Origin of the sequence: Ureaplasma miroungigenitalium, from assembly GCF_025780085.1 — a bacterium.
In the GTDB taxonomy this organism is placed as follows: domain Bacteria; phylum Bacillota_I; class Bacilli_A; order Mycoplasmatales; family Mycoplasmoidaceae; genus Ureaplasma; species Ureaplasma miroungigenitalium.
The window spans coordinates 230,685-426,482 of sequence record NZ_JAOXHL010000001.1 but is presented as its reverse complement, the minus strand read 5'-3'; the positions used below and the strand labels follow the sequence as shown (position 1 = coordinate 426,482).

184 protein-coding genes, 26 tRNA genes, 1 rRNA gene, 1 other RNA gene, 2 pseudogenes and 1 other annotated feature (1 of these 215 cut by a window edge) are annotated in these 195,798 nt (G+C 31.7%); of the genes and pseudogenes, 152 read left to right on the top strand and 62 right to left on the bottom strand.

All coding sequences use genetic code 4. The features are described from left to right. From OF376_RS01890 to OF376_RS01850, 9 genes are all read right to left on the bottom strand, one after another. Positions 1-95 (bottom strand): 16S ribosomal RNA (locus OF376_RS01890); the annotation flags it as partial. A 170-nt stretch (positions 96-265) separates the two neighbouring features. After that, the gene (locus OF376_RS01885; protein ID WP_263821827.1) at positions 266-1,210 is read right to left on the bottom strand and encodes an RluA family pseudouridine synthase; all 945 of its coding nucleotides are present in this window, start codon (positions 1,208-1,210) and stop codon (positions 266-268) included. After that, the gene (locus tag OF376_RS01880) at positions 1,204-2,226 is read right to left on the bottom strand and encodes a 3'-5' exonuclease (protein WP_263821826.1); all 1,023 of its coding nucleotides are present in this window, start codon (positions 2,224-2,226) and stop codon (positions 1,204-1,206) included. Before OF376_RS01880 ends, OF376_RS01885 begins: the two co-directional genes overlap by 7 nt. 4 nt (positions 2,227-2,230) lie before the next feature. Further along, complete coding sequence (locus OF376_RS01875; protein ID WP_263821825.1) at positions 2,231-2,836, bottom strand: suppressor of fused domain protein; 606 nt, start codon at positions 2,834-2,836, stop codon at positions 2,231-2,233. 85 nt (positions 2,837-2,921) lie between these two features. Continuing rightward, the gene (locus OF376_RS01870) at positions 2,922-4,931 is read right to left on the bottom strand and encodes a type 2 periplasmic-binding domain-containing protein (protein WP_263821824.1); all 2,010 of its coding nucleotides are present in this window, start codon (positions 4,929-4,931) and stop codon (positions 2,922-2,924) included. 3 nt (positions 4,932-4,934) lie between these two features. Beyond that, the gene (locus OF376_RS01865) at positions 4,935-5,924 is read right to left on the bottom strand and encodes an ABC transporter permease (protein WP_263821823.1); all 990 of its coding nucleotides are present in this window, start codon (positions 5,922-5,924) and stop codon (positions 4,935-4,937) included. Next, the gene (locus OF376_RS01860; RefSeq protein ID WP_263821822.1) at positions 5,924-6,769 is read right to left on the bottom strand and encodes an ABC transporter permease; all 846 of its coding nucleotides are present in this window, start codon (positions 6,767-6,769) and stop codon (positions 5,924-5,926) included. The genes OF376_RS01865 and OF376_RS01860 overlap by 1 nt, the downstream gene beginning before the upstream one ends. A gap of 25 nt (positions 6,770-6,794) precedes the next feature. Beyond that, entirely contained in the window at positions 6,795-8,327 is a 1,533-nt protein-coding gene (locus OF376_RS01855) for an ABC transporter ATP-binding protein (protein ID WP_263821821.1), read from the bottom strand. A 275-nt stretch (positions 8,328-8,602) separates the two neighbouring features. Continuing rightward, entirely contained in the window at positions 8,603-9,691 is a 1,089-nt protein-coding gene (locus OF376_RS01850; RefSeq protein ID WP_263821820.1) for a Vmc-like lipoprotein signal peptide domain-containing protein, read from the bottom strand. Positions 9,692-9,837: 146 nt separating this feature from the next. On the opposite strand from OF376_RS01850, the gene OF376_RS01845 reads away from it, so the two are divergent. The 5 genes from OF376_RS01845 to rnr all read left to right on the top strand — a co-directional run bounded on the left by OF376_RS01845 (position 9,838) and on the right by rnr (position 16,331). Continuing rightward, positions 9,838-10,914 carry an iron chelate uptake ABC transporter family permease subunit gene (locus OF376_RS01845; RefSeq protein ID WP_263821819.1) on the top strand — a complete coding sequence of 359 codons (1,077 nt, stop codon included), beginning with the start codon at positions 9,838-9,840 and terminating at the stop codon, positions 10,912-10,914. 2 nt (positions 10,915-10,916) lie between these two features. Continuing rightward, positions 10,917-11,975 carry an iron ABC transporter permease gene (locus tag OF376_RS01840; protein ID WP_263821818.1) on the top strand — a complete coding sequence of 353 codons (1,059 nt, stop codon included), beginning with the start codon at positions 10,917-10,919 and terminating at the stop codon, positions 11,973-11,975. A 205-nt stretch (positions 11,976-12,180) separates the two neighbouring features. Then, positions 12,181-13,776, top strand: a complete 1,596-nt coding sequence (locus OF376_RS01835; protein ID WP_263821817.1) for a hypothetical protein — start codon at positions 12,181-12,183, stop codon at positions 13,774-13,776. Positions 13,777-13,866: 90 nt separating this feature from the next. Then, a complete protein-coding gene (locus OF376_RS01830) occupies positions 13,867-14,100 on the top strand; it encodes a preprotein translocase subunit SecG (protein WP_263821816.1) in 234 nt (77 codons plus the stop codon). Further along, complete coding sequence (rnr, locus tag OF376_RS01825; RefSeq protein WP_263821815.1) at positions 14,100-16,331, top strand: ribonuclease R; 2,232 nt, start codon at positions 14,100-14,102, stop codon at positions 16,329-16,331. The genes OF376_RS01830 and rnr overlap by 1 nt, the downstream gene beginning before the upstream one ends. 121 nt (positions 16,332-16,452) lie before the next feature. Here rnr and OF376_RS01820 read toward each other — a convergent pair. From OF376_RS01820 to OF376_RS01780, 9 genes are all read right to left on the bottom strand, one after another. After that, positions 16,453-16,528 (bottom strand) — tRNA-Ala (locus OF376_RS01820). 1 nt (position 16,529) lies between these two features. After that, positions 16,530-16,606, bottom strand: a tRNA-Ile gene (locus tag OF376_RS01815). Between the two features lie 71 nt (positions 16,607-16,677). Further along, positions 16,678-18,459 carry an ABC transporter ATP-binding protein gene (locus OF376_RS01810; protein WP_263821814.1) on the bottom strand — a complete coding sequence of 594 codons (1,782 nt, stop codon included), beginning with the start codon at positions 18,457-18,459 and terminating at the stop codon, positions 16,678-16,680. Continuing rightward, positions 18,452-20,254: an ABC transporter ATP-binding protein gene (locus OF376_RS01805; RefSeq protein ID WP_263821813.1), complete on the bottom strand. Its 1,803-nt coding sequence runs from the start codon at positions 20,252-20,254 to the stop codon at positions 18,452-18,454. Before OF376_RS01805 ends, OF376_RS01810 begins: the two co-directional genes overlap by 8 nt. Continuing rightward, positions 20,182-20,619, bottom strand: a complete 438-nt coding sequence (gene smpB, locus OF376_RS01800; protein ID WP_263821812.1) for an SsrA-binding protein SmpB — start codon at positions 20,617-20,619, stop codon at positions 20,182-20,184. Before smpB ends, OF376_RS01805 begins: the two co-directional genes overlap by 73 nt. A gap of 71 nt (positions 20,620-20,690) precedes the next feature. Next, positions 20,691-23,243 carry a DNA topoisomerase (ATP-hydrolyzing) subunit A gene (gene gyrA, locus OF376_RS01795; RefSeq protein ID WP_263821832.1) on the bottom strand — a complete coding sequence of 851 codons (2,553 nt, stop codon included), beginning with the start codon at positions 23,241-23,243 and terminating at the stop codon, positions 20,691-20,693. A gap of 10 nt (positions 23,244-23,253) precedes the next feature. Beyond that, positions 23,254-25,203 (bottom strand): DNA topoisomerase (ATP-hydrolyzing) subunit B, encoded by a 1,950-nt coding sequence (gyrB, locus tag OF376_RS01790; RefSeq protein ID WP_263821811.1) that lies wholly within the window; start codon positions 25,201-25,203, stop codon positions 23,254-23,256. 17 nt (positions 25,204-25,220) lie between these two features. Then, positions 25,221-25,445 carry a S4 domain-containing protein YaaA gene (yaaA, locus tag OF376_RS01785; RefSeq protein WP_263821810.1) on the bottom strand — a complete coding sequence of 75 codons (225 nt, stop codon included), beginning with the start codon at positions 25,443-25,445 and terminating at the stop codon, positions 25,221-25,223. An 86-nt stretch (positions 25,446-25,531) separates the two neighbouring features. Continuing rightward, a complete protein-coding gene (locus OF376_RS01780) occupies positions 25,532-26,677 on the bottom strand; it encodes a DNA polymerase III subunit beta (protein WP_263821809.1) in 1,146 nt (381 codons plus the stop codon). 620 nt (positions 26,678-27,297) lie between these two features. On the opposite strand from OF376_RS01780, the gene pth reads away from it, so the two are divergent. Further along, on the top strand, positions 27,298-27,861 hold the full coding sequence (gene pth, locus OF376_RS01775; protein ID WP_263821808.1) for an aminoacyl-tRNA hydrolase: 564 nt from the start codon (positions 27,298-27,300) through the stop codon (positions 27,859-27,861). Further along, positions 27,833-29,080, top strand: coding sequence for a tRNA lysidine(34) synthetase TilS (gene tilS / locus OF376_RS01770; RefSeq protein WP_263821807.1), 1,248 nt, complete (start codon positions 27,833-27,835; stop codon positions 29,078-29,080). The genes pth and tilS overlap by 29 nt, the downstream gene beginning before the upstream one ends. On the opposite strand, the gene mnmA is transcribed toward tilS, so the two are convergent. Next, complete coding sequence (mnmA, locus tag OF376_RS01765; RefSeq protein ID WP_263821806.1) at positions 29,077-30,210, bottom strand: tRNA 2-thiouridine(34) synthase MnmA; 1,134 nt, start codon at positions 30,208-30,210, stop codon at positions 29,077-29,079. The two genes, tilS and mnmA, sit on opposite strands and share 4 nt — an antisense overlap. Before the next feature lie 85 nt (positions 30,211-30,295). Between mnmA and OF376_RS01760 the strand changes: the two genes are divergently transcribed. Further along, positions 30,296-31,186 carry a DUF6856 family protein gene (locus tag OF376_RS01760; RefSeq protein ID WP_263821805.1) on the top strand — a complete coding sequence of 297 codons (891 nt, stop codon included), beginning with the start codon at positions 30,296-30,298 and terminating at the stop codon, positions 31,184-31,186. Positions 31,187-31,291: 105 nt separating this feature from the next. Next, positions 31,292-32,338, top strand: a complete 1,047-nt coding sequence (locus tag OF376_RS01755) for an alcohol dehydrogenase catalytic domain-containing protein (protein WP_263821804.1) — start codon at positions 31,292-31,294, stop codon at positions 32,336-32,338. A gap of 21 nt (positions 32,339-32,359) precedes the next feature. Here the strand turns inward: OF376_RS01755 and OF376_RS01750 are convergent, their stop codons facing one another. The 5 genes from OF376_RS01750 to OF376_RS01730 form a co-directional block, all read right to left on the bottom strand. Then, positions 32,360-32,656: a hypothetical protein gene (locus OF376_RS01750; RefSeq protein WP_263821803.1), complete on the bottom strand. Its 297-nt coding sequence runs from the start codon at positions 32,654-32,656 to the stop codon at positions 32,360-32,362. A gap of 71 nt (positions 32,657-32,727) precedes the next feature. Further along, complete coding sequence (rlmB, locus tag OF376_RS01745; RefSeq protein WP_263821802.1) at positions 32,728-33,441, bottom strand: 23S rRNA (guanosine(2251)-2'-O)-methyltransferase RlmB; 714 nt, start codon at positions 33,439-33,441, stop codon at positions 32,728-32,730. A gap of 3 nt (positions 33,442-33,444) precedes the next feature. Beyond that, entirely contained in the window at positions 33,445-34,752 is a 1,308-nt protein-coding gene (gene cysS, locus OF376_RS01740; protein ID WP_263821801.1) for a cysteine--tRNA ligase, read from the bottom strand. A gap of 77 nt (positions 34,753-34,829) precedes the next feature. Next, a complete protein-coding gene (gene dnaK, locus OF376_RS01735; RefSeq protein WP_263821800.1) occupies positions 34,830-36,632 on the bottom strand; it encodes a molecular chaperone DnaK in 1,803 nt (600 codons plus the stop codon). 265 nt (positions 36,633-36,897) lie between these two features. Next, entirely contained in the window at positions 36,898-38,649 is a 1,752-nt protein-coding gene (locus OF376_RS01730; protein ID WP_263821799.1) for a ribonuclease J, read from the bottom strand. A gap of 167 nt (positions 38,650-38,816) precedes the next feature. Here OF376_RS01730 and OF376_RS01725 point away from each other — a divergent pair, with 167 nt between their 5' ends. Then, complete coding sequence (locus tag OF376_RS01725) at positions 38,817-39,650, top strand: HAD family hydrolase (protein ID WP_263821798.1); 834 nt, start codon at positions 38,817-38,819, stop codon at positions 39,648-39,650. 4 nt (positions 39,651-39,654) lie between these two features. Then, positions 39,655-39,813 carry a hypothetical protein gene (locus tag OF376_RS01720; RefSeq protein WP_263821797.1) on the top strand — a complete coding sequence of 53 codons (159 nt, stop codon included), beginning with the start codon at positions 39,655-39,657 and terminating at the stop codon, positions 39,811-39,813. Here the strand turns inward: OF376_RS01720 and OF376_RS01715 are convergent. Further along, positions 39,803-40,549: a hypothetical protein gene (locus OF376_RS01715; protein WP_263821796.1), complete on the bottom strand. Its 747-nt coding sequence runs from the start codon at positions 40,547-40,549 to the stop codon at positions 39,803-39,805. The genes OF376_RS01720 and OF376_RS01715 overlap by 11 nt on opposite strands. A 78-nt stretch (positions 40,550-40,627) precedes the next feature. Here OF376_RS01715 and OF376_RS01710 point away from each other — a divergent pair, with 78 nt between their 5' ends. Then, positions 40,628-41,104, top strand: coding sequence for a 23S rRNA (pseudouridine(1915)-N(3))-methyltransferase RlmH (locus OF376_RS01710; protein ID WP_263821795.1), 477 nt, complete (start codon positions 40,628-40,630; stop codon positions 41,102-41,104). Between the two features lie 2 nt (positions 41,105-41,106). On the opposite strand, the gene OF376_RS01705 is transcribed toward OF376_RS01710, so the two are convergent. From OF376_RS01705 to OF376_RS01690, 4 genes are read right to left on the bottom strand one after another with little or no spacing between them, the layout of a single operon-like run. Beyond that, positions 41,107-41,325, bottom strand: a complete 219-nt coding sequence (locus tag OF376_RS01705; RefSeq protein ID WP_263817612.1) for a hypothetical protein — start codon at positions 41,323-41,325, stop codon at positions 41,107-41,109. 11 nt (positions 41,326-41,336) lie between these two features. Continuing rightward, on the bottom strand, positions 41,337-41,702 hold the full coding sequence (locus OF376_RS01700; RefSeq protein ID WP_263821794.1) for a PTS sugar transporter subunit IIB: 366 nt from the start codon (positions 41,700-41,702) through the stop codon (positions 41,337-41,339). Positions 41,703-41,710: 8 nt separating this feature from the next. Next, positions 41,711-42,505, bottom strand: coding sequence for a diacylglycerol kinase catalytic domain-containing protein (locus tag OF376_RS01695; RefSeq protein ID WP_263821793.1), 795 nt, complete (start codon positions 42,503-42,505; stop codon positions 41,711-41,713). A 4-nt stretch (positions 42,506-42,509) separates the two neighbouring features. Beyond that, positions 42,510-42,890: a Spx/MgsR family RNA polymerase-binding regulatory protein gene (locus OF376_RS01690; protein ID WP_263821792.1), complete on the bottom strand. Its 381-nt coding sequence runs from the start codon at positions 42,888-42,890 to the stop codon at positions 42,510-42,512. A gap of 64 nt (positions 42,891-42,954) precedes the next feature. On the opposite strand from OF376_RS01690, the gene trpS reads away from it, so the two are divergent. The 4 genes from trpS (at position 42,955) to OF376_RS01670 (ending at position 46,427) form a co-directional block, all read left to right on the top strand. After that, positions 42,955-43,962 (top strand): tryptophan--tRNA ligase, encoded by a 1,008-nt coding sequence (trpS, locus tag OF376_RS01685; RefSeq protein ID WP_263821791.1) that lies wholly within the window; start codon positions 42,955-42,957, stop codon positions 43,960-43,962. A gap of 79 nt (positions 43,963-44,041) precedes the next feature. Beyond that, the gene (locus tag OF376_RS01680) at positions 44,042-44,902 is read left to right on the top strand and encodes an HAD family hydrolase (protein ID WP_263821790.1); all 861 of its coding nucleotides are present in this window, start codon (positions 44,042-44,044) and stop codon (positions 44,900-44,902) included. A gap of 257 nt (positions 44,903-45,159) precedes the next feature. Beyond that, positions 45,160-45,717 (top strand): hypothetical protein, encoded by a 558-nt coding sequence (locus OF376_RS01675; protein WP_263821789.1) that lies wholly within the window; start codon positions 45,160-45,162, stop codon positions 45,715-45,717. 470 nt (positions 45,718-46,187) lie between these two features. Then, complete coding sequence (locus tag OF376_RS01670) at positions 46,188-46,427, top strand: hypothetical protein (protein WP_263821788.1); 240 nt, start codon at positions 46,188-46,190, stop codon at positions 46,425-46,427. A 176-nt stretch (positions 46,428-46,603) separates the two neighbouring features. Here OF376_RS01670 and OF376_RS01665 read toward each other — a convergent pair whose 3' ends face one another. From OF376_RS01665 to OF376_RS01640, 6 genes and pseudogenes are all read right to left on the bottom strand, one after another. After that, entirely contained in the window at positions 46,604-47,212 is a 609-nt protein-coding gene (locus OF376_RS01665; RefSeq protein ID WP_263821787.1) for a hypothetical protein, read from the bottom strand. Between the two features lie 77 nt (positions 47,213-47,289). Then, positions 47,290-47,964 carry a GntR family transcriptional regulator gene (locus OF376_RS01660; RefSeq protein WP_263821786.1) on the bottom strand — a complete coding sequence of 225 codons (675 nt, stop codon included), beginning with the start codon at positions 47,962-47,964 and terminating at the stop codon, positions 47,290-47,292. 73 nt (positions 47,965-48,037) lie between these two features. Then, the gene (locus OF376_RS01655; RefSeq protein WP_263821785.1) at positions 48,038-48,691 is read right to left on the bottom strand and encodes an MPN555 family protein chaperone; all 654 of its coding nucleotides are present in this window, start codon (positions 48,689-48,691) and stop codon (positions 48,038-48,040) included. Positions 48,692-48,806: 115 nt separating this feature from the next. Beyond that, complete coding sequence (gene uvrB, locus OF376_RS01650; RefSeq protein ID WP_263821784.1) at positions 48,807-50,813, bottom strand: excinuclease ABC subunit UvrB; 2,007 nt, start codon at positions 50,811-50,813, stop codon at positions 48,807-48,809. A gap of 1 nt (position 50,814) precedes the next feature. Beyond that, positions 50,815-53,208 (bottom strand): annotated as a pseudogene (gene secA, locus OF376_RS01645) (preprotein translocase subunit SecA); the annotation flags it as partial. A gap of 14 nt (positions 53,209-53,222) precedes the next feature. Beyond that, positions 53,223-54,125 carry an ABC transporter ATP-binding protein gene (locus tag OF376_RS01640; RefSeq protein ID WP_263821783.1) on the bottom strand — a complete coding sequence of 301 codons (903 nt, stop codon included), beginning with the start codon at positions 54,123-54,125 and terminating at the stop codon, positions 53,223-53,225. Between the two features lie 125 nt (positions 54,126-54,250). Here OF376_RS01640 and tyrS point away from each other — a divergent pair, with 125 nt between their 5' ends. From tyrS to rpiB, 4 genes are all read left to right on the top strand, one after another. Continuing rightward, a complete protein-coding gene (gene tyrS / locus OF376_RS01635; protein WP_263821782.1) occupies positions 54,251-55,495 on the top strand; it encodes a tyrosine--tRNA ligase in 1,245 nt (414 codons plus the stop codon). 41 nt (positions 55,496-55,536) lie between these two features. After that, an RNA gene (gene ffs / locus OF376_RS01630) (signal recognition particle sRNA small type) lies at positions 55,537-55,634 on the top strand. Between the two features lie 100 nt (positions 55,635-55,734). Then, positions 55,735-56,358, top strand: a complete 624-nt coding sequence (upp, locus tag OF376_RS01625; protein ID WP_318031930.1) for a uracil phosphoribosyltransferase — start codon at positions 55,735-55,737, stop codon at positions 56,356-56,358. Continuing rightward, a complete protein-coding gene (rpiB, locus tag OF376_RS01620; protein ID WP_263821781.1) occupies positions 56,345-56,809 on the top strand; it encodes a ribose 5-phosphate isomerase B in 465 nt (154 codons plus the stop codon). The genes upp and rpiB overlap by 14 nt, the downstream gene beginning before the upstream one ends. 57 nt (positions 56,810-56,866) lie before the next feature. On the opposite strand, the gene rpmB is transcribed toward rpiB, so the two are convergent. Then, the gene (gene rpmB / locus OF376_RS01615) at positions 56,867-57,064 is read right to left on the bottom strand and encodes a 50S ribosomal protein L28 (RefSeq protein ID WP_263821780.1); all 198 of its coding nucleotides are present in this window, start codon (positions 57,062-57,064) and stop codon (positions 56,867-56,869) included. Positions 57,065-57,312: 248 nt separating this feature from the next. On the opposite strand from rpmB, the gene OF376_RS01610 reads away from it, so the two are divergent. The 27 genes from OF376_RS01610 to gatB all read left to right on the top strand — a co-directional run bounded on the left by OF376_RS01610 (position 57,313) and on the right by gatB (position 86,088). After that, positions 57,313-58,995 (top strand): DAK2 domain-containing protein, encoded by a 1,683-nt coding sequence (locus tag OF376_RS01610; RefSeq protein WP_263821779.1) that lies wholly within the window; start codon positions 57,313-57,315, stop codon positions 58,993-58,995. A gap of 1 nt (position 58,996) precedes the next feature. Further along, a complete protein-coding gene (plsX, locus tag OF376_RS01605) occupies positions 58,997-60,007 on the top strand; it encodes a phosphate acyltransferase PlsX (protein WP_263821778.1) in 1,011 nt (336 codons plus the stop codon). After that, positions 60,000-60,773 carry a ribonuclease III gene (gene rnc, locus OF376_RS01600; protein WP_263821777.1) on the top strand — a complete coding sequence of 258 codons (774 nt, stop codon included), beginning with the start codon at positions 60,000-60,002 and terminating at the stop codon, positions 60,771-60,773. Before plsX ends, rnc begins: the two co-directional genes overlap by 8 nt. 129 nt (positions 60,774-60,902) lie before the next feature. Further along, positions 60,903-61,172 carry a 30S ribosomal protein S15 gene (rpsO, locus tag OF376_RS01595; RefSeq protein ID WP_263821776.1) on the top strand — a complete coding sequence of 90 codons (270 nt, stop codon included), beginning with the start codon at positions 60,903-60,905 and terminating at the stop codon, positions 61,170-61,172. 107 nt (positions 61,173-61,279) lie between these two features. Further along, positions 61,280-62,761 (top strand): lysine--tRNA ligase, encoded by a 1,482-nt coding sequence (gene lysS, locus OF376_RS01590; RefSeq protein ID WP_263821775.1) that lies wholly within the window; start codon positions 61,280-61,282, stop codon positions 62,759-62,761. Positions 62,762-62,769: 8 nt separating this feature from the next. After that, positions 62,770-63,615: an alpha/beta fold hydrolase gene (locus tag OF376_RS01585; protein ID WP_263821774.1), complete on the top strand. Its 846-nt coding sequence runs from the start codon at positions 62,770-62,772 to the stop codon at positions 63,613-63,615. After that, positions 63,615-64,280, top strand: a complete 666-nt coding sequence (tmk, locus tag OF376_RS01580) for a dTMP kinase (protein WP_263821773.1) — start codon at positions 63,615-63,617, stop codon at positions 64,278-64,280. Before OF376_RS01585 ends, tmk begins: the two co-directional genes overlap by 1 nt. A 1-nt stretch (position 64,281) precedes the next feature. Beyond that, positions 64,282-65,016, top strand: coding sequence for a hypothetical protein (locus OF376_RS01575; RefSeq protein WP_263821772.1), 735 nt, complete (start codon positions 64,282-64,284; stop codon positions 65,014-65,016). 23 nt (positions 65,017-65,039) lie between these two features. Beyond that, positions 65,040-66,356 carry a tRNA uridine-5-carboxymethylaminomethyl(34) synthesis GTPase MnmE gene (gene mnmE, locus OF376_RS01570; RefSeq protein WP_263821771.1) on the top strand — a complete coding sequence of 439 codons (1,317 nt, stop codon included), beginning with the start codon at positions 65,040-65,042 and terminating at the stop codon, positions 66,354-66,356. Between the two features lies 1 nt (position 66,357). Beyond that, positions 66,358-67,164, top strand: coding sequence for a TatD family hydrolase (locus tag OF376_RS01565; protein ID WP_263821770.1), 807 nt, complete (start codon positions 66,358-66,360; stop codon positions 67,162-67,164). A gap of 117 nt (positions 67,165-67,281) precedes the next feature. Next, complete coding sequence (locus OF376_RS01560; protein ID WP_263821769.1) at positions 67,282-68,802, top strand: BMP family ABC transporter substrate-binding protein; 1,521 nt, start codon at positions 67,282-67,284, stop codon at positions 68,800-68,802. Positions 68,803-68,839: 37 nt separating this feature from the next. Continuing rightward, the gene (locus OF376_RS01555) at positions 68,840-70,402 is read left to right on the top strand and encodes an ABC transporter ATP-binding protein (RefSeq protein WP_263821768.1); all 1,563 of its coding nucleotides are present in this window, start codon (positions 68,840-68,842) and stop codon (positions 70,400-70,402) included. Next, entirely contained in the window at positions 70,395-72,572 is a 2,178-nt protein-coding gene (locus tag OF376_RS01550) for an ABC transporter permease (protein ID WP_263821767.1), read from the top strand. Before OF376_RS01555 ends, OF376_RS01550 begins: the two co-directional genes overlap by 8 nt. Before the next feature lies 1 nt (position 72,573). After that, positions 72,574-73,539, top strand: coding sequence for an ABC transporter permease (locus OF376_RS01545; protein WP_263821766.1), 966 nt, complete (start codon positions 72,574-72,576; stop codon positions 73,537-73,539). 191 nt (positions 73,540-73,730) lie between these two features. Beyond that, entirely contained in the window at positions 73,731-73,955 is a 225-nt protein-coding gene (locus OF376_RS01540; RefSeq protein WP_263821765.1) for a copper chaperone, read from the top strand. 6 nt (positions 73,956-73,961) lie between these two features. Continuing rightward, a complete protein-coding gene (locus tag OF376_RS01535; protein WP_263821764.1) occupies positions 73,962-76,097 on the top strand; it encodes a heavy metal translocating P-type ATPase in 2,136 nt (711 codons plus the stop codon). A 132-nt stretch (positions 76,098-76,229) separates the two neighbouring features. Next, positions 76,230-76,685, top strand: coding sequence for a 30S ribosomal protein S6 (gene rpsF, locus OF376_RS01530; RefSeq protein WP_263821763.1), 456 nt, complete (start codon positions 76,230-76,232; stop codon positions 76,683-76,685). A gap of 37 nt (positions 76,686-76,722) precedes the next feature. After that, complete coding sequence (locus OF376_RS01525; protein ID WP_263821762.1) at positions 76,723-77,181, top strand: single-stranded DNA-binding protein; 459 nt, start codon at positions 76,723-76,725, stop codon at positions 77,179-77,181. Positions 77,182-77,195: 14 nt separating this feature from the next. Next, positions 77,196-77,435, top strand: a complete 240-nt coding sequence (gene rpsR / locus OF376_RS01520) for a 30S ribosomal protein S18 (RefSeq protein ID WP_263821761.1) — start codon at positions 77,196-77,198, stop codon at positions 77,433-77,435. Positions 77,436-77,517: 82 nt separating this feature from the next. Beyond that, positions 77,518-77,961 carry a 50S ribosomal protein L9 gene (gene rplI, locus OF376_RS01515; RefSeq protein WP_263821760.1) on the top strand — a complete coding sequence of 148 codons (444 nt, stop codon included), beginning with the start codon at positions 77,518-77,520 and terminating at the stop codon, positions 77,959-77,961. After that, a complete protein-coding gene (locus OF376_RS01510; RefSeq protein ID WP_263821759.1) occupies positions 77,961-79,481 on the top strand; it encodes a replicative DNA helicase in 1,521 nt (506 codons plus the stop codon). The genes rplI and OF376_RS01510 overlap by 1 nt, the downstream gene beginning before the upstream one ends. Before the next feature lie 9 nt (positions 79,482-79,490). Next, a complete protein-coding gene (locus OF376_RS01505) occupies positions 79,491-81,281 on the top strand; it encodes a hypothetical protein (protein ID WP_263821758.1) in 1,791 nt (596 codons plus the stop codon). Continuing rightward, complete coding sequence (locus tag OF376_RS01500; protein WP_263821757.1) at positions 81,245-81,889, top strand: uracil-DNA glycosylase; 645 nt, start codon at positions 81,245-81,247, stop codon at positions 81,887-81,889. Before OF376_RS01505 ends, OF376_RS01500 begins: the two co-directional genes overlap by 37 nt. A gap of 22 nt (positions 81,890-81,911) precedes the next feature. Then, positions 81,912-82,949 (top strand): hypothetical protein, encoded by a 1,038-nt coding sequence (locus OF376_RS01495; RefSeq protein ID WP_263821756.1) that lies wholly within the window; start codon positions 81,912-81,914, stop codon positions 82,947-82,949. A 14-nt stretch (positions 82,950-82,963) separates the two neighbouring features. Next, positions 82,964-83,236 carry a hypothetical protein gene (locus tag OF376_RS01490; protein ID WP_263821755.1) on the top strand — a complete coding sequence of 91 codons (273 nt, stop codon included), beginning with the start codon at positions 82,964-82,966 and terminating at the stop codon, positions 83,234-83,236. After that, on the top strand, positions 83,226-84,662 hold the full coding sequence (locus OF376_RS01485) for an aspartyl/glutamyl-tRNA amidotransferase subunit A (RefSeq protein WP_263821754.1): 1,437 nt from the start codon (positions 83,226-83,228) through the stop codon (positions 84,660-84,662). The genes OF376_RS01490 and OF376_RS01485 overlap by 11 nt, the downstream gene beginning before the upstream one ends. Further along, positions 84,655-86,088 carry an Asp-tRNA(Asn)/Glu-tRNA(Gln) amidotransferase subunit GatB gene (gatB, locus tag OF376_RS01480; RefSeq protein ID WP_263821753.1) on the top strand — a complete coding sequence of 478 codons (1,434 nt, stop codon included), beginning with the start codon at positions 84,655-84,657 and terminating at the stop codon, positions 86,086-86,088. The genes OF376_RS01485 and gatB overlap by 8 nt, the downstream gene beginning before the upstream one ends. 174 nt (positions 86,089-86,262) lie before the next feature. Here gatB and OF376_RS01475 read toward each other — a convergent pair whose 3' ends face one another. The 9 genes from OF376_RS01475 to OF376_RS01435 form a co-directional block, all read right to left on the bottom strand. Continuing rightward, the gene (locus OF376_RS01475) at positions 86,263-88,251 is read right to left on the bottom strand and encodes a hypothetical protein (RefSeq protein ID WP_263821752.1); all 1,989 of its coding nucleotides are present in this window, start codon (positions 88,249-88,251) and stop codon (positions 86,263-86,265) included. A gap of 52 nt (positions 88,252-88,303) precedes the next feature. Continuing rightward, a complete protein-coding gene (gene rpoC / locus OF376_RS01470) occupies positions 88,304-92,221 on the bottom strand; it encodes a DNA-directed RNA polymerase subunit beta' (RefSeq protein WP_263821751.1) in 3,918 nt (1,305 codons plus the stop codon). 19 nt (positions 92,222-92,240) lie between these two features. Continuing rightward, positions 92,241-96,545 (bottom strand): DNA-directed RNA polymerase subunit beta, encoded by a 4,305-nt coding sequence (rpoB, locus tag OF376_RS01465; protein ID WP_263821750.1) that lies wholly within the window; start codon positions 96,543-96,545, stop codon positions 92,241-92,243. Positions 96,546-96,649: 104 nt separating this feature from the next. Beyond that, positions 96,650-98,080 carry a pyruvate kinase gene (gene pyk, locus OF376_RS01460; RefSeq protein ID WP_263821749.1) on the bottom strand — a complete coding sequence of 477 codons (1,431 nt, stop codon included), beginning with the start codon at positions 98,078-98,080 and terminating at the stop codon, positions 96,650-96,652. A gap of 16 nt (positions 98,081-98,096) precedes the next feature. Continuing rightward, entirely contained in the window at positions 98,097-99,431 is a 1,335-nt protein-coding gene (gene eno / locus OF376_RS01455) for a phosphopyruvate hydratase (protein WP_263821748.1), read from the bottom strand. A 10-nt stretch (positions 99,432-99,441) separates the two neighbouring features. Further along, positions 99,442-100,323 carry a hypothetical protein gene (locus OF376_RS01450; RefSeq protein WP_263821747.1) on the bottom strand — a complete coding sequence of 294 codons (882 nt, stop codon included), beginning with the start codon at positions 100,321-100,323 and terminating at the stop codon, positions 99,442-99,444. 90 nt (positions 100,324-100,413) lie between these two features. Next, complete coding sequence (gene gpmI / locus OF376_RS01445) at positions 100,414-101,901, bottom strand: 2,3-bisphosphoglycerate-independent phosphoglycerate mutase (protein ID WP_263821746.1); 1,488 nt, start codon at positions 101,899-101,901, stop codon at positions 100,414-100,416. Continuing rightward, a complete protein-coding gene (locus OF376_RS01440; RefSeq protein WP_263821745.1) occupies positions 101,882-102,628 on the bottom strand; it encodes a triose-phosphate isomerase in 747 nt (248 codons plus the stop codon). The genes gpmI and OF376_RS01440 overlap by 20 nt, the downstream gene beginning before the upstream one ends. A gap of 137 nt (positions 102,629-102,765) precedes the next feature. Then, a complete protein-coding gene (locus OF376_RS01435; RefSeq protein WP_263821744.1) occupies positions 102,766-103,263 on the bottom strand; it encodes a ferritin-like domain-containing protein in 498 nt (165 codons plus the stop codon). A 109-nt stretch (positions 103,264-103,372) separates the two neighbouring features. Between OF376_RS01435 and hpt the strand changes: the two genes are divergently transcribed. The 3 genes from hpt to purB are packed head-to-tail and all read left to right on the top strand — an operon-like array spanning position 103,373 to position 106,623. Further along, entirely contained in the window at positions 103,373-103,909 is a 537-nt protein-coding gene (gene hpt, locus OF376_RS01430; protein WP_263821743.1) for a hypoxanthine phosphoribosyltransferase, read from the top strand. After that, the gene (locus OF376_RS01425; RefSeq protein WP_263821742.1) at positions 103,899-105,194 is read left to right on the top strand and encodes an adenylosuccinate synthase; all 1,296 of its coding nucleotides are present in this window, start codon (positions 103,899-103,901) and stop codon (positions 105,192-105,194) included. Before hpt ends, OF376_RS01425 begins: the two co-directional genes overlap by 11 nt. Before the next feature lies 1 nt (position 105,195). Next, a complete protein-coding gene (purB, locus tag OF376_RS01420; RefSeq protein WP_263821741.1) occupies positions 105,196-106,623 on the top strand; it encodes an adenylosuccinate lyase in 1,428 nt (475 codons plus the stop codon). Positions 106,624-106,664: 41 nt separating this feature from the next. Here purB and msrA read toward each other — a convergent pair whose 3' ends face one another. Together msrA and mgtE are read right to left on the bottom strand one after the other, a co-directional pair. Then, on the bottom strand, positions 106,665-107,135 hold the full coding sequence (gene msrA / locus OF376_RS01415; protein WP_263821740.1) for a peptide-methionine (S)-S-oxide reductase MsrA: 471 nt from the start codon (positions 107,133-107,135) through the stop codon (positions 106,665-106,667). 1 nt (position 107,136) lies between these two features. After that, complete coding sequence (gene mgtE / locus OF376_RS01410) at positions 107,137-108,711, bottom strand: magnesium transporter (RefSeq protein WP_263821739.1); 1,575 nt, start codon at positions 108,709-108,711, stop codon at positions 107,137-107,139. Positions 108,712-108,911: 200 nt separating this feature from the next. Between mgtE and rpmG the strand changes: the two genes are divergently transcribed. The 39 genes and pseudogenes from rpmG to OF376_RS01215 all read left to right on the top strand — a co-directional run bounded on the left by rpmG (position 108,912) and on the right by OF376_RS01215 (position 133,550). After that, on the top strand, positions 108,912-109,055 hold the full coding sequence (gene rpmG / locus OF376_RS01405) for a 50S ribosomal protein L33 (protein ID WP_263821738.1): 144 nt from the start codon (positions 108,912-108,914) through the stop codon (positions 109,053-109,055). After that, positions 109,055-109,543: a preprotein translocase subunit SecE gene (gene secE / locus OF376_RS01400; protein WP_263821737.1), complete on the top strand. Its 489-nt coding sequence runs from the start codon at positions 109,055-109,057 to the stop codon at positions 109,541-109,543. The genes rpmG and secE overlap by 1 nt, the downstream gene beginning before the upstream one ends. 12 nt (positions 109,544-109,555) lie before the next feature. Further along, positions 109,556-110,356, top strand: a complete 801-nt coding sequence (nusG, locus tag OF376_RS01395; RefSeq protein WP_263821736.1) for a transcription termination/antitermination protein NusG — start codon at positions 109,556-109,558, stop codon at positions 110,354-110,356. Between the two features lie 36 nt (positions 110,357-110,392). Continuing rightward, positions 110,393-111,460, top strand: coding sequence for an MSC_0882 family membrane protein (locus OF376_RS01390; RefSeq protein WP_263821735.1), 1,068 nt, complete (start codon positions 110,393-110,395; stop codon positions 111,458-111,460). Next, positions 111,453-113,075: a formate--tetrahydrofolate ligase gene (locus OF376_RS01385; RefSeq protein WP_263821734.1), complete on the top strand. Its 1,623-nt coding sequence runs from the start codon at positions 111,453-111,455 to the stop codon at positions 113,073-113,075. The genes OF376_RS01390 and OF376_RS01385 overlap by 8 nt, the downstream gene beginning before the upstream one ends. A gap of 23 nt (positions 113,076-113,098) precedes the next feature. Further along, positions 113,099-115,450, top strand: a complete 2,352-nt coding sequence (locus OF376_RS01380) for an APC family permease (protein ID WP_263821733.1) — start codon at positions 113,099-113,101, stop codon at positions 115,448-115,450. Positions 115,451-115,634: 184 nt separating this feature from the next. Continuing rightward, on the top strand, positions 115,635-116,192 hold the full coding sequence (infC, locus tag OF376_RS01375; protein ID WP_263821732.1) for a translation initiation factor IF-3: 558 nt from the start codon (positions 115,635-115,637) through the stop codon (positions 116,190-116,192). Positions 116,193-116,207: 15 nt separating this feature from the next. Next, the gene (gene rpmI / locus OF376_RS01370) at positions 116,208-116,402 is read left to right on the top strand and encodes a 50S ribosomal protein L35 (RefSeq protein WP_263821731.1); all 195 of its coding nucleotides are present in this window, start codon (positions 116,208-116,210) and stop codon (positions 116,400-116,402) included. Between the two features lie 15 nt (positions 116,403-116,417). Beyond that, the gene (gene rplT, locus OF376_RS01365) at positions 116,418-116,786 is read left to right on the top strand and encodes a 50S ribosomal protein L20 (RefSeq protein WP_263821730.1); all 369 of its coding nucleotides are present in this window, start codon (positions 116,418-116,420) and stop codon (positions 116,784-116,786) included. A gap of 230 nt (positions 116,787-117,016) precedes the next feature. Next, complete coding sequence (gene rpsJ, locus OF376_RS01360) at positions 117,017-117,349, top strand: 30S ribosomal protein S10 (RefSeq protein WP_263821729.1); 333 nt, start codon at positions 117,017-117,019, stop codon at positions 117,347-117,349. 19 nt (positions 117,350-117,368) lie between these two features. Continuing rightward, positions 117,369-118,061, top strand: a complete 693-nt coding sequence (gene rplC, locus OF376_RS01355) for a 50S ribosomal protein L3 (protein ID WP_263821728.1) — start codon at positions 117,369-117,371, stop codon at positions 118,059-118,061. A 10-nt stretch (positions 118,062-118,071) separates the two neighbouring features. After that, on the top strand, positions 118,072-118,692 hold the full coding sequence (rplD, locus tag OF376_RS01350) for a 50S ribosomal protein L4 (protein ID WP_263821727.1): 621 nt from the start codon (positions 118,072-118,074) through the stop codon (positions 118,690-118,692). A gap of 20 nt (positions 118,693-118,712) precedes the next feature. Next, a pseudogene (gene rplW / locus OF376_RS03185) lies at positions 118,713-119,012 on the top strand (50S ribosomal protein L23); the annotation flags it as partial. Positions 119,013-119,233: 221 nt separating this feature from the next. After that, positions 119,234-120,073, top strand: a complete 840-nt coding sequence (gene rplB / locus OF376_RS01340; RefSeq protein WP_263821726.1) for a 50S ribosomal protein L2 — start codon at positions 119,234-119,236, stop codon at positions 120,071-120,073. A gap of 21 nt (positions 120,074-120,094) precedes the next feature. Next, the gene (rpsS, locus tag OF376_RS01335; RefSeq protein ID WP_263817680.1) at positions 120,095-120,361 is read left to right on the top strand and encodes a 30S ribosomal protein S19; all 267 of its coding nucleotides are present in this window, start codon (positions 120,095-120,097) and stop codon (positions 120,359-120,361) included. Between the two features lie 20 nt (positions 120,362-120,381). Further along, a complete protein-coding gene (gene rplV / locus OF376_RS03195; protein ID WP_416906728.1) occupies positions 120,382-121,314 on the top strand; it encodes a 50S ribosomal protein L22 in 933 nt (310 codons plus the stop codon). A gap of 20 nt (positions 121,315-121,334) precedes the next feature. Next, complete coding sequence (gene rpsC, locus OF376_RS01325; RefSeq protein ID WP_263821725.1) at positions 121,335-122,111, top strand: 30S ribosomal protein S3; 777 nt, start codon at positions 121,335-121,337, stop codon at positions 122,109-122,111. A gap of 19 nt (positions 122,112-122,130) precedes the next feature. Then, positions 122,131-122,550: a 50S ribosomal protein L16 gene (gene rplP / locus OF376_RS01320; protein WP_263821724.1), complete on the top strand. Its 420-nt coding sequence runs from the start codon at positions 122,131-122,133 to the stop codon at positions 122,548-122,550. Further along, positions 122,543-122,782, top strand: coding sequence for a 50S ribosomal protein L29 (gene rpmC, locus OF376_RS01315; protein ID WP_263817683.1), 240 nt, complete (start codon positions 122,543-122,545; stop codon positions 122,780-122,782). Before rplP ends, rpmC begins: the two co-directional genes overlap by 8 nt. Beyond that, the gene (gene rpsQ / locus OF376_RS01310; protein WP_263817684.1) at positions 122,769-123,026 is read left to right on the top strand and encodes a 30S ribosomal protein S17; all 258 of its coding nucleotides are present in this window, start codon (positions 122,769-122,771) and stop codon (positions 123,024-123,026) included. The genes rpmC and rpsQ overlap by 14 nt, the downstream gene beginning before the upstream one ends. 20 nt (positions 123,027-123,046) lie before the next feature. Further along, entirely contained in the window at positions 123,047-123,415 is a 369-nt protein-coding gene (gene rplN, locus OF376_RS01305; protein WP_263821723.1) for a 50S ribosomal protein L14, read from the top strand. Between the two features lie 15 nt (positions 123,416-123,430). Then, positions 123,431-123,763: a 50S ribosomal protein L24 gene (gene rplX / locus OF376_RS01300; RefSeq protein ID WP_263821722.1), complete on the top strand. Its 333-nt coding sequence runs from the start codon at positions 123,431-123,433 to the stop codon at positions 123,761-123,763. Positions 123,764-123,776: 13 nt separating this feature from the next. Continuing rightward, positions 123,777-124,331, top strand: coding sequence for a 50S ribosomal protein L5 (gene rplE, locus OF376_RS01295; protein WP_263821721.1), 555 nt, complete (start codon positions 123,777-123,779; stop codon positions 124,329-124,331). 2 nt (positions 124,332-124,333) lie between these two features. Continuing rightward, on the top strand, positions 124,334-124,519 hold the full coding sequence (locus OF376_RS01290; RefSeq protein WP_263817687.1) for a type Z 30S ribosomal protein S14: 186 nt from the start codon (positions 124,334-124,336) through the stop codon (positions 124,517-124,519). Between the two features lie 18 nt (positions 124,520-124,537). Then, positions 124,538-124,933, top strand: coding sequence for a 30S ribosomal protein S8 (rpsH, locus tag OF376_RS01285; protein WP_263821720.1), 396 nt, complete (start codon positions 124,538-124,540; stop codon positions 124,931-124,933). Between the two features lie 12 nt (positions 124,934-124,945). Beyond that, positions 124,946-125,494: a 50S ribosomal protein L6 gene (gene rplF / locus OF376_RS01280; RefSeq protein WP_263821719.1), complete on the top strand. Its 549-nt coding sequence runs from the start codon at positions 124,946-124,948 to the stop codon at positions 125,492-125,494. 15 nt (positions 125,495-125,509) lie between these two features. Then, positions 125,510-125,875 (top strand): 50S ribosomal protein L18, encoded by a 366-nt coding sequence (gene rplR / locus OF376_RS01275; protein WP_263817690.1) that lies wholly within the window; start codon positions 125,510-125,512, stop codon positions 125,873-125,875. Between the two features lie 17 nt (positions 125,876-125,892). Continuing rightward, the gene (gene rpsE / locus OF376_RS01270; protein WP_263821718.1) at positions 125,893-126,492 is read left to right on the top strand and encodes a 30S ribosomal protein S5; all 600 of its coding nucleotides are present in this window, start codon (positions 125,893-125,895) and stop codon (positions 126,490-126,492) included. Positions 126,493-126,503: 11 nt separating this feature from the next. After that, positions 126,504-126,986: a 50S ribosomal protein L15 gene (rplO, locus tag OF376_RS01265; protein WP_263821717.1), complete on the top strand. Its 483-nt coding sequence runs from the start codon at positions 126,504-126,506 to the stop codon at positions 126,984-126,986. A 44-nt stretch (positions 126,987-127,030) separates the two neighbouring features. Further along, positions 127,031-128,434 carry a preprotein translocase subunit SecY gene (secY, locus tag OF376_RS01260; protein ID WP_263821716.1) on the top strand — a complete coding sequence of 468 codons (1,404 nt, stop codon included), beginning with the start codon at positions 127,031-127,033 and terminating at the stop codon, positions 128,432-128,434. A gap of 7 nt (positions 128,435-128,441) precedes the next feature. Further along, positions 128,442-129,077, top strand: coding sequence for an adenylate kinase family protein (locus OF376_RS01255; RefSeq protein WP_263821715.1), 636 nt, complete (start codon positions 128,442-128,444; stop codon positions 129,075-129,077). Between the two features lie 3 nt (positions 129,078-129,080). Continuing rightward, a complete protein-coding gene (gene map / locus OF376_RS01250) occupies positions 129,081-129,842 on the top strand; it encodes a type I methionyl aminopeptidase (protein WP_263821714.1) in 762 nt (253 codons plus the stop codon). A 16-nt stretch (positions 129,843-129,858) separates the two neighbouring features. After that, positions 129,859-130,077 carry a translation initiation factor IF-1 gene (gene infA, locus OF376_RS01245; RefSeq protein ID WP_263817696.1) on the top strand — a complete coding sequence of 73 codons (219 nt, stop codon included), beginning with the start codon at positions 129,859-129,861 and terminating at the stop codon, positions 130,075-130,077. 24 nt (positions 130,078-130,101) lie between these two features. Continuing rightward, positions 130,102-130,215 carry a 50S ribosomal protein L36 gene (rpmJ, locus tag OF376_RS01240; protein WP_263817697.1) on the top strand — a complete coding sequence of 38 codons (114 nt, stop codon included), beginning with the start codon at positions 130,102-130,104 and terminating at the stop codon, positions 130,213-130,215. 12 nt (positions 130,216-130,227) lie between these two features. Further along, a complete protein-coding gene (gene rpsM / locus OF376_RS01235) occupies positions 130,228-130,626 on the top strand; it encodes a 30S ribosomal protein S13 (RefSeq protein WP_263817698.1) in 399 nt (132 codons plus the stop codon). 18 nt (positions 130,627-130,644) lie between these two features. Beyond that, positions 130,645-131,010, top strand: a complete 366-nt coding sequence (rpsK, locus tag OF376_RS01230) for a 30S ribosomal protein S11 (RefSeq protein ID WP_263821713.1) — start codon at positions 130,645-130,647, stop codon at positions 131,008-131,010. A gap of 42 nt (positions 131,011-131,052) precedes the next feature. Beyond that, positions 131,053-132,036 (top strand): DNA-directed RNA polymerase subunit alpha, encoded by a 984-nt coding sequence (gene rpoA / locus OF376_RS01225; protein ID WP_263821712.1) that lies wholly within the window; start codon positions 131,053-131,055, stop codon positions 132,034-132,036. A 12-nt stretch (positions 132,037-132,048) separates the two neighbouring features. After that, complete coding sequence (gene rplQ / locus OF376_RS01220; RefSeq protein ID WP_263821711.1) at positions 132,049-132,408, top strand: 50S ribosomal protein L17; 360 nt, start codon at positions 132,049-132,051, stop codon at positions 132,406-132,408. Positions 132,409-132,512: 104 nt separating this feature from the next. Next, positions 132,513-133,550 (top strand): hypothetical protein, encoded by a 1,038-nt coding sequence (locus OF376_RS01215; protein ID WP_263821710.1) that lies wholly within the window; start codon positions 132,513-132,515, stop codon positions 133,548-133,550. A 33-nt stretch (positions 133,551-133,583) separates the two neighbouring features. Here the strand turns inward: OF376_RS01215 and OF376_RS01210 are convergent, their stop codons facing one another. Beyond that, on the bottom strand, positions 133,584-134,912 hold the full coding sequence (locus tag OF376_RS01210; RefSeq protein WP_263821709.1) for a DUF31 family protein: 1,329 nt from the start codon (positions 134,910-134,912) through the stop codon (positions 133,584-133,586). A 243-nt stretch (positions 134,913-135,155) separates the two neighbouring features. On the opposite strand from OF376_RS01210, the gene OF376_RS01205 reads away from it, so the two are divergent. The 10 genes from OF376_RS01205 (at position 135,156) to OF376_RS01160 (ending at position 139,367) form a co-directional block, all read left to right on the top strand. Beyond that, a tRNA-Asn gene (locus OF376_RS01205) sits at positions 135,156-135,230 on the top strand. 1 nt (position 135,231) lies between these two features. Further along, a tRNA-Glu gene (locus tag OF376_RS01200) sits at positions 135,232-135,308 on the top strand. Positions 135,309-135,341: 33 nt separating this feature from the next. Continuing rightward, positions 135,342-135,417, top strand: a tRNA-Val gene (locus OF376_RS01195). Position 135,418: 1 nt separating this feature from the next. Continuing rightward, positions 135,419-135,494, top strand: a tRNA-Thr gene (locus tag OF376_RS01190). Between the two features lie 47 nt (positions 135,495-135,541). Continuing rightward, positions 135,542-135,617: transfer RNA gene (locus OF376_RS01185), tRNA-Lys, on the top strand. 5 nt (positions 135,618-135,622) lie between these two features. Then, positions 135,623-135,706 (top strand) — tRNA-Leu (locus tag OF376_RS01180). A 324-nt stretch (positions 135,707-136,030) separates the two neighbouring features. Beyond that, positions 136,031-136,942, top strand: coding sequence for a translation elongation factor Ts (tsf, locus tag OF376_RS01175; protein WP_263821708.1), 912 nt, complete (start codon positions 136,031-136,033; stop codon positions 136,940-136,942). Positions 136,943-137,008: 66 nt separating this feature from the next. Beyond that, the gene (gene pyrH / locus OF376_RS01170) at positions 137,009-137,716 is read left to right on the top strand and encodes a UMP kinase (RefSeq protein ID WP_263821707.1); all 708 of its coding nucleotides are present in this window, start codon (positions 137,009-137,011) and stop codon (positions 137,714-137,716) included. Between the two features lie 10 nt (positions 137,717-137,726). Next, a complete protein-coding gene (gene frr / locus OF376_RS01165) occupies positions 137,727-138,278 on the top strand; it encodes a ribosome recycling factor (RefSeq protein ID WP_263821706.1) in 552 nt (183 codons plus the stop codon). 3 nt (positions 138,279-138,281) lie between these two features. Continuing rightward, positions 138,282-139,367: a phosphatidate cytidylyltransferase gene (locus OF376_RS01160; RefSeq protein ID WP_263821705.1), complete on the top strand. Its 1,086-nt coding sequence runs from the start codon at positions 138,282-138,284 to the stop codon at positions 139,365-139,367. Positions 139,368-139,692: 325 nt separating this feature from the next. Here the strand turns inward: OF376_RS01160 and OF376_RS01155 are convergent, their stop codons facing one another. Then, a complete protein-coding gene (locus tag OF376_RS01155; protein WP_263821704.1) occupies positions 139,693-141,648 on the bottom strand; it encodes a cysteine peptidase family C39 domain-containing protein in 1,956 nt (651 codons plus the stop codon). Between the two features lie 87 nt (positions 141,649-141,735). Here OF376_RS01155 and OF376_RS01150 point away from each other — a divergent pair, with 87 nt between their 5' ends. From OF376_RS01150 to OF376_RS01140, 3 genes are all read left to right on the top strand, one after another. Next, complete coding sequence (locus OF376_RS01150) at positions 141,736-143,415, top strand: ribonuclease J (RefSeq protein ID WP_263821703.1); 1,680 nt, start codon at positions 141,736-141,738, stop codon at positions 143,413-143,415. Positions 143,416-143,417: 2 nt separating this feature from the next. Next, a complete protein-coding gene (locus OF376_RS01145; protein ID WP_263821702.1) occupies positions 143,418-145,697 on the top strand; it encodes an FtsK/SpoIIIE domain-containing protein in 2,280 nt (759 codons plus the stop codon). A 90-nt stretch (positions 145,698-145,787) separates the two neighbouring features. Beyond that, positions 145,788-147,146: a leucyl aminopeptidase gene (locus OF376_RS01140; protein ID WP_263821701.1), complete on the top strand. Its 1,359-nt coding sequence runs from the start codon at positions 145,788-145,790 to the stop codon at positions 147,144-147,146. A gap of 107 nt (positions 147,147-147,253) precedes the next feature. Here OF376_RS01140 and OF376_RS01135 read toward each other — a convergent pair. The 4 genes from OF376_RS01135 to OF376_RS01120 all read right to left on the bottom strand — a co-directional run bounded on the left by OF376_RS01135 (position 147,254) and on the right by OF376_RS01120 (position 149,505). Next, positions 147,254-147,329, bottom strand: a tRNA-Trp gene (locus OF376_RS01135). Positions 147,330-147,374: 45 nt separating this feature from the next. After that, positions 147,375-147,602 (bottom strand): acyl carrier protein, encoded by a 228-nt coding sequence (locus OF376_RS01130; protein ID WP_263821700.1) that lies wholly within the window; start codon positions 147,600-147,602, stop codon positions 147,375-147,377. 12 nt (positions 147,603-147,614) lie between these two features. Beyond that, a complete protein-coding gene (locus OF376_RS01125) occupies positions 147,615-148,403 on the bottom strand; it encodes a DUF5452 domain-containing protein (protein ID WP_263821699.1) in 789 nt (262 codons plus the stop codon). Continuing rightward, positions 148,381-149,505, bottom strand: a complete 1,125-nt coding sequence (locus OF376_RS01120; protein ID WP_263821698.1) for a hypothetical protein — start codon at positions 149,503-149,505, stop codon at positions 148,381-148,383. Before OF376_RS01120 ends, OF376_RS01125 begins: the two co-directional genes overlap by 23 nt. A 275-nt stretch (positions 149,506-149,780) precedes the next feature. On the opposite strand from OF376_RS01120, the gene OF376_RS01115 reads away from it, so the two are divergent. The 19 genes from OF376_RS01115 to OF376_RS01025 all read left to right on the top strand — a co-directional run bounded on the left by OF376_RS01115 (position 149,781) and on the right by OF376_RS01025 (position 162,565). Beyond that, positions 149,781-149,857, top strand: a tRNA-Arg gene (locus OF376_RS01115). Positions 149,858-149,908: 51 nt separating this feature from the next. After that, a tRNA-Arg gene (locus OF376_RS01110) sits at positions 149,909-149,984 on the top strand. A 99-nt stretch (positions 149,985-150,083) separates the two neighbouring features. Beyond that, complete coding sequence (locus tag OF376_RS01105) at positions 150,084-150,881, top strand: RDD family protein (protein ID WP_263821697.1); 798 nt, start codon at positions 150,084-150,086, stop codon at positions 150,879-150,881. A 1-nt stretch (position 150,882) separates the two neighbouring features. After that, the gene (locus tag OF376_RS01100) at positions 150,883-153,123 is read left to right on the top strand and encodes an ATP-dependent helicase (RefSeq protein WP_263821696.1); all 2,241 of its coding nucleotides are present in this window, start codon (positions 150,883-150,885) and stop codon (positions 153,121-153,123) included. A 4-nt stretch (positions 153,124-153,127) separates the two neighbouring features. Further along, complete coding sequence (locus OF376_RS01095; RefSeq protein WP_263821695.1) at positions 153,128-153,931, top strand: TIGR00282 family metallophosphoesterase; 804 nt, start codon at positions 153,128-153,130, stop codon at positions 153,929-153,931. Positions 153,932-154,052: 121 nt separating this feature from the next. Beyond that, positions 154,053-154,127, top strand: a tRNA-Cys gene (locus OF376_RS01090). Between the two features lie 3 nt (positions 154,128-154,130). Further along, positions 154,131-154,207: transfer RNA gene (locus tag OF376_RS01085), tRNA-Arg, on the top strand. 39 nt (positions 154,208-154,246) lie between these two features. Next, a tRNA-Pro gene (locus tag OF376_RS01080) sits at positions 154,247-154,323 on the top strand. A 4-nt stretch (positions 154,324-154,327) separates the two neighbouring features. Continuing rightward, positions 154,328-154,404, top strand: a tRNA-Met gene (locus tag OF376_RS01075). A gap of 2 nt (positions 154,405-154,406) precedes the next feature. Beyond that, positions 154,407-154,484 (top strand) — tRNA-Ile (locus tag OF376_RS01070). 55 nt (positions 154,485-154,539) lie between these two features. Beyond that, positions 154,540-154,632 (top strand) — tRNA-Ser (locus tag OF376_RS01065). Positions 154,633-154,667: 35 nt separating this feature from the next. Next, positions 154,668-154,744, top strand: a tRNA-Met gene (locus tag OF376_RS01060). Positions 154,745-154,746: 2 nt separating this feature from the next. After that, a tRNA-Asp gene (locus OF376_RS01055) sits at positions 154,747-154,822 on the top strand. A gap of 1 nt (position 154,823) precedes the next feature. After that, positions 154,824-154,899: transfer RNA gene (locus OF376_RS01050), tRNA-Phe, on the top strand. Positions 154,900-155,025: 126 nt separating this feature from the next. Next, on the top strand, positions 155,026-157,179 hold the full coding sequence (locus OF376_RS01045) for a RelA/SpoT family protein (protein WP_263821694.1): 2,154 nt from the start codon (positions 155,026-155,028) through the stop codon (positions 157,177-157,179). Beyond that, a complete protein-coding gene (locus OF376_RS01040; RefSeq protein WP_263821693.1) occupies positions 157,179-158,774 on the top strand; it encodes a CTP synthase in 1,596 nt (531 codons plus the stop codon). The genes OF376_RS01045 and OF376_RS01040 overlap by 1 nt, the downstream gene beginning before the upstream one ends. Then, positions 158,775-160,064: a histidine--tRNA ligase gene (gene hisS / locus OF376_RS01035; RefSeq protein WP_263821692.1), complete on the top strand. Its 1,290-nt coding sequence runs from the start codon at positions 158,775-158,777 to the stop codon at positions 160,062-160,064. Continuing rightward, positions 160,054-161,799 carry an aspartate--tRNA ligase gene (aspS, locus tag OF376_RS01030; protein WP_263821691.1) on the top strand — a complete coding sequence of 582 codons (1,746 nt, stop codon included), beginning with the start codon at positions 160,054-160,056 and terminating at the stop codon, positions 161,797-161,799. The genes hisS and aspS overlap by 11 nt, the downstream gene beginning before the upstream one ends. Further along, the gene (locus OF376_RS01025) at positions 161,774-162,565 is read left to right on the top strand and encodes a hypothetical protein (RefSeq protein WP_263821690.1); all 792 of its coding nucleotides are present in this window, start codon (positions 161,774-161,776) and stop codon (positions 162,563-162,565) included. The genes aspS and OF376_RS01025 overlap by 26 nt, the downstream gene beginning before the upstream one ends. Here OF376_RS01025 and OF376_RS01020 read toward each other — a convergent pair. Further along, positions 162,552-163,064: a Holliday junction resolvase RecU gene (locus tag OF376_RS01020; protein ID WP_263821689.1), complete on the bottom strand. Its 513-nt coding sequence runs from the start codon at positions 163,062-163,064 to the stop codon at positions 162,552-162,554. The genes OF376_RS01025 and OF376_RS01020 overlap by 14 nt on opposite strands. Before the next feature lie 126 nt (positions 163,065-163,190). On the opposite strand from OF376_RS01020, the gene rpsP reads away from it, so the two are divergent. The 6 genes from rpsP (at position 163,191) to OF376_RS00990 (ending at position 167,724) form a co-directional block, all read left to right on the top strand. After that, positions 163,191-163,502: a 30S ribosomal protein S16 gene (gene rpsP, locus OF376_RS01015; RefSeq protein WP_263817725.1), complete on the top strand. Its 312-nt coding sequence runs from the start codon at positions 163,191-163,193 to the stop codon at positions 163,500-163,502. A gap of 3 nt (positions 163,503-163,505) precedes the next feature. Next, entirely contained in the window at positions 163,506-164,198 is a 693-nt protein-coding gene (trmD, locus tag OF376_RS01010) for a tRNA (guanosine(37)-N1)-methyltransferase TrmD (RefSeq protein WP_263821688.1), read from the top strand. Between the two features lie 10 nt (positions 164,199-164,208). Further along, positions 164,209-164,577, top strand: coding sequence for a 50S ribosomal protein L19 (gene rplS, locus OF376_RS01005; protein ID WP_263821687.1), 369 nt, complete (start codon positions 164,209-164,211; stop codon positions 164,575-164,577). Positions 164,578-164,650: 73 nt separating this feature from the next. After that, entirely contained in the window at positions 164,651-166,120 is a 1,470-nt protein-coding gene (locus OF376_RS01000) for a YitT family protein (RefSeq protein ID WP_263821686.1), read from the top strand. Positions 166,121-166,168: 48 nt separating this feature from the next. Then, positions 166,169-166,242 (top strand) — tRNA-Gly (locus OF376_RS00995). A gap of 105 nt (positions 166,243-166,347) precedes the next feature. Next, entirely contained in the window at positions 166,348-167,724 is a 1,377-nt protein-coding gene (locus tag OF376_RS00990; RefSeq protein ID WP_263821685.1) for a leucine-rich repeat domain-containing protein, read from the top strand. A gap of 44 nt (positions 167,725-167,768) precedes the next feature. Here OF376_RS00990 and OF376_RS00985 read toward each other — a convergent pair whose 3' ends face one another. Then, on the bottom strand, positions 167,769-168,878 hold the full coding sequence (locus OF376_RS00985) for a DUF1600 domain-containing protein (RefSeq protein ID WP_263821684.1): 1,110 nt from the start codon (positions 168,876-168,878) through the stop codon (positions 167,769-167,771). A 108-nt stretch (positions 168,879-168,986) separates the two neighbouring features. On the opposite strand from OF376_RS00985, the gene plsY reads away from it, so the two are divergent. After that, positions 168,987-169,736 (top strand): glycerol-3-phosphate 1-O-acyltransferase PlsY, encoded by a 750-nt coding sequence (gene plsY, locus OF376_RS00980; protein WP_263821683.1) that lies wholly within the window; start codon positions 168,987-168,989, stop codon positions 169,734-169,736. Positions 169,737-170,099: 363 nt separating this feature from the next. Here plsY and OF376_RS00975 read toward each other — a convergent pair whose 3' ends face one another. The 7 genes from OF376_RS00975 to udk form a co-directional block, all read right to left on the bottom strand. After that, a complete protein-coding gene (locus tag OF376_RS00975) occupies positions 170,100-171,761 on the bottom strand; it encodes a phospho-sugar mutase (RefSeq protein WP_263821682.1) in 1,662 nt (553 codons plus the stop codon). 13 nt (positions 171,762-171,774) lie between these two features. Beyond that, positions 171,775-172,185, bottom strand: coding sequence for a cytidine deaminase (gene cdd, locus OF376_RS00970; RefSeq protein WP_263821681.1), 411 nt, complete (start codon positions 172,183-172,185; stop codon positions 171,775-171,777). A gap of 67 nt (positions 172,186-172,252) precedes the next feature. Continuing rightward, complete coding sequence (gene grpE / locus OF376_RS00965) at positions 172,253-172,864, bottom strand: nucleotide exchange factor GrpE (protein WP_263821680.1); 612 nt, start codon at positions 172,862-172,864, stop codon at positions 172,253-172,255. Next, complete coding sequence (locus OF376_RS00960) at positions 172,864-173,982, bottom strand: DnaJ domain-containing protein (RefSeq protein ID WP_263821679.1); 1,119 nt, start codon at positions 173,980-173,982, stop codon at positions 172,864-172,866. The genes grpE and OF376_RS00960 overlap by 1 nt, the downstream gene beginning before the upstream one ends. Positions 173,983-174,125: 143 nt before the next feature. After that, entirely contained in the window at positions 174,126-174,425 is a 300-nt protein-coding gene (locus OF376_RS00955; protein WP_263821678.1) for a NifU family protein, read from the bottom strand. Beyond that, a complete protein-coding gene (locus OF376_RS00950; RefSeq protein WP_263821677.1) occupies positions 174,415-174,714 on the bottom strand; it encodes a hypothetical protein in 300 nt (99 codons plus the stop codon). Before OF376_RS00950 ends, OF376_RS00955 begins: the two co-directional genes overlap by 11 nt. 1 nt (position 174,715) lies before the next feature. Next, complete coding sequence (gene udk, locus OF376_RS00945; protein WP_263821676.1) at positions 174,716-175,339, bottom strand: uridine kinase; 624 nt, start codon at positions 175,337-175,339, stop codon at positions 174,716-174,718. Between the two features lie 145 nt (positions 175,340-175,484). On the opposite strand from udk, the gene rpmF reads away from it, so the two are divergent. The 24 genes from rpmF to OF376_RS00825 all read left to right on the top strand — a co-directional run. Further along, on the top strand, positions 175,485-175,655 hold the full coding sequence (gene rpmF / locus OF376_RS00940) for a 50S ribosomal protein L32 (RefSeq protein WP_263817741.1): 171 nt from the start codon (positions 175,485-175,487) through the stop codon (positions 175,653-175,655). Positions 175,656-175,678: 23 nt separating this feature from the next. Beyond that, positions 175,679-175,909: a hypothetical protein gene (locus OF376_RS00935; RefSeq protein WP_263821675.1), complete on the top strand. Its 231-nt coding sequence runs from the start codon at positions 175,679-175,681 to the stop codon at positions 175,907-175,909. A gap of 154 nt (positions 175,910-176,063) precedes the next feature. Next, the gene (locus OF376_RS00930; protein ID WP_263821674.1) at positions 176,064-178,142 is read left to right on the top strand and encodes a hypothetical protein; all 2,079 of its coding nucleotides are present in this window, start codon (positions 176,064-176,066) and stop codon (positions 178,140-178,142) included. A gap of 14 nt (positions 178,143-178,156) precedes the next feature. Continuing rightward, positions 178,157-179,488: a hypothetical protein gene (locus tag OF376_RS00925; protein WP_263821673.1), complete on the top strand. Its 1,332-nt coding sequence runs from the start codon at positions 178,157-178,159 to the stop codon at positions 179,486-179,488. A gap of 3 nt (positions 179,489-179,491) precedes the next feature. Continuing rightward, a complete protein-coding gene (locus OF376_RS00920) occupies positions 179,492-180,319 on the top strand; it encodes a hypothetical protein (protein WP_263821672.1) in 828 nt (275 codons plus the stop codon). A gap of 57 nt (positions 180,320-180,376) precedes the next feature. Next, a complete protein-coding gene (locus tag OF376_RS00915) occupies positions 180,377-180,955 on the top strand; it encodes a hypothetical protein (protein WP_263821671.1) in 579 nt (192 codons plus the stop codon). 84 nt (positions 180,956-181,039) lie between these two features. Continuing rightward, positions 181,040-181,123 (top strand) — tRNA-Tyr (locus OF376_RS00910). A 1-nt stretch (position 181,124) separates the two neighbouring features. Then, positions 181,125-181,199 (top strand) — tRNA-Gln (locus OF376_RS00905). Positions 181,200-181,236: 37 nt separating this feature from the next. After that, positions 181,237-181,311: transfer RNA gene (locus OF376_RS00900), tRNA-Lys, on the top strand. 42 nt (positions 181,312-181,353) lie between these two features. Then, positions 181,354-181,439: transfer RNA gene (locus OF376_RS00895), tRNA-Leu, on the top strand. A gap of 4 nt (positions 181,440-181,443) precedes the next feature. Next, positions 181,444-181,517 (top strand) — tRNA-Gly (locus OF376_RS00890). 66 nt (positions 181,518-181,583) lie between these two features. Then, a complete protein-coding gene (locus OF376_RS00885; protein WP_263821670.1) occupies positions 181,584-182,381 on the top strand; it encodes a tRNA1(Val) (adenine(37)-N6)-methyltransferase in 798 nt (265 codons plus the stop codon). A 73-nt stretch (positions 182,382-182,454) separates the two neighbouring features. Beyond that, positions 182,455-182,531, top strand: a sequence feature (ribosomal protein L21 leader region). Between the two features lie 17 nt (positions 182,532-182,548). Then, on the top strand, positions 182,549-182,848 hold the full coding sequence (gene rplU / locus OF376_RS00880) for a 50S ribosomal protein L21 (RefSeq protein WP_263821669.1): 300 nt from the start codon (positions 182,549-182,551) through the stop codon (positions 182,846-182,848). A gap of 8 nt (positions 182,849-182,856) precedes the next feature. After that, on the top strand, positions 182,857-183,165 hold the full coding sequence (locus OF376_RS00875; RefSeq protein ID WP_263821668.1) for a ribosomal-processing cysteine protease Prp: 309 nt from the start codon (positions 182,857-182,859) through the stop codon (positions 183,163-183,165). A gap of 1 nt (position 183,166) precedes the next feature. Continuing rightward, positions 183,167-183,466: a 50S ribosomal protein L27 gene (gene rpmA / locus OF376_RS00870; RefSeq protein WP_263821667.1), complete on the top strand. Its 300-nt coding sequence runs from the start codon at positions 183,167-183,169 to the stop codon at positions 183,464-183,466. A 113-nt stretch (positions 183,467-183,579) separates the two neighbouring features. Next, positions 183,580-184,395 carry an HAD family hydrolase gene (locus OF376_RS00865; protein WP_263821666.1) on the top strand — a complete coding sequence of 272 codons (816 nt, stop codon included), beginning with the start codon at positions 183,580-183,582 and terminating at the stop codon, positions 184,393-184,395. A 120-nt stretch (positions 184,396-184,515) separates the two neighbouring features. Then, on the top strand, positions 184,516-185,865 hold the full coding sequence (locus tag OF376_RS00860; protein ID WP_263821665.1) for an NAD(P)/FAD-dependent oxidoreductase: 1,350 nt from the start codon (positions 184,516-184,518) through the stop codon (positions 185,863-185,865). Positions 185,866-185,935: 70 nt separating this feature from the next. Continuing rightward, positions 185,936-186,517: a xanthine phosphoribosyltransferase gene (locus OF376_RS00855; protein WP_263821664.1), complete on the top strand. Its 582-nt coding sequence runs from the start codon at positions 185,936-185,938 to the stop codon at positions 186,515-186,517. 1 nt (position 186,518) lies between these two features. Continuing rightward, the gene (guaA, locus tag OF376_RS00850) at positions 186,519-188,045 is read left to right on the top strand and encodes a glutamine-hydrolyzing GMP synthase (RefSeq protein ID WP_263821663.1); all 1,527 of its coding nucleotides are present in this window, start codon (positions 186,519-186,521) and stop codon (positions 188,043-188,045) included. 621 nt (positions 188,046-188,666) lie between these two features. Next, on the top strand, positions 188,667-189,998 hold the full coding sequence (locus OF376_RS00845; protein WP_263821662.1) for a PhnD/SsuA/transferrin family substrate-binding protein: 1,332 nt from the start codon (positions 188,667-188,669) through the stop codon (positions 189,996-189,998). A gap of 5 nt (positions 189,999-190,003) precedes the next feature. Then, on the top strand, positions 190,004-190,894 hold the full coding sequence (gene phnC, locus OF376_RS00840; protein WP_263821661.1) for a phosphonate ABC transporter ATP-binding protein: 891 nt from the start codon (positions 190,004-190,006) through the stop codon (positions 190,892-190,894). Next, positions 190,866-193,046, top strand: a complete 2,181-nt coding sequence (locus OF376_RS00835) for a PhnE/PtxC family ABC transporter permease (protein WP_263821660.1) — start codon at positions 190,866-190,868, stop codon at positions 193,044-193,046. Before phnC ends, OF376_RS00835 begins: the two co-directional genes overlap by 29 nt. Further along, complete coding sequence (locus OF376_RS00830; RefSeq protein ID WP_263821659.1) at positions 193,036-193,974, top strand: DHH family phosphoesterase; 939 nt, start codon at positions 193,036-193,038, stop codon at positions 193,972-193,974. Before OF376_RS00835 ends, OF376_RS00830 begins: the two co-directional genes overlap by 11 nt. Positions 193,975-194,628: 654 nt before the next feature. Then, positions 194,629-195,798: the 5' portion of a leucine-rich repeat domain-containing protein gene (locus tag OF376_RS00825; protein ID WP_263821658.1), read on the top strand. Its footprint extends 138 nt past the window's final position; only the first 1,170 of its 1,308 coding nucleotides appear in the window; its start codon is at positions 194,629-194,631; its stop codon lies beyond the right edge, outside the window.

The following is a 195,798-nucleotide window of genomic DNA, read 5'->3' as shown; positions in this document are numbered from 1 at the left end:
TTCACCACTAGGTTAGTAAACTAACCTCGTTCGATTTGCATGTATTAGGCATGCCGCCAGCGTTAATCCTGAGCCAGGATCAAACTCTTAAAAATTGACGGATTCTATTTAGTTTTCAAAGATCATTTAAAGTATGTTTTTCGAACATACCATAATATTATAGTGCTTTTTAGAAACAATGTCAATATATTTTTTTATTTTTTTTCTTGTTAACATTATGTCGTAAAAGACACTAAATAAGATTATACAACAAATAAAAAAGAATTTAACGCAAAAATCAAATATTTTGCAATTTAAATTCTTTATTAGATAAATAATGTAATTCACTATCGTATTTTTCTAAATTCTTAAAACTTATATAATAGGAAACCAGGCACTGGTGAGTATAACGTTCATCTTTATCTATTCTTTTATTAATATAACGCGTTTCACCAACCAAAGGAGCATTTAAGTAATTCATGACTGCACGAATTTGGTGTGTACGGCCTGTTAATAATTCAATTTCATATAAATAATAATTACGGACGTTTTTAATAAACTTATATTTTGTTAATGCAGTTTTATTATCTTTAGTTTTAAAGTCTTGGACAACCATTAAGTTGTCATCAGGTTTTTTGTACATAAAGTTCTGTACTAAATCTTGATTTTTAGGAGTAGGCGAGTAAGTTAGGCAGTAATATTTACGCACAACATCGTTTTTTTGGAACATGTCAGTAATGTTTCGCAACGCTAGAGCATTCTTAGCTGCCATAATTAAACCAGATGTATTTAAATCTAAACGGTGACATAAGCTTGGTGTGAAAGATGACTGGTCAAACGGATTGTATTGTTTAGTTTTAGCTAAATACTTTTTCACTCGTTTAGCAAGGGTATCGTCTTGTGCATGTATATCATCGTGGACAATTAAACCCACTGGTTTATGGATAACCAAAATATTATTATCTTCATAAATGATTTCAAGATCATCTTTAGCTTTAAGAAAATCGAGATTTTTATTTTCTTGTAACATATCAGCTGGCATGAAGACACGAACCTCATCCCCGATTTGCAACATATATTTAATGACCGCTTTTTTATTATTAACCTTTACATCTTTTGTTCGCACCATTTTATAAATATTAAAACGGCTAACATTTTTAAACATCTTTAAAAGGTAACGGTCCAAACGTTGTTGTGCTTCATTTTCTGTAATTTTAAAAATTTTTAACATTGAATTCAGTATTCCTTTGTTCCTTGAGTTTTTTTGGCATAAAAATATTCACCAATATATTTAATTAATGCGGCAGTTTCTTTTTGTCGATCAATTTTTTTGTTTGTTGGTAATATTGATCGGTGTAAGTGTGACAAGTTAATATATTTTAAGTCAATATTTAAATTATTTGCCCAAGCGCATAATGAACGTAAACCTGATTTATTATGAAAACTAATATATAACGGATATTCCTGCAATATCTTAACAATTTGGTTTGTTTTCTCTTTACTTTTATTAAAGCTAATCTTATAAGAACGAAAGCTATCAGTCTTATAATCATACATTTCGTAATCTAAAACTTTTTGTTGAGAATCGAAATGTTTAATGATTAAGGCTGACGATGACGATTTTTGCCTACATATTAAATTATTTTTTGTTGTTTTATTAAAACTAATTTTATGTTTCGGATAAAAAATTAAAACTTTTTTTAGTTCTTGGATTTTCTTGATGTCTAACGCTTGAGTAATTTTCATTAGCAGCCAAGCGTCATATTTTGCATCATGCAAATTGTTTTTTTGACATTTAATTTTTAAGATTTGAGCTAGTTCGTTCAAACTGTAATTAATTTTTAGGGGGTTCTCAAAAATATGAGTAATATCCAAAAAGGACATTTTTTTGCTGTCTAATTCGTATTTATCAAATAATCTTCTTAAAAGTGTTTCATCAAAATTCCCATATGTAACAATTATTGTGTTTTCTAAAAAAGCGTGTATTTCTGCAGCTCTTTTTGCATTCATTTTTGGATAATGTTTAAAATTAACAAAGTTTTTTTTAAAGTTAATTTTATTTTTCAACATTAAAGGAATTTGTTGAGATGAATGATATTTTTGATTAAAAACGATTGGTGCATTGAAATTGTAATTATCAACTTTAAAACCACATAATTGAATGATTTCAGGATTTCTTTGACCGGTTGCTTCTATATCTAAGAAAACGAGGCAATCTTTATTTTTATTAGTTTGCTGATTGATCATTTTATTAAATTTTAACTAAAGACTTTCGGCTTAAATTAACAATTCTGTTTTCTTCTTTTTCAAAATATTCTGCTAATTCTTTAAAACTATTGACTTTTCCAAAGAATAATTCGTCGTCACTTAAAATTACAACTTGGTAAAACGAAACAACAAAATCATTTGTTAATACAAAATCGTTTGCATCAATTTTGTTTCAAGGTAAGTCCAAGTATCCTGCCACTTTGTTAGAATGGCTAAAATAATTCGGATTGATAAATACCTGTAATCATTTTAGTGTTAAATGTTGTTCATATGAGTATTTCACAATGTTGATTAAAAAATTAATTGCTCAATAGTTTTGTGGATTATTTAAATCTCAATCCAATGGCAATTCTAAATAAATTTCAGAACGTTCATGTGATTCTTCATCGTGGTTGTGCGAGTCAAACGCCCCTAAACCAATAGTCATCAATAAATATGAATTTTTTGTCTCGATTAAAAGTAAATCGTAATCAATTGGGATGGTGCGATTATAGTCATTCAAATTAATAATTTTAACGGGTGACCCGTAGTGTTTTGATATAAAATTTAAAACTTTGCGTTTTTGTTCTATTGTATACGTGTAAATCATAGCTTCTTAACCTTCTATTCACTATATTAATTATAAAGGAATAGATAAAAAAGAATAGTCCCTAAAGACTATCTTTTATAAAAAATTAATTTTTAGCCACAAAATCGTCGTATGCAATTGCGATATTTGAAAGAATCAAATCATTAATTGGAAATTCTAATGTAGAAGGATTATAACGAACATTAAAAATTTCACGATTGATGTTGTTTAGATTAATACGATCTGTGATTTGCGCATCTAAATCAGTATATAGAGCAGCTAGTTTTTGATTCAGATTTTTTCTTAATTCTTGCTCATCAACTGTTGGTTGAATGATTTCATTTTCAATTAATAGTTGTTTAATTACTGAAAAAACTGTTGTCTTTGTATCTTGCGAATCAATTTGTGCATCTAAAAAACTGTCGTCATAAACAAATGCAGTATCTGTTTGTTTATGAGTTGTGTACACTTCATAAATCGTTTCGGCTAACGCATCAAAAAAGGCGTGTTTTTGTTGACGTTCTTGTTTTGTGTGGTATGTAGGATTAAAACCAAAAGTTTCTGTTGTCATGAAATCTTCAGACTCTTCGTTGGCTATTAGTTCCTTAATTAGGTCAATCTGAAAACCTTCGTTACCTAAATAACCTTCATTAACATCTAGTACATGTTCATAAACTGCACGCAATGTGGGTGTGTAATTTAAATAATCAAAGTTACGCATTGGCATATAGAAATATGATTGATCTTCTAGGATGTTACCTTCTTCTTTAGCCTGCAAGTCATTTCTTTCGTATTTTTTTATTTCTTGTTCATTTAAATCTTTATGAACATTTAAGCCTCAACGAAGTACGCCGTCGTTATCAGTATCATTGATCCCTTGAAAAACAAGGTTTTTAATATAGTTGTAAGCTCCATCAATATGTTTATCATCAATCAGATCATTAATAACAAATCCATCCATTACATTTAATGTATATCGAGGTCGAACAAAATGAAAGTCATCGGTTGTTGGTAACTGTTTTTCATATTTTTTAACATCGGCATATTCTCCACCGTTTAAAGCGAAAGAAATATCACCATTATAACCAATAACACCAACCGTTTCCAGTGTGGCTAGATTATTTAAAACATTGTTTGAATTCGGATCAAAACGAATAGTGTTTTTTGGAAGGTTTTTAGTATATTGGTGTAGTGCTTCAAACGTTGTTTCCACATCGTCGATTGTAGCTTTCGGTTCATTTTGCACGTTTGGAGCCTTCTGAGCATACAGTGTTTTTCATTCCTGAATCTTTTGTAAATCAGGATGCTCTTTAGTTTCTTCTAGTTTAATTCAAGTTTGTCATTTAACTAAATCAGCGTAATCTTTTTCTGTTAATTTTTGTGACGTTTGCATTATTCGTGCTAAGTCATAAATTGTACGCGGATCACTAATAAACGTTAGGCGTGCAGCATTGTCATTCGTGTATACTGTTTCACCATCTCGTTCATACAATTCAGTTTTAATTTTTGGATTAAAACGTTCCTCGTTTTGAATCGCTCAAAAAATATCTGATCAAGTGGGGTTATTTTCAGGTTTTAATGCTGGAATTTCTTTTCCCCGATAAGCAAAAATCAAATCTTGGTAAAAATATGGAACCATGTAATCAAGTAATTGTTCTTTTTGTTGATCGTTATCTAAGTCACCTAAGTAATCACTATATGCTTGTGATAATTGTCATGTCGTGTCACTAAAAAATGGTTTTAATTGATCTGTTTTAGTAATTAAGTTGCCGTTTGCATCGTGCAAATCAAATTTTGATCAATCAATTTTTTTAATAACTTTACGTTTAGCTAACTTAGCTACAGTATATTGTGAAATGACTGCGATATCAAGTGATTTTGCCTTTAAATATCCTTCAACAATTTCGTTGTTTGAATAATAAACATAACTTAAAAAACCATTTGTATTTGTCTTAAAGTTGGTTTGTAATTCTTTACTTACATCCGGATCAACGTATGCATCATAATTACCAACAACAAACTTATTAGATCCGACGGCACAAGCGGTTGTAATAGGAATCACTAAAGCACTTAAACCTAAGCCTAAAAGTGTTTTTTTAATTCATTTTTTACTCATAGCTTACTCCTGTTTTTTCCAAATCAATAAGCGTTTTTTATTGGTTGTTCGCTTACGATTACCTGTTTTAATTATTTGGTAAATAGCAATGATGATAATAATTAAAATAGTTAATAAAATCATTAACGCTCCAAATGCTATTGCTCACGCTTTAACTCCTTTAGCCATTTGATAAAGTTCTGTGGAAATAGTATTTACCTTTCCACCCACTAAACGTGTAATTGCATAATCATCAAAAGTGATGGCAAAGACAACGATGATGGCTGAAAATAAGGATGGCAATAAGTGTGGAATAACGATTTTAAAAAACGTTTGAACCTTAGAATAACCTAGATCATAAGAAGCTAGAATTAAATTTTTGTTCATCTTCATCATTCGTGGATAAAATATCATAATCGCATACGGTGTGCAATAAGAAATGTGGGCTAAAACAATAGTTGCAAAACCAAAATTAATACCTAATGGCAAAAATGTGGAAGTAAATAATAAAGCCAAAGAAATCCCTGTAATAATATCAGGAACCGCAATATTGGTTTTTGAGGTATTTAAAACACTTTTTTTGTAAATTGATCGGGCGTGTCAAATACCAAAAGTGGTAATTAAACCTAGGAAAATGGAAATAGGAATTACAATCACAGAGATGATTAAAGAATTTAATAACGCCGAAGTAAATTGGCTACTAGCTAATTCAAGAAAGTTTTCTCCCCCATTTCATTGGAAGGCAGTTGTAATATTGCCTCTTATTGATGGTTGTGTAAAAGCTAGGAAAATAATCACGATTAGAGGAATATAGATTACCGCTAAAACAATGAAAATATAGAAACGGCGTAATCAACTAACAATTTGTTGTCCTTTGTTAATATTTTTCATTGCCGCCACTTGTTCAAAAGTGTCTTTTTCTTGTATGTTTTCAGCACTTTGTAAGACTTGTTTGGCAGCCAATTTTTGCTTTATATTTTTTGTTTGTGTTTTATAAAAGAAGTTATATGACATTATAATGCTCCTTTCTTGATTTGGGCTTTTTTGTAAGCCTTAATAATTAGTTTTGGAATAATTAAAAAGACTACATACATTCCCAAAATAACTACACTAATAATTAATGTTAATGTGGCTGCACGACTTAATTGCGCAGGGTTAGAAATACCCCCTTCACCTAAGTTTAAAATTAAACCGCCTAATAATCCTGAGTCGTTTGACATGTTCATAAAACCAGAAATAACTACTGATGTCAGACAAGATAAGAACATCACAGTTACTCCTGAAATTAATGCATTACGAACATAAGGAATGGTAATGTGAAAGAAAGTATAAATATGTCCACGTCCTAAATCATAGCTAGCTTGTTCTAGGTTCTTTGGCATATGTGATAAAGCTGTATATAATGGCAGTAACATAAATGGCATGTAGATAAATACATGTCCAATGATTGTATAAAAGTGCCCATATGTAGAGTTGTTATGACCATGTAACACGTCTAAAAAGGTTTTAATTCCAATCAACTTAATCAACATAGTCATTCATATAGGTGCAGTAATTAACGCAATCGCGATGACTTTTAAAACAATATTTTTTGCTTTTGCTAAAAAATAAGTAAACGGAAAAGCGATTAACAACCCAATGAAAGTTGATAAACAACTAATTCAAATTGTGTTTCAAATTTTTAAACCGATTGTTTTTGTCAAAACATCTCAGTTATCTGCTATATTCATTTCCCCTACATTTGGATGTTGTGCACCTTTAAAAGCTGTGACTAAAACCACAACTAAAGGGACAATGAATAATAAAATTGTTAATAAAAAATAAGGAATCGTTAAAATTAGACCTTTTGTTGGCTTCATATGTCTCCAACTAAAAGTTCGACGTTTATTTCGCAATTGTTGTTTCATCATTCACTCCCTTCTTTATTACATGTACATCAATATCATCTCAGTCAAGACCAACAACGTCTCCAACTGCTACGCTATTAATATCTTCGACATTAATAATCATATCTTGATATCTACATTTAATGTCCCACATCAAGCCTTTATATAGAACTGATTCTACAGTGGCATTAATGCTACCTTTGTCTTTAGGGACAACGTCAAAGTCTTCAGGACGAATCATAATGTATACTTCTTCATTTTCATCGAAACCTTCAACAACGTCAGTTGTTGAAGAAATATTGTCAAAAACAACTTCACCTTTAGTTTTATAAAAACCATTGAAGATGTTGGCACGCCCCACAAAGTTTGCAGTTCACAATGAATTAGGTGAATCATAAACTTCAGATGGTGTTCCAATTTGTTCGATTTGTCCATTAGACATAACAACAACCTTATCTGATAATGAAAGTGCTTCTTCTTGGTCGTGAGTAACTAAAATAAATGTTATTCCTAGAGTTTCATGAAGTTTTTTCAATTCATTTTGTAGTTGTTGTCGTACTTTTGCGTCTAAAGCACTTAATGGTTCATCTAATAAAATAATTTCTGGTTCAATCACAATTGATCTAGCCAAGGCTACTCTTTGTTGCATCCCTCCTGATAATTCATTAGGAAAGTTATTAACTTTTTCGCTTAAACCAACCAGTTCAATAATTTGTCGAGCTTTTTCGTTGATTTCTGCTTTTGTTAATAATCGAGTAATGTTTTTATTTTCAAACTCTTCTTTCTTGTTTGATGGATAAATTTGTCAATATGAATTTCAGTAGTCTAAATCATTATATTTAAACGTTAATTTATCATACTTTTTATCTACCCTGATTTTCTTTGCGTAATTTGTCTTTAATAAACTGATTTCCTTGTCTATTTCTTTGATTAGAATGTCCTTATTCTCAAGGTCAGTTTGTTCCAATAAATCCTTTTTCTTTGTTTTTAATTCATCTAAATACGCCACGTATTGGTTTTTACGCATTGTTTTAATTTCACTTAAATAAGCGTTAGCTTCATAGAATTTTTCAAGTTTTTTAATATCCTTATACAAACTTGCTTTTTTAAGCTCAATTTCTTTTATTTTGGTTTGACTTTTTTTCTTTGCTAATTGATATACTCTTTCAGCGGCCTCATATATTTTTGGATCGACATTTTCTTTAGGCTTTCGCATCAATTTAATGCCGTATTTAATATTTTGAGCAACAGTCATATTTGGAAAAAGTGCATAATCTTGGAATACCGTTGATGTTGGTCGCATACGGATTGACATGTCTTTGATGTCGATTCCGTTATACAAAATTTTTCCGTGCGTAGGTTGTTCAAAACCTGCAATCATTTTAAGGACGGTGGTTTTACCACAACCACTAGGTCCTAAAAGTGTAACAAATTCACCTTTTTTTATTTCTAAATCAAAGTTGTGTACAGCGGTAAAACCGTCATCATAAGACTTAGAAATATTGTTTAAATGTAAAATTGTTTTTTGCATCAAAATCTCCTTTAAAAAGATAAAAAAATATGTTTCCCTAAAAAAGAAAACATATTAATAATAGCATATAAAAACTTTTATAAAAAAATATTCAAAAAGTTTGTCGTTTTGAATATTTTTTCTTGCTGATTAACTTGCATTTATACCGGCTATTTATCGGTCTTAAAATGATTTTTTGTTCATTTTAATTTTTAATTGTTTTTGCGCTTTTTTTCGCTTAATTTTTTTGAATAAATTTGTTTGCTTTCTTTTTTATCGATAAGCAAGTTTGTGCCTTATTGTTGTTTAAAAGAGTTAGCAAGAATTTCTTTAGTGTAAATTGTTGATTCTTGTTCGTTTTTAGTAAGTGTGAAAGAAACTATAATTTTACTGTTTGTTGTATCTTTTTCAGCTTTTTTAAAATTGATAGAAAATGACTGATCAGTAGAGCTTAATTCGTAATTATTTTCTTCTAATAACGCGTCTGCAAAAGTTACTTCGCTTGCTTTTTTATATGTAACGCTTACACCATTAAATGCTGTTGCAAAGTCGATACTTTCTTGTTTCGGTTCTTCTTTTTTAAAATTATCAGCTAAAATTTCTTTTGTGAACTCTTGTTCTTGCTTGTTTTTGCTTAATTTATAAACAACAGAAATCTTTGTTTTAGCTTCGTCTTTTTTTGCACTAACAAATGTGATGTTAAATGTTTTATCAGTAACACTTAATTCGTAATTGCTTTGTTCTAATGATGCATTGGCAAAAGTCACTTCACTCGCATTTTTATATGTAACGCTTGTGCCTTTATCTACAGTTGCAAAGTCAACTTTGAATTCAGAAGATGAAATTTCTTTAGTAAACACTTCTGATTTTTCTTTTTCTTTGTTTTCAATAGTATATGAAACAACGATGGTGTTATCGCCTTTTTCGGCCTTAACAAAAGCTACTTTAGCTTCTGGATGTGCTAATTCAAAATTTTCTGCAGTAAGCTTTGCTTCAGCAAATAGTGTATTTTTAGCGTTTTTATAAGATACGGTTACTTTTTTATTTAATTCCACAAAACCGTTGAATTTCTTAACCATAGGATCTATTTTGCTCTTTAGGTTAGTTAATTCTGTTTTTAAAATAGTAATAAAGTCAGCATCTTTTTTGTGTTTGTCGATTTCTTGTTTTGTTTCCTTAAACAATTTGTCAATTTCTTGTGCCTTTGACACGTTATTTTTATAAAAATCTGTTGCCTTAACTTGGGCTACATAATTATTATATTCGTTAACCGCTTCGATCAATTCATTGTTATTTTTGCACGATGTGGCTACACCTGCTGCTAAACCGCAGACAACTATACCTCCAAGCATCGATAGAAAAAACTTTTTATTAATTTTTTTCATGTATATACCTCATTTGTTTAAAAATGTAAACTATACCTAAATTTTAACACATTCATTTTTCTTTTCATCTACATTCATCGATAATTTTTTTCGCCTTTTTGGTACCTGCTTTAGGTTTTTTTTAAAGGTTTTTAGTAAACTAATAAATGAATCAAAGAAGGGAGATTTTTACTTTGGCAGCGAATAACACTTCTGAAACTTCAACATTTCAATATTCCTTACCCAAATATGACACTTTTAACAAGCCGAAAAAAGTGAAATACGGTAAGTTACAAATAATTTTTATTACATTATCTGTACTTGTAGGAGTTTTATTTTTAGTGATTAATATTTTCTTTGATGGAAAGTCACTAAACAACCTTAATCGGTTATTCTCAGGTAATCAATATGATATTGGTTTATACGCTTTTACTCCAATTAGTAACTTTTTAGTTGGTTTTTGTATAGCGGCCGCTTCAATCGCTATTACTGTAACATCAAGAAATGTATTAAGTGGTCCAACCACTCTTGGTTTTACACCGATGATCATTTTGGCGAATACAGCAACACATATGATTACTATTAAAGAACAAGCTTCAACAGCCATTCTATACTCACTTGGTTTAGCATTTTGTTTTATTTTAATTACAACAAACTTCTTGCTAACTAAAGGTAATGTGCAAGGAGCTAGTTTCCGACCCATTTTAATTTCATTTGCTATTGGTGCAACTGTATCAGCTATTAATATTGTGGTCATTTCACAAATCGAAGACTTACGTCGTGACTTCGATTCATATGTAGGTTTCAAACCATACCCAATTTCGTTAACTAGATTTTTAACAAGTAATATTTTAATGGTGGTTGTCACTATCATTTTATTCTTGTTATCTTCAAAATTAACTGTTATTAAAAAAGATTTTATTTTAGCTAAGTCTTTAGGTATTCACGTCAACTTAATTTATTGAACAGTTGCTTTCTCTTTAGTAATTATTACTGTATCAGCAATTGTGTTAATTGGGATTATTGCCTTAATCGGGGTGGTAATTAACGTTATTATTTCAGCATTATTCAAGCGTATGAACGTCCCATCAGCCATGCTATATGCGGGATTGTTCGGTTCAGCTGTACTTTCCTTCTCGGGTTATATCGCTGAATTCTTCGCTGGATCTCGTGAAATCATCATTGCTATTTTAGCTATCCCAGCATTCGTATATGTATTATTTAGAAGAAAGGGGCTTAAATAGTTATGTCAACACCAGATTTTACACAAACAGATGAATATCAATTCAAAAAAAGATGAAATAGAGCTTGAGGATTTAAAAACCCTTTAAAAGCTATTAATCGAAAAAGTTATATAAGAACAGCTGTTAACGTTCTTATAATGAGTGCTATGTTCCTGATTGTTTTCTTTTGAAACCAAGGATGGAAGGTTGACCCTAAAGAAGTGATTCGACACGTTATGGTGGCCAAACTGCTGTTAACAGGGATTTGTATGGGGTTAAGCGGTTATCTAATCCAAACTCTAACAAACAACCGTTTTAGTGATACATCAATCTTAGGTATCGGTAATATTAATTTACTCGGTTTGATGATTTTCGTGCAAATGATCGGTTTCCAAACTGTAAGTATGGACAAGTTTAATTTCGTAATTGCTTTTCAACCATTCCTTTACTTTGTATCACCGTTAATCTTGATGATTATTTACTATGTAGCTTCTAAAGAAGTAAGTAGCTTTAACTTTAAGAAAATGATTATTGCTGGTATTTTAGTTAACTTCTTATCAACATCAATCGCGTTAATCGTTTCTCAACACTTACATGAATTAGGACGTATCCTAATTTCTAACCTTTCATTCGGTACAGTCGGTGTTGGTGGTGGGGATTTTATGAAGACATTCTACATCTCATTAGGACTAATTATCTTCGGAATCTTCATTGTTGCTATCCTTTCAAACAAGATTAAAATTATTGTTGCAAATCAACAAATCGCTAGTCAATTAGGTATTAAAGTTAACTTGGTATCCTTTGCCACTTTAATTGCCATCTGTTTAATGGTGGGGGCAAGTTATTCATTAAATGGTAACTTAGTATTCGTAGGTTTAGTAGCCGGAAATATTGCTCGTGGAATTAACAAACACAATTATAAAACAGGGATGATTACTTCAAGTTCTTTAGGTGCAACATTCTATATGGCAGCCTTTGGCTTCTTATTCTTAGTTATCAATGTTCCTGAACAATGAGTTAACTTAGCTGTTCCATTGTTAATCTCACCTTACTTCATCATTTTAATCTCTAAAAAAGAATAATTAAACAAAAAAACTCTATAAAACTGCAATCCGTTGTAGTTTTATTTTTTTGCTAAATTTTTGATATTTTTATAAAAAACGAAAAATTTTCGGAACTTTTCGTTTTTTTTCTTATTTTTGAGTCAAAAAAGTTTGCTAAAACAAAGTAAAAAAATAGTTAAAAAAATATAATCTGGGTATATTGTATATATTAAAGGAGTCTCTTATGACATTTAATAAAAGAAAAGTATTATTTGGGATGCTTTCAGGTTTCGCAGCCGTTTCAGCTATTGCTGCTGTTGCTGCTGTTGCTGCAAGTTGTTCAAAAACTAGTGAAGATGATAAACACAAAAAAGATGTGCTAAATAGTCTAACTGGAAGATCAAAAATAATCCACAAAATTTTAACTAAAGAAGGAAAAAACGAAGATAACGGACAAATGGAAGTTTTATGACGTGGTTGATGAAACTCTCCTTTTGCACAACTAAGATCAATTGCTGCTGATTTAGATAAAGCAATTGATTTAAACAAATCTTCAACTTTCAAACCATTAATTGACAAAGGTGAACACGAAGCAACATTTGCTTTAGAAGCGGAAAAACAAATTAATCTTCTAAAAGAAGATATTAAGATGTATGCAAATTCACCTTTCTGAAAAAAACTTCGTGAAAGTAATACAACAGTTGGTTTCACAACACGTGGTGGACCATCTGATTTAGATGTAAGTAATATGAATTCATTTGGTTTATTACAACCAACAGAAAACTCATTATTATATACTTCTCCAGATTATGCTGAATTACCTGGTTTAGGACTTAAATTCCCTACTCCAAAACTTGAAGAAGGTACTGATTTATTAGATGACTGATATTCTTTCGGATGAAAAGCTTCATATGGTGAAGTTGACGTTCAAAATAAAGCTATTAACCAAATCATCGGTTCTTTCTCTGATAGTTTTGATCATTTAATTTATGTATATAATGATGGAGAAAAAACAGATAAGTATACAAATGAGTTAGGAGAATCTTATGAACAACAATTAGCTAAAACTGAAAATTTCTTGCCAGCTCGTTTAGTTAAAGGTTCAACTGACAACATTCACTTTATGGGACGTTCTGGTTGAATTGCAACTTATGGTGTAATTGGAATGCATTGATTATTACGTGAATATTCAAAATTATTCGGAATGCCAAAAGCTGAATTAGATGGTTTAATCGCTAAAGAAAAATTCAAAGTTAACCAAAACCCACTACCTTTATTCACTGAAGATGATTTAATGGTCAATAGTGAAAATAAAAAAGTCTTTAAAGAAGGTAAGAGTCCTTATAAGAAACACCGTAAAGATGGCACAGATATTAATTTCTGAGTAACAAGTGTTCACTCATTAGATCAAGCAATTACATTAGGTGTACGTCCAAATCTTTTTGTTAAAGGTTCATTAAGTACTTCAGGTCATGACCGACCAACTGGTATTAATTATTTAATTGAAACATCTGGACAATGAATTAAAGGTCTTCCACGTTTCGGTGAAATAGCAGGAACTGAAAAAGTAGAAGAATTAAAGAATACATACTTAAAAATTATTTACGACCAAAATGTTAATACAATGACTTCTGGAATGCATAACTTATCAAAACAAGGAAATATTATGCAAAAAGAAAACTGAAAAGAATATCCAGAATTACTTTCTAACATCGCTTATACTTCACGTCGTTTCCGTGAACAAGATCGTGTTGAACCAACAGGAGCAGATAAAAAATACTCTCAAGATGCTTGTTTAATTGGATATGATGAATACATTAAAGAAATTTCTAAAAAATAAGATATATTAATGAATAAATAAAAAACCGTAACTTTATTGTTATGGTTTTTATTTGTTATAATTTAAGAATATAGTGTTCAAGGAGCTATTATGGGATTAACAATTACTTTAATACTTTTAAGTATTTTGGCATTAATTATTGGTTTATTATTGTCAAGAACATCTGCTACCGGTGGTCTATCAAGTCTAAATGGTCAAGATTTAGAAATCTTTCAAAAAACCAAGGATCGTGGTTGAATGAAGGGTTTTCAGGTCTTCATGTTTTTCATTACTATTACATTAATTTTAATAGTTATTATTTATCGGGCAACTAGTCATTCATAATGGATAATAAGACATTACGAACCCTAATTTTAAACCAATTAGAAAAAGAAAACTATAAACCTATCCCACCTGGAATCCTACTTAAAAAAATATTAAAAGCAAATAACGATTTTAAAAAAGATCATTTTTATCAAACTGTTAGCCAATTAGTGGCTGATTCTAGTGTCAAACGCCTAGAAAATAATTATCTAGTTTACAGCTATGGTGATTATGAAGTTGATTTATCTAAAAAAATGGTTGGTGTATTATCAATCAATTCAAAAGGCGACGGTTTCGTTCGTGTTGAAGATGAAGAAGTTGATTATTACGTTAATAAAAAATACCTGAATGGTGCTTTAAAAAAAGATCGTGTTGAATTTGCATTATTAAAAAAAGAACCAAAACGTGCCGGCCTTTTTGATGCAGCGATTGTTTCTGTTATCGAACATGCTAAAGATTATTACGTCGGAGTAGTTAATTTCGATGGCAAAACATTAAACGTATCTTGTGATGATCCTTCTTTTTATTTAACTATTATCCTTGATAAATACCCAGGGTTAGTTACTGGCCACAAAATTTTATTTCATGTATATAAGCGTGATTTACAAAACGCATATGCATCAGTCGAATTAGTTCTTGGACACCAAAATGATATTGGGGTTGATATCTTATCTATCGTTTACGATAACAACATTAAACCCGAATTTGATCCGCAAGCTGAAGAAATAGCTAACAAAGCTAATTTTGTATTAGATGAACACCAACAAAAAATTCGTCGTTTTCTAAATGAACGTGAAATAGTATCAATTGATCCCGCAGGTTCTAAAGATATTGACGATGCTGTTTTTGTTCAAAAACTACCAAAAGGAGTAAATGGTAAACAATTTTATTTCTTAGGAGTTAGTATTGCAGATGTTTCATATTATGTACAACCAGATAGTGCTTTAGATAAAAACGCCTTCGAACGAAGTACATCAGTTTACTTGGTTGATCGGGTAATACCAATGTTACCCCATAATTTATCAAATAATATATGTTCATTAAACCCTAATGTTCAAAGAATGGCTGTCACATGTGACATGATTATTAGTGAAGACGGACAGGTCGTTTTTGAAGATGTATATCCTTCTGTCATTACTAGTAAATACCAAATGTCTTATGACGAGGTTAATGATTTCTTTGAAAAGAAAAGTAAATTACCAAACTATGTAATTTCCGTACACCAAATGCTGCGCGAAGCAAAAGAGTTGCATGAAATCCTTCGTGCTAAAAAATCTCGTGACGGTTATGTTAATTTCGATATTAAAGAACCAAAAATTATTTTAGATAAAGATAATAAAATCGTCGAAATTCAAGTTAAACAACAAAAAACAGCTCAAATGATGATTGAAGATTTTATGGTGGCTGCAAACGAAGCTGTAACGCGTTTTGTTGATAAACAAATTAGTTACCAAGAAAATCCAAAATCAATACCAAAGGCTAGCGATTACTTGCTTTCAAATATTAAAACGCCACTGCATTTTATTTATCGAACACACGACCGGCCACAAATAAAAAAATTAGAAATGTTTGCTGTTGAGGCTAAAAAATTAGGCTTTAAAATTAACGAAGATTTCTTAAATGTCGATGAAAAAACTATTTCAAATTGGTTAGACAACAATGCTAATCATTACAATTTAACATTGGTCAATAAATTATTATTGCGTTCAATGGAAAAGGCTGCCTATTCTGTAAATAATATTGGTCACTTTGGTTTAGCATCTGAACACTACACCCACTTTACTTCACCTATTCGTCGTTATTCTGATTTAATTGTGCACCGTATATTATGATCATTCATTTTTGATCCACAAGCATATACAGATCACCAAAGAATAGAATTAATGAATAATTTAAAAAATATTTGTGATCAATGTAATGAGAAAGAAGTTGTAGCAGTTCGAACTGAGCGAGATGTTAACAGCATGAAGTTTGCTGAATACATGTCAGAACACTTAAACAGCGAGTTTGAAGGGGTTATTTCTTCAGTTAATACATTTGGTTGTTTTGTGGAATTAGATAACACAATTGAAGGTTTAATATCCGTTAAATCACTTAAGAATGATTTCTATAACTATGTTAAAGAAAATAACACATTAGTTGGTGAAAAAACACAAACCATTATTACCGTTGGTAAACGGGTGATTGTTAAAGTTATTGGAGCTAACAAGGTAACACGTAAAATCGATTTTGAATTAGTTAGATTCCTTTAAAACTATAATAATAAAAACTATAGCAAAGCTATAGTTTTTTTCTTGTTCGCTTCTCATATAATCGTTTCGTTTTTTAGTCAAAGGGACAAAAAAATCTAGCTTGCGCTAGATTGAATTTTAATGGTGGAGACGAAGGGGGTCAAACCCTCGACCTCCTGAGTGCAAATCAGGTGCTCTATCAATTGAGCTACGTCCCCATGGTGGAAGTAAATGGACTCGAACCATCGACCTCACCCTTATCAGGGGTGTGCTCTAACCAGCTGAGCTATACTTCCAATACACCATATTATTATAGTGTATTTAATTTTAAAAAGCAAGTTTTTTAAAATTATTTTTTATTTTTTTTCTAATTATTATTAAATAGTTTTTTATATGATTCGTTTGTTTTCAATAGGTCGTGGTGACGGCCTATAGCTACAATTTTTTTATCATTTAACATAACAATTTGGTCCGCTTCAACAATTGTTGATAAACGGTGTGCAATTACAATCGATGTTTTGTTTGCGATTAATTTCTTCATCGCTTTTTGAATTTGCTGTTCTGTATGAACATCAACATTTGATGTCGCCTCATCTAAAACAACTACTGGTGCATCTTTAATCATCGCACGAGCAATTGTAATTAATTGTTTTTGACCATTTGATAAACCATGTTTTTCGTCCATAATGGTGTTGTATTGATCATCCAGCTGCATAATTGTATCATGAATACCAACCATTTTACAAACTTCATAAATGCGTTCTTTAGTCACAGTTTTATTAACCATAAAGAAATTATCATAAATAGATTTCTTAAACAAATATGGCTCTTGTAAAACTGATGTTAAGTAACTACGAACACTATCACGTGTTTTATCTTTAATCGCTACATCGTTAAAGAAAATTTCACCTTTTTGGAAATCATAAAAACGCATAATTAAACTAGCAAGTGTTGTTTTACCTGAACCAGTCGGACCGATAATAGCAGTTGTTTTATTTTTTGGAATATGTAAACTGATGTTTTCTAAAATCACATCTTTATTATATTGGAAGGTTACATCCTTCAATTGAATATCGATACCGTTTGTTGCATCGATTCTCAGTTTTTCGTGACCATCCTTTTCGCTTGGTGCACTTAATAATTCATAAATCTTAACCAATGCTGACTTACCAGCTAATGTGGTTGGTGTTTGTTGAACTAGGTCAGTAACATATTGACCGCATAAAACAGAACTAAATGACAAAGTGATTAATGGTGCGAAGTTTGGAACTTCGATAAGTTGATTGCTAACCTCTTGAGTTATGAAATTACTCATAAACCCTGATGGTAAGTGGACGTGGTGAATAGTAAAAAGTAAATAACTAAATGCAATCACAACACCCATCACACAACTTGCAGTTTCACTTAAAGGGAAAGGTATAATACTTAGAAATTCTGACTTGATTCATGTTTTTTTCATGTTATCAATCTTTTCATCATACTTACCAATAAATTGTTCTTGAGCATCAAACTCACTAATTGTCTTTCGTGTTCGAATTAATTCTTCAACGTAATCATTAATTTCTCCAGTTACTTTCCGAGTTTTTGTTTTATAAAAATAGGCTTTTTTAACGATTACAAATGAAGGAATCATAACAATTAAATAAACCGCAAGTGCAATTAAAACAACGTAGGGATTAATAACTAATAAAGCAATCCCAAAACCAATTCCACCAATTACTAAGACATTTATTTTTTCATAGTATGTTGTTAGTGCATTCTTAATAATTTGCGGGTCTGTTAGTGCTTTTGTATACAATTCACCAGGTTTATTTTGTTCAAAAAAACTAATACTCATTGTTTTTAATTTTTGGTTAATTGTCATGGCCAGATTAATCTCAATTTTATGAGCTACTTTGTTTGATGTTTGTGTAATCCCTAAATTAAATAGCCCCATCAATACATACCCTGCAATCGTTAGACCAAAATACATTAAAAAGTTGTTGGTTTCATTCAAACCGTATTTTGTTGTCGCTAGTTGCATTAAATATGAAGCGGCAACATAACTAATAACAAAAAATAAGGTTAAAAAAGAAATCGATAAGAAATATTTTCGAAAATCTTTTAAATAAAACCTACATAGAATTTTATTCATCTGTCGACTATTCATAATCATCTACCATCCGATCAATCTGTGTTTCGTAAATGTTTTTATAAAAAGAACATGTATTTAATAATGTCTCATTATTTCCTTGACTAATTAATTCACCATTATCTAAAACTAAAATGTGATCGCAATTTTTAATGTTGTTAATTCGTTGCGATACAATAATCTTTTGTTGAAAACTATCTAGTTTCTTAAGGTCGTTCATAAACGCTTTTTCTGTTAGAACGTCTAAAGCACTTGTTGCGTCGTCAATAATCAATAAAGGTGCTTTTTTACTAATAGCTCGACATAGAGCAATCCGTTGTTTTTGCCCACCCGAAAAATTTGTTCCTTTAGTATTAATTATTGTTTGTTCTTTATCTTCTAAGTTATTTACAAAATCATATGCTTGCGCAATTTTTAAATTTTGAACTAATTCTTGTTTATCATATGTTTTTTGGTTGATATAAATGTTGTTTGCAATCGTATCATTAATTAAAGTAGGTCGCGATTCGCACAATGAATATTGTTGTTTTCAATGGTTAATATCAATATCTTTTAAGTTCTTTTTGTCAACGAATATTCTACCGCTCGTTGGTTGTAATTGGTGTGTTAATAAATCTAATAAAACTGTTTTACCACTACCAGTTTTACCGATAATTCCTAATGTCTGATCGTGTCCCAGGGTGAATGAAATATTTTTTAACGCATAGCTATCTTGGTTAGCAAATTTAAAACTTACATTATCGAAAACGATGTCATTAGTTTCTGTCTTATCTTGACCAGTATAAGAAATTTGGGGTTGATAAGCTAAAAATTGAGTTACCCGATTAAAGTTAATAATCGTTTTTAAAAACAATGATAATGATCCAGAAGTAATAAATATCCCTAAAACAAAAATATTAACTGCTTGGAAAATTGGGAAAACGTTTGCATTAGCAATTTTTGGATTGCTATAAAACATAATTAATAAAATGATCGGTTGAATAATGAAAGATAATTGACTAATCACAACAATTAAAGTAAACAGAATGGCAAAGGCCTTTTGCGATACTTTTTGATAATTTTTTCATTGTTTAACTAAATCATTCAAAAAGAAACTTTGCAATAAGAAAGTTTTGATTGTTCGATAACCATTTGTGTAATCGTTAGTTAGTGCAATAACCGCATCATTTCCCTTGGTCATTTTTCTAAAATTTGTTCGTAAGGATTTAACAAATACGAATTCAATCCCGAAGACTAAGATCATAAAAGCTAAAATAGTAATATATACACTATATGTTTCTTGACTTAATACAACCAGCGCAATAAAACCACCGATAATGTAAACAATTCCAATTAGAAGTCCACGTGTCAAAGCACGAATACCTTCTTGAATTTGTAAAGTATCGTTTGTTGTAATTGTCAATATTTTATCTTGGTTAAAATAACCGTCATCCGCTTTTGTTAGGCTTAGTGTTTTAGATAAAATCGTTTTTTGTAAGCTTCGCATCAATAAAACGTCGACTAAGACAGACAAATAGTTGCCAACAAGTGCAAGTACTGCTCAAATGACTAAAACGCCAAACATAATTAAGCAGTTCTTTACTAATAAGCTTTGGCCATAATCTTCTAAAGTAGGATTGAAGCTATTTTGCATTTGTTTCATAATAATCGGTGAAACAACCATTGCTGATACTTGTATCAAGTTTAAAATTAAGATTAAGACAATTAAAAAGCGACCTTTTTTATTGAGCGTGCATCAAATTAAAGCGAATTTATTTGTTTTTTTATTTCCAAGTTTTGGGTTCGATTTTTCAAATCCGTTCGTTTGTCTCATAACTTTTTCCCCTTTCCAATTCCAACTAATAGTTTTATCTTATTATTCTTAAAAAATAACTTCATTGGAATTAAGTTGATTCTTTGTGTTTTTTGTCAATGTGCAAATTTAATAATTTCATTTTTGTGCAGTAATAATTTACGTTTGCGTAGTGGGTCGTGTTGTTTATGATGTGCAAAATTATATGAGGCAATATGCATTTGGTAAATATAAACTTCGTTCTCACGAATCATAATATATGCTTCGTTTATAGATGCATCATTATTAATTAAAGATTTTACTTCACTCCCTAATAAACTAATCCCAGCCTCAATTGTATCTTCTATAAAGTAATTACGATTAGCATTTTTGTTAACTATGTTCATTTTTAACTCCAATATACAAAAAATAAACACAACTATAAATAGTTCTTGTTTAATTTTTTCTTTGTTTGTTTTTATTTTACTTCATTTTCTGACGGTTGTTCGTCGATATTTGCTGTTTCGTAATTTTCGTCAATTAGTTCTTCATCACTCTTTTTAAAGACTGTAACAGATCTAATAACTTCATTCTTATCTTGGTCTAAGTTAATCAGTTTAACTCCTGAAGTGTTTCGAGATTGTACGCTAATACTTGATATTGCGATTCGAATTACTTTGTTAGCGCTCGTAATAATTAACAATTCTTCGTCACTATTTACTAATTTAATAGCTACAAGTGGGCCAGTTTTTTTATTAACATTCAGTGTTAAAACACCTTTTGCTCCACGGTTAGTTAGTGAATAGTTATCCACACTCGTTAATTTACCAATACCATGAGCACCTATTGCTAAAACATAATCACCTTGTGATAATAGTCCAGAACCAAGAACAAATTCTTTTTCAGCAATGTTGATTCCTTTAACACCAGCTGCATTCCGTCCCATTTGACGTACCTTATCTAAACTGAATTGAACAACTTTTCCGTTGCTTGCTGCGATAAATAAATTATCATCTGTAGTTGCTTGCAATACAGAAACTAATCGGTCATTTTCACGCAATTTAATTGCAATTTTACCTTTTGATGGGATGTTAACAAATTCTTTTAAATCTGTTTGTTTAACAATTCCATTAAGTGTGGTGAAAACTAATGAACCTTCGTCATAATTGTCTATCGCAATAAACGTAAGAATTCTTTCTGTTTTTTCTAATTGTAAGAAGTTTAGGGCCATAACCCCTTTAGCTGTTCTTGATCCTAAAGGAATTTCATGCCCTCTGATACGATAAATCTTACCGTAATCTGAGAACAATAAAATGTCGACGTGTGTATTAGCAATTAATATTTTTTCAACATCATCGTCATCATATGTCTTAGTACCAATAACTCCGACACCGCCACGACGTTGAGCTTTATATGTATCAACAGCTAAACGTTTGAAATAACCACGTTTTGACATTGTAATAACAATGTCTTCTTGAGGAATCAAATCTTCATCATCAATGGATGAACTAATTCCATAAACAATCTCACTTCTTCTTTCATCACCGAATTTTTCAATTAAGTAATCAAGATATTCAACGATGATATTAACTTGACGATCGTAGTTGCTTAGGATATCTTCTAAGTCTGCGATGATAGCTAATAATTCTGCATGTTCATTTTTTAGTTTATCGATATTTAAACCAGTTAATGAACGTAATTTCATTTCTAAAATCGCTTTAGCTTGGATTTCAGTTAATGAGAATGTTGATTGCAATGTTTTCATTGCAATTTCGTCATCACCTGATTGTTTAATAATACGAACTACTTCGTCTATATTATTAACAGCAATAACTAAACCTTCAACGATGTGAATTCTGTCCTTAGCTTTATTTAAGTCAAAGTTAGTACGACGAACTAAAACTTCAATTTGGTGTTCAAAATAATATTTGATTAAATCGTATAAATTTAAGACTTTCGGTTCGTTGTTAACTAATGCTAAATTATTAACAGCAAAATTAGTTTGTAATGGTGTTTGTTTAAATAATTTATTTATTAAAACTTCTGGAATAACATCACGTTTTAATTCAATTACAATTCGAATTCCATCCCGTGAAGATTCATCACGTAAGTCAGAAATTTCATCGATTTCTTTATTAGTTACAAGTTCAACAATTTTTTCAATTAATGTTTGCTTGTTTACCATATATGGAATTTCAGTTACAATAATCGCTTGCTTTCCATGATTTAGTTCTTCGATTTCATATGTACTACGCATTGTTACTGAACCACGTCCAGTAGTAAAGTAGTCATTAATCCCTTGGTCACCATAAATTAGTCCACCAGTTGGGAAGTCTGGACCTTTAATAACTTCTTTTAATTCATCGATACTAACATCATGATTACGTGCATATAATTTAATCCCTTCACAAACTTCTGTTAAGTTATGAGGAGGCATATTAGTTGCCATCCCAACAGCAATTCCGGTTGTTCCGTTAACTAATAAGTTAGGAAATCCTGAAGGTAAAACTGTTGGTTCACTTTCAGAACCATCATAGTTGGGCGCAAATAAAACAGTATCCTTATCAATGTATTTTAATAGTTCATTAGCAATCTTTGATAAACGCGCTTCAGTATAACGCATTGCAGCTGGTGAGTCACCATCAATTGATCCGAAGTTACCATGACCATCTACTAGTAAATAACGCAGTGAAAACTCTTGTGCCATTCTAACGATTGTAGAATAAACAGCACTATCCCCGTGTGGGTGGTACTTACCAATTACATCCCCGACTCATCGAGCAGACTTTTTATATGGCTTATCGTGTGTCATCCCATTTTCATAGGCCGCATATAAAGCACGACGGTGAACAGGTTTTAGACCGTCACGCACGTCAGGTAATGCTCGCGAAATAATAACTGACATCGCATAATCTAAAAATGAAGTTTTTACTTCTTTAACAATTTCGTGGTCAATAATTTTTGAGACTGATAATTGTTCTTTAATTTGTTCGGTTGTTAAACGACTTTTTTTACTTTTTTTCATTGTTAACCCCCTCTATCTAAGCATCAATATTCTTCGCGTATTTTGCGTTTTTAGCAATGAAGTCTTTTCTTGGTAAAACATCATCACCCATTAATAAAGAGAATGTTTTATCTGCTTCTGCTGCATCTTCAACATCGACTTTTAGTAACATACGGTGTTGAGGATCCATTGTTGTTTCTCACAATTGTTCTGGATTCATTTCACCTAACCCTTTATAACGTTGTAAGTTTAAACGTACATTTCCAGCAGTTTCTCTAATTTCTTGTAATTCTTTTTCAGTATATGCATAAAGAACTTTTTTACCAAAACTTACTTTATATAATGGTGGTTGGGCAATGTAAATGTTGCCTTTTTGTACCAATTCCAACATGTATCGATAAAAGAATGTTAATAATAAAATTCTAATATGTGAACCATCCACATCGGCATCGGTCATAATAATAATTTTGTTATAACGTAGTTTTTCGTAATTGAACTCTGAACCAATTCCCGCACCAATGGCTGTAATCATGTTTTGAATTTCTTCATTAGCAAAAATCTTTTCTATTTTTGCTTTTTCAACGTTAATGATTTTACCTTTCAAAGGTAAGATTGCTTGGTATTCGCGTTCACGACCCGTTTTAGCAGAACCGCCGGCTGAATCCCCTTCGACAATGTATAATTCAGTAACTGATGAATCACGATTTGAGCAGTCCGCTAATTTACCTGGCAATGAACTTGATTCAAAAGGTGATTTACGTCTAGTAGCCTCACGCGCTTCGTTTGAACGACGACGTGATTCAGCTGCAATTTTAGCCTTGTTAATAATAATTTTAGCTTCATCAGGATTTTCGTTTAGGAATTTCTCGAAAACAACTGATGTTACATCATTAACAAACGGACGAACTTCACTATTTCCTAATTTCTTTTTGGTTTGACCCTCGTATTGTGGATTAGGATGTTTTATCGAAATGATGGCTGTTAACCCTTCAACAACATCGTCTTTTGTGAATTTTTCATCTTCCTTAATTAATTTTTTATCAATTGCATAACGGTTGATAATTCTTAGAATGGCTAATTTAAAACCCTCTTCGTGTGTACCACCTTCAGTAGTATTTATGTTATTACAGAAAGAGTGAACTGAAGATGTATAGCAGTTACTATATTGGAAGGCCAAATCACAAATTACGTCATAAGTTTGGTCACCATTGTGTGCCTTTACATTACGTTCTTCTTCACCAAAAATTACTGTTTCAAAAAGTGGTGTTTTTTGTTCGTTTAGATCATGAATATATTCAACTAAACCACCTTCAAACAATCATTCTTCTTTGGCGTTTGTAATTTCTGATTCAAATTGAATTCGAATCCCTTTATTTAAATACGCTAATTGACGTAAACGACTCGTGATTTTCATTTCATCTCAGTCGTTTTTTTCCATAATTGAAAAGTCTGGGTAGAACTGAATTGTTGTACCATGTTCTTTTTCATCGTTTTCAGCAATTACACGTAATGGAGCTTCAGCATGACCACCGTTAATAAATTTAACATAGTGTACGCTGTGGTTTTTATTTACTCATACTTCAAACGTTTCACTTAAAGCGTTAACACATGATGCACCAACACCATGTAATCCTCCGGACATTTTATATGCATCGTTATCGAATTTCCCCCCAGCATGAAGAACAGTTAAAACTGTTTCTACACCAGAACGACCCGTTTTCTCGTGGATACCTACCGGAATTCCCCGACCATCATCTTCAACACGAATTTGATTATCTTTTGTGATGGTTACGCGAACAAAACTTGCATAACCTCCCATTGCCTCATCGATTGAGTTATCAACAATTTCTCAAATTAAATGATGTAACCCTTCTGATTGTGTACTTCCGATATACATCCCAGGACGTTTTCGGACAGCCTCAAGACCTTCTAGAACCTTAATGCTCGAAGATGTATAATCTGATTTTTTTTGTTTGTCATCAGTCATAATTTGCTCCTGACTCTTTAGTTATCTTTATTTTGTTGAACTATTTGAAAAATTTCATCTTGAATCTTAATTTTATCGTCATGATAAAGTTTACGCCCACGGCGATTTTCAAAAGTATCGTTAACAAGTATATTGTTAGATAACAAAAAAAATTTAGCTTGCGAACCCGAGCTAATTACATTTGCTAATTTTAAAAATTGGCCAAGTGTGATGTATTCCGTAGTAATTAAAATTTTTTTCATGAAAAGTATTCTTCTAGATAACAAAAAATATATATTTAATATACTCTTTATTATAACATGTAAAAGCTAATATATATAAATATATATTATTCCTTGATTAATGAGATGATTTGTCTGAAGTCAGGATCGTTTTCGTCAATAAAAACAATTATATTTTTATTAACTTCTTTGATTAAGATAATTTCATCATTCATAAAACTTTTTAAAACGTTTGTCAGGATGACGGGATTAATTTTAATTGACACTTCGTTGTTCGAATAATTAGTGATTTCAATTTCTTCGTTAAAATTACCAATTTCGTATGTTTGGAATTTTAATTGAGCATATATGCCGTTGATATCAAAAGACATCTTTGGCTTTTTTTCTTGAGTCATAATCGTCATTCCACGTTCAATGGCTTCAAGAATTTTTTGTTTTGATAATCCGATTTTGAAATCACATTTTGTTTCATCAACTTCAAACAAACTAGTAATTTTTGGATATTCTCCTTCAATTGCTTTTGTAATTAAGTACGCATTATCAAAAGCGAAAATAATATTCTTGTCTTTTAAAAACAATTTAACTTCAACTGTGTTGTTGATGTTATTTTTGAGAACATCTAAAGCAATACGCATTGATTGATAACTAATAATGAAATTATATTCGCCTTTATCAAAAGGTTTGTTAAGGATTGCGGCACGTATTTTATCCGTTCCAAGGATAGTTAAGGTGTTTGGCTTAGTTGTACTGTTAATATTCACTCCTGCGAACGTTAACATCTTTTCTGTACCGTTTAAATTAGGGATTGCAGGAAGAATTTTATTATTTATTTCATTAAACACATCTTTTGGCAAACAAACTTCTTCGCAATTATTTAGATCTAAATCAAAAATTGGAAAAACTTGTAAGTCAATTGTATTAATTTGTGTTTCAAATTTTTTTGTTTTAATAATCAATGTGTTCTCATCGATTAAATTCAAAATAATTTTTTCTTCAGTAACTTTGTTGATTAACCCATAAAGAATTTTTGCATTTATTAGTAACGCAAAGCCTTCACTATCAGTTTCAAAGTCTTCTTTATCTATATAAAAGAAACTAGATAGTTGTGTATTCGTTGCTTTAATTTCGATTCTGTTGTTTTTTAATCTGATTAATACTCCAGTTAGAAACTGGTTTGTAATATTTAAGTTTGCGATTGTTTGGTTGAATTTAATACCTTGAATAAGTTTCTTTGTGTTTACTGTTAATTGCATAATGTCCCTGCTTATCTACAATATATTAATTTTATTATGAAACAAAGCAAAATCAACAAAAAGAAAACTTTTATTTGAATGTTTTTTCTAATATCTTTTTTATATGTTTATATTTTATTCATTACTATTATTACTATACGCTATGTCGATATGTTGATAAGTGTTAAAAGGCCGATAAAATGCGTAGTTTTTGATGATTTATTATGTTTATAAACTTGTCTGTTTAATGCCTATTGATGTCTAGAACTGTCGAAGAGTCGTGTCGATAACGATGGCTAAAAAACCATGATTTTATTAAATTGCTCTTAAAAAACAAAAAATTATCAAAAAACCGCACTTTATTATTAGAAAAATGAGAAATAAAAAAGGTTTATTGTCGATAACCGTGTCGATAGTGTGTCGACAACTTTTTTATTTTAAATTCATGTTTTTTGCCGTCGATATCCTCGTTTTTATCGACAAAATTGCCGTCGATAACTAATAGTTTCTGCTCTTGAATAACATTTTTTATTTATGATTATCTGAATTAACGAAACGTTTGTTAATTTTATTGCTAAATAATAAAAAAAAGTTTAAAGTATATAACAGAAGCAAAAAAACATACAACGACAGGATTTTATATGGAAAAAATTTTAATTGTTGGTTTAGGGAATCCTGGATCAAAATATAATCACACGAGACATAATATCGGTTTTTCGTCAATTGATAATTTGTTAAATTATTTAAATTTAACAATGACTGATCATAAATTTAATGGCGATTACACTAAAACTACCATCAATAATCAAGTAGTTTACTTTGCTAAACCCAGCACATACATGAATTTATCAGGCGATTTCGTTAGTAAATTCATAAACTTTTTTGACATACCAAAAAGTAATGTTTTAATTATTTATGATGATGTGGACACAAAAGTAGGAGAATTTAAAATGCGTTTAAAAGGTTCTTCTGGTGGCCAAAATGGAATGAAAAACATTTTATTACACTTTCCTAATAATGAATTAAAAAGGGTACGTATAGGCATTGGAAAAGAAGAACATAAAGACTTAGCTAATTATGTTTTATCAAGGTTTAAACCAGAAGAATTATCATTAATTCAACCAGTCTTGAACAAAATTACTAATGCAATTATGCAATGATTAAGAGGTGACAGTTTTGAAAAAGTTATGAGCACGAATAATTAATTTATTTAAACATAAAAGCTACGTTGCAGCTGTATCTGGTGGACCAGATTCCATGGCAATGTTAGATATGTATCGCAAACAAATAAAAGCTGTTTGTCATGTTAATTACCACATGCGTGAAGACTCAGACAACGATATGCAAATTGTTGAAGAGTATTGTCATAAATACAATATCGAATGTTATATTTTGCATGTTGATAACAATGTTTTAGATAAGTTTAGCCATATTAATAATTTCCAGGCAAAAGCCCGTGCTATTCGATACGCTTTTTTTGCTCAAATAGCTCGAGAAAAAAACATTGATACAGTTATTGTTGCTCACAATCAAGATGATTTTCTTGAAACAGCTTATATGCAAAAACAACGTGAATCCAAAGCTCTATTTTATGGAATTCGTGAACGAGTAATTATTAACAACGTTTTAATTTACCGTCCTGTTTTAAAATTGCGTAAATCAACACTTTTACGTTATTGTGAAGAACATGATGTTCAATACGCTATCGATGAAACAAACTTTAAAGATATTTATGAACGTAATCAAGTAAGAAAAACAATTGCGAGTTGAGATCATGGCAAAATTTTTAATTTTCAAAAAGAAATTAATAAATATAACAAAGAACATGAAGCTCAAAGTATAGTTATTGATACAACTTATCAAGACTGAGTTAAAAAAAGTTTTGACTATGACTTCTTTAAACAATTAAGCGACACACAACAATACTTTTTACTTTTTTATTTCTTAAACGAAAATAAGATTTCGAATGTAAGTGAAAATAAAATCAATGGGATTATGACTTTTTTGAACAAGAAAGATATTGCTAATAAACAATACCGTTTAAAAGATGATCAATTCTTGATAATTAATAAACAACGCAATCTTGAAGTTATTATTGATCCTAAAATTTCACAAGGCACAGATGAAGCTTTTATCGATCAAGATGAACAACAAACTCAAAAAATTTATCAAAATAAATTTCAGGAATTCAAAGATAAACACTTTCCTCTAGGATTTTATGTTAATTTGACAGACAATGAAAAATATCAACTAATCAAAGAATGATTAGTTGATATTACAAATAAAAATCCAACTGATTATGATATCTTTCCATTAAAAATATTTGTTGATCAAAAACCAGCACCAAATGTTAAATACAAAGTTAATGAACAATTATTTATTTACATTAACGAATATGGTTATTTTAAAGTAACAAACGATTAATTTAATTGTTTCTTATCTTGATAGACACAATCAATGACTCCACCACCAAGACAAACATCGCCTTGGTAAAAGACGGCATATTGTCCTGGAGTTATTGCTCTTGCATATGAGTAATCGATAACAACTTCATCATTTTTAATAAATTCGATATTTACAACATCAATTAGTTTTTGACGGTGTCGGAAGCGAACTTGTAACGGCATTTGAGGTAGGATATTCTGGTTTCAGTTACAGTTTTTAATAACCGCTTTATTTGACATTAAATAGTCTCATTCTAATTCACTAGGGGCAACGTAAATGATTTTGTTTTGCAAGTCCTTTTGGCAAACAAACATCTTACTCTTTTGCCCTCCTAAGTGTAAACCTTTATTTTGACCGATGGTGTAGTACATAGTACCGATATGTTCTCCGATTTTTTTGTTAGTTGTGATATCGATAATATCACCAGGTTGATTAGGGATATAATTATTCATAAATTCAACAAAGTTGCGCTCACCAATAAAGCAGATACCTGTTGAATCTTTTTTATCAAAAACATTTATTTTATTATCGTAAGCAATTTGACGAACTTCTTTTTTTGTTAAATGACCGATTGGAAACAAGGCCTTTTGTAATTGATTTTGTCTCAAATTACATAAAAAATATGTTTGATCTTTATTTTCATCAACAGCTTTTAGAAGGACAGAGTGATCTTTGTCATGTTTTATTTGGGCATAGTGCCCCATGGCGATATAATCACAATCAAAATGCTTCATAGCATATTCTAGGAACGCATCAAATTTGATAAATTGATTACACAAAATATCTGGATTAGGAGTTCGATTATTTTGATATTCATCTAAAAAATGTTGGAAGACATTGTCTCAATATTGGTTAATGAATTCAATGGTTTCGAATCTAATGCCTATTTGCTCTGCTACTTTTTTTGCATCCAGCAAATCTTTTTGATTGTCACAACCTTGTTTTTGTTTTGATTTAAAATTTAATTCCTGGTTAACACTAGCATCTCAATTTGTCATGAACAAACCGATAACATCATACCCTTGTTGTTTTAATAACAAGGCACTGACAGCTGAATCAACACCACCACTCAATCCGACGACAACTGTTTTTGTTTTTTTATTAATCATGGTTATTCCTTGATATTCTTTGAACTTTATTCTATATATAATATAATAATATAATGGACTTTTGTACATATATAAAAGGAGAATTATGAAAAAAGGTATTTTAATTACAACCGCAGTTTTGGCAGCTGTTGCAGCGGTTACAACAACAACGTCTTTTGTTGTCTTGAACAGTAAAGCAAAAAACTACGCTAAAGTGTTAGATGTTACTCAAGTTAACAAACCGTTAACTTTAACATCATTAAAGAATACAAACGCAACATTGCATGAATTAATTTTGGGCACAAAAAAAATTAATAACGGTAATTATATTTTATATATTGGTACGCAAGCAAACTTACAACACACAAACTTCATTTATGATAATGATACTAACAAGATTGGCCATGTTGAATCATTAAAAAACAATCCTCATTTAGCATTTGATGGAGCATTAGCAAAAGTTTTAAATAATCTTGAAAAATACAGTGATGAATATAAAAATCCACCACAAATTGTTTGTCTAATTGATGTTATTAACGAAGAAGTTTTTAAACAACAAGAAACTTATTTAAAAGAATATAACAAATACGCCCAATCATCAATTATTAGTGAAAAAGGTTGAGCCAATACAGCAAGCTCTTCTTATGTTTTTGATCCTCAAGCATCATACACAGACATCAACAATCAAAAAGTTTTTTATCGAACTGACAACCAAGCTAAGTTGATGCGTGAAACAATGGACTACTTAAAAAATTTTATAGGTGCTGAAAAACTTGTTGACCTAAACGCACCTACAGCTCCAGGGATTATTTTATTCTACAAAGAAAACGAAAAAATACCATTCATTTATAATTTTTCAAAACCACAACAAAACCAACAAAACGCACAACAACCAAACAATTATCCAGATGGTGGGATGCCATGGAATTCAAGCAACGAGGCTTTTGGTGGACAATTCAATGCTGCTGTTGGAGCTATTTATCGCAAGGAAGCATAAAATAATTTAAATAAATCTAAGAAACCAATTAACAAAAGTTAATTGGTTTTTGTTTTATAATAACTCTTGTAAGCACTCTTTTTATAGAGTAATAAAGAGGTAGTCATGAAAAATAAAGCACTTGTTTATTTAGGCAATAACAAAATCGAACTTCAAGAAATGCCAATGCCTGAAATCAAAAAACCAACTGATGTAATTGTGAAGATGTTAAAAACATCAATCTGTGGAACAGATTTAGGCATTCTTAATAATAAAAATCCGGAAGTACAAATACCGCGGATACTAGGGCACGAAGGAGTGGGAGTTATTTATGCTATTGGAACAGAAGTAAAAAACTTTAAAGTGAACGACAAAGTAATTATTTCGTGCATTAGTAAATGTCGAAAATGTAGTATGTGTACTAAACAATTATATGCACATTGTCAAGAAGATGATGGGGGATGAAAATTAGGTTATATGATAGATGGAACACAAGCTCAATTTGTACGTATTCCTTTTGCTGATCACAGTTTACATTTAATCAATGAAGAAATAGACTTGAACCTAGCAGTGATGTTATCTGATGCCTTGCCAACTGGACACGAAATTGGCGTGTTATATGGAGAAGTTAAAAAAGGTGATGATGTAATTATCATTGGTGCCGGACCGATTGGACTAAGTGCATTAATTACAGCACAACAATATAAACCAAGAACAATCATCGTTTTAGATTTAGATGTTAACCGTTTAGCAACGGCAAAAAAGATGGGTGCTACACATACCTTCCTTGTTGACGACCAACTAATAGAAGAACTACATGCGTCGCTTAAGTTTGCAGATGCTGATGTTGTGATTGAAGCTGTGGGCATACAACCTACCTGATTATTAGCTGAAAAATTAGTTAGAGTAGGGGGCCATCTAGCTGTAGTAGGTGTCCATGGAAAATCGGTTGAATTTCATTTACAGGATTTATGAATTAAAAATATCAAAGTCAGCACTGGTTTAGTTAATACTAATACGACAGATCAACTATACAATAAACTGCCCGAAATGCAAAAACAAGTTAATCAATTAATTACTCATCAATTTGATTTCGAACAAATTTGTCAAGCATATGAAGCTTTTAAAAACGCTAAAGACTCAAAAGCAATAAAAATTATTATTAATTTTTAAAAAACAACTAATGATTATTCATTAGTTGTTTTCTTCGTTACGCAAAATAAGAATTTGTTGATTTAACGTTTCAATTGTTGTTTGGATTTTTTTAATTCGGTTTTTCAAATCATTTATTTCGTTTTGCAAAACAAGCATTTGCTTTTTAAAATTAAATAAAGTTGTTGTTTCTGTTTCTTTAGAGACTAAAATGGCTAATTGTTTTTCTTTGGCATGAAGAATTTTTTCAAACTCTTTTAAAGACATTTTTTTAGCTAAAACTAAAAAAGAAAGTTTTTGTAATTCTGTGTCAAAACTATAAGATACGTGATGAGACATACAATACCTCCGTAATCATCATACCTTTATTAAACACAAAAACAGCAAAAATGTCTTTGTTTAAGCACCTTTTATTTGTTCAAATATTGACTAATATAGGCTAACAAGACGCCCGTGGCAACAGATACATTTAAGGATTGCACGTGTCCATTCATAGGGATATAAACTTGTTGATCAGCGTTTTTGATAACTAAAGGCGAGATGCCTTTATTTTCATTACCAACAATAATTACGGATTTATTAGCATAATCTACCTGATTATATGCTTGAGCTTGTTCGTTTAATGCACTAGCGTAAACTCAATAACCATTCTCTTGTAACAATTTAATACTTTGAGACAAATTAGCGACACAAATTAAGTTTAAATAATTAACAGCACCCATACTTGTTTTAATAACTAGTTCGTTAATACTTGCTTGATTATTTTTTTTATAAATAACCGCTTGCGCTCCAAAACAGTCGGCACTTCTTAAAATAGCACCAAAATTGTGCGGATCTTGAACCTCATCAAGCATTAAGATTAAACTCTTTGAATCCTTATGGCTAGCTAAGAATTCGTTCAAGCTGATATTTTTAATAACTTGCTCTGTTTCAAAAGCTAGAAATTGGTGGTTTAATTGTTTGCCAAAACGATTAAATCATCCGCGATTAACAATTTCATATGCAATATTGTTTGTTGTTAGCACATCAATAATTTTTTGGTCATATGAACCCATATATACCTTACGAATGCTCACCTTGGCATTAATGGCATCATACAAGGCTTTTTTATTAAAATTTAACATTGTCTATAATAACCCCAGACCGATTAATTGTGTTCTTAATTCATCGGCTTCTTCATATTTTTGGTGTTTAACACAAGCATGTCATTTTCTTAATAGTGCAATATTATCTGGTGTATGTACATTAGTAAATTCGATACCTAAAATATCTAAACAGTAAATAAGTTGTTGATAAATATCGCTAATTTGTAATAAATCTTTAGTTTTTAACGATAAATTGGCATTTTTTAACAAATCAAAAACCACTTTAATCATATTAGCAAAATTTAAATCATTCTCCATATGTTCATCGAAAGCAAGATAAACATTTTTTTCTAAATGTGCATATTCACATTCGCTAAGAACAAAGAAATTGATTAAACGAATTAATGTTTGTTTGATTTTTAAAACATCATTTTCACATTGTTTGAGAATTTCGTGTGAGAAATTTAAAGGTTGTGAATATTTTGTTTGATAAAAGAATCAACGTATAGCTTGGTATGAATATTGTTCTAAAAGATCTTTCATTAGAATGAAGTTGTTTAATGACTTAGACATTTTTTGGTTATCAATATTAATTAAGCCAAAATGCATTCAAATGCGGGCTAAGTTTTGGCTATACATAGCATTATTTTGAGCATTTTCATTTTCGTGGTGAGGGAATTTTAAATCCATTCCGCCACCATGAATGCTAATCTGTTTACCTAAATATTTATTAATTAAGCAAACACACTCAGTGTGTCACCCCGGTCGTCCGATACCAAAAGGCGTGTTTCATACTAAACCTTTATCAGTTTTCTTTCACAAAATAAAATCATTAGGATTGCGTTTTTCCTTAACGCTAACAATCCGTTTGCCGTGGATATTTTCTTCCACTTTGATTTTTGATAATTTACCATAATTGCTTACACAACTTGTGTCAAAATAAATATCATCACCGACAACATAAGCTTTATCTTGTTGTAATAAAGTTTCGATATAAGTAATGATATCATCCATATGATCAGACACTTTAGGATTGGTCATTGGTAATGTGTTTAATTGTTTTTTAATTTGTAAATACGCTTGGAAATATTCTTCTGAAACTTCTAATTCCTTACGGTTATTAGCCAGAGCATAATTAATAATTTTGTCATCAATATCAGTAATGTTTAACACGTATTTAACACTTTTTTTCTTCGCTAAAAGAAAACGGTACAAAACATCCATACTTACTAATGGTCGCGCGTTACCAATATGAATGTGGTTATATACTGTTGGGCCACAATTATAAATGCTGATTTCGTTTTCGTCAAAGTCAACAAGTGTATTAGTATAGGAATCGAATAACTTCATATGATCACCTTTTTATAGTCTATCTTTATAATTATAGACAAAAAAATGTTCCCTCTAATAGGAAACATTTTAATTAACTATTTTTTATCTTCTGGTTCGTTAACTTTCGCTTCGGTAACGTCTTCGTCTTTTGCTTTACCTTGCGATTGACCTGCTTGTTGAGCAAATTGCATTGCTTGGTTAATTAATGTTTTCATTTCATTAACCTTCTTTTCAAGGTTTTCAAAATCTTCAGCGTCTTTATATTTCTTTAGACTTGCAATTTCTTCTTCAAATTTAGCTTTTTGATCAGCTGGGAATTTTTCGTCTTTAGTAATTGTTTCTAATTGGTTAATTAAAGCGTCAGCTTCGTTGATTAATTCTTTTTCTTTTTTAATCTTCGCGTCTTTTTCTTTGTTATCTTCAGCTTCTTTAACCATTCTTTGGATTTCTTCTTCACTTAAACCTTGAGCATCTTTAATTGTTGTCATTGTTTCTTTTTGTGTTTTTAAATCCTTCGCAGTAACTGTAATAATTCCGTTTGCGTCAATACTGAATTTAATTTCAATTTGAGGAGTTCCACGTGGAGCTGGATCAATACCTGAAAGTTCGAATTGACCTAAGAATTTATTATCAGCAGCCATTGGACGTTCACCTTGGAAAACACGAACATCAACAGATGGTTGGTTATCAGCAGCAGTTGAGAAAACTTGTGATTTAGAAACAGGGATTTTTGTGTTTCTTGGAATTAATGGAGTTGCTACCCCACCCATTGTTTCAATTGATAGAGTAAGTGGTGTTACGTCTAGTAATAAAATATCATCAATATCACCAGCTAAAACCCCACCTTGAATACTTGCTCCAATAGCAACAACTTCATCTGGGTTTAATGAACGGTTTGGTTCTTTATTTGTTAATTCAGCAACTAATTTTTGTACTGCTGGAATTCTTGTTGAACCACCAACAAGTAAAACTTGATCAATTTCGTTTAAACCGATTTTTGATTCTTTAATAGCATCTAAAACTGGTTTTTTTAGGCGTTCAATTAAATGAGCTGTTAATTTATCAAAAGTTGCACGGTTTAATTCACGTTCAAAGTTTACTGGGTTTTGGTTTTCATCCATTGCAATGAAAGGTAATGAAATTAATGTTGAATTAACACCAGACAATTCAATTTTAGCTTTTTCAGCCGCATCTTTTAAACGTTGTTTTGCCATTGTGTTATTAGTTAAATCAATGTTGTGGTCTTCGATGATTGATTTTAATAATCAGTTAATTACGACGTCATCAAAATCATCCCCACCTAGTTCGTTATCACCAGATGTTGATAAAACTTCGAATGTTCCATCAGCCATATCTAGAATAGAAACGTCAAATGTCCCCCCACCTAAGTCGAAAACAAGAACCTTTTGTTCTTTATCTAATTTTTCGATACCATAAGCAAGAGCTGCTGCGGTTGGTTCGTTAATGATCCGCGCAACTTCAAGACCAGCAATTACACCGGCATTTTTTGTTGCTTGACGTTGTGCGTCGTTGAAGTATGCTGGCACTGTAATCACTGCTTTTTTAACAGTTGTTCCTAATTTCTTTTCAGCATATTCTTTAATATAAGATAAAATTTTCGCAGAAATTTCTTCTGGTGTATATTCTTTATCAACAATTTTAATTTTTTTATCAGTACCCATAAATCTCTTTACTGATGAGATTGTGTTTGGGTTAGTAATTTGTTGACGCTTTGCAGCGTCCCCAATAATAACTTCACCTTTTTTAAATGAAACGACAGAAGGAACTGTTCGCTTTCCTTCGGGTGTTTCGATAACTGATGGGGTGTTATCACGGTAGACTGCCACACATGAATTGGTTGTACCTAAATCAATTCCTAAAATTATTTCTTTAGCCATAATTTGTATTCTCCTTTGATTAAACTATACTAAATTATAACACAATTTTAGCAGATAGCAACCTCGAGTGCTAAAAAAATAAAAAAATTTTCGAATTGCTTTGCGCGTAATATAATAATGTATGTAGAATCTTAATAATACTAAAAACGGTTTGTTATTTTCTACTAACTGTGTTCTTTTAATCTTTATATCAGTGGCTATAGTATAAATATTAAAAGACAGGTTAAAATATAAAAAACGCCTTTAATAGGCGTTTTTTTCTTTCTTAATTTGCTTCGGCTTCAGTTTTTTCTTTACTTGCTTCTACTGGATTAATGTAGTTTCTATTTTTAATTTTTTTCACAAAAATATCGTTGTTAATTAAATTAACATCAATTAATGGATTTTTCTTTCTTCATAATCAAACAATTGATTTAACTTCTTTAACTAGTTCTTGACGAATATTATCTAGTGATTCGTTTTTAGCTAGTAATGCATTTGTTTTTTCTTTAATTGTATTAGTTAACTTATTAACTAAATTAACTGATTCTTTAGCAAAGAAGCATCCACGTGTACTAATTGTTGGGCTAGTTGTGACTTTGTTTTTGTTAATGCAAACAACTAAATTAACAATACCATCACTAGATAAAATATTTCGTTGTGTTAAAAGTTCATTAAAGTGTGATGAAACGTCAGCACCGTTAATATAGTTGGGTGTAGCATCTAAAAATTCGTTAGTGGCAGATAAAACACCGTTTAGCAACATTAAACGCTCACCGTTAGTTGCTACAATAACTTTATCAGGATCAAATCCTAAATCCACAGCGTTTTGTTTAATACCCTTTAACATCTTATGTTCACCGTGGATCGGGAAAAGATAATCAGGATTTACCGCTTGGATCATCAATTGTTGTTCACTTCTTGTCGCATGACCCGAGGAGTGAATTTTTTTATCTCCAGAGTTTTCACAAACAGTTACACCTAAACGGTAAAGTTTATTAATCATCTTTTCAACTTGCATATAATTTCCTGGAATTGGGTTAGATGAAAGGATAATAGTATCTGTAGGTTTTAATGTAATGCGCGAATGTTCTCCATTAGCCATTACATTTAAAGCTGCGTGTTCTTCCCCTTGCGAACCAGTTAAGATGACACAAATTTCTTCATCCTTATAATTATCGATTTCTTTAATTGAAACAAAAGAACGATCGTCAATATTTAAATAATTTAAACGACGAGAAGTTTTAACGTTGGCTTCCATTGATTTTCCAGCGATAACAATTTTACGTTTCATTGAAACGGCAATCGCAATAATTTGTTCTACCCGTCCTAAGTTCGAAGCAAAGGTAGAAATGAAAACACGATGCTTAGCCTTTTTAATATAATCATGAATATTTTGGATAATGTATAATTCAGATTCAGAAAAACCTGGAATTTCAGCAGATGTTGATTCAGACATTAATACAGCTACACCACGTTGAGCAACTTCGGCAATTTTGTGTAAATTTGTTTGGTCCCCTGCGGTTGCAAAGTCAAAACGATAGTCACCTGTTTCTACGACAATTCCGTTTGGCGTATCAATAACAATCCCGAATGAGTCAGGAATTGAGTGGCAAACTCTAAAGTAATCTACCTTAAAATGTTTTGAAGTAAAACGGTCGTCATCTAAAAAAGAAACAATTTGAGGGGGTTTAATATCCTTGTTTTCTTGCAACCGACGTTCGATTAATTTAACCGCTAAAGGCGGTGCATAAATTTTTTTAATGTTAACACGACGTAGTAAGTGAGGAATACCCCCGATATGATCTTCGTGTCCATGAGTAATCACTAATGAGTGAATTTTATGAGCGTTCTTTACTAAGTAGTCATAATTTGCAACAAGACCATCGAAACCGGGCATTTTAGCATTTGCAAACTTAATACCGCAATCGATAATTAAAATTTCATCATCGTGCTCAATAATATATGTATTTTTTCCAACTTCATCTAAACCACCTAATGCAAAAAGATAAGTGGGAGTTTGTTTAGTTTGATTCATTAATTTCTCCTATATTTATAAAACACCATTTTCGCAAATGGCTATGAATATATTTATTAGTTTTTATAACAAAATGGGATTACCATAATTTATGATTTGTATATATTATAATTTTATATGAAAAACACTGGGAAGTGTGCTTTAAATTAAAATTAAGGAAAAATATCATGAAACATCCATATCTTTTTAGTGATTTAGACCAAACGCTATTGCAGAAAAATAAAAAAATTAGCGAATTTAATTACCAGATGATTAAAGAATATTACAAGGCAGGAGGTACTCTGATTTTTGTAACCGGCCGGTCGCTAGAACGAACAATTGTTATCGCTGAACAAATTTATGAAAATACAGGTTGTATAGTTCCTTATTTTATTTGTTTTGGTGGCGCTCTGATTTATGATAACTTAAATAAGAAGACTCTTTTTTCATCACAAATCGATTCAACACTTGCCCAAGAAGTTTTTGATTACGTTTTAGAAAGAAAATTTGGTTTGTGACCATATAATAATTTATTTTCCAACGACCAGATAATTCAATTCAAAAACGTTCCATATTGACGGTGAATTCGTTTATGACACAAAGAATATCGCTTTGATATCAACCCCGTTAAATTTGATAATACCGGGATTTTTAAAATTAATGTTCTATCACCTAGTATTTTTAGGAAAATCCCCACACGCTTCCACGAACAAATGTCACAACATTTTAATGATAAATTACAAATCATCTTCACTAATCCATGGATTATTGAAATAACAAATCGAAACATCAACAAAGGCTATGCGATTGAATGACTAGCTAATTATATGGAAATTGATTTAAGTGGTTCAGCTTCCATTGGTGATAGTATGAATGATTTGGCAATGTTTTTAAAAACGGACTTACGCGCTGCAGCCAAGGTGCGTAATAAAAAGATTCTAGAATATGTAGACTTAATCATGTCTAAGAAAAATAATAAAAAAAGTGTTGGAAAGTTTATCCGACACTTGTTAAAGGAGTAATCATATGGAAAAATCATTATGAACAAAAAAAGATGATAAATATATTTGTAATAACTGTTTTTACCAAGTTCGCCTTTCTAAAGACAATTATGAAGATCTAATGTTTGAACACGAAAAACACTGTTCAGACATGGATGATGCTTGTTTAGATATTAATGCTTAGTAACTAAGAATAACTCTTCTTTGTTTTTGATTTTTGTTGTTTGATGCTTTGTTTGTCAATCCTTGTATAGCGTTGCAACGGTTTGGTCATCAGCAGCAACTAATTGACGAATGAAGTTGTAAATTTCTTTTTGGTTAGCATCAAAATAATCATTTTCAAAACCAAGATTAATGAAACCGTAAGCACGTAAATGCATAATAAATGTATATCCTACGACATCATTTTTCTTAGTGTAAAAAATTTCTTTTAAATAATCAGGGTTTTTAACATAGATATCTCTAAAATCGTAATTGCTAAAAACTACTCAACTATTGATGTGCATATGCACAGCTCAAAAATCAACAAAGCTAACATAATCTACAAAACGTTCGAGAACTTCACACAACAAGGCGTGAAGTTTTTTAATGTAATTTGTTTCATAAAACAATCACGGTGTATTTGTTGACTTTAGATCGAAATGCTCAAACTCTTTAATATGCGTAGCTGGGGATTGCTGATCGAAGATATTTGGTTTTTCTTCTGTTGTAGGAATGTAAACATGTAGGTATAATTGTTCAAATTGAAAAGTTAGGACATTATCAAATAAGTCCACTTTTTGTTTGTTGTATTTTAGTTTTAGATATTCGAGAATATGTTTAGTATTTGTTTTCGTATCTAAGATAATTGGTAAACTACTGATGTATTTACCTTTATCTTGTTCTGGATAACTTAAATTAATGTAGATTTTTTGACTCATATAGAACGTTTCCTTTTTTATCTCTCTGTATAAAAGTATAATATGTTATTAGGTAATCTTTTCATTTTAGGAGCTTTTATGTATATTAAAATTATTTCAGTCGGCAAGATTAAAACAGAATATTGAACAAAAGCTATTAAGGACTACGTTAGTCGCACTAGTGTTTTTTGCAAGATTCAAGAAGAAATCATTAATGATTTAAAAGAACCAAATAATTTAACTGATGCACTAATTAAACAAATAAAAAAAAGTGAATCAGAAGCAATTTTAAAAAAGATTAAGCCAGAAGAATTTGTGATTTGCTTAGCGATTGAAGGCAAAAGTTTTGATAGCGTGCAATTAGCTGAGCTAATCAAGAATAACCAGAATATATCAAAACCAATTGTTTTTGTCATCGGAGGGTCACATGGCCTAGATGAAATAATTTATAATCGCGCCAATGTTTTATTATCGATATCAAAAATGACCTTTGCTCACAATTTAGCAAAAGTCATTTTGGTTGAGCAGATATATCGTGCATTTAATATTTTGCATAATACAAAATATCATAAATAAAACTATTCAAAATTTTCTTCAATAATTGAACAACCATTTGGTTCGAAACGAACTAAAACGATGGTTTTATTGATTTCAGGATTAATATTTTGAATATCAAACTCGTATAAATTAAGAACTTTAACGTCGTCAAAGTCGTTTTTTATCGTGATCTTATCTTCGTTGATCGAGATAATTTCGTAAATTTTATCATTCCGCTTCTGCGGGTGTATAGTAATCATGCAACTCACTCCTATTGATTGGATAATTCTTGATTAATAGTTTCTGACAGTGACATGGCAAAATCACCCAATGTCATGCGGTAAGAATTATTTGATTTTAAAATCCCTTTAGCATCTAACGCTTTTAATGAAGCAACATTCACAAGTTCTGGTTTTCTTAAGATTAACTTTAATGAATTTAGTGTAGCTGTGGAAGACTCAATGTTTTCTAATCCACCAACAGCTTGGTAAAACTGATTCATGTGAAAAGGAATTTTTTTACTCACAGTTAGCTCTGTATTAGTTTGCAAAGATTTTTGTTTTGCTTTCTTTTTCAATACAAAGTAAGCAATTCCAAAAGTAAAAATAATTAGTAAAACAATTTTTCAATTTTTCATTTTATTTTTTAATCCTTAATAAACGCCTTGCGCAAGGCTGTGATATATGAAATTAACCGATGTTCATTAAAAATCAATAGATTCGTAGGGATTAATTTCGATAAAATATGTTTAATTTTACTACTTATTTCGACTTTTTGCCCATCATTTATGATTTCAAAAGGTTCCTCGTGGTTTAAATTTTGAAATTCTAACATATGATCAAGGTGCAAAATTAAGGGGTTTTGTAAGGATATATTATGCTTAACATTTCATGGCAAAACCTTTGAATATTGATAAACATTTTGGTTTTCAATAATAATAGCACCATTGTTAGATTTGTTGGTTGCTGATGAACCGATTTGAGTACTAACAATGATTCCAGAGCCCTTGAAATACTCTAAATGGTTTTTATTAATACTAACATCTAAGCGCATGATTTTTGGTGTTCATAACATTAATTCGTTAATGCTATGAACCCTAACTTCTTCATTAACGATAGTTTCTAGTACGTTAATAGGTTGAAAAAAATTGACATTAACAATATCCTCAATCACAATGTCTTCTATTTTTTCATAACTAGCATTAAAACCTAGACTGCCAAAATTAATCATAATTACCCGCAGCGGTTTTGTTGAAGATATATATGGTTTTAATTGGTTTATAAAAGTTCCATCCCCACCTAAAACAAACAAGTACGACAAATCATCTTGTTGGTATTTAAATTGGTATGATGGATTGCTATTTAAGCGTTGATGAAGTTCATTATGAATAACGCGATCGTCACATTTTTTTGAACACAAAATAGTGTAATTAAAAATCATTTTTTTATTCATCTCGTAAAAAGATTTCAATCTCCTCGTTGTCGTAACCGACCATTAATCTTAATGGTTTATTAAATTTGTCGTATTGAAAGACAATAGGGCGTTTTAAAAGTTCCGAATCACGTGACAGTAATTCAAGAACTTCGTTTGTATGCATCTCAAATAACTTATTTTTACTAATATTCAATCTTAAAAAGGCTTGTGTTTTAAAACTGAAAATCTCTTCGTATCCGCCAAACGTTAATTCCAAAATGTCCTTAATTAGTTGAATAGGGACTGGATCTTTGCCAAGCAAAATACGATTGAAGGGGATTTGATGAGTTCTAAAAAAACTAATGACGCGTTTACATGAACGCGAGTTTAAGGAATATAAAACAAATATCATATTATTAATTGCCTTTTATTATAATATATATAAACTGATAATTACGAAATAAAGGAACGATATTATGAAAAAAAGACTGCTTTCTGGGATTCAACCCACAAATAATCTAACATTAGGTAATTTTTTAGGTGCGATTTGTAATTTTGTTAATTTACAAAACGAGTTCGAAGTCTTTTTATTTGTAGCTGATTTGCATTCATTAACGACCCAAGAACCACTGCCTAAAAATTTTGGGGACGTTAAACGTAGTATTATTGCCACATATTTAGCAGCGGGTATTGATATGCAAAAAGCTACTTTGTTTTTTCAATCGAGCGTTAACAGTATACCTTTATTATCACATATCTTGCTGTGTATGTCTAATCTTGGGGAACTTGAACGGATGACTCAATTTAAAGATAAATCTCAAAAGGTTAAAAAGCAAGAAAACAACACCATCTCTATTCCAACTGGTTTATTAACATATCCATTACTTATGGCTGCTGATATTTTAGCATTTAACGCAGATTTAATTCCGGTTGGAGCAGACCAAAAACAACATATGGAACTAGCTCAAAGTTTGGCTGAACGTTTTAACAAGAGATATAAAGTCAAACACTTTCATTATCCACAAACATATATTAATCAAACAACAGCAAAAATTATGGATTTACAGGATCCAAGTAAAAAAATGTCTAAGTCTTCAGAAAATCCTAAAGGAACTCTTTTCTTATCTGATGATAAAAATACAATTATTAAAAAAATTCGTGCTGCTGTTACTGACTCACTGAATCAAGTGAAATATGACCCCGAAGAACAACCCGGTGTTTCCAATTTAATCGTTATTTATCACGCTTTGACTAATAAACCAATTTCTGAAATCGAAAAAATGTATGACGGAAGTAATTACGGTATTTTTAAAAATGATTTAGCAGAAATAGTAGCTAATTTTATTGAAGATTTGCAAACGAAAATCAACTATTGATTAAATTCTGAAGAGCTAGACGTAATCATTGAAAAAAGTAATGAAAAAGCTAGTGAAACTGCTGAAAAAATTGTAAACGAAACAATGAAATTAATGTACTTGAAATAAGATATTTCGATATCTTTTTTTCTTGTGTTCCGATTAGCTTTTTATGTGCTATTATTAAGGAATAGAAGGAGGAATCAAAATGAATGATAACCGATATTTAATTGCTTGTGATTTAGATGGTACTTTATTGCAGAATGACCAGACATTGTCTGAACGTACAATTAAAGATGTTAAGAAAATAATTGATGCTGGACACATTTTTTGTATTATTACAGGTCGTCCATATCGTGGGGCCATCCACATTTACAATCAATTAGGTTTAAAAACTTTAATGGCCAACTATAATGGTTCTTATATTTCTAATCCTTCAGATCCTGATTTCGATCCCATTAACATGAAATTTAACGCTCAAATTGTGTCGACAATATTAAATGACCCTTTTATTAATAAAAATATAACAAATGCGGTTATTGAATCTGACGACCACGCGTTAATTTTTAACGATACTGAAGATGAACAATTTTTAGAATCATTTAAACACTTCTTCCACATTCCATTTGAAACACAAGGCAAAGTATTATTTTCTTTAGATAATTGCAGTCGTGATGTTAACTCATTATTACTATATGTTAAAGACAAAAATATTTTTGATTCAATTGTTTATCATGTGAAGAAGATTGCACCAACATTAGCTGTTCGTAGTTGATCATTACCACAATGAGAGAATTTTGAAGTAATTGAAATTAACTCCGCATTTGCTGATAAGGCAATGGCAATGCGTTATTTATCTTCTTATTATGGCATCCCTTTAGACCGTTGCATTGCTTTTGGTGATGGTGAGAATGACTTAACGATGCTAAATCAAGCTGGTTACGGATTTGCTATGAAGAATGGTACAAGAGCAGCAAAACTATTGGCACGGCACATTACAAAACACACTAACACGGAAGATGGTGTTGTTTGAGAAATAAATTATTTCTTAAGTCAATTGAACAAATAAAAAAACAAAAAAAGGAGTAAGACAAATGCTTATTCCTTTTTTATTTGTTTTTAGAAAACTGATGATAATACAAACCACTGAAGATTAGTGGTTTAATTATTAGGAAGTGTAGGAAAAATGGGGGTAAGCCAAACGGCTTACCCTTTTTTCATCACTTTAAAAATTCTAAGGAGATTTAAAAATGCAAAATTCAAGACATTTAATTCAAGGTTGGGCCATCGATGATTGAACATCGGATAATGTGAGCGGATGAGTCGATGAACAACGTTGTTCAAAAAAAACCTAAAAACAATTTACCGACATTTTCTGACGATGAGTTAGAAGAAGGAACTAAGAAAAATAAAAAATCTGGTAGTTCTAAACATTTGATCCTTCGTGGAATAAAAGGGAACGGTTTCGTACAACTACCAGACTTTGTTTATAACGTATTAGTTGCGAGCAAAAATGCTGCAGTTGTTCCTTTGGTTATACAGTTATATAAACGTCAAACACTCTCATCAAAGAATCGTAATTTTTGGGAGAATGATGATGAATGTTTCTTTATTTATAAACAAACCGATTTGGCTGACGATTTAGGTGTGGATGAAAGAACAATAAGAGCGGGTTATAAAGTGTTAAAAGAACTGCAAATAATCGATGTTGTCCCTCAAGGCTTAGGTCGGCCAGCAAAACTGTATTTTAATTCTAGTGAAACAGTCTATGAAGCAATCGCGAATAATAAGGAATTGATGAATATCATAAAAGCACACGAAGCTAAGGACACGAATGATTTTATGAATCATTTATACAACGAGGTCTTTAATCAACAATATTAAAGGACTGATTACAATAAAAGATTCAAAACTATCAATCTAAAACATTGGTGATTAAATTCATCCAATCGTCTAAAACACGAATAGAAATTCCTATCAAGACAGGAAGAAAAGTTCCGGTAAGACAGGAAGAAAAGTTCCGGTAAGACAGGAAGAAAAGTTCCGGTCCTATATAAAACAGATTGATTATAAACAGATTGATTATAAACAGATTGATTATAAATATATAAGTCTAAGTCTAAGTAGTTAAGTTATGAACTATGGTTTGAGAAGATATTAAACTAAAACAAAATATCAATCGAATTTAGAAAAGTACAAAAATTGATTATTCGTAAAATGAAAAGTCAATTATTCAAAAATATAAAAATAAACGTTTTAACAAACGAAACATAAGTTAATCAACAAATTACTCTAACGTTTTAAAAAAAGCTCTTAAACGAGGTATTAGAGTGTTTTACGAAGGAGTTAGTTTAATGCGAGTATTTAGTAAATTGAATTTTATAACACCTAAAGGTCAATATAAGACCGGTAAGGGAAATATAAGAACTTTAGAAAATTGGGTTCATAATGGCAACATGTTGAATTATTTATTACGAGTATCTGCATCAGTAGTTATGCCAAATGATTTTTTATATGGCAAACAAGAAGTGTTTGCCATGGATGTAAACGAAAAAATAAAAATGGTGCAATTTGTTTTGTTTCGTGTAAAATAGTTATGATGAAACAAAAAAGGTGTTGTATAATATACCCCCAAGTTTCCTACGGTTCCAATTATTAAAATTGAACAGGAGAATAAAATTTCCGGTGGAATAATATAATTGAATAATTTAATTTCTTATTATTTGGTTGATTTTTTTAAAAAACAAGTAAGAATTTTACTTACTTGTTTTTATAAATTGTTATTAGAATTGTCTCATGTATTTGTTGGACTATTCAAAACTTCTTCTTTACGTTTTTTTGCTTTTTTATATAAATTAATACTTGAGATAGCAACTAATCAATCAAGGAAAATAATAGGCAAGAAAGTACCAATTAGACATAATAATGACAAGATATCTCGATCAAGCTTACGCAGTCTTCCTCATAAGACAAACATTTTAATTTTCACAATCAGATATATTAGAGCACTGAGAGCAAAGAAAGCTACAGATAATCATGATAAACCTGGGAACATAAAGCTAACAATTCCCAAAGTTCCTATCAGTGCAGCGGGGTTTCGCTCTGCATTTTGCAGAAATTCAATTACGTGGTGATAATTGATAGCCGCTTTAATATCGTGCGGGTAAGGATAAGTCGGAGCCTTGTAAATGAGTACTTCGTAAAATGCTTGGAATGTTGAAAAACTATACTTTAAATCGCCGGCATGATTTGAATCAGGGTTACCTGAATTAACATATTTTAGTGCTCCATAAAGCGTCGAAAAAGCAAGGGCTAAAAATATTAAAATAAAAATTCATGAAACAATAATGCTAACACCTGTACGCTTAATTTTTTTCATAGATACCTCTCCTCTCGTATTCTAATAATTAAGTATAACAGAAAAAAAATATTTGTTAATACCCTAATTATTAGACTCTAACTGATTTTTTTCTTGTCCCTTAAAAGAAAGTTTTTGGGAGGAAACTTAGTGACGGTTAATATTTGAATTTCTTCTTCTAGATTTTCGTACTCGTTAATCGCAATAGCCGATTTAACTAAATCATCTATTATGAAAGAATGCAAAAAGGCATATGTTGGCAGACTCTTAATATCAGCAACATGCGGTAAAATTAATGTTTTAACAGAAAAGAAATCATCGATTCCAGAAAGAATATATGATCGTGCTAAATTTCAATCATAAACCTTTAGTTTTCAATGAATTTTTTGACGCGAAAAAACATAATGCGTGCATAAAACCTTTTGCTTATGCAAAAAAGTCATTTGATAACAAAAATTAAATTTTTGACCATTAAAATCAAAAGTAGCTATTTCTAAATTTTCTACTTGAATATCTGTTGTTCGTGCATACAAATTAGCTAATGGATAGTTTAAATATGCGTCTATACTCATATCTACATAGTATCCACTACCCTTAACTGATTTTAACAAACAATTACTTTTTAAGGTTTCAAGTGCGTTATGGATTGTAATGCGCGAACTGGATAAATATTGAGCTAGACTATGTTCACTGGGAATACTAGCATAAAGCGCGTACTCACCAACAGCAATTTTATAAAGTATATAACGTAAAATATATGATTTATTAGTCATACATTTCCCTCCTATAAAAACAAAAGACATCACTAAAAGAAGCGATGTCTATTTGGACAAAAAGCTGATTTATTTATTTTTCTTCAGCAGTTTTGTCTTCCTTTTTCATGTCTTCGATTTGTTTGTCTAGTTCCATTTTTTCAGCTAGAGAATCACGAAGATTTTTTTCATATTTAGATGTATCAATTGTAAATTTACCAATAATTTCAGCAACTGTTTTTTCATCTAACAACGTTTCACGTGCAGCTTCATATTGTGCTTTATTTTCTTTGAAATTACGAATTGATTGATTAGATTGTTCATAGTAATTATCTAGAATTGAATCTAATTCTTCATCATTAACACTAATTGATAATTCCTTTTGTAAATCTTTGAAAATTAATCCACGGTAAATAATTTTTTTTAATACTTGTTCAACTTGGTCATCTTTAATTTGATCACCATAAACTTGTTTAATTTTTGGTTCTAATTCTTCAACATCATCAGCGTGAACATCTACATCATAAAAACTAACTAAGTAGTCCATAGCTAAATTGAATGCGTTTTCACGGATTACAATGTTGTGGATTTGTTGAGCTTTCTTTTCTTCTGTTTCATTTGCAAAAACTTGGTTTACACGTTCTCTGTGCATTTCAAGCATTTTTGGATCAATACGTAATTCTTCGATTTCAATTGTGTGTTTTCAATCAATAGGACGTTTGTTTTTAATTTGTGATTTAAATTCCATATTTATATTTCCTTTTCTTTCATCATTGCTGTTGCTTTAATAATTTTAATTATAAACCATAATATCATAGCACGCACAATGTTTAAAATAAACGCATAAAAACAATTAAAAAAAGCTAATTATCGCTTTCTTTTAGTTTTTTGTTAGCCTGTAATTCGAAAATTAGATCTCGATAATATGCTGCCTGTTCGTATTCTTGGTTAAAAGCGGCATCTTGCATAAGTTTTTTTAATTCACGAATCTGTTCATTAAATGTTTTGGGATTTTTAATCCCAATCATTGCCTCATATTTTTTGTAATCTTTTTGTTCAGTTAAATCTACTGGAATTGGTTTTACAATAGTTTTAGGAATGATATTATTAATTTCGTTGTATTTCATTTGGATTTGACGTCGTCTGTTAGTTTCATCAATGGCGGTTTTCATCGCAGGTGTAACAACATCTGCATACATAATAACACGTCCATGAGCATTACGCGCAGCTCTCCCAATAATTTGAATTAATGATTTATCACTTCGAAAAAAACCTGGTTTATCGGCGTCGAATATGAAAACAGTTGAAACCTCGGGAGCATCAATACCCTCACGCAGTAGATTAATTCCAACGATGCAATCAAATACACCAGCTCGCATTCTATTAATAATATATGTTCGTTCAAGGGTTTTTAATTCATTGTGCAAATAAGCGGATTTAATACTCGTATTATTTAAATAACTAGATAACTCCTCGGCCATTTTAATAGTCATTACGTTAATAAATGCTCGTTCATTTTTATCGTGTAAAATATTTAACTCGCGAATCAAATCATCAATTTGGAATTCCGTAGGTCGAATTTCAATTATAGGGTCAAGCAATCCTGTTGGACGGACAATTTGACTAACGACAACCCCATTTGATAGAGCTATCTCTTCGTCGTTAGGTGTAGCTGAGACATAGATAACATTATCTAATGCTGCATTGAATTCATCATAGTTTAGAGGTCGATTATCTAGTGCGGATGGCAAACGAAAACCATAATCAACTAATGTTTGCTTACGAGAACGGTCTGTATTGTGCATACCCTTAACTTGTGGTAATGTATTGTGGGATTCATCAATAATCATTAACCATGGTTCTTGTTTGAAACTAAAAAAATCAAAAATTGTTCATGGTGTTTGTTCGGGTTCACGATGTTCTAGGTGACGATAATAATTCTCAACGCCAGAACAATAACCAAATTCAAGAATTGCTTCAATGTCTTGATTTGTTCGTTGCTCAATACGCTGACTTTCGATCAGTTTATTTTCTTTATTGAAATAAGTGATTCGACTTTTTAATTCAGTACGAATGTTTTGAATTGCCACATCTAATTTTTCTTCGTTAAAAATATATTCAGTGGCTGCATAAATAGTAATTTCATCTAAACTTTCGATTAATTTATTAGTCAATAATTCTTTTTTAGAAATACTAATTATTTCATCAAAATCTAAAACAATTTCTATTTTAAAATCTTCGGCATATCCAAACATTAACTCAATAACTTCACCTTTAATTTTAAAAGTCCCCGGTAATAGGTCGTTTACAACACGCTCATAACCTAATAAAATCAATTGTTTTTTAAAATTACTAAAATCTAAAGTATTATTTTGTCTTAAAAAAACTTGGTGTTTAATAAATTCAGCTGTAGAAACTGAGGCATAAATACACGCCACACTAGCAACAACAATAACATCATTTGATGTTGCTAAAGAGTTGATGGTCGATAAACGCATTCGCTCTATTTCTTGATTGGTAATAGCATCCTTTTCGATATATGTGTCTGTATTAGGCTTATATGCTTCTGGTTGATAGTAATCAAAGTAGGAGATAAAATATTCTACTTTGTTTTCAGGAAATAATTCTTTTAACTCGGTGTACAATTGAGCAGCTAGTGTTTTATTGTGTGCTAAAACTAAGGTTTTTATTTGTGTTTGAGCGATAACATTAGCAACGCTAAAGGTTTTTCCTGTTCCAGTTGCTCCTAATAAAACTTGCCGTTTAATTTGTTTGGTTTGTATATTATTAACCATTTGCTCAATGGCTAACTTTTGGTCACCAGCCGGAGCATGTTTGCTTACCAATTTAAAAGGTCTGTTATTCAACATAGTCAAATTGTTCGAAATTAAGAGCTAGACCATTTTCGTTATTTTGGTCATTATTAAAAGCATAGTTCCACTTACCAGCAATCCGAACGGTTTCTTGAGCCACTTCGTTTTTTAATTCTTCAAATAATTTATCTGTATCTTGCACATAAATATTTAAAGGTACTTTTTGTTCATAAGCACGTAAATTTACCCCTTCACGTACTTTTTGAGTGACATCTAAATGTTTAGTTCATTTCTGATCAATAATGGAAATCATCAAAGTGTTTAAGTCACGATTAAAGAATTCAGGAGTCATATTTTGTTCTTTTTGGTCAAAATAAGCGCGCAAATCATGACGCAATTGATCACGCATTTGTTCGTAATTTTTAGCGATGTATAAATTGATATCTAAACTATAATTAATCAACAATTCATTAGTCGTAATTTCGATTAATTTGTGTGGATCTACAATGTCATGATTAGGAACGTTTCGAGCTTGATACAATAAATCATCAATAACAATGTCTAACATTCGGTAGAACAACACTTTATTATCCTTAGACATTAAAATGGCATCTCGTTGTTTATAAATCAATTCTCGTTGATTACTTAAAACACTGTCATAATCGATTAAATTTTTTCGAGTATCATAATTTAATGATTCAACACGTTTTTGAGTGTTATTTAATAAGCGAGTAAAGAAACTTGTAGATGTAACATCTTCAGAAAACTCTTCATCAGCTTTATTTAATGAGTCAGTAGCAAAACGAGAGAATAGTGTATCTTCCATAGAAATAAAGAAACGTGATTCACCAACGTCTCCTTGTCGACCTGAACGACCACGTAATTGGTTATCAATTCGTCGTGAATCAGCTCGCTCAGTACCGATGACACACAACCCCCCGGCTGCCAATGATTCAGGTGATAATTTAATATCAGTTCCCCGTCCGGCCATATTAGTAGCGATGGTTACCGCTTTGAATTCACCTGCTCGGGCAACGATTTCCGATTCGCGAGCATGGTTTTTGGCGTTTAAAACTTCGTGTGGGATATGAACTTTTTCTAATAAACGGTGTAAGATTTCTGAATCTTCAACAGATGCAGTTCCGATTAAAATCGGTTGGCCTTTTTCGTGACGACGGATAACATCAGCAATAACATATTTTCATTTAGTTCGTTTGTTATCAAAAATGTAGTCAGGGTGATCAATACGTTGAATAGGTTTGTTTGTAGGGATACTTACAACAACCATATTGTAGATGTTTAAAAATTCCTCAGCTTCTGTGATAGCGGTACCTGAAACTGCTGCTAATTTTTTATATAATCGGAATAAAGATTGATAAGTAATAGTTGCTACTGTTAAATTCTCGGGTTCAATTTTTAAATATTCTTTTGCTTGAATAGCTTGTTGTAAACCAGCAGAATAACTACGCCCATCCATAATCCGCCCTGTTGACTGATCAACTAAGGCAATGACATCTTCTCCATTTTCGTCCTGACGCACAATGTATTCACGACCGTTAACAAAGGTATAATTAGCACGTAAAGCATTATTCACTTTGTGGATATTATCTGAGTTTTCAATATTAAAATAATTACTTACATTAAAATATTCTTCAGCCTTTTTGATTCCATAGACAGTTAAAATTACTGATTGTGACTCTGGATCAACAAGATAATCATTTGGTTCAAGTTTTTTAACAAAGCGATCAGCCTTAACGTAATTACTTACCTCATCTTGTGGTTCACCTGAAATAATCAATGGTGTTCGTGCCTCATCAATTAAAACAGAATCCCCCTCGTCAATAATGGCAAAATGTAACCCACGTTGAACTTTATCACTATAATTAGTAACCATGTTATCACGTAAATAATCAAAACCTAATTCTGAATTGGTAGTGTATGTAATATCGCAATTATAATTAGTTCTTTTTTCAAACTCACTCATACTTGCTAAATTAATACCCACAGACATATTTAAAAAACTAAAAACGGGTGTACAGAATTCTGCACCCACTTTTACTAAATATTCATTAACCGTTACCATGTGAACACCCTTTTTATAAAGAGCATTTAAATAACCAACCAAAACTAAGGTTAGGGTTTTCCCTTCCCCTGTCATCATTTCGGCAAAGTCACCAAAATAAACAATAATTGCCCCAATCAATTGAACCTTATAAGCATATTTATTGTGCACTCGGAAAACAACTTCACGAATTAAAGCTAAAGCTTCTACTAAACGATCGTCAAGCGGATTATTTTCACTTAAAAAGTCAACTAAATCAGCAGACATGTTTTTTAATTCTTCGTCTGTCTTGCTAGCAAATTCCTTTTCAAGTTTTAAAACATCAGTGGCAATTAAATTTGCTTGGTGTAGAATACGGTTTTTTGGTGATATTTGGTTGAATAAATTCATATATACCTCGCTTCTTAAGAATCTCATTTTAATTCAGCAACAGATTTTGGATTATCGTTGCGAATTAATTCATGAATGCGACCATCTTTCACTTTTACAACCAAAGTTCCTAGGTCAGCAAAAATTGGGTTGTGGGTTACGATAATAATTGTTGTTTTTAACTCTTTATTAACTTCAACAAAACGATTCAAGATCATTTTAGACATCGTTTCATCAACAGCCCCTGTTGGTTCGTCCCCGAAAATAATTTTCGGATTCTTGGCTAACACACGTGCAATAGACACACGTTGTTGTTGCCCACCTGATAATTCATTAGGATATTTGTTTTGGTATTCTAACATACCAACACCTTCTAATGCTTTTAAAGGGTCGATACGTAAATTTTTATCGCTTTGAAGATCAGCGCCCATTCGTACATTATCGATAACTGATAGTAAGCTTAATAGACCATATTGTTGGAACACAAAACCAACGTTATCTTTACGGAATTTGGTTAGTTGTGATTCTTTCATGTTTATTAACGCTTTGTTACATACACGTACATCACCTGAAGTTGCTCGATCAAGGCCGGACATAATATTCATTAAGGTTGTTTTTCCTGAACCAGATGGACCAAGAATAATTACAAAGTCGCCTTTTTTAATTGAAATATTGATATCTTTTAAAGCCTCGTAGATTACTAATGAGTTTTCAAAAGTTTTACTAACATTAACAAGTTCAATGACGTTTTCTTCATCGTGCATAGGGATATCGATTGGACCTTTGTGTGGTTTATTGGCTTTTTTAATTTCAGCAATTCGTTTCTTTAAAAGTTTCTTTTCTTCTTTATCCAAAGACGAAAGAATAGCTTTTTTATTAGCTCTTTTAGAGATATTAGCTGTTTTTGTTTCTGGAGTAGTTGTTACTTTTTCACTCATAAGTTGATCTCCTAAAATTTTTGAATTATTGCTATAATACTAATATTTAATTATATTATATAATATAGCGCGTTTGAACTATTCGCTTAGAATAGCCTCTAAACGTATAAAAAAGGGAAATAAAAATGAAAAATATTATCAGCGAACTACGTCAACGAAATTTAATTAACAACATTACTAACGAAGAAAAATTAAATAATGCGTTAGCTAGTGGTTATGGAATTTATGTAGGTTTTGACCCTTCTTTTGATTCGTTGCATTTAGGCAATTATATTATGATTATGTTGTTAAAAAGATTTCACCAAGCAGGTATTAAAACAGTGGCCATTGTCGGTGGAGCAACTGGAATGATTGGTGATCCAAGTGGTAAAAGTAAGGAACGAAACTTATTAGACAAAGACACATTAGCACACAACATAACAAACGTAACTCAACAATTAGTAACCTACGCACAAAGTGAAGTTATTAATAATTACCAATTCTATGAAAAAATGAATTTTTTAGACTTTTTACGAGATGTAGGAAAAAGCATTAACATTAATTATCTTTTAGAAAAAGAAATTATTTCTTCACGTTTAAGTACTGGAATATCATTTACGGAATTTTCATATAACCTTCTGCAAGGTTATGACTTTTTACAATTATATAAAAATCATCGGATTGCAATTCAGGCTGGCGGATCAGATCAATGAGGGAACATCACCACAGGTGTTGAAATTATTAGAAAAAATATCGGTGATGATAATCTAGCGTGTGGTTTAACTATCAATTTATTAGTTAACAAAGACGGAAAAAAATTCGGTAAATCAGAAAAAGGCGCAGTCTATTTATCTGAAAAATACACATCAGCATATGAAATGTATCAATTTTTGATTAATCAAGCTGATGAGGATATTGCCCAACTGCTTTATTCATTGACAATGATTAGTGTGGCAGATATTCAACAATTATTAAACGAACATGAACAGCAAAAACATCTTCGTTTAGCTCAAAAGAAATTAGCTGAAACTGTAGTTACTGATGTACATGGAACACAAAAACTTCAACAAGCTATTAGTATTTCTCAAGCCTTATTTAATGGCGATATAAACGCCTTATCACCCGAAGATTTGCGAATTGCTTTTAAAACAATTCCAAGTGTTGAGATTAAAGAACTTCCCCTTTCGTTAGTTGACCTTTTAATTCAAATGGAAATCGCTACATCAAAACGCGTGGCACGAGAATTAATTACGAATAATTCATTATTGATTAATGGTCAAAAAATTAATGATGAACAATACATTTTAGAAAGCAAAGACCTTTTATTAAACCAATATATTTTGGTAAAGAAAGGTAAAAGAAATTATTTTTTAGCAAGTATTACTCTATAAAAACAAGAGATTTATTGCAAAATTAAAATAATTCTTTATAATTAATATGTCATTACAATATTAAGTGGCGTATCTTGTCAGGGGAGAGATCCAGCAGCAATAGCATAATCTTTTTATGTGTAATGACACTTTTTTACAAGTAAAGTTAGCATTTTTGTGCTAACTTTTTTTATTTCTTTTCATGTTTAAAAATGATTGCTTTATAATATGTATAAAAGTAAAAAAAGAGGATTATCATTGTGTACAAAATTATTGATCACCCATTAGTTAAAGATAAATTAACTAGAATGCGTAAAAAAGAAACTGTTTCGACTATTTTCCGAACAAATTTAGAAGAGTTGACACAATTAATGGTTTATGAAGCAACCAAAGATTTAACATTAAAAAATATTCTGATCGACACTCCAGTAGTTGACCAAGCAACAGGTTTTAAATTAAAAAATAAAATTTGCTTAGTGCCAATTTTACGTGCAGGAATTGGAATGGTAGATGGTGTTAAACGTTTAATTCCTACTGCTACCATCGGACATATTGGATTATACCGTAACGAAGAAACGTTACAACCAATTGAATATTTCAAAAAATTCCCTCACAACATTAGTGAATCTGATGTTATTATCTTAGACCCTATGTTAGCCACTGGTGGTTCAGTGATTGCTGCTGCTGACATTATTAAAAAATACAAACCTAAATCAATTAAATTCATCTGTATTGTTGCTTCACCAGAAGGTATTAAAAACGTTCAAGAAGCGCACCCAGACGTTGACATTTATGCTGGAGCTTTAGATGAAAAACTAAACGAACACGGATACATCGTCCCTGGATTAGGGGATGCAGGAGACCGTATCTTTGGAACAAAATAAAAAAATTTATTTCGGTAATGACCACGCGGTTTACGAAATTAAAAGTGAAGTTATTGATTATTTAAAATCACTAGGCTATTTTGTAGAGGACGAAGGACCAAGCTCATGTGATGGTCGAGTTGACTATCCTAACTACGCAGTGAAAGTAGCGCAAAGTGTGCAAGAAGACGCGAACAGCGTCGGTGTTTTATTATGCGGAACAGGTATTGGCATGAGCATAGCAGCCAACAAAGTTAGTGGTATTCGCGCCGCGCTAGTTTATAATGTAAGCTCAGCAAATTTAGCAAAAGAACACAACAACGCCAATGTGGTTTGCATCGGGGCACGCGAACATTCACTTGAAGAAATTAAGAAGATGTTAAAAGCCTATTTAGCCGCAGAGTTCTCACACGAACGACACGAAGACCGCATTGCACTAATTACTGAATACGAAAACAAAGCAAAAAAATAAATAAAAAACCTTGGACAGCCAAGGTTTTTTATTTTTTATAAAAAATCACGTAGGTGATTACGCTAACATATTATGTTTACGTAATGTTTTCATTGTTTTTGCAGAAACTTTAACTCTTTGAGTGCCACCATTTTCGGTTTTAATGGTTACGTATTGTAAGTTAAGGTTTCAACGACGACGTGAGTGATTCATAGCGTGTGATCTAGTATTTCCAGACATTGCCTTTTTGTTAGTTAACTGGTCTCTTCGTGCCATATGTGGTTCCTTTCAATAACAATATTGTGTGATTACACAAATACTTATTTATTTTACTAAAAAACATTGCTTTTGTCCATAAATATTAGACAAAAAGCCGTTTATTTAATATCTAGTGGTGTTTTTTAATTGTATTTAATTATAATATATTAATGTTTATAATAAATCATATTTTGGTTAAAAACAAGATTATTAATTAATTATATGAGTTATTAACACTAGATATTCAGAAGATTTAGGATGATATTATGAAAAAGATACCAATTAGTTTGTTCCGTAAAATGATTTTTGCTGGAACGAAATCGCTAGCTGAAGAATATACATACATTAACGAATTAAACATCTTTCCTGTACCAGATGGTGATACTGGATCGAATATGAAAACAACCACAAGTGGTGCGTTAGACTATGTTAGCGACGAATCTTTAAATTATGCGAACTTTAGTTCAGCATATGCTAAAGGTCTATTAATGAATGCTCGGGGAAATTCGGGAGTAATTTTCTCACAAATTTTCCGAGGTTTTTTAGATGCTTTAAATGCCGAATCAGACACAATGGAAATCAAAGACTTCCAGGAAGGTTTAATTTTAGCTGCCAAAAAAGCTTATGATTCAGTAAGTAACCCTGTAGAAGGGACAATGCTTACAGTTATCCGCATTCTATCTGAAAAAATTCCTGCAATGGAATTTAATAATATAAACGAATTTTTCCAAAAAATAGTGGAAGTTGCTTCTGATGTTGCTAGTCAAACAACAGAAATGTTAGATTCACTAAAAGAAGCTAATGTTGTGGACTCGGGAGCTTATGGATTGCTTACTTTCTTCAAGGGAATGTTATCAGTGCTTGATGAAAAAGCAACAGATAACACCGAAAAAAAATGAGAAGAATACAAACAACATAATGTGAAAAAAACTGATTTTGTAACACAACATGACGAAACAGAAAGTTTTGGTTATTGTAGTGAAATCGTGATGAATTTGAATCACAAAATCATTCCAGATGCGCCAAACAAAAAACCTTTTAATTTGTCTAACTACAAATCTGAATTAGAACAAATTGGCGATAGTTTAGTCTTAGTACATGATGATGACTATGTTAAAGTTCACATTCATACCCTAACGCCACATAAATTACTTCAAATTTCACAAAAATATGGTGAGTTTGACAAAATTAAAATTGAAAATATGACTAATCAATTTTATGAAACATTGAAGCAAAAAGGAATTGCTTTAGAAAAGAAAAAAACTCCAGATTTTGTACACGATCAACAAATTATTGTTAGTGTACCATCAGCTAAGTTCAAAACTTTATTTGTAACCGACTACGGACTAGAACATATTTTAGTGACTGAGGATGAAAACATTCCTTCAATTCAAGACTATGTTGATTTAATTCTTAAAGCTGAATCAAAAAATGTTTTTATCGTTACTGATGATCCTAATTACATTATGGCGGCTGATCACGCAGCTAAGCTGGCTGCTGAACAAAATATTAACTGTTTTATTATCCCAGGAAAAAATGTATTCGAAGCATTGATTGCCATTTCATTATTTGACGAACGAAACAACGCTGTTAAAAACTCGAAAGACATGATCAAGGGAATCAAAAAAGCGATATCAGCCAAAATTTCACGATCAATTAAAAATGTTAATTTCGAAAATCTTCGAGTGAACAAAAATGATTACATTGGAATTATTAATAAAAAGATTGTTAGTGCTAGCAATGATTCATTAAAAAACTTGAAACAAACTATTCAAGTACTAATTGATTTAAAAAAACACCCAGAAATTTGCTACTTATATGCTGGTAAAAATGCTAAAGCAAATGATATTGAACAAATTAATGAATATCTAAGCACGCATCACAACATTTTGTGTGAAGTGATTCATACAGAACAAAAACTTTACGACTACTATATTGGAATTCAATAATATGTACAAAATTTTATTTGATGTGATGGGTTATGAAAATCCACTATCACACGCGATTAATGCAGCCCGCAACTTTGTTAAAAAACATCCAGAAGTAGAAATTACTTTAGTAGGTGATGAACAGTTAATTCGCCCTCTATTTACTAGTCAAAACGAATTTCCTATTCTACATGCTAATGAATTTATTAGTCAAGATGACAGCGTATTGAGTATTCGTCATAAGCGTGATTCATCTTTATCAATGGCTTTTAAGAAATTAAAAGACGATTCTTCTTACCAAGGGTTATTATCTGCTGCTAATTCGGCTGTATTTGTATATTATGCTTATAGTATCATAGGCTTAATTGATCATATTAAAAAACCCGCTTTCATGCCTTTTGTGCCAACTGTTGATGGTGTTGGCTTGAATCTATTGGACGTAGGAGCTTCAATTGAAGTGGACGAATATGATTTATTAAACTACGCAATCATGGCGAAAGTTATCGCAGCTAAAAGAGTTACTAACCCCGTGGTGAAAATCTTAAACATAGCTTCAGAAGAAATTAAAGGTAATGCTTTAGTTAAGAAGGCGAACGCCTTATTTAAAGAACATGATAAAGAATTAAATTTAAACTACCAAGGTTTCATTGAACCAAAAACTATCCTTGAACATCCAGCAGACGTGATTGTTACTGATGGGTTTAGTGGGAATTTAGTTTTAAAATCCTTAGAAGGTACAGCAAAAACACTGACTAGTTTCTTGAAACAAGAATATAAAAAGAAACGTCATTGCCTAGCAGCATTATTTTCGATTCCAATTTTTAAAAAAATGAAATCATTTTTTGATTACCGAAACACTGCTGGTGCATTTGTCTTAGGTACAAAAAGCATTTTAGTAAAAGCTCACGGATCAGCTGATGAAAAACAATTTAGCGCTTCGCTAAATGTCTTATATGATAATATTAAAAATAATGCATTAGAGGAAATAACTGAAAATTTAAAACGATTTTATGACCAAAGAGAACATGAGTAAACATCTTTCTGAAATCAGAAAGTTTTTAAAAAAATTACATATTGAACCAAAAAAACTCAGCATTTATATTGAAGCCTTAACACATAAAACTTACGCTAATGAGAATAATTTAGATTATAACTATCAGCGTTTGGAATTTTTAGGCGACGCTTGTATTCAATGAATTGTCACAAACTTTGTTTTCTCGCAAACTGAAAAACATACTAATAAAAAATTAAACGAAGGCGAAATGACAAGAATTCGTTCTAAGTTAGTTTGCTCAGCGACATTGTCGCAAGCGGCCCAATTAATTGGCTTGAACAACTTAATTATTTTTGGGAACGGTGCTGAATTCAATAATAAAGAAAATTCCAAAAAAGCTAATATGGATAAAATCTATGAAGACGTTTTCGAGGCTTTTATTGGAGCTGTTGCTCAAGATCAAGGGATTAAAAAAGCACAACGAATAATTGATGCAACCTTAATTAATTTTTATAAACAAGGACAAATTAATTCGTTGAAAGATTACAAGACTATTTTTCAAGAGATTGTTCAAAAGAACTCTTTGAGTACTATTAGTTATGAATATGAGGAATTATCTCATAATTTAAAACAAGCAACATTATATTGAAATGGTAGTAAATATGGTATTGGTTATGGTCCTAATCGCAAGGATGCTGAACAGGATGCAGCAGCCAACGCTCTAGCAAAATTGTCAGGGAGCGGATATGAAGTTTTAAATAACCTGCAAACAAAAACAAAAAAACCGTCATCAACGAAACAATAATGAACAAATGTGGTATTTACAAAACCACATTTTTTCTTTATAATAATATAGTTTATACCTTTGCTTTGTTTGACATACTCCGTGTTTAACATTGTATATGGTTTATTTTATTTAACAAAGGAGAAAAATATGGCAGTTAGTAAAAAAACTAAACAAGAATTAGCAATTCAATTTGGTGGATCAGCTGAAAATACTGGTAAAACTGAAGTTCAAATTGCAATTCTAACGGCTGAAATTACATCATTAACAACTCACTTAGTTGCTAATAAAAAAGATAAAATTTCAAAACGTGGACTATATAAAAAAGTTGCTCACCGTAAACGTTTATTATCATACCTACAACGTAAAGATATTAATGCATACCGTGAACTAATTAAACAACTTAATTTACGTGGATAATTTATCCAATACATTCTCTACGAAAGAGAATGTATTTTTTATATAATTATTATATAGACCCATTTTATTATGGGTTGTTTTTATTAATCAAATGAGAAAGGTATTTTATGGAAAGAAAACTTAGTGATCAAGAAATAATCAGACGTGAAAAATTAGCACAATTACAAGGAAATAAACAAGACCCTTTTGCAATTACAAAGGTTAAAAGAACACACGATTCAGCGCAATTTGTAGCCGAATTTAATCATTTTACAAAAGAAGAGTTGCATGAACAAACGAGTGCAGAAGTAGTCATGGCCGGACGTTTAATGAACACTCGTCGAACTTTTGGAATTGTTGCTGATTTTGCTGGTAAATTTCAAATTTATATTAACAAAAAAGAACTTAGCTCAGACGTTTTTGAAGCTTTTAATGCGTTAGACATTGGTGATTTCGTTGAGGTTCACGGAACAGCAATGAAGACTAATACACAAGAGCTAACATTGAATGTTACGAAAATCATATTGATAAGCAAGTGTTTAAATGTTTTACCTGAAAAATACCATGGTTTAGTTGATGAAGAAATTAAAGCTCGTCATCGATATTTAGATTTAATTATGAACGATGAATCAAAACAAACATTTGTGATGCGTTCTAAAATCATTCAAACAATTCGTAATTTTTTAGATACTGATGGTTATTTAGAAGTTGAAACTCCCGTATTAAACGATGTTTTAGGAGGAGCGGCTGCTAAACCGTTTATTACCTTCCACAACACTTTATCTAAAAACTATTATTTACGGATTGCTACAGAAATTGCCTTGAAAAAATGCATTGTTGGTGGTTTTGAAAAAGTCTATGAAATTGGTCGAATTTTTAGAAATGAAGGTATGGACAGTACACACAACCCAGAATTTACATCTCTTGAATTATATGCAGCTTATGAAGATTTAGACTATATTATGGATTTAACTGAGAATTTGATTAAGCACTTAGTTAAAACTTTAAAAATTGAAAACGTTTTCTTCCGTGGTTTTAACATCGATTTAAATCAACCTTTCAAAAAACAACACATGGTGGATTTAATTAAAGAATATGTTGGTGTTGATTTTTATGCAGTTAAAAACGATGAAGAAGCTTTAGCTTTAGCTGATAAATACGAAGTTAAATATGAAAAGCACCAAAAAACTTATGGACATATTATCAATTTATTCTTTGAAAAATTTGTAGAAGAAAAATTAATTCAACCAACTTTTGTTTATGGACATCCGCTTGATGTATCTCCATTAACTAAAAAATGTGTCAACGATCCTCGTTTTACAGAACGTTTTGAGTTATTTATTGGTCAAAAGGAATTTGCCAATGCTTATGCAGAATTAAATGATCCAATTGACCAACGAACACGTTTTATGAATCAAATCGCCGAAAAGGATTTAGGGAATGACGAAGCTAATGAATTAGATGAAGAGTTCTTATATGCTTTAGAATACGGGATGCCACCGACAGGCGGACTTGGAATTGGAATTGATCGATTGATTATGTTATTAACTAACAACGACTCTATTCGTAATGTCCTATTATTCCCCCACATGAAAGATCGTAATAATTAGGTATTATTATGGAATTAATTAAAACAAATACCCTGAATTATTTTTATAATCCAGCCGTTGACTCCGCAACATGTAAGGGTAAAATAATTTTTGTACATGGGTATAACGCTAGTCCTCATTACTTCTTTTTAGTAGATAAATATTTTCGGGACTATGATTGCTATTATGTTGGTTTGCCAGGGCATGGTTTAACTTCTTCGAAATTATTAACTAAGGTATCTATTCTTGAAATGGCTAAAAGTCTAGTTGATTTTGTGAATGAATTAAAAATAGAAGAATTTTATTTAATTGGCCATTCATTAGGTGGTGCTATTAGTTGTCTTGTCAATCAGATGATTCCTACACGCATTAAGAAGTTAGTCTTAGCAAATAGCTATTATGAAGGTTTTAATAAATATCTTTTTAACTTAATTTATTTATTCCCCCGTTTTTTAAAAAACAACCCAGCAAAAACGGTTGAACTATTATATTATGATTTTCGAAATAATTCGAACATAAACCCGGAAACCCGCTTTGAAAAACAACACCGACTTTTCCATGAAAAACCTGGTTTTTTAAAGAAATTAATGCTAAATACGGCTTTTGCCTTTAAAACGCGGATAACACTAAATAAAGCGCAAGCAAATTTACAAAATACACCTACCCTTTTAATTTATGGAGATGCCGATAAAATCATTGATCCGCATGGAAGTTATCGGAAATTTAACCGTCCTAAAAACAAAATTTACCAAATTCATTTTGATGAAAGCGGTCATTTACCACACGTTGAACAACCTAGTGCTTTTGCCAAAAAGATTATTTGTTTTTTTGAACATAATGACTTTGATGAAAGTGATATTGAGTGTGACCACTAATGCCAAAGATTAAACAACAACCACTGTTCATTGTGTTCGAAGGAATTGATGGAGCAGGCAAAACAACAATTATCGAACAATTAAAGATTAAACTAGCACAAGACCAGCTGATTGATGCTTTCATTTTTACGCGTGAGCCAGGCGGATATAACAATCAAACTTGTGAAACTATTCGCTCATTTACTCACCAAAACTTAGCTTTTTTTGACAATTTAACATTAGCTTATTTGTACGCAGCTAGTCGTAACGAGCATTTGCTGAAAACAATTAAGCCTGCGTTAGCAGAACAAAAAATTATTATTTGTGACCGTTTTGTACATTCATCATTAGTTTATCAATCGGACGCTCGAACAAGCATGCAAAAAGTTCATGATGTTAATAAAATAACAATCAACGATTTTAGAGCTGATTATATTTTCTATTTTAAAGCGGATGCTAAAAAAGCTATGGAACGAATTGCTCTTGGTAATCAAAAAAATCGTGAATTAAATTTCTATGATCAACAAAAAAGTGATTTTTATGATTCATTAATTGAAAAATATGATCACGCATTTGCTCAATATTTCCAACCTAAAAACAGACACATTATTATTGATGCGAACCAAAATATTGATGATGTCTTTCAAGAAACATATGACCAATTAATGGCCATTTTAAAGGTTTAATATGCACCACGCTAATTTATTGATTATTAATTCGCAAGTTGATTACCTGCAAGCCATTAAAGAAAAAATTATTAGCTTTTGAAAAGAAAAATCTATTCCGAACCTAACCGAATATATTAATAAACTAACAAGTAATAATTATGCTGACTTATTAATTTACGACGGTAGTAAAATGAAGAAACAAGATAGTTTAGACCTACAAAATCGTTTCCTAACGCAAGGTTTAGAAGCTCTTAATGATAAATTTTATATAATCGTTAATATTGACCAAACGTCAAGCACTGTGTGTAACTCACTTTTAAAATTTATTGAACAACCACCTTTACACACTTATGGTTTTTTTACTACTAATCAGTTAAACGCTGTTTTGCAAACGATTACTAGTCGATGCAGTATTCAAAATATTAAAAGTCATGCAGACACCCAAGTTAACCCTAAACTTCTAAATGTTTTTAATGACTATCTTTTATATCAAACATATAATCAAAACAAGACCATAACACTTTTTGAGGATTGAGTTGAAAAAGTAGCTGATCCTAATCAATTTAATTTTTTAAAACAAGAATTTAAAAATCAAACCAACGAAGTTTTATATTACTTCCTACGTTATTGTTTTTATTTTTTGAACCTTAATATGAGTCAAAAAAACGAACTCTACGAATGGATTAATATTTATCAAGACTTAAACTTTAATAAAACAAGTTTGTTAGCCTTGCTAATTAACTTATTTTATTAATACACAAAGAAAGGAATCATCTTATGTTTGCAACGATTGTCGCCTTAGCCACAGCAAATCTAAATGCTGCTATTCATATTATTCGAATTTCAGGGTCTAAAGCCTTTGAAATTATTAATAAGGTCTTAAACAAAAAAGTCCCTTATGTTGGAAACAGGATATTTTATCGATATATCCAGGACGAACATAAAACATATGATGAGGTTTTAATTAATACCTTTACTAATCCTCATAGTTTTACAGGTGAGGATAGTATCGAAATAAATTGTCATGGTGGTGTCTTAGTTGCTCATATGATTATTGAATTATTAATTAAAAACGGGTGTGAATATGCTCAACGTGGAGAGTTTTCCCGTCGGGCTTTAATGAATAAAAAAATGGATTTAACAAAAGTAGAAGCCATTAATAATTTAATTCACGCGCAAAACGAAATAACCATTAATGCCAATATTAACGCTTTAAAAGGTTGAGTAGGTGATGATTTAAAAAAAGTGCGTAAGCAACTTTTTGAAATCATTGGGCAAATGCAGGTTAATATTGACTATCCTGAATATGATGATGTACCCGAAATTGATGAACAAACATTAATTAGTAAGTTGCTAATAATGAATGCTGATATTAAGCAACTACTTGAACGTTCAACGCGTTATATGCCAATTAATGATGGTATTAAAGTGTTAATTATAGGTCAACCAAACGTTGGTAAATCTACACTATTAAACGCTCTAGCTAATGAGGAAAAGGCCATTGTAACAAATATCCCAGGAACTACGCGTGATGTCATCGAAACAGTTATTAATATTGATGGGTTTACCCTGAAACTTTTTGATACAGCAGGAATCCATCAAACAGATGATCAGATTGAACAGTATGGGATAAACAAGGCTTTAAATTTAATTGACAAAGTTGATTTAATTTTATATTTAATTGATAATGATGAAATAGATCACAAGATTTATGATCAAATCAAAAATAGAGTACATTTAATTGTGCATACGAAAAAGGATTTACAGTCAAAATTTAACCAACGTTACATTTATATTAATGCACAAAAAAATGATATTCAAGATCTAATTGATGGTATTAAAGAACAGTTCAAAGTTAATGAATTTGCCGATGTAAACGTTAATGTTTTATCATCACACCGCCAAATCGGTTTGCTTAAACAGGTGCATGAAATGTTGAAACAATGTATTGTTAGTTTAGAAAACGGAGCAACTATTGATTTGGTTTTAGCAGATTTAGAAATTGCGAACATAAAATTATTAGAAATATTAGGCGAAAATAAAGAATATGATTTCTTAGATGAATTATTTGCAAATTTTTGTTTAGGTAAATAAAATGAAAAAATGAGATATGATCGATTTAATCGATACCCACACCCATACCAATATGACACCACTACAAGAAGAGTTTGATGAAATCGCTCAACATGCGCTAGAGAACAAAATTGGGTTCAATATTGTTTCGTGTGATCGAATTATGTGTGAATTAGCTGTTAAACAAGCTGCTAAATATGCACATATTGTTGCATCGATTGGCATTCACCCAACTGAATTAGCAGATATGACAGACGCAGACTTATTGTTTTTAGAAAAATTAATTATAGAACATCGTGATCAAATAGTTTGTATCGGTGAAATTGGTTTAGATTATTATCATGAATTACCATATGATAAATCTGTACAAAAATACTGATTTAAAAAACAATTAGAATTAGCTTTAAAATATGATTTACCAGTGAATTTGCATATTCGTAATGCTCATGATGATGCCATTGAGATTTTGCAGGAATATCAAATTAAGAAGGCTATCATTCATTGCTTCACGGATGCATACAAATATGTACTAATTTACAACAGCCTAGACTATTATGTTTCTTTCCCGGGTGTAATTACTTTTAAACCGACGAACAATAACAATATTAGTGAACTACACCAATGTATTCAGGCTGTAAATATTAATCGTTTATTAGTTGAAACAGATGCGCCCTTTCTAACTCCCGCACCTTTACGCGGTAAAACAAACTATCCTTATTATGTAGTGCACACAGCTAATAAAATGGCAGAAATTTTAGGGTATGAGATGCGCGATTTGTATAGCATTTTAAAAGCAAATGCTTTGCGAATTTTTGGATTTAAAAAATAATATGGTTAGCACGCGCTAACCTTTTTTAATAAACTTGTATATATAAATAAAATTATTATATAATTAGGAATGAGTAAAGTAATACTCACAAACGTTGATAATTAAGGGAACAAAAAAATGAAAAAAACAAAATTTAAAAAATCACTTTTATTAGGATTTTTAGGAACTGCAGTAACAGTTGGTGCTGTGGCTGCAATTGCTACAAGTTGTGGTAATGAATCTGGTGATAGTAAAGATACTACAACTGGTACTACAACTGGTAACACATCAGGTAATACAACTGGTACTACAACTTATGTATTAGAAACTTTCTATAAAGCAACACCAGATAGTAATACATCTTCATATGTTGCTACAATGAATTCATTAATTGATGATGGTGCTCGTTTTATTCTAGCTTCAGGATATACATTTGACAAACCACTTGCTAACTCATTAGGTGAAGATGAAGGGTTAAAAGAAGGAACTGTTGTTGGATTAATTGACCAAAAATATAACGGAAAAAAAAATTATGACCGAATTGCATCTGTAGAATTTAGAACAGACCACGGTGGTTTTGCTGCTGGGATTGCTGCTGCATACTACTTAAATGCTAACCAAAGCGATTTCACTAACGACAAGAAAAAAACTCTTAAATGAGGTGGATTTGTTGGCCAAGGATACGCTTCGACTTTAAGTTTTATTAAAGGATTCCAAGAAGGTGTAAATTACGCTAACGAAAAACTTATGGGTAAAGATATCCCACAAGATAAAGATGCAAAAACAATTAAAAAATGAATTAAAGTTGAACAAGCATCTGCTGGAAATAGCTATGCTTCAGGAGCATGAGGTCCAGGTGAAGGAACTGTTAAAACAATTGTTTCACAATTAATTTCAAATGGTGCAGATATTATTTTACCTGTAGCCGGTGGTCAAACTGTGGATGTAACTGATGCTGCTGCAACAAATAGCGCTCGACCAATTTTAGCAATTGGGGTTGACGTTGATCAAGAAAAGAATGTAACTTTAAATAAAGACAGCCAAACATTCAAACAAGTTAACGAAGGTAAAACAATTTTATTCTCTATTAAAAAAGAAGTTTCATTAGCTGCTGAAGCACTTGTAACTAACGCTCTTGACCCTAAACCATTAACAGGTGAAGCAACAAAAAATGCTTTACGTTTAGGAACTCACTCATTAGTTGGATTTGAACAAGAATCATACTTTAAAGGTAAAGCATTAGTAGGAATTTCTGAACCAGGGAAAAAATACTTAATTAATGCTTTAAAAACAGCGGGAATCCCAAACGTTACTGATTATGATTCAGCAATTAATGCTTTAGTAGATTCTAATCAATTCGCTAAATTAACTGTAAGTAATACTTATGTCGGAGCAAATGGTGTTAAAATGCCTTATGAATTTAATGAAACTACTTTCCTTGATGCTGACGAAACAAAACGTAAATCATCAGAAAACTTCAAAAATACATGAAACGCTGCTAAAAACAACGACGAAAAAGCTAAATTGGTAAAAGTGGCATTGGGTGATGCAGGTTCTAGAATTGATGACCAATCATTCAACCAAAGTACATATGAAGGTTTAAAGAGTTTCTACGAAACTAAAAACATTATTATTCCATCTCCAACTGGAAAAAAATAATTCAAAATCTTATTAATTAACGGAGTCTTACAAACGAATGCAAAACAAAAATAATAACGATGTTTTTGCAATTGAAATGCACCAAATTACCAAAACATTCTTAAATGGAAAAATCGTAGCCAACAAAGATGTAGATTTATTTGTGAAGCGTAATGAAATTCATGCGATTATTGGTGAAAATGGTGCTGGTAAATCAACTTTGATGTCAATTTTATTCGGCATCTATAAACAAGATTCAGGTTTAATTAGAATTAATGGTGAAACTGTCAATTTTTCATCAGCTAAAGATGCTAATAAATACGGTATCGGTATGGTGCATCAGCACTTTAAACTAATCGATTCATTAAGCGTTTTAGACAATATAATATTAGGAAGCGAAGAAGCTGGTATTGTGAATGTTATTCCACGACGTTCAATTACTCGTAAGCTAACTAATATTATTTCGTCTTATAATTTCAAATTAGACCTTAAAAAGAAAGTTTCCAATTTAACGGTTGGGCAACAACAAAAAACAGAAATCTTAAAATTATTATATAAAGATATCGATATTTTAATTTTCGATGAACCAACAGCAGTTCTATCTGAAGACGAAATTCAGTCCTTCTTAGAAATGTTGTTAGACTTCAAAAGAGACGGTAAAACAATTGTCATCATCACCCACAAATTTAATGAAATTAAACAAGTGGCTGATAGTGCAACAGTTATTCGTCGTGGCCAATTTATTGACCGGTTTGATGTTAAAGACAAAACGATACCTGAAATGGCTGAATTAATGGTGGGTCGAAAATTAGTTGAAATTAAAAATGAGGATGAATACCAACCTGAAGGTAAAAAAGTTGTCTTCAAGGTTGAAAACCTAAACCTATTTAAGCAACTAAAAGCTTCTAGTAATGATGAAACAAAGATGTTAAACTTTCAAATTCACGAAGGTGAAGTCTTTGCGATTGCTGGTGTTGAAGGAAACGGTCAAAGCCAGTTAGCATTAATTATTGCTGGTTTAGCTAGCGCAAACAGCGGAGCTAAAATTATTCTTAACGGTGTCGATATTACCAAATTTTCAATTGCGAAACGGTACAAATATGGTCTCTCACATATTCCAGAAGACCGTCATAAACATGGATTAATCCTAGATGACACTATTATGATGAATAGTGTTTTACAAGAACTTAACCAACCACCCTATAGTCATTATGGTTTCTTAAATAACAATAAAATATTAGAAAAAGCCATCGATATTATTAATAAATATGATGTCCGTGGGACTGTTATTGGTGACAACCTAGCGCGAGCACTAAGTGGGGGTAATCAACAAAAATTAATCGTTGGTCGTGAGATTGAACGAAAACATGATTTAATTATTATGGCTCAACCGACAAGAGGGTTGGACCTGGGGGCAATTGAGTTTATACATGAACAAATATTGCGCGAAAAACAAAAAAATAACGCTGTTTTATTAATTTCTTATGAATTAGATGAAATTCTAAGTATTGCGGACACAATCGCTGTAATTCATAATGGACATTTCATTGGTTACGGAAGTTCACAAGAAATGACAAAACAACGAATTGGAGAATTGATGGCAGGTGAGCACAATGCATAAATACGCACGCAAATTAGCGTTTCATAAGATTTTTTGTAGTTTACCAGCGAAAAATAATTACAAAAAAACTCTGTCGACAATTTTTGCCATTTTCATTTCCATTATTGCCGTAACTATTTTTATGGGAATTATTGGTTATGATCCGAAAGATTTTCTACAACGTTTATTTACAAGATGAATTGGATCTTATGAAATTTATTTAAATAAGGTTGCTGTGGTCGGAATTGCAGCGCTATCATTTATTTTTGCCTTTAAAGCCGGTTTATTTAATATTGGTATTTCAGGACAAATGATTGGCGCTGGTTTAGTCATGATTGTTGTCGTCCGGCATATGCAAATTAGCCACCTAAATGTGCCCAATGGGGTAGGACAACTTTTATTATTCCTAGTTGCTCTTATTTCTGGAGCCATGATTACGATTTTTATTGGAATTTTAAAAATCTTTTTAAAAATTAACGAAGTGGTTTCCTCAATTCTTTTAAACTGAGTTATTTACTTTATTGCTAAATTCACAATTTTAAAAGCAAATAATGGGTTGTATGCCCAAAATGCCACTGTTCCCCAAGGATCAGTTAACATTCAATGAAACTTTGCTTTAAATGGCCTAGTTCCCGGATATGGATATTTATTTGCTTTAGGAATTTTCATTATATTAGCGATTGGAGTTTTTGTCTTATTGAAATTTACAGTTTTCGGACAAAAAATCCTTTCAGTAGGGCGTTCATTTGACGCTTCTAAATATGCTGGTTATAAAACACGAACAATAGCAATTTCAACATTTGCTATTTCAGGAATGTTAGCTGGTATTCTAGGATTTGTTCTTTATACAGCTAATAGTCAAGGACAAGCAGTAGCTGTAAAGGATAACGTGGACATTCTACCTAACGAGGGTTATGATGGTATTGCCATTGGATTAATTTCTCTAGCCCATCCTCTAGCAGCCATTCCGATTGCTTTCTTCGTCGGTCTTTTACAATTTGGGGCCGATTATTTAGGGGGAGCCTTCCCAGCTGAGGTGAGTGGATTAATTATTTCGTTCATTATGATTGGGGCTGCCATGTTTATTTTATTTGAGAAGATAACCCCGATTTATTACATCATTCGCTGAGTGTATGGTAAAAAAGGTTTAGATGATTACAAGAATTATGAAAATAAACTAAATGCTATTATCTCTTCTTATAACGGACTTTATGTTCGTCATAAAAAAGCCTACAAAGATGCTTTAAGTGAAATTAAAACGCGCGTTAAAAACACAAACGTCGATAAAGAAAAATTACAGCTATTAATTAAATTAGTTCATCAATACTATGGATTAATCTTTGATAAAGCATATAACGAATATGTTCAAGCAACAAAAATTAATTATCAACAATTACAAAAACACTGATTAATGCAAAGTGTTAACAAAACATTCTTCCCAGAACAACAAACATTGCATAAAGCGAAACTATTCTATCAACGTATTTCCTTAAAACACTCGAAAAAAATCAGTGGTTTACGTGACAAATTACTTTTAGACAAAGAAACAATGTTACGAAATGCTTTAAATTTCTTTAAACAACATTCTAAAGAAATCGGTTTTGATTACAATGAATATCTAATGTATGTTCGTCGTAATCACTATGAAATATGATCAGTTAACGCTGAAAACTTAGCTGACTTCAAACACATTTTCTTAGATTCAAAATTCAAAGAAATTGCAGATAAAAAAGAAATTACCAACGAAAATTGAGAAAAATTACAAACAATGATTAATGTAGATGAATTTTTAAGTCACTTTGATCCAGAAATTAAATCAATTTACGAAATTCTTGCACACAAACAAAAAATTACGCATGATGAATGATTACGTGTAGGTGCTTATTTAAAAGGACGAGATAAACACTTTAGAACCATCTTCGCTCTTTATGTAAAAACTTACAAACAATATCAAAAACTTCTTGATCAAAATAATGATTTCATCGGAGAAGCTAAAGCGTATATGAGTCAGCACTTACGACTACCTAAAAAACAAAACATTGAACGTGTTTATAAATTTAGTTTACGTCGTGCGCAAAAAATTGGTTTAGAGACAAGTCAAAATAGTTTATTACTGATTTGATTGAAAACCTCTTATCAACAAGCTCTTGAAGCAAATAAAACAAAAATTATAGAAAAGGCGGTTATTTAAAATGGCTTATACAGCATTAGACTTTAACTTAACAACGCTGATTCTATTTATTGGTGTTTTTAGCTTAGGAGCAATGAGTGGTTATTTCAGTGAACGTGTCGGGATTGTAAATATTTCCGTAAACGGACAAATGATTTTTGGTGCGCTCTTCTTCACTATTGTAGCCTTTAGTATGAAAAACAGCTCTTCGGTTTTTAGTGAAGGGAAAAACTTTGAATATAGTTTAATCTTGCCACTAGTAGTCGCTGGTATTGCGACGATTCCGGTTGGTTTATTATTCGGATTTTTAACAATTAAATTAAAAACCGACCAAATGATTGCTGGTACAGCGATTAATTTATTAGCTACAGGTGTTGCTTCGTTTGTATGCAACCCCATTGCCAAGAGTATTACAAATTATCAAAAAACAAGTTTAACAAGTGACTTCCGTGGTTTCTTGGAAGTCTATGACAAAAATGGTCAACCAATCTTCTATTTTAGTGCCTTAATTATTTTGATTGCGATTATCTTAATCATCTTCGCATTCTACTTTATGATGAAGAAAACACCATTTGGTTTACGTTTATATGCGATTGGGGAAAACCCTAACGCAGCAGACGCTCAAGGGATTAACGTTCATAAATACCAATGAATTGCTATTATGATTTCAAGTATCTTTGCCGGATTCGCTGGAGGATTATTCATGTATCAACGTGGAGCAGCCTTCTATGGAACGGTCGATGGTATCGGATTCCTATCAATCGCCATTCTAATTGCTGGTGGTTGAAAGATTCCATTAATTATTATTATGTCTATAGTTTTTGCAAGTATTAAAAACATTATTCCTGGACTCGTCAAGAACGAGCATTACACACATATTATAAAAATCATTCCATATATGATTACTATGATTGGAATGATAGCCTTTGCAAGGTATTCGAATGCACCCAAAAACGCGGGGATACCTTTTGACAAAACCAAACGATAGAAAAAAAGAGCTTAACGGCTCTTTTTTTATTTTTTTTGGCATTATAACATATAAAGATAAAAAAATCTCAATTATAGCTTATTAAAATACGTAAAAATATAATAATCAAAAAAAGTGGAACATTTTATTGACTTTTTTGTTTTTCGGGGTTTATAATATAGTTATTAAATGAAAAAAGCGAGGTTTTTATCATGACTTATATTAAATTATCGTCAAACAATTTAAATTGTGGTTCTTGCTTACATAATTTGCAAGGTATTTTAGATAATAAACATTATCAAGATATTAGCATTAATTTGTTAGATCGAACTTTTTCATTTCATTTCGATGAACAAGCAGAACAAAAAGAAACTGTATTAACTGATATCAAAAAGAATGGCTTTGACAATATTGTATTAGAAGAATTTGTTTATTAATAACTTATGTTTAAAAATATAAAAAACAAAATAAACTCATGATCACCGGCTAAAAAGTTATATGTCAAAGAATTAAGTATTGCTTTAAGTGCGTTGATCATTAGTTTGCCTTTAATGATCTTTGAAATCCTTTTCATGTTTTCATCACATAACGTGATGGGAGTGAAAGGATTTTTAATTTATAACTGAATTATTTTTTGCCTGAGCTCATTTGTTATTTTCGGTTTAGGATATCGGTTTTATCGTGATGCCTTTTATGAAGTTTTTAAATGAAAAAAAATTGGCTCAAACCTGCTGGTTTTTGTTTCCACATTTGTAGCATATATCTATTCTTTATACGCGTTGATTAACAATCAGATACATTATGCAATCAAAACCATGGGCTTTTTTGAAACAGCCTGTATGATCGTAGCTACTATGCTGGTAGGGGGATTAGTTAATGCTCGTATCAAATTGAAAGCTAATCAAGATTTAAGTAAGTTAAATGAATTAGATATTAAAATGTACAATGCTTATGACGAAACCACTAAAACGCACACTAAAAAAGTAGTTTTTGCTGGGAAAGTTAACGAATTAGTATTTGTACCTAAAGGTGGAATCATCCCCTTCGATGGGCAATTATTATCTGATTTTGCTGATGTTGATGAATCATCATTAACAGGTGAAGCACGACCTATTTTAAAAGCTAAAGGACATGAATTAATAGCTGGAAGCATTAATTTAGGTGAAGGTTTTATCTTTAAAATCACTAAAAAATATTTAGACTCAACAATCCACAAAATTTTAAGCAAGATTAGCGATATCGAAAAAGCTAAACCAAAGGTGCAAAAGATTGCTGATAAATTAGCAATTTGATTTACACCCCTAATTATTGCCATGGCTATTTTATCTTTTGTATTACAAGTTTGCATTCCAAGTATTCAAATGTGGGATGTTTACTTCTTTAATACTCACCAAGTGGCGATTGGTGATAATATTGATCCTCATTTAATAACTTTAGATGGATTGATTGTTGACTATGATAAAGCGGTGCACGTGGCGATTTCTGTTTTAGTTGTATCGTGTCCTTGCGCCTTTGGGATTGCTATCCCATTGGCCGTTTTGATTGGATCAGCTAAAGCAGCGCGCAATGGGATTGTGTTCAATGATGTACAGATTTTTGAAAAAATTAAAAAAGTTACTGCAGTAGCTTTTGATAAGACAGGAACACTGACTACAGGTGTTCTTAAAGTTCAAAAAATATATGGTGACAAGCAGTATCTACCATTGATATATCAATTAGAAAACGTTTCATTACACCCTCTTGCAAAATCTTTCATCGCCTATTGTTTACAAAATAATATAATTATCGCCGATCAAAGTGTTGAAATTCAAGAACGAGCGGGTGTAGGGATAATTGCCAACAATGGTCAAGATCAGTACATATTAACGAACAAAAAATATTTATTAGATCATGGATATGATTTTAATGAACTCGAAATTTCAAAGATAAATGAACCAGAAGATGAATTAGTTTCGGCAGTCTATTTAGCAGTTAATAATGTAGTGAAGACCATGATTACATTTAGCGATGAAATTCGCCAAGATGCCTATGAAGCAATTCAAATTTTAAAAACTTATAAAATTAAAACATATGTAATTAGTGGTGACAATAAAAAAACTGTCCAACGCTTAGCTAAAGAATTACAGATTGATGAGTACTATGCTGAAGTTAAACCAGAAGAAAAAGCAGCCATTATTGAAAAGATTCAAAAGCAAAAAGAAATTGTGATGTTTGTAGGGGATGGTATTAATGATTTACTGGCACTAAAACAAGCTGATTTAGCGATTGCGACCGGCTCAGAAAATCAAGCAGCAAATGCGGTATCAGACGTTAATTTAATTAATCAGGATATTATTAATATCGCTAAATTAATTAAAATTACAAAACAAACAAGATTATTTATTTTACTAAATCTTTTGTGGGCATTTGGTTACAATCTGTTATTTATTCCGTTAGCTGTTTTAGGTATTATTCCCCCTTTTATATCGATTTTAATTATGACAACATCAGATATTGCTGTTGTTGGAAACTCCATCGTTTTCAAAAGTTTACCTTTAAAAATGCACAAGGATAAACAAATAAAGAGCAAACTTCTCTAAAAGTATGCTTTTTCACCCTTTCCTTAATAGACTTTTTTTGTTATAATTAAATAGTTTATTTTCTTTAAATAAACGCTCTTGTTAATTTCATGTAGATTAACTATTAAAAATATCCAAAGGAGTAAAGAAACTATGGCAAAATATGAAATCATGCTTGTTGTTCGTGGAGATTTAGATCAAAACGAAGCAAACAATGTAGCAAACGAATTAAAAGCAACACTTAAAGGTGTTAATGTTGAAGAAAACAATTACGAAGGTTTACAACAATTAGCATACGAAATTAAAAAAGTGAAAACTTGCTACCGTTATGTATATAACTTTGAAACTGAAGACGCTTCATTGATTAATGAATTCCGTCGTTTAGCTGTAATTAATAAAAATGTGTTACGTCACATTATTATTAATTTAGAAAAAGATTACGGTTACAAAGCAACAATCAATCCTAAGAAGATTGAACGTAATGAGAAAAAAGCGGTTGTTTTTGAAAAGCAACAAGCCGAACGTGAAGAACGTGAAGCGCGTCGTGCTGCTGAACGTGCAGAACGTCAAGCATTACGTCAAGCTAATGCAAACAACCAAGAAGAATAAAACAAATTTTTTGTTTTTAAAATAAGGACTAAATAATATGAATAAAGTATTTCTATTCGGTAACTTGGCCCGAGACCCGCTTCCATTAAAGGAAACAAGCTCAAGCAATGCTTACACTCGAATTACTGTCGCGGTAAGTAACCGTAGCACAGCAAATCCCAACACTGATTTTATTTCATGTACAGCTTGAAATAAAACTGCAGAATTTATTACTAGCTACTTACACAAAGGCGATAGCGTCATTGTTGAAGGTTCACTAGTAACAAGCAATTATGTAAATAAAAACGGAGAACGCGTTTATGATTTATCTGTTCGTGTTGATCGTTTACAAAGTGTGCGTAAGGCCAATAATAACCAACCAAGTCCTTCATTTAATAACCATTCAATAAATGATGTTTCAATGTCTGAGCCTATGGGGAACCAAAATTCAACATTTAGTGTTTCAGAATTGGACCAAGAAGATGATTTTTTTGATTGAATCAATCAAGAAAAATAAGATAGGAGCTAATTATGGCAAATTATAATAATTTTAATAAACGTCGTCCACGTAAAAAAATTTGTACTCTTTCTGCACAAGGGATTGAACACGTTGATTACAAAGACACTGAATTACTTTTACGTTTTATTAACAACAACAACAAAATTTCACCACGTCGTGTAACAGGTTGTTCAGCGCGTATGCAAAGACGTGTAGCTAACGCAATTAAGCGTGCACGTTTTGTTGGTTTATTACCATTCGTTAAAGAATAATATTTTTAAACAATAACAAACGAAAATATCTGAATTAGATGTTTTCGTTTTATTTATAATATAGAATAAGAGGTGTTATTTTATGAAAGTTATTTTACTAATAGACGTCCCTAATGTCGGGAAGAAAAATGATGTCGTGGAAGTATCTGATGGGTACGCTAAAAACTTTTTAATTAAAAACAAAAAAGCGGTTTTATTTACTCCCACATCTTCACACCACTTGGCAAATGATTTAGATAAGTTAGATGCAATTGAACAAGAAAAAAGATTGCAAGCCTCAATTATCAAAAAAACAATTGAACAAGAAGTGTTGAAATTTGAATTGAAAACAAACAATGACCAAGTGTTTGGAACAATTACAAACAAACAAATTATCGATAAACTAAACACAATTACAGACAACAGTATTACTAAACACATGATCAAAAAACCAAATAATTTAGAAATAGGTATTTTTGAAGTTGAAGTAGTATTATACAAGGACATTGTCGCTAACGTCAAAATTAATGTTAGTGCGAAAAATTAATGGAAACAGATCAAACAACGAATGTTTTGATTAATGAAGATGACGCAGCAATTTTTAATCGAAATCAAGAAGAATTAGCTTTTGCTGAGAAACACATTATTGCAACATGTTTACAAAACAACGCAGCCATTGAGGATATTCGTACGAATTTAGAACCTCAGCATTTTTTAAGTGTTGTTCCACGAGTGATTTATACTCAAGTATTAGCTTTGAATCATCATAGTAACATGAATGCGATTAATGATGCAACTATCATTAACCAATTACGTACATGTAAAGAATTTTTATCGAACCAAACACTTTTCTACAACTATTTAAATGATGTTCAAAAGATTAGCTATTATGTTGAACATGTCCACACTTCTATTCGTATTGTAAAGAATGCGTATATCAAAAACCGCTTAGATAATTTATCAAAAACGATTTTAAAAAGCAATATTGCTATCAGCAATTCCAAAAATTATTTTGATAAGTGACTAACTGAGTTCCGAGAAGTTTTATTAAACCAAGACGCAGAACAAATTGATGATATTAAAGACGTGGCACAGGCCTATTATGAAAACATGTTGGAAATTAGACAACAAGGTTTCAATCATAAGGCTATTATGTCAGGCTACAACGAATTAGACAAACTCACTAATGGTTTTAAACCAGGCCAACTAATTGTTTTAGCAGCGCGAGCGGGGATGGGTAAAACATCTTTTGCTTTGAATATTATCCATAATATTATTCCAAGCATTCAGGCCTACAATGCCAATCAAACAGAAGAAAAAGAAAAGAAAAAAATCTTATTTTTTTCATTAGAAATGAATAAGAAACAAATTTTAGATAAATTCACGGCTTTAGAAACAGGGATTAGTGCGCGCAAGTTCTATGCCAAAAATATCGAAATTCACAATAACCAAAAAATTGAGAATGCAATTGAAAAAATTAAATCATATCCCCTACAAATTGCTGATCAAAACATTAATACAATTAATAGTATTGAATCACAGATATATGATTTACACAAAAAGAACAAAATTGCTTTAGTTGTTATTGACTATTTACAATTAATCAATTCAGAACGTAAAACTAACCAGTCGCGTGCGGAACAAGTAGCTAAAATTTCTAATACACTGAAGCGATTGTCTTTAGATTTAGATATTCCTATTATTGCGGTAGCCCAATTAAATCGTTCGGCAGAATCGAATAAAAATGCTCCGCCGGTTAATGCTGCCCCATGACAAAAATCGTTTAATCAAAACCAAACAGCCAGTGTTCCTGTACAACCACCATTACTATCTGATTTAAAAGAATCTGGAGCCATTGAACAAGATGCTGACTCTGTGATATTCATTTATTATGATCGTTATAAACAAATTGATTTTAATAAAAAAGATAGTGGTAACCCAGATGCAACTAAAGAGCTAGCTAACATGGTATCAACCAATGTTTTAGTAGCGAAAAATAGAGAAGGACCGATTGGTCAAGTAAGTCTTTTATTTCAAAAAGATACTGGTCATTTCTACGGAAAATAAGGAGTTTTTATGAAAAAAACAATAAAAAGAAAAATTTTATGAGCAAGTCTAGCTGGATTGTTTGTTTTAAGTACAGCTATGATTGCTTCGGCATGTTCTTCGACGGCAAAACCGGGGGTTAGCGAAGCGTTTTTAAATTATAATGCTTCAACAAATAATAACGAATTTGGCAAAGTAGCTATGAAAGTTAATATTGACCAAAAAAACCCACGTAATAAATCAATTCATGAATTTGTTTTTGGTAAACAAAATAGCGTTTTAAAAGACGAATATTTTGCTATTGGTGATTTAAATTACACTTACACAAAAGACAACAAACGTTATGATGCTAAAAATAACGAAATTGACGCTGATGGATTCTTATTGCAAAATGATGCTGCGGGGATTATGAATAAACAATCTGTTTGAAACAAAAAAGATTTTGACCAAGCAGGTTATTTAAAACCTTTCAATATGGATATGATTCGTTCAGAATTAGTTCGTCAAGTTTATAACAAATTAGAATACCCTCAAAAAACAGACGACAACGCCTTAGAACCGACAACTTTTTTACCGAATAATTTGGTAATTAACAATAATTTTAACCAAGCTTTATTTAGTTCAAATTTATTAGAAATTAATAATTTGGCCAATTTATATAATCATTTATTAGTGACGGACAGCGTTTATACACACCTGACATCATTCACAGATCTTTTGATCAAATATTTAAACCAAGATACTGGAACAAAGATTTTTAATTTTTATAATAAAACAAACAACCCGGTAGCGAAAGAATTTTTAGTTGGTTTAGCTGGTGGTGTAGGTGAAGGTAAATACACTTATAAATTAGCTTTATACAATATCGATTTTGACTACGAAATTGTACCTAATAATCCTCAAAGTGATTTAAAAAATGTATCAGATTTTGCTTTTGGAACAAAAGTTCCCACACATTATTTAGTGAATCCAGAAGACAATAATGTGTTAGTAAAAATCACAAACATAAAATTACAATATGCTTGATATGATTCATCAAGTAAGGTTGGTGGCTCATTTATGCTCCCTGACCAAGAATTTAATGAAACTGAACAACTTGAACGAATTAACGACCGTTTATCAGCAGCTAACAAGCGTATTTTCCCATCTCAAAAAGTTGAACATTTAGTTTATGATTTACCAATTAGTGATATTGTGATGAACTTCCGTCCATCAGTTTTAAGCTCTAATGTTTTAGATGAACAAGCAACTAATCAACAAATCCAAAAATGATCAACATTGTTAGAACGTGAATTAACAGATGACGAAAAGAAGGTTGCGCAAGTTTATGAACAATACTATGCGGGATCATTAGTTAAAGTGGATGCCTTTAATGTTTTAGGCTACAACTTGAAAAAATCATTAGAAGCTAAAAATGAAAAGACTAAGGCAGATGATGAAAAATTCAATGACCTAGCTTACTATCCACATGACCGAGGATTAGATGCGGTTTATCCTTATGCTTTCTATCCACAAGCGCAAACTTTTGTTACGCGAGACGATTTTGTTCGATCAGCTCTGTTTAATGAGTATGCTAAAAATTCAATGGAATCACGTCATTTATATGGTGAGGATGGCATTCATCACGATATGCAATTAGCTGCTTATAGTTTAAGTCATAAAAATGTTCCGGAAGGTTTAGAGTTTAACGAAACATTGACTAATGAACTATACACAGAATTCACTTCTTATGTGAAGTTAAACGATATGCAATCACCAACTGATCTGAAGGATTATCGAGTTGAATGAAATCTTGAAAGTCGTTTATTAAAGAACAATTAACAAAACCTTACATGCAATTGATTTTAAACAAGGTACAAGAAGCTCGGCAAACAACTAATGTTTTTCCTACTGAACAGGAAATGTTTGCGGCTTTTAGAGACTTGCCAATCAATGATACCAAAGTGGTGATATTAGGACAGGATCCCTATCCCACAAAAGGTTTTGCCCATGGCTTAGCCTTTAGTGCGCAAGCACAAGTTAAACAGTGCCCTAAATCATTACAAAACATTTTTAAAGCCTTATATAATGACCTAGGAATTACACGCACCCAAACAGATTTAAGTGACTGAGCAAACCAAGGCGTCTTATTGTTAAATACCATTTTGAGTGTTAACGAAAACGAGCCGCTCTCACATGCCACATTTGGTTATGAACAATTAATGCAACATGTTTTTATGCAATTACAGCAAACAAAACATGTTGTTTACCTTCTTTGGGGGCGCAATGCACAATCATACACCCCTTACATTAATGCTGAAGAAAACTTGGTTATCACAAGTTCACACCCCTCACCATTAAGTGCCTATCATTCATTTTTGACAACCAAACATTTTTCGCAGGCGAATGATTATTTAATAAAGCATAAGAAGGGTTTAATTAAGTGGTAAAATTAAAGACAAGGAGTGAAATATGCAAGTTCTACAAAGTATGTTAACGGCGAACACAAGCACAAACCCTGTTGACACAGGGATTCCTGGTTGAAAAATATCGTTAATATTTTTATCTTTTTTAATAGTTTTTATCCTTGTAACAATTATTAAAAAAATTTATTATTCCTTTCGTTACCAAAAACGTTATTACATTATTCCTAAAGTTTCAGTTAAAGGAATTAGTAATATCGCGATGGTTATTTCGATTTCGGTAGCTGTTATTATATTGCTAACAGTTTTATCGGCTAACACAGCATCAGTTATTTTTAGGGCTTGACCCGGAACAAGAGTAACTCTTGAAGGAATCTTGATTAAAATTGGTGGGCTGTTATTTGGTCCTATTTTGGGGATTTTTATTGGAGCTATGACTGATTTATTATCAGTTGCTCTAACTGCTGGGGTTTTCCATTATGGTTATTTAATTGCTGCAATGGCCTTTGGTTTAATTGGTGGTTTAATTCGAATTATTTTAACAACAAGTAAACGAAAAGATGTTATTTTTGCCATTTATAGTTCAATAGCCACCCTAATTATTGGTGCAGGAATTTTATTATTTTTAAAATTCGCGACAGGCAATGAAGGCTTTAAGATTGATTTATTCGGTTTAAATATTGCCTTAACAACTAACCAAATGATGATGATTATCGGTTCATTCTTTGTGCTCTCTATTGCCATCGTCTGATTGGCTTTGGGTTTAAAGAAAATCTTAGCTAAGACATATAAAAACCATAAAAAGAAACATAAACAAGACTGATTTATTATTTTCACACCAGTTTTTGTCACTGTCATATTAACAGAAACAATTGTGAACGTGATGATGCTACCATCGTTTGATGCAGAATTATCAAGTTTAAAATATTCACAATGATTATCTATTCGGTCAATTTTATTAATCCCCATGGTTGTTTTCAATTTATTCTTAATATACCCAATCTTCAAAATTGTAGTACCACTAATTAAATACGATTATGAAAAAGACGTTGTTGAAGACAAAAGCGTTCCCGTTTATGTGGATTAGAAAAGGAGAAATAAATGAGCAATTATATTAAAAAAGCCATCGACGCTGCTATGTTTAGTGCCGGCGAAGATGAAGAACAAATTATTACTAACAAAATTAATAGCCTAAGAGAAGATGTGCAATTATTTGATCGTTTTATTAAAGAAACAACGCCATGACATGTCTATATTGCTGCTAGTCCAACAAACACTTTTAGAGATGATAAATTAGTTTATAATAATCCACGCGCCTTAGATAGTTTTATTGAAGTGCAAAATGGTTATGGAGTTTTAAAGAATGAAAAGTAAGACAATTTTAGAAATTCACAACGATCTTTTAAATGAATCAACTAGTGTTGTTGAATTAGTTCAACAAGCAATCAAACAAGACGAAAGCGTGAAAAATTTAAACGCAGTTATTACGACGAATTATGAGGAAGCATTAAAGCAAGCAGCAACGCTTGATAAAATGCCCAACGATCAAAAAAACGATCCATTATTTGGAATTGTTTATTCACTAAAGGATAATATTTGTACAAGAAATTTAAGAACGACAGGTGGGTCATTATTTTTAGATAAATATGTTCCTGTCTATAACGCGACTGTTTATGATCGTTTATTAACAAATAATGCAGTTTTATTAAATAAATCTAATTTGGATGAATTTGGTTTAGGTGGCTCAGGTTTATATTCAGCTTATGGTCAGGTTAAAAATCCTTTAAACTCTGAACAAGTAGTTGGAGGATCTTCTAGTGGTTCAGCTGTTTTAGTACAACAAGGTGTTGTTCAATTCGCCATCGCAACAGATACAGGTGATTCAATTCGCCGACCAGCTTCGATTATGGGGATTATTGGTTACAAACCGACTTATGGTCTAATTTCTCGTTATGGTGTTTTACCTTATGCGCCATCAATGGACCATGTTGGTATTCTAGCGCGTCATGTGGAAGATGTGGCAGTGGTTTTAAATGCTGTAACCGGCTATGATGATAAAGATAATACAAGTATTGATACAAACAAAAATTATTTAACTTTATTACAAAAAAAAGATATTTACACAATTGCTGTTTTAAAACCATCCTTAGATGAATTAAAAGACCCAGCGATTAAAAAGCTTTTCAAAGATAAAATTGATCAGCTGGCTGTGGAATACACAATACGCGAAATTGATTTTGATTATGATATGATCAAAACAATTAATTCGGTTTACCAAATTATTTCGTATACGGAAGCTTTAAGTTCATACGCTAATTTATCAAACATTACATTTGGTCAACATGATGTAGAATACAACAACTACGAAGATTTAATTAAGACAGTGAGAACCCAATTCTTAGGTCAAGAATTAAAACATCGTTTTGCCATTGGTGCTTATGTTTCAACACCACAAAATTTCGATGAATTTTTAATTCGTGCAATGAAAATGCGTCATGTATTAGTTAGTGAAATTAATAAAATTCTTGAATCATATGATTTTGTCCTTTCATTAGGAGCATATGATTATGCTGAAAAAGTAAGTGACGTTTTAGCTCATGAATACGAAGCACCTATTTTAGACAACATTTTACAACTAGCCAATTTTGCTGGTCTACCTTCTTTAACAATTCCTTTCATTAGCAATGAAAATGGTAATATTGGTTTAAATATTACAAGTGGTTATAACAATGATGATATTTTGCTAAACATTGGATACCAAATTAATTTATTAAATAAGAACGGAGACCACCATGCGTAATTTTGAAGTTGTTATTGGAATTGAAGTGCACTGTGCGCTAAATACTAAAACGAAAATGTTTTCTAATGCTTTACTAGACCACGAAGCACCGGTTAATACAAATATCAATGAAATTGACTTAGCTTTAGTGGGGACAATGCCAAACGTGAATATGCAAGCAATTCATAAAGGTTTATTTTTAGCTAAAGCGTTACACATGCAAACAAACCATAAATTTATTTCTTTTGATCGTAAACACTATTTTTATCTAGATTTACCCAAAGGATACCAAATCACTCAACAATATTATCCAATTGGTTATAGTGGTTTTTTAGAAATTAAAAACGAACATAATCAAATGCAAAAAATTCGGATTAATCGTATTCATATTGAAGAAGATACTGCGAAACAAACCAATTTAGATAATAAAGTTTTATTAGATTACAACCGTGCTGGTTGACCATTAATTGAAATTGTTTCGGAAGCTGATATTAGAAGTGCAACCGAAGCTGCTAGTTATTTAGAAGAATTACGTAAGATTCTACTTTTCCATAATATATCAGATGCCAAAATGGAAGATGGATCTATGCGTGCAGATATTAACATTTCAGTGCGTTTAATTGGGGATAAGAATTTTAATAATAAAGTAGAAATTAAAAATATTAACTCTATTTCGAATGTTATTAAGGCGATTGAATTCGAAAAACAACGACAAATCAATGCTTTATTAGCTAATGAAACAATTAAACAACAAACGCGTCGTTATGACGATCAAACGCAATCAACAATTTATATGCGTGATAAAGGTGATGCTATTGATTACAAATACATTCCCGAACCAAATATTGCCCCAATTTCATTGAGTGATGATTATTTAAACGAGCTATATCTACAACAACCCCAAACAATTAATGATGTACGTAATCATTTCTTAAACGAACAATTAAACCCTGAATTCATTGAAAACTTGCTAGCTGATCAAGAATTATTTGAAGCTTTCAACTATGTTAATAAGCAAGTGCAAGCAACAGTATCTGTTTATAAATGAGTTTGTTTAGAATTCTTAGGGCTAATTAAGAAAGATAATAAATCTTTAAAAGATATCAGCAAAGATCTATGAGATAAAATTGCTACAATGATTAGTATGTTCGAAAAGGGCGAAATCAATGGTAAGCAAGCTAAGAGTTTATTAGAAGAGATTTATAAAACAAACAAAGACCCGAAAGTCTTGGTTAAAGAATTAGGTTATGAACAAATTAGTGATCCAGTTGTTCTTGAACAATTATTATCAAAAATTTTAAACGAAAGCCTTGATAAAAAAGAACAATTCAGTGATCGAGCTGATCGTTATGAAAAATATGTTATGGGTATGCTAATGAAAGAAACTAAAGCACAAGCCAACCCAGTTATTAGTTATGAAGTTTTAAAGAAACTATTAGGACAATAAAAAACAAACATAAAACAAAAAACACTCCTTTATGTGAGTGTTTTTTGTTGTTATATATAACAAAGCCTTAGCAGACTTGTTTTAAGCGTTAGAGAGTATTTTAAAGCAGTTGTGTCCTGGTTTTTAAAGTACTGGTACAAAAAAACCACCTTGCATAGGTGGTTTTAATTTGTTTTAATCAACTAGATTATATTCAAAAGTGAATTCATTCTTTTCATCAGGTGATTTAAAGAATTGTTTTAAAGTTGGATCATATTTATTTTGTGCATTATAAATTTTTGTTTCGATAAACAAGTAATTTCGTTTAATAACATATAAATCTTTTTTACTTACTTTTTTGTTTTTTAATTCGGTTAAAAGATTGTTTAATCAACCTTGTTTTTCTTGCAATTTATTTTGTGTGATTAGTTCTTTCACTGGTTGCACTGAATCTTGAGGCTTTTTCAAGAATTCTTGAATAGCTTTTAATTGATTTAAGTTAGTTTGTTCATCTGATGTTTTTTCATAAGCAGAAGATAAATCTCTCACAAAGAAGTTAATTAAATTAACACTCATGTTTTTTAAATCATTCAATTGCATAATTTTATGAATATTGATAATTAAGTTATCATATGTTTTACGCACTTCTTGTAAAGCTAATAGAACGTTCTCGTTGTCTTTTTGCTTGAAAGTATCTAATTGTTTGTCTAAAACTTGTAATTTATCATTTAAGTCTTTCAATGGTTCAAAACCTAAAGCCACTTGATTTTTTTCTAAAATGGTTTTTAAAGCCTGACTTGTTAAATCTGTGTTTAAAATTGCGTTAACTTGATTCAATAAGTCATCAACTAGAGCCATTTTTTTAGCAATTAATGGTTTTGTATAAAGTTTATTAACTTCCATTTTGAAGAAGTCGTATTGGTATGTTCATACATAACCATTTACACCATGATAGATAGTTTCTAGTAAAGTATTTTTCTGAACATCATCAAGTGATTCGACATATTTAATAACTTTGTCTTTAAAATCAGTTCCAGATTGTTGATTAATCTTTTCTAAAATGTCAGCGGGAATTAATTTGTTTGCTGCTTCCATAATTTGCTTCTTTAAAGTTTCTAATTGTGTTTTTTCTTCGTCATTAAAGAAGTCTAATTGCATGCTTGAAGCTAGATCAATATATTTTGTACTTAAATAACCATATGGTGTATTTGTTTCGGGTAAATAATAACCAATGAATTCAGCAAGGATGCTAATTAATAATTGATCACGAGTGATTTGTTGGTCTGCTTCATAAGTGTGGCTTAAAAGTTGTTTTGTGTCTTTTAATAATTTTTCGTGCCCGAAGCTTTCAGGATCAATGTAATTAATTAATTGTAAAGTACGTGTTTTAACGTCTTCATCAATTGTTGAGTTTTCCGGTTTAATTTGACTTTTTTGGTCTGCTGTAGCTTTTAGATTTGCAAACAATAAGTTTGTTAAATCTAATTTTTCATCCAAGTCATTATTTAATGCTTGAATTAAAAAGTTTTTGAAAACTACATCATAAGATATTTGATTTGTTAAAAGTGTTTTTTCTGAGCTGAATTGTTCTTTGGTGATTTTATCCTGAATAATAGTTTGAATGCTGATGTTAGTAGCATTTTGAATATTGAAATTAATAGCGGCATCCAAAGAATTGATTGCCATTTTGCTACTGCTTGCTTCTAAGTCTAAAATCTTATACAACACTTTAGAGTATTTGTTTGAAACCAATTTGAATGACTGATTAGGACTGATAATAATTTCAACTTCATCAGTAATAGTTTTATATTTATCATTGATTTTTGGAAACTCTAAATAGAAATCGACTTGGTTAGTTAGTGGATTATGTTTAATGCTTGATTCCAATGCTTTTGAAGATTGGTTAGCATAAACCTTCTTAGTTGGTTTATTTGCTGTCTGCACCGGTTTGACAATAACGCTAAAAGTCGTTTTTTTAATCAATTCAATCGTGTTTTCGTTGCGGTATGGAACAGACACGTGCACATATAGCCGATTGTCTTTAACCATCGTGTCTTTAACCTCTAATGTAAGATCGGCACGATCTACACCACACGCAGCTGCCACAGCAATAACTGCGGTACTAACGATAGCACTTCCTAGACATAATCCGATTATTTTTTTATTACTTTTTTTCTTTTTCATAATTAAGTTTTCCATTTCTGTGTATATTTAAATACACAATTTTGTTGTGTGATTAGTATTCTTTGGCGTACATTTCTTCCCCAAAGGCAATAACTTCACTTGGATCTTTCAATCCAGTACCAGCCGGAATTAAGTTTCCTAGAATAACATTTTCTTTTAAACCTAATAAGTAGTCACGTTGTGAACGTGCGGCTGCATCAGTTAATGTTTTCTTTGTATCTTGGAATGAAGCAGCAGATAGGAATGATCCTGATTTAGCTGGTGCATGGTCTAGACCAAAGACTTGATTAATTGCTACTGGTGGAGCTTTGTCAGCTTGCAACATTTCTTGAGCAATTTTGTTGAAGTGGTTAACAGTTACAGTTTCTCCAACGAATAAACCAGAGTCACCAGGGTTAGTAATCGTTAGTTTATTTGTTAATTGAGCGATAATAACTTCGATATATTTATCTGAAATTTCAATCCCTTGTAGACGGTAAACTTTTTGCACTTCTTTAATAATATAGTGACGAACATTTTCGATACCAGATGTTTTTAATAATTCGTTAACATCAATTGAACCATCGGCTAATTTTTGGCCTAAAGTTACTTGGTCATTTAATTTAACCCGTAGAATTGGTGATGGTTTTGTTGTGTAAATAACACTATCATCATCGTTATATGCAACTTCGATTTCGTATGTACCCGTTGCTTGGTCCTTATCAAGACGAATAACTTTACCTTTCACTTCAGAAATTAAAGCTTTTTCGTTTTCTTGTGGTTGGATGCAATCGAATAATTGTTTAATTCTTTCGAAACCTTGAGTAATATTGCTATCTCCAGCAACCCCACCGGTATGGAACGTACGCATTGTTAATTGGGTACCAGGTTCCCCAATTGATTGAGCGGCAATAACCCCGATAGCTGTTCCTTTATCAATTAGTTTGTTTGTTGATAAGTCGATACCGAAACATTTTTGACATAAACCAGAATCACTTAAACAGTGTAATGGTGAACGCACTTCAACTTCTTTAATATCGGCTTGTTCAATTTCTTTAGCTTTTTCTAAAGTAATTAATTGATCTTTACCAACAATGATGTCACGTGTATTAGGGTAGTAAACGTTACTAATTGCGTATCGTCCAACAATTCTATCTGACAACGGTTCAATAGTTACATTTTCCTTTGTATTACGGATTTCACGAACAAGAATTCCGTTACGTGTATTACAGTCTAATTCATGAATAACAACTGATTGAGTTGAGTCCACTAATTTTCTTGTCATATAACCTGATTTAGCGGTTTTCATCGCCGTATCGGTCATCCCTTTACGTGCCCCGAATGAAGAGTTAAAGTATTCTGAAACTGATAAACCTTCAATAAATGAGTGTTTAATAGGAATTTCAATCGTATCACGAATAACGTTTGATTGGTGTTTCTGGTCATAGTTATATGATTTAGACATCAACCCACGCATCCCTGCTAATTGGGTAAAGTTTGAAGTATTTCCCCGTGCTCCAGATTTAGCCATAATAACAATAGGGTTTTCAGCATATTCTTCAGATTTAATTAATTCTTCGATATCTTTTGTAACCTTATCTTTTGTTTGTGATCAAATGGCTACTACTTGTGTATATCGTTCATCATCAGTTAACTTACCATCTAAATAGAATTCTTTTAATTTCGCTACTTGGTTGTCAGTTTCTTTGAAGTACTCATATTTTTTATCATATGAAGGAATATCAAATGCTGAAATACTTGTAGCTGAAATCATTGAATATTTGAACCCAAGTGCCTTGATTTTATCCATTGTTTGAGGCACGAATTCTAATTCATATTTCTTGTATAAACGGTCAATAACAGAAGATAATGTTTTCTTTGTTAAAGGTTCATAAATTTTGTAACCAGCAAAGAAGTCATTAAAACTTTCACCATTACCAATGATTTCGTTTTTATTGTTATCGTATAAGTTGTTTACGCTATTAATATATGGGAAATCAGTTGGGAATGCTTGGTTGAAAATAATTTTTCCAACAGTAGTAATTAAAATTCCATCTTTTTCGAAATGTTTACTTGCGAATGCACGAGTTGTAATCCCGATAGTTTGGTGAATATTAACATTCCCAACTTCATAAGCACGAATCGCTTCTTCTTGTGAAGCAAACACACGTAAATAATTACGGATATTTTCGTTTTGTGGATTGCTCTTTAATAAAGTTTGGATTTCAGAACCGATTTTTTCTTTAGTTAGATAGTAAATCCCTAACACCATATCTTGAGTTGGCGTAATAATTGGTTTACCATCTTTTGGTCCTAAAATATGTCAGCTTGCTAAAAGAATTGAACGTGCTTCAGCTACAGCTTCTTTACTTAAAGGAATATGCACAGCCATTTGGTCCCCATCGAAGTCGGCATTGAAGGCCGTAGTTACTAATGGGTGTAAACGAATGGCTTTACCATCAACCATCTTAACTTCGAAAGCTTGAATCCCTAAACGGTGTAACGTTGGCGCACGGTTTAAAATAACTGGACGTTGTTTAATAACTTTTTCAACAACTGGTCAAATAATTGCGTCTTGTTCAAGAATTTTTTGTTCAGCAATTTTAATGTTTGCGCAAATTGGTTGAATGTCAAACCCTTCATCATCTTTCTTACGAATTAATTCAGAAATAATGAAAGGTCTGAACAGTTTTAAAATCATTAAAGCAGGAATTCCTACTTCATACATCTTTAATTCTGGTCCAACCACAATAACACTACGTCCTGAGTAGTCAACACGTTTACCTAATAAGTTTTGACGGAATAAACCTTGTTTTCCTTTTAGGTGGTTTGATAAAGATTTTAATGGACGCTTATCCTTACCTACAACAGGTTTTTTACGTGAGTTGTTATCGAATAATGAATCGACTGCTTCTTGTAATAAACGTTTTTCATTATCTAATAAGATATCTGGTGCGTCAGTGCCAATTAAAGTTTTTAAACGTTCATTACGGATGATAATCTTACGATAGAAAGTGTTTATATCACTTGTTGTAAAACGACCACCGTCTAATGAAATAATTGGACGAGCTTCACTTGGTGTAATAGGAATACGTGTTAGAATCATTCATTCAGGTTTTGATCCTGAATCTTTAATTCATCGCACACATTCTAAACGACGAAGCAAACGACGCGTTTTTTGATCATTAGCATTAGCCGAAGCTTGAATTTCTTTTTTAATTTCAGCATGTTCTTTTTCTAAGTCAAGACTTGCTAATAATTCACGAATAGCTTCAGCACCGATACCAAACCGAATCCCTGTTTGGTCTTTAATGAAGTTCATAATTTCTTTAATAGAGAAAGGAGCGTTTGAATCTTTTAAAATCAAATCATAAGTAACCGCTAAACGGTATTCGTAATTTTCTTTTAAATCATCTTTTTTATCAACTTCAGCTGCAATTCGTTCTTGAATATTACGTAGAATACGACGTAATTTATTACGTGAAGTAATTGAATTTTTTGCAGATGTTAAGTCTAAAACTTCCTTCTTTTTAAAGACTGTTAAATCTTGTCATGAGTTGTCACGGTGACCTTCATCTAAAACAATGTAGTTAACAAAATAAACTACTTGGTCAACTTCTTTATATGTAATATCTAATAATAAAGAAATTTTTGAAGGTGATGGCAATTCCTTTGTAAATCAAATATGAGCCACAGGACTTGCTAATTCAATATGTCCCATACGTTCACGACGAACAATTGCTTCGGTAATTTCAACCCCACAACGTTCACATGTTTTCCCTTTGTGTTTTACTTTACGGTATTTACCACAGTAACATTCGTAGTCCTTGCTAGGACCAAAGATTTTTTCATCAAATAAACCATCTGGTTCTGGTTTTAATGATTTATAGTTAATCGTTTCTGGTTTAGTTACTTCACCATATGATCACTTTAAAATTTGTTCAGGAGAAGCAATCCCTAATTTTAGTGATTTAATACTTTTGCGTTTCATAATTTAATCTCCTTTGATTTTAAAAGTTATCTTCTAATAAATCTAAATCGTCTTCGTCTTCGTCGAAACGGTTTTCATCAAAATTGTTTTTAATGACAAATTGACGAGTTTCTTGTTGGTGTTCTTCTTCGTCTAAACGATCTAACTCTTCTTCTTTACGTTTGTAGTCATTTAGCGTGTATTCATTGATATCAATTTCACCTTCATCAGTTTCAACTGACATGCACAATGCCAACCCTTGGATTTGTTTTGTTAATAAGTTGAATGATTCAGGCATTCCACTTGAAGTAATATCACGGTTTTTAATAATTGCGTTATATGCTTGATTACGTCCTTGCACGTCATCTGATTTGATTGTTAGGATTTCTAATAAGTTATAAGCAGCACCATAGGCTTCTAGCGCTCAAACTTCCATTTCCCCAAATCTTTGACCACCATTTTGTGACTTACCACCTAATGGTTGTTGTGTAATCTTAGAGTAAGGACCAACAGAACGTGAGTGAATCTTATCATCAACCATGTGGTCTAGTTTTAACATGTAAGTATGACCGATTGAAATTAAACCATCGAAAGCATCACCCGTTCGTCCGTCATATAATACTTGTTTACCTTTTTTCTCTTCGATATCAATTTCTGCTTCATTCATAATAGCTACTAAGTCATCTGTTTTAACACCATCGAAAACTGGTGTAGCAACTTTAATGGCCACATCATCGAAAGATAGACCAAGACTATTTAAGATGATTAATTGATCTAAAACATCAATTTGTTTTGGATCAGTAATGTTTTTGTTTTTGATAAAGTCTTGAATTTTATTGTATAAACGTTCAGCAACAATATCAGTTAAACCGAATAGTGAAACATATTTTTCATATCCTTCATTTTTGAATGGAATGTTAATTAATTGTTTTTTACCAATTTCACTAGCTGCATAACCTAAGTGTAATTCTAGGATTTGCCCAATATTCATCCGTGAAGGTACCCCTAATGGGTTTAACATAATGTCTAATGGAGTCCCATCAGCTAAGAAAGGCATATCTTGGATTGGGACAACCTTAGAAACAATACCTTTGTTACCATGACGCCCAGCCATTTTATCCCCAACTTGGATCTTACGTTTTTGAACAATGTAAATTTTAACAATTTCTAATACATCGTCTGGTAATTCGTTATTGTTTGCATCAGTAGCTTTAATTCTTTTAACAGCTGCAACAATACCTTCTTGACCGTGTTTAACTTTCATTGATGAGTCTTTAACGCTCTTAGATTTGTCACCAAAAATTGTTTGTAATAACTTATCTTCCGGGTTAACATCAATGTTACCACGAGGTGTTGTTTTACCAACTAGAACATCTCCCTCATGCACTTCTGCTCCAACAAAAACAATTCCGTCTTTGTCTAAGAAACGTTTAGCATGATCAGAAACGTTTGGCATATCACGAGTAATTTCTTCATCCCCATTTTTTGTTTTAACACATTGCAATGTTAATTCATCAATATGAATTGAAGTGAAGACGTCCATAGAAACAAGACGTTCTGAAATGATGATAGCATCTTCGAAGTTATAACCAGATCAAGTTGTATAACCAACTAAAACGTTACGTCCTAAAGCTAATTCACCATTTTGCATAGCTGGACCATCAGCAATTGTTTCGTTTGCACTTACTTTTTGGTTTAAAGAAACAATTGGCGTTTGATTATTACATGTATCTTGGTTTGACTTACGATATTTAATTAATTCATATGTGTGATCAGTTTCGTTTTCATCAGTAACGACAATTTTTTGAGCATCAACATAACTAATTGTTCCACTAGTTTTAGACACAACAGCCATTCCTGAATCGTGTGCAATTTTGTATTCTGTTCCTGTCCCAACAATTGGTGCATAAGGTTTAATTAAAGGAACTGATTGACGTTGCATGTTTGAACCCATTAATGCACGAGCCCCGTCATCGTTTTCAATAAACGGAATTGCAGAAGCAGCAATAGAAACAACTTGTCGAGGTACGATATCGATGTAATCAACTTGTTCAGGTTTGAATAAACCAGTTGAACCACGGTAACGACAAACTACTTGTTCGTTTGTAATACGGAAGTTTTCATCCAAGTTTACAGCTGATTCAGAAATAATAAAGTTATCATCTTCGTGAGCTGTTAAATAAACGTGTTCTTGTGTTACAACACCGTTATTAACTTTAAAGTATGGAGCAACGATGAAACCATTTTCGTCCACTTTGGCAAGCGAAGCTAATGACATAATTAAACCAATGTTCATACCTTCTGGAGTTTCAATCGGACAGATACGTGAATAATGTGAGTGGTGAACGTCACGAATATCTAAGTTCGGGTCTTCCCGGCTAATACCACCAGGTCCCATAGCAGAAATACGACGTTTATTTGTTAATTCAGCTAAAGGGTTTTGTTGATCGATAAATTGAATTAATTGGTGAGAATTGAAGAAATCTTTAATTAATGTTTGGAATTGTTTAGTGTTAACAATTGACTTAACAGTAACTGCGCGTTTCTTTTCTTCTTCTAGTTCATTTTTTTCATCTTCATCTAGGTTTGCGTTGTCAGTATAGTTAGCAATATTAGTGTTTGAACCATCTGAAATAGCTAATTTTTCGTTGATGAATTTTTCAATACGACTCATACTTGTTGCTACACGAGCACGTAACAATTCGTGGATTAATTTTAATCGTTTGTTACCTAAATGGTCTACTTCATCGAAATCACCAATATCATAATTTAGGTTATAAATGTAACTACCAACAGCCACTAAATCAGAAATTGTTAGAGTTTCTAAGTCATTATTTGTACCAACACCAATAATTCTTGTCGTTTCTGCACGTTTATCATTATCTTTATAAACGTCGACTGCTTCATAATCGAAATATTGTTTTAATGAAGAATCGATTGCGCTTGGTAATAAATTAATTTTCTTTGATCACTTCAAGTTATTTGTTTTTGAAGCTTCTTTAATTAATTCAATATGTTCTTTAGTAATTAATGTGTTTTTTGGCACTAAAACAGTGTTGTCTTTTGTTAAGATGTCTTCAGCCACAACACGCATGAATAAACGTTCAGTTAATAGTAATTTCTTTTCGAATTTATAACGTCCAGCAGATGAGATGTCATATAAACGTTTATTGAAGAAATGATGTTGTAATGCTAATTGATATGAAATTTGACGATTATCAACAAGAGTTTTTAAATATTCAGTATTTTTAATATTAATAGCAAGTGACTCAACAATGTCTTTAGCAGCCTTTTCAGAAATAATTTCTTCAACTAACGAAGCAATTTCTTCGTATAGTTTTTTATTTGCTTTTTTAAATTCAGCTGACTCTTCGTTGTTATTATCGTGTAATAGATCATCAAGTTTATTAGAAGCTACAAGGTAATCGAAAACTAAAACCTTTAATTTTCCAATTAAAGCCGTATTTAGGGTGATTAATTCAGAACGTAATTCTTCAGTTGATTTGTGATCGTTTTTATCTAAATATTCGTTGATTTCACCCATCATCTTACTAATAGTTTCATCAGCGATACTACTTTCAAAGATTTCTTTATCATTATATTTTTCTTGAGCTAATGATTCGATAATTTCTTTTTCATTACCATAGATATTTAAAATTTCTTTAGTAGTTAAACCAAACGCTTTTAAAATTGTTGTGATTGAGAAAGCAATAGCGTTGTCTCCTGATGAATCACGAGCAACAATTTGCACAAATTCTTTATCTTTTGGTAAGAAACCAAGCATTAAAGTACCTTTAGATGGAAAAATTTCACAAATACGGCCTTCAAATAAACGCTTACGAGAACCGTTTAATTTAATAGCAGATTTGCTTAATACATAGATACCAGGTGAACGAACGATTTGAGAAATAACAAATTTTTCAATACCATTAATGATGAATGTTCCTTGTTCAGTCATTTTAGGAATAGCACCAAGGTACATACCTTCTTCATCACGTTTTTTTGATTTTTGAACTTTTTTAACTTCTCCGGTTACGTTGTCAACTAACTGTAAATCAATATAAACTGGTGTTTCATATGTTTTACCTTCGTTACGACAAGCGCGTTCTGATTTAATTGGTTCTTTAACTTTTAAATCAACAAATTTTAATGTATAACGACCTTGTGGCGAATTAAGGGGAAAGATATTAGCTACGACCTCTCGTAAATCTTTTTCCATAAAACGTGCGAAAGAGTTTACTTGGACCTGTAGTAAATTCGGTCCTTCGAAGTCTAATTTCGTTTTTGAATAGTCTCGACGGACTGTTTTTCTAGTGATTTGTTTTTCACGATAATTTTGATTCATATTCTAACCTCTTGTGTAAAATGAAAAAGCCTAGATAACAAAAATGTTAAATAGACAATATACTTTTAAATTATACTATAAATATAATATAATATGATAAATTATTAAATATTTATGATAAGCAATTCGAACGCGTCTTCGTTTTCTTGCAAGATTTCTGCTAACTCTTTCTTAGTTTTAATCGGATTTTCATTAAAAATTAAGTTAACATCACGCAGAATTAGGTTATTTCTAACATGTTCTGTAATATTGAAAATCGTTGTAAAACCAAATTCGTGTTGTGCAATATCTTGAATAGTGCGTGCTTCTGTTTGAACAGTATTTACAAGCAGATATTTAGGTTTTTTAGATTTTTGTAAACTAAATTCTAAAACATCTTTTTTTAGTTTGCGTTCAATTTCTAAGTGACAAATATCTTTTTGAATAATTTTTGAATTAAAGAAAGTTTTTTCGGTTTCAAAAATAATTTTGTTTAATACATTAACCGCATTGACCGGATCAATTCCCGCTGCAGTTTCGCCTGATAACATAACTGCATTAGCACGAGCTTTAACAGCATGATAAACGTCGTTGACTTCTGCTCTAGTTGGCAAAATATTTTTTTCTAATGAATCAAGCATCTGAGTAGCAACGATTACTGGTTTCTTAGCTAAACGGCATAAACGAATGATTTTTTCTTGATAAAAAGGAATGCGCGCATAGTTAATTTCTAACCCTAAATCACCACGAGCAATCATAATAGCATCAAACTCTGCAATTAGACTGTTGATGTTATCAATCGCCTCTTGGTTTTCGATTTTAGCGATTAAACGGATAGATGTATTAATTTTTAGGGAATTAATATAGTCATAAACTTGTTGTAATTGGGTTGAGTTAGCAATGAAAGAAAGGGCTAAAAAATCAATTTTATTCTCAATAGCTTTTTTAATATCGTTTTTATCTTTATCAGAAAGAAAAGGAATTGAATATTTAGTATTTGGTAAGTTAATCCGTTTGTTCGTTTTTAATTCAAAACCATTATATGATTTAGCTTTAATAATACCGGCTTCTTGATCAACTTCCACAGCCTCAAAAACTAGTTTTCCATCATCAACTAAGATTTGAGAGCCGACTTTAACATCATCAGCCATACTATAGGTATTTGTTACGTCTGATACAGAAAAACCTTTGTCATCTCCGACAATTTGTTTTTTTGTATAAATAGTTAAAATATCATTAGCTTTAACCATGGCATTATTGCTCATTTGACCAACACGGATTTCTGGTCCCTTTGTATCAAAAATGAATTGCACACTTATTTTTAAACGTTCTGCAATTTCACGAATTCAATTAGTGATGAACAAGTGATTATCGATTGTGTTATGCGATAAATTTAAGCGAAAAATATTCACTCCACGCAAAATTAAATCTGTGATTTTTTGCTCAGCAACGCGGCGCTCTTCGGCAAATTGTTGGTCGTGGAACCGATGTGGATTGTTGATTGATCCAACAATCGCAGGTCCTATTGTAGCAATAATTCTAGTTTTTAAAAACATAATAATCTCCTTTTCTTTAAAACTTTTTATGTGGGGTATAAATTAGTTGTGTTTGTAATTCGGCTTGAATTTCCAGTATGCGATTATACTTTGCAATACGTTCACTACGTGACAATGATCCTGTTTTGATCATTTCTGCACTTACCCCAATAGCTAAGTCAGCAATAAAATCATCTTCTGTTTCGCCGGAACGGTGTGAAATGATGATACGCATGCCCATTTTTTGAGCCAATTGAATAGTAGCAAGAGTTTCGCTAATACTTCCGATTTGGTTCGGTTTAATTAAAATGGCATGGCTTGCTTGTTGATCAATACCCAACTGTAGATATTTCATGTTAGTTGTATACAAATCATCACCGACGATTTGGGCAAAGTTTTGCTTTGTTAATTGAATAAAACCGGTTCAATCATTTTCGTCGAAAGGGTCTTCGATTGATATGATGGGATATTGTTTAGCTAAAAGCATTAAGTGTTTGGCTAATTCGTTTGTATTTAAGCAATGATCTTCGTTAGCAATACGCATTCTATATTGATTTGATTTATGATCAAAAAATTCGGAAGCTGCAACATCTAGGGCCAAGCCTACATTGTTTTGGTTTAAGTTTTTACCTAAACTTTTAGTTAAATCACATTGCTTGGTTAACGAATAACCTGCTTGTAAAATAGCCTGAACAATTAAATCTAAAGCCTGTTTGTCTGTGGATAATTGAGGAGCGAAGCCTCCTTCATCTCCTTTATTTGTATTTAGACGATGTTCTTTTAAAATTTTTTGTAATTCATAGAATATTTCAGCGCCAGTTTGTATGGCGTGTGCGAAGTCATGTGCCCCTACGGGCATAATCATAAATTCTTGAATACTTAAATCATTATCAGCGTGCGCCCCTCCATTAATGAAGTTCATCATGGGGATAGGCGCGTAATAATATGGATCAGAATTATTCATTAGATCTTCTTTAATATATTGATAAACAGGTTTTTGATGAGCATGAGCACACGCTTTTACTAAAGCTATACTGCAGGCTAAAATAGCATTTGCACCATATTTTTCTTTTTGAACATTATCACTTTTAACCAGTAATTCATCTAGTTCAAAGAAATTCTTTAATTCGCGGTTAAGCAATAATGGAGCTAGATGTTCTTTGATATTCCGAATAGCTTTTAGAACAGATTTATTAGCAAAATATTTAGGATTATTATCGCGTAATTCTAGAGCTTCTTTACTACCAGTGGAAGCACCTGAAGGGATTTTGGCGTGAATATACGTATTATCAGACAAACGAAAACGGACGGCGACGGTTGGGTAACCACGCGAATCAAGGATTTGGTAAGCTAAGATATTTTTTATGTACATTTCGGCCTTCTTATAAATCTAATTCTTGGAAGATGCGTTCTAGATCTGTATCAGGAACAGCAATCATTTGTTTTTTGTTTTTCTTAGAGCGATCAATATTTAATTTATTAGGATTATATTTCCGTTGTTTAGCAGGTTTCTCTTTAATGGGTAGGAGATTAATAAATTGGATGGTTTGAATTAAATAAAAAATAACCATAACAACGAAGAAAATTGCACTGATAGTATAAGTGAAATAAATTAATCCAGTGGCGTAATAATTGTTAGCAAAGCTATATGAACCATTATAAAAGAAGATGGGACGCATAACTTGTGCATCATTAATTTGCTTTAACATACTTGTAGAATCATTAATGGTTGCTAAATTATAGTGCTCTATTAGACCGCTAAATAATTCTACCTTTTGACCAGCTGTTAGATTTAGATGATTAACAATAATTCGTTGATAATCATAATAGATTTGATTCAGTAAAACACCAATTTTTGTTTGAACAGAACTAACTATGAATAAATAAATAATTAAAAAGTAAAAAAGACTTACTAAAACGATAAAGACGAGTGTTTGACGCACTAATTTTAATTTAATGCTTAGTCCTAAAAAATAGAAGAAGGATGTATGAAAAATTAATAAAACAATAATCATAGCAATCCCATTACCACTTAAACTAATGTTATATTCAAAGTGGTTATTTTTTAGAAAATCGAAATTACTTGTTGGAACCTGATAATCATACATAAAAGTTGCATGATGGGTTACTTGGCTTTGATATGACAAAAAATCAAGCTCATTTGGTCTTGAAATACTTGCTACAAAGAAATAACAAAAAGTTAGTAATGATAGCGCAATAAAGAGAAAAATTGAAGCTTGATAATGTTTAATTCATTTGTTCATAAGTTCACCGGTGTTTCTAATTCTTTATTTTATCATTTTTTTGTGAAATTTTCAATTAGAACAATTTTTGTACATAAATGTACAGGGTGATTATTTATCTTTATCGATCATTGAAGACAGCATTTCTTGTGGAACTTTTAAATTTCAATAATCGAGAATAGTGGCAGCAATATGAGCAATGCTAAAATCTCCACTTCTTAGTTTAAGGCTAGGATCTGTGATGATAAAAGGTACAGGATTAGTTGTATGACTCTTGCAAATCGAATTATCCTCATACATGACTTCTGCATTCCCGTGGTCAGCTGTTATAATCATAGTTTGTTGTTTTTTGCTGACAAAAAAGTCGTATAAATCTGCTAATGTTTCATCTAAAAGTTGAATACTTTTAATAGTGGCTTTTAGATCACCGGTGTGACCTAATAAGTCAGCATTGGCATAATTAATAACAAAAAAATCGAAATTATCATATTGTTCTTTAACAGTTTTTGTTAATAAGGATGCACTCATGCCGGGGGTTTGTTCATAATTTTGAACACGTGGTGAGGGGATGTGAAAAAACTTCTTAAATGGATGTTGGCGCTTAGTTTGCGCATCAAAAAAATAAGTTACATGAGCATATTTTTCAGTTTCAGCTATGCGTGCTTGTTTAATTTGGGAAGCTTGCAAAACGTCGTCAAGAATATTTTTTAAAACAGGTTGTGAAAAAAGAAAGGGTAAATCAGTTTGTTTCAAGTGTGTGAGACTAAAAATATTTATAGGCTGTATGTGCTGAGGATTAACATAAGTAAATTGACTTTGTGGTTTTAATAAATGAATTAATTGTAGAATCCGATCAGCACGATAATTAGTAATAATAACCGTTTCGTTTGGTTGCAAAACCTCATCGCCTAAACTAATAGGTTCTACGAACTCATCGCTAATATTTTGTGCTTGTTGGTCATTGATGAACTTTTTTAAATCAGTTTGCTTGTGTTGTATAAACATTGCGTTATATGCTTTTTGCACACGTTCTCAACGTTGATCACGATCCATTGCAAAATAACGTCCGCTAATAGATTTGATACTAATTTTTTGATCTTTTATTAGTTCATTTAATTCTTCGTAATGATTTTTAAAGACCATGGGTTTAGTATCTCGACCGTCAATAATTAAGTGCAAAAGAACGTGCTTGTTTTGTTGGACAAGATAGCGAATTAAAAACAAAATGTGTTCATGATTACCATGCACTTGTCCGCGGGAGTAAATTCCTACTAAATGGACTCGCTCACCTTTGATGTTATCAAGTAAATCATGTTGAAAATTTGGTTGTTTAATTTTCTGATTAACATACATATTATCAGTATATATTATGCGACCTGCACCTATGGACATATGGCCGTGTTCTGAATTACCGAATTGGTCGGGTTTTAAACCGACTTTTTCTCCTGATGCATGTAGTTTTAATGAAGGATATTTAGCAGCTAGAGAATTAAGAAATTTTGGTTGAGCTTGGGTGATTGCGTTTGTAGATGAATCCTTAGCGATTCCATAACCATCTAAAATAACTAAGGCAATTTTTTTACGCTTCGGAGTCATCATTTTTATCTTTTAAATAATTAATAATCGTGTTTGTTTGTTGAACATCCAGACAAGAACTACCGATTAATAAACCATCAACAACTTTATTCTTTAAAATTTCTTGTGCATTATTAGAATTGACACTGCCACCATAAAAAACAGGAATGTTAAAGTTTGTGCAATTATAGAAATATCCTTTAATACCCTTTAGCATATAGTCAATATGTTGACTAGTTGCACTTTGTGAACCACCAATTGCAAAAATGGGTTCATAAGCAATCATTAAATTTTTGTAATTAGCAAAATTAACCGTTTCTTTAATTTGGTTAATGACAAATGCTAGGCTGTTGTTTTGATTGTAAACATGCATGTCTTCACCAACGCATAAAATCACTTTCAAACCAGCTTTTAAAGCTAACTTAACACGTTGATCAACGCTTTGTTGATCCATAAAACAACGCTGTTCACTATGACCAATAATTACGCCCGGAATATTTAGTTCCTTTAATTGACCAATACTATTTTGCCCCGTAAAGGCACCTTTTTCATGCTCTGAGATATTTTGGGCAAATATCGGAATGTGTTTTTGCTCAAACTCTTTTTGGTATAAGGCTAGATAAAAATCACTAACCCCTAAAATTAAACTCACTTGGGATTGGGTTTCTTCTGAATAGTCGATTCTTTGTAAATAATCTTTAAGTAAAGCCTTATTTGTGTTCATTTTAAAATTAGCAACCAAGTATTTCATATTATCTCCTTTGTTTATTTTAATTATACAAGTAAGAAAAGTTTGTTTAGAAAATAATTGTTATTGCGCTCTTATTTGTTTTTTAACAAATAAAAAAGAAGGTCTTAAACCTTCTTTTTAAAATCGATTAGTTGATTTTATTCTTCTTCAACTTCGCTAATTAAGTGGTCAGCTAAAGAATTGTTTGCGCCACAGCTTTCGATAATATCGATAACAGTAGCTACTTCACTTGAATCTTTAACACCATCTTTAATGAATCATTGTAAGAATTCGAAAGATTCATAATCATTAGCTTTTAAAGTTGCAGCAGCAGCTTCTTGTAATTCGACACGTACAGCTTGTTCATTTTTTAAAACTGCTTGGAAAACATCTAAAACAGTTTTAAATTGTGAATCGTTAGCTTCGAAAGCAATATCGCTTGTTAATGGGACATCCGCATTTACAAAATAAGCTAACATTTTGTCTTTATGAATACCAGTTTTGTCAACGCTTAAGTTCATTAAGAATTTACCAGCGTGTGGCATTTTGAATTTAGTTTCTACTAAATAAGCTAATTGAGCGTATTCTAAACCCAATTTAAAATTAACGTTATAATGTTTATTTAAAACACTAACAACTTCTTTTGTTTTAATCATAATTTCAACTCCTTTTTTTATGATAAATAAAACATATATATTTTAACAAATGCATAACTATTTTGGATATCTATAATATAATTTTTAATATAAAGGATGAGAGAGTTAGATGTTTAAATATAAAATTCAAGAAATGATTTCTGCAGCAGAAATTCAAACAGCTGTGCAAAAAATCGCTGATCAAATTAATCGCGATTATGAAGGGAAAGAAATTGTCTTAGTAGGCCTATTAAGAGGCTCAGTGATGTTCTTAGCCGATTTAGCAAGACACATTAAAAATCCCCATATTACTATAGATTTTATGAGCGTTTCTAGTTACGGTCACGAAATGCAAACAAGTGGAGAAATTAAAATTTTAAAAGATTTGGATGAAAACATCAAAGATAAAAATGTAATCATTGTTGAGGACATTATTGACACCGGTTTTACTTTGGATAAAATTTCGAAATTATTATGATCTAGAGAACCAAGAAGTTTAACAATTGCCACATTATTGGATAAACCTGAATGTCGTATTAGTCATGTAGATGTTCAATATATTGGTTTTCAAATTCCCAATGAATTTGTAGTAGGATATGGAATCGATTATGCTCAAATGCATCGAGCCCTACCATATATAGCAAAGGTGATTAAAGATGAAAAATAGTTATCAAACTTATGTTGTTGTCGGTTTACAATTTGGAGACGAAGGTAAAGGAAAAATTATTGACGTATTAGCAGAAAAAGTCGACTACGTTGTACGTTATCAAGGTGGAAATAACGCTGGTCATACAGTAGTTGTAAATGATCAGAAATTTATTTTGCATTTACTACCATCAGGTATTTTAGCCCCGACTGCAAAATGTTTAATTGGCCCTGGGGTTGTTGTTGATCCGAATGTTTTATTAACAGAGATTGAAGCGTTAGAAGGGCGTCAAATGACTGCGGACCATTTACTAATTGATATGCGTGCGCACATTATTATGCCATACCATTTACAGTTAGATAAATTAAATGAAGAACTGTTACACCACCAAAAGATTGGGACAACTTTAAGAGGAGTTGGTCCATGTTATATTGATAAATTTAACCGGGTGGGCGTGCGTGCTATTGACTTAATTGATAAAAACGTTCTAAGAAACAAAATTACTACAAATGCTATGTTAAAAAACCCGATTTTAAAAATTTTTAACTATGACTTAATTGATGTAGAAAAAACTGTTGAACAATATTTTATGTTAGGTCAAAAAATCAAACATCGTTTAGTAAACGGAACACAATTAATTAATCAAGAAATTGATGAACAGAAAAAAGTGCTTTTTGAAGGAGCGCAAGCATTAATGTTGGATATTGATTATGGAACATATCCTTTCGTTACTTCATCATCACCATCAGCTGGTGGTGTGTGTACTGGTGTAGGAATTCCACCATATAAAATCAATAAAGTTTTTGGTGTTTTTAAAGCTTACATGACACGTGTTGGTTCAGGTGTTTTCCCGACATACTTAGATAATTCAATTGGTGCTCATTTCCAAGATAAAGGCCATGAATACGGTGCTACTACGGGACGTAAAAGAGACTGCGGTTGATTAGATTTAGTGATGTTAAAACATGCTGTAATGATTGACGGAGTAACGGATTTAGTTATTACAAAATTAGATATTTTAACAGGTATTAAAAAGATTAAGGTAGCGACAAAGTATATTATTGATAATCAAACATATGGTGTGATGCCTGCATTTTATTTAGATGATAAAAAAATTGAAGTAGTTTACAAAGAGTTTGATGGCTGAGATGAAGACATTAGTAAAATGCAAACTTATGACGAACTGCCAGCTAACACAAAACGTTATTTAGAATTTATTGAAAAAGCTGTTGGTGTAGAAATCAGTTTAATTTCAATTGGACCAGATCGTAAACACAACATTTATAAAAAGGCACAATTAATTTAAAATGAAAACATACAAAAACCCCTTAACAGATCGTTACAATACCGAACAAATGGCTTATTTATTTAGCGATGAATTTAAGTTTAGAACATGAAGATCGCTATGGGTTAGTTTAGCTCAAAACCAACACAATTTAGGATTGGAATTTATTAAGCAAGACCAAATCGATGCTATGAAAGCTAAAATTGATGATATTGATTTTGCTTTGGCTCATGAATTTGAAAAAAAGTTTAAACATGATGTGATGGCTCATGTTCATACTTTCGGTGAACAAGTACCCAGTGCTGCTAAGATCATTCATTTAGGAGTTACCAGTGCCTTTGTTCAAGATAACACCAATTTAATTCAAATCAAGCAAGCGTTGGAATTAATCCGAACGCGTCTAGTGGTTTTATTACACGATTTATGTGATTTCGCTCTAGCAAACAAGGATTTAGCAACTCTTGGTTTTACACATTTTCAACCAGCTCAATTAACTACTGTGGGTAAACGTGCATGTCTATGAATGCAATCATTCTTTATGAATCTAGAAGAATTAGATTATGTTTTAGATAATTTAGCCTTTCGTGGAATTAAAGGGACCACTGGTACACAAGCAAGTTTTCAAACACTTTTTGATAATGACTATGCTAAAGTTGTTCAATTAGATGAACTTGTTACCAAGGATTTTGGCTTTCAAAAGCGTTTATTAGTGACAGGTCAAACATATGATCGTTTACAAGATACACGGGTTTTACAACTGTTAACTAATATTGCCACATCAGCGCATAAATTCACGAATGATTTTCGTTTGCTGCAACATTTAAAAGAAATTGAAGAACCATTTGCTAAGAACCAAATTGGTTCATCAGCTATGGCCTATAAACGTAATCCTATGCGGTGTGAACGCGTTAGTTCACTAGCTAAATTTGTCATTTCTTTAGAAGCTAATGGTCCATGAGTAGCTGCTACACAATGATTTGAACGAACACTTGATGATTCAGCTAATAAACGTTTGAGTCATCCACAGGCTTTCCTTGCTACTGAAGCCCTTTTAAACATTTTGACAAACATTGTTGATAAATGTGTTGTTTATCCCCAAATTATCAAAAAACATGTGAATGATGAATTACCATTTATGATTACTGAAAAGATCATGATGCAAGCCACAAAAAATGGGGCAAATAGACAAGAAGTACACGAAATTATTCGCAAAATTAGTATGCAAGAAAGTCATTTAATTAAAAACGAAGGTCTGCCAAATAATTTGATCGCTCACTTATTAGAAGAACCACGTTTAAAATTAAATAAAGAACAATTAGAACGAGAATTAGACCCTCAATTATACATTGGTTTTAGTGTTCAACAAACAGAAGAATATGTTGCTCATGTACGAGCTTATATTGGAGAAAAACCAACCAAAGAAACGAGCACAAAAAACTTTGAATTATAATAAAAAACCAGCTACATGCTGGTTTTTTTGTTTTCTAAAGATTAAAACTTGATATGACAAATTACCTCAGGGTGTTTGTCAGTATAATTCTGATGTTCTTCCTCAGCTAAAAAATAATTAGTAATTTTTTGAACTTCAGTGACAATAGGTTTTGCATATTGTGGACACAGACTGTTGATTTTTGATTCAATAACAGTTAAATCATCGTTTAATTCATAATAAACACCATTACGATATTGAGTTCCAAAATCATCGGCTTGATAATTTAAAGCAGTAGGATCAATAACATCAAAAAAATGATCTAATATTTCTTGTAAGGAAATTTGGCTTTCTTGATAATATATTTCTAATGTTTCAACAGCATTGGTTAGTTGTTTTTTAACTTGTTGATATGTAGGATTGTGGATGTTTGAATTGGCATATCCCACAGTTGTGAAAACTACACCATTCAGTTTTTGAAAATATCCTTGCATCCCTCAAAAACAACCGCCCGCTAAATATATTCGACGCAAATTAAACGACCTCCCTTATGTAATTGATGACTTGCGTAATACTTTGTGTTGTACTTGTGTTGCCAGCATTATTTATGTTGTTTATAACATCTTGGTCGATCACAATAATTAAGAAACCAATACAAATACTGAAGAGAATTGTTGATGTTACCATGTCTAATAAAGTGGCTAAAATAGGAGTTGACATAACCGTAGGATCAACTTTAAATTTGGTTGCAATAATTGGTAATAAAGCCCCTAAAACTTTTGATAATACAATTGATATTCATAAAGCTAATGAAGCTCCAGCACTAACAATCGTTCCGATGATTATTGGGCTTTGAATAGTTGTTAAGTATTGTCCACCTTGTTGAATTTCGGGTTGAATAATTAAAAAGAAAATAACTAATCGAACGAAGTTAATGATGGCCAATACTAAGCCGACAATATTCCCAACTAAAAATTCTTTCCACATGACTTTGGAGAATTCTTTTTTCGTAATCTCGCCAATCGATAAAGCCCGAATGACCGAAGCAGCGGTTTGACTACCAGCATTTCCACTAGTCCCTGTCATGGCTGGGATAATCGGCACAATCACTAACGAAGATAAACCAGCAGTTCAAACTTGCCCGATATCTTGGAATTTAGAAATTAAAAAAGACGTAATTGTGGCTGAAATTAGCAAAATAGCTAATCACAATAAACGTGATTTAAACAAAGTAATCACGCTGGTTTTCATATACGGAAAATCTAATTCCTTCATCCCGTACATTTTATAAATATCTTCGGTTGTTTCTTCATTAATAACCGGCAAAATGTCATTATCTGATATATAACCTAACAGACGATCATTTTGATCGATGACTGCAAGCTGTTCAATTGAATATTTAGAGAAAATTTCAATTACTTGATCCACTGGCTCATCACTACGCAGATAAAAAACATCTTCTTGCAATATATCTTTAACGTATTGTTGATTATTAGTTTGTGCAAAAAATAAATCATTAAAGCCAACTAAACCCTTTAATCTACCAAATTCATCGACAACGAAAATATAGTTGTTACGCTCGAAATTATCATATTGTTTTTTGATATCAGCAACAGCCTTTTCAATTGTTCAGTTAATATTCAATGAATAGAACTCACTGTTGATTAAACTTCCGGCTTCATCTTGATCATATTCTGACATCTGATTTAAGGCTGCACGTTGTTGTGAATCCAATGATAATAAAATTTTTTTAATTTCCTTAGGAAATTGATAAGTTAAATCCACAATGTCATCATTATATAATTCAAATAAAATAATTTTTAGTTGTGGAATGGTACTGGACTGGATAACAATTAATTTAGCCGAGTGGTTTAAAAATTTAAAAATTTCCCCACATCGATCATCCTTTGCTGTAATTAAACAGAAAATTGTCAATTGCGCATCATTTAAATGTTCTAAAGCTTGAACAACCAGGTCAATCCGGCGGTTCTTAAGTAATTTTTTTAAAGTGTTAACATCCTTTTGTTCATACGCTTTTTTAATTACGTTAGCAAACAAATTGATGTTATCTTTGTTAATTGTTTGTTTATCTTTTTTCTTGAACATCATCAGCACCCCTTCCTTGCTATATTAATCTTTATCTATTATAATTGTTTTTAATGCTAGTTAGAAGCAAACCGTAAAATATTCATAAAAAATAAAAATAAAAATTTATGCTAAAATTTAATTTTTTATGCTAAAAGAATATTATAATTTTAGTAAAGACCTTTGGGTCTTTTTTAATTATGTTAATGAAAGTGGGTATGTAAATGAAAAAAGTGATATTAGTTTGTGAAGATTGCCTATCTCGCAATTATCACACAACGCGAAATAAATACGCGCAAGAACGGCTAGAATTAAAAAAATACTGCCCTCGTTGTGAACGATCTGTATTGCATAAGGAAACAAGATAATGAGTAAAAAGACTAATAAGTTTGTCTCTGTGCAAGAACGTGAATACGAAATGAATGAGGCATACGAACAAGAAGTTAAAAAACAACGTAAACAAGATTATATAAACGAAAAAAAGATTCTTGATCAACAGAAAAAAGTGATTAGCCATCAAATGGAAAATCGTAAGAAAAACATTTTGATTATGCAAAAGGATAGCACGGTATCTAAGGAAGCAATTAATCAATATAGTCAACAGACTAGTTTATTGATTAAAATGCTTGTTGAGCAATATTATCAAGACGTCCGAAATTTAAACGCCAAATATGAAAAGAATAACTTCCTAATTGAACGTTGATTCTATGGTGTTAATAAAGAATTGCGAAGAACAACATGAGCGAAGAAAACAACAGTGATACTTAGCTTCATCATCATTATTGTCATAGTATTAATTCTAATGGGAATTTTCTATGGTATTGATGCAGCATTCATTCGTTTGAGTACAAAATAAAAGAGGTAAAATATGGCAAATTATAAATTAAAAGACCACAGTCAAAAATGACTAGATGATTTAAAAATTGATTTAAATCATAACCATCACCAATGATACATTATTACAGTGGTTGGTGGTAATGAGCAAAAAGTAATTGCTGACCTAAAAAACAAAATTAAAGGTTATGGTTTAGCAGCTTTCTTTAGTGATATCAAAATCATTAAACAAAAAATTAAAGAAGTAAAAATTTATGAAAAGGACGGCGCTCCTAAAAACATGAAGAATAAACCCGATGTAAAATGGGAAACTGTCATGATTGATGGAGTTATTAAATATCGTTGTACACGTATTAAAGAACAAAATAAGTTCCGTGGATACGTGTTTATTAAGGTTGATATGACAAGTCAAGTATGATATTTAATTCGGAACACTCAAATGGTGACTGGTTTAGTTGGTTCATCTGGAAAAAATACTAAACCTCACCCAGTTAGTGAAGATGAAATCGTGAAAATGATTCATGAAAACGATCGTGCTTCAGCTGAAGTCAAGTTAGAAGAAAATGTTGAACACTCACCAGTTGAACAAGATGAAACTCATGGCAAAGAAGTAACTTTAATTAAAGATCATGAAGACGATGTTGTTTATGATTTCAAACTAAATCAATCTGTCCGAATTTTATCTGATAATTTTTATGATGAAATCGGTACAATTTCTAAAATTGACAATGCCAAAAAAACAGTTGAAGTTCAACTGGAATTCTTTGGCCGTTTAAACACTTTAAATTTATCATTTAAAGATATTGCAATTTACGACGAAGATGAAGCGTTATAATTTAAGTAATAATCCACTCTAATATAGGAGTTTAATATGCCTAACACAAAACCCAATATTATGATGAATGAGGCATCAAACACACAACCAAATGATGCGAACGACAATATTTTGTCACGATTGCAAAGAATCGAAGAAGAAAACATGTGCCTAAAAATGCAAAATCAACAACTAGCATTGCAATCGATTCCTTCTAATCCAATTACACCGATTACACCGGTAGAAATCACTCCGGCTGTTTATAAAAGTAACACAAATAAAGACATTCATCCCACCGAAGCTTTTGTGATTGACGTATCACAAAACACAAAAACTCCCGATTTTTATGAAAAAGAAAAGTATTCTAGTCTTTGAAAATTAAGTTTTTGAGTTTTTTTAATGGGTTTAATTGTCGGCGTTATTGCTTATTTCATTTATAAAGTTGTTGAAGAAAACTTTACACCATGAATTTTTCTACCGTTCTTAATGATGTTCGTGGTTTGTTTTTGCATGACACTCTCCGTCTCTTCTGATTATCGCAATTTTAAGCGTGAAGGGAAAAATTTAAGCCAGAGTCTTGATGCTTGCAACACATCCAATTTCATTTTAAAAATTTATAAGAAGCTCGTAACCGCTCCAATCATTATCAATTGAATTTCAGCATCTTTATATTTAGTTTTAGGTTTTTGTATTTTATTTACTTTTTTGTTAACATACCTAATTAACTTAATTAACAATGGAGCTATTCATTTAAACGAAATATCGTTTGGTGATTTACGGATTATAAAGGATCCGGTCAATTTAAATAATCCACAAAATGTGAAAACGCCTTTATATGCAGTAATTAGTTTTGGAACGCTGCTTTGCTTTGTTTTCGTTACACATTTGATGATGATTACAAGCGCTAAAATTCGTTTAGATAGAATGAATGTTTACTACACTCAGCCTATTATTACGAACGAGGACGAATTAAAATTAAAACAAAGCGCTTTTAAAAAAGGTTTAATAGTGTTTTGTATACTGTTAGTTATCATTGGCATCATTTTACTAGTCATTTATTTAGTTGCCTTTAAACATAAAAAGAATCGTTCATTAATTAAAGAAGAGGTGTTAAGTCGTGGATAAAATCCTAAATATTATTAAAAATCATGAATTAAAAGTGGCAGATTATGATCTGTACGGAGAATATATTGCCAAAATCAAGGCAGTATCATCAAAAAAAGATTCTTGTCGATCAAAAACGCAAACAAAATGTTCGTCGCAAAAAACTAAACCATCATTAATTGTGGTGACAGCTATGAACCCTAATCCGGCTGGGGAGGGGAAAACAACCACAAGCATCGGTTTAGTTGATTGTTTAAATAAACACAATGTCCGTGCGATTGGTGCACTACGAGAACCGTCTCTAGGACCCGTTTTTGGAATGAAGGGAACTGGCTCTGGTGGAGGGTGCAGTAAATTAGAACCATTTGCGAAAATTAATTTACATTTTACAGGTGATTTACACGCTATTGCTACGGCCAATAATTTAATTGTTGCTGTTTTAGAAAACGAAATTTATAACAAATCACCTCTAAATATTGATCCACAAAAAATCTTAATTAAACGTTGTCTTGATATGAACGATCGTTCTTTACGTGAAATCAATTACCAAATCAAGCAAGAACAAATAAATACCGGCTTCAACATCACGGCTGCTTGCGACTTAATGGCATTAATTTGTTTAGCACAAAACAAGGAAGATTTCCAAAAACAATTAAAAGCAACAGTAGTTGCCTATACATATGAAAATCATCCTGTAACTATTGCAGATTTAGAGATTATAGAAAGTCTAATGATTATTTTAGAGGATGCTCTTTACCCGAACTTAGTACAAACAGCTGAAAACAACCCTGTACTTGTTCATGGTGGACCTTTTGCAAATATTGCCCACGGATGTAGTTCTTTAATTGCAACAAATATGGCCAAAGAGTTGGCAGATGTTGTTGTTACTGAATGTGGCTTCGGTGCAGATTTAGGTTTAGAAAAATTCATGAACATTAAAAGTCAGTTAGGCGCAGTTGATGTTGACTTAATTGGACTAGTCATTTCGTTAAAAACAATTCGTCATCATGGGACTTATCAATTCGATAGTCAAGACTCATTTGCAATCATTAAAAACGGCTTTAAAAATGTTTTAGCGCATATTAACCATATTCAAGGCTATAATATAAAATATATGGCTTATATAAATGTGAATGAGGTTACTGACACGCCAGAAGAATTAGCTTTCTTAGAACAATTGCTTGATGAGCACCAAATTGCCCATGCTCGCAGCTACGCTTATGCTTACGGTTCGCAAAAATCGCAAGAAATGTTTCAAAAAACAATGGAACAACTAAACAGTTCACACAATCATTTACCCGTGTATTTGTATGATGTGAAAAACGACAATGTGGTTGATAAAATTAACAAAATTATTACACATGCATACCACGCTCAAAAAGTTATTTTCTCACCAGAAGCGCAAGCTCAAATAACCAATTTAAGTCGTCAGGATTGATTTGTATGTATGGCTAAAAACCCTTATTCATTGACGGATGACCAAACAATTTTAAATGTGCCAGAACCATTTGATATTCACGTTAGCCATATTGAATTTAACAATTTTGCGAACTTGTTGATTGTCATCACGTCGAAAATTTTTCGGATGCCTGGTTTAAACAAAATTCCGGCAGCTAAAAATTTCATCATTAAATAACATTAAGTAAGAAAGGAATTGAAATGATAAACAATGAAATAAAAGAAAAAAAAGTTTTAAAAAAACTTGAAAAAAATAAAAAAGTTTCATTAATTGGGTTCGTTTTATTAACGGCGAGTGCAATTGTTGCTTTTTACACTTTCCCGAGTTTATCAACAGCTGGTTGAATCGCAATTATATTTGCTTTTGTAACAGCCTTTTGTTGATTTATTCCAATTGGTATGGCCGCTGCTGAAATGGCAACCATTAAAGGTTGGACCCACGGGGGACTATTTACCTGGGTAAGGAATTTAATTGGTCCACGTGCTGGTTTTTTAGTTACATGATTACAATTTCAAGTAACTTTTGGTTTTGTGGCTATGGTTCTTTTTATCCTATCATCTTTCTCTTTCGGTTTTGCTGGAGGAGCAGGGTATAACTACTTTAATACCCTAAAATTAGGAACAACCTTAAACCAAGCAAGTAGCATAAATTTATCAAAGACATTTAATAGTGGTTCTGCATATGGAATCGCGATTGCTGTTTTATTCGTATTAATTATGCTTTCATTATGGGGACAAAAACGTGTTCACCAAATGGGACAAATTGCTTTAATTATTGGTATTTTATTACCATTCGCAATTGTTTTAGGATTCTCATTCTACACAATTGCTAATCTAGATGACCCTTTATACTACATTGGTAAGTCATTCTTAAAAGAAGGGCATTTATCACCGAATGTAACCGGTTCATCATATGAACTAAATAAAACATTTATGTCATCAACTGTGATGGCATCATTTATGGCTTTTAGTTTTAGTTTACACGGGGTTGAAGTATCTGCGATCGCTTCAAACCGTATGAATAACCCATCTAAACAATATCCACGTGCGATGGCAATTGTGGTAGCAATTGCTTTAATCTGCATCGTTATTGGATCAATTATGATTTCAATGACTGTACCAACATCTACATTATCATTCAACGGAGGACTAGTTCAAACTATAATGTTTAACTTGTCAGTTGGAGGGGTTGATGTTAAACTACCAAACGAAACTGATGCAACACACTTTACGACATTAGCTCACGCTTATGAAGTTGTTGAAAGAGATTACGGAACAGCTGCAGCTAACCAAGTAATGTACCAATACATCTATCATGAATCTCTAAACGATGTATTAGCTGATGCGAATTCACAAGCAGCAGCTGGTCTATTAGTTAAGTCAGATGAATTAGCGAATCCAATTGCTAACCCAAGTCAATTTATTCAAGTCATTGACCGTCCAATTGACCACACAGCAATGCGGGGCTTCCAAACGATTTCATTCTTTACAGGAATTGGGGTTTTAATTGAAGTTTCTGTTTGAATGAGTAATCTATCAACAGGTTTAAATTACGCTATGCGTCAAGCACACTTCCCTAAATGAACAACTTACCAAATTAAGAATGGTTCAGCATTGACTGTAAGTTTCCTATGATTTATTTTATTATCTGGAATTTTTGCAGTATATATGTTCGGGTATAATTCATTATTAGGTTATGAAGGAAAAACAATTACAGATATTTTAGCAAATGAAGGGGTCAACGCTGATGGTGAAAAACTAAACCTATCAACTGCACAATTAGATAATATAAAGGAACAATTCCGAGCAATTTATCACTACGACGCTAATAATACTAAGGCAATTATTTACCACTTTGACTTTAATCATATTTCAAACGAACAAGTACAAAAAGTCATGGACAATATTGCCAACGTTACTGGTTACCAACCAGTGGCTTCAGGGATTCCAGCATCTGTAACAAATATCGGATTTATTTCTAACGTTGTTTCACAAATCTCAATGTACTATATCGGTTACAACATTTTCCTAATCGGATACATTCGTTTTGTGATCAAGGCAAACTACTTGAAACGTTCATTCAGAATTAAACACCGTTGATTACAAATTCTATTAGCTAGTTTAGCAATTGGTGTTAACTCATTTGCAGTGGTAGCGACATATTTACCTGCAGCCCCAGAATTATATCCTGGAGCAACAGCTTACTATGTCTTCATCTCAATTGCATTACCAATGTTCATTTGCACTTTAACATTCGGATTAATGGTGTACCTAATCAATTACATTTGAAACAAGAAGCGTGGTGTCAACTTAAAAGAAATGCCAAACTTATCAAACGTTGATCAAAATGTACTTGATTTAATCAAAAATCCACAATTATATGTAGATGATTACCGATTTGCTGACAAGCAAGCGCGTATTGCGTTTATGAAATATAAATATGAACAATATTTAACACTGAAAAATAAAGATGAATTAAGACGTGCTAATAAGGAATTAGCATACTTAAGTCAAGAATTCGAAAGATCATTCCCAATCGAAATCGAAGAATAGTTATTGCATTTTTGTGATATAATAATTAATTGTATAAAGAAAGAAGTGGAGTTTAGCTCTGCTCACCTGATTTTCGCAAGTGAAGATGGGTATCATGCTTTCAGTCTTATTGAAGTTAATATTATATTAATGAGAATACAAAGATTTTCTTTATACATTGAATAAATAAATAGTAGGAGTTTTAATGAATAAAGCACCAGATACAAGAGATCCTCGTACAAGAGATAACCAAAAACAACCGTTAATTAACGAAAATATTCGTTTCCGTCGAATGATGGTGATTGATGAAAATGGAAATAATCTTGGCGAAATGGATCGTGATCAAGCATTACGATTAGCCAATCAAGCAAACTTAGATTTGGTTTTGATTGCGCGTCGCGAAAACAAACCCGTAGTGAAAATTTTAGATTACGGTAAGTTCCGTTATGAACAAAAACGTAAACAACGTGAAAATCGTAAAAACCAAACAATTACGAAGGTTAAAGAAATCAAGATCAAACCAACTATTGGAGATCACGATTTAAATGTTCGAATTGAAAATGCTAAAAAATGATTAGCGGACAAAGATCATGTTAAATTTGTAATTGTCGCACGTGGTCGTATGGCCTCAAAAATCGATATCATTAATGAAGCTTATCAAAAATTTGCAAGCGCTTTAGAAGGCGTTGGAAACTTTGTGCAAGCAAACAAAAAAATTAATGATATGCGTTATGAAACACTCATTGAACCTCTGAAAAAATAAAAAGGAAAGATAAACATGGCTAAAATTAAACAAAAAACAAAACGTGCAGTTGCCAAACGTTTTAGCGTTACTAAAACAGGTAAACTAAAAAGAAAACACGCATACCGTTCACATTTAGCTTTAGGTCGTTCTACAAAAGCAAAACGTCAATTACGTAAAGACACATTAGTACATGCTAGTGATTCTAAACGTTACGTTCAATGCTTATAGGATAAGGAGAATTTTATGAGAGTAAAAGGTGGAAGTGTTACACGTCAAAGACGTAAAGGTTGATTAAAGAGAGCTGAAGGTTCTTGAGGAACTCGTCATACATCTTTTAAAACCGCTAAACAAACAGTTATTCGTGCAAGTCAATACGCTTACCGAGACCGTCGCAATAAAAAACGTGATTTCAGAAAATTATGAATTTCAAGAATCAATGCTGCGGTTCGTGCGCTTGGATATACTTATTCAGCATTCATGAATGCATTAGTTAAAAACAATGTTATTTCAAAAACTGATAACGCTGGTTTAAACAGAAAAATGCTTTCTGAATTAGCAATTAATAATCATGAAGCATTCGTTAACTTAGTTAACCAAGTAATGGCTAAATAGGCGAATAAAAACATAAAAAGAAGATTGTCCGCGACAATCTTTTTTTATCTATTTGATAATAAAAAAATAAAACCTTGCTATTTAAAAAGGTTTTAGATATAATTATAAAGGTTTTGTTATTGTTAAGATTGCTGATACACCGAAATGAGTTGTCACGTATCAGGTAACTTATTAATAATCAATTCTATGATTCAATTATCATTATCAAATGTGAAAGGAAGACAACAAGTATGAGTCAAGAATTAAACAAGAAAACGAACGCTAAAAAAGAATGACGCATTCGTTTACAATCTTATGATCATAGACTATTAGATGAAACTGTTAAAAAGATCATCGAAATAGCTTCTAAGAAATCAAAGGTAAGAGGACCTATTCCATTACCTACAAAAAAGGAAATTTTTACAATCCTTCGTTCACCACACGTTAATAAGCCAAGTCGTGAACAATTCGAAAGAAGAACACACAAACGTTTATTGATTATTGAAAGTCAAGATGCGAGTACAGGTGCTGAATTAAAACGTCTTAGCATCCCATTCGGTGTTGACGTCAAGATTAAACTTTAATATTATTTGGAGGCTATAAATGAAATCATTATTAGGAACAAAAGTTGGTATGACTCAAGTGTTCAGCGAAGATGGTCAAGCGTTTGCTGCGACTGTTGTTTATGTTGAACCAAACGAAGTTTTAGCAGTTCGTACAAAAGAAAACGATGGCTATGACGCAGTTCAAGTGGGATACCACACTGTAAAAGAAAAAGCATTGAATAAACCACAATTAGGTTTATTTAATAAATTAAACGTTGAACCAAAAAGATATGTTAAAGAATTACGTGATGTGGCTGGAAATGTAGGCGACAAATTAGATGTTAATACTTTTGCTGCTAACGAATTAGTAAATGTGCAAGCAATTACAAAAGGTCACGGATTCACTGGATCAATTAAACGTCACAACTATAGCATGGGTCCAATGGGTCATGGTGCTGGTTATCCTCACCGTTACGTGGGTTCAATCGCATGTGGTCGTGGGGGTTCACAAGCACAACGTGTGTTTAAAGGAACAAAATTACCAGGACATTATGGTCATGAATTAGTAACAATCAAAAACTTATTAGTTTTAGATGTTCGTCCAGAAGAAAATTTAATTTTAATTAAGGGTGCTATCCCAGGACCTAAAGGTTCTTTAGTTACTATTAAATCAGGGACAAAAGAAAACAAAGCAAGTCCAATTGCTATTGTAAATTATTCAAAAACAAATCAAACACAAGCAGAAAAATAGGAGTTAAAAGATGAATAAGATTAAATTACTATCTGTCGATGGGTCATTATTAGATGCTAACTTTGAAGTAACTGCTGATCTATTTGTTGAAGAAGTTCACAAACAAGCAATGTTTGACGTTGTTCTAAGTGAAAACGCAGCAGAACGTCAAGGGACACACTCGACATTAACTAAAGGTGAAGTACGTGGTGGTGGTAAAAAACCATGACGTCAAAAACATACAGGTAAGGCTCGTACAGGGTCAACACGTAACCCACACTGAACTGGTGGGGGTGTTGTCTTTGGACCAAAACCAAACCGTAACTATGCTAAGAAAGTAAACCAAAAAGTACGTTTATTAGCATTCAAATCAGCATTAACTATTAAATTAAACAATCAAGCTTTATATGCTTTAGATGCGAACGCTGCTTTAGAAGTTCCATCAACTAAGAAAATAGTTGAATTCATTAATACAGCTAATTTCCAAGATAAAAAAGTGTTAATTGCTTTAAACGATAAAAACGAAAATATCGCTAAATCAAGTGCAAACTTACAAAAAGTTATTGCTAAAAAATGAAATCAAGTATCTGTGCGAGACGTAATGCATGCTAATGTAGTTGTTGTAGCGCAAGATATGTTAGCTAAGAAATAATAAAGTTGGAGGGATAAAATATGGATATTACAACAATCATCTTACAGCCATATCGAACTGAAAAATCTGAAATGTTAAAATTATCAGAAAAAGAAACTTTAACTTTTTTAGTTGATAAACGTGCTAACAAATACCAAATTCGTGAAGCATTCGAAGCAATCTTCCGTCAAAAACCTGAATCAATTCATACAATCAATCGTGATTCAGTTAAAACAAGAACAGCTTCTCGTAATCCAGGATTTACAAAAGCGAAAAAAATCGCTTACATCACTTTACCAAAAGGTGTAAAGATTGCAATTTCTAGCGAACAAGCTGAAGCTATGAAAAATAGTGAAGCAGCCGTTGAAAAAGCAACTGCAAAACAAGATGTTCAAACAGTTGAATCTTCAGCTGTAAAAACTGTAAAAGAAAGCGTTAAAAAAGCTCCAGCTAAAAAAGCTTCAGCTACAAAAGACGCAAGCAAAACAACAGCTAAAAAAGCTGCAACAAAAAAATAATATAACAGTCGAAAAGCAAATACTTAAATAAGGAGCAAGCAATTATGGCAGTTAAGCGTATTAAAAATCGCTCAAGTGGTAAAAGACAAACAGTTTTAGTTGATTACAAATCTGTTTTAACAACTAACAAGCCTGAAAAGTCTTTACTAACAAACTTGAAATCAAAAGCTGGTCGTAATAATCAAGGGAAGATTACGATTAGACATCACGGTGGAGGTCACAAACGTCAATATCGTATCATTGACTTCAAACGTAACAAAGATAACATTCCCGCAACTGTGAAAACAATCGAATACGATCCAAACCGTACTTCATTCATTTCATTAGTTGTTTATGCAGATGGTGAGAAAAAATACATCATTGCGCCAAAAGGAATTAAAGTTGGCGACAAAATTATTTCAGGAAAAGAAAATGTAGATATCTTTATCGGTAATACATTACCTTTAGAATTAATTCCTGAAGGTACAATTGTTCACAACATTGAATTATATCCTTTAGGTGGTGGACAAGTAGCTCGTAGTGCTGGTGCTGGTGCGCAAATCTTAGGGTTTGACGAAACAAATAAATTTGTATTAGTTAAATTAAACTCTAACGAAGTACGTAAATTCCCCAAAGAATGTCGTGCAACAATCGGTTCAGTATCAAATGACGAACACAACTTGGAAAACTTAGGAAAAGCTGGTCGTTCACGTCACTTAGGTATTAGACCAACAGTTCGTGGTTCTGCAATGAACCCTAATGACCACCCACATGGTGGGGGGGAAGGACGTTCTCCAATTGGGATGGACGCACCTCGTACACCTTGAGGTAAAAGACATATGGGTGTTAAAACTCGTAATAATAAAAAAGCTTCTACGAACTTGATTGTTCGTCGTCGTAAATAATAGTAGAAAGGAACAAACAGGATGTCTAGAAGTGCAAAAAAAGGTGCTTACGCTGAACCTAGTTTATTAGCAAAAGTACAAAAAGCAAATGCTACAGAATCAAAAAAACCAATTAAAACTTGATCACGTCGTAGTCAAATTTTCCCAGAATTCGTTGGTTTAACTTTCGAAGTACACAACGGTAAAGCTTTTATTAAAGTTTATGTAACTGAAGATATGATTGGGCATAAACTGGGAGAATTTGCTCCAACTCGTAATTTCAAAAACCATACTGAAGCTAAACGTTAAGCAAGAAAGGATACTAATATATGACTACTCAAGTAAAACAAAACAATATTCGTATTTCTGCTCGTAAAGCGAAATTGGTAATTGATTTAATTCGTAATAAACCAGTTAACGAAGCATTACGAATCTTAAATAACACAAACAAAAAGTTTGCTCCCATCGTAGCTAAATTATTGAAATCAGCTATTGCTAATGTGGAACACAACTCTAAAGATATGGATCCAACACAACTTTATGTTTATAAAATTGTTGCTAACCAAGGTCCAACATTAAAACGTATGTTGCCTCGTGCTAAGGGTGCAGCAGACCGTATCAAAAAACGTACAACTCACTTAGTTATTACGTTATCAGATGATAAAAATGAAAAAATCACTGAACAACAAGCAATTAAAGAACGTTTAGCAAAACGTAAACAAAACAAAACAGGAACAACTTGCAAAACTGTGCAAGAACCTGTTAAAACAGTTTCAGTTGACGAACAAGAATTAGCAAAACGTGAACAACAAGTATTAAAAGTTGTTGAACCAACAGAAGTTAGTGAAGCAGACAAAGCAAAAGGTATCAAAGCACCAGTTATTGAAACTGAAAACATTATTATTTCAATGACAAAGAAAAATGCTTTAGCTTTATTTGAAAACCCAGAAAAGAATGTTGTTTTCTACAAAGTGACACCTACTAACCCAGTAAAACGTGTAATCGTTTATGCTGTAGCGCCAGAAAAGAAAGTGTTAGGAGAATTCGACTTAGAATCGATTGATATCGGAGCACCTTCAACAATCTGAAGAAAATACAACAAACAATCTGTTTTAGTTAAAAAAGAATTTGATACTTATTTTGTTGAAAGCAAGAAGGCACACGCCATGATTGCATCTCGTACATTTAAATACCGTACACCTAAAAAATTATCAGATTACAACATGAAAAAGGGTCCGAGTGGATTCCAATATTTAAAATAATATAAAGGAGAAAATTATTCATGGGTCAAAAAGTCAATCCAAATGGTTTAAGATTTGGTGTTAATAAACAATGATTATCTCGTTGAGTGCCGATTGATGAAGCACAAATGGGACAATGATTAATTGAAGATGATAAGATTCGTACTTATATTACTTCAAAATATAAAAACGCTGTAATTGATCATATCGAAATCGAACGTGATCAACAACGTGTTCATGTTTACGTATATGCTGTGCAAGTAGGGTTATTAATTGGTACAGAAGCTAGCGAAAAGAAATTAATTGAATTAGCAATTAACAAAATCGTTGGCCGTAAAAAAATTGTTTCACTAAAAGTTATCGAAGTTCAAACACCAGAATTACAAGCTGCTATTGTAGCGCGTGAAATTGCTGACGCAATTGAAAACCGTGTTTCATTCAGAATTGCGCAAAAATTAGCAATTAAAAAAGTTTTAAAAGCTGGTGCTAAAGGTATTAAAACGAAAGTTTCAGGGCGTTTAGGTGGAGTTGAAATGGCTCGTGTGGAAGGTTATAATCACGGATTATTAACCTTACATACATTACGTGCAGATATCGACTACGCTTTAGCTGAAGCACATACAACTTATGGTATTATCGGTGTTAAAGTTTGAATTAACCGTGGTGAATTGTTTACTGATCGTTTAGTTAACAACGTAGAACACGCTGCTAAATTAAATAACAACAAACAATCAAAACCTCGTCGTAACTTCAAACCTCGTAATAACAGCGAATCAAAACCACGAGCATCACACAAAAAAGAAAGCCCAAGTGCTTAGTAAAGGAGATTATTAAATTATGTTACAACCAAAAAGAACAAAATTTCGTAAACCTCACAAAGTAAGTTACGAGGGTAAAGCCAAAGGAAACAAAAAAGTAGATTTTGGTGAATACGGATTAATGGCTTTAAGCGGTGCTTGAATTGACGCACGTCAAATCGAAGCAGCTCGTATTGCTATTTCAAAACGTTTACAAAAAACAGGAAAAATGTGAATTCGTATCTTCCCACACATGTCATTAACGAAAAAACCGTTAGAAGTACGTATGGGTTCTGGAAAGGGTTCACCAGAAAAATGAGTAGCAGTTGTTAAAGAAGGAACAGTAATGTTTGAAGTAGCAAATATTCCAGTTCCATTGATGCGCGAAGCATTAAGAGCAGCTGGTAACAAACTACCAATTAAAGTAAAAATTGTTAAAAAGGAGTTAAGTCATGAGTAGTGTTGCAAAAGATTTAGCCAAAAAAACATCAGCAGAATTACAAAAAATCGTAACTGATTTAAAAGCTCGTTTATTAGAGTTACGTTTTGCTGCTGCTAATGGTGAAAACGAAAAAACGCATAACGTTAAAGAAATTCGTCGTACGATCGCTCGTGCTTTGACAATTTTAACTGAACGTGAAATGACATTAGAACTTCAAGATCAAGGAGTGTTAACTGATGGTAAGAAATAGTCATCGTAAAGTTTTAGAAGGTGTTGTTACATCTGATAAAATGCAAAAAACTGTAACAGTAAGTGTCGAATCAAAAAGCTTACACCCGATTTATAAGAAATTAGTAATTTCACACAAAAAATACCATGCTCATAATGAAAATGATGATGCAAAAATGGGAGACCGTGTACAAATTACTGAAACTCGTAAATTGAGTGCGACAAAAAACTGAAGAGTTAGCAAAATTCTTGAAAGAGCGCGTTAGTAATATAGGAGGTTATAATTATGATTCAACATATGTCAAGATTAGAAGTTGCTGATAATACTGGCGCAAAAGTTCTTGGTGTCATCAAAGTATTAGGCGGTTCTAAACGTCGTTATGCATCAGTTGGAGACATCATCATTGGTTCTATTAAAAAAGCAACCCCAGGTGGAATTGTTTCTAAAGGACAAATGGTTAAAGCAACAATTGTGCGAACTAAAAAAGCAATTCGTCGTCCAAACGGTGCATGATTAAAATTCGATGAAAATGCATGCGTTATTATTAAAGACGATAAAACACCACGTGGTTCACGGATCTTTGGACCAGTAGCAAGAGAAGTACGGGATGCAGGTTTTGTGAAAATCGCTTCACTTGCTCCAGAAGTTTTATAGAAAGGAGATACTTACATGAATCGAATTAGAAAAGGAGATAGTGTTATTGTTATCTCTGGTAAACATAAACAAAAAACAGGAATTGTAATTTCAGTTGATCCTAAAAACGAAACTGCGATTGTTGAAGGTGTTAATAAAGTTAAAAAACACCAAAAGAAAGATCAAACACACGAACAAAGTGGAATTTTAGAAAAAGAAGCGCCAATTCGTCTTTGCAAATTAGCCGTTCTTGAAACGAAGGGTAAAGACAAAGGGAAGCCAACAAAAATCAGCTTTGAATTCAATAAAGAAAATAAAAAAGTACGTGTTGCTCGAAAAACACGTTCTGAATTAGAAACGAAAAAATAAGGAGGAGTAATTGATGTCATTTTTAAAAGAGCTATACAACAAAACTGTTGCGCCTAATTTACAAAAAGAATTTGCTTACTCTTCTGTAATGCAAATCCCAAAAGTTGAAAAAATTATTATTAATGCTGGGATTGGAAACGCTGTGGCTGATGCTAAAAATTTAGAAGCAGCTGCAAACGAATTATTGTTAATTACAGGTCAAAAACCCGTTTTAACAAAAGCTAAAAATTCAATCGCTACATTCAAACTACGTAAAGGACAAGCGATTGGTGCGAAAGTAACTTTACGTGGAGTAAAAATGTGAGCTTTCATGGAAGTTTTATTCAACATTGCTTTACCACGTGTGCGTGACTTCAAAGGGATTTCAAATAAATCATTTGATGGACGTGGAAATTACACTTTAGGAATTAAAGAACAAATTATTTTCCCACAAGTGGTTTATGACGATGTGAAATCAGTTCGTGGTTTCGATGTTACATTTGTAACTACGGCAAACACGGATGAAGAAGCTCGTGCTTTATTATTAGGTTTAGGTGCGCCTTTCCAAAAACAAAAAGGAGTTAAATAGTTATGGCTAAAAAATCATTAATTGCAAAACAATTAAAACACCAAAAATTTGAAGTACGTAACTATACACGTTGCTTACGTTGCGGAAGAGTACACGCTGTTATGCGTAAATTTAAAGTATGTCGTTTATGCTTTAGATCATTAGCATATAGTGGATCTATTCCTGGTGTTAAGAAAGCATCTTGATAAGAGGAGGATTTAGAAAATATGTTATACGATCCAATTGCTGAATTAATTACGAAAATTAATAACGGCCGTCGTGCGGTTAAACAAGACGTAATTGTTCCCACTTCAAAATTAAAAACAGCTATTTTAAAACTGTTGGAAGCCGAAGGATATATTAAAGGTTTTGAAAACAAACTTTCAGCTGATAAAAAACCAATTACTATTATCAAGTTGAAATACAAAAACCAAACTTCTTCTATCAACGGATTTAAACAAATCTCAAAACCAGGTTTAAGAATTTATTCTAAATACCAAGAGCTTCCTAAGGTATTAAATGGTTTAGGAGTAGCAATTATATCAACTTCTAAAGGTGTAATTAGCGATAAACAAGCAAGAAAGGAACAAACAGGTGGTGAAGTAATCGCCTACGTTTGATAAGGTATTTCAAATATGTCTCGTATCGGAAATAGATTATTACAAGTTCCAAGTACTGTGAGTGTCAATGTTAAAGAAAACGAAGTTATCCTTTCAGGTAACAACCAAACTTTAACAGTGGCTTTTCCAAGCGATGTTATTAGTGTAAAGTTTGAAAACCAAACACTAAAAGTAACACGTGCAAACGATGAAAAACAATCTCGTATGTACCACGGAACAGTTAATGCTAATTTAAACAACGCTATTGTTGGTTTAACAACAGGTTGAAAAAAAGAATTAGATATTAAAGGTGTTGGTTTCAAAGCTAAAGTTGAAGCTAACAAACTAAATTTAGGATTAGGTTTCTCACACCCAATTATTTTGGATATTCCTAAAAATTTAAATATTAGCACACCAAGCCAAACTGAAATTGTGATTGCGGGTGCTGATAAAGCAGCTGTCGGAGCGTTCGCTGCCACTATTCGTGGCTACAGACCACCTGAACCATATAAAGGTAAAGGTGTGATGTACAAAAACGAACACATTATCCGTAAAGCTGGTAAAACAGCAGATAAGAAGAAATAGGAGTTTAAGTAAATTATGAAAAGAATTAATTTTAGTCGTAATTATAAGAGAACACTTCGTGCTCGTCGAATTGTGAAAAAAATTCGTGCATTACAACTTTATGAACAACGTCCTGTTTTAGTTGTAAATAAAACAAATGCACATATCTGAGTACAATTGATCGATTACAACACAAATAAAACACTAGCTTCATCATCTTCTTTAGCTTTAAAACTAGTTAATGGTAACAAAGAAAATGCAGCCAAAGTTGGCGCAGACATCGCTAAAAAAGCAACTGCGTTAAACATTAAGAGCGTTATTTTTAATAAAAACGGTAATGAATTTCACGGTCGGATTAAAGCATTAGCTGACGCTGCACGTGAACATGGTTTAGAATTTTAAGAGGAGGAGAGTCATTTATGTTAGATACTAATAACCAAACAACTAATAACGAAGTTATTGAAAACGAAAATGTAGCTGAAAAAGCAACAACAAAAACTCACAAACCTCGTCGTACAAATTTTAAACGTGCTGAACAAACAGTAAGTCCGTATGAAGAACGTGTAGTTAACATTAAGAGAATTTCAAAAACAACAAAAGGTGGACGTATGATGCGTTTCAGTGCTTTAGTTGTTATTGGCGATAAAAAAGGAACAGTGGGTTATGGAATGGGTAAATCAAACGAAGTTCCAGATGCAATTAAAAAAGCTATCAAAAACGCTCACAATAACTTAGTAAAAGTTAAACAAACTAAGAATGGTTCAGTTTACCACGATGTTTACGGACGTCATGGTGCTTCAAAAGTTATGTTATTACCTGCACCTCAAGGTACAGGGATTATTGCCGGAGGATCTGTACGGGCTGTTATCGAATTAGCAGGATTTACAGATATCTATACAAAATCACGTGGTTCAAATACAGCAATGAACGTTATTCGTGCAACAATCGATGGTTTAACAAAACAAATTAAACCAAGCGAAATTGCAAGACTTCGTGATAAAGATGTTAAAGATTTATAGGAGGTTTGATCATGGAATTATCAAATTTACAATATACGCCAAAATCACGTAATCACAAAGAAAAACGTGTAGGTCGTGGACACGGTTCAGGTCTTGGTAAAACAAGTGGTCGTGGACAAGATGGTCAAAAAGCTCGTAAATCTGGACAAGTTCGTTTAGCTTTTGAAGGGGGTCAAACACCTCTTTACCGTCGTACGCCAAAAGTTGGTTTCAGCAACTATAATTTTAAAAAACAATTTAATGTTATTAGCTTACACCAATTATCATTGATTACAGACGCGTTAAAAGCTAAAAAAGGCTTAAGCGAAGATTTTGTTTATGACTTAGCATTCTTTAATGATCATGGGTTAATTAAAAACGCTCAATGACCTATTAAAATTATTGGCAACAATGATGTTATTCAAAACACAAAAGTTTATGCTCATGTATTCTCAAAAGGTGCACGAGCAAGTATTGAAAAAAATCAGTCAGAAGCTATCACTTTAGATAAATAATTAATTTATTAATTATTTATTTTTTCAATTTTTAGGAGTTTTTTATGAAAGTAAAAAGTAATAAAAAACAAAGTATCAAACGCTTTTTTGCGATCTTTACAAACAAAAAAGTGTTAGTGGCCATTGCTGTTACTTTGTCGATCTTAATTCTATTTCGAATTGGATCAATTGTGCCGATGCCATATATTAAGATTAATGGTAGCTTAAACCAACAGGGTTCATTCTTTGCTATCATGAACCTTTTAGGTGGTGGAGGGTTATCGCAATTCTCAATCTTTGCGATTGGGATAGGCCCGTATATTACTGCACAAATTATTATGCAATTATTATCCACCGAACTCATTCCACCTTTATTTAAATTAGCAAAATCAGGGGAAAGAGGACGGAAAAAAATGGAGGTAATTACGCGTTTAGTTACCCTTCCATTAGCTATTATGCAAGCGGTTGTGATTATTAATCTATTATCACAAAGAAGCGAGTTCGTAACTATTGTGAATGCTCCGTTTGCGATTAATTCGCCCCTTTTCTATGTCACTTTCATCTTTTTAATGGTGGCAGGAACTTACGTTTCGTTATTCCTAGCCGATATTATTTCAAAAAAAGGTGTTGGGAACGGAATTACCTTATTAATTCTGACTGGAATTATTGCGAATTTATTTAATCAATTTAACGGTGTCTTTAACCGTATGGGTGCTTTAACACCTGATGTAGCTAAAAAAGTTATCGGCTTTATTCTTTATGTTGTTTTCTATTTATTAATCTTATTTGGAGTTACTTTTATTAACAGTGCAACTCGTAAGATTCCTATTCAACAAACAGGTCAAGCTTTGATTAGTGATTACGAAAAGCTACCATTCTTGCCCATTAAGATTATGACCGCAGGGGTCATGCCTGTGATCTTCGCTTCTTCACTTTTAGCTATTCCAGCGCAAGTTAGCGAATTCTTAGATAAGGAAGCTAATGGGTATTACATTATTCAAAACTATTTCATTGTTGATTCATGAACTGGTTTAGGGATATATGTCATTTTAATTATTTTGTTTACCTTCTTCTTCTCATACGTTCAATTAAATCCTCCGCGTATTGCGGAAGATTTAAAAAAATCAGGTCGGTTCATTCCGGGTGTAAAAGTTGGTTTACAAACAGAGAATCACATTAGTAAAGTGATTTTTAGAATTAATTGAACAGGTGCCATTTTACTAGCTGCACTAGCTGCGCTACCACATTTAGTGGCGCTGATTGCAAAAACAATTAATAACAATCAACCTGTGATTGCTTCATCGCATATCTTTGGTGGAACATCTTTAATTATTATGGTTTCAGCCACTTTAGAATTGTGAAATGCAATTAAATCAACGGCGACATCGTCAACATATTCATACCAACGACAAGCCATTGAAAATAACTTGCAATCTAATAATGATGCAAGTAAATCACAAATTTGATAGGAGTATTATGAAATTATTATTTTTAGGTCCCCCAGGTTCTGGGAAAGGATCAATTAGTAGTTTGTTAATTGATCAATATCAGTTTGAACATGTTTCAACAGGAAATTTATTCCGAGCACTATTCAAACGTAATGACGATTTTGCCAAAGAAGTGCAAAACATCATTGACCAAGGTTTATTAGTTCCTGATGAAGTAACAAACAAAATTGCCCACCAAGCGATTGATCCGCTGTTAAAAAACCAAGCTGATTTTATTTTAGATGGTTGACCACGGACAATTAATCAGGCGCAAGACTGTACTGCTTATATGCAATTAGATCATGTGATTTATTTTGATATCCCTGAAGATGTGTTAATCAAACGAATTACTGGTCGTTATTCATGCACTGCGTGTCCAGCGGTTTATAATATATTTTATAACCCACCAAAAAAAGAGTTGATTTGTGATAATTGCCAACACCCGTTAATGCAACGGGGAGATGACAACAAAACATCACTAAATATTCGTATGCAACAATTTAAAAAATTAACTTTACCGATTGTTGAATATTACGAAAAAGTTGGTTTATTAGTTCGTGTAAACGCTAATCAACCATTGGAATTAGTTTACGAAGAGGTCTTAAAAATTATTAAGAAAAAATAAAATATGCAAATTTATATTAAAACCCCCGAAGATATTCAAAATATTAAACAAGCTATTAGTATTTGAAGAAAAGCCAAACAAGCTATTTTAGATAACGTCCGTGTCGGAATTAGTTTGTTAGAATTAGATGCGATTGCTAACCAAGCCATTGTCCAAGCAAATGGTGTGAGTGCATTCAAGGATTATCTTGGTTTTAAACATCATATTTGTATTTCAGTGAATGAGTGCGTCATTCATGGAGTCCCAACCAACTACACCCTAAAAAGTGGAGACAAGGTCACATTTGATATTGGTGTCAAATATAATGAACGTTACTGTGATGCGGCGTTCACAGTCATTGTTGACAACGCAAATGTGGAAGCACAAAAAATTTCAGATGTTTGCTTATTAGCAATTTATGAAGCAGTTAAGATGATTAAACCAGGCGTAACGAATTTTGATGTGGCGCGCACTATTAACAAATTCGTTCGTCAACATGGTTATTATCTTCTAGAAGATTTTACAGGGCACGGATGTGGCGTTCAGATTCACGAAGAACCCGCTATGCCCAACTATGTTAGCTATATGCAATTTCGTGAAGAGAAACTAGAAGAGAATATGGTTTTATGTTTAGAACCAATGATCATGACTAAAAGTAAAGCATACTACATTGATCCGCTTGATCAATGAAGTGTAAAAGCAAAAAATAAACTATTAACTGCGCACTGAGAACATATGGTATTAGTGACCAAAGACGGGTGTGAAATTCTCACACTAGATGAATAACATAAAAGGAAGTAATATGTCAGACACACAAAAATTAAAAATGATTGGACGCATCACAGAAGTGCTGCAAGGTGGTAATTTTAAGGTTGAACTTGATAACAAGATTATCATTAATGCCCATGTGTCAGGTAAAATGCGAGTACATAAAATCAATATTTTACCGGGCGACATGGTCGATGTCGAATTAAGTCCATATGACTTAACGCGAGGTCGTATAATTTACCGTCATAAATAATTAAACATACGAAAGGAACTTTTTATGAAAGTTAGAGCTTCAGTAAAAACAATTTGCAACAAGTGCAAAATTGTGAAACGATCAAATATAGTACGTGTGATTTGTGCCAACCCTAAGCACAAACAACGTCAAGGTTAGGAAAGGATTAATATGGCAAGAATTTTAGGAGTAGACATTCCGAATGATAAACGTGTAGTGATTTCTTTAACTTACATCTTTGGAATCGGTTTATCAACATCAAAGAAAATTTTAGCGCAAGCTAACATTAGCGAAGATAAACGTGTTAAAGATTTAAGCGAAGAAGAAATTGCTGCAATTCGTAAAACAGCTTTATCGTTTGTTGACTACAATGGCGACAAGCTGTTACTAGAAGGTGATTTACGTAAAGAAATCGCAATGAACATTAAACGATTAATGGAAATTGGATCATATCGTGGTATGCGTCACCGTCGTGGTTTACCAACTCGTGGACAACGTACACGTACAAATGCACGTACACGTAAGGGACCAAGAAAAACAGTGGCTAACAAAAAAATTGAGTCTAAATAATAAATAAGGAGCAACATAATGGCTAAAAAGAAAAAATTAAGTTTTAGTAACGGGATTGCTCATATCCACACTACTAAAAACAACACGATCATTAGTATAACTGATGAACAAGGACAAGTAATTTCTTGAGCATCATCAGGTTCAAGTGGTTATAAAGGGGCGAAAAAGAAAACTCCTTTCTCAGCTGGAGTTGCTGCAGAAAACGCAGCAAAAGCAGCAATTGAAATGGGCTTAAAATCAATTGAAGTACATGTTAATGGTACAGGTGCTTCACGTGATACAGCAATTCGTAGTTTAAGCGCTGCAGGGTTAACTGTTTCAAAAATTAAGGATGTAACACCGATTCCCCACAACGGTTGCCGTCCACCTAAAAAACCAAGATAATGCACAATTTATTATCGTTATTAATTCGTTAAGGAGATCACGATGCAAAAATTTTTAAAATATAATATCACTATCCCAACGATAGAACAAGAAGATCAATCAAAAGCACGTGTGATCATTGAACCACTAGAAGTTGGCTATGGACACACATTAGGTAATGCTTTACGTCGGATCTGCTTGTCTTCTATTCCGGGTGCGGCTATGTTTGCAGTTAAGTTTGCAAACCACCCCCATGAATTTGAAACAATTGTTGGTGTAAAAGAAGATATCACAAACATTATTCTGAATTTAAAATCATTAGCGATCACAATTGATACTAATATGTTTAATGAAGAATACTTTAATAGTTTAATTATCGACAGATGACCAAAGATGGTAATTAACTTCCAAGGTCCTGGTGTTGTTACAGCTAATGACATCATTACGCCTGTTGGTTTTGAAATTATTAACAAGGATTTAGTCATTGCTGAAGTGACAGAAAAAATTAATTTCCAAGTTGATATTTACGCCAAATTAGGTCGTGGACGTGTGGACTTTGCAACTAACAAAGATTGCATTTCAACACTTCACATTATCCCTACAGATTCAAACTATTCACCAGTATTACATTACAAATACGATGTACAAACAGTGAAGGATTCGAAATATTCAAACTCTGAGATCTTAACGATTGATATTGCTACTAATGGAACTATTTCAGGTGCTGATGCCTTAGCAATCAGTGCTAAAATTCTACAAGAACACTTAACACCAATCATTAACATTAATGAACGGATTAATGAATTAGTAGTAACTAAGGAAAAAGAACAAGAAGAAAAGAAAACGTCTTCAAGTATCCCAATTGATGATTTGGAATTATCAGTTCGTGCTTATAATGCCTTAAAACAAAGTGGGATCAATTCGACAAGTGAACTTATTGAAATGAATAAATGAACACTTGAGAAAATTAAGAATTTAGGTCGTAAATCAGTTCTAGAAATCATTGAAAAATTAAAAGAACACGGTCTAGAATTAAAAAACGATTAAGAGGAGATTTTTATGAGTTACATTAATAAACCTGGAAAAACGCGATCATGAAGAAAAATGGTTACGCGCCAACAAGTGTCTGATGTAATTAGCCACGGTTCTATTGTTACAACAAAAACCAAAGCTAAAGAAACACAACGTCACGTTGATCACATCATCACTTTAGCAAAGAAAAATACACTAGCTTCACGTCGTGCAGCAGCTGCTATTTTATTGCGTACAAACGAACACACTGTAGATGAACTATTAGCAAAACTATTTAATGAATTAAATCATAAATATAAAGACCGTGCTGGTGGTTACACACGAGTTGTTAAATTAGGTTCTCGTTTATCTGATAATACTGAAGAAGCTGTATTAGCTTTAGTATAAGAATAAATAAATACCAAAAAAAGCAAGGAAGAAACAATCTAATGATTGAATTCCTTGTTTTTTTATATAATAATATTATGTGTTATGTTTACCAAAGGATTAAAATGAAAAAAAGTCAAAAAATAAAACTCCTATTTACAGGCCTTTTAACGGCTAGTGCATTAGTGGCTGGAACAGTTGCTGTGGCTAGTTGTCAAAATACAAGTTCATCAAAACGTCTTTATCATCTAGCTAAAAGCGCTAATCCAGAAGACAAGTTTGTACCAATTTACCACGTTGTGGTTTATATTCCAAAAGTCATTCACCAAGTCAGCAAAGAAGTGATTTTATCGGAAAAAGATGTCCAAGAAGCTGTGTTTCAAGTTACTAGCAAAAGTGTGCAAACAACTAATAAACAAGATAATTATCTAAAAAAAGAAATGTTATTTGATTTACACCGCGATAACGAAGATTTTTATCGAGTATATTTAGATTTGCCAGTGAAAACAAATGTAAGTGCCAAGCAAACATTTAAGGTGACATCTAATTTAAAAGGATATGAAAACATTATTGAATTCACATTAAGTATGGATGATTTTGACAATGTAATCGATTTAGAAGGCTTACGTGTTAGTCATGAAAACTTGGAACAACTTGAAGCTGATTCAACGAGTGTTAAAAACGCCATAAAATTATTTAATGAATTTCATAAATTAATGCAAAAGCATTTCCGTAATTACACAACTTTATTGCAAGCTGATTTTAGTTTAAATAAAGAACAAGCTACTTTTTTAAAGAGTTATAAAGATGCTTATAAAGCTGTACGAGCACTTAAAGGTAAAGAATATAAAATTAACGGGATTAATGTTGATTACAATCAAATGTTATTTACTATCCGTAGTATTTTTACTAACGATACACAATACAAACTATGAATGAAAGCTTTAGAAACGTTTATCAACCAAATTGACACACTTCAAAAAAACATCCCTGAATATGATCAGTTAAAAACTTTGGCAACACAAGCGACTACAGATGAAGCATCGAAGAATGCTTACAATAAAATCATTGACGAAATCTACCTAGCTTGTAAAATTGAACAATTAAAAGATACTGATTTATTTAAACAAATGATTGTTCATGCCTTTAGTAAAAAAGCTTAGTAGTAAATAAAAAAAGAACCACACGGTTCTTTTTTATTTAATGTTAAAGCGAAAGATAAACTGATGTTGGTCTTCGTCAGTGAATACTAAAGCCTTAACCTGTGGCGTATCAACGAGTTTTATTTCCTTGATTGTGTTTACTTGAAAATCATTAAAACCAGTGATTAAACCAGGACTAATGAAATTAAGTATCTCAGCAGACGCCATGTTTTGGTAATTATTTTTCAGATTTCCAAACGCTTCTGAACTAATGGTTAAGGTTGTTTGGCGGTGTGTTTGTAAATAGGTAGGTAAATAAATGCGTTTAGTTTTTTGATAAACATCTAGATATCGGAAATAGTTATCTAACAAGTTTTGTTTATCTTCATAAAAGAAAGGGGTAAAGTTTCCATAAAACTGTTTTTGTCCCTGCTCTTTGATTTCTAAACCACCTCAATAAATACCTAGATGATTACCATCCTCATCACTAATTAATGATCCGCTAGCTCCAGCCCCTAAATTAAAGTTGCGTAGACCAACATCATAACTACTATAAACTTGTTCAATTAAATGCTGATTTCGATAATATTGAACAGGATTATCTGCTCGATAATTTTGTTCGTTGGCATTTAATATTTGGTTGGTAAAATCACTCATATAATGTTCGTTGAATGATAAATCAGTAAATTGCGATAAACGCGGATAGCCAATACCTACAACATTTTTATTTTTTTGCAGATGAGCAAAACTAATGCCAACTGACGGATCGAAATTTTTAAAGACGCGCAGTTTTTGAAAAATATTTTTATCGACTTGCATTCTTAGGATAGCGATATCAGAGGCTTTATTGTCATAGATCGGCGCGCTCTTATCTCCTATAACAAATAACTCATACTGGTTGGAGTTTTTATTGATTCAACTACCTGTACGAATACCGTGTAGTATTGAAGAAGGATTTTGCACATATTGAGCTTGGGTATTATGTAAATCACTAGGATCTAAATCAGTCTCACCTAAAGATAACTTTCAATTAACAACATCCTGTGATACTTGTGCAATGACGTGGATATTTGTAGCGATATAAAAAGTCCGCAATTTGCTTGTTTCATTATATTCTTCAAAATCCAAGATAAACCCAGTACCATATGTATGATCAATAGTTTGTTGTAATTCGTTTTTCTTAAAAAAATGTAATGATAATGTATGGTTATAACCATTTTTAAAACCGTGATTTTGTTTAACAACGGATTGAGTAATTACCTTATTAGTTCGTTCGTATTTCTTTTCAAAAAAACAACCAACCATACTTACACTAGTCAAACCAATTAGGCCAATACTTGCTAAAAGAGGGAAAAATACACGTTTATGTTTTTTTCAATTCATTCGGCTGCACCTCCTTGTTTTATATTATAAAAAAGCTTTGATATAAAAAAATAAAGATTATTAATTTAATTATATGAATATAGTTTAAAATTATATAAGATAGTTAAATAAAAACCTATAAAAGAAAATAGTATTGTTTCGAATAAGACGACAAATACCGATACCCTTGAAAAGATATTTTATTTTTTTCTTGACAATTTATAAAAAAATAACTATAATATTATAGTGCTTTTAAGAGCATATGGCTACATAGCTCAGCGGTAGAGCAACCGGCTGTTAACCGGTTGGTCGTAAGTTCGATCCTTACTGTAGCCGCCATGGCCTGTTGGTGAAGCGACTTAACACACACGCCTTTCACGCGTGCATTCACGGGTTTGAATCCCGTACAGGTCACCATTAAAATTAATCAAAACAACATTGTTTGTTTCTGGAGTGCTAGCTCAGTTGGGAGAGCATCTGCCTTACAAGCAGAGGGTCGGGGGTTCGAGCCCCTCGCACTCCACCATGCCGACTTAGCTCAATAGGTAGAGCAACTGACTTGTAATCAGTAGGTTGTGGGTTCGATTCCTATAGTCGGCACCATTAGATTATAAATTCCTATCTATCAACGTCGATAGGTAGGAATTTGTGCTCTGTTAGCTCAGTCGGTAGAGCAACTGACTCTTAATCAGTGGGTCGCGGGTTCGAACCCCTCACAGAGCACCATTAACGCGCTTGTGGCGGAATGGCAGACGCGCTAGACTTAGGATCTAGTACTTTGCGGTGTAAGAGTTCAAGTCTCTTCAAGCGCACCATTTAAATTTACACCTTGTCTTAGACAAGGTTTTTTTATACCTTTAACATCTTTTAATGTTTATAAAAGAGTCATCTTATTGCATAAGAGCTGGAATCGGCATTAATCTAGACAACAGGAATGTTTATTCGCATAATACTTGAATCTCATGTATTAATGAAGTAAAAGTTGTACTTAGTAATCAGAGATTTCTGAAAATTAAGAAATTAGCCGAGTTTTTTAGAGTTTTTTGCTCATTGAAATAGCAATATATCCATATTTTATTTATAATATTAAAAGAGAAATCAAAAAATGATTTATATCAATACAAGAAGGAAAAAAATATATGACAAAAGTAGAATTAGTAAAAGAATTACGTGCACGTACGCAAGCTGGTATGTCTGATTGTATTAAAGCTTTAGATAAATCAGATAATGATATTGAAAAAGCTATTGTTTGATTGCGTGAAAACGGAGCAATAAAAGCAGCAAGCAAATTAAATAATGCTGCAACAGACGGTGTTGTTTTAACTAAACAAAACGACCACAAGGCAGTGATGATTGAAGTAAATACACAAACTGACTTCGTTGCTAAGAATGAACAATTTTTAGCCCTTGCTAACCAAATTTTAGAAGTAGCATTAAACGAAGTAGAAAACAATGAAGATTTTGAAAAATTACAAATCAACAACAAACCAATCGCTGAAGCTGGTTTAGAATTAACAGCTATTATTGGAGAAAAAATCGCTTTCCGTCGTGGTGTTGTTTTAAAAGCTAACGAAAACCAAACATTAGGTTCATATACTCATAATAACAACCGTGTTGGTGCAATCGTTTTATTAGATGCAAAAGTTGATACAGAAGTTGCTCGAAACGTAGCAATGCATGCAGCTGCAATGCGTCCAAAATACTTAAACGTTGATCAAGTGTGTCCAACATGATTAGCAAATGAAAAAGAAATTATTACTAACCAAGTTCACAATGACTCCGAAGCATTAAATAAAATGAGCAAGTTAGACGATGCGAAAAAAGCAATGGTTTTAGAAAAAACAGTTGAAGGACGTTTAAACAAAATTTTAAAAGAAAATTGTTTAGTTGATCAATCATACTTCAAAGAACCAAGTTTAACAATTGCTGCTTATTTAAAACAAAATAAAACAAATGCAATTGGCTACTACGCTTATGAAGTTGGTGACGGAATGGAAAAGAAACCAGAAATGAGTTTTGCTGACGAAGTTGCAGCTCAAATGAAAAAATAGTCATTAACCAACAAATAGAAAGTTCGCCTTTCTATTTTTTTCAATTATTTATAAACGGAGGAAAACATGCAGAATAAAAAACATATTTTAATCAAAATCTCGGGAGCAGCATTAAAGACTAATGATGAATCCATTTTAGATGTTAATAAAATTAACGACCTTGCCAACCAAATTAAAATTTTAAAAAAAGATTACGTAATTTCAATTGTTGTTGGTGGTGGGAATATTTGACGAGGGAAGATTGCTAATGATTTAGCAATGGACCGCAGTATGGCTGACAACATGGGAATGCTAGCTACAATGATTAACGGCTTGTCAATTGCTAATGTTTTAAAAAATCACGAGGTTGAATCAGTTGTTTTATCATCGATTGACACCCCAGCATTTCTAACATATGCTAGCACTAACTCAATTAATCAGGCCATCAAAAACGATCAAGTAATGATTTTTGTTGGTGGAACAGGTTTTCCTTTTTTCAGTACGGATTCATGTGCTGCTATTCGGGCTGCACAAACTAATTGTCAATTAATTTTAATGGGTAAAAATGGTGTTGATGGAGTTTATAGCGCCGATCCCAAAACAAATCCAGATGCAATTTTTTATGAAAATCTAACTTATCAAGAAGCATTACATAAAAATTTACAAGTAATGGATCAAACAGCCTTGGCATTATGTCAAGAAAATAAAATTGAAACGATTGTTTTTAATATTGACAAAACAGACTCAATTATTGATGTTCTGAATAACAAAACAAAATATACATTAATTAAATAAGAGGTAATTTATGGATTTCAAAATTTACGAAAAACAAATGAACGAAGAAAAAGAACATGTGTTTAAATGAATGCACAACGAATTCGCAAAGCTGCGTACAGGACGTGCAAGCCCTGCGATTTTAGATGGTATTTTGGTTGACTATTATGGGGCACCTACACCAATCAATCAATTAGCTAATATTAGTGTTGTTGACGCACGTTCATTAATGATTAAACCATATGATAAGAGTAGTATCAAAGATATTAATACAGCAATTAATGCTGCAAATATTGGTATTAATCCACTTGTTGATGCTGATGTGATTCGTTTAACATTCCCAGCACCAACTGAAGATTTAAGAAAAGAACTAGCAAAAAAAGCTAAACAAGTGAGCGAAGAAGCAAAAGTTAAGGTTCGTAAAATTCGTCAAAATTTACAAGATGAATTTAAAAAAGACACAACAGCATTAGAAGACGATAAAAAATTCTTCCAAACAAAACTTGATGAATTAACAAAAAAAGTTAACAAAGAAATTGAAGAACTTTTCGCTAACAAAGAAAAAGACATTCTAACTATTTAAAATATGTCAGCAGTTGAACTACAACCAAATCAACAATTAGATAAGAAAAAAAGACAAGATTTTAAATCCCGTGTTTTATGTGGTATCGGAATTTTACTTTTCTTTTTAGTTTTTATCACACTGAACGCCTTTGCAGACTTTAATGTCTGATCAATGCCGAACAACAACTGATTTTCTTTTTATGAAAAACTAGGCTTTTTAATTGCAGGTATTGTTTTACTAAATGTAATTATCGGGCTATGTGCTTATGAATTTAACAAGGTTTTTTATCGTAATAAAAAAACGACCTTAATTGCCAATGAATTTCTCGTTCTACTCGCTTGTAATGCGAGCATTGTCAGTACTGTTTTGTTGCGTGTTTATGATGTTAATACAATCAAATATTTTTTCTGATCAACCCAAAATTATTGAGCAATCAATTTTGCGTTGTTGTTTATTGTTGTTTTAATTAATATCTTAATGTTAATTAAGAACAATCATTTGGCGAAAAAACAAAAACTCTTAGCGGTTTTAGTGCTTGCAATTACCTTCTTGTTTTTTAGCAACGTTTATTATTTGATGCTTTTACGTAGTTGAATCATTTGATCATTAATTGCTGTGCTAGTGATTCTGACGGATACTTTTGCTTATGTCGGAGGCAAATTATTTGGCAAAGCGAAGATTTTTCCTAAAATTTCGCCGAAAAAGACATGAGCTGGTTTTATCACAGGAATTGTTGTAGCGAGTTCAATAGTGTTTTTATTGTGTGTTCTAGTTATTTGAAAAACTAAAACAAATAATAGTAATCAAGATTCATTGGATTTAATTCATAACCATTTCGCCCGAGACTTCTATGGTTTTAAATTCTTATGATCAATGACGCCAAATTCTTGGTTAGTACTCTTTTTATTAATTATGTGTTTCTGACCATTACTAGCAATCACAGCTGTTTTTGGCGACTTATTCTTTAGCTATGTAAAACGTTCGTTAGAGATTAAAGATTTCTCGAATATTCTTAAAGCACATGGCGGTATTTATGACCGTATAGATGCTTTGATGGTTACTACTGTCGCTTATACTTTCTTTGCGTTAATTTCTGATTTATTTTAAAATCAATTTATATATTAAGGGCATGTCATTAATTAGCAATTGAACTTTGTTTTGTTGCAAATTAAAATCCTTTAATGTTAACAAGACGCGATTATTTTTTAAAAATTTATATTTATATGCACTGGTATATAGACGCTCTTCGTGTTTATATGTCAGTGCTTTTTTATTTTTAAGTAACTGAAAAACAGTTTTAGTAACAATTAAAGCATGGCTTGTTGGATTAATTTGACAAGTAATGTACTGATGCGTTTTTAAACCACACACCAATCCAATGACCAAACAAAAAAGTATTAATAAACTGATAATCAACGTTTTCTTTCAATGTTTAAAACTCAAAGTTAATCACTTCCTTAAAAAAATTATTCATTTGAATATCGTGGCTAACACAAATGACAAGGTTATATCGTTGCAATACAGGCATGAATGCTTTAAGGAGTAAACCCTTAATTTCTCAATCAACATTTGCCAATGCTTCGTCCAAAAGAATTAGATTATTGCGTTTTTGCAAAAGCCGTAAAAAATTCACAATTTGTCTTTGACCAGTTGACCACTGTTTATCATCATACAGACTAGCTAGTGTGTTGATTTGTGCCTTTGTAAGTAATTGAATTAATTGATTGTTTGCGTTAATTTCAGCATCACTAATTAATGCGTGTCAATTTAAAGGGAAAATAGTGGCATCGCCAGGCAAATAAACAATTTTTTGTTGTAAAAAACTATTTGCTAATTGTTCCATTGGTTGATTATTAAATAAAACACTTTCGCCATTTAAAATTTGTTTAAGTAGAGTCGTTTTGCCACAACCATTAGGTCCTTTGATGAGGGTATGATTATCAATTAACTTTTTTTGTTTTTTTAAATATATGTTTTGAATACGATCAATTAAGAAACCATAGTTATTAATTCGGTTGTTCATTACACTAATTTTGTATAAGGTTTCATATGCGTATTTATAGCCAGGTATCAACATAAAAAAATGAAATATTTTTTGATAGTTTTGATTAATGTTTTGATGTAAAAAAATTATGTACATCAAACTGCCAATGTTGATATTTTGATTTCGCTGTATAACAAGGAGGCTAGTTATAAGAACTAAAAAAAGAAATCCAAAATCCTGGGTAATATTGGCACAAAAACTAATAATTGATTGTTTAGTAACTACTCTTTTTTGGTTATTGACGTATTGTTCATTGTGGCGTATTAAATCCCGCAAATAAAATGTCAATTTATGAACGTCAGATTCTTTTTGAACGAAACTAAGAAGTTTCTCTAATGATAAAAATTTGTCATGATTATTCTTAATAATAACCAATTGATTTTTCTTATTCGCTCCATACGCCCAAAAATTGATTAGGACACTTAATAGACCTATGATTAATGAAATGATGAATAATTGTGTGTTGTATTTTAACATTAAAACATTAACAATCAAAGCGAAAATTAAAGCGCTAATGAAGTTGGCTAGCGCACTAATTTTAAAGTTAATAATTGTTTGAATATAACCTTCTAAACCTAACAGTTCACTCAGATTCGTCTTATTAAAAAATCATTGTTGTTTATTTGTTAGTCGTTTTAATGTAAAATATAGAATATATAGAGTTATTTCTTCGGATTTTTTATGAATGATAATTTGAACAAGTTTTTGGCGAACTTGGTTCGTTAAGAAAATAAAACTAAAAAGTACAGTTAAAACAACCGCATTTCTAATTTCTTGTTCAGCTATTCCTCAATCAATAATATAAGTAACAAATTTACTGCTAAGAATTGAAAACCCGATACCAAGACCCTCAAGAAAGATTAAAAAAACAATTAATTTCCAAGAGAAAATTTTTGAATCATTAAAAAGTGGCTTTAAATTAAATTTTGGCGGCAGTTTTTCGTTTTTTTCAAACAATATAGCTACGTTTAAAAAACGTTTTTGTAAACTAGTCATATCCGTCTGATGATATCCGTTCTGAGGATCGTAAACATCGATTTTTTCACGGTTATAAATTTGAACAATTATAAAATGGTTGCGCCCTTCGCTTTGAACCATTAAAACAAGATATTTGTTAGGATGTAGATTTAATAATTCATCTAGATGACATTTATAAGACTGAGCACTTAAACTAAACTCAGCAGCCAAACGCTCAAACTCATTTAGATTCATTCCTTCTTCAGAAAGAACAGATTTTTCAAGAACGTGGATTTTACTTATTTTTTGTTGGTATAAATAATTGAACATCATGGTGATAACACAAACACCACACTCATTCTTATTAGTTTGTTGAATAACTCGCATTTAACTCATCTCCTTTCTTTGAATAATCGGAGAGAAAGTTATTTTTACTATTAAAAATTTATTTATATTACTTATGAGGTAGAAAATATGGCAAAAATTAAATTATTAGCACTAGGTGGACAAGACGAAAAAGGGAAGAATTGTTTTGTCTTAGATATTGACAATGAAATTTTCATTTTTAACGCTGGTGCAAAGTTACCCGATAACAACATGTACGGAGTCAACAATATCGTAGCGGATTATAATTATTTACACAAAAATGTTAAACGGATTAAAGGGGTGTTTATAGCTACTCCTGTCTATAACAACTTAATGGGTCTAAAACATTTATTAGCCCAAACAGATTACAATCTGCCAATTTATACATCACCGATTGGTGCGATTGTGATTGAAAAAATGTTTGAGACAAAAATCAACAATAAATTGGTTAAACCAAACATCGTGCAGGTGAAAACGTTTGAAGACTTAAAAGTTGGTAATATCATCATCAATGCTTTTAAGGTTACGAACTCAATTCCCAATTCATTGGCCTTTGTTTTAAAAACTAAGGACGGTAATATTGTTTATGTAGATGACTTTATTATTTCAAATGATAAAAACAAAACTTTCGAATCACAAGTCATCAACGCTCACCAAATCTTACGCAATAATACTTTAGCCGTGATTATGGGTATGAATAATGCTGGTAAAAAAGGTTTAACCGCACCACACCACCGTAACAAAGGTTTTTATGAAGATGTATTATCGAAAACAGAAAATCGTATGTTTGTCGGATGCTACGCGCACGATGTTTATACAATTTTTAGTTTAGCAACATTAGCTAAACAAACTAACCGACCATTCATTATTTACTCACAAACATTTATTAATGTGTTTAACGGAATTATTCGTCAACGTTTATACTCGCCAAAAAATCTAATTTCTTTACCGATTAGTGAAATTAATAAAAACGATAACGCCATCGTTGTGATTATCGAAAATCAAGATAGTCTTTTCCCACGTTTAAACAAAATTCTAGATGATGAAGATAAAATTGTTCACCTAAACGACAAGGACAGCTTGGTTTTAGGTGTAGGTATTACTCCAGGATATGAGTCACTAGCTGCAGACTTATCAGACCATGTTCATAAATTAAATATTCCATACTTCACATTACCTAAAGCGATTTTACCAATGCAGGCTTGTGATGAAGATATCAAACATTTTGTGAATGTTATGAACCCTAAATATGTAGTACCATTGGGTGGTTTATATAAAACTGAAATGAAATTTGTGGAAGCTTTAAAAACTACAAAAGTTTTACCTGACAATATTATTAGTTTAGATAACGGACAAATTAAAACTATTGTTGATAAGAATTTAGAAAAAGATGTTGAAACAATCCATTTAGTTGAAAAAATGATTTCTAACTTTAATACACTTGATGTGGGTGAAGGTATTTTATATGAACGTCGACAAATGGGAGAAAACGGTATAATTATACTGACAATGGCTTTTGATAAAAAACACCAACGTTTAATCGATTTCATTGATTTTAAATATTTTGGTGTGGTCAATAAAAATAAATCAACAAACGAAGTTGTTAAAGAAATTGAAGACAACTTTAAAACTAGTTTAGCTGAGTGCATCGTTTATGATAAACAAAAACGTTTAAACATGAAGGAAACGAAAAACAACGCTCGTCGCTTATTAGCTAAATTATTTGAAAAGAAATTTAATAAACGTCCACTTGTCCTACCTACTATTATCGATTACTACGAGGCATAGTTATGAACCAAACTAACACTGTTGTAGCAATTAATCAACAACCGATTAAAAAAGCTTTGAAAACAAAAAAACAATTACATTTAAAATGACGTATCTTGATATATGTAAGTTTACTGCTTTTATTATTAATGACGATTGCCAAGGTGCCGTATTTTACAGCAGCAATTGATTATGTAATTGAATATTTCTTTGGTTTTAGCCGTTATTTAATTTATTTGATTTTATTACTCTTAGCCATTTTTTGATGAACCAAAAAACTGCGGCGCAAAATATTTAATCGTTTTACGATTTGATTTTATGTTTTTAGCCCGATTTTACTAAGTATTTTTCTAGGTTATATATCAAGTTTAGCTCTGAAACATAGTGATTATCTGTTTGTTGAAGGCAGCTATACCGAAATTTTTACAAATCTATGAAAAGTTCATTTAATATCTGGGATTTCTCATCTTCAATACTACTTCTTGTTATCAGCATTTGGTTTTGGTGGTATTACAGGTTTTATTAATCTGGATCTATATACTCAATACATTGTAATCTTTATGGTAGTTTTATTGAGTTTCGTTTTAAGCATAGTATTAATCATCTTCATTTTATACACTGTACGAAATAAACGCTGATTCTACCAAACTAAATTACGTATCATTAACAAATTGATTAAAAACGTTAATAAAGAGTATAACCAAGCCTATGAATTAATTGATCACAACAGTGTTCTTGAGGACAGTAATCAAGTGCAACAGGCATTAGTTGATACTCCATTAGTACCCAACAACTTAGAGACTAATAAGCTTATTGCTGTTGATCCAACAGTTACTAATGAACCGCTGGATAACCCTGCTAATAATTTTAAGGAACCACAGCCTTTAGAACATCTTGAGGCAGTCAATACTGCGCCAAGCAGACAAGAGCCTGAATTGTTGATTCAAGAGGCGCCAATTCTTAATTCACCACACGAACCTAATGTTGAATTACAAAAAGCTTCTGAAATTGAAATTCGAAAGGATATTCCAACTCCTATTGTTCCTGTAGTTGTTGCGCCAGTTAATAATCCTGAAGTTCCTCAGGTTGAGAAACCGTTAGTAGACAAGACACCAAGTAGTTTTAAGCGAACGCAAAAATTCACTTTATCAATGAACGATATTTTTGAAGATCAAAAAAAATTACAAGATGAAAAAGTGCTTTTTGATGGTGATCAAGATTATTATCACGAATTGAATAACATGATTAATAAAATTGATTTCCGCTTTGAACAATACGCCAAAGCTAATGGCATTGAAGCGAAAATCATTAGCAAACGTACTTACTTCTCTATGGCTGAGGTTGTTTATTCACTAAACAACATTGATATTCCCACATTTATTTCACAACACAATTTGGAATTAATGCAAATACTAGCTTCTCAAGAGAGCGATTTAAGAATTAATTTATATCAGCAAAATAAATATTTAGCTGTGCAGGTATCTAGTATTAAATTAGCAAGTTCATTTACCTTAAAAAATGAAATTAAATTACTAGACGAACAAGAATGAGACAATTTCAATTTAATTTATGGTAAAGACCATGAACGTGAAGTTATTTGATCAAACCAATTAGATGGTAATTTAATTGTTTATGGTTCAGCTAAGGGTGCAGGCCGTGCGATGTTGTTATCAAACTTGATCATGGGTTGTTTATTAACACATAAATCATCAGAAATCGAATTATACTTATTTGACGCAAAAACTAAATTAACAAAGACGTTTAGCAATCTAAACCATACACGTAAAATTACGGATACTTCTGACCCAGCGGTGGTCATTGAAGATTTACGCAGTTTACAATTAAAATTCAATGACATTAAAAAAATAATGCAAAACAAAGGCGTTGATAATTTATTTGAATTAAACCATATGAGCCAACAAGCTTATAAGATGAGCTTAATCGTTTTCAGTGAATTTGCTCATATTCTAGATAGTCCATATAAAGATAAATTCATCATCTTGTTGCAAAATTTAATAACACTAGCTCCAAGCGTTGGTTGTCTAATTGTCTTGGGTACAGAGATAGTTAATGAGCAAACAAGTGCATTTAAGGCGATGTTTGAAAACATTGCAATTCTAAAATTGAATAACGAGTACGAATCGACTCTAATTTCGCCTCATAATTGATTACATAATTTATATGGATCAGGTGATTTAGTTCTCATGAAGGCGAACATCAATGAATTATTGCGACTACAAATTGCAAAAATTACCAATGACGAAATTAATTCGTTGCTCCAAAAATTATCAACAGATAACTAATAAAAAATAAAAAAACACATCCTTTAAATAAATAGGATGTGGATGTATTAAAATAAATATAACGATTTATATTTTAAGGAAAGAGATAATATGACATTTAATAAAAAAGAAAATTTCATTTATGAATTAAAAGCAGTATGTGAAAAACACAATATTGCAGGATTCGAAAGTAATACAAAATTACACGAAGTGTTTGGTAATGTTTACGAAAAGAACCACCACATTGTGTTAAACGAAGATTTTGACACAAACGAATTATGACGTGCTTTAGTTAAATTCTTATCAAAGGCTGCTAAACCAGTTTCAGTTGATTTGGATTCATTCTTAGCATTAGTTGATGAAGAACAACACGAATCAGTGATTGGTATTGTTGTAGCTGCATTAGAATATGTAGAAGTAACTCCATATTCTGAAAAAACTAAACAAACACCAAAGAATATTCACAACTTAGTGTTCGATACTAAATTACAAAAATTAATTGACAAACACTTAGTAATTGCACAAGCTCAATCATTTGCACGTATGTTGCAAGATACACCATCAAACAAGATGTCTCCTGGAGATTTTGAAAAAGCTATTCGTGCTAAATTTGCAGATATTAAGAATGTAAAAATTAGTGTTTTAGACCGTAATGAATTACAAACAAAAGGTTTCGGATGCCACTATGGTGTAGGTAAAGCTGCTGTTTCAGAAGATTACCAACCACGTTTATTAGTTTTAGAATACAACACTAAACCATCTAATCAAAAATATGCTTTCGTAGGTAAAGGGGTATGTTTTGATACAGGGGGAAACAACATTAAAACAGGTTCTCACATGCGTTGAATGAAATTCGATATGTCAGGGGCTGCTATTGTTGCTTCAACACTATTTGCTTTAGCAAAAAATAATGAAGAAGTTAACGTTGTAATGTTATGTCCATTAGTATTCAACTTAGCTGGTATCGAAGCACAGAGACCAGACGACGTTGTAACTGCTTATAATGGTAAAACAGTTGAAATTGACAATACAGACGCTGAAGGTCGTTTAATTTTATGTGATGCTTTAACTTATGCTGCAAAAGACATGAAAGCAGATAAATTAATTGATATCGCAACATTAACTGGTGCAATGATTTATGCTTTAGGGGAAACATATTCAGGAGTTTGAACAACAACTGATTGCTTATGAAGAGCATCAGAAGCTGCTGCTAAATTTGCAGGTGAATTAGTATGACGTTTACCTTTCCACTATGACTTTAAAGATTTATTAAAATCAAATGTAGCAGATATTGCTAACTCAGTAAGTGACCCACGTGGTGGTTCTTCACGTGCTGCTGCATACTTAAAGGAATTTACAGAAGACAAACCATATGCACACTTTGACGTAGCAATTACTGCCGATGTTGGACACCAAGGTACTGGTGTTATGTTAAGAACATTCTACAAAATGGCTATTGACCAAAAATAATTGCTATAAAACAAACAAAAAACCAAGATTTTATCTTGGTTTTTTATTTACATCACATACAAAGAAAAAAGAAAAACCAAGATCTTGTCTTGGTTTTTTTATTTTAATGGCAGGGGTAGTAGGACTCGAACCCACAACACACGGATTTGAAGTCCGTAGTTCTACCAATTGAACTATACCCCTAAGAATACCCTAATATTATAGCATTAAATAATAAAAAAAGAAACACTAGACGTGTTTCTCAAAAGTTTTAATCAAGTCCCCTAGAGTTTTGATACTAACTAACTCTTCATCACTTAAACGGACATTTAGAGCATCCTCAATATCAACAATTAAATCCATAGCCGCTAATGAATCGATACCTAATGACTTTAAGTTAACATTTTCATCAGCTAATTGGTTTAAATTAATCTTTTTTTGTTGTGCAATTTTATTGATTGTTTGGCGAACATCCATATAAAATTCTCCTTATTGTTCTAAGCTAATACTTAATTGATCGTAAAATTGTTTTTTCACGCCGGGCTCTGGTGTGTTAATTAGTCAGTTGACCAACACAATTAAATGATTATCAATTATTTTATATTTTACACTATATTCAAGATAGTTTCACACTCTCTTAAATTGATCAAAGCTAAGAATTGCTTTAAACATAATTGCTTTGAGTTGTTCTTGAATAATAGAATCATCAAAACCTAACTGTGGATTTTCTTTTCTGAAATATTTTTGAAAATCAATTAGAGAATAAAACTCGTTCATTTTTTGGACAACCGGCTTGAGATTGAAACGAGTTAATTCGACATGCTCTACCTCATTCAAATGTGTTTCAGTCTTTTTGTTGCTATCATTTTCATCAGCGGTTGTGCTCGTATGTTCAGTTGTATGATTCGCGTGCTCATGTAAATCGGTTGCTTGTTCTTTATTTTCGTTCTGTTCAACGAAAATATTAGTGGGGTTATGATGTTCAACAATTACCACCTCTTTTTTGATCGGTTGAATTTGATTATTTTCATCTAATTGTTTTTTGTTATTCTCAATAGCAAAAACATTACTGCTTGGTTCGTGTGTATTTTTGGGTACCAGGGTTATTTGATTGTTTACTGGTGTATATGCTTGCTTACTAGTTTTTTGCCCCTTAAAACCTAAACTAACTCCAAAACCCACTGCAGCAGCAACAATACCCACGCCTAAACAGCAAAAACCAATTACCTTGGTGCGCGGATTTTTAAAAAAATGTTTAAATTTGTCGGAAACCTTCATAATTGTTAATTTCCAAACTACTAATTTTAATTAAGGGGTGTTGTTGACTTGTGAAGTCGCTTTTAAACTCTAATGTTGTTCGCGCATAATAAACACTAGGGCTTCGATAATTTGTTTTAATTTTCATTTTCAAATCAACCTTTTGTGCTTTGGGCAATCAAATACCTTTAAAACCAGTTTGATGATCAATAACCAACTCGTCATCCAAAAAATCATATTTAAATAAAGATTGCGGTTGAATATTAAATGTAGAATGTTGCGAATCATAATATTTATCAATATTTTCTATTTTTTCCTCTCATTCGAGACGTTTAGACTCGTTTCCTAGCGATTGGTATTCAAGACTATATTTAATACTATAAACATCGCCGTTTTGTAGATAGACACCATCATCTACTTTCAAAGGTTTTATATCTGTAGCACGACGTGATTTGCTATAGACATAATTGGCGTATGTTTGCAAGGCAAGAATACAAGGGGCGTGGTATGTGTCTAAATCTAAACGAGTATTTAAATTAAAAGCATTGGCATAATAGTATGTATGATTATACAAACGCTGTCAAGATAAAGAACGTCGTAGATAATCTCGTTTGACTTCATAATTTATTTGGTCATGTAATTCATTGTCATCAGTTACCTTTAAATTTAATTTAAATTCAATTAACTGTTTGAGAATTTCCTTGGTTGATAAGCCCGATTCATTGATATTAATTCGTACACTAGACACATAAACATGTTGTTGTAAGGTGGCGTGTGTGAAATGTAATTGCTCTATCTTTTCCTCCTGCAAAGTAATGTTGCGAAAAGAACCAATCGATGAATCAATATCCAAATAGAAATAATTCGGTGGTAGTTTAAAATTACCAACGATGTTTATTTTGAATTGCATCGTGAGCACGTCCTTAATTAATTGGTTTTCAACTTCGTATTGATTAATATAAATACCAAAAGGTCGTCCCTCAAAATAATCACGTAATTCGATAGGTTTATTAAAACTACGAATATAATATGGCTTTTGTTGATCGGCGTTATTAGAGTGCTTTGATTTGGAATTATGATACTGATAATGTTTTACATAATATTGATTAATGTTTTCAACCATCCTTAATACCTACCTTTCATCAACTTCAAAATAAATTGACAAGTATTTGTTTTTGTCAAATATATTTATCTCTCCACGATTGACATCAATGGTTAAAAATTGTTCAATAGCACAGCATATTAAACAAACTCTTTTTTAAAAATTCTTGAAGAATGTTAAATTTCTTAATAAAAATCACCTCATTATACTAATCGAATGATTTAAGATTTTTACTAAAAGAATTTTCTTTGCCCTTTTTTGAGCACATTAATTTATAATATATAGAGTATTTTAAAGCACCTGTAGCTCAGTAGGATAGAGCATACGCCTTCTAAGCGTACGGTCAGGGGTTCGAATCCCTTCAGGTGCGCCATTAAAAAACTAATCTGCAAAAGCAGATTTTTTTATTATAATTAATAAGTATGCACCCATAGTTCAATGGATAGAGCGTATGTCTTCGGAACATAATGTTAGGGGTTCGAGTCCCTTTGGGTGCGCCATTAAAATTTAATAGACCTCTGGTCTATTTTTTATTACATTTGCTGTGTTTATTTTGATTGCGCACTATATAATATAATTAATGTGCTTAAAGGAAATTTATGAAAATTAATTACGATAAAGAATACCCATTAGCAAAGAAAAAACAACGTTTTAAAGCTGCGACACTTGACTTTTTATTGGTGTTTGTACTTTCCATCGCTTGTTCATTTTTAGTTTTTATTAATGCTGAATTTAAAATTAAGGATTTATTTGTTTCACAAAGCAATACAACATTAGATAATGTGATGAGCAAACCCGCTCTAGAGCCGTGAAGAGTTTTTGTGATGGCTTTGATTGCCTTTGTAATCTATTTTGTTTATTTTCTTGTGATACCAACGTTTAATAATTCAGCAACTTTATTCCGCAAGATTTTTAAGTTGCACACCATTTCGCTGCATCGACAAAACCACCGGGGCGTTTTGTTTCTTGCGTTATTAAGACAATCATTAATTGTTTGATTCTTGTTCATGATTATTGCAATTTTAGTAGCAGCATTTTGTTTTGCTTATAACATTCATGACCAATATCAAAGATTCCAATATTTATTATTTATTCGGGGAGCAATGTCATTGCAAATCCCGAATGAAGCTGACACTAATACAGAAATTATGGCTTATTTAAGTAAAAGCTTATTTTCAATCGTCGGTTTATTAAGTATTATTGCATTGATAACAATGCTTTTAAAAAAGGTTGAACGTCCTTTTCAAGACCATGTTGGCAACGTTGCTGTTTTAGATATTAAACAAGAAGAAACAGAAATTAGTAAACCGAAACGTCCATTTACAAAACCAGTAATTGATCATTATAATAACGTCTTATCAGAAATAGATAAGATCGGTACACGTAGGAGATCTTAATATGCATATCCAAGAATCGATTAATAATTTAAATCAAGAACAACATCAAGCTGTCGTTGCTGATAAAAAACCTTTATTAGTAATCGCGGGTGCTGGTACAGGAAAAACCCAAGTGCTAACACTTCGTATGGCTTTCATGATAAATTATTTTGGTATTTCACCAGACCGTATTCTTGGATTTACATTCACAAATAAGGCTGCACGGGAAATGCGTGAACGGGTTCAGAAACTGATTAACGTCAATATTGCTCAACTAGGGACATTTCATAGTTTTTGTGTGCGTGTATTACGAGAAGATGTTCATCTTTTAGATTACGACAATAATTTTCGTATTTTAGACACAGCAGCGGCTATTGATTTATTACACTTGATTTATGAAGAACATAAAATTGATTACAAAGAATACCCTTATAAAAAAGTTTTAAGTTTCATTTCTAGTATGAAATCAAGTAACGGTGAATATATCAACCAGAAGTTTCAGTGAAAAGATAACGCCGCTTCAATAGGACAAGTTAAAAAAGATTTAACATTAATTTTTAATTTATTTGTTGAAAAGTGTGCCACTTTTAGTTATGTTGACTACGATGATTTATTAATTTTAACTTACCAAATTTTTACTCGTTTTGAAGATGTCTTGAAGAAATGACAAAACCGGTTTGACGCAGTCCTGGTGGATGAGTTTCAGGATACTAATGAAATTCAATACCAATTAGCCTATTTATTAGCGCGAAAACATCAAAATATTTTTGCCGTTGGTGACCCCGATCAAACGATTTATTCTTTTCGAGGGGCTAAGGCTAAAGTTCTAGAACAATTTCAACACGACTTTCCTACATCAGAAATCATTGTATTAAAAATCAATTATCGATCAACTCAACAGATTTTAAATGCGGCTAATCAATTAATTAACGTTAATCCGCGGAGTTTAAAAAAAGAGTTAGAATCCTATTTTGGACAGCACAAAAAGCCGGTTTTCAAAACATGTTACAACATTGATGAAGAAGTTGAGTTTATTGTAGATAAAATTAGTCTCTTAATTGATGAACACTGTGTTAAACCAGAGAATATTTGTGTGCTGTTTCGATCAAATCAAATGTCACGAGCAATTGAACAGGCCTTGATTGAGAATGGTATAATCTATAATCTTTTTGGTTCTCGAACCTTCTTTGAACGGGAAGAAATTCGCGACATTCTTGCCTACTTCCAGGTTATTAATAACTGAGACGAATTGGCATTAATTCGTATTATTAATAAACCTCGTCGAAAAATTGGGGGCGAAGCTTTTGATAATTTAAAACGTTTTGCAAAAGAACATAAATATACATTAGCAGAAGCTTTAAGTCATATTCGTGAAAACAATTCTTTGAACGACCAACAAATGAATCGTTTTATTAATTTTTATGACCTAATCTTGGATATGCAAAACTATAATGAAAACCATGACTTAGTTAGCACTTTCTATTATTTAATCGATAAAATTGCTTATAGAGAATTTTTAGACCTTAAACCAGATACTGCAGATAACAAGTGAGAAAACGTTATGGAACTAAGAAATGGTTTAGAACGTTATTTACAAAATATCCCTGGAGCCTCTCTGAACGATTATTTAAACGACATTGCCTTATATACAAATGATGATTCAAAAAAATTGAAAAATAATGCAATTAATTTAATGACTGTTCATACTTCAAAAGGGTTGGAGTTTGAATACGTTTTTTTAATGCGTATGAACCAAGGTGATTTCCCTAGTTCTTATTCGATTGCTGAAGCGAATGGTATTGAAGAAGAACGTAGAGTTTGCTATGTGGCTTTAACGCGTGCTAAGAAGGAATTATATATTACAGCTTCACTGAATAATTCTTTCAGAAACGAATACGCTGGTCAAATCTCACAATTTATTGAGGAGATAGGTGTCAATAATTTAGAAAACCTTTCACCGCATCTGAGCATGCAAAAACCCAAAAAAGAAAACTTAATGGCTAATTTAATGCAAGCGCGTTGGGGCGAAATGGATGAATTAGAACAACTGTCACGTTTTACACAAACTCAAAAAATAGTTGATCAAAACTATCATGATGGCAACAACAATTACGCCATTAACGACGAGGTTGAACACAAGATTTTTGGATCAGGGGTTGTTGTTGGAAAAAACGATGATCTTTTAGATATTTACTTTCATAAATCAAAAAAAGTCTTGAGTATTTGCTATAATATCAAAAGTTTAAGTAGAAAAGAAAAATAACGTTATGAAAATTCTAATGTTAGGGGATGTTTTTTCAAAGCAAGGTCGAATATCTTTACAAAAAGAAATCCCCATAATGAAAAAAGAGTACGGAGTTGACTTCGTCATCGCAAATGCGGAAAATACAACTCACGGAAAAGGTTTAAATCTTCGCCATTTTGAAGAGTTACAGTCATATGGTGTGGACGTTTTCACAATGGGTAATCATACTTGAGACCAAGATGAAATTTTTGAAATGTTAAAAACCAAAAATAATTTAATCCGTCCAGCCAACATTGAATTGTCACATCCATACGCTGAATTTGGTTATGGTTCAAGAGTTTTCCAAGTTAAGAACTTACGTGTGCGTGTAACCAATTTATTAGGTCTTTCTATTGATATGAAAGGTTTACAATCTAATCCCTTTTTATGTTTGGATGAAATTGTTGCTAAAAATAATTGTGATATCCATATTGTTGATTTTCACGCAGAAACAACTAGTGAAAAAAATGCTTTATTTTTGGATTTTAAAAATAAAGTTACTATACTTTATGGAACACATACTCACGTACCCACAAACGATGCGCGAATTTATGAGGACACTGCTTTTCAAACCGATTTAGGAATGTGTGGTCCAAGTAATAGTATAATTGGGGCTGAACCTGCTGAAATCATCGAGCGTTTTCGTAATCCAAACAAACGTTTCATTTTAACACCAAGTAACAACCCTTATGTTTTTTGTGGGATTGTTGTTGAAATTGATGAAAAAACGATGAAACCAATTCATATTGAATCCATCGTGCGTTATCAAAAACCACCTAAAAAATAATTTTTTAATGCGTTCGCAAAAATATATCAAATAATCCTTGCAATTATTTTATTGTTTTGTTATACTATATTAGTATGTTTTAAAGCATATATGTTAATGGTGTATGCGCATTATTATTAATGGTGCCATAGCCAAGTGGTAAGGTCAGGAGCTGCAACCTCCTTATTCGTCAGTTCGAATCTGACTGGCACCTCCATATGCATCCTTAGCTCAATTGGACAGAGCGTCTGGCTACGGACCAGAAGGTTATGGGTTCGACTCCTTTAGGGTGCGCCATTAAATTATTACTAGTTTATTAATAATAAACTTGTTTATCGGGAAATAGCACAGCTTGGTAGTGCACCTGGTTTGGGACCAGGGGGTCGCAGGTTCGAATCCTGTTTTCCCGACCATTTTGGCTGGATAGCTCAATTGGTTAGAGCGCTCGGTTCATACCCGGGAGGTTCTGAGTTCGAATCTCAGTTCAGCCACCATTGCTTCTATAGCTCAATTTGGTTAGAGCCCCCGACTCATAATCGGTTGGTTACAGGTTCAAGTCCTGTTAGAAGCACCATTAAATTAAATGCAAATTCATCTTTATATTTGTTATAATATATAGATGTATATATGGAGAAATACCCAAGTCCGGTTGAAGGGATCAGTCTTGAAAACTGAGAGGCGGTGTGAGCCGCGCGGGGGTTCGAATCCCTCTTTCTCCGCCATTTACAATAATCTAACACTTTATGTGTTTTCATATCGCGGGATAGAGCAGTTTGGTAGCTCGTCAGGCTCATAATCTGGAGGTCGGTGGTTCAAATCCATCTCCCGCAACCAATGGTTCTGTGGTGTAGTGATTAACATGCCTCTCTGTCACAGAGGAGATCGCGGGTTTGACTCCCGTCAGGACCGCCATGGTTTCGTAGCTCAGTCGGTAGAGCAACGGATTGAAGATCCGTGTGTCGACAGTTCGATTCTGTCCGAAACCACCATTAATATTTTTAAACTCCTAGTAATAGGAGTTTTTATTTTGTTTATTAATCTTTTTTTAGCTATTTTAAGAAGTATTTTTTAATCAATTACGCTAATAATTTATAATTATAAATTAAGGTGATAAAATGACAGATGTAGTACAACAACAAATGCATGAGTTAATTCAACTAATGCAAGAAAAAGAATATAGTGAGCATACAATTAAGGAAGTTCAAAATGCTTTTGAATTTGCTAATAAAATGCATGGTGACCAACAACGTAAATCGGGCGAGCCATTTATTATCCATCCAATTACAACAGTAAAGACCTTAGCTTCGTGGTTAATGGATGAAAAAACCTTAGTAGCAGGAATGTTACATGATGTAATTGAAGATACAACTTGTTCAGAAGAAGAATTAAAAAAAGAATTTGGCGAAGAAGTGTGCAAATTAGTGATGTTCGTCACTAAAGTTTCTATTTATGCACGTAACCAAAGAAATACAATCAATAAAGATAAAACTTTAGAAGTTTATTCAATTAAAGTTTTTATGAGCATGACCGAAGATATTCGAGCGATGATTATTAAATTAGCGGACCGATACCACAATATGTTAACCATTGAGTATTTGCGGGAAGAAAAACGTCGACGAGTTGCTAAAGAAACATTAGAAATTTATGCCAATATTGCTGGTCGATTAGGGATGTACAAAGTTAAAACTGACTTATTGGATATGTCGTTTGCGGTTTTAGATCCTGATAATTACTACAAAGTCAAAAACACACTAGATGAAATCATTAGTCTCAATAAAGTTAAATGAGATGAAGCTACTTCACGTTTAGCTAAAATTCTTGAAGCCAACAACGCAACTGCTACATTAGAATCGCGAATTAAAGGTATTTATTCTACTTATAAAAAAATGACTCAGGGTTATGAAATTAAAAATATTCATGACATTTATGCCTTACGATTAATTGTTGATGATATTCATCAATGCTATCATTCATTAGGTTTAATCCACATGAATTTTACTTATATTATTAATACTTTCAAGGATTATATATCTAACCCCAAATGAAATCTATACCAATCTATTCATACAACAATCTCATTTGAAAATACTTTATTTGAAATTCAAATTAGAACTGAAAAGATGAATACATTTGCTAACTATGGTTTGGCTGCGCATTGAAAATATAAAGAAAACAATCCGGAAATGATTTCTAATACAATCGATAAGACATTGCTGATGCGTGACTTTATTCATAATGAAATCAAGGATGTCAAACAAGTTAAAAATATCACCACTGCAACCATTTATGATGTTTTAATCATGAACTCAAACGAATGGATCACTATTACAAATACCCATACCTTATTAGATTTAGCTTATCGATATGACCAGAAAAATTTCTTTAAAGTGATGGCCATTTATTTAAATGGTGAAAGAGCCCATTTTGATGCTCATGTAGAATCGGGAGACACTATTAAAATCGTTTATTCACAAACTAGTGAAGTGGTTAATCAATCTTGATTACGGGCTGCGAATAACGAAGTTGTTAAAAAATATATTAAAACAAAATTAGCAGATTTAGAAGATCATAAATTAGCTAACAAAGAACAATTTATGCGGGATGCTAGTTTTTATTTAGATGATAAAATTATTACATTGCAACAAGCTAGCGAAAGAATTCAAAATGAGTTTAATATCCATGATTTCATGACGTTTATTGATCTAACAAATATTGCTGAAATCAGCGATAACGTTAAATATAATGTCTTTAGTGATAATAAGCAAACAAGTAAAAAAGCCATTAATATTATTAAATCCAAAATATGAAAATGATTAATTGCAAACTCTTATTTTGATGGTTTAGAAAACTTGTATTTTAATGAGTTAATAGTGACTCCTTGTTGTTCTAAAGTGCCTGGTTTTGATTGTGTAGCTAAACTCATTCGCAACAAAGTGGAAATCCATCGTTCTGATTGCAAAAAGGTAAAAAACACACGAGCAAAAACCTTAGTTGTTGATTGATCGCAAGAGAAATTAAAACAGCGTCCACGTTATTTTTTATGTCAAATTGAACTAAAAGGAAATTGAAGTGAATCAATTGGAAACATCATTGCCCAAGTTTTAATTAGGCATCGTGCCAACCTATCAACCATTATTATCAATAAACATAAAATTAACAAAACACACAACACAAAATTAATTATTTATGTTAAAAACAGTAATCATTTACAAGTGATTATTGATGAGTTTAGAATTAAAAATATTATGTATGAATGGAAGTTAATCTAATGAGTCAAAAAAGTCAAAAAACAAAATATATATTTATTACTGGTGGAGTTTATTCATCATTAGGGAAAGGTGTTAGTGCGAGTAGTATTGGCCGAATTTTAGTTGAATTAGGCTTTAAAGTCGCTATGCAAAAACTAGATCCTTATTTAAATGTGGATCCAACATATCTATCACCATACCAACACGGTGAAGTGTTTGTAACAAAAGATGGTAAGCAAGCGGACTTAGACCTGGGAACATATGAACGTTTTATCGATATCGATTTAAACGAATATGCATCAATTAGTGCGGGGAAAATTTACTCTGAAATTACATATAAAGAACGTCATAACAAATTTAAAAATGTAACTGTACAAACAGTACCTCATGTAACTAACCACATTATATCTTATGTGCGTAAAGTTAGTGAGACTTTAGACGTTGACTTTGTTATTGTAGAAATTGGGGGAACAATTGGGGATATTGAATCTTTACCATTTATTGAAGCGATTACTCAGTTTATTCACCAGTATGGCCGTGAAAATGTAATGAGTGTACACTGTTCGCCATTAATCTACATTGACAATGTTAAGGAATTAAAAACTAAGCCAACTCAACACAGCGTTCACACATTGCGATCATTAGGTATCCAACCTGATATTTTATTATTACGATCAACACATGAAGTAGACAAACAAACAATTGAAAAATTAGCATGATCTTGTTTAGTTCCACATGATAATATTTTTGTAGCACAAGATGTTCCGTCTGTTTATTTATTACCGAACATGTTGTTTAAACAAAAAATTCACAAATCAATTTTAGATTATTTCAAATTGCAAGTTAAAACAGCTACGTTGAGCCATTGATATACTTTTACTAACCAAATTACTGCAGCGAAATTACATCATCTAAAAATTGCTATTATTGGTCAATACATTGAGTTACCTGATGCGTATAAATCAGTTATTGAAAGTTTAAATATTGCTGCATATAGCTATAGTGTTGATTTAGAGTTAATTCTCATTCAGGCGAAAACAATTGAAGAAGCTAATGTAGCAGCACAATTAGATGGATTAGATGCCATTATTATTCCTTCGTTTGTCGGTAATGAAGATGGGTTTACAGGTAGTGTTTGCGCATTAAAACATGCTCGTTTAAACGACATTCCCACTTTAGTTATCGGGAACAGTATGAACATTTTTGTGTATGACTTTTTAGCTAATATCAAACACGAAATTCCTCAAACAAAATTTGATAAGGAACATTCAGTCCTTTACTTAAAAGATTATTTTGACTTAACTAATAATGTGAAATTCGGTTCATATTTAACAAATCTATCTAAAGATTCGCGTAGCTATGAGTTTTTTAAAAAAACTAAAATCAATATGCGTCATTTACAACGAACAATTATTCATAAAGAACAACTAGAAGCAATTCTTTGTGATGATTTGATTATCGCTGGTTTAGACGAAGATCACAATATCGATGTTTTAGAATACAAGGATAAAAAATACATGATTGCCTGCAGCTTTAATCCTGAATTCTCAACACGACCATTTAAAGTTAATCCCTACTTTAGTGCCTTATTAAAAGTATGTATAGAAGGAGTATAAATGAAACAAATTATCAATAAAATCCGCGGAACTGTGGATTTATTTAAAGATGACATGCGGCTGTTTAAGACTTTGGAAAACCATTTATTAAAAATCGCTGATAATTATGGATATGAACAAGTTAAAACACCCGTCTTTGAACATTATGAATTATTTAATCGTTCAGCTGGTGAAACTTCTGATCTAGTATCGAAAGAAATGTATGTTTTTAATGATAAGGGTAATCGTATGATTGCTTTGCGTCCAGAAGGGACAGCTGGTGTTTTACGAGCTGTGATTGAAAACAAATGACTTTTACAACACCCATTACCATTAAAACTAGCCTACTTTGAACCTTGCTTCCGCTACGAACGTCCGCAGAGTGGTCGTCAACGAATGTTCCACCAATTCGGTGTGGAATTATTGGGATCAGATAGTATTTATACAGACTTTGAAGTTATTTGTATGGCCTATGAAGTCTTAACATCAATTAATATTAAAGATTTCGTTTTAGAAATTAACTATATTTCTACACCCGAAAAAAGAGCATTATGAATCAAGGCACTACAAGATTATTTTGCGCAATATATTGACCAACTAGAAGTTATTAGTCGCGAACGTCTGCAAACAAATCCGTTACGCATTTTAGATGATAAAATTGAAAGCCAAAAAACTTTCGTACAAAACGCTCCGAAGATCAGCGCTTTTTTAGATGAAAAAGAAAAAGAAGAGTTTGCAACATTATTGAACGCACTTGAAAAGCAAAATATCAAGTACAAAATTAATGAAAATTTGGTGCGTGGTTTAGATTATTATACTGGCGTTGTTTTTGAATTTATTAGTTTGTCTGAACGTCTTGTTGGTCAATCGACTATGATTGGCGGCGGGCGTTATACTAAATTATTAAGTCAACTAAATGGACCAGATTATAATGGTGTTGGCTTTGGTTGCGGGATTGAGCGTTTACTAATTGCTTTAAAAGATGTATCATCAAACGAAACCAAAGAATATCATTATGACTATATGATCGGATATACACAGAATGAATTAGCGACATTTGCACACAGCTTAACTAATAATATGCGTACGCATAATTTAAAAGTTGATGTTTCTTATGAACCATTAAAATTTGACAAAATCTTTAAAAAGGCAAACAAAATTCAACCACGCTTCATTGTTTTATTTGCTGAAAAAGAGTGAGCCGATAACCAACAAATTTTATTAATAGATGAACAAACAAAACAACAAACAACAATGTCTTACATTGATATATTAGAAAAAATAAAAAAAGGTGAAAAAAATGAAAATTAATAATAACCAGATAAGCGATGCGTATCTGCAACAAACAATCACTCTAAAAGGTTGAGTTAAGAAAGTTCGTAAACTAGGAAATCTTGTTTTCGTTGACATTCGTGATCGATATGCCCTAGTTCAAATTTTCGCTCATCATGATGATCTGGTTTTTAAACAACTAAATGAATTAAATCGTGAAGATGTGATTTATGTCACAGGGGAACTATTAGTTCGTAAACAAAAAAACCCAGACCTTTTAACAGGTAATTATGAATTGCACGCCCACCATGTGGAAGTTTTGTCAAAAGCGAAAACACCACCTTTAATTATCGAAAACGAAACCGATGCTAACGAAGATGTTCGATTTGCATACCGTTATTTAGACTTGCGACGCCCTAAAAACCTGCAAACATTTCAATTACGTTCAAAAGTGGCACACATCATCCGTTCGTTTTTACATAGCTTAGATTTCATTGAAACAGAAACACCAATTTTAGGGAAACCAACTCCAGAAGGGGCGCGTGACTTTTTAGTACCAACGCGTAGTCATAAATTTTATGCTCTTCCTCAATCACCACAAATTTTTAAACAATTATTAATGGTTGCTGGTTTTGAAAAGTATTTCCAAATTACTAAATGTTTTAGAGATGAAGATTTACGTAGTGATCGACAACCAGAATTTACACAAGTTGATTTAGAAATGAGTTTTGTTAACGAACAAGACATTCAGGATTTAATTGAAGTATTATTAAAACGTGTGTTTGCGGAAGCTCTAAACTACGAATTGAAAACACCTTTCCTACGTATGACTTATGCTGACGCCTTCCACAATTACGGAACTGATAAACCTGATTTACGATATGAATTAAAAATTCGAGATACAAACAATCTTTTTGCTGAATCATCTTCAAAAATTCTACAAAACATTGTTAGTGAAGGTAAGGTTGTTAGATATCTTTACACTGGTGAATTATTAACAAAAAAACAAGTCCAAGATTTAGAAAAATACGCTAAAGATAAGCAAGCTAAAGGTTTAATTTGAATGCGAATCGAAAACGGAATAGTTGTTGACGGTTCTTTTGCAAAGTTAAAAGAAGATCATTCATTATATTTACAATTATTAGATAAACACCAATTAACTTCAGGTACATTATTATTAGTTGCTGACAACTATGAAATTGCTACAGAGGCGTTAGGAATTGTTAGAACTCAACTAGCTAGCGTTTTAAATTTAAAAAACACTCAGTCATATGCGTTTGTATGAATCGTTGACTGACCTTTATATGAATTCGATCAAGATACAAATCGTTATGTGGCTGCACACCACCCTTTTACAGCACCACAACAACAATGCATTAATGACTTTGATACAAACCAAAAAGATGCTTTAGGAAGAAGTTATGACATTGTATTAAATGGGTATGAATTAGGTGGGGGATCAGTGCGAATCATTAATCCAGATGTGCAAAAAAGAATGTTCAGTTCTATTAATTTAAGTGCTCAGGAAATTGAACAGAAATTTGGATTCTTATTAGAAGCGTTTAGTTATGGTGTTCCTCCTCATGCCGGGATTGCTTTAGGTTTAGATCGTTTAATTATGATTTTAATCAATAGCGAAATGATTAAAGATGTTGTAGTGTTCCCGAAAAACAATCAAGGTGTTGATATGATGATGCATGCACCAAGTTTTGTGAGTGATGAAGAATTAGTGGACTTAGGGGTACAAAATGTTAAACCAAAACCTGAAAAATAAAGCTTTTATAGAAACCAAAATTCGTAATTATAACGAACATGTTCAAGCCATTAATGAGCTATATGTTTTGTTAACATCTAATTTAAAAAAATTGTTCAACGATCAAAAAATACCAATTGAAGGTAAACAAAAAAACGAACAAATAACAGCTGTTAACAAATTAGCTGACGTCTTCTTTATCGCCGAAGGATTTGTTGATCTGCAAAGTAATATTTATGAGCAAAACCTGAATCAGCCATGATTTGCTAACACCCTTAAATCATTTTTATCATCATATTTTGAGATTACAACTGACCAAGAAGCTTATTTAGATTTGTTGCACAAAAACCATAATTTCAATAATGACCTAGATGTGGCTAGCTTGTTTTTAATTTATGACTTACAAAAAGAGTATGACTGATATACTACATTAGGGTACAAAGACTTTGAAGGTTTTGAATTAGATTATTTAATGGTGGATCTTTTAAAAACCAGAGTTAATGTACACTTTATGATGACTAAAAATATCATTGAAAACATCTTCTTATTAAAAATTGGGAAGGCGTTAAATTATATTGATGAGGACATGTTTGACTCATTAATTTTCAAAAATATTCAAATCATCAAACAACATTTTGCTAGTTTAGAAGATTTTTTCCTTAATTATTTGGTGAGCGTTTGTTATGAAAAAATAAACAAAAACAATCCTCAACGAATTATTAGTTTGGCTAATGCTTATATTAATGTTTTATATGTTTTATATAATGTTGATGCTACAGCCAAGTAATATGTCTTTTTAAAGATTTTAATAAGCTTAATCAATTAAAAAGTCCAGGAAAAATTAATTCCATAGAAATTCCAAAAGAATCCAATCACTCATGATGGATTCTTTTTTCTTTCTTTTGTAAAAAGTGTTGGTATAACAAGAAGATACTAATTGCATAATATTTATTTAAAGATAAGAAGCCAATAATAACAAAAGCATAACCGCGTTGTTCGTGAATTAACAATAGATGTTGCAATTGGTGATCCTTGATTTGTTTTAAATCAAAAGTTGAATCAGTTGTTTGTTTGACTTCAAAGTCATAATAACTTCCATCATAAAAACCATAATAGTCGGCTTGCGATTTCGCTTTCAATGTACCCAATACATGATTATTTTCAATTTTACGAATGCTGACACTAACATCACGCTTAATAAAGAATCCTGAATACTCCTGAGTAAAGAGTTGTAAACTACGATTAATCAGCGTTTCCAGGAACATCCCTTTATTTTTAACTCACATAGCTACCACCAACTTAATAAACGTTGCCCAATGAATTTTTACTATTTAAAACAGGGTTAAGTAAAAAAACTTAACATATAATAAAAAAATGTATTATAATTTATTAAGTCTTTTAAAAATAAAGAGGTGAATACATTGGTAAAAATTAGATTAACAAGAGTTGGTACTCATAAAAAACCTTACTTTAGAGTGGTTGTTATGGATGCTAAAGCTAAAGCAAATGGTGCTTATATTGAAAATTTAGGACACTATAATCCAATTACAGGTGATGTTGTTTTAAAGAACGATCGTGTACTATTTCATTTAGAAAATGGTGCTCAACCATCTGAAACTGTAAAACAAATGCTTTCTGCGCAAGGCGTATGAAAAGAATTTATTGCAAAAAAAGATGCTAACAAAAAACGTAAAGCATTAATGCAAAAACAAAAAAACGCGTAGTTTATGAAAATTTCTTTCTTAACTTTGTTTCCAGAAATCATTGAAACTTGATGCAATCACTCAATCATTAAACGAGCGATTGATGCTAATAAAGTTAGCGTTGAAATTGTTGATATTCGTAAATTTTCCAAAGATAAAAGACAACGAGTAGATGACACACCGTATGGTGGTGGACCAGGAATGGTTATTTCTATTGATGTAGTAGTACGGGCATTGCGATCTGTACGAACTCCAAATAGTTATGTCGTTTATACTTCCCCACGGGGACAAGTCTTTAATCAGAAAAAAGCAATTGAATGAAGTAGTAAAAAAGAACATCTGATTTTTATTGCTGGGCATTACGAAGGTATTGACGAGAGAATTAAATATTATGTTGATTCTTACATTAGTATTGGCGATTTCATCTTAACTGGTGGCGAATTAGTTTGTATGATGATGGCAGACAGTGTTATTCGTTTAATCGATGGAGTGATTAACGCTGATAGTTTAGTGGATGAATCTTTTAATAACTATTTATTAGATTATCCTGTTTATACTAGACCAAAGAAATATCGAAAGCACGAAGTTCCCGAAGTGCTTTTAAGTGGTCATCACGCTATGATTAACGAATATCGTAAGCAAAAACAAGAGGAATTAACAAAGCGATATCGCAAAGATTTATATAAAAAATATATACAAACAATAACAAAGAAGTAGGTGTTAAAAAATGGGTATTTTCAAAATTAATAAGGGTGCAATCTTATCATCTGTAAATCAATCAAGCATGAAAAAAGATGTGCCGAACTTTTCAAGTGGGGACACAATTATTATTCACAACAGAATTGTCGAAGGTAAAAAAACGAGAATTCAAAAATTCGAAGGTGTTGTATTACGTCGCCGTGGCTCACAAGCTAATGAAACAGTTATTATTCGTAAAGAAACTAACGGGATCGGAGTTGAATTAAACTTCAACATCCACTCTCCATTAGTAGAAAAAATTGAAGTTGTGCGTTATGGTAAAGTGCGTCGTGCTTATATCTCATACATGCGTTCACGTTCTGGTAAATCAGCACGTATTAAACAACTAAACAAATAATTTTAGAAATAATAACAGTAATTTGATTTTCATATTATTGTTATTTTTTTATGTTGATGCACAGGAGAATGTTATGAACATGAACGGAATTGATAAAACAAATCGAAAAAAACACAAGAGACGAATTAAGATCATTCAAACTGATCGCAAAATTAATGATCTTTTGAAACAAGTTAATCAGGAATACATTGAACAAGAACAATTAAATGCTCAAACAGAAACCATCAAATTTAAAGCTGGTATTTTAAAGTTTGCTAGTTTATATACAACTAAACGTTTGTGAGTGCGCTACCTGATCATTTTGATTCTCTCGATGACAACTTCTGTGATTTCTTTATTTTTAGTCCAAAACACAGGGATTTATTCGCCGGGAGTAACTGGTTTATCACAAGGTTTTTCGCGGTTAATTCAAACAGTGATTATTTATTTAAATCCATCGCTTGTAACCCAGGCCCAGATTTCATATAATGTCTTATTCTGGTTGCTAGTGATTTTGATTAATGTACCATTGCTAATTTTTTCTTATTTAAAATTAGGTAAACATTTTACATTAATGACGCTTTTATACTTAGTCGCTACACAAGTATTTGGTCTTTTATTATCTTTTATTCCTAATACGGATAAAATCATGATTTTTGGGGATAATAAAATTACTTATCCAAAAGTAGACAATTTCTTTACGCCCCGAATTTTGGCTCACCAAATTAGTGATATTAAATTAGCTCCAGAATTGCTAACAATTAGTAATGAGGCAAGTATCACACCAGATCGTCCAATCAATGATTTATATATTAAAATCAATGAAATTAAAAACTTGGAAACAAGACAAGAATACTTAAACCTTTTATATGATAATGCTAAGCCATTATATTACTTCCATCCATTAATTGATAACAGGGTACAAGTTTTACCGTGAACCGACCCTGATCAAGCATCAAAAATTCCATCGATTTTTGTCTATGCAATTATTTACGCCATTTTTGATGCCATTCTGATTTCCCTAGTGTACATTGTTGGGGGAACAAGTGGTGGTACAGATATTATTAGTTTCTGATATTCAAAAAAGAAAAGCAAACCAATTGGTAATATCTTAACTTACTTTAATGCTTTTACTTTATTCATCGGAATTATTTTAGGGTCTTTTGTGCCAGCTTGCTTGGCTAACAAAAAATTCTTTAATGTGGAAATTTTCTTTTCACCAAACCTAGTTGCTTCGACTCTAGTGTCAATCATTTTAGGGATAATAGTTAATATATACTTCCCTAAGAACAAATCATTAAAACTAGAAATTTTATCGAAAAATGTTGATAAAATTGTCAGCATCCTTCATGAACACGATTTCAATAATTCGATTACAGTAACTAACTCTAGTAATCTAATTTCCAATAAGACGAACCAGTCGCTTGAAATTATTAGTCTATATATTGAATTCCCATCAATTATTCAATTAATTAGACAAGTTGATACTAATTGTTTAATTGTCATCTATCCTATTGTTGACATTGATGGATCAATGGTTGTACGGAGAAGTAATTTTAACTAAATACATTTACACCATAAAAATATTATGTTATAATATTATGGTGTAAACGCAGATGTAGTTCAATGGTAGAACGCAACCTTGCCAAGGTCGAGACGCGGGTTCGATTCCCGTCATCTGCTCCATTAACTTATAATAACGTCGCTCTGACGTTATTTTTTTTATCTTTGTAGCTTTTTTGATAAAATAAATTTTACACCATTAAAATGGTGTTAAGAAAAGGAATATATATGAAAAAGACGAATATAAATAAAAAAATATTGTTTTCATCTTTAGGTTTATTAGGTGTTGTAGCGGGTGTTACTGCTATCGCGACTAGTTGTCATAAACCTAAAGAAAACGATCAAAACGAACAGAGCTTAATAATTAATAAAGCGAATCTAGATACATACTTTGAATATGATTTAATTAACAATGTATACTTTATTAAAAAGATTAAGAAGGATTTCCCAACCAATAAAGAAATCATCTGAGATTTAAGCGAATCACCATCATTCAAGAGATATGCAAACCAAAGTGATGCTAAATTACGACAATTAGCAAGTTTGACTTTATCTAATGTCCTAACAGTTGCTGATAACGCTTTTGCCAACGCAACATGATTAGAAAATATTAAATTAAACAAGGCCACAGTTATTGGGAATGCAGCTTTCATGAAAACAACCCAATTAAAATCTGTGACAGCCAATGCTGTGGAAACTGTTGAAGGTTTTGCATTCAGTGAAACGGGATTAACTAATTTAACTCTTCCAGCAGTTTTAAACATCCAAGGATATGCATTCTACAAGACTGCTAACTTAACTAATTTACAAGCTGTTAAGGCTAATGTATTAGGTGATCAAGCCTTTGCACACGCCACACAGTTAACAACATTAGAAACAGCTAATCTACAAGCAATCGGATTAAATGTATTTGAAGATACACCATTCTTTACTGCCTTAAAGAAAGCGGCAACTAACAACTTAGTAGTTTACAAAAACACATTATTAAGTGCATATGAAGCTTCTGGTGATGTGGTTTTAGATAATGTTGAATTAATGGCTCCGCAATCTTTTGCTAATGCCAATGTTGTGAGCGTAGCTATGAAGCAATTAAAGGCTGTACCGAATGAAGCATTTATTAACAATCAAACATTAACGACTGTTAATTTTGACAACGTAATTGAAGTAGGATACAATGCTTTTAAAAACAATACGGCTTTAAATGACGTGCGATTACCTAAGGTAACAAAAATTAATGCCTCAGCTTTTGAAAACAATACAGCTTTAAAAGATATTAAATTACCTGAATTATTAGAACTAGGAGCAAGTGCTTTTAAGGGTTCTACGAAAATAACAACAGTTGTTTTACCCAAAGTTCAAATTATTGGTTTCTACGCCTTTAGTAATGTTGCTAGCCTAAACAAAATCACAGCACCTAAGGTAGAAAAAATTGGTGAATTTGCTTTTGAAAACTGCGACTTATTATCATACCAAGGTGCAACATTCCCACCAGTTATTACAGGAGAGATTTTCACAGCTATTGTGCAAGAAAATAAAGCCTTCCCTGAACCAAAAGAGGAAGATGAACACGAACATGCAGCTGCACAAGAAACAAACAATAAGTAAAGCGAAAAAATCAACTGAGAATAAAAAAATAAACCGTTAAAGGTTTATTTTTTCTTTGCTATACGTAGAATTGTTTTTAGTTTAATCTTTTGTGTTTTACAAAAAATGATGAAGAATATGAAATAAATTAAATTGGCAAATAAAAGAAAAATAAATAAGAAAGCCAGATAAACTAAATGACCATTGACAACGCTTCATAAATTGGTGATTAAGCCGTAAACAGACACATTACCAATTAAAGGAACCATCAGAGCATATAAGGTATATAAAATTAAGTAACCAATGAATAATTTTCATGCATGGAAGTAATTTAATCGAATGCTTATTTTATGAGTTTTAAAGATATATCAGCATAATATGTGAAACATCAATGGTGTTACTAAATGGTTATAGAAGCCAGTTAAATAGTTGACTCATAAATATTTATTACCCAGATGAGCAAATGGAAAAATGGCAATTAGTCATACAATACTGATAATGCTAATATAAGTTAAACCAACTAACATTAAATACCCACGATCTAAAAAACGGGCAGTGGGATTTAAGAAAATAAAGAAGGCAATGCAGATACACAATCAATTACCTTGGGTGGTGAAATAATGTAAATTATTGAATCATAAATCATGTGTATAAATTATGTGCATTGGCGTATGTTCATCAATAATATTAATTCCTTTGACTAAATTCGTTGGAACATAATCAAAACACGAGAAGATGATGAAACCGATACTAATGATGAGATAAACGAAGGCAATAATGCTCTTTTTGTTTTTCATATTAAAACGAATACGATTCGAATTATCTAACAAATAATAAAAGGTTGTGATTCAATAAAGTTTATATCCTTTAAATTGTCGGACTCAATAAGCATAAACTCAAGGGTTAATTAAAACAAAACCAATTAACAAACACCAAAAAGTTTTTTGACGCGTACAATGATATTGTCCTAAGAAAAAAATGCTAAGAATATTTAAACAGGCATATCATAAAAAACAATACAAGCCAACAGCACCAATACTTTGGATGGGTGCATGATTAATTACATTAATATCATAGACGATGTTATCACGCTCATATCCACTAGTTAAATAGACACTGAGAAAACAAACACCTAAAATCAAAAATCAATTATTCAGCCATGTTAAGTTGAACATTTTGACACTATAAGAAGCCGAGGTTAAACTCTTTTGTTTGACATTATGGTAAATAAACATAGGTATTCCTTTATAATTATATTTAGTATTAAATTATAAGGAATAATCATGATTTCTCACATTGTTTTTGCATATGTTTTCTTGATCTTAATTGCCCCAATTTTAGCTTATTTAGTTGGTTCATTTAATTTCAGTCTTGTTTTTAGTTTGTGATGAAAAAACAAAGATGTTCGGAAATTTAACTCCCAAAATGCAGGAGCCACGAATATGTCTCGGGTTTTTGGTAAGAAGATGGGAATCTTAGTGTTCTTGTTTGATGCCATTAAACCAATGGTTGTCATTGCGTTGGCATATTGTGTTTTACGTTATGGATTGCATGATGCACAGGTTAATCCATGAAATGACTTTCATTTAAATATATTATTGCACTTCTCTGGATTAGTTTGCATGATTGGTCACATCTATCCGCTTTACTTTAATTTTCGAGGGGGCAAGGGTGTAAGTACGTACTTCGGCTGGTTATTAATTATGAATCCTATCGTCGCTGTCTTATATTTCATTATTTTTTATATTGTTGCGCGGGTTAAGAAATATGTTTCTTTAGCTGCCATGGTTAGTACAGGCATTACGAGTTTACTCATCATTGTGCCTGGGATAAACTATACGCCACTATACAATGAGTGTTTTGTTTCATACTTTGCAGACCTACATTTAACAATGATCAACGTTAGCTACTTATTATTGTTTAGTGTGCCAGCGGCTTGTTTGTTAATTATTTGTCACAAGAGCAACATTATTCGCTTACGCTTAGGTATTGAAAAAACGAATCGTTTTATGATTTTTAAAAAATTCATTTAAACATTCGTTTTTTTATTTACTAATTTTCAAATTCACAACGATTTCTTAACATCTCAAATCGTCGTTTATTATTTTCTGTTGATTCATGATTGATACTATAACCTTTTGGTTTTTCTAAAATAACAAAGTCAGGATTTTGTTTTGTCATTAAAGTATTAACGAATCAGAAAGCATAATCATAAATTAATAACTAATAAAAAGATAGATAATCGTTTTTTAAAAAATAATTGTTTCTTTTTCATATGTATACTCGTTAATATCGATACAATATTCCTATTAAAATAACACATAATCCAGCATTATACAGAAAAATGTTTTGCTTTTGCATAAAAAAAGATTGTTGCAAAATCAACAATCTATGATCTATGGTAATTGTAAATGGTTTTTTAAAATTTCAATAATGCTTTGAGCTTTGTTTTCGAAATAAGTATATCAGAAGGTTTCGTTATTATATTCTGGTTCGATTAAATTAACATAGATTTTAAATTTCGGTTCTGTTCCTGATAAACGGAATTTAATTGTACTATCATTTGATAAGAATCAAGTGACATATTTGTATTCTTCGTTATACTCCACACGCTCAATTTTTAAATCTAATAAATGAGTTAATGTATTGTTTTGTAATTTCATTAAAAGCTCTTGAGCTTGGGGTTTTCAATCTTTATTTTTAAAGACAAATGGGTAAGTATGAGCATATCAATAACCATATTGTGGGAATATTAATTTACTAAAGACATCTAAAAGAGTAAGACCTTGGTTTTGGTAGAAGGCAATTAGTTCTAAAATGAAAGCGGCTGATTGGTAACCATCTTTATCATTATTCATATCGATTAAGTTAGTTCCAATAGCTTCTTCAAAAGCCACAACTAAATCAGCTTCGTGACGCAATTCAGCAATTAAATTACCATGGTGTTTGAAACCCACGCCAACATAATAAGCTTTTGTATTGAAGTCGTCTGCAATTCTTTGAACGTATGTATTAGAAACAATAGTAGAAATAATGTATTTATTCTTATGATATGTTTTGTTATTTAATAAGTAATAAGCAAAAAGGACGCCCGTTTGATCACCACTTAAATAATATCATTGGTTATCGTGCAACACTGCAACACCCATACGATCAGCATCGGGGTCAATACCAATCATTACTGTAGCATTGTTGTTTTCTGCGTATTCAAGTGCTTTAGTAAATGATGCTTGGTCCTCAGGGTTAGAACTCACATCATTGATAAAGTCTGGGTTTTCAAAGTTTTGTTCATTGACATTAATAATTTCATAACCCAATGATTCTAAGAAGACAGGCATATTATAAGAACCTGCTCCGTGGTGAGTTGTTAAAACAGTATTAAATTGTTTTTCACTGTTTTTATTTGTATGAATTAAATTTTCTTTAATGGTATCAAAGTAACCAGTAATTTCATGTTCATCAATGAATAAAATTAATTCTTCATCGACTTCAAAATCAAAAGCCATAGCTTCTTCATATGTGGGGATAAATGTTTCAATTAAATCAGTAACCGCAGTTATTGGTTGCGCACCAACGTTATTATAAACCTTAAATCCGTTGTCGGTCTTTGGGTTATGTGAAGCTGTAAACATAATCCCCCCATCTAAATCTAATTCATTAATTAAATAAGAAACAATGGGTGTTGCTAACATTTCATAGTCTTGAGGAACAAAGACTTCGAAACCAAAGCTTGAAAAGATTTGTGAAGCTAAAATCATCGCCTCACGTGATAAATAACGATTATCACGACCTAAGACAACACGGTGAAATTCATTGTTTTTAGGCGGGATTGTTTGTAAGTACTTAATATAACCTAAAATTAGTTGGGTATAAGTGAAAACGTTTAATTGCCGCGTTCCCATACCTAATGGTAAACGGATACCAGCTGTTCCAAACTTAAATTTATAGTTTGGGTCGAATAATTCGTTTTGTTCTTGTTCACTTAATCCTTCGATATAGGTTTTCTCTTCCTGACTAATTAAATCGGAAGCTAAAGTTTTGGTGACTAATTGATTCATTTTTTTGACTCTCCTATTTTAAAGACACATTTGCGCTTCAACCAAACGGTAATAAGTCTTCTAAAGTAAATTCACGATACGACCCATCTTGGTTAAAAACAACTACGTTTTGTTTAGGGTTCATAAATTCAGATATAACTTGACGACAAGCACCACACGGCGTTCCCGTATTGTTATTGTCGTTTGTAATTAAATAGATTGACTCAATCTGCTTTTCGCCGTAAGCAATTGCTTGAAATATAGCATTGCGCTCAGCACAAACTGTTAAACCATAAGAGCCGTTTTCCACATTTACACCTGGATAATAATTATTTTGGCACTGCACAATTGAGGCGACAGGGTAATGCGAATAAGGGGCATAGGCATGAGCTTGTAAAGCTTTGAGTTTTTCGTAAATTGATTGATAGTTTAATTTTGTATTCATATCCATAATTTTACCATTTTATAAATCATATAAAAGCAAGAAAAGAAAAAACGCGTAATGCGTTTAATTATGCTGCCACACGGACAACAGCAAATTTAATTGTCTTATTGTCGTATGTATAACCAGGGCTAATAACTTCTAGGATGGTTAAAGCTGGGTGTTCATCCGTTTTAATAGTTTCAAAAACTTCCATTGTGTCATCATCCAAAAGTTCACCCACTACAGGATTAACTATATGGATACTTAAATCACTTAATCCAGCTTGCATTTGGTTAGCAATCATTTGGAAACCAACTAAAAAGCCTTGTAATTTAGGGTCATCATATTGGTTATTTACAATTTTGCTGAAATGGTTAATTTGTGTTAATAACGTATCCATATCGTATTTGAAAATTTTGAAAATACCCATTTTTACTTCATCAGCGAATCGTGCTTCTAATGCTTGTTCTTTGGTTTTTAATATGCCCTTAATTTCTTCTGTTTTAGCAGTTAGCTTGGAAACATAATCCTGATTTAACTGGTCAATTTGTTTTTGCAGTGTTTGGTTTGCAGCCAACAAAGTGTTGTTTTGTTCTTTTAATTCACTAATTTCTTTTAAAAGAGCTTGCACATTATACTCTTTTTGCTCAGGTTTTGTTGTGTGATCATGATGATCGTGTTTTTTGTTTTTATCAGCCATTATTTTTGCACTTCCTTTAATCATTTATTATTATAGTCTTCGACTTCGGGATTTTTTTGTTTATTCATGTTTTGAATAAATGCCAATTGTTCAGGCGTCATTTTTTTAGTCTTAGCATATTTAATCGTGATGTAAGCATCACCTTGTTTTTTATTAAATAAGTTGTTTTTACGGTTTTTCAAACCAATACCTTTAATTTGGAATTGTTTGCCATCTTTGGTGTTGGCAGGAATGTTGAAACTGTGTTTATTATAAGCAGTAACAAATTCTACTTCGCCTCCAACTAAACAAACGAAAGGATCAACAAGAACTGTAATATATAAGTCTAGTTTGTTTGTTTTAAAGTATTGGTGTGGAATAACATTGATATGAAGATATAAGTCATGCTCAACACCATTAACATTATTACCCTTACGGCTGATTTTTTGTTTTTCTTGATCTAAAGTGTTAGGTTCAATCACCAAACTAATTTTTGTAGGGGTTTTAATGGTTTTATTTCCCCGACATTTTTTACAAGGATTTTTATTTGTTTTTCCTCGTCCTCGACAAGTGTCGCAAGCTGCTTGTTGTTGGAAAACACCAAAAGCTGTTTGAGTTTGGAAAACAACCTGACCAGAACCATGACAAGTTGCACAGGTACTAATATCAGCTACGCTTGGTGCACCGACTCCGTGACATTCATCACATGTTACTTGACGGTCATATTGAATTTCTTTTGTCGTACCTTTAATAGCTTCGAAGAAAGTTAAACGTAACGCTAAATGAATATCGCCTTGAATTTCTTCTTCTTCTTCAAAAGAATTAAAACCTCTTGCTGCTCCGGTATTAAAGAAACTTGAGAAGATATCTTCAAACCCACCGAAACCACCGAAACCGCCTTGTTGATGGAACCCTTGATTAGCTGCATCATGACCAAAACGGTCATAATTAGCCCGTTTAGTTTCATCACTTAAAACTTCATAAGCTTCATTAATTTCTTTAAAACGGTTCTCAGCATCGTGCGAATCGTTTTTATCAGGGTGATATTCTTTAGCTAATTTCCGAAAAGCTTTTTTAATTTCATCTTGTGTAGCTGTTTTGCTTACACCTAAAACTTCATAATAATCGCGTTTACTCATATTTTCTCCTATTAAAAAATGACATACTTTAATAAATTATACACTAATCAGTCATTTTTTAGCAATGTTTCTGTTTGATTGCTAAAACATTAGTGGCTTAGTTTTTTGCTTTTACAAAATAAAAAACCAACAAATTGGTTTGTTTAAATTTTGAAAGGTAAAGGGTTTAAAGGGTTGGCATTATTGGGTTGTGTAAGAACAACATCCTTGATATTAGGTACTTCTTGCATAAGGATTTTTTTTAAATTTTCCTCATAAGTAACGTTGGTCAAAAAACAACCAACGCAAGCACCTGATAACTGGATATAAACGATTTGATTTTCGTATCGATCAAAAATAAAATCACCACCATCCGCTTGGACATAAATACGTAAATCATTCAACACAGATTGAATTTTCTTTAAATCTTGTTCGTGCATGTCAGGGGTATATTTATTTGGCATAAATACCTTTCTTGCGGTGGTTATGTGCACTATATGTAATGATTAAATATTCTTGTGAGTTTTCAGTCACTAAAAATTGAAAACCAGGGTTATAAGGATCTATAAAAAATAAATGATTAGGATTCTGCATTGATCGTGATGGTCGGATGTTAGCGAGTCAAGTATTAATTTCTGATGAAATAATTAAACTAGAAATACCTGGATTATCTTTAAATTTGGGATGACGTTCACGGATTCTTTTTAAGGCGTGATCAGTAATGACAAATCTTTTGGTCGTAATACGTTTCATTTTATAATACGCGATGATGGAAAACATCAATCAATAAATCTAATGCAGTTTGATTTTTTTCGCTTCAGGGAACAATTATATCCGCGTTGATTTGTGATGGTTTAACATATTGATCATACATTAAAGAAACAGTTGTGCGTCATTGTTCAGCGATCGAATCGATATCACGCCCACGCTCTTTTAAATCTCGCAAGATTCGGCGCATTAAACATTCGTCTTTAGGCGTTTGTACAAAGACTTTTAAATCAATATGATCGTTAAGTATTTCATCATAAATGGCATAAATACCCTCGACAATTAAAACATCGACACCTGCTAAATGATAGGTTTCTTTTTGACGTTGATGCTTAACGTAGTCATAGATTGGGATGTCCACTGCTTGGTTATTTTTGATAGCAAAGATTTGCTGGCGCATTAATTCTCAATCAAAACTTTTGGGGTGATCAAAATTGACAACACCATTTAATTTTTCTTGAATAATATTGACTGGGTGATAATATGAATCTTGACAAATAATTGCACATTTTTTACCTTCAGGCATAGCATTCATAATTGTTTGGGCAATTGTGGTCTTTCCCGAACCACTTGCTCCGGCAATAGCAATAATTAAAACAGGTTTTCTCATTTTACATCAATCCTAAAAAACGTATAATATAATAATTATATATAATGTAGAACCAATTAATAGTGGTTTTTTTGAATTTTATATAGTATAATATTTAAATGTATTACAAACACACAAATACTTATTTTTAGAAAGAGGCGATTAGATGGCTGTTCAACAAAGAAGAGTGAGTAAATCACGTCGTAATATGCGTCGTAGTCACGATCACTTAGAAGTTGCGATTACAACTTCATGCCCTAGTTGCGGGAAAGCACTATTACCTCACCGTGCTTGCCGTGATTGCAAAACATATCGAGACAACAAATTCGATATTTAATTTCGATCCTAAGAACTTTTTCTATGATCAAAAATAAAAGTACAACGACTAATAAAAAAATGGTTGCTAACAAACAATCAGAACAATTAGCTCGTGTCTTGAATATCCCCAATATTAGTCAGTATTCCGAAAAACAAATTAAAAAACAATCTAAAAATTTTGTTATTAATTTAATTATTGCGATTACAACTATGTTTATCACAATTGGGATCATTATTGTTGTCGCTATTATTATCGGTATTAAAAAAGGTTAGTGCTCGCATTAACCTTTTTTCTAATTTTAATAATAAAAAAATTAACATATTTACATAATTGTGATATATATTAATGCATTTTTAAATGGATTAATTTATAATTAAAGAGTATTTTCAAAGATTATACATAAGCAAAAACACAGGTGAATTAAAAATGAACAAAATAAACAAACACAGCTCAACTTTGTTTTTAAGCAAAAAACAAGCAGAAAGTCTTGGTATCGTTGATTTAGAAAACCAAGAAATAGTCGTGAACAATCGATTTGTTAGCGCAACCAGCATTAACTCATTTGCTGATGAAATTAAATTAGATAAAATGGTAACAAAAGCCTTTACTTTTTATAATGAACAAGCAGCAGATAAAAAAACATTATTAGATATTTTTGATGATTATGATTACGAATCTCAAAATATCTCATATTTAACGTATTATGAATCACGAGTTTATGATTTAATACGTAAATATTTTTTAGGGCACAAGTTAAAAACTACTCAAATCCTTGATTGTTTTTTAGCTAACGAACCATATAAAAATAAAAATCTAGATGACTTAAAAGTACTAGAAGAAAAAGTCTTAAAATGTTTAGATGAACTATCATTAAACATCAAAAACATGAAATACGATGTTCTAGAATTAGAAGACCACCACATTACAAAACATATTCATGATGAAGAAGATTTCACAGAACAAAAAGCAGAATTGGAAGCGTCATTAGATATTCAATTGATTCTTTTATATTTATTATCAATTATTCAAGCTAAAACTAATCCTGAATTTGAACAAGAATGAGCAAGTGTTGGTCTTGGTGTTGACCGGATTCCAGCAGAGTTTACTGAATATGACTACCGTGTTCGTAAAGATTTCCTAAACGATCGCAATTTTCAACAAATGGTGTCAAAACTAAAAGACATCCCATCATCTACAACACCTGTTGCGCCACAAGGCAATGCAAAATTAGAATCAGATAAAAAACATTCAGATTTCCAACCAGAAATTTATAATAATTTACCAATTGATGAAACTGCTGCACCAACAACATGTTCAACAAGTACATTGAAAAGCGATGTTGATGTGAATGATATTTCCTCAGCAGTAATTCAATCTGCTAGCGGTTTAAAGGTTAATTTCAACCAACCGATTTTAGAAACAGTAGAAGAAGAATCTATAGAAGCAACTAAAGATCCTTTAATTGATGAAAATCGTGAACTTGAACAACCGGTTTACTTAAACAAAGAAGAGCAAGCTAAATTAGAATCAGAATACAATGATTTTTTAGAAAAATACGAAACTCAACAAACAGTTAGCGAAAAAGAAGCTTTAGCTGATAGTGTTGGTTATGAAGAAATTCTAATTGAAGAAGATTACTTACACGCAATGCATCAAAAGGATTTAAATGCCAATGCATTACATCACGAATCTGAACCTATGTGAAAAAACGAAGCGAATGTGGACATGATCTTTGAAAAAGACACACACCATAATAGTGAACCAGAAATGGTTAATGATGAAGAATTAGACGACGAAGAAGAAGAAATCGAAAGTAGCACAAACAAAGAAAGTTTATCTATTAAAGATTCACCAAAAAAAACCACCGCTGTCAATGAAGACATTAATTATTATGTTGACAAAGAAATTAAACATTATGAATCAATGATTAAAGACTTAGAACATAAACAAAATGATGGTGAAGTTCAAGAAGTAGTTGCTGAATCATCGCCAGAAATGTTATTAGTGAAAAATGTAGTTACTGATGAAGAAATTAAAATTGATGTTGACCCAGTTCCGACAGGCTCACAAGAAGAATTACAAAAAGAAAAACTGGATTTAATCAAAAAATATTCTGACGAAGAAAACGCTAACGTTAATAATAAATTCAAAATTTTAGATCAACGTCAAATTATTTTAGATAATATGAAAAAATATCAAGAAACAAATGACGTACATTACTTAAAAGATGAACAACCACTTAAAGCTGGCGATGTTTGTTTAAAAGACTTTAATGAATTACCAAAAAACGATAAACCAGAAAAACACGAATCATCAAATGTTGATAATGATTATGATGATTTATTAGCATTAGAATATGCTGAAATGCTTGAAGCTTTCGAAAACGATCAATTAGATGTAAAACAAGTCGAAGTAAGCAACGAATTCTTAGTAAAATCGCACGAACAAAAAGAACCGACTGAGAAAAAACGAGTACCATGATTTAAAAGAAAGAAAAATAAATAGAGGAGGGAAGAACAATGAATAAAACATTTGAAAAATATGTTGAATTAACATTCGACGAAGAACGAGTGCTTTTAAAGAGAGGCGATAACCAAATCTTTAGAAAACCCGAAGAAACTTCACAAGATAACGTTCTTGACCCTTTTATTAAAACGGATGGTTTAAACAAGGTACACTCACACCATGATTCTGTTGCTGCTTTAATTATCAATAACAACGAATTTGACACTAAAGGTGTAGAAAATTATCGTCAAGATATTGAAGATAAAGTTACTGAATTATACGAAGATATTACAAGCGCTTACTTAAAGAGCAAGGAAACAAAGAAACACAAAAAAGATGTTCCTGACGTGATTAACAACCAAAAAATGTTAAATAACCATATTCAAAATGTTCAAACAGTTTGCAACCGTTTAGCTTTTGAATGAGATGCACATTTACTAACTGCAGTTAGCCACGAAGAATTTTTAGAAGTTGAAAAAGTTAAAGTCAAGTCTGACAAACTACTAAAACGTAAACTACGTCGTTATTACCAATTAATCAATCACGAAAATTTAGATACAGACTTTACTGATATTAATTTAACACCTCGTGAACAAAAAATTTACGACAAAATTAGTGCAAGTGAAGAAGAAAAAACAGAAATGTTAAGAGCTCAATACGATGAAAAACGTAATGATGTGATTGACGCTGTATGATCTGATTTATTAATTCACAAGAAAAATATCAACGATACTTCTTTTGCAAACAGTTCATCAATTGCTTTATTAATCTCTGGACAATTTGGTTTAATTAATGATTTAGAAAAATTATTAAACGAACAAGAATTATTACGAATTGGTTTAATTATTAAACGAACAAAATTACAACGTGAAAAATTAAACAATTACTATGAAAAAGATGAAGTATATGAACAAGATCTATATGCTTTACAATTAGAATTCTTAAAAGTCATGGGTGCGGAAATTACAATTTTATCAGCTATTGAAAAAAATATTGATTTACTAGAACGTTTATTATCGACTTTAAAACAAGCAGACCACCCATTAGCGTCATATGGTAATTACGTTACAATGTTAACAAAAATTTCTAAAATGGTTGCTAACTCAGCTAAGAATGCCATCATTTCTTCTGATAATGAAGAAAGATTCGTTCATGAAATTGTGTTAGATGAAACAGGTTATAAAAATGATCATGAACACGATGAAGTGATTACAAACACAGTTTATAAACAAACAAAAATTATCCCTGACTACCATGTAAACGTTGTGACAAATGAACCTCGTGATTTATTCATGAATGCATATGTCAACGAAATTCCTGTATCTGTTAAGATTAAAAAGAAATAATACATGAAGCGAATAATTAATGATTTATTTATCCAATTAAATAATGAATTAAAAAACCAAAAGAAAGATCATCAGAAAGTAATTCATATTTTCTATGATTCTTTTTTTGTGCCCCGGGATAGTTTGTATTTGCGAGTTAAGGAAAAATATGCTCAGCAATTAAATATTCCCTTGGCATTTTATGACCTTGCTAATTTTACAAATAAAGCTGATTTTGATAAACTCATGAAAAAGATTCATGCGCAGAATGACTTTCTTTTTTACGAACTGCCCATACGTGTAGAAACAAGAACTGGTTTAGGTTTATGAGATTATTTAAATCTAGATAATGATATTGATGGGCTAGATTCTTTTAAATATTTAGAAGATAAACAAGATCAAATTATTTATTATCCGGCAACTGTTTTAGCAGTTATGACATTATTTAAGGCGATTCAACATTGATTCCCATCACGACCTACTTTATGTGTTTTAGGTCGATCTGAACATTTAGGGAAATACTTATATACTCTCTTAAAAGACGAATTTGCTCAAGCTTTTTTAATTGGGCGGAATAATGAACAAAAAGAAGCTGTTTTGCAAAACGCTGATTGTGTATTGGCATGTATTAATCAAGCCCACGCCTATGACGTGCGAGATTTAAAGGATAACAGTTTTTTGATTGATGTTACTTTAGAAGAACAAGAAAACAAAATTTTTGGCGCTTTTAAATATAATCCTGAATATCAAGAAAAACACAAGATTCACGTTAGTCCTTCGCCAGGAGGCATAGGCAAACTAACCACCCTATGTTTGTTTTTAAACTATTTCAAAAAAATAACAAAAAAATAATTATTTTATAATAATCCTTTAGTAGCTCAATGAACTATGCTTATCATGGTGATTCATATGCTACAAGGGATTTTATTTTTAATCAAACAAAACGATCAACTAGTATTGTCGTGATTTTATCAACGTTTTTACAAGATGTTTTATATGTATCTTGGTCGTTGAGTTCAAAAGAGTTTCAATGCTCATCTTATTAAACTGGATGAGTATGCTGTTTTCGTCTATCAAGCAATTAAGAAAGGGGCAAATAGTTTATTCGCTCAGCCAACTAATTGAGCTTTGACTATTGGCTTTATGAAGAAATGTTTATATTGTTTATTCATAGATGAACAACGTAAAAATCAGAATTCTAAAAATAAAATCCTCTCCAATTGTCTTGCAGAGGATGAAAAATATAATTTAATGAATTTAAATGATAGTCAAAATGACTTTGAAACCACATTTTGAAAAAATTTTTATACCAAATCATTTGAAAAACATTTACAATTAAATCATCCGCATTTACACCTTTTCTTTTTGTCAATCAAAAAGCACTATAATGTTGATGAATTAGCAAAACGTTTTCAAAAGACTAAAAAACAAGTTTATAATTTAGTTCAAAAATTAAAAAAACTATATGCTACTTTCGTTTGTATTTAAAGCAATTTTTATCTTTATAAAAAAAATTAAAAATATGTTGCTTTTTTAGGTGTTATTGTATATAATTATATAGTGCTTTTAAATGGACAGATAGCGAAGTGGCCAAACGCATCCGGCTGTAACCCGGCTCCGAGAGGTTCGTAGGTTCGAATCCTACTCTGTCCACCATTGGCCTGTAGCCAAGCGGTAAGGCAGAAGATTTTGATTCTTCCACGCGCAGGTTCGATCCCTGCCAGGCCAGCCATTAAAACATCACCTATATAGATTTCTATATAGTTAACGCCTCATTAGCTCAGTGGTAGAGCATTTCACTTTTAATGAAGGGGTCGTAGGTTCGAACCCTACATGGGGCACCATTATTTCTAACCATATATTATGTATATGATATATGGCATTTTGCTGGAGTGGCGGAATGGTAGACGCATTGGACTTAAAATCCAATGACTTCACGGTCGTGAGGGTTCAAGTCCCTCTTCCAGCACCATTTTGCGGGTGTAGTTCAATGGTAGAACTATAGCCTTCCAAGCTATTAGTGTGGGTTCGATTCCCATCACCCGCTCCATTGGAGCTTTATGACCGCACTGCGGTCATTTTTTTATACTATTAACATTTTATAAAGGATTCATAAATGAAAAAAGCATGAGTTAAAAACCAATTAGGTTATGATACAGGTTTATTCTTATACCAAGATAAAGACCAATTTAATTTTTCTATTGATACGTTGTTATTAGCTAATTGAGCTAGTTTAAAAGCCAAAACCAAAAAAGTTTGTGAAATTGGCTTAAATAATGCTGCTTTATCAATATTACTAGCAGCTCGTAAAAATGACATGACTATTGATGGTATTGAAATTAATGAGCAGGCAATTGATTTAGCTTTATATAACATTGAATATAATCAAATGTCAGACCGTATTCGCGTTATTCATGCTGATTTTAATGAATATGTACAAAACAACCATCTAGATGAAAAAGACCGTTATGATTTAGTTGTTTGCAATCCACCGTATCATTTACCATCCGGATTAAAAAATAAAAATATTTCCAAAGCAAGCGAAAATGCTTTGTATGAACAGTCATTAACGTTTGAGCAAATTATGCTTGGAGTACAAAAAATATTAAAACAAAAAGGTGTGTTGAGCATGATTGTTTCAAGTGTGCGTTTAGCTGACATTATTTGTTTAATGCGTCAGTATAAATTCGAACCAAAGCGATTAAAAATGATTTATCCGCGACCCTATAAGCCCAGTTGTTTAGTTTTAATCGAAGCTATCTACAACACAACTCCGGGATTGGTGGTGGAAAAAAGTCTTTTATTGCACAACGAAAAACCGAACGATCATTCATACACTCCCGAAGCTTTGTTTTATCACCGCATCAACACTTATGAAGTGCCGAAAAAGACCAAAAACAAGCCTAAAAAATAGTTTATAGATTAATTAGATTTGTATTAAAACAAAGAATATAGTATAATATTTAATGCTGTGTATTCTTGTAAATATGCAGCTTCAACCACACAGAAAAGGTTTACAAATTTTACTAGTTAAAATACCTCTATGGTGAGTCTAAGTTGATAAAAAAAAGGAGAACTTATATGTTTGCTATTATTCAAACTGGTGCAAAACAATATAAAGTTCAACAAGGCGATATTATCTATGTTGAAAAACTAGACGCAGAAGTGAATGCAAGTGTTAAACTTGACCAAGTAGTAATGTTAGAAGACCAAATCGGAAACCCATATGTTCAAAACGCTTACGTAACAGCAACCGTTTTAAAACATGGGAAACAAAAGAAAATTAACATTATTAAACACCAATCTAAAAAACACCATATGAAACGTCAAGGTCACCGTCAACCATATACTCAATTAAAAATCGAAGCAATTAATAAATAATTATCACTATGATTTCTATTAAAAAATACTTAAACGCCTTAGTTATCGAAGGTCATGCACACGCTGGAAAGTACGGACAAGACATTGTTTGTGCTGGAGTGAGTGCAATTAGTTTAAGTGCGTTAAATTGATTTGATGAAGATGCGATCAACGTTGTTATGCGTGATGGTTATTATCATTTAACCATTAAGCAAAAAAACGAAACTAATCTAATGTATTTAAATTTAATTTACATACAATTAGCTAGTGTAGCGCAAAGTTATAATCAATATATAGAAATTCAAGAATTTACATATGAACTAACAAAGGAAAAGTAAAATGAAAAAATTATTATGAAACGTAAATCTACAACTTTTTGCATCTAAAAAAGGGGTAGGTTCTTCGAAAAATGGTCGTGACTCAAATCCCAAATACCTTGGTGCAAAATTAGGTGATGGTCAATTCACTAAAGCTGGTCAAATTATTTATCGTCAACGAGGAAACCGAATTTATCCTGGTTTAAATGTTGGACAAGGAAAAGATCATACACTTTTCGCAAAAGTGGATGGCACAGTTAAATATACAAAATTCATGGGATCTAAAACAAAAGTTTCTGTTTTAGTTTCTGAAAATAAATAATTAATAATAACTCAACGCAAGCCGCGTTGGGTTTTTTTATTTGCTAGATATCTTCATGGGTCTTTATTTATTTGTTAATATGTTATAAAATAATCATATTAGGGGGATTATAGATGAAAAAAGTTTTTGCTTTTGATTTAGACGGAACGTTATTCATGCACGCTAATAATATGCATGATGAAACGCCAGAAGCATTAAAAAGAATTCGTCAGGCTGGCCATGATGTCATAATTTCTACAGGGCGATCACTGGGGAACATTTTAGAGGCTATTAAAGGTCATGAACATTTATTCACATACATTGTTGCTTCCAACGGTGCAGTGATTTATCACGTAGCTTCACAAGATTTAAAAATTGTTGGAAAAATTAATATTGATGCCTGAGAATTTTTAATGGAAAGTGCCTTAAAAAATCATCTTTTAGCACGTATTGATACGCTGGAATGTTCGATGAGTTATTTAAAAGATGACCCATTACCAGTTTGAACAGTAGAACAGAACATGGATTTTAATAAACACGAATTTATTGATTTGCAAACTTTTAAAGAATATGCAAAAGATAAAAAACATGAAATGATTCAAGTTGCTATTCGTGGTGGCAAAGAAATCATTCAACAAGAATATTTAAAAACATTAGAACGCTTTGGTGATGTTTATCAAATTACACACACAAGCGATTTTTACGTAGACATTAACGCTAAAAATATTAATAAATGAACAGGGATCTTAGAGGTTGTTGAACAATTAAAACTAGATCCATCACAAACAATCGTTTTTGGCGACTCTGGAAACGATATTCAAATGTTAAGTAATGCTGGTGTAGGGATTGCTATGGGGAATGCTACACACGAAGCTAAAAAAGTTGCTGATATCGTGATTGGGGAATGTACTACCAACGCGATTGCACAAACACTATTAAAGTTAATTTAGATAAATGCTGTTGTCGGCATTTTTTTTATTTTCTAAAGAATTTTTTTATTTTCTAAAGAATTTTAATTAACCGGGTGCTTGCACCCATTACAAAGAAGAAAAAAGTAGAGGATATAAATTATGAAATATGATGTTTTAATTATTGGTGCTGGACCAGGAGGGATTTATTCAGCATATGAATTAATGAAATTAAGACCTGATCTAAAAGTGGGTATTTTTGAAAAAGGACCAGATCTTGAAAAACGGATTAATGGTAATTATTCAATCATGAATGGTTTCGGTGGTGCTGGAGCCTTTAGTGATGGTAAATTTAATATTACAAATGAATTTGGTGGTACATTATACGAACACATTGGTAAGGATAAAGCGATTGAATTGATGGAATATGTTGATCAAATCAATTGTGAAAACGGTGGCGATAAAGCTAAAATGTTCACAAATGTGGATAGTCATTTAAAAACAATTTGTTTAAAAAATGATCTTTATTTATTGAGTGCAAAGGTGCGTCATTTAGGGACAGACATCAACCAAATTGTGCTTAAAAATCTATATGAATTCTTAAAAGATAAAGTTGACTTTTATTTTGAAAAAGCGATTGTTGATGTTGATCACCGAGCCGATGGTAATTTTGTTTTAACAAATGAAGATAACGAGGTTTTCACTGGTGAAAAATGTGTTATTAGTACGGGGCGAAGTGGTTCAAAATGAATGGAAGAAATTTCTAAGAAATTATCAATTCAAACGAAAAGTAACCGGGTTGACATCGGAGTACGTGTAGAATTACCATATGAAATTTTTAAGCACTTAACTGATATCTTATATGAATCAAAACTAGTGCATCAAACCAAAACATACAATGACTGAGTTCGTACATTCTGTATGAATCCTCGTGGATTTGTAGTGCAAGAAGATACGGATGGGTTATTAACTGCTAATGGGCATAGTTATGAAGGTGAAGATATGTTGTCAAATAATACTAACTTCGCTTTACTAGTATCTCAAGAATTTACTGAACCATTTAAAAATAGTAATGAGTATGGTGAAAGTATTGCTCGACTTGGTAATATGCTGGGTGGAGGCGTGATGGTGCAACGTTTCGGTGATCTAATTAATGGTCGTCGATCGACACAATCACGAATTGACAAGAGCTTTTTAACACCAACTCTAAAGGCCACTCCAGGGGATTTATCATTAGTTTTACCAAAACGTTTATTAGATGATATCGTTGATATGATTTTTGCCTTAGACAAAATTGCACCCGGAACTGCTAATGATGATACATTACTGTATGGTGTTGAGGTTAAATTCTATAACATGGAAGTGGATGTTAATCAACATTTAGAAACTACTTTACCAGGGCTATTTAGTATTGGTGATGCATCAGGTGTGACCCACTCTTTAAGTCACGCATCAGCCTCTGGTGTTTATGTTGCTCGTTATTTAGCAGAACAATTGCCGAAAAGAAAATAAAATAATCTAACAATTTTTGTGCTTTGTTCTTATAATAAAAAGATATGTTTGGAAAAAAAGGGATAAAAATATGAAACTATTAGAACAACGAATCAGAAAAGATGGCGTTATTTTAAGCTCAAGTATCTTAAAAGTGGACACCTTCATTAATCACGCAGTGGACCCCATTTTAATGGATCAATTAGCACAGGCTTTTTATGAACGTTTTAAAGATCAAGCAATTACGAAGGTAGTAACTATTGAATCTTCAGGTATTTCGATTGCTGTGCTTGTTGCTTTAAAATTGCGTGTACCATTAATCATTATTAAAAAAACGGTAAGTGTTACCACAGATGAAAATGTTTATAGTGCTAATGTTTACTCTTTCACAAAATGTATTGAATATAAAGTTAGCATTGCTAAAAAACTTTTAAATGCCAATGATAATTGTTTATTTATTGATGATTTTTTAGCTAATGGACAAGCTTGTTTAGGGGCTGTTGAACTGGTTGAACAAGCCCACGCTAAAATGCAAAACTTTGGTATCCTAATTGAAAAAACTTTCCAATCAGGACGTCAATTATTAGACGAGCAAAATTATAATGTTTATTCATTAGCTCGGATCACTTCTTTAGATCCGCAAGCTGGTGTTCAATTTATTGAGGAGGAATAGTATGCATAAAATTTTAGTTGTTGACTTTGGTAGCCAATACAACCAATTACTAGTTCGTCGGATTCGTGAACTAGGTGTTTATAGTGAATTAATTGATCATAGTGATGCCCCTAAATACTTTCATGACCCGAGTGTTTTAGGATTCATCTTATCGGGTGGACCACACTCTGTTTACGAAGAAAATGCCATGACAATTCATCCACAAATATTTCAATTAAACAAACCAGTTTTAGGTGTTTGTTATGGAATGCAATTGATGATGCATTTATTAGGTGGAAAAGTGCGCCAAGCAGAATGTGCAGAATACGGTCATACCCAAATTACAATCAAACCATCATCACACATCGGTGCGAATTTAAAAGATGATCAAAAAGTTTGAATGTCACACGCTGATCGTGTAATTTCCTTAGCCCCTGGTTTTGAAACTTATGCTACTTCATTAGATTGCCCACACGTGATTGTAGAAAACCAAAAAGATCAATTATATGGAATTCAATACCATTGCGAAGTAAACAACACGCCAAATGGTCGTGACATGTTAGCTAACTTTGTTTACAATGTTTGCCAAGCAAAAAAAGAATGAACGATGAACGACTTTATTGACCAACAAATTGCAGCAATTAAAGAAGAAGTGAAAGATCAACAAGTTATTTGTGCATTAAGCGGTGGTGTTGATTCAATGGTGACTGCTTCATTAATTAAAAAAGCGATTGGTGACCAATTAACTTGTGTGTTTGTAGATCATGGTTTATTAAGAAAAAATGAAAAAGAAAACGTTTTAGAAATTTTCTCTAAACAATTTGGTAAAGGACTTGTGTATGTTGATGCAAGTAAAGATTTTTTAGATGCACTAAAAGGTGTTAGTGAACCAGAACAGAAACGAAAAATCATTGGAGCAATGTTCATTGAAATCTTTAAGCGTGAAGCTCAAAAAATTAAGAATGTGAAGTTTCTTGCACAAGGTACTTTATATACAGACATTATTGAATCAGGAACCAAAAATGCTGTAACAATTAAATCACACCATAATGTTGGTGGATTGCCAAAAGATTTAGGCTTTTCTTTAATTGAACCACTTAAAACCTTATTTAAAGACGAAGTGCGTGCCTTAGGGAAAGTCTTAGGTTTAAATGATGCTTTTATTAACCGCAAACCTTTCCCAGGACCAGGGCTAGCTATTCGTGTTATCGGAGACATCACAGAAGTTAAATTATTTTTAGTACGTGAAAGTGATGCGATTTTCCGTGAAGAATTAGAAAAAGCTGGACTAGACCAAGACATCTGACAATTCTTTACTGTTTTATTGAATAATAAATCGGTTGGAGTTATGGGTGACCAACGTACATATGCCTATACTTTAGCCTTGCGTGCAGTTAACTCTATTGATGGAATGACAGCAGACTTTGCTCATATTCCCTTTGATGTTTTAGCTAAAACAGCAACACGGATTGTGAATGAAATCAAAGGCATTAACCGGGTAGTCTACGATATTACAAGTAAACCTCCTGGAACAATTGAATGAGAATAAAAAGATCATTTAGTTTTAAATAGTCGAATCAAAAACGCTCGTCAGATGTTTTATCTGGCTAGCGCTTTTTATTTCTAAAAAATTTAAAAATTGTTAGGAAATCAAGCGACACAAGACAGTGCAACACTATATTTCTAGTGTCTTTTACATTCGATAAATTAAAGATAATAAAAGATTCAAGTCTAAAAATAAGGTTAAAAAGAAAATATTAAAACATGAAAAAATAGAAAAATTGTAAAAAAAGGATATTAAATTTCATCGACGAAAATTAGGTAAAAAAAGAAGGTTATTTTTTGTAAAAAATTTGTATCCGAAAATTAAATATTTTTTTAACGTTTTTATAATGAATTTATAAAAGCAATTGTAGGCGTTGTTTTTCTTGATTTAGAGAGTGTTTAGAAAAAGATATGAAACAGATAAAAAATATATTTATATATACAACTTTGTATCAATTTTTATTAATATTTTGCGGATTACTATGTAATAATTCTCTAATAATTCATATAAGAAAAACGCGTTTTTGTGTTTTTGTTGTTTATATGCGGTTATTTTGTTTAAAATATAATAGAGCATACAAACGCTCGTTTTTAGATAAGTGAATTTTATAAAAAAGGATTGAAAATGAAAAAAATTAAACTTAATAAAAAACTATTATTCTCAACATTGGGAGTTTTAGGAACAATTACTGCTGTTACTGCTATTGCTACAAGTTGTGGTGGAACTAGTGATGATAAAAAAGTTGAAGCAAAAGCACAAACAGTTAACTCAGGAAGTTATGCAACTCAAATGAAGTCATTGGCTACTGGGGAAATTACAGTAGCTGCTGGTTGAGGGGATGCTGCTGCAGTTTATGCAAAAGACTATAGAGATGACATTATTATCGTTGGTGCAACTACACCAATCTCAAACGATGGTATTCAAGTTCGTGGAGACTTGAAAAAAGGTGATATTCAAGCTTTACAAGCACTGTTCATTAACACAATTAAAGTAGCTAATGAAAATTTAAAAGCTGGTAAAGAAGAATTAACAATGAAAATCAAAGACAAAAATAAAACTGTCTTTGCTGTATATAACCACGACGGATATTCAGCAATTACTGATTTAAGCGCTGAAATTCCAATCAACCCAAGTGGGGATATGAAAAAATTATATTCAAGCGAACCTGCTGAAGGTAGTGATTACTTAACTGTTTCACCTGAAGGCGTAGTGTCTAAAGTTGAAGGTTCTAAGAATTTAAAAATTCAATTTATTCCTTCAGGAGATCCAGCACACGTTACTGCAGCTGTTGGTAAAATTAGTGATTACTTCAAAAATACTTTAAAATTAGACAACATCGAAATTACTGTAGGTACAGATTATAATGCTGCAGCTATTGGTATTGAAGAAAAATCACTTGACGTGGCTTTCTTGCCAGTAGATACATGAGCTACTAAATCACCAAGCGCAAACTTCATTGTACAAGCAGGTCGTGAAGTTCAAATTGTTGACCCATATGTTTCTGTAAAGAATGTATCAACACCAGCAATTAAGGATGAAAAAATTCTAATTGACGCAATGAACAATTACCGTACTTTCAATAAGGTTGACAACAAACCAAATCTTTATGTACAAGGAAACAATCCAACTGCTGAAACTGAAGGATACCCCAAAGCATTAAAAGACGCTGTTGATAAGATTGCAACTGAAGCAGGTAATGATAAAGCAAAATTACCAGTTGTAGGATTCTACCGTTCTTATATTTATGTTAAAAAAGATAGCGTATTCGCTAAAAAAGTTTTAGCAGCTATTAAAACACAGGGAACAAATTGAAAATTAGAATGAAAAGATGTAGCCGGAGATGTAATTTTCGGATATACTTCAAAAACTTCATCAGCTTCTTATACTTTTGCTGAAAAATGATTCCAAACCCACTTTAATGGATTCACAACTTTCGAAGAACAAAAAAATAAATAAGATTTATGAGTACTAACAAAGCAAATAATCATCAACAAGCTGATTGAACGATTAGTTGACAAAATGTTAGCAAAACTTATCCCAATGGGACAAAAGGGTTAATTGACATCAATTTAGATATTAAACAAGGCGAATTTGTTGCAATTATTGGTCTTTCCGGTGCCGGAAAGACCACTCTTTTAAAAACAGTTAACAAAATCAATACAATTAGCGATGGCGTTTTAAAAGTTGGGCCATATGAAGTAAATAAATTAAGTGGAAAAAAACTGCGGGAATTTAGAACAAAAGTGGGTATTGTTTTCCAAGGTTATAACTTAATTGAAAATATTTCTGTTATTAATAATATTTTGGCTGCGCGAGCACCCCAAATGAATCGTTTAAAAGCTTTCTTTGGTTGATATGCAAAGAAAGATTTAGATTTAGCATATCGAGCTTTAGCTAAAGTAAATATTTTAGAAAACGCTTATGACTTAGCTAAGGATTTATCAGGTGGACAAATGCAACGGGTAGCCTTAGCACGTACGTTAGCACAAAATCCCAAAATTATTTTAGCTGACGAACCAGTAGGGGCCTTAGACCCTATTATGGCGAAGAGTGTAATGGATGGTTTCTTATTTGTTAACAAATCAGAAAACATTACAGTTTTAGCTAATTTACACCACGTCGATCTAGCATTACAATATGCTGACCGTATCATTGGAGTTAAAAAAGGTCGCATTGTTTATGATGGACCTTCAACAGATGTTAATTTAAATATCTTAAAACAAATTTATGGGGAACAATTAGAACAGTTTGATGAAGAACAATTCATTGAAACAAAACGCAAGCGTTTAGTGATTCAAAAGGACATTCAAGATAAAATTGCAAATGAACAACAAACAACAAACGTTAACTAAAAATTCTTATCGCCGGGCTAAAATAGTTTTTTTATTTCAAAAAATTAAAAATTATTTTCAACCCAAATTTATTGATATTAATGGCCAAAAAGTAACCAAGAGTTTCCCCTGGTTTAGTGTCATTTCTATCTTAGCCAGTTTATTAATTATTGCCGTTATTATTTGGGCTGTTAAACCTAATTTTAGCGGTCAAGATATTTTTTGAAAAAATATCGGCGAATTCTTTGATTTTAAAACGACAGAAGTAGCGGGATATAATTATACGCCTACAGCAACATTTATCCATGCATTAAAATACCTGTGAAAAACAATTAGTTTTTCGATTCTTGGTACATTGCTAGGGATTTTAATTTCAGTTCCCGTAGCTTTATTGAGTTCAAAGAACTTCATTAAAACACCATTAATATACATGCCAATGCGTATTATTATGTCGATTGTGCGTGCTATTCCTCCAATTGTTTTTGCTTTTGGTTTTAAAAATTTAGTATCAAAAGAATTAGCTGCAACCTTTGCTTTAGCATTATTTGTTACAGCTGTGATGGCGAAATGATTGTATGAAGACTTAGATACTTATGATGTTTCGGCATATCATGGTATGCAAGCTATTGGGAATACTAAATTAGTTGCATTCAAAAATTCAATCCTTCCTTATCTAAACAAACGAATCTTTGCATACGGCTTTTATTCATTTGAAATGGTAGTACGATTTGCAGCTATTTTATCAATTGTAGGGATACCTACCATTGGTGAGTCAATTTCCAATTACCAAGAACCAAGTAAGTTTGGTGGATTAAACATTGTTTTATGAACATTGATTACATTCATGGTAATCCTTGAGACTTTAAACTTCCTTGTACGGAAATATTTCTTAGAAGCTGTTCCCAAACGCCCTGTCGTAGACGAACATCTTCCATATGATGAATATTTAAAAGCGTTGAAAAAACAACGTCCAAAAATTTATTTATGAAAAATTGCGCTAGCAATTATTATCATTGCTTTATCAATTGCGGCGTTATTCCAAATTAAATGACAAGTAGCTAATAAAATTCAAGTCTTTTATTTTGTAAAAGGGATGCGTGCTTTCTTCAGTCCTGAATGATCTTTATTTAGTGTCTGAGACCACCAAAATGTTTTCCGTTTAGGTTTTGATGCTTTAGCTGTGGCTATTTTATCAACTTTAATCGGAACGGTTTTAGCAATTCCCATTGCTTTATTAGCGTCATTTAACATTACAAAATGAACATCATTAATTTTTAAATTAGTGATCATTATTTTACGGGCTATCCCCGCCTTTACCTTTGCGTTCTTATTCTTATTTTTGTCAAAGGATTCCATTGTTTTTGCAGGGGTATTAGCATTAGGAATTCACTCGATTGGTATGATGGGGAAATTAACTACCCAAGCTATTGAAAAAATCCCCAAACGTTTCTTTGAATCGCTTGATTCCATCGGTGCTAATACATGATTGAAATTTAAATATACTTTAAAAGAAATCATGCCAACAGTTATTTCAAACTTCTTATACCGGATTGAAATTAACTTTAAATCAACAACAGTGATTGGAACAGTTGGTGCTTCTAAATTCGGTTTACAAATTAACATTTTCTCTGGGGATCCAGAAAACTGAAACCGTTTATCATCTTATTTAATTTTCACAATTGTTTTATTAATTATTTTAGAATACCTATCTTCGTTATTAAGAAAGAAAATCATGACTGGTTATTTCTTTGGACAAGGTGTATGATTCAAACGTCTATTGCGTTATTACAAAACAGTTAATGCCCTAGCAGTGGCAAGAACATTCGACATTAGTTTTGCAAATCACTATAAACCAATTAACTATAATTTAGCTTATCGTGATTATATGTTCCTGACCGTTTATCGTTTAGGTGTTAAATATCCTGAAATTGATCAAACAACATATGAACAAATGGTCCACTTGCATCAATTAAGTAAACGCGCGTATGCTTTACAACTAAAAAATGTGCGTAGTGAAATTAATGCCATTAAATTAAAAACAAAAAACAAAGTTTTAAATAATATGCAAAAAGCACATCTTTTAAAAGATCGTCACAAACAAGTGAAAAAAGCACAATTCTATGCTATTAATCACTATTTAAATGAAAGAGCGATTGATTATCATGTTTCTTAAAAATAATGAGAATTTAATTCACGACTTAAAAACTTTTTGAAATTATGTTACAAAGGCCAAAAAAGTCGTTTTATGTACCCATGTTGAACCGGATGGGGATACATTAGGTTCAGCGATTGCTTTACAAGAGTTAATTCGTTTAAACCTTCCTGACAAACCAGTACAAATTAGTGGGTATGATTATCCACGTAATTTACATTTTTTAATCGATGAACCGATTAATTTAGTCAGTGATGATTTCTTTGATGATGCTTTAAAAATTGTGGTTGATACTTCAACACAACGTCGAATTCAGGATAGTCGTGTGCAAACACAGCATGCCCTAAAATTTGATCATCATCAAGAAGAGGGTGAATGATTGTTTGCTATCGGGGGAGATCATTGACCTGCAACAGGTGAACCATTAAGTATTTTAGCTGCAACATTAGACTTAAAGGTTAATGAAAAATGTTTAGAGGCTTTAGGTACAGCGATTTTAACAGATACAGAATTCATGCGCGAACGCAACATTTCCGACCAAACATTCGCGGTTATGGCTTGATTAATTCAAAAAGGTTTAGATTATTTAGGCTTGTTAAAAAAATTGCAATTAACAACCGATGAAAAAAACACCATTTTTAATTATTTAAACCAAAAACAAACAACAGAGGGAATTGACTTCCTAGTAGTTAATGAAGTGGTATCTAATGATATTGTTCGTCCTTTAACAGCTCAATTTGCACAGTTAGCAGGCTCAGAAGTTTGCTTTATGTTACTAAAGAAACCAGATGGCAATTACCGTGGCGAAATACGTTCAAAAACAATTTTTGACGTTTCACGTGTAGCCAAAATCTTTGGTGGTGGCGGACATTTTAATTCTGCAGGTTTTATTGTTGATAGTCCAGAACAAGCAAAACAAGTGATTAAAGAAATTAAATTATTATCTTAGAAAAATAAAAAGTGTCGCTACATCGACACTTTTTTTATCACATACAAAGCTCAAGGCATAAAAAAATAAATATTAAGACAGAGACGAATCAACTCACCAAGTAAATATTTATAACTTTTATTCATGCATAGACAAAAGGTTAATTACACCTTTTGATTACTCTAGGTTTTACCCAAGGAACTTGGCTTTGATTTTTCTTGCACAACAGATTTTCGTTCCTACTTCTCGACAGAAAACTTATACGCACCACGCGGTGTTTCAACTGTAAATATCTAGTTGGCATCGTTTGCTAACAGCACCACACTTATTAGAAACCTAAATACGTTTTTCGAGAATCATTTAAAGTTATAAATATTTATTTCCACACAATAATTTTTGCTAATACGATAGCTCAACAGAACTCTAGTTAACAACTACCATTCTCAATCATGATTACCTTATGAGCAAGCACCCATTATTCGGTCATTAATATTTATTGGTAATATATTATACACCAAAATTAAATTTTCAGAATTTTTTTATAAAAACAACAATTTATTTCATGAATACACCATTAAATTCGCTAAAAAAACTCATCATATCGAAAAAAACATTTTTTATAAAAGTATAGATCAGGAAAGAGATAGAATGAACTTAGAAAAAAAGGAACAAAATATGAAAAAAGTTAATAAACGTTTTTTGATTGCTAGTATTGCTTCATTAGCAATGATTACCGCAACAACCGCCATTGCAGCTAGTTGTAAAAAAGATACAGGTAAAGCGAACGAAAAAGATATCGTTGATCCCAAACAAAATAATATAGTCAATAAAGATGATAATGAAAAATTTGATGGTTTAGTTATTGATAGTAGTAATTTACAACAATATATTGATAACGGAATTATCGTAAGACCAAAAGGTCCGGACGGAGCCATGTCTCATATCCTAAAAAAACCAATTAATGGTGTGACTTCGATTAAATGAATGTTACCTGGTACTTTAAACTTAGGCGCTAAAACAAATATTATTAGTTTATATTTGCCCAAATTAATATTATCACTCGAAGAACATACAAATGATATAACTGCATGTGAAACGCTAAAAACGATTTATGCACCTAACTTAAAAGCAATAGTTGGTGGGTATAATTATCCGAATTTGCAAAATGTTATAATGCCAAATATAAAATTTATTAGTTCAGGCGCATTCTTAAGAACACCTTTTTTGGCGAACTTAATAAGCTCGAACCCAGATAAATTAGCCATCGTTAATGGTATTTTATTTAATGGAACACAAGCCGCAGGTAACTTGAAAATTCCTCAAAACGTCAAACAAATCTCTGCTAATGCTTTTAATCCCAAAATCTATGGGAGCCACCAAGATTCTACCATCTCATATCCTGCATTAACAGAACTAAAAAGTGTAACGATTCCAAATATTTGTGAATTAGGAGAAGCAGCTTTTAGTGGTTGTGAAAAGCTAGAATTTATAGACATGCCAAATGTATTTAATGTTCCAGTTGATACTTTTTGAGGATGTGAGTCATTATCAAGGGTAAATTTACCAAATGCTTATAATGTTTACAATGGTGCCTTTGGAAAGTGTAAATCCTTGACAACTATAAATTTACCAAAGGTGGAAATAGTAGGATGGAAAGCTTTTGATTCTTGCATTAATTTAACAGATATAAATATGTCAAATGCGAAAACCATTTTTAATAGTGCATTTAAAGGGTGTAGTAGTTTAACGAATATTAATCTCGAAAATGTTATTGAAATTGATCAATCAGTTTTTGCCGACTGCGTTTCACTACAAAATATAGAACTACCAAAGGTTACTCGAATA